This is a genomic window from Pseudidiomarina sp. PP-1MA (assembly GCF_041200125.1).
In the GTDB taxonomy this organism is placed as follows: domain Bacteria; phylum Pseudomonadota; class Gammaproteobacteria; order Enterobacterales; family Alteromonadaceae; genus Pseudidiomarina; species Pseudidiomarina fusca.
In genome coordinates this window covers 1,779,705-2,010,390 of the sequence record NZ_CP165718.1, presented here as the reverse complement: position 1 = coordinate 2,010,390, position 230,686 = coordinate 1,779,705, and the positions used below count along the sequence as shown (strand labels likewise).

Annotated in this window: 213 protein-coding genes, 10 tRNA genes, 6 rRNA genes and 3 pseudogenes (2 of these 232 only partly in view); 166 read left to right on the top strand and 66 right to left on the bottom strand. The window is 47.1% G+C overall.

What is annotated here, in order from left to right; all coding sequences use genetic code 11:
* Positions 1-862, bottom strand: the 5' portion of a protein-coding gene (locus AB8S08_RS09585; RefSeq protein ID WP_110076132.1) for a GNAT family N-acetyltransferase. The gene continues 1,019 nt to the left of window position 1, outside the view; only the first 862 of its 1,881 coding nucleotides appear in the window; it begins with the start codon at positions 860-862; its stop codon lies off the left edge, out of view.
* A gap of 61 nt (positions 863-923) precedes the next feature.
* Positions 924-3,839, bottom strand: a complete 2,916-nt coding sequence (locus tag AB8S08_RS09580) for a diguanylate cyclase (RefSeq protein ID WP_369742596.1) — start codon at positions 3,837-3,839, stop codon at positions 924-926.
* 276 nt (positions 3,840-4,115) lie between these two features.
* Here AB8S08_RS09580 and AB8S08_RS09575 point away from each other — a divergent pair, with 276 nt between their 5' ends.
* The 4 genes from AB8S08_RS09575 (at position 4,116) to aceK (ending at position 8,677) form a co-directional block, all read left to right on the top strand.
* Positions 4,116-5,651, top strand: coding sequence for a S10 family peptidase (locus AB8S08_RS09575; protein ID WP_369744195.1), 1,536 nt, complete (start codon positions 4,116-4,118; stop codon positions 5,649-5,651).
* Between the two features lie 35 nt (positions 5,652-5,686).
* Positions 5,687-5,848 carry a YqaE/Pmp3 family membrane protein gene (locus AB8S08_RS09570; RefSeq protein ID WP_153826158.1) on the top strand — a complete coding sequence of 54 codons (162 nt, stop codon included), beginning with the start codon at positions 5,687-5,689 and terminating at the stop codon, positions 5,846-5,848.
* Positions 5,849-5,978: 130 nt separating this feature from the next.
* Entirely contained in the window at positions 5,979-6,914 is a 936-nt protein-coding gene (locus AB8S08_RS09565; protein WP_110076135.1) for a LysR family transcriptional regulator, read from the top strand.
* Between the two features lie 5 nt (positions 6,915-6,919).
* Positions 6,920-8,677 (top strand): bifunctional isocitrate dehydrogenase kinase/phosphatase, encoded by a 1,758-nt coding sequence (gene aceK, locus AB8S08_RS09560; protein WP_369742595.1) that lies wholly within the window; start codon positions 6,920-6,922, stop codon positions 8,675-8,677.
* 2 nt (positions 8,678-8,679) lie between these two features.
* On the opposite strand, the gene nhaD is transcribed toward aceK, so the two are convergent.
* The 4 genes from nhaD to AB8S08_RS09540 all read right to left on the bottom strand — a co-directional run bounded on the left by nhaD (position 8,680) and on the right by AB8S08_RS09540 (position 14,123).
* A complete protein-coding gene (nhaD, locus tag AB8S08_RS09555) occupies positions 8,680-10,119 on the bottom strand; it encodes a sodium:proton antiporter NhaD (RefSeq protein ID WP_369742594.1) in 1,440 nt (479 codons plus the stop codon).
* A 150-nt stretch (positions 10,120-10,269) separates the two neighbouring features.
* The gene (aceA, locus tag AB8S08_RS09550) at positions 10,270-11,607 is read right to left on the bottom strand and encodes an isocitrate lyase (RefSeq protein WP_369742593.1); all 1,338 of its coding nucleotides are present in this window, start codon (positions 11,605-11,607) and stop codon (positions 10,270-10,272) included.
* A gap of 38 nt (positions 11,608-11,645) precedes the next feature.
* Positions 11,646-13,208, bottom strand: coding sequence for a malate synthase A (aceB, locus tag AB8S08_RS09545; RefSeq protein ID WP_369744194.1), 1,563 nt, complete (start codon positions 13,206-13,208; stop codon positions 11,646-11,648).
* A gap of 123 nt (positions 13,209-13,331) precedes the next feature.
* A complete protein-coding gene (locus tag AB8S08_RS09540) occupies positions 13,332-14,123 on the bottom strand; it encodes an SDR family oxidoreductase (RefSeq protein ID WP_369742592.1) in 792 nt (263 codons plus the stop codon).
* Between the two features lie 217 nt (positions 14,124-14,340).
* On the opposite strand from AB8S08_RS09540, the gene AB8S08_RS09535 reads away from it, so the two are divergent.
* Both AB8S08_RS09535 and AB8S08_RS09530 read left to right on the top strand, forming a co-directional pair.
* The gene (locus AB8S08_RS09535) at positions 14,341-15,945 is read left to right on the top strand and encodes a hypothetical protein (RefSeq protein ID WP_369742591.1); all 1,605 of its coding nucleotides are present in this window, start codon (positions 14,341-14,343) and stop codon (positions 15,943-15,945) included.
* A gap of 82 nt (positions 15,946-16,027) precedes the next feature.
* Positions 16,028-18,742: a TonB-dependent receptor domain-containing protein gene (locus AB8S08_RS09530; protein ID WP_369742590.1), complete on the top strand. Its 2,715-nt coding sequence runs from the start codon at positions 16,028-16,030 to the stop codon at positions 18,740-18,742.
* 65 nt (positions 18,743-18,807) lie between these two features.
* On the opposite strand, the gene AB8S08_RS09525 is transcribed toward AB8S08_RS09530, so the two are convergent.
* From AB8S08_RS09525 to AB8S08_RS09505, 5 genes are all read right to left on the bottom strand, one after another.
* Complete coding sequence (locus AB8S08_RS09525; protein ID WP_369742589.1) at positions 18,808-19,479, bottom strand: hypothetical protein; 672 nt, start codon at positions 19,477-19,479, stop codon at positions 18,808-18,810.
* Between the two features lie 88 nt (positions 19,480-19,567).
* Positions 19,568-19,643: transfer RNA gene (locus AB8S08_RS09520), tRNA-Phe, on the bottom strand.
* Positions 19,644-19,748: 105 nt separating this feature from the next.
* Complete coding sequence (gene speA / locus AB8S08_RS09515; RefSeq protein ID WP_313933036.1) at positions 19,749-21,656, bottom strand: biosynthetic arginine decarboxylase; 1,908 nt, start codon at positions 21,654-21,656, stop codon at positions 19,749-19,751.
* On the bottom strand, positions 21,656-22,597 hold the full coding sequence (gene speB, locus AB8S08_RS09510; RefSeq protein ID WP_369742588.1) for an agmatinase: 942 nt from the start codon (positions 22,595-22,597) through the stop codon (positions 21,656-21,658). The genes speA and speB overlap by 1 nt, the downstream gene beginning before the upstream one ends.
* A gap of 93 nt (positions 22,598-22,690) precedes the next feature.
* A complete protein-coding gene (locus tag AB8S08_RS09505; protein WP_162014547.1) occupies positions 22,691-23,725 on the bottom strand; it encodes an ATP-dependent 6-phosphofructokinase in 1,035 nt (344 codons plus the stop codon).
* A gap of 69 nt (positions 23,726-23,794) precedes the next feature.
* On the opposite strand from AB8S08_RS09505, the gene AB8S08_RS09500 reads away from it, so the two are divergent.
* Positions 23,795-24,862, top strand: a complete 1,068-nt coding sequence (locus tag AB8S08_RS09500; RefSeq protein ID WP_369742587.1) for an Ldh family oxidoreductase — start codon at positions 23,795-23,797, stop codon at positions 24,860-24,862.
* On the opposite strand, the gene pdxH is transcribed toward AB8S08_RS09500, so the two are convergent.
* Complete coding sequence (pdxH, locus tag AB8S08_RS09495; protein WP_369742586.1) at positions 24,859-25,527, bottom strand: pyridoxamine 5'-phosphate oxidase; 669 nt, start codon at positions 25,525-25,527, stop codon at positions 24,859-24,861. The genes AB8S08_RS09500 and pdxH overlap by 4 nt on opposite strands.
* Positions 25,528-25,546: 19 nt before the next feature.
* Positions 25,547-27,229: an amidohydrolase gene (locus AB8S08_RS09490; RefSeq protein WP_369742585.1), complete on the bottom strand. Its 1,683-nt coding sequence runs from the start codon at positions 27,227-27,229 to the stop codon at positions 25,547-25,549.
* Between the two features lie 191 nt (positions 27,230-27,420).
* On the opposite strand from AB8S08_RS09490, the gene AB8S08_RS09485 reads away from it, so the two are divergent.
* The 4 genes from AB8S08_RS09485 to glnB all read left to right on the top strand — a co-directional run bounded on the left by AB8S08_RS09485 (position 27,421) and on the right by glnB (position 30,725).
* Positions 27,421-28,047: a response regulator transcription factor gene (locus AB8S08_RS09485; RefSeq protein ID WP_153826148.1), complete on the top strand. Its 627-nt coding sequence runs from the start codon at positions 27,421-27,423 to the stop codon at positions 28,045-28,047.
* Between the two features lie 17 nt (positions 28,048-28,064).
* Complete coding sequence (locus AB8S08_RS09480; RefSeq protein WP_369742584.1) at positions 28,065-28,625, top strand: DUF1285 domain-containing protein; 561 nt, start codon at positions 28,065-28,067, stop codon at positions 28,623-28,625.
* Positions 28,626-28,743: 118 nt separating this feature from the next.
* A complete protein-coding gene (locus AB8S08_RS09475) occupies positions 28,744-30,390 on the top strand; it encodes an NAD+ synthase (RefSeq protein WP_369742583.1) in 1,647 nt (548 codons plus the stop codon).
* Positions 30,387-30,725, top strand: a complete 339-nt coding sequence (gene glnB, locus AB8S08_RS09470) for a nitrogen regulatory protein P-II (protein WP_110076152.1) — start codon at positions 30,387-30,389, stop codon at positions 30,723-30,725. The genes AB8S08_RS09475 and glnB overlap by 4 nt, the downstream gene beginning before the upstream one ends.
* A 70-nt stretch (positions 30,726-30,795) precedes the next feature.
* Here the strand turns inward: glnB and AB8S08_RS09465 are convergent, their stop codons facing one another.
* Positions 30,796-31,569 carry an outer membrane protein assembly factor BamD gene (locus AB8S08_RS09465; protein ID WP_110076153.1) on the bottom strand — a complete coding sequence of 258 codons (774 nt, stop codon included), beginning with the start codon at positions 31,567-31,569 and terminating at the stop codon, positions 30,796-30,798.
* 121 nt (positions 31,570-31,690) lie between these two features.
* Here AB8S08_RS09465 and rluD point away from each other — a divergent pair, with 121 nt between their 5' ends.
* The 9 genes from rluD to rrf (AB8S08_RS09420) all read left to right on the top strand — a co-directional run bounded on the left by rluD (position 31,691) and on the right by rrf (AB8S08_RS09420) (position 42,758).
* Positions 31,691-32,659 (top strand): 23S rRNA pseudouridine(1911/1915/1917) synthase RluD, encoded by a 969-nt coding sequence (gene rluD, locus AB8S08_RS09460; RefSeq protein ID WP_110076154.1) that lies wholly within the window; start codon positions 31,691-31,693, stop codon positions 32,657-32,659.
* A gap of 2 nt (positions 32,660-32,661) precedes the next feature.
* Positions 32,662-33,372, top strand: a complete 711-nt coding sequence (gene pgeF, locus AB8S08_RS09455; RefSeq protein ID WP_369742582.1) for a peptidoglycan editing factor PgeF — start codon at positions 32,662-32,664, stop codon at positions 33,370-33,372.
* A 72-nt stretch (positions 33,373-33,444) separates the two neighbouring features.
* Positions 33,445-36,018 (top strand): ATP-dependent chaperone ClpB, encoded by a 2,574-nt coding sequence (gene clpB, locus AB8S08_RS09450; RefSeq protein WP_313933030.1) that lies wholly within the window; start codon positions 33,445-33,447, stop codon positions 36,016-36,018.
* A gap of 118 nt (positions 36,019-36,136) precedes the next feature.
* Positions 36,137-36,997 (top strand): CDP-diacylglycerol--serine O-phosphatidyltransferase, encoded by an 861-nt coding sequence (pssA, locus tag AB8S08_RS09445; RefSeq protein ID WP_369742581.1) that lies wholly within the window; start codon positions 36,137-36,139, stop codon positions 36,995-36,997.
* Between the two features lie 435 nt (positions 36,998-37,432).
* Positions 37,433-38,976, top strand: a 16S ribosomal RNA gene (locus AB8S08_RS09440).
* Positions 38,977-39,046: 70 nt separating this feature from the next.
* Positions 39,047-39,123 (top strand) — tRNA-Ile (locus AB8S08_RS09435).
* Positions 39,124-39,295: 172 nt separating this feature from the next.
* Positions 39,296-39,371: transfer RNA gene (locus AB8S08_RS09430), tRNA-Ala, on the top strand.
* A gap of 270 nt (positions 39,372-39,641) precedes the next feature.
* Positions 39,642-42,524: ribosomal RNA gene (locus tag AB8S08_RS09425) — 23S ribosomal RNA — on the top strand.
* 119 nt (positions 42,525-42,643) lie between these two features.
* Positions 42,644-42,758: ribosomal RNA gene (rrf, locus tag AB8S08_RS09420) — 5S ribosomal RNA — on the top strand.
* Together the 16S, 23S and 5S rRNA genes with 2 tRNA genes alongside form the textbook arrangement of a ribosomal RNA operon.
* A gap of 464 nt (positions 42,759-43,222) precedes the next feature.
* Here the strand turns inward: rrf (AB8S08_RS09420) and AB8S08_RS09415 are convergent.
* Both AB8S08_RS09415 and AB8S08_RS09410 read right to left on the bottom strand, forming a co-directional pair.
* Entirely contained in the window at positions 43,223-46,642 is a 3,420-nt protein-coding gene (locus AB8S08_RS09415) for a translocation/assembly module TamB domain-containing protein (protein WP_369742580.1), read from the bottom strand.
* A complete protein-coding gene (locus AB8S08_RS09410) occupies positions 46,639-48,432 on the bottom strand; it encodes an autotransporter assembly complex family protein (protein ID WP_369742579.1) in 1,794 nt (597 codons plus the stop codon). Before AB8S08_RS09410 ends, AB8S08_RS09415 begins: the two co-directional genes overlap by 4 nt.
* A 143-nt stretch (positions 48,433-48,575) precedes the next feature.
* On the opposite strand from AB8S08_RS09410, the gene AB8S08_RS09405 reads away from it, so the two are divergent.
* The 3 genes from AB8S08_RS09405 to rimI all read left to right on the top strand — a co-directional run bounded on the left by AB8S08_RS09405 (position 48,576) and on the right by rimI (position 49,543).
* Positions 48,576-48,652, top strand: a tRNA-Trp gene (locus tag AB8S08_RS09405).
* 36 nt (positions 48,653-48,688) lie between these two features.
* Positions 48,689-49,084: a hypothetical protein gene (locus AB8S08_RS09400; protein WP_110076248.1), complete on the top strand. Its 396-nt coding sequence runs from the start codon at positions 48,689-48,691 to the stop codon at positions 49,082-49,084.
* Between the two features lie 24 nt (positions 49,085-49,108).
* Entirely contained in the window at positions 49,109-49,543 is a 435-nt protein-coding gene (gene rimI / locus AB8S08_RS09395; protein ID WP_369742578.1) for a ribosomal protein S18-alanine N-acetyltransferase, read from the top strand.
* Here the strand turns inward: rimI and AB8S08_RS09390 are convergent.
* Both AB8S08_RS09390 and AB8S08_RS09385 read right to left on the bottom strand, forming a co-directional pair.
* Positions 49,540-49,854 (bottom strand): metalloregulator ArsR/SmtB family transcription factor, encoded by a 315-nt coding sequence (locus tag AB8S08_RS09390; protein ID WP_110076250.1) that lies wholly within the window; start codon positions 49,852-49,854, stop codon positions 49,540-49,542. The genes rimI and AB8S08_RS09390 overlap by 4 nt on opposite strands.
* 11 nt (positions 49,855-49,865) lie before the next feature.
* Positions 49,866-50,081, bottom strand: a complete 216-nt coding sequence (locus AB8S08_RS09385) for a DUF2892 domain-containing protein (RefSeq protein ID WP_110076251.1) — start codon at positions 50,079-50,081, stop codon at positions 49,866-49,868.
* A 183-nt stretch (positions 50,082-50,264) separates the two neighbouring features.
* Between AB8S08_RS09385 and AB8S08_RS09380 the strand changes: the two genes are divergently transcribed.
* The 11 genes from AB8S08_RS09380 to AB8S08_RS09330 all read left to right on the top strand — a co-directional run bounded on the left by AB8S08_RS09380 (position 50,265) and on the right by AB8S08_RS09330 (position 60,628).
* The gene (locus AB8S08_RS09380) at positions 50,265-50,678 is read left to right on the top strand and encodes a cytidine deaminase (protein WP_153826328.1); all 414 of its coding nucleotides are present in this window, start codon (positions 50,265-50,267) and stop codon (positions 50,676-50,678) included.
* A gap of 3 nt (positions 50,679-50,681) precedes the next feature.
* Positions 50,682-51,452 carry a deoxyribose-phosphate aldolase gene (gene deoC, locus AB8S08_RS09375; RefSeq protein WP_369742577.1) on the top strand — a complete coding sequence of 257 codons (771 nt, stop codon included), beginning with the start codon at positions 50,682-50,684 and terminating at the stop codon, positions 51,450-51,452.
* Positions 51,453-52,772 carry a thymidine phosphorylase gene (gene deoA, locus AB8S08_RS09370; protein ID WP_110076254.1) on the top strand — a complete coding sequence of 440 codons (1,320 nt, stop codon included), beginning with the start codon at positions 51,453-51,455 and terminating at the stop codon, positions 52,770-52,772.
* Positions 52,773-52,837: 65 nt separating this feature from the next.
* A complete protein-coding gene (locus AB8S08_RS09365) occupies positions 52,838-54,040 on the top strand; it encodes a phosphopentomutase (RefSeq protein WP_110076255.1) in 1,203 nt (400 codons plus the stop codon).
* 7 nt (positions 54,041-54,047) lie between these two features.
* Positions 54,048-54,755 carry a purine-nucleoside phosphorylase gene (gene deoD / locus AB8S08_RS09360; protein WP_110076256.1) on the top strand — a complete coding sequence of 236 codons (708 nt, stop codon included), beginning with the start codon at positions 54,048-54,050 and terminating at the stop codon, positions 54,753-54,755.
* Positions 54,756-54,931: 176 nt separating this feature from the next.
* Positions 54,932-55,327 (top strand): cytochrome c, encoded by a 396-nt coding sequence (locus AB8S08_RS09355; protein WP_313933351.1) that lies wholly within the window; start codon positions 54,932-54,934, stop codon positions 55,325-55,327.
* 33 nt (positions 55,328-55,360) lie between these two features.
* The gene (locus AB8S08_RS09350) at positions 55,361-56,512 is read left to right on the top strand and encodes a multicopper oxidase domain-containing protein (protein ID WP_313933352.1); all 1,152 of its coding nucleotides are present in this window, start codon (positions 55,361-55,363) and stop codon (positions 56,510-56,512) included.
* Positions 56,513-56,540: 28 nt separating this feature from the next.
* The gene (locus AB8S08_RS09345; protein WP_258306621.1) at positions 56,541-57,281 is read left to right on the top strand and encodes a formylglycine-generating enzyme family protein; all 741 of its coding nucleotides are present in this window, start codon (positions 56,541-56,543) and stop codon (positions 57,279-57,281) included.
* Positions 57,282-57,286: 5 nt separating this feature from the next.
* Positions 57,287-57,931, top strand: coding sequence for an SCO family protein (locus AB8S08_RS09340; RefSeq protein WP_313933353.1), 645 nt, complete (start codon positions 57,287-57,289; stop codon positions 57,929-57,931).
* 289 nt (positions 57,932-58,220) lie between these two features.
* Positions 58,221-59,810: a peptide chain release factor 3 gene (prfC, locus tag AB8S08_RS09335; RefSeq protein WP_369742576.1), complete on the top strand. Its 1,590-nt coding sequence runs from the start codon at positions 58,221-58,223 to the stop codon at positions 59,808-59,810.
* Positions 59,811-59,845: 35 nt separating this feature from the next.
* On the top strand, positions 59,846-60,628 hold the full coding sequence (locus tag AB8S08_RS09330) for a TatD family hydrolase (RefSeq protein WP_369742575.1): 783 nt from the start codon (positions 59,846-59,848) through the stop codon (positions 60,626-60,628).
* Positions 60,629-60,634: 6 nt separating this feature from the next.
* On the opposite strand, the gene AB8S08_RS09325 is transcribed toward AB8S08_RS09330, so the two are convergent.
* The gene (locus tag AB8S08_RS09325; RefSeq protein ID WP_369742574.1) at positions 60,635-61,210 is read right to left on the bottom strand and encodes an AhpA/YtjB family protein; all 576 of its coding nucleotides are present in this window, start codon (positions 61,208-61,210) and stop codon (positions 60,635-60,637) included.
* Positions 61,211-61,302: 92 nt separating this feature from the next.
* Between AB8S08_RS09325 and serB the strand changes: the two genes are divergently transcribed.
* Genes serB through AB8S08_RS09300 form a run of 5 tightly spaced genes read left to right on the top strand, consistent with a single transcriptional unit; the run spans position 61,303 to position 65,833 of the window.
* Positions 61,303-61,962 carry a phosphoserine phosphatase SerB gene (gene serB / locus AB8S08_RS09320; RefSeq protein WP_369742573.1) on the top strand — a complete coding sequence of 220 codons (660 nt, stop codon included), beginning with the start codon at positions 61,303-61,305 and terminating at the stop codon, positions 61,960-61,962.
* A gap of 32 nt (positions 61,963-61,994) precedes the next feature.
* On the top strand, positions 61,995-63,356 hold the full coding sequence (gene radA, locus AB8S08_RS09315) for a DNA repair protein RadA (protein ID WP_110076569.1): 1,362 nt from the start codon (positions 61,995-61,997) through the stop codon (positions 63,354-63,356).
* Positions 63,353-64,096, top strand: coding sequence for a hypothetical protein (locus AB8S08_RS09310; RefSeq protein WP_369742572.1), 744 nt, complete (start codon positions 63,353-63,355; stop codon positions 64,094-64,096). Before radA ends, AB8S08_RS09310 begins: the two co-directional genes overlap by 4 nt.
* Positions 64,093-65,055: a FecCD family ABC transporter permease gene (locus AB8S08_RS09305; RefSeq protein WP_369742571.1), complete on the top strand. Its 963-nt coding sequence runs from the start codon at positions 64,093-64,095 to the stop codon at positions 65,053-65,055. The genes AB8S08_RS09310 and AB8S08_RS09305 overlap by 4 nt, the downstream gene beginning before the upstream one ends.
* Before the next feature lie 31 nt (positions 65,056-65,086).
* Complete coding sequence (locus AB8S08_RS09300; RefSeq protein ID WP_369742570.1) at positions 65,087-65,833, top strand: ABC transporter ATP-binding protein; 747 nt, start codon at positions 65,087-65,089, stop codon at positions 65,831-65,833.
* Here AB8S08_RS09300 and AB8S08_RS09295 read toward each other — a convergent pair.
* The gene (locus AB8S08_RS09295; protein WP_369742569.1) at positions 65,830-67,134 is read right to left on the bottom strand and encodes a S41 family peptidase; all 1,305 of its coding nucleotides are present in this window, start codon (positions 67,132-67,134) and stop codon (positions 65,830-65,832) included. The two genes, AB8S08_RS09300 and AB8S08_RS09295, sit on opposite strands and share 4 nt — an antisense overlap.
* A gap of 138 nt (positions 67,135-67,272) precedes the next feature.
* Here AB8S08_RS09295 and nagZ point away from each other — a divergent pair, with 138 nt between their 5' ends.
* Entirely contained in the window at positions 67,273-68,295 is a 1,023-nt protein-coding gene (nagZ, locus tag AB8S08_RS09290) for a beta-N-acetylhexosaminidase (RefSeq protein WP_369742568.1), read from the top strand.
* Between the two features lie 91 nt (positions 68,296-68,386).
* Here nagZ and queC read toward each other — a convergent pair whose 3' ends face one another.
* Positions 68,387-69,043 carry a 7-cyano-7-deazaguanine synthase QueC gene (queC, locus tag AB8S08_RS09285; protein WP_153826350.1) on the bottom strand — a complete coding sequence of 219 codons (657 nt, stop codon included), beginning with the start codon at positions 69,041-69,043 and terminating at the stop codon, positions 68,387-68,389.
* 126 nt (positions 69,044-69,169) lie between these two features.
* Here queC and queE point away from each other — a divergent pair, with 126 nt between their 5' ends.
* From queE to AB8S08_RS09215, 14 genes are all read left to right on the top strand, one after another.
* Complete coding sequence (gene queE / locus AB8S08_RS09280; protein ID WP_313933308.1) at positions 69,170-69,859, top strand: 7-carboxy-7-deazaguanine synthase QueE; 690 nt, start codon at positions 69,170-69,172, stop codon at positions 69,857-69,859.
* A gap of 110 nt (positions 69,860-69,969) precedes the next feature.
* The gene (locus AB8S08_RS09275; RefSeq protein WP_313933309.1) at positions 69,970-70,275 is read left to right on the top strand and encodes a pilus assembly protein; all 306 of its coding nucleotides are present in this window, start codon (positions 69,970-69,972) and stop codon (positions 70,273-70,275) included.
* Positions 70,275-71,498, top strand: a complete 1,224-nt coding sequence (locus AB8S08_RS09270; protein ID WP_369742567.1) for a hypothetical protein — start codon at positions 70,275-70,277, stop codon at positions 71,496-71,498. Before AB8S08_RS09275 ends, AB8S08_RS09270 begins: the two co-directional genes overlap by 1 nt.
* On the top strand, positions 71,473-72,117 hold the full coding sequence (locus tag AB8S08_RS09265; protein WP_369742566.1) for a hypothetical protein: 645 nt from the start codon (positions 71,473-71,475) through the stop codon (positions 72,115-72,117). The genes AB8S08_RS09270 and AB8S08_RS09265 overlap by 26 nt, the downstream gene beginning before the upstream one ends.
* Positions 72,111-72,665 (top strand): hypothetical protein, encoded by a 555-nt coding sequence (locus AB8S08_RS09260; RefSeq protein WP_369742565.1) that lies wholly within the window; start codon positions 72,111-72,113, stop codon positions 72,663-72,665. Before AB8S08_RS09265 ends, AB8S08_RS09260 begins: the two co-directional genes overlap by 7 nt.
* Entirely contained in the window at positions 72,658-72,852 is a 195-nt protein-coding gene (locus AB8S08_RS09255) for a hypothetical protein (protein WP_369742564.1), read from the top strand. The genes AB8S08_RS09260 and AB8S08_RS09255 overlap by 8 nt, the downstream gene beginning before the upstream one ends.
* A 2-nt stretch (positions 72,853-72,854) precedes the next feature.
* Positions 72,855-73,625, top strand: coding sequence for a Flp pilus assembly protein CpaB (gene cpaB, locus AB8S08_RS09250; protein ID WP_110076581.1), 771 nt, complete (start codon positions 72,855-72,857; stop codon positions 73,623-73,625).
* Positions 73,609-74,808 carry a type II and III secretion system protein family protein gene (locus AB8S08_RS09245; RefSeq protein ID WP_110076582.1) on the top strand — a complete coding sequence of 400 codons (1,200 nt, stop codon included), beginning with the start codon at positions 73,609-73,611 and terminating at the stop codon, positions 74,806-74,808. Before cpaB ends, AB8S08_RS09245 begins: the two co-directional genes overlap by 17 nt.
* Positions 74,792-75,988, top strand: coding sequence for a CpaF family protein (locus tag AB8S08_RS09240; protein WP_153826357.1), 1,197 nt, complete (start codon positions 74,792-74,794; stop codon positions 75,986-75,988). Before AB8S08_RS09245 ends, AB8S08_RS09240 begins: the two co-directional genes overlap by 17 nt.
* Positions 75,973-76,833 carry a type II secretion system F family protein gene (locus tag AB8S08_RS09235; RefSeq protein ID WP_110076584.1) on the top strand — a complete coding sequence of 287 codons (861 nt, stop codon included), beginning with the start codon at positions 75,973-75,975 and terminating at the stop codon, positions 76,831-76,833. Before AB8S08_RS09240 ends, AB8S08_RS09235 begins: the two co-directional genes overlap by 16 nt.
* Positions 76,817-77,608: a type II secretion system F family protein gene (locus tag AB8S08_RS09230; protein WP_369742563.1), complete on the top strand. Its 792-nt coding sequence runs from the start codon at positions 76,817-76,819 to the stop codon at positions 77,606-77,608. The genes AB8S08_RS09235 and AB8S08_RS09230 overlap by 17 nt, the downstream gene beginning before the upstream one ends.
* Positions 77,609-77,614: 6 nt before the next feature.
* Positions 77,615-77,977 (top strand): DUF192 domain-containing protein, encoded by a 363-nt coding sequence (locus AB8S08_RS09225; protein ID WP_153826359.1) that lies wholly within the window; start codon positions 77,615-77,617, stop codon positions 77,975-77,977.
* A complete protein-coding gene (locus tag AB8S08_RS09220) occupies positions 77,970-78,470 on the top strand; it encodes a hypothetical protein (RefSeq protein ID WP_369742562.1) in 501 nt (166 codons plus the stop codon). The genes AB8S08_RS09225 and AB8S08_RS09220 overlap by 8 nt, the downstream gene beginning before the upstream one ends.
* Positions 78,451-79,167: a hypothetical protein gene (locus AB8S08_RS09215; RefSeq protein ID WP_369742561.1), complete on the top strand. Its 717-nt coding sequence runs from the start codon at positions 78,451-78,453 to the stop codon at positions 79,165-79,167. Before AB8S08_RS09220 ends, AB8S08_RS09215 begins: the two co-directional genes overlap by 20 nt.
* Here AB8S08_RS09215 and AB8S08_RS09210 read toward each other — a convergent pair.
* The 6 genes from AB8S08_RS09210 to AB8S08_RS09185 are packed head-to-tail and all read right to left on the bottom strand — an operon-like array spanning position 79,164 to position 84,939.
* A complete protein-coding gene (locus AB8S08_RS09210; protein WP_110076589.1) occupies positions 79,164-79,526 on the bottom strand; it encodes a Na+/H+ antiporter subunit G in 363 nt (120 codons plus the stop codon). The genes AB8S08_RS09215 and AB8S08_RS09210 overlap by 4 nt on opposite strands.
* A gap of 11 nt (positions 79,527-79,537) precedes the next feature.
* Positions 79,538-79,807, bottom strand: a complete 270-nt coding sequence (locus AB8S08_RS09205) for a K+/H+ antiporter subunit F (RefSeq protein ID WP_110076590.1) — start codon at positions 79,805-79,807, stop codon at positions 79,538-79,540.
* Complete coding sequence (locus AB8S08_RS09200; protein WP_110076591.1) at positions 79,801-80,292, bottom strand: Na+/H+ antiporter subunit E; 492 nt, start codon at positions 80,290-80,292, stop codon at positions 79,801-79,803. The genes AB8S08_RS09205 and AB8S08_RS09200 overlap by 7 nt, the downstream gene beginning before the upstream one ends.
* Positions 80,282-81,805: a monovalent cation/H+ antiporter subunit D gene (locus AB8S08_RS09195; RefSeq protein WP_369742560.1), complete on the bottom strand. Its 1,524-nt coding sequence runs from the start codon at positions 81,803-81,805 to the stop codon at positions 80,282-80,284. The genes AB8S08_RS09200 and AB8S08_RS09195 overlap by 11 nt, the downstream gene beginning before the upstream one ends.
* Complete coding sequence (locus AB8S08_RS09190) at positions 81,805-82,149, bottom strand: Na+/H+ antiporter subunit C (RefSeq protein ID WP_110076593.1); 345 nt, start codon at positions 82,147-82,149, stop codon at positions 81,805-81,807. Before AB8S08_RS09190 ends, AB8S08_RS09195 begins: the two co-directional genes overlap by 1 nt.
* Positions 82,150-84,939: a monovalent cation/H+ antiporter subunit A gene (locus AB8S08_RS09185; RefSeq protein WP_369742559.1), complete on the bottom strand. Its 2,790-nt coding sequence runs from the start codon at positions 84,937-84,939 to the stop codon at positions 82,150-82,152. It abuts the gene before it with no gap.
* 467 nt (positions 84,940-85,406) lie between these two features.
* On the opposite strand from AB8S08_RS09185, the gene rplN reads away from it, so the two are divergent.
* From rplN to rplQ, 17 genes are all read left to right on the top strand, one after another.
* A complete protein-coding gene (rplN, locus tag AB8S08_RS09180; RefSeq protein ID WP_092593899.1) occupies positions 85,407-85,775 on the top strand; it encodes a 50S ribosomal protein L14 in 369 nt (122 codons plus the stop codon).
* Positions 85,776-85,785: 10 nt separating this feature from the next.
* The gene (gene rplX, locus AB8S08_RS09175) at positions 85,786-86,100 is read left to right on the top strand and encodes a 50S ribosomal protein L24 (RefSeq protein ID WP_110076595.1); all 315 of its coding nucleotides are present in this window, start codon (positions 85,786-85,788) and stop codon (positions 86,098-86,100) included.
* A gap of 21 nt (positions 86,101-86,121) precedes the next feature.
* Positions 86,122-86,661: a 50S ribosomal protein L5 gene (gene rplE, locus AB8S08_RS09170; RefSeq protein ID WP_153826363.1), complete on the top strand. Its 540-nt coding sequence runs from the start codon at positions 86,122-86,124 to the stop codon at positions 86,659-86,661.
* Positions 86,662-86,672: 11 nt separating this feature from the next.
* Positions 86,673-86,978 carry a 30S ribosomal protein S14 gene (gene rpsN, locus AB8S08_RS09165; protein WP_110076597.1) on the top strand — a complete coding sequence of 102 codons (306 nt, stop codon included), beginning with the start codon at positions 86,673-86,675 and terminating at the stop codon, positions 86,976-86,978.
* A gap of 26 nt (positions 86,979-87,004) precedes the next feature.
* Positions 87,005-87,397 carry a 30S ribosomal protein S8 gene (rpsH, locus tag AB8S08_RS09160; RefSeq protein ID WP_110076598.1) on the top strand — a complete coding sequence of 131 codons (393 nt, stop codon included), beginning with the start codon at positions 87,005-87,007 and terminating at the stop codon, positions 87,395-87,397.
* 14 nt (positions 87,398-87,411) lie between these two features.
* Positions 87,412-87,945, top strand: a complete 534-nt coding sequence (gene rplF, locus AB8S08_RS09155) for a 50S ribosomal protein L6 (RefSeq protein WP_110076599.1) — start codon at positions 87,412-87,414, stop codon at positions 87,943-87,945.
* A gap of 9 nt (positions 87,946-87,954) precedes the next feature.
* Positions 87,955-88,308, top strand: a complete 354-nt coding sequence (gene rplR, locus AB8S08_RS09150) for a 50S ribosomal protein L18 (RefSeq protein ID WP_110076600.1) — start codon at positions 87,955-87,957, stop codon at positions 88,306-88,308.
* Between the two features lie 9 nt (positions 88,309-88,317).
* A complete protein-coding gene (gene rpsE / locus AB8S08_RS09145) occupies positions 88,318-88,824 on the top strand; it encodes a 30S ribosomal protein S5 (RefSeq protein ID WP_110076601.1) in 507 nt (168 codons plus the stop codon).
* Positions 88,825-88,830: 6 nt separating this feature from the next.
* On the top strand, positions 88,831-89,013 hold the full coding sequence (rpmD, locus tag AB8S08_RS09140) for a 50S ribosomal protein L30 (protein ID WP_110076602.1): 183 nt from the start codon (positions 88,831-88,833) through the stop codon (positions 89,011-89,013).
* A 3-nt stretch (positions 89,014-89,016) separates the two neighbouring features.
* Positions 89,017-89,451: a 50S ribosomal protein L15 gene (gene rplO / locus AB8S08_RS09135; protein ID WP_110076603.1), complete on the top strand. Its 435-nt coding sequence runs from the start codon at positions 89,017-89,019 to the stop codon at positions 89,449-89,451.
* A gap of 5 nt (positions 89,452-89,456) precedes the next feature.
* Complete coding sequence (gene secY, locus AB8S08_RS09130; protein WP_153826364.1) at positions 89,457-90,785, top strand: preprotein translocase subunit SecY; 1,329 nt, start codon at positions 89,457-89,459, stop codon at positions 90,783-90,785.
* Positions 90,786-90,810: 25 nt separating this feature from the next.
* Entirely contained in the window at positions 90,811-90,924 is a 114-nt protein-coding gene (rpmJ, locus tag AB8S08_RS09125; protein ID WP_055439830.1) for a 50S ribosomal protein L36, read from the top strand.
* A gap of 133 nt (positions 90,925-91,057) precedes the next feature.
* Entirely contained in the window at positions 91,058-91,414 is a 357-nt protein-coding gene (rpsM, locus tag AB8S08_RS09120) for a 30S ribosomal protein S13 (RefSeq protein ID WP_110076605.1), read from the top strand.
* Positions 91,415-91,425: 11 nt separating this feature from the next.
* Positions 91,426-91,815, top strand: coding sequence for a 30S ribosomal protein S11 (gene rpsK, locus AB8S08_RS09115; RefSeq protein ID WP_026861007.1), 390 nt, complete (start codon positions 91,426-91,428; stop codon positions 91,813-91,815).
* Between the two features lie 30 nt (positions 91,816-91,845).
* Positions 91,846-92,466, top strand: coding sequence for a 30S ribosomal protein S4 (gene rpsD, locus AB8S08_RS09110; RefSeq protein WP_110076606.1), 621 nt, complete (start codon positions 91,846-91,848; stop codon positions 92,464-92,466).
* A gap of 25 nt (positions 92,467-92,491) precedes the next feature.
* Positions 92,492-93,481, top strand: a complete 990-nt coding sequence (rpoA, locus tag AB8S08_RS09105) for a DNA-directed RNA polymerase subunit alpha (protein ID WP_110076607.1) — start codon at positions 92,492-92,494, stop codon at positions 93,479-93,481.
* Positions 93,482-93,520: 39 nt separating this feature from the next.
* Positions 93,521-93,922: a 50S ribosomal protein L17 gene (rplQ, locus tag AB8S08_RS09100; RefSeq protein ID WP_110076608.1), complete on the top strand. Its 402-nt coding sequence runs from the start codon at positions 93,521-93,523 to the stop codon at positions 93,920-93,922.
* A 116-nt stretch (positions 93,923-94,038) separates the two neighbouring features.
* Here rplQ and AB8S08_RS09095 read toward each other — a convergent pair whose 3' ends face one another.
* Positions 94,039-94,791 (bottom strand): hypothetical protein, encoded by a 753-nt coding sequence (locus AB8S08_RS09095; RefSeq protein ID WP_153826365.1) that lies wholly within the window; start codon positions 94,789-94,791, stop codon positions 94,039-94,041.
* Between the two features lie 584 nt (positions 94,792-95,375).
* Between AB8S08_RS09095 and AB8S08_RS09090 the strand changes: the two genes are divergently transcribed.
* The 8 genes from AB8S08_RS09090 (at position 95,376) to AB8S08_RS09055 (ending at position 103,672) form a co-directional block, all read left to right on the top strand.
* Positions 95,376-96,919: ribosomal RNA gene (locus tag AB8S08_RS09090) — 16S ribosomal RNA — on the top strand.
* Between the two features lie 70 nt (positions 96,920-96,989).
* A tRNA-Ile gene (locus AB8S08_RS09085) sits at positions 96,990-97,066 on the top strand.
* Positions 97,067-97,238: 172 nt separating this feature from the next.
* Positions 97,239-97,314, top strand: a tRNA-Ala gene (locus tag AB8S08_RS09080).
* Positions 97,315-97,590: 276 nt separating this feature from the next.
* Positions 97,591-100,472, top strand: a 23S ribosomal RNA gene (locus tag AB8S08_RS09075).
* A 118-nt stretch (positions 100,473-100,590) separates the two neighbouring features.
* Positions 100,591-100,705 (top strand): 5S ribosomal RNA (rrf, locus tag AB8S08_RS09070).
* Between the two features lie 246 nt (positions 100,706-100,951).
* Positions 100,952-101,959, top strand: a complete 1,008-nt coding sequence (gene murB, locus AB8S08_RS09065; RefSeq protein WP_110076418.1) for a UDP-N-acetylmuramate dehydrogenase — start codon at positions 100,952-100,954, stop codon at positions 101,957-101,959.
* Complete coding sequence (birA, locus tag AB8S08_RS09060) at positions 101,956-102,945, top strand: bifunctional biotin--[acetyl-CoA-carboxylase] ligase/biotin operon repressor BirA (protein ID WP_369742558.1); 990 nt, start codon at positions 101,956-101,958, stop codon at positions 102,943-102,945. The genes murB and birA overlap by 4 nt, the downstream gene beginning before the upstream one ends.
* Positions 102,935-103,672 (top strand): type III pantothenate kinase, encoded by a 738-nt coding sequence (locus AB8S08_RS09055; protein ID WP_110076416.1) that lies wholly within the window; start codon positions 102,935-102,937, stop codon positions 103,670-103,672. Before birA ends, AB8S08_RS09055 begins: the two co-directional genes overlap by 11 nt.
* A 74-nt stretch (positions 103,673-103,746) precedes the next feature.
* Here the strand turns inward: AB8S08_RS09055 and nspC are convergent, their stop codons facing one another.
* The 7 genes from nspC to AB8S08_RS09020 all read right to left on the bottom strand — a co-directional run bounded on the left by nspC (position 103,747) and on the right by AB8S08_RS09020 (position 113,442).
* On the bottom strand, positions 103,747-104,883 hold the full coding sequence (nspC, locus tag AB8S08_RS09050) for a carboxynorspermidine decarboxylase (protein WP_110076415.1): 1,137 nt from the start codon (positions 104,881-104,883) through the stop codon (positions 103,747-103,749).
* Between the two features lie 4 nt (positions 104,884-104,887).
* Positions 104,888-106,087, bottom strand: a complete 1,200-nt coding sequence (locus AB8S08_RS09045) for a saccharopine dehydrogenase family protein (protein WP_110076414.1) — start codon at positions 106,085-106,087, stop codon at positions 104,888-104,890.
* Positions 106,088-106,180: 93 nt separating this feature from the next.
* Positions 106,181-108,088, bottom strand: a complete 1,908-nt coding sequence (locus AB8S08_RS09040; RefSeq protein WP_369742557.1) for a GNAT family N-acetyltransferase — start codon at positions 108,086-108,088, stop codon at positions 106,181-106,183.
* A 30-nt stretch (positions 108,089-108,118) separates the two neighbouring features.
* On the bottom strand, positions 108,119-109,537 hold the full coding sequence (locus tag AB8S08_RS09035; protein WP_369742556.1) for a sodium-dependent transporter: 1,419 nt from the start codon (positions 109,535-109,537) through the stop codon (positions 108,119-108,121).
* A 122-nt stretch (positions 109,538-109,659) separates the two neighbouring features.
* A complete protein-coding gene (gene trxA / locus AB8S08_RS09030; RefSeq protein WP_369742555.1) occupies positions 109,660-110,511 on the bottom strand; it encodes a thioredoxin in 852 nt (283 codons plus the stop codon).
* 52 nt (positions 110,512-110,563) lie between these two features.
* Positions 110,564-111,976, bottom strand: coding sequence for an aldehyde dehydrogenase family protein (locus tag AB8S08_RS09025; protein ID WP_369742554.1), 1,413 nt, complete (start codon positions 111,974-111,976; stop codon positions 110,564-110,566).
* On the bottom strand, positions 111,973-113,442 hold the full coding sequence (locus tag AB8S08_RS09020; protein WP_369742553.1) for an NAD-dependent succinate-semialdehyde dehydrogenase: 1,470 nt from the start codon (positions 113,440-113,442) through the stop codon (positions 111,973-111,975). Before AB8S08_RS09020 ends, AB8S08_RS09025 begins: the two co-directional genes overlap by 4 nt.
* Positions 113,443-113,723: 281 nt before the next feature.
* Between AB8S08_RS09020 and AB8S08_RS09015 the strand changes: the two genes are divergently transcribed.
* Complete coding sequence (locus AB8S08_RS09015) at positions 113,724-115,565, top strand: DEAD/DEAH box helicase (protein ID WP_110076409.1); 1,842 nt, start codon at positions 113,724-113,726, stop codon at positions 115,563-115,565.
* Positions 115,566-115,581: 16 nt separating this feature from the next.
* Here AB8S08_RS09015 and AB8S08_RS09010 read toward each other — a convergent pair whose 3' ends face one another.
* Together AB8S08_RS09010 and AB8S08_RS09005 are read right to left on the bottom strand one after the other, a co-directional pair.
* On the bottom strand, positions 115,582-116,124 hold the full coding sequence (locus AB8S08_RS09010; RefSeq protein ID WP_313933085.1) for a lipocalin family protein: 543 nt from the start codon (positions 116,122-116,124) through the stop codon (positions 115,582-115,584).
* Positions 116,125-116,134: 10 nt separating this feature from the next.
* Positions 116,135-117,769 (bottom strand): cryptochrome/photolyase family protein, encoded by a 1,635-nt coding sequence (locus tag AB8S08_RS09005; RefSeq protein WP_369742552.1) that lies wholly within the window; start codon positions 117,767-117,769, stop codon positions 116,135-116,137.
* A 90-nt stretch (positions 117,770-117,859) separates the two neighbouring features.
* Between AB8S08_RS09005 and AB8S08_RS09000 the strand changes: the two genes are divergently transcribed.
* Together AB8S08_RS09000 and waaA are read left to right on the top strand one after the other, a co-directional pair.
* Complete coding sequence (locus tag AB8S08_RS09000) at positions 117,860-118,600, top strand: glycosyltransferase (protein ID WP_110076407.1); 741 nt, start codon at positions 117,860-117,862, stop codon at positions 118,598-118,600.
* Between the two features lie 5 nt (positions 118,601-118,605).
* Complete coding sequence (gene waaA, locus AB8S08_RS08995) at positions 118,606-120,654, top strand: lipid IV(A) 3-deoxy-D-manno-octulosonic acid transferase (RefSeq protein WP_369742551.1); 2,049 nt, start codon at positions 118,606-118,608, stop codon at positions 120,652-120,654.
* A 74-nt stretch (positions 120,655-120,728) separates the two neighbouring features.
* Here the strand turns inward: waaA and AB8S08_RS08990 are convergent, their stop codons facing one another.
* The 4 genes from AB8S08_RS08990 to mutY form a co-directional block, all read right to left on the bottom strand.
* Positions 120,729-121,982: a glutamate-5-semialdehyde dehydrogenase gene (locus AB8S08_RS08990; RefSeq protein WP_110076405.1), complete on the bottom strand. Its 1,254-nt coding sequence runs from the start codon at positions 121,980-121,982 to the stop codon at positions 120,729-120,731.
* Complete coding sequence (proB, locus tag AB8S08_RS08985) at positions 121,979-123,091, bottom strand: glutamate 5-kinase (protein ID WP_369742550.1); 1,113 nt, start codon at positions 123,089-123,091, stop codon at positions 121,979-121,981. The genes AB8S08_RS08990 and proB overlap by 4 nt, the downstream gene beginning before the upstream one ends.
* 191 nt (positions 123,092-123,282) lie before the next feature.
* Positions 123,283-123,555 carry an oxidative damage protection protein gene (locus AB8S08_RS08980; RefSeq protein ID WP_153827198.1) on the bottom strand — a complete coding sequence of 91 codons (273 nt, stop codon included), beginning with the start codon at positions 123,553-123,555 and terminating at the stop codon, positions 123,283-123,285.
* A gap of 63 nt (positions 123,556-123,618) precedes the next feature.
* Positions 123,619-124,665 carry an A/G-specific adenine glycosylase gene (gene mutY, locus AB8S08_RS08975; RefSeq protein ID WP_369742549.1) on the bottom strand — a complete coding sequence of 349 codons (1,047 nt, stop codon included), beginning with the start codon at positions 124,663-124,665 and terminating at the stop codon, positions 123,619-123,621.
* 140 nt (positions 124,666-124,805) lie between these two features.
* Here mutY and AB8S08_RS08970 point away from each other — a divergent pair, with 140 nt between their 5' ends.
* Positions 124,806-125,891 (top strand): OmpA family protein, encoded by a 1,086-nt coding sequence (locus AB8S08_RS08970; protein ID WP_369742548.1) that lies wholly within the window; start codon positions 124,806-124,808, stop codon positions 125,889-125,891.
* Positions 125,892-126,033: 142 nt separating this feature from the next.
* Positions 126,034-126,750 (top strand): tRNA (guanosine(46)-N7)-methyltransferase TrmB, encoded by a 717-nt coding sequence (gene trmB / locus AB8S08_RS08965; RefSeq protein ID WP_369742547.1) that lies wholly within the window; start codon positions 126,034-126,036, stop codon positions 126,748-126,750.
* Here trmB and hemW read toward each other — a convergent pair.
* Together hemW and rdgB are read right to left on the bottom strand one after the other, a co-directional pair.
* Positions 126,747-127,895 carry a radical SAM family heme chaperone HemW gene (gene hemW, locus AB8S08_RS08960; protein WP_202912519.1) on the bottom strand — a complete coding sequence of 383 codons (1,149 nt, stop codon included), beginning with the start codon at positions 127,893-127,895 and terminating at the stop codon, positions 126,747-126,749. The two genes, trmB and hemW, sit on opposite strands and share 4 nt — an antisense overlap.
* A 5-nt stretch (positions 127,896-127,900) precedes the next feature.
* Complete coding sequence (gene rdgB / locus AB8S08_RS08955) at positions 127,901-128,515, bottom strand: RdgB/HAM1 family non-canonical purine NTP pyrophosphatase (protein ID WP_369742546.1); 615 nt, start codon at positions 128,513-128,515, stop codon at positions 127,901-127,903.
* 69 nt (positions 128,516-128,584) lie between these two features.
* Here rdgB and AB8S08_RS08950 point away from each other — a divergent pair, with 69 nt between their 5' ends.
* On the top strand, positions 128,585-130,312 hold the full coding sequence (locus AB8S08_RS08950; RefSeq protein WP_369742545.1) for a potassium/proton antiporter: 1,728 nt from the start codon (positions 128,585-128,587) through the stop codon (positions 130,310-130,312).
* 6 nt (positions 130,313-130,318) lie between these two features.
* On the opposite strand, the gene AB8S08_RS08945 is transcribed toward AB8S08_RS08950, so the two are convergent.
* From AB8S08_RS08945 to AB8S08_RS08930, 4 genes are all read right to left on the bottom strand, one after another.
* Complete coding sequence (locus tag AB8S08_RS08945; RefSeq protein WP_313933077.1) at positions 130,319-130,795, bottom strand: DUF4426 domain-containing protein; 477 nt, start codon at positions 130,793-130,795, stop codon at positions 130,319-130,321.
* A 42-nt stretch (positions 130,796-130,837) separates the two neighbouring features.
* A complete protein-coding gene (locus tag AB8S08_RS08940) occupies positions 130,838-131,374 on the bottom strand; it encodes a YggT family protein (protein WP_369742544.1) in 537 nt (178 codons plus the stop codon).
* Between the two features lie 62 nt (positions 131,375-131,436).
* Entirely contained in the window at positions 131,437-132,264 is an 828-nt protein-coding gene (gene proC, locus AB8S08_RS08935) for a pyrroline-5-carboxylate reductase (protein WP_110076396.1), read from the bottom strand.
* Between the two features lie 23 nt (positions 132,265-132,287).
* Positions 132,288-132,974, bottom strand: a complete 687-nt coding sequence (locus AB8S08_RS08930) for a YggS family pyridoxal phosphate-dependent enzyme (RefSeq protein WP_110076421.1) — start codon at positions 132,972-132,974, stop codon at positions 132,288-132,290.
* Between the two features lie 34 nt (positions 132,975-133,008).
* Between AB8S08_RS08930 and AB8S08_RS08925 the strand changes: the two genes are divergently transcribed.
* The 3 genes from AB8S08_RS08925 to tsaD all read left to right on the top strand — a co-directional run bounded on the left by AB8S08_RS08925 (position 133,009) and on the right by tsaD (position 136,241).
* The gene (locus AB8S08_RS08925; protein WP_110076395.1) at positions 133,009-134,043 is read left to right on the top strand and encodes a type IV pilus twitching motility protein PilT; all 1,035 of its coding nucleotides are present in this window, start codon (positions 133,009-133,011) and stop codon (positions 134,041-134,043) included.
* Complete coding sequence (locus tag AB8S08_RS08920; protein ID WP_369742543.1) at positions 134,043-135,158, top strand: PilT/PilU family type 4a pilus ATPase; 1,116 nt, start codon at positions 134,043-134,045, stop codon at positions 135,156-135,158. Before AB8S08_RS08925 ends, AB8S08_RS08920 begins: the two co-directional genes overlap by 1 nt.
* Positions 135,159-135,221: 63 nt before the next feature.
* Complete coding sequence (gene tsaD / locus AB8S08_RS08915) at positions 135,222-136,241, top strand: tRNA (adenosine(37)-N6)-threonylcarbamoyltransferase complex transferase subunit TsaD (protein WP_369742542.1); 1,020 nt, start codon at positions 135,222-135,224, stop codon at positions 136,239-136,241.
* On the opposite strand, the gene plsY is transcribed toward tsaD, so the two are convergent.
* Positions 136,242-136,874, bottom strand: coding sequence for a glycerol-3-phosphate 1-O-acyltransferase PlsY (plsY, locus tag AB8S08_RS08910; protein WP_110076392.1), 633 nt, complete (start codon positions 136,872-136,874; stop codon positions 136,242-136,244).
* Between the two features lie 96 nt (positions 136,875-136,970).
* On the opposite strand from plsY, the gene folB reads away from it, so the two are divergent.
* The 3 genes from folB to AB8S08_RS08895 are packed head-to-tail and all read left to right on the top strand — an operon-like array spanning position 136,971 to position 138,688.
* The gene (gene folB / locus AB8S08_RS08905; protein ID WP_110076391.1) at positions 136,971-137,324 is read left to right on the top strand and encodes a dihydroneopterin aldolase; all 354 of its coding nucleotides are present in this window, start codon (positions 136,971-136,973) and stop codon (positions 137,322-137,324) included.
* Positions 137,321-137,869, top strand: a complete 549-nt coding sequence (folK, locus tag AB8S08_RS08900) for a 2-amino-4-hydroxy-6-hydroxymethyldihydropteridine diphosphokinase (protein WP_369742541.1) — start codon at positions 137,321-137,323, stop codon at positions 137,867-137,869. Before folB ends, folK begins: the two co-directional genes overlap by 4 nt.
* 24 nt (positions 137,870-137,893) lie before the next feature.
* Positions 137,894-138,688 carry an undecaprenyl-diphosphate phosphatase gene (locus AB8S08_RS08895; RefSeq protein WP_369742540.1) on the top strand — a complete coding sequence of 265 codons (795 nt, stop codon included), beginning with the start codon at positions 137,894-137,896 and terminating at the stop codon, positions 138,686-138,688.
* A gap of 12 nt (positions 138,689-138,700) precedes the next feature.
* Here AB8S08_RS08895 and AB8S08_RS08890 read toward each other — a convergent pair whose 3' ends face one another.
* On the bottom strand, positions 138,701-139,816 hold the full coding sequence (locus AB8S08_RS08890) for a CCA tRNA nucleotidyltransferase (protein ID WP_369742539.1): 1,116 nt from the start codon (positions 139,814-139,816) through the stop codon (positions 138,701-138,703).
* A gap of 176 nt (positions 139,817-139,992) precedes the next feature.
* Here AB8S08_RS08890 and AB8S08_RS08885 point away from each other — a divergent pair, with 176 nt between their 5' ends.
* The 3 genes from AB8S08_RS08885 to AB8S08_RS08875 all read left to right on the top strand — a co-directional run bounded on the left by AB8S08_RS08885 (position 139,993) and on the right by AB8S08_RS08875 (position 144,093).
* Positions 139,993-141,489, top strand: coding sequence for an AAA family ATPase (locus AB8S08_RS08885; RefSeq protein ID WP_369742538.1), 1,497 nt, complete (start codon positions 139,993-139,995; stop codon positions 141,487-141,489).
* The gene (locus tag AB8S08_RS08880) at positions 141,490-142,242 is read left to right on the top strand and encodes a general secretion pathway protein GspB (RefSeq protein WP_369742537.1); all 753 of its coding nucleotides are present in this window, start codon (positions 141,490-141,492) and stop codon (positions 142,240-142,242) included. It abuts the gene before it with no gap.
* Positions 142,243-142,317: 75 nt separating this feature from the next.
* Positions 142,318-144,093 (top strand): acyl-CoA dehydrogenase C-terminal domain-containing protein, encoded by a 1,776-nt coding sequence (locus tag AB8S08_RS08875; RefSeq protein WP_369742536.1) that lies wholly within the window; start codon positions 142,318-142,320, stop codon positions 144,091-144,093.
* On the opposite strand, the gene putA is transcribed toward AB8S08_RS08875, so the two are convergent.
* On the bottom strand, positions 144,090-147,257 hold the full coding sequence (gene putA / locus AB8S08_RS08870; RefSeq protein WP_369742535.1) for a bifunctional proline dehydrogenase/L-glutamate gamma-semialdehyde dehydrogenase PutA: 3,168 nt from the start codon (positions 147,255-147,257) through the stop codon (positions 144,090-144,092). The two genes, AB8S08_RS08875 and putA, sit on opposite strands and share 4 nt — an antisense overlap.
* A gap of 264 nt (positions 147,258-147,521) precedes the next feature.
* Here putA and AB8S08_RS08865 point away from each other — a divergent pair, with 264 nt between their 5' ends.
* On the top strand, positions 147,522-149,024 hold the full coding sequence (locus tag AB8S08_RS08865) for an inorganic triphosphatase (protein WP_369742534.1): 1,503 nt from the start codon (positions 147,522-147,524) through the stop codon (positions 149,022-149,024).
* A complete protein-coding gene (gene glnE, locus AB8S08_RS08860) occupies positions 149,024-151,795 on the top strand; it encodes a bifunctional [glutamate--ammonia ligase]-adenylyl-L-tyrosine phosphorylase/[glutamate--ammonia-ligase] adenylyltransferase (RefSeq protein ID WP_369742533.1) in 2,772 nt (923 codons plus the stop codon). The genes AB8S08_RS08865 and glnE overlap by 1 nt, the downstream gene beginning before the upstream one ends.
* A gap of 22 nt (positions 151,796-151,817) precedes the next feature.
* Here glnE and lpxL read toward each other — a convergent pair whose 3' ends face one another.
* The gene (gene lpxL / locus AB8S08_RS08855; protein ID WP_369742532.1) at positions 151,818-152,750 is read right to left on the bottom strand and encodes an LpxL/LpxP family Kdo(2)-lipid IV(A) lauroyl/palmitoleoyl acyltransferase; all 933 of its coding nucleotides are present in this window, start codon (positions 152,748-152,750) and stop codon (positions 151,818-151,820) included.
* The gene (tolC, locus tag AB8S08_RS08850; RefSeq protein WP_110076381.1) at positions 152,737-154,098 is read right to left on the bottom strand and encodes an outer membrane channel protein TolC; all 1,362 of its coding nucleotides are present in this window, start codon (positions 154,096-154,098) and stop codon (positions 152,737-152,739) included. The genes lpxL and tolC overlap by 14 nt, the downstream gene beginning before the upstream one ends.
* 259 nt (positions 154,099-154,357) lie before the next feature.
* Between tolC and AB8S08_RS08845 the strand changes: the two genes are divergently transcribed.
* The 7 genes from AB8S08_RS08845 (at position 154,358) to rraB (ending at position 161,462) form a co-directional block, all read left to right on the top strand.
* A complete protein-coding gene (locus AB8S08_RS08845; protein WP_110076380.1) occupies positions 154,358-154,963 on the top strand; it encodes an NUDIX domain-containing protein in 606 nt (201 codons plus the stop codon).
* A 45-nt stretch (positions 154,964-155,008) separates the two neighbouring features.
* Positions 155,009-155,470 (top strand): DUF1249 domain-containing protein, encoded by a 462-nt coding sequence (locus tag AB8S08_RS08840; protein ID WP_153827217.1) that lies wholly within the window; start codon positions 155,009-155,011, stop codon positions 155,468-155,470.
* Complete coding sequence (locus AB8S08_RS08835; RefSeq protein ID WP_369742531.1) at positions 155,470-156,042, top strand: YqiA/YcfP family alpha/beta fold hydrolase; 573 nt, start codon at positions 155,470-155,472, stop codon at positions 156,040-156,042. Before AB8S08_RS08840 ends, AB8S08_RS08835 begins: the two co-directional genes overlap by 1 nt.
* A gap of 87 nt (positions 156,043-156,129) precedes the next feature.
* Entirely contained in the window at positions 156,130-158,025 is a 1,896-nt protein-coding gene (gene parE / locus AB8S08_RS08830; protein ID WP_369742530.1) for a DNA topoisomerase IV subunit B, read from the top strand.
* Positions 158,026-158,074: 49 nt separating this feature from the next.
* A complete protein-coding gene (gene parC, locus AB8S08_RS08825) occupies positions 158,075-160,315 on the top strand; it encodes a DNA topoisomerase IV subunit A (RefSeq protein WP_110076377.1) in 2,241 nt (746 codons plus the stop codon).
* A gap of 59 nt (positions 160,316-160,374) precedes the next feature.
* Complete coding sequence (locus AB8S08_RS08820) at positions 160,375-161,100, top strand: 1-acylglycerol-3-phosphate O-acyltransferase (protein ID WP_153827220.1); 726 nt, start codon at positions 160,375-160,377, stop codon at positions 161,098-161,100.
* The gene (rraB, locus tag AB8S08_RS08815; protein ID WP_369742529.1) at positions 161,097-161,462 is read left to right on the top strand and encodes a ribonuclease E inhibitor RraB; all 366 of its coding nucleotides are present in this window, start codon (positions 161,097-161,099) and stop codon (positions 161,460-161,462) included. The genes AB8S08_RS08820 and rraB overlap by 4 nt, the downstream gene beginning before the upstream one ends.
* A gap of 108 nt (positions 161,463-161,570) precedes the next feature.
* Here the strand turns inward: rraB and AB8S08_RS08810 are convergent, their stop codons facing one another.
* From AB8S08_RS08810 to pepA, 3 genes are read right to left on the bottom strand one after another with little or no spacing between them, the layout of a single operon-like run.
* Complete coding sequence (locus tag AB8S08_RS08810; protein ID WP_369742528.1) at positions 161,571-164,420, bottom strand: valine--tRNA ligase; 2,850 nt, start codon at positions 164,418-164,420, stop codon at positions 161,571-161,573.
* Positions 164,421-164,444: 24 nt separating this feature from the next.
* Positions 164,445-164,894, bottom strand: coding sequence for a DNA polymerase III subunit chi (locus AB8S08_RS08805; protein ID WP_153827222.1), 450 nt, complete (start codon positions 164,892-164,894; stop codon positions 164,445-164,447).
* Between the two features lies 1 nt (position 164,895).
* Positions 164,896-166,401 carry a leucyl aminopeptidase gene (pepA, locus tag AB8S08_RS08800; protein ID WP_369742527.1) on the bottom strand — a complete coding sequence of 502 codons (1,506 nt, stop codon included), beginning with the start codon at positions 166,399-166,401 and terminating at the stop codon, positions 164,896-164,898.
* Positions 166,402-166,524: 123 nt separating this feature from the next.
* Between pepA and lptF the strand changes: the two genes are divergently transcribed.
* Positions 166,525-167,631 carry an LPS export ABC transporter permease LptF gene (gene lptF / locus AB8S08_RS08795; RefSeq protein WP_110076371.1) on the top strand — a complete coding sequence of 369 codons (1,107 nt, stop codon included), beginning with the start codon at positions 166,525-166,527 and terminating at the stop codon, positions 167,629-167,631.
* Positions 167,631-168,701, top strand: a complete 1,071-nt coding sequence (lptG, locus tag AB8S08_RS08790; RefSeq protein ID WP_110076370.1) for an LPS export ABC transporter permease LptG — start codon at positions 167,631-167,633, stop codon at positions 168,699-168,701. Before lptF ends, lptG begins: the two co-directional genes overlap by 1 nt.
* A gap of 21 nt (positions 168,702-168,722) precedes the next feature.
* Here the strand turns inward: lptG and AB8S08_RS08785 are convergent, their stop codons facing one another.
* Positions 168,723-169,265, bottom strand: a complete 543-nt coding sequence (locus AB8S08_RS08785; RefSeq protein WP_369742526.1) for an RDD family protein — start codon at positions 169,263-169,265, stop codon at positions 168,723-168,725.
* A gap of 188 nt (positions 169,266-169,453) precedes the next feature.
* On the opposite strand from AB8S08_RS08785, the gene AB8S08_RS08780 reads away from it, so the two are divergent.
* Positions 169,454-169,540, top strand: a tRNA-Leu gene (locus AB8S08_RS08780).
* Position 169,541: 1 nt separating this feature from the next.
* Here AB8S08_RS08780 and AB8S08_RS08775 read toward each other — a convergent pair.
* A pseudogene (locus AB8S08_RS08775) lies at positions 169,542-169,764 on the bottom strand (DDE-type integrase/transposase/recombinase); the annotation flags it as partial.
* Positions 169,765-170,091: 327 nt separating this feature from the next.
* On the opposite strand from AB8S08_RS08775, the gene AB8S08_RS08770 reads away from it, so the two are divergent.
* Entirely contained in the window at positions 170,092-171,132 is a 1,041-nt protein-coding gene (locus tag AB8S08_RS08770) for an RHS repeat-associated core domain-containing protein (RefSeq protein ID WP_369742525.1), read from the top strand.
* The gene (locus AB8S08_RS08765) at positions 171,129-171,584 is read left to right on the top strand and encodes a hypothetical protein (RefSeq protein WP_110076365.1); all 456 of its coding nucleotides are present in this window, start codon (positions 171,129-171,131) and stop codon (positions 171,582-171,584) included. Before AB8S08_RS08770 ends, AB8S08_RS08765 begins: the two co-directional genes overlap by 4 nt.
* A 33-nt stretch (positions 171,585-171,617) precedes the next feature.
* On the opposite strand, the pseudogene AB8S08_RS08760 reads toward AB8S08_RS08765, so the two are convergent.
* Positions 171,618-172,767, bottom strand: a pseudogene (locus tag AB8S08_RS08760) (IS3 family transposase).
* Positions 172,768-172,848: 81 nt separating this feature from the next.
* On the opposite strand from AB8S08_RS08760, the gene AB8S08_RS08755 reads away from it, so the two are divergent.
* The 13 genes from AB8S08_RS08755 (at position 172,849) to dnaB (ending at position 182,931) form a co-directional block, all read left to right on the top strand.
* On the top strand, positions 172,849-173,127 hold the full coding sequence (locus AB8S08_RS08755; protein WP_369742524.1) for a hypothetical protein: 279 nt from the start codon (positions 172,849-172,851) through the stop codon (positions 173,125-173,127).
* Positions 173,120-173,581 (top strand): hypothetical protein, encoded by a 462-nt coding sequence (locus tag AB8S08_RS08750; RefSeq protein ID WP_153827224.1) that lies wholly within the window; start codon positions 173,120-173,122, stop codon positions 173,579-173,581. Before AB8S08_RS08755 ends, AB8S08_RS08750 begins: the two co-directional genes overlap by 8 nt.
* Before the next feature lie 425 nt (positions 173,582-174,006).
* Positions 174,007-176,361: a ribonuclease R gene (gene rnr, locus AB8S08_RS08745; protein ID WP_369742523.1), complete on the top strand. Its 2,355-nt coding sequence runs from the start codon at positions 174,007-174,009 to the stop codon at positions 176,359-176,361.
* Positions 176,362-176,390: 29 nt separating this feature from the next.
* Complete coding sequence (gene rlmB / locus AB8S08_RS08740; RefSeq protein ID WP_110076171.1) at positions 176,391-177,134, top strand: 23S rRNA (guanosine(2251)-2'-O)-methyltransferase RlmB; 744 nt, start codon at positions 176,391-176,393, stop codon at positions 177,132-177,134.
* A complete protein-coding gene (locus tag AB8S08_RS08735) occupies positions 177,127-177,555 on the top strand; it encodes a hypothetical protein (protein WP_153826731.1) in 429 nt (142 codons plus the stop codon). Before rlmB ends, AB8S08_RS08735 begins: the two co-directional genes overlap by 8 nt.
* A 137-nt stretch (positions 177,556-177,692) precedes the next feature.
* Positions 177,693-178,067: a 30S ribosomal protein S6 gene (rpsF, locus tag AB8S08_RS08730; protein ID WP_110076173.1), complete on the top strand. Its 375-nt coding sequence runs from the start codon at positions 177,693-177,695 to the stop codon at positions 178,065-178,067.
* A 34-nt stretch (positions 178,068-178,101) separates the two neighbouring features.
* Positions 178,102-178,404, top strand: coding sequence for a primosomal replication protein N (priB, locus tag AB8S08_RS08725; RefSeq protein WP_110076174.1), 303 nt, complete (start codon positions 178,102-178,104; stop codon positions 178,402-178,404).
* 10 nt (positions 178,405-178,414) lie between these two features.
* On the top strand, positions 178,415-178,642 hold the full coding sequence (gene rpsR / locus AB8S08_RS08720) for a 30S ribosomal protein S18 (protein ID WP_006956988.1): 228 nt from the start codon (positions 178,415-178,417) through the stop codon (positions 178,640-178,642).
* 43 nt (positions 178,643-178,685) lie between these two features.
* On the top strand, positions 178,686-179,138 hold the full coding sequence (rplI, locus tag AB8S08_RS08715) for a 50S ribosomal protein L9 (protein ID WP_110076175.1): 453 nt from the start codon (positions 178,686-178,688) through the stop codon (positions 179,136-179,138).
* Between the two features lie 154 nt (positions 179,139-179,292).
* Positions 179,293-179,865 carry an RNA polymerase sigma factor gene (locus AB8S08_RS08710; protein ID WP_369742522.1) on the top strand — a complete coding sequence of 191 codons (573 nt, stop codon included), beginning with the start codon at positions 179,293-179,295 and terminating at the stop codon, positions 179,863-179,865.
* Positions 179,849-180,394, top strand: a complete 546-nt coding sequence (locus AB8S08_RS08705; protein WP_369742521.1) for a hypothetical protein — start codon at positions 179,849-179,851, stop codon at positions 180,392-180,394. The genes AB8S08_RS08710 and AB8S08_RS08705 overlap by 17 nt, the downstream gene beginning before the upstream one ends.
* 26 nt (positions 180,395-180,420) lie before the next feature.
* Positions 180,421-181,371, top strand: coding sequence for a DUF4097 domain-containing protein (locus tag AB8S08_RS08700; RefSeq protein WP_369742520.1), 951 nt, complete (start codon positions 180,421-180,423; stop codon positions 181,369-181,371).
* Between the two features lie 129 nt (positions 181,372-181,500).
* A complete protein-coding gene (gene dnaB, locus AB8S08_RS08695) occupies positions 181,501-182,931 on the top strand; it encodes a replicative DNA helicase (protein WP_369742519.1) in 1,431 nt (476 codons plus the stop codon).
* A gap of 26 nt (positions 182,932-182,957) precedes the next feature.
* Here the strand turns inward: dnaB and zur are convergent, their stop codons facing one another.
* The gene (gene zur, locus AB8S08_RS08690; RefSeq protein WP_110076179.1) at positions 182,958-183,401 is read right to left on the bottom strand and encodes a zinc uptake transcriptional repressor Zur; all 444 of its coding nucleotides are present in this window, start codon (positions 183,399-183,401) and stop codon (positions 182,958-182,960) included.
* A gap of 76 nt (positions 183,402-183,477) precedes the next feature.
* On the opposite strand from zur, the gene AB8S08_RS08685 reads away from it, so the two are divergent.
* From AB8S08_RS08685 to AB8S08_RS08570, 24 genes and pseudogenes are all read left to right on the top strand, one after another.
* Complete coding sequence (locus AB8S08_RS08685; protein WP_369742518.1) at positions 183,478-185,010, top strand: amidase; 1,533 nt, start codon at positions 183,478-183,480, stop codon at positions 185,008-185,010.
* Between the two features lie 62 nt (positions 185,011-185,072).
* Entirely contained in the window at positions 185,073-186,137 is a 1,065-nt protein-coding gene (dusA, locus tag AB8S08_RS08680; RefSeq protein WP_153826737.1) for a tRNA dihydrouridine(20/20a) synthase DusA, read from the top strand.
* Between the two features lie 165 nt (positions 186,138-186,302).
* Entirely contained in the window at positions 186,303-186,608 is a 306-nt protein-coding gene (locus AB8S08_RS08675) for a hypothetical protein (RefSeq protein ID WP_369742517.1), read from the top strand.
* A gap of 189 nt (positions 186,609-186,797) precedes the next feature.
* Positions 186,798-188,042, top strand: coding sequence for a dipeptidase (locus AB8S08_RS08670; RefSeq protein ID WP_258306617.1), 1,245 nt, complete (start codon positions 186,798-186,800; stop codon positions 188,040-188,042).
* A 317-nt stretch (positions 188,043-188,359) separates the two neighbouring features.
* Positions 188,360-188,671, top strand: coding sequence for a 30S ribosomal protein S10 (gene rpsJ, locus AB8S08_RS08665; protein WP_008488677.1), 312 nt, complete (start codon positions 188,360-188,362; stop codon positions 188,669-188,671).
* Between the two features lie 38 nt (positions 188,672-188,709).
* Positions 188,710-189,354 carry a 50S ribosomal protein L3 gene (gene rplC / locus AB8S08_RS08660; protein ID WP_110076183.1) on the top strand — a complete coding sequence of 215 codons (645 nt, stop codon included), beginning with the start codon at positions 188,710-188,712 and terminating at the stop codon, positions 189,352-189,354.
* 18 nt (positions 189,355-189,372) lie between these two features.
* A complete protein-coding gene (gene rplD / locus AB8S08_RS08655; RefSeq protein WP_110076184.1) occupies positions 189,373-189,978 on the top strand; it encodes a 50S ribosomal protein L4 in 606 nt (201 codons plus the stop codon).
* Positions 189,975-190,277 (top strand): 50S ribosomal protein L23, encoded by a 303-nt coding sequence (gene rplW, locus AB8S08_RS08650; RefSeq protein ID WP_110076185.1) that lies wholly within the window; start codon positions 189,975-189,977, stop codon positions 190,275-190,277. The genes rplD and rplW overlap by 4 nt, the downstream gene beginning before the upstream one ends.
* Before the next feature lie 14 nt (positions 190,278-190,291).
* A complete protein-coding gene (gene rplB / locus AB8S08_RS08645) occupies positions 190,292-191,116 on the top strand; it encodes a 50S ribosomal protein L2 (RefSeq protein WP_110076186.1) in 825 nt (274 codons plus the stop codon).
* A 16-nt stretch (positions 191,117-191,132) separates the two neighbouring features.
* Positions 191,133-191,411, top strand: coding sequence for a 30S ribosomal protein S19 (gene rpsS, locus AB8S08_RS08640; protein WP_026860408.1), 279 nt, complete (start codon positions 191,133-191,135; stop codon positions 191,409-191,411).
* A gap of 12 nt (positions 191,412-191,423) precedes the next feature.
* Positions 191,424-191,756 (top strand): 50S ribosomal protein L22, encoded by a 333-nt coding sequence (gene rplV, locus AB8S08_RS08635; RefSeq protein WP_110076187.1) that lies wholly within the window; start codon positions 191,424-191,426, stop codon positions 191,754-191,756.
* Positions 191,757-191,766: 10 nt separating this feature from the next.
* The gene (gene rpsC / locus AB8S08_RS08630; RefSeq protein ID WP_110076188.1) at positions 191,767-192,456 is read left to right on the top strand and encodes a 30S ribosomal protein S3; all 690 of its coding nucleotides are present in this window, start codon (positions 191,767-191,769) and stop codon (positions 192,454-192,456) included.
* An 11-nt stretch (positions 192,457-192,467) separates the two neighbouring features.
* Entirely contained in the window at positions 192,468-192,881 is a 414-nt protein-coding gene (gene rplP, locus AB8S08_RS08625; RefSeq protein WP_110076189.1) for a 50S ribosomal protein L16, read from the top strand.
* Complete coding sequence (gene rpmC / locus AB8S08_RS08620; protein WP_110076190.1) at positions 192,881-193,072, top strand: 50S ribosomal protein L29; 192 nt, start codon at positions 192,881-192,883, stop codon at positions 193,070-193,072. Before rplP ends, rpmC begins: the two co-directional genes overlap by 1 nt.
* The gene (gene rpsQ, locus AB8S08_RS08615) at positions 193,072-193,335 is read left to right on the top strand and encodes a 30S ribosomal protein S17 (protein ID WP_110076191.1); all 264 of its coding nucleotides are present in this window, start codon (positions 193,072-193,074) and stop codon (positions 193,333-193,335) included. The genes rpmC and rpsQ overlap by 1 nt, the downstream gene beginning before the upstream one ends.
* 155 nt (positions 193,336-193,490) lie before the next feature.
* Positions 193,491-195,473, top strand: a complete 1,983-nt coding sequence (locus AB8S08_RS08610; RefSeq protein ID WP_369742516.1) for a BCCT family transporter — start codon at positions 193,491-193,493, stop codon at positions 195,471-195,473.
* 12 nt (positions 195,474-195,485) lie between these two features.
* Positions 195,486-196,868, top strand: a complete 1,383-nt coding sequence (locus AB8S08_RS08605) for a carbohydrate porin (protein ID WP_369742515.1) — start codon at positions 195,486-195,488, stop codon at positions 196,866-196,868.
* A gap of 68 nt (positions 196,869-196,936) precedes the next feature.
* Positions 196,937-198,943, top strand: a complete 2,007-nt coding sequence (locus AB8S08_RS08600) for an FAD-dependent oxidoreductase (RefSeq protein ID WP_369744193.1) — start codon at positions 196,937-196,939, stop codon at positions 198,941-198,943.
* Positions 198,940-199,767 (top strand): PHP domain-containing protein, encoded by an 828-nt coding sequence (locus tag AB8S08_RS08595; RefSeq protein WP_369742514.1) that lies wholly within the window; start codon positions 198,940-198,942, stop codon positions 199,765-199,767. Before AB8S08_RS08600 ends, AB8S08_RS08595 begins: the two co-directional genes overlap by 4 nt.
* 34 nt (positions 199,768-199,801) lie before the next feature.
* Positions 199,802-200,425 (top strand): L-threonylcarbamoyladenylate synthase, encoded by a 624-nt coding sequence (locus tag AB8S08_RS08590; RefSeq protein ID WP_110076195.1) that lies wholly within the window; start codon positions 199,802-199,804, stop codon positions 200,423-200,425.
* A gap of 8 nt (positions 200,426-200,433) precedes the next feature.
* A complete protein-coding gene (locus tag AB8S08_RS08585; RefSeq protein ID WP_369742513.1) occupies positions 200,434-201,252 on the top strand; it encodes a ScpA family protein in 819 nt (272 codons plus the stop codon).
* On the top strand, positions 201,233-201,814 hold the full coding sequence (gene scpB, locus AB8S08_RS08580) for an SMC-Scp complex subunit ScpB (RefSeq protein ID WP_369742512.1): 582 nt from the start codon (positions 201,233-201,235) through the stop codon (positions 201,812-201,814). The genes AB8S08_RS08585 and scpB overlap by 20 nt, the downstream gene beginning before the upstream one ends.
* Before the next feature lie 6 nt (positions 201,815-201,820).
* A pseudogene (gene rluB / locus AB8S08_RS08575) lies at positions 201,821-202,636 on the top strand (23S rRNA pseudouridine(2605) synthase RluB); the annotation flags it as partial.
* A 281-nt stretch (positions 202,637-202,917) separates the two neighbouring features.
* Entirely contained in the window at positions 202,918-203,955 is a 1,038-nt protein-coding gene (locus AB8S08_RS08570) for an agmatine deiminase family protein (protein WP_369742511.1), read from the top strand.
* Between the two features lie 40 nt (positions 203,956-203,995).
* Here the strand turns inward: AB8S08_RS08570 and AB8S08_RS08565 are convergent, their stop codons facing one another.
* Positions 203,996-204,712, bottom strand: a complete 717-nt coding sequence (locus AB8S08_RS08565; protein ID WP_369742510.1) for an SIMPL domain-containing protein — start codon at positions 204,710-204,712, stop codon at positions 203,996-203,998.
* 84 nt (positions 204,713-204,796) lie between these two features.
* On the opposite strand from AB8S08_RS08565, the gene AB8S08_RS08560 reads away from it, so the two are divergent.
* The 10 genes from AB8S08_RS08560 (at position 204,797) to AB8S08_RS08515 (ending at position 213,673) form a co-directional block, all read left to right on the top strand.
* Positions 204,797-205,285 carry a regulatory protein RecX gene (locus AB8S08_RS08560; RefSeq protein WP_181394932.1) on the top strand — a complete coding sequence of 163 codons (489 nt, stop codon included), beginning with the start codon at positions 204,797-204,799 and terminating at the stop codon, positions 205,283-205,285.
* Between the two features lie 78 nt (positions 205,286-205,363).
* A complete protein-coding gene (gene alaS / locus AB8S08_RS08555; protein ID WP_369742509.1) occupies positions 205,364-207,964 on the top strand; it encodes an alanine--tRNA ligase in 2,601 nt (866 codons plus the stop codon).
* Between the two features lie 226 nt (positions 207,965-208,190).
* Positions 208,191-208,385 (top strand): carbon storage regulator CsrA, encoded by a 195-nt coding sequence (gene csrA, locus AB8S08_RS08550; RefSeq protein WP_110076203.1) that lies wholly within the window; start codon positions 208,191-208,193, stop codon positions 208,383-208,385.
* A gap of 193 nt (positions 208,386-208,578) precedes the next feature.
* Positions 208,579-208,671: transfer RNA gene (locus AB8S08_RS08545), tRNA-Ser, on the top strand.
* Between the two features lie 19 nt (positions 208,672-208,690).
* Positions 208,691-208,767, top strand: a tRNA-Arg gene (locus tag AB8S08_RS08540).
* Between the two features lie 44 nt (positions 208,768-208,811).
* Positions 208,812-208,888, top strand: a tRNA-Arg gene (locus AB8S08_RS08535).
* Positions 208,889-209,162: 274 nt separating this feature from the next.
* A complete protein-coding gene (locus tag AB8S08_RS08530) occupies positions 209,163-210,305 on the top strand; it encodes an RNA-guided endonuclease TnpB family protein (RefSeq protein WP_369742508.1) in 1,143 nt (380 codons plus the stop codon).
* Positions 210,306-210,492: 187 nt separating this feature from the next.
* Positions 210,493-210,714 carry an OadG family protein gene (locus AB8S08_RS08525; protein WP_110076204.1) on the top strand — a complete coding sequence of 74 codons (222 nt, stop codon included), beginning with the start codon at positions 210,493-210,495 and terminating at the stop codon, positions 210,712-210,714.
* 24 nt (positions 210,715-210,738) lie between these two features.
* Positions 210,739-212,538, top strand: coding sequence for a sodium-extruding oxaloacetate decarboxylase subunit alpha (oadA, locus tag AB8S08_RS08520; protein WP_369742507.1), 1,800 nt, complete (start codon positions 210,739-210,741; stop codon positions 212,536-212,538).
* 4 nt (positions 212,539-212,542) lie between these two features.
* Entirely contained in the window at positions 212,543-213,673 is a 1,131-nt protein-coding gene (locus tag AB8S08_RS08515; protein ID WP_110076206.1) for a sodium ion-translocating decarboxylase subunit beta, read from the top strand.
* Positions 213,674-213,766: 93 nt separating this feature from the next.
* On the opposite strand, the gene AB8S08_RS08510 is transcribed toward AB8S08_RS08515, so the two are convergent.
* A complete protein-coding gene (locus AB8S08_RS08510; protein ID WP_181394933.1) occupies positions 213,767-213,940 on the bottom strand; it encodes a hypothetical protein in 174 nt (57 codons plus the stop codon).
* Entirely contained in the window at positions 213,937-216,216 is a 2,280-nt protein-coding gene (locus tag AB8S08_RS08505) for a response regulator (RefSeq protein ID WP_369742506.1), read from the bottom strand. Before AB8S08_RS08505 ends, AB8S08_RS08510 begins: the two co-directional genes overlap by 4 nt.
* Positions 216,217-216,270: 54 nt before the next feature.
* On the opposite strand from AB8S08_RS08505, the gene gshA reads away from it, so the two are divergent.
* Positions 216,271-217,887 carry a glutamate--cysteine ligase gene (gene gshA, locus AB8S08_RS08500; protein ID WP_369742505.1) on the top strand — a complete coding sequence of 539 codons (1,617 nt, stop codon included), beginning with the start codon at positions 216,271-216,273 and terminating at the stop codon, positions 217,885-217,887.
* Positions 217,884-218,507, top strand: coding sequence for a hypothetical protein (locus AB8S08_RS08495; protein ID WP_369742504.1), 624 nt, complete (start codon positions 217,884-217,886; stop codon positions 218,505-218,507). The genes gshA and AB8S08_RS08495 overlap by 4 nt, the downstream gene beginning before the upstream one ends.
* On the opposite strand, the gene AB8S08_RS08490 is transcribed toward AB8S08_RS08495, so the two are convergent.
* Both AB8S08_RS08490 and AB8S08_RS08485 read right to left on the bottom strand, forming a co-directional pair.
* Complete coding sequence (locus tag AB8S08_RS08490) at positions 218,484-219,761, bottom strand: HlyC/CorC family transporter (protein ID WP_110076210.1); 1,278 nt, start codon at positions 219,759-219,761, stop codon at positions 218,484-218,486. The genes AB8S08_RS08495 and AB8S08_RS08490 overlap by 24 nt on opposite strands.
* 119 nt (positions 219,762-219,880) lie before the next feature.
* Positions 219,881-220,669: an inner membrane protein YpjD gene (locus AB8S08_RS08485; protein ID WP_110076243.1), complete on the bottom strand. Its 789-nt coding sequence runs from the start codon at positions 220,667-220,669 to the stop codon at positions 219,881-219,883.
* 142 nt (positions 220,670-220,811) lie between these two features.
* Between AB8S08_RS08485 and ffh the strand changes: the two genes are divergently transcribed.
* The 6 genes from ffh to tyrA all read left to right on the top strand — a co-directional run bounded on the left by ffh (position 220,812) and on the right by tyrA (position 225,485).
* A complete protein-coding gene (gene ffh, locus AB8S08_RS08480) occupies positions 220,812-222,185 on the top strand; it encodes a signal recognition particle protein (RefSeq protein WP_110076211.1) in 1,374 nt (457 codons plus the stop codon).
* Between the two features lie 105 nt (positions 222,186-222,290).
* Complete coding sequence (gene rpsP, locus AB8S08_RS08475; RefSeq protein ID WP_110076212.1) at positions 222,291-222,539, top strand: 30S ribosomal protein S16; 249 nt, start codon at positions 222,291-222,293, stop codon at positions 222,537-222,539.
* 23 nt (positions 222,540-222,562) lie between these two features.
* Positions 222,563-223,093 (top strand): ribosome maturation factor RimM, encoded by a 531-nt coding sequence (gene rimM, locus AB8S08_RS08470; protein WP_110076213.1) that lies wholly within the window; start codon positions 222,563-222,565, stop codon positions 223,091-223,093.
* A complete protein-coding gene (trmD, locus tag AB8S08_RS08465; RefSeq protein ID WP_110076214.1) occupies positions 223,093-223,869 on the top strand; it encodes a tRNA (guanosine(37)-N1)-methyltransferase TrmD in 777 nt (258 codons plus the stop codon). The genes rimM and trmD overlap by 1 nt, the downstream gene beginning before the upstream one ends.
* 20 nt (positions 223,870-223,889) lie before the next feature.
* Positions 223,890-224,255, top strand: coding sequence for a 50S ribosomal protein L19 (gene rplS / locus AB8S08_RS08460; protein ID WP_110076215.1), 366 nt, complete (start codon positions 223,890-223,892; stop codon positions 224,253-224,255).
* A gap of 102 nt (positions 224,256-224,357) precedes the next feature.
* On the top strand, positions 224,358-225,485 hold the full coding sequence (gene tyrA, locus AB8S08_RS08455; RefSeq protein ID WP_313932100.1) for a bifunctional chorismate mutase/prephenate dehydrogenase: 1,128 nt from the start codon (positions 224,358-224,360) through the stop codon (positions 225,483-225,485).
* Here tyrA and AB8S08_RS08450 read toward each other — a convergent pair.
* Complete coding sequence (locus AB8S08_RS08450; RefSeq protein WP_369742503.1) at positions 225,450-225,842, bottom strand: response regulator; 393 nt, start codon at positions 225,840-225,842, stop codon at positions 225,450-225,452. The genes tyrA and AB8S08_RS08450 overlap by 36 nt on opposite strands.
* A 57-nt stretch (positions 225,843-225,899) precedes the next feature.
* Here AB8S08_RS08450 and AB8S08_RS08445 point away from each other — a divergent pair, with 57 nt between their 5' ends.
* A complete protein-coding gene (locus AB8S08_RS08445) occupies positions 225,900-226,532 on the top strand; it encodes a cytochrome b/b6 domain-containing protein (protein ID WP_369742502.1) in 633 nt (210 codons plus the stop codon).
* A gap of 8 nt (positions 226,533-226,540) precedes the next feature.
* Here the strand turns inward: AB8S08_RS08445 and AB8S08_RS08440 are convergent, their stop codons facing one another.
* Complete coding sequence (locus tag AB8S08_RS08440; RefSeq protein WP_369742501.1) at positions 226,541-227,017, bottom strand: cytochrome c; 477 nt, start codon at positions 227,015-227,017, stop codon at positions 226,541-226,543.
* A gap of 129 nt (positions 227,018-227,146) precedes the next feature.
* Between AB8S08_RS08440 and AB8S08_RS08435 the strand changes: the two genes are divergently transcribed.
* The gene (locus AB8S08_RS08435; protein WP_369742500.1) at positions 227,147-230,260 is read left to right on the top strand and encodes an amidohydrolase family protein; all 3,114 of its coding nucleotides are present in this window, start codon (positions 227,147-227,149) and stop codon (positions 230,258-230,260) included.
* 11 nt (positions 230,261-230,271) lie between these two features.
* Positions 230,272-230,686 carry the start of an amidohydrolase family protein gene (locus AB8S08_RS08430; RefSeq protein ID WP_153826755.1) on the top strand. It continues 872 nt past the right edge of the window, so the window shows 415 of its 1,287 coding nt (coding positions 1-415); it begins with the start codon at positions 230,272-230,274; the stop codon falls past the right edge of the window.

The window sequence follows — 230,686 nt, the reverse complement described above, 5'->3', positions numbered from 1 at the left end:
AATCGTACAGTTGTTTACTACCAATGCAGAAACTAGTCACGGCTTTATGTTGGTGATAGGTTTTCTTGCGATTGTTGATCACGCCACTTAGCATCAACTCCATAATACCGTCAGTAATAAGCTCGCTATGCACGCCAAGGTCTTTGTGATTCACCAGATACCGTAAAACGGCATCGCAGATTTTGCCAAAGCCAATTTGTAAGGTGGCGCCATCTTCTACCAGTAAGGATACGTACTGGCCAATCCTCTCGGTTACAGCATCTAAAGCGGGCGCTTTGATTTCAGGTAAATCTTGCTCGGCCTCAAAAAAGGCATCAATTTGCCCTTTGTGAATAAAAGCTTGGCCAAAAGTGACGGGCATTTTGGGGTTCACTTGGGCAATCACTTTTTTGGCTGATTTTAGAGCGGAAGAAACAATGTCTACGGATACCCCAAGGCTATGATAGCCGTACTGATCCGGTGGGCTGACCATAATTAAGGCGGCATCGAGCGGTAAAATATCATCACTAAAGAGCGACGGGATATCCGACATAAAGGCTGGCGTATAGTCGGCACGGCCTTCGGCTACTGCTTGACGAACTTTTTCACCGCCGATGAACAGGGTATTGACCTTAAAGGTTTGCGAGAACTCAGGATTCACCCAATGGTTATCGCCGAGTGCGTAAATCTGTACGATTTCGATATCATGCAGATGTTGGCTTTGGTCGGCGAGGTGGTGCATCAAAGCATGTGGCACGGCAGCATGGGTACCAATAAAAATGCGGTCGCCTGATTTGAGCAACTGGTTCCATTTCACGGGTTTACCATCAACCAACAGCTGTCGATTGAGTGGCGGGGTAACGTTGGTATCGATAGTGTCCATCTGCGACTCCTTCTGCAGCTATGCTGGCAAAGTAACTCACACAAGGCTATGCGCTTTTAGTCTAATGTGCTGGCGGTTGATAGGTTTTAACGCAATTGCGGCCTGCTGCTTTGGCTTGATAAAGGGCTTGGTCAGCTTGAATTAACAAACTGCTGGCGCTACTGAGTTCTGCTTGTTCTGGGCTGTAAGTGGCTAAGCCAATACTGATGGTGATAGAGCGGTCAATAAGATCAGCCGGTGGCGTGGCGGCAGCAATACTTTGCCGTAGTCGCTCGGCAATATCTAAGGCTGCTGCAGCTTCGGTTTGTGTCATTAACAGGGTGAACTCTTCGCCACCCCAACGCGCAATTTTGTCGCCAGAGCGCAGTTCTTGCTGCATTAATTTGGCAATCCAGCGTAAGATTTGATCGCCAACAGCGTGCGAGTAGGTGTCATTGATGGTTTTAAAGTGATCGATATCAATCACAGCTAAACTCAAGGGTAAATGATGCTGTTGGGCGGTTGCTACGGCCGCTTCAAAATCGCGATTAAAGCTGCGTCGATTAGGTAGCTCGGTGAGCTCATCGTATTGTGCTAAGTGAGCAAAACGCTGGGCTTGCTGTTGCAGTGCTTGAGTTTTTTCAGCGACCTGTTGCTCTAATTGTCGGGCACGATTTTGTAGCACCCTAATGCGCATGCGAACAAACAGCCAAAGACTAAGTGCTAACAGCACAGCTAAGGCTAGCCAGAAGCTGGCGCGCTGATAAAGTTTAGGCGGCACACTAAAGTCGAAGGTCGCGGCTGTTCCCTGTAGGTCTGAATTACCGTAATAAGCGGTGACCACAAATTCATAGGTGCCCGGTGGTAAGTTGGTGAATTCGGCGAAAGTTGCTTGAGTATGACGTGGTTGTTGTTCGTAACCAATCAATTGGGTGCGATAGCGAATTTGGTTGTTCATGCTAAAACCCAAGCCGGCATAATGGATGCTAATGCGATTGCCATCGAACTCAGCTTGGCTGACGGTGTCGCTGAGTGAATTGCCATTAATGACGACCTCTTCAATGGCTGAAGGGGGAGCATACTCATGAAAACGTCCCAGTTGGGCAGGGTCGATCACTGCGACGCCATAAGCTGTGGGTACCCAAACATGGCCTTCGTCATCAAGCAATAAGGCTGGATTAGAGCCGCCGTTCGCTTGGCTACTGACTAAACCGTCTGCTTCTCTAAACGTATCAAGCACAAGAGGTTGCGGTGCTTGGTCAGTTGCTGTTAGTGCTCGAATCGAACTTAACGAGGTGCGCATGATGCCGCGATTCGAGCTCATCCAGACATTGTCATAGGGGTCTACGGTCACTTGGAAGATTTTTTCTACGCTTAGGCCATGCTTACGCCCAACCACCTGTCCAGTCTGGCTGGCTGGATCATAGATAATCAAACCGCGGTCGGTGGCAAACCAAAGGTGATCTTGATAAGGAAAAATATCAAACACATATTCGGCTTGATTAAAGGCGCTTAAATCTACTTTTTCGAAGCGATCGTCGCTTAGTACGAAAAGACCGCGAGCAGTGCCTAGCCAAAGCCGCTGCTGCTGGTCTTGGTACAAGCTAACACTAAAGCGGGCTTGGTCAGCTTGGGGCGCAGCTTCAATGCCTGTAGCAGGGTGATAGCGGTTGAGGCCATTGGGCGTCGCAATCCATACGTAGCCATCGTGAGTACCAGTGATAGCCCGGATTTCATTGGCCAGTAGCCCGTCGTCACGAGTCCAGACTTGTTGTATTTTGCCATCGCGCCATAAGCCTAAACCATGAGTATAAGAGCCAATAAACACGCCGTATTCAGGATGCTCATACAAACTGAGAATAGAGTGGTGAGTAAAATCGTCGTTAAAGCTTTGCCATTGGCCCTGTTTAAAGCGATTGAGCCCACCAGCCGAGCCCACCCAAATACTGCCATCACTATGCTGGATCAGCGTGCGAACAAAATTATCAGCGATGCCATTGGCTTGCGTGAAGGTATCGAACGGGGTATCACGCAGCCTCACCATGCCACCATTGGTGCCAACCCAGATGCTGCGTTCATGGTCTTCATAAATACTGATCACGCGTGCGTTGGGTAAGCCATTGTCAGTGCTGAGATGTTCTAGGCCTCGGGCACTTAGGCGGTACAGGCCATCATTGATGGTGCCAAGCCAGAGGTTTGCACTACTGTCGGTATAAAGCCGAATCACATTTTTATTGAGTAGCTGAGGGTGCAGCGGCGCAAAGGTGTTACCGTCGCCAATAAAAACGCCTTGTTCGCCGGCTACCACTACTTTGCCTTGGTACTGAGTTACCGCAAACATACTGGATTCGGGTAAGCCGTGTTGTTGATTCAAATAGATGACTTTGGCTTTGGTGACACTAATGAGTCCGCGATCAGACGCGACAAACAGCTGAGTTTGGTCTTTGCGCAATATATCGTAAGCGTGCATGGCTCGTGAGCCACGAGTCTCTAAATAGGGTTCGACTTGGCCATTGACTTGCTGCTTCAGCAAGCCAAATTCTTCGGTGGCTAGCCAAATGGTGTCGTCAGGATTAGCCACAGCTTTGTTGATGAGGGTGGAGGGCACTTCATAGCTTTGCCAGTAATAACGGCCTTGTGCATCTTGTTTGCGCATTACGAAGGTACCGCGGGCACCTACCACCACAAGCTCACCCGCATCGGTTACAGTGACGTTCTGTACCCCTGCGTCAGCTAAACCTATGTCGCTGTAGAGATCGTAAACTTTAAATTCAGCACCGTTAAAGCGCACCAAACCTTCCCAAGTAGCTAACCAGAGGTAACCGTCAGGTGTTTGCGTGATGGCATTGATGGTGTTGTGGGGGAGGCCATCACGACTGGTCCACAACTCTTGAAAATAGGAACTGAGTGCTGGCGTGCTCGGTGCTGTAGCTGTGACAGTTTCGGTTGCGGCGCTAATAGGAACCCATGCAGAAAAGCATAAGCTGCACAGCAACATGACCATACGCATGACGCTAGTAGTACAAGATCTATGTTGACCTTTCGTTGGGATTGCGGCGACTGGCTTTAAGCGTATTAGCATAGTTGTTAGGCTTTTAGCTCGTTAAATGCTACTAGCTTTTATAGCACAACTAACATACTCGGTGCCATGACCAAATCGATATTATCGCCGAAAAGATAAACTTGGTCGCAGGGTGGTTGTAGTTTGGTCATAGATTGCTTTTAATGGGGGTAAGTCTAATACAATCAAAATCAAGGACTACCTATGAATCCGATGAAACATCTCCTATTGGCCTCGGCGCTGGCGGTAAGTTCAGCTGCGCTGCTGCCAACCGCTGCAGTAGCGGTTACAGCAACAGAAAGCAGCGTGCAGGCGAAAATTGCGGCAGACCAAGTGGTGGTTACTGAGCATCGTGCGCAAATCAATGGCGAACGCTTTAAATACACGGCAACCACAGGTACCCAGCCGGTGTTTAATGAGGCTGGAGAGGCTACTGCTGCGTTATTTTTTACCTACTACGAACGCCAAGATGTGAAAAATCGTGAGCAACGGCCGTTGCTGATCTCCTTCAATGGAGGCCCTGGTTCTGCATCTGTATGGATGCATATTGCTTACACAGGGCCCAAAGCGCTGCGAGTAGATGATGAAGGTTTTCCTATCATGCCGTATGGCGTAAAAGATAACCCTCATTCAGTATTAGACGTGGCTGATATTGTATTCGTGAATCCAGTGAATACCGGTTATTCACGGGTGTTGCCAAAGGCTGATGGCAGCATGCCGTCACGAGATGAGCAGCAGCGGATGTTTTTTGGCGTGAACAGCGACGTAAAATATCTAGCCGATTGGATTAATACTTTTGTGACGCGGCATGAACGCTGGCGTTCACCTAAATACTTAATTGGTGAAAGCTACGGTACCACACGTGTATCAGGTTTGGCGTTAGAGTTGCAAAACCGTCAGTGGATGTATTTAAACGGAGTGATTTTGGTGTCTCCAACGGATATCGGAATTGAGCGTAATGGTCCGGTTAAAGCTGCTAACAGACTCCCTTATTTTGCTGCTGCCGCTTGGTATCATAAAGCTTTAGATGCAGATCTACAGCAATTAGATTTGTTAGAGTTGCTGCCACAAGTAGAGCAGTACACGCTTGATACTTATTTGCCTGCGCTAGCTAAAGGAGCCATGTTATCGGCTGCTGAAAAGCAACAAGTTGCTGAACAAGTGGCGCGTTTCGCTGGTTTAGACACGCAAACGGTACTGCGAAGCAATTTGGATATTAGCACTAACTTTTTCTGGAAAGAGTTACTACGCGAGCGCGGTCAAACCGTCGGTCGCTTAGACTCACGCTATTTAGGTATTGATAAAAAAGATGTAGGTGATAGCCCAGACTACAATGCCGAGCTTACTTCGTGGCTGCATTCGTTTACCCCGGCTATTAATTATTACCTGCGTGAAGAGCTCAATTATAAAACCGACGTTAAATACAATATGTTTGGGCCGGTGCATCCGTGGGACCGCTCGAATAACAATACCGGTGAAAATTTACGTCAAGCAATGGCACAAAACCCTTACTTGAATGTCTTAATTCAGTCTGGCTATTATGATGGTGCCACCAATTACTTTGATGCCAAATACAATATGTGGCACATTGATCCTAGCGGTAAAATGAAAGACCGTATCGGTTTTAAAGGCTATCGTAGTGGCCATATGATGTATTTACGGGCAGAAGATTTGCGTTTATCGAACCAAGATTTACGTGAGTTTATTCTGCAAACTGTGCCCGCTGCAGGGCAGGCTGCTAAATATTAATCCTTTACTTTGGGTAATCCACAAGGAGTGTTGTGATGGGTGATTTATTAAGAATTATAATCGCGATTTTGTTACCTCCACTGGGTGTATTTTTACAGGTGGGGCTGGGTAAGCACTTTTGGATAAATATTGTTTTAACCCTGCTTGGCTATATTCCTGGCATCGTTCATGCGGTGTGGGTTATCGCTAAAAAGTAAGCGGTAGTTGTGATCGACTGCTGGTATTCACTCGGTGGATACAACTAATGTCGCATGCAACAAAAAGTGTAAATCTGAGCAATCCTGTCTATAATCCCGCTATATTTTTTTAGCGGGATTTATTTTTTCTATGAATAATATAAAAGATATTGATCTGAACCTCTTGGTTTACCTCGATGTGCTGCTGCGCGAACGTAATGTTACCAAAGCGGCGGCTCAGCTCAATATTACCCAGCCGGCGATGAGCAACGGCTTGAAGCGTTTACGGACGCTGTTAAATGACCCCATTTTAGTGCGTACCAGCGAAGGCATGTTACCCACAGAAACAGCACTACGGATGCAAGAACCAGTACGCCAAATTCTGTATTCAGTAGAAGAAATGGTGCAACCGGCACGAGATTTTGATGCTGCCACCAGCGATCGCGTGTTTCGCATCATGGCATCAGATTATGCCGCATCAACTTTGATGCCAAGACTCTTAGAGAAATTGAAGCGTCAGGCTCCTGCCGTAGCTCTAGATATCATGACCCCTAGTGATATTAGTTTTCACGATGTCGAAAACGGTAAAGTTGATCTAGCGATAAACCGTTTTGATAAGCTGCCGCAATCGTTTCATCAAAAGAACCTTTGGGAAGATGATTTCAGTTGTTTAGTGCGCAAAGATCATTTGCTGGTACAAGATTATACCCTTGATAATTACCTTGGTGGTGAACACGTTTGGGTGAGTAAAACTGGCTTTGGGGTAGGTGTGGGAATGGACCCACACGACGTCCAGAAACTTGGCTGGGTTGATGAAGCTTTGGGGCAGTTGGGCCATAAGCGCAAGATTCGAGTGTTTACGCGTAATTACCATGTAGCTATGCACCTGGCCCGCCAAGGACTGATTGCCACCTTGCCCACACAGGCCGCCACCTTGTACCAAGATGACGACGAGCTGGTAATGCTACCGCCGCCGTTTAAGATAGAGCCGCTTGAGCTGACGATGATTTGGAGCCCGTTACTGCAACACGACGCTGGTCATCGTTGGTTCCGACAGTTGATTGTAGAGACCGCTGAGCAAAAATAGCCAAGATGACGACAACGACCGACTTGCCAACCTTATATGCGCGTAAAATTCTGCAGGGATTTCATCGTCATTACAGTGTTTTTCAAGAGGTAACGGCCGCAGCGCGGCAGCGTTTCGCTGATGGCGATTGGCATGCCGGACAATATGCTGCTACCGCCCGGATTAGTTTTTATGATATTCGGGTGCGAGAAACCACCAAAGCTTTGGCTGAGTTAACCCAGTTACAACTGGATGAACAAGTCTGGTTGGCAACACGGCAGTTGTATCAGGATTATCTACAGTTTCATCCGCAAGCAGAGTTAGCGGAAACCTTTTATAACTCGGTCTTTTGTAATTTATTTCATCATAGGTATTTTAATAACGCTTATATTTTTGTTGAAACCACCTTATCGGATGCGATTCCGCTTGCCGTAGAAACAGAATATCGATCTTATTTTCCGGTAGTGACGGGCATGCATCGTACCCTTGCACAGATCATGCAGGAGGTTGATTTAGGCGCGCCCTTTGCTGATTTATCAGAAGATATTCGGCTGCTGCGTAAGGCATTTCGTGAACAAACAGCATCACAGCAAGTGAATGCTTACCAACTCCGTATTGATGTTTTAAAAGCCCCGTTTTTCCGGAACAAAGCGGCTTATGTGGTAGGGCGTATTGTCAGTTCACAGCGCAGTTACCCTTTTATTGTCCCAGTGTTGCGGGATGAGCACGGGCATTTATATCTCGATGCCTTGATCACTGATGTGGACCAAATGGCGATCATCTTTGGCTTTGCCCGTTCTTATTTTATGGTGCAGACCAAGGCACCTTCGGCATTGGTGCGCTTTTTAAAAGATTTGATGCCGAAAAAGACCCTTGCTGAGCTTTATTCTGCGATTGGCTTGCATAAGCAAAGTAAAACCGAATTCTATCGTGATTTTTTACACCACTTGGCGGCCAGCAATGACCAGTTGGTTGCTGCTGCGGGTATCAAAGGGATGGTGATGACGGTATTCACACTACCTAGCTATCCTTATGTATTCAAAGTGATTAAAGATACCTTCGGTGGTGGTAAATCTATAGATCGGCAGACCGTAATTGATCGCTATCGAATGGTTAAGCGGCACGATCGGGCTGGGCGCATGGCTGATACCTATGAGTTTGCCAACGTGGCAATTCCGTTAGCCCGCATTGCACCCGATCTCCTACAAGAGTTGCAGTCTACCGTAGCTGGTAGTCTTAGCATGGATGGCGAACAATTAATTATTAGTCAATTGTTTGTTGAACGCCGTATGACGCCACTGAATATCTTTTTAGATTACGCCAGTAACGCCGAGATTGAAGCTGCGATGAAAGATTATGGTCAAGCGATTAAAGACATGCTGGCGGCGAATATCTTTCCGGGCGATATGCTATTAAAAAACTTCGGCTTAACACGCCATAAACGGGTGGTTTTCTATGACTATGACGAAGTGCAATACCTCACTGAAATGAACTTTCGGCAGTTACCTAAACCACAAACTTATGAGCAGCAGCTTGCCGCAGAACCATGGTATAGCGTGGCTCCCAATGATGTCTTTCCTGAGCAATTGACCACCTTTGCGGTGCCGCAGCCGCACCTACGCAGTATGTTAATGAAGCATCATCCAGAATTAGTAGATGCAAGCTATTGGCAGCAGCAACAGCAAGATATTCGAACGGGTGTGATTAGTGACGTGTTTCCTTATCCTGAAGCGGTTCGCTTTGTGCGTTGCGTACGAACCGCTGCAGAACAAGACAAGCGCTAAGGTTAGTGGTTAAAAACCTCAAATAAAGCACTGTTTAACCAAAGGTGAGCATAGATACTAACAATGTAGCCTAGGGCAATTACTGGGGCCCATTTTAAGTGGCTAGCAAAAGTATAATAGCCACGAGCTTGGCCCATTAATGCTACCCCTGCAGCCGAACCAATCGACAGCAAGCTACCACCAGTACCCGCGGTAAGGGTGATTAAGAGCCATTGGCCGTGTGACATATCTGGGGTCATGGAGAGCACCGCAAACATCACCGGAATGTTATCAATAACGGCTGACATCAAGCCTAAAGCAACGTTGGCATAGGTTGGGTTCCATTGGGTATAGAGGGTATCTGACAACATGGCGAGATAGCCCATGAAGCCTAAACCACCCACACAAATCACCACACCGTAGAAGAATAAGAGAGTATCCCACTCGGCCCGTTGTACCCGACTAAAGACGTCGAATGGTACCACGCTACCTAACCGCTCTAATCGTGCCATATCGCCGGCACGCTCAGCCATGGCACGTTTGCGAGCCAATGAACCTGGTAGCGTCATGCGTAAGAAGTAACCAAAGAATTGTAAGTAACCTAAGCCCATCATCATACCCAGCACCGGCGGTAAATGCAGCCACATGTGGCACGCTACTGCGGTAGCAATGGTGAATAAGAATAGGAAGGTAATGCGTAACGCACCGCGCTTGAGTTCAACTTCTTCGTTTAGCGCCGATGGCTTACGGTTCTCAATGAAGAAGCTCATGATCACAGCTGGTACTAAGTAGTTAAGGAGTGATGGGATAAACAGTACGAAGAATTCTTGGAACTCAACCATGCCCGCTTGCCATACCATCAGGGTGGTGATGTCACCAAAGGGGCTGAAGGCACCGCCAGCGTTAGCTGCGATGACAATGCTCACGCACGAGATGCTGATGAATTTCTTATCGCCATCGGCAACTTTCATCACCACCGCACACATCAATAATGCTGTGGTTAAGTTATCGGCTACGGGCGAGATAAAGAAAGCTAAAATACCTGATAGCCAAAACAACTGTTTGTAGCTAAAGCCTTTCTTAATCATCCAGGCTCTTAAGGCGTCAAAGAGGCGGCGCTCTTCCATCGCATTGATGTAGGTCATGGCAACCAATAAGAACAACATTAGCTCGGCAAATTCGAGCAAGTTGTGACGAAATGCCTCTTCGGCCACGCCAGGTAAGCCTTGGTCGGCGTACACCCAGCCGATCATGATCCAAATCAAACCAGCGGCAACCAGTACCGGTTTTGATTTACGCATATGCAGGCGTTCTTCGCCCATGACCAACATGTAGGCAATGGTAAAAATAACGATAGCGGTAATGCCAACGGCACTATAGGTAAGGTCTAGTTCACCAGGTGCAGCTAAGGCTGCGGGCGAGAATAGGCCAACGGCCAAAACAAACAGTATGAGCTTCCACATGTGCTTTTCTTCCTTCAACACAAATACGGAGAGGGGGGATGATTAATGCGCGCGCATACTAACATAAAAAAGCCGCGTGGGGCTTAGACCGCGCGGCTTATACTCACTATTTTTTGGAGTAATTCTTAGGTGGTAGTTGTAAACACCAGCTTACGCTGGTTTTTTGAACTGCTCTTCTTCGGTAGAACCGGTTAATGCGGTTACTGACGACTGACCACCTTGAATGACATTGGTCACTTCATCAAAGTAACCGGTGCCAACTTCTTGTTGATGGGCAACAAAGGTGTAACCTTTGTCGGCCGCAGCAAACTCTTGCTGTTGTAGTTTCACATAAGCAGACATATCGTTACGAGCATAGTCGTAAGCTAGTTCGAACATGTGGTACCACATGTTGTGCACGCCAGCTAGAGTGATGAACTGGAACTTGTAACCCATTGCCGCTAGTTCACGTTGGAACTTCGCAATGGTGGTATCGTCTAGATTGCGCTTCCAGTTAAAGCTAGGTGAGCAGTTATAGGCCAGTAACTTGCCTGGGTACTTAGCATGGATAGCCTCTGCGAACTTGCGAGCCTCGTCTAAATCGGGCTTAGCCGTTTCACACCAGAGTAAATCAGCATAAGGAGCGTAGGCAAGACCGCGTGAAATCGCTTGGTCAATACCAGCATTAACCCGATAGAAACCTTCCGCAGTGCGCTCACCAGTACAGAAAGGTAGGTCGTTGGCATCCACATCAGAGGTTAATAAGTCGGCCGCATTAGCATCTGTACGTGCAAGAATCAGTGTGGGCACGCCAGCTACATCTGCTGCTAAGCGCGCCGCAATCAGTTTCTGGACAGCCTCTTGCGTGGGCACCAAAACTTTACCACCCATGTGACCACATTTTTTCACCGAGGCTAATTGGTCTTCAAAGTGCACCCCAGCGGCACCGGCACGAATCATCGCTTGCATCAGCTCATAGGCATTCAGAACGCCACCAAAACCAGCTTCTGCATCAGCAACAATCGGCGCAAAATAATCAATGTAGCCTTCTTGCTCTGGCCCCACTCCTTTTGACCACTGAATTTGGTCCGCACGCGCAAAGCTATTATTAATCCGCTCTACCACCGTAGGTACGGAGTCGACCGGGTACAAAGACTGGTCTGGGTACATACTTAGGCTGCTGTTGTTGTCTGCAGCAACTTGCCAACCGGAGAGGTAAATCGCTTGCAGGCCCGCTTTAACCTGTTGAACCGCCTGACCGCCAGTTAGGGCGCCAAGGGCGTTCACGTAGTTTTTGCCGAACTTCTCTTGAGCGGCACCGTTAACCAAGCGCCATAGTTTATCGGCACCGTTACGAGCATAAGTACATTCAGGTTGCACGCTGCCGCGTAGACGCACCACGTCGAGAGCGCTGTAGGTGCGTTCTACGCCTTGCCAGCGTGGGTTAGTATCCCAATCTTGCTGTATTTGTTTGGCCATTTCGGCTTGTTGAACTGATGCAGTAGTCATGTCGGTTGTCCTGTTTAAGTTAAGGTTTATTATTTGAATTAATCAATGAGTTGGTAGCCAGGCAGAGTTAAAAACTCAACCAATTCTGGAGCTGTGGTAATCTCTTCAAGTAGTGCTGTGGCGCGTTCAAAATGCTCATGTTGCCAGCGCTCTTCGCCAACCTCTTGGCGCACTACTTGGGCTTCTTCTGCTAGGTATTGTTGGAATAGAGCTGTGGTAACTACAGCACCGTTATCGAGCGTTTTACCGTGCTTGATCCATTGCCAAATGGAGGTGCGAGAAATTTCTGCCGTAGCGGCGTCTTCCATCAAGCCATAAATCGGCACACAGCCTTTTCCAGAAATCCATGCAGCAATGTATTGCAGCGCCACTCGGATATTAGTGCGCATCCCAGCTTCGGTGCGTTCGCCTGGGCTTGGAGCAAGCAGCTCAGCGGCGGTGATAGGAGCATCTTGCTCACGCAATACAGCTAATTGATTCACGCCTTCTAAGCCATCCACAAAGACTTCGCGTACGGTATCAGCAAGACCTGGGTGAGCAATCCAAGTACCATCGTGGCCATTGCTACGTTCCAGTTCCTTATCGGCTTTGACTTTAGCCAGAATAGCAGCGTTTTCCGTGGCATCTTTACTCGGAATAAAGGCTGCCATTCCGCCCATCGCCAGAGCACCGCGGCGGTGACAGGTTTTTACTAGTAGGCGTGAATAAGCGTTCAAGAACGGCTGGTTCATGGTCACGACTTGACGATCTGGGAGTACTCGGTCGGGATGATTTTTAAGGGTTTTGATGTAGCTGAATATGTAATCCCAACGGCCACAGTTAAGTGCTGCAATGTGTTCGCGCATGGCGTACAGAATTTCATCCATCTGGAAGACAGCAGGTAAGGTCTCAATGAGGATGGTGGCTCTGATGGTACTGCGTGGTTGCTTAAAATAATCTTCGGTAAAACTAAATACATCGGCCCACCATTGGGCTTCTTCGGCATGCTCAAGCTTAGGGACATAATAGTAAACGCCAGAGCCTTGGCTAGTACGGGTTTGATAGTTCAAGTAAAAGTACAAAGCAAAATCAAACAAGCCGCCAGGAATCACCTCGTTATCTACGAGCACGTGCTTTTCTGGTAGATGTAAACCGCGCACTCGAGCAATGAGAAGGGCTGGGTTATCAGTGAGCTGATAGTGCTTACCGCTCGTTGGATCTCTGTAGTCGATATCTTGACGATTGGCATCGTACAAATTCACCTGGCCTTGCAATATGCCATCCCAAGTGGGTGATTGTGAATCTTCAAAATCGGCCATGTAGCAATCAACATTAGCGTTAAGTGCATTGATGACCATCTTGCGATCGACCGGCCCGGTAATCTCTAAACGGCGCTTGGTTAAATCTTTCGGCAGTTCGGCAATACGCCAGTCGCCTTCACGAATAGCAGCGGTGTTGGCATCAAAGTCAGGAAGTTGGCCGCCATCAATTGCAGCTTGACGTTGCTGGCGATGGGCTAGAACTTGCTGGAGTTGTGGTCTGAATTTACGCACCAATTGCACTAAAAATTGTTGCGCATTGGTGTCGATGAGGCTTGCTGCTTTGCCGCTTAGCGGCGGCATTTGTAAGCCATCTATAAAAGAGTTGGTGGTGGTCATAATCTACCCAGTTGTTGTTGGTTAGTTAACAACAACAGAGTAGACTGGTCAGACCGTATTAATCAAGAATATGATTGTGTATTGCGATCATTTCTTTTGTGAATGTATCAATCTTTGATACCAAGTGCGGGGTAACCACCGTTTGGCGTACCAAGCGATACGACCCTGCCGGTGGGGCAGCACATGAGATTTTTTCTTATCGAGGGCGCGCATGATTTGTCGGGCAATATCCGCTGCGTTTAATTTACTGCCAGCCATCAGCTTATCTAATTTGCTTTGCATGCCGGTAATGGTTGAGCGCATGCCCTGGCCCAAATTGGTGCGAAAAAAACTCGGACAAACCACGGTTACCGCAATATTGTGTGGCTTTAGTTCGTTCTGCAGAGTTTCGCTAAGGCTCACCACAGCTGCTTTACTGGCGTTATAAGCTGACATATTAGGCACATCAAGCAAACCAGCCATCGAGGCGACATTAATAAAGTGGCCATGGCCTTGCTGCTGGAACAGCGGGGTGAAAACTTTGCAGCCTCGTACCACTCCCATCAAATTAATATCCATAATCCATTGCCAATCGCTCAGCGGGGTATCACTGATACTGCCGACTTGAGCTACTCCTGCGTTATTAACGACCACATCGACGCCGCCCCAAATTTCTTGCAGCTTAGTGGCGGCTGCGTTCAAGTCGTCAAATCGGGTGACATCGCAGGGCATGAAGATGGTTTGTGGCTGAATTTTTTGGAGGCTGCCAAGCACAGCTTCACCACGCTCGACATCTCGGTCAGCAATACAAACCCGCCAGCCACCTTTGGCGCAGATAAGCGCTAGGGCATAACCTAAACCGCTGGCGCCACCTGTTATAAAAATACGTTGTGGTTTCATGATGTTCCTATCGTCAAACAAAAGGGTTAAACAGATTAGATGAAGTATATTGGCATAAAATGCCTTAAATGAAACGTAGCAATCACCGCTTTAGATTTGTTACAGCCCCATGAATCTTTTATGACCATTGTGTTTTGTCACAAATTTGTCACTCACCCTCATTACTCTTGCCCCGTTGTTTTTATAACCCAAACCAGTTCCTATCCGGGAGAACACAATGAAATTGCATACTCTTTTCAAAGTTACTGCTATTGCATCAGCTTTGGCTCTTGTTGGTTGCGGCGGTGATATCGAAATCAACCCAAGCGTTGTCGATAACAGTGTTAACAACTCAAACAACTCAAGCGGTGGCGGCAGTGGCGGCGACGATAACGGCGATAACACTGCAGAAAATATTTGTGCGGTTAACAACGGCGTACAAGGTGCGTTTGATGGCCGTGATTGTGAGTACAATCTTGAATTTGCTAGCCGTAACATTGAAATCACCGAAGACTTAACTTTCGTTGAATTACCGGATGGCGGTGTGCACGTATTTGACGGTGCGTTATTGGTTGGTGAAGACTGTGATACCACCACCAGCTGCACTATTGGTGAAGGCCCAACTGTAAAAGTAGAGCCAGGCGCAACCTTAGCTTTCACCAGCGGTGAAGCCATTATACGGGTAGCTCGTGGTGCTAAATTAGACGCTATCGGTACCTTCGACAAGCCTATCACTTTTACTTCGGCTAACGCCTTTACTCGCTTCGACGTAGTCGGCAATGGTCCGCGCTTTGCAGATTGGGGCGGTATTATCGTTAATGGTCATGGTATTACTAACCAGTGTACCGATGCGCAGCGTGATGCAGGCACCTGTAACGTGGCTTCAGAAGGTATCGTGAGCTACTACGGTGGTAACGACAATGCTGATGATAGCGGTTCGATGAAGTACGTAAAAATTTGGTATGCGGGTTCAGGCCCACGCGCCGGTGGTGATGGTGACGACTTAAACTCATTAACGTTGAACGCTGTTGGCTCTGGTTCATCGTATGAGTTTGTGCATATTCACCAAGGTTATGACGACGGTATCGAATTCTTCGGTGGTGCTGCTAACGTTAAAAACGTGGTCTTTACTGACACCCAAGATGACTCGATGGATATCGATTCAGGCTGGCAAGGAACTGCCCAATTCTTATATATCAAACACGGTACTGTGAACGTGGATGGCGAACAAGTATTCATGGGTAACGGTGGTTTTGAAGCCGATGGTGAGAAAAACGCCGGAGCAGAATACTCACAAGCCCCAGCATCACGTCCAACCATTGCTAACGTGACTGTGGTGACTACCGATGGCTTATCTACTCGTGATAACGATCCATCTATTGCGATGAAGTTTGACGATAACTTCTTGGGTCAGATGTACAACTTCTTGTTGGTGAAAGAAGATGTATCAACCAACGACTCGCGTTGCATTTTGTTTACTGGCGACGGTGAGAAAGGCGTGGTTGACGGTGACTTGAACTTCTACAGCTCAGTGATGGCTTGTGTTGCTGAAAACGAATTCACCTCAGGCAACTTATTCGCTAATGGTTTGAGCCGTCAAGAATGGTTCGACAATGGTGGTGAAAACGCACGTATTGGTGGTAACGCAACAGTATTTGCAGCGGATGGTTTCGCTACTGATATGAGCTCTAGTGATATTACCGTCACAGCGAACGACCTATCTAGCTTGGGTAACCCCTATTTAGAGCCGGTTGACTTTATTGGTGCAGTATCTAGCGATGATACTTCTTCTGAGTGGTACCAGTGGGTTGAAGCTGCTTTAGCGGCGGCTGAGCAAGATTAATCAACTGTTCTGATTAAGCCAAGATTAGGGGGCCGTTGTTATCGCAACGAGCCCCCTCCTTCAGACCTCGCAGGAGTTGATTATGAGCACCCAACATACCCTTAAACCGTTAGCTGTAGCGGTTAGCCTTGCCTTGCTGGCAAGCAGCCAGGCCTACGCTCAAGACCAATCTGCAGAACAAGAACCGGTTGCTGCAGCAGATACCACCATTGAAGAAGTTGTGACCACCGGAACGCGTTTACAAGGTAGTGCCGCAGCGGTCGTGGATGAGCGCAAAAATCAAGCTTTTGTGGCTGACATCCTTGGTGCTGAGCAGTTATCACGTACTGGTGATAGTGATGCGGCATCAGCCCTTCGACGGGTCACTGGTTTGACGCTAGTGGATGGCAAGTTCGTTTATGTGCGTGGCTTAGGTGAACGCTACTCTAGTGCTCGCTTAAACGGCGCCAGTATCCCCAGCCCAGACTTAACCCGTAACGTTATTCCACTCGACATCATTCCTTCAACTATCATTGAAAGCTTAGCGGTGCAGAAAGTGTTTTCTCCATCCATGCCGGCGGCTTTTGGTGGCGGTAATATTGATATCCGAACCAAATCTTTGCCGACTGATTTTCAAGCTAGCTTCGAAGTTGGTATCGGGCAAAGTGATAACGCCAGTAGCGGTTACACCTACAATCGTAACGAAGCTGGAGTTCCGCAAAATATTCGTGATGCTATCGTCAAATATCGTGGCGACTTTAGTTTACGTAACATCATTAGCAAAGACGGTTTAGTTGCCAATGAGTTGGGCTCAGCTAGTGACCAAGCTCGTGCAATTAATGCTGGTTTGGCGCAAGCCTTACCGCGTGACATTAGTCTGCAGCACGAATCGCTAGACCCTAACTACAGTATTAAAGCGAGTATTGGTAATAGCTTCGAAGAAGATTTCTTTGGGGGCAATATCGGCGTGCTGGCAGCTGCGGCCTACGACACCAAATGGAACGTTTCGGATCGTAAAAACGCAGTGTTAAGTGAAAATGCGGAAGCTGGCTGTGCTACCACACTAAACAGTGCTGAAGAGGTTGCTAATTCTTGTTACAACACCGTCAGCGAAACCACGCAAACAACTGAAACTGAGCGTTTAAATGGTGTGTTTAGTGTCGGCTATGAGCTAGATACCCATAGCGTTAGTTACACTAAATTGTATTTGACCGATGCTGAAGACGAGTCTGAATTTGGCATCATGCAAAGCCCTAACGGTAGTAACTTAAAAACTATTTATGGTTCAGGTATTGCCAACCGCGAGCATGAGTTTAAATACGAAGAACGTACCCTCGATATCGATCAAGTGCGTGGTCAACACACCCTGTTAGATTGGTGGGGTATAGGTTTTGATTGGCAGTACACTGAATCTAAAGCAGAAACAGATATCCCTACGGATATTTCCTATCGCTTTGATGATTTGTTTAACGGCCAAGGCGATTACCTGAGTACGGTCGTTACCGGTGATGACAACCGCGCGGTATTCCAATACGTGGGCATGCAAGACCAAGTCAAATCTTACAGCGGTAACTTCTCATTGCCAGTTACCTTTGCGGGCTTAGACATTGAGTTTAAAGCCGGCTATGACTTTACTGATAAAGCTCGTTATTACACCACGGACCGCTTTGCTATGGATAATGGCTCTGGTTTGCGGGTAACGGTAAATGACGATCCGAATGGTATTTTGGGGATCACGGATTATCTAACCAATGACCGTATCAACGATAGTAACTTCTTATTGTCGTATCGTGAACCAACTTCACCGGACGCTGATGATTACTTAGCCGTTCAAAAAACCGATGCCTTGTACGGTGCCTTTGATATGTTCTTGAATAATCATTGGCGTTTGGCAGGTGGTGTGCGTTGGGAAGAATTCAAACAGGTATCGTTGGCTACTTCTAGCTTGATTTTTGATCGTAACGATATCGAAACCTTCTATTCAGAAGAGCGAATTCTAAACGGTACCACGTTAGAAGACGATTTTTATCCAGCCTTGTCATTAACCTACATTAGTGATGATAGTTATCAGTTGCGCTTTGGTTTTTCTGAAACCGTAGTGCGTCCAGATATCCGTGAGACAGTGCCTGTAGCTTACTACGATCCTATCACTGATATTCGTACCATTGGCCGAGCTGGTTTAGCTAGCAGCCCAATGACCAACTTTGATGCACGCTTTGAGTACTTTGCTGATAACGGCGATAACTACACAGTGTCTGCGTTCTACAAGGATATCGATAAGCCAATCGAATCGGTCTTGAGTGTCGGTGACGAAGAATACACCCTGAATTATGTGAACGGTATTTCGGCTGAAGTATACGGGATTGAGTTTGAGTGGTTACACGACTTAACCTATGTACATGACGGCTTATTTACCACCGGTAACTTAACTTGGAGTGATTCTGAAGCGGTGATTGATCCGGCGTTAGCAGGTAACTTAACTAATCCTACTAAGCGCTTAACGGGTCATTCTGAATACGTTGCTAACTTACAGCTGGGTTATGATTCGATGGATGGTAATCATTCTAGCTCGTTAGTGTATAACGTGTTTGGCGAGCGTATCTTGGCTGCGGGTATTGGTGGCCGAGGTGATGCTTACGAACAGCCGTTCCACTCATTAGATTTAGTTTACAACTTCTACCCAGACTTTAATTCTAAAGTTAGCTTTAAAGTACAAAACGTATTGGGCGAAGACCAAGATGTAACTCAGTCTGGTATTACCGTGCAATCACGTGAAGTAGGGCGAGTGTTTAGCCTAAGTTACAGCTACGAATTCTAATCGTTTGTCGCAGGTTTAACTCGAATCAAAAAGGAAGCTCCATGAGCTTCCTTTTTTATCTGTTTCTACTTGGCTTTGATGGTAGCCGTTTCATAATTTAAGACAAAGCGAATTTCGTTGCGGCCATCAATACTTACTTTGCTACTTACCACAGCGACTGGCCTAGGTGTCGCAGAGATCATACCCCAGGTAAACTCTTCCGTGGCTTGCGCAAGGTGAGCGGGGTATTCAATAACGCCTGCGCAAACATTACGATTACATTCCAATGCGGTAGGCACAAACTCAGGATGCTGGTCTAAATGCTGATTAAAGCTATCTCTGAAGTCATATTCAAAGTTGCTTATAATTTCCGAGGCAATACTCAGTTGGTCAATAAAATCATTGAACGCACGAAGGCTTAGTGCATTACTTGCGGCTTCTCCTGATAACCCACCAGGTTGGTCTAGCTGCTCAATTAAATAAGCCATCTGCTGAGCTTCTGTTAATTGCTCAAAGGGGATCTTGGTAGGTACAGAATCCTCGCTTACCTTTGGTTCTGTGTAGGGCGCCGCAAGAGGCTTTTCAGGGCTGATTATTGGTGTGACTGAGGGTGCACTAGCGCTGTTGCTATGAAGCTGATTATTCTCGTCCACACGCTCATCGGTGTGAGATGGCTTAGGTTGTGATAAGGGGTCAGTGATATACCAGTAGCCGCCTACTGCAACTAGACCCGTGACGACCAACCATCTTAGCTTCATGTTTTATCTCCGTTGTTTAACTCCATGCTTAGATTAGCAGAGCAAAAACGAAAAAACCCCGCTATTTCTAGCGGGGTTTTCGGAATAATGGTGCCCAGAGGCGGAATCGAACCACCGACACGGGGATTTTCAATCCCCTGCTCTACCGACTGAGCTATCTGGGCAACGGGGCGTATTAAACGAGTTTTTGAGTCTTGAGTCAACCGATTTTTTATAGAAAATCACTTAAACAGGACCGTTTGCTCAGTAAATACGCAGATTGCTGGAAATTACACCTTCAAGTAGGTGCTTCCGGCTAAACACTTCTCGTAATAGTCTGTCCATCGTACACCTTCGCGTGGTGCAATGTGACCCTTACGAACTTCACGGTCAATCGACTTCTTCACAGTCTTTGCCATAAAGTCAGTGTTGTACTGCATGGTTTCAAGCACTTTTTCAGCGGCCGTGCCTGGTACCACTTCTTCAATATAGAAATCACCTGGCTCGTCATCGTGACAATAAATGTGCACTTCAGTTAAGCGGCCAAAGAGGTTATGCATATCGCCCATAACGTCTTGGTAAGCACCGGTTAAAAACATGCCAACATGATAAGGCTCGTTTTTACGCAGTGCATGCATCGGGATGTTATCACTAATCTCGGTACCTTCAATGTACTTGCTTAACTTACCATCGCTATCACAGGTGATATCAACAATAGAGCAGCGTACTTCTGGTTTTTCGTTCAGTCGTGTAATAGGAACAATTGGTAGTACTTGTCCAATCGCCCAAGTATCTGCGGCTGACTGAAAAATCGAGAAGTTACAGAGATACTGACTTGCCAGCATATCTTCAAGCTCTTCAAGCTCTTGGAACACGAAACTTTCGCGATCTAACGATTGATGAATCTCGCTGAGAATACGCCAATACATGGTATCTAGCTTGGCCATCTCTTCGAGCGATAAAATACCCAGTTTAAAAGCTTCGTATGCGCTTTGTTTGAATGACGCAGCATCGTTGTAGCGTTCTTGTGGGTGCATGTCGTTCGCATTTACCAGTTCCCGCATATTACTAACTAAAATATGTTCGTTGCTGCTGGCGCTGATATCAAACTGGGCACCGGTATTCTTAATTTCGCCAACAATATTGGTCACCACACAGCTGTGGTGAGCTGTGATGGCACGGCCACTCTCGCTTACGAGGTTAGGGTGGGGCACCTGCTCTAGGTCACAAATTTGCTTTACGCCGTAAACCACGTCTGCCACGTATTCATCGGTAGAATAGTTACGTGATGAATCTGTGGTAGAGCTAGTACCGTCGTAATCAATACCTAGGCCGCCACCAATATCGAGGTACTCAAGCGGAACTCCAAGCTGTACCAGTTTGGCATAGAGTCGAGCACCTTCAGATACCGCTTCTTTAACCTTACGGATATCAGACATTTGGCTACCGATATGAAAGTGCAGCAGCTTAGCGCAATGCAGCATATCTTCTTTTTTTAGGAGTTCAACAATGTTTAAGATTTCGGTAATACTTAGGCCAAATTTAGCTCGATCGCCGCTTGAGCCAGCCCACTTACCTGCGCTACGCACCATCATTTTGCTGCGTAAGCCAATCATAGGTTCTACCCCAAGCTTTTTCGCGAGCGGTATTAACATTTCCAGTTCACTGAATTTCTCAATGACGATGATCATCTTGCGACGTAATTGACGGCCAAGTAGCGCCAGCGTTAAATAATCTTCGTCTTTGTAGCCATTCAACACGGTTAACGCATTGGGGTTTTCGTTGTAGGCCAATACCGCCATCAATTCAGGCTTTGAACCTGCTTCAAGCCCGTAATCGTAGGGTTCGCCGGCATCAATGATCTCTTCAACCACTTCGCGCATTTGGTTTACTTTAATTGGGAACACGCCTACATAGCGACCTTGGTAGTCGGCATCAGTAATCGTTTTAGCAAAGGTTTCGTTTAAGATCTCTACTTGCGAGCGCAAAATGTCGTGAAAACGAATAACCGCAGGTAATTGAATGCCTTCAGCTAAAATTTCATCCACTACTTCTTGCATGTCGATGGTGACATCGGGGATACGATGATTGGGGGCAATCTGAATGTTGCCATTGGCACCGATCGAAAAGTAGCCCGCGCCCCAGCGCTTTACACCGTAGAGTTCTTCGGCGTCATCAATACTCCATGGTTCTGCCATTAGCGAACTCCTTTTTCGTTTAAAATAATCAATAACTCGCGCACAATTTTAGCAGCGAACACATCTGAGTTGCCCGTTGGGTCGATTTCTGGAGATAACTCAACCACATCGGCGCCAACCAGATTTTTCTCGCGTAAAATTTTCATCAAGCTGACATACGAATGGAAATCTTCACCACCCGGTTCTGGTGTACCTGTGCCCGGTAAAAAGGCTGGGTCAAAATAGTCTAAATCCAAGGTCAAATAGACTGGCCGATCTGCTGGTATCGCAGCAACGCTGGCTAGAAAATCTTGGCGTGATTTGCGTACCGTGCCATGCTCGTTCATGTATTGATATTCTTCACGCGTACCTGAGCGAATACCGTACTGAATTAACTGATGTCCCGGGCCGAAATGATCTAAGCTACGGCGAATGATAGATGCATGAGAATAGTGATAGCCTAAAAAACCATCGCGTAAATCTGCGTGAGCATCTAAATGCAATAACACCATATCTGGGTACTGAGCTAAATATTTACGAATAGGCGCATAAGAGATGGAATGCTCGCCCCCTAGGGTAAGCACGCGCACGTTGTTAGCGGCTAAATCGATAGCACCAAAAGCTTCATCAAACTGATCGGTGGCGAACTGCCATTGCGCTTCGACATCATCACTATCGCCTAGTGATAGATTACCTAAATCTACAAAAGGTAAATCAAACAAATCAGCGTCCAAGTAGGGCGAATAGCTCTCGATATCTTCAGAAACTGCGCGAAGACCATCTGGACCGTTTCGGGTTCCTTTTCTGAAACAGGCGGTACCGTCAAAGCCGAAACCTATGATATGAGTGCCATTAGCATAAATAGCTTGCTCTACTTGGGCCCCAAAAAACTCGCGTACCGGTTGTTCGGTCGCGATAGTAAGGGTTGCGATTTGTTTAGGTTGATGTGTGCTCAATGTCACTCACCTCCATTAGTAAAAAAAGAGGCTGCGCAAGCGCAGCTATGGGTCTTTGAAAAGGGCGCATATTATCTGCGCAATTGGCTTAAATTGCCACTATTGCGACGGCTTGTTAGCACTCTTTTTTACTGGATTAAAAATCTCATGTTGAATCCGTAATAAATTCTCATCCAGCGGGTTTTTCTTGGTCCAGGTATCTACCAGTGGCACGGCCACCATTTGATTCGCTTTGATACCTGCCATAACGCGCGTGGCGCCTTGTAAGATCAATTCGATGGCATGCACACCCAATTGCGATGCCAAAATTCTATCACTTGGAGCCGGCGCACCACCACGTTGAATATGGCCCAGCAAACAAGGTCGGCACGGCATATCAAACTCTGCTTCGAGTTGTTCCGATAGGGCTACGGCACCGCCTGGCCATTGATGTTCGCTAAGCACCATCACATAACTGCCAGGGCCGCGCACCGCTTCTACGCGCTTGATATGTTTAACTAAGGCCGCCACCGTTAGCGGCTTATCGCGTTGCAGCTCTGGTAAAATCATTCGCTCTGCACCAGCAGCCATGGCGCTGCTTAAACCAATAAAGCCAGCATGACGTCCCATGACTTCAACGATAAATACCCGATCCATCGCATCGGCCGTATCACGAATTTTATCCAAGGCGTCCATGGCAATTGCGACCGCGGTGGCATAGCCAATGGTGGCATCGGTACCATACAAGTCGTTGTCGATGGTGCCTGGCACCCCAATAATTTGGCCCTGCCAATACTGACTCAAATGTTCAGCACCGCGAAACGAACCATCACCACCAATCACCACTAGTGCAGAGAGACCCAGAGCATCAAGATTCTCGGCTGCTAATTGCGCTGCTGCTACTTCTTTGAACCGCGGGCAGCGGGCACTTTTAATGATGGTTCCTGAATATTGTAAGACGTGCAGGACATCGGCTGCCTTTAGCGATAAATATTCATTGTTTAACAAGCCTTCGTAGCCATGACGAAATGCAATAACTTCCATATCATAATGCTCAGCGGCTAAAACTACGGCGCGTAATGCGGCATTCATGCCAGGGGCATCACCACCACTGGTGAGCACGCCAATCCTTTGTCTTGATGTTGTTGCTGACACACATTTACTCCTCTTGTCATTTATTTGATAAGCTTAACCAACTCACATCAATTTACAACGAAGAACCGCATGACAGAGCAAAAAAATCCACGAATAGATGCAAAATTAATGCAAGCTTGGGCGCAACAGTGCTTGCAACAGGCTGGAGCCACTGAACCTGTTGCTGCAGCCATGGCTCAGCACCTGGTTGCTGCCGACTTGCTGGGGTTTCGAACCCATGGTTTGATGCGCTTAAAATACAATGTTGATTGTTTGCAACAGGGCCAGACTAAACCAAGCGGTGAGCCGCGAGTGATAAGTCAACGCGGTGCGCTGGAATTGTGGGATGCCGACTTGCTCTCGGGGCTATACGTGATGCCGCAAGCAGTGGCTCGAGCCATCGCGATGGCGCGTGATTATGGAACCGGCACGGTGTTGGTACGCCGTACCCAACATGTTGCCGCTTTGGCTGTGTATTTAGAACAGGCGGTAGCTGCCGGCATGCTGATTCAAATGATGTGTGCCACGCCTGGGCAAGCGGTGGTGGCGCCACATGGCGCTAAATCAGCTTGGTTTTCGCCAAACCCTTTTGCGATCGGGGCGCCAACGCTGAGCGATCCAGTCCTGTTTGATGTGAGCTTATCTATGACCGCCGCCGGTAAGGTTCGTAAAGCCTTGGCGGAGCAACAACAGCTGCCGTATCCTGCGTTGATTACTGCTGCGGGTGATTACACCTGTGATCCTGCTACCTTTGTGCAAGATCCGCCCAGTGTTTTGGCCTGTTTAGGTGGTGAATTGTTAGGTTATAAAGGCTCTGGGTTGAATTTATTTAGCGAACTGTGGACGCTCGCCTTGAGTCAATGGGGACGACATCAGGAACAAGCGGGTCTGGATGCCAATACCGTGTGGATTCAAGTGATCGACCCAAGTGCTTTGGGGGCTTTAGAAGCATTTCAGGCGCAAGCGCAAGCGTTGGTTGATGGGATTCATCAATGTACGCCGATTACAGCATCCCAGCCGGTTCGAATTCCGGGGGAAGGTGCGCTGGCACGGCGAAAACAGCAACTACAACAGGGCATAGAATATAGCCCTCAGCTGTTACACCAGTTGGCTAAATTGGGCGACAAGCTAGGTTTAGACTTGCCGCCATGCATTTAAGGCTGCAGGCGTTGAACGTCCCAGCCATGATTGCTTAGCTGGTAAACAAAGCGGTCGTGTAAGCGATAACGGCCGCCTTGCCAGAATTCAAAGCGCTGCGGCTTAATCAGGTAGCCGCCCCAGTGCGTAGGCATGGGAATGGTTTTTCCTTCATATTGTTCGGTGAGTTGATGATAGTGCTGCTCTAATTCACTGCGGCTTGCAATGGGGCTACTTTGGCTAGAGGCCAGAGCGCCTAATTGGCTCTCACGTGGGCGTTGGTAAAAATAGCTTTCGCTTTCTGCCTGACTGATTTTTTCCGCATGCCCTTCAATGCGTATTTGCTGCTCCAACGCTAGCCAAGCAAAATGCATGGCTACTTTGGGGTTGTGCGCAATGTCTTGCCCTTTAGCACTGTTGTAATTGGTGTAAAACACAAAGCCATCGGTCCGCACTTCTTTTAACAGCACCACGCGCTGATGAGGTTGCCCATCAGCGCTGACGGTGGCGACAGTAAAAGCGGTTGGGTCCGTTTGTGAAGGATGATCTTTGGCCGCTTGAAACCAATTCGCAAATTGCTGCATCGGGTCCTGCTGCAGCGAATCACGAGTTAACCGCCCTTGCGTGTAATCGCGCCGAACATGTTTAATATCTAAAGAATTTTCCGGTACATCAGCTTGGCTCATTATCATCCTTCCTTATGACTTACTTGGTCGTTGCTTGGTGATACACGCGTTCGCCAGCAACGTAAGTGGCTTGCACTTGGTTCTGCCATAGTATAGCGGCATCACGCGCAAAGGGATCATGATCCAACACAATGAAATCAGCCCATTTGCCCGGCTCCAAGGTGCCAAGGATCTGTTCCTGACCTGCGGCATAAGCGGCATCTAAAGTAAAAGCTTGTAACGCTTGCGTTAGGGTCAAGCTTTCGTGAGCGTACCAGCCACCTTGGGGTTGGTTATCACGATCTTGGCGGGTTACGGCTGCATGTAAACCAAAGAAGGGGTTAGCAAGCTCCACTGGGAAATCTGAGCCAGCGGCAATAATAGTGCCTTGCTGGGCAAGTGTTTGCCAAGCATAGGCGCCTTTCATTCGGGCTTTACCAAGCCTATCTTCTGCCATGTTCTTATCGCTAGTGGCATGGGTAGGCTGCATCGATGCAATAATATTGAGTTGTTTGAACCGCACCAAATCATCCGGGTGCACCACTTGTGCGTGCTCAATTCGATGGCGCAGGTTGGCACCGCCAAAGAGTTCAAAGGCATGCGCAAACTCATCTAACACAATACGATTAGCGCGGTCACCAATAGCATGAGTATTGATTTGAAAGCCATGGGGAATAATAAGCTGATAAAGAGCGCGCATGTCTTCTTGTGAGGTAACCATCAAACCATGCTGATGAGGCGAGTCTGAGTAGGGTTCGAGCAATGCCGCACCGCGACTTCCAAGCGCACCGTCGGCATAAATCTTGACGCTACGAACGGTGAGTTTATCGTCATCGCTAACAATAGCTCCTTGCGCTAAAAGTTCAGCTAACTTGGGCTCGCTACCAGATAACATCGCGTAGACTCGCAAGGGCATGTTTTGTGCAGCAAGGTCTTGATAAGCTTTTAAGTTCAAAGCGTCAATACCGGCATCATGAACGCTGGTAATACCCTGCGCTAACAAATGGTCAAAGGCTAATTGTAGGGCTTGTTTAGTTTGTTCAATACTCGCTGCCGGTAGCTTCTGTTCGATTAAAGCCATGGCATTATCAATCAATACTCCGGTCGGCTCACCGTTGCTATCACGAATTATGTCACCGCCTTCGGGGCTTACCGTGGCAGCTGTAATACCAGCTAGTTCTAACGCTTTGCTATTCGCCCACGCGGCGTGGCCGTCTACCCGAGTTAAATAGACTGGGCGGTCGGTTATCGCCTCATCTAAACTGTTGCGTTGCGGAAATTCTTTACTTGGCCAATTTTCTTGATTCCAGCCGCGTCCTATCACCCATTCTAATTGCGGGTTCTGTTTAGCAAAGTTGTTAACTGTAGCAACGGCTGCCGTTTCCGAGGCCGCGTCGCGTAAGTCTGCTTGCATCAAGTTCTGGCCAAGGCCCAATACATGGCCGTGGGCGTCAATGAGTCCAGGCAAAATAGTTTTGCCTTGTAGATTAATTTGATTAGTAATATCAGCTAGATTAAGCCTCTTGTTCAGTTGTTCATAATCGCCAACTGCGGCTACTTTGCCATTAATGATAAGTAAGGTATTAAACTGCTTAAGTTGCGCATCTGTGCCTGGTTCACCGGTAAGGGTGTAGCCGTTTGCATTAGTAAAGAGTATTGTTTTAGCTGTTGCCGATGTACACAACAAAAATAAAACAATTGTGCATAAACGAAGGATGGTCATTATTTACTCCAATGTTGGCTGTTTTATTGCCATCTCGGCTAGTTATTAGAATTATCGTTGTTTAGAACATTTCAGCGGTCTTTGCACTTTTTACATATATTTACAATTCAATAACACTGAAACTTCAAACATTCGTTAAACAGTGTACAATAGCTTCATTAATAGGGAAATGTTGCTGCACGTGGTATGCCATGAAAATACTCATTATCGATTCTCAATTTTTTGTGCGGGCAGGTCTAATTCAGGTATTAACTAGTTTTTCTGAAGACCTAGCCATTTACGAAGCGCCATCTTTCGAGATAGCGCAGGAATATTTGCGTCATCAAAGTGACTATAACCTGATCTTCTTCGACATGGATATTCCTGACGCAGAAGTACGGCCTACTTTGCAAACGCTTAAAAAAATGGCTCCGACAGCGCATGTTGTGCTATTTAGTTGGGCGCGTCCGTTGTCTGAAGTACGCCAAGCTCTGAGTAACGGCGTGCGTAGCTATTTGCCTAAAGATGCCACGGCAGAAGAAGCCAAGTTAGCTATTCGAGTGTTGCTCAATAACGACCGTTACTTGCCGGATGAGTCACGACTAGCTGGTAGTGGTGCGCGCCAAGGTAGTGCTGAACATTTCTTATCGCCACGCCAATTAGAAATCATGCAATTATTGGCACAAGGTTTATCAAACAAAGAGATTGCTACTATTCTTGGTATTACTGAAGGAACCATTCGAGTTCATTTATCAGCAATCTTCAAAGCCATTAAAGTGTCTAATCGCACGGAAGCAACGCTCTGGTATTTATTGCGGCAGAAGCGGTTAGTTAATTAATGAATTGAGGTGGGCATATGCAGTTAGAGCAGTTATTAAAATCGCTCGAACAACGTCAACAAGCACCCACCCATTTATGGAACCCTCCTTATTGTGGCGAGTTGCCCATGCTAATTGATGAGCATGGGCAATGGCATTATTCTGGTTCGCCGATTCAACGTGCAGCTCTGGTTAAATTATTCGCCTCGGTACTAGTGAAAGAAGGCGATGATTATTACTTGGTAACTCCCGCTGAGAAAGTCAAAATTACCGTAGTTGATGTTCCTTTTGTGATCACTACCTGGCAACGCCAGCAACATCAACAAGACCAAGTTATTGGTGTGACTACCAATATCGGTGAAAGCTTCCCGTTATCCGCAACCCATCCGTTACAGATGCGTGGCCAAGTACCTTATGTGGATTGTGGTCGCGAACTTTGGGCTAAGGTGCACCGCAACGTGTTGTATCAATGGGCAGAGATTGCGGAGCCTGAGTTGTATACTAATGCTTTAGGTGAGCAGCGTGAACGCTTAGTGCTAACCAGTGCTGGGCAGAAGTTTACGTTAGCTGAGCTTGAGCCAGATCCCAAGTCCGAGTAAGTGTGCTTTAGTGAGAAAGTATGGTTAATAGGGCGCTAAAGCGCAGATTATTTGCGCACACGCCGACGCTGCTCTATTATAGCCGACCTCGATTTAGTTACTTTATAGAGACCAATGAATGCGGCCACTTAAGTTAACGCTGGCACAATTAGACTTTACCGTCGGTGCACTCAATCAGAATTCAAAAACTATTTTGGCGACCATACAGGCTCATCAGGATAGTGACATCATTGTCTTTCCAGAATTAGCTCTTACCGGTTATCCGCCGGAAGATTTATTGTTTCGTGAAGACTTTGAACAGTTGGTTGCACAAGCTATCACGACAATTGCCACTGCCGCGCAGCACAGCGTCGTAGTTATTGGGCATCCGCAACGGGTTGGTAATGAGCTTTTTAATAGTGTGTCAGTGCTCTACCAAGGTCAGTTATTAACACGCTATCACAAGCAACGCTTGCCTCAGTACGGGGTGTTTGATGAGCAGCGTTACTTTATCCCGGGTCATCAAACAGGCTTTTTCGATTATCAGGGCTATCGCATTGGCTTGCTCATTTGTGAAGATATTTGGCATGCCGAACCTTGGGCGGCACTACAACGCGAAAAGGTAGACTTGGTGTTGTCGTTAAATGCCTCACCTTACGAGGTTGATAAGCATCAGCAGCGTTTGCACATTCTGCAACAACGTATCCATGAGAAGGCTTGTCCGGTTATCTATGTTAATAATTGTGGTGGCCAAGATGAGTTGGTGTTTGATGGCCATTCGTTGGTGCTTTCAGCTACCGGCGAATTAGTGGCCGAGTTACCCCATTGCGAACCTTGCTGTGCGACTCTTAGCTATAGCTCCGACGCCGGTTTTAGTGGGATAGATGATTGGCGGCCGTACGCTAGTGAGCCGCTGGCGCTGATTTATCAAGCCCTGGTTCTGAGTGTGCGTGATTATGTGCAGAAAAACGGCTTCAAAGGCGTTACCTTGGGTTTGTCTGGGGGCATTGATTCGGCGCTAACTTTAGCAATTGCAGCAGATGCTTTGGGTGCTGCGCAAGTTCATGCCGTAATGATGCCATTCAAATACACGTCGCAAATGAGCCAAGACGATGCGCAACTGCAAGCCGAGCGCATGGGCGTAAACTATGATGTGGTTGCCATAGAGCCTATTTATGATAGTTTCATGCAGCAACTGAGCCCGTTATTTGGCGATGATGCGCTGGGCACAACCACCGAAAACTTGCAGGCGCGAAGTCGTGGAGTGATTGTGATGGCGTTGTCTAACAAGACGGGTTCGTTGGTGCTTACTACCGGTAATAAAAGCGAGTTGGCAGTAGGTTACTGCACTTTGTATGGTGATATGTGTGGTGGTTTTGCGCCTTTGAAAGATATTCCCAAAACCTTGGTGTTTGCTTTAGCTCGCTATCGTAACCAAGCGCAAGAGGTGATTCCTGAGCGGGTAATCACGCGTCCACCATCGGCCGAGTTAGCTCCGGATCAAAAGGATGAAGATAACCTTCCGCCCTATGAGGTGCTGGATAAAATTCTGACCTTGTATGTTGAGCAAGATTGGTCGGCTGCAGCTATTATCGATTGTGGTTTTGATCGGGCCGATGTCTTGCGTGTTATCAAATTGGTTGATATTAATGAGTACAAACGTCGGCAAGGAGCGGTTGGACCGAAAATCACATCGCGTAATTTTAGCAAAGACCGCCGGTATCCAATTACCAACCATTTTCGTTATGAAATAGAACGTCAATTAGAAGGCAGCAGCAAACCATGAAGAAAATAGAAGCTATTATCAAGCCCTTTAAACTAGATGACGTACGCGAAGCTCTGTCAGAAATTGGTATTGCCGGTATGACGGTGTCAGAAGTCAAAGGTTTTGGTCGGCAAAAAGGCCATACAGAACTCTACCGTGGTGCTGAGTACATGGTCGATTTTTTACCTAAGGTAAAACTTGATATTGTAGTGGCTGACGATCAAGTGGACCGTTGCATTGATACTATTTTAGAAACAGCACAAACTGGAAAAATTGGCGATGGTAAAATCTTTGTGACCAACGTTGAGCGGGTCATTCGGATCCGTACTGGTGAAGAAAACGAAGATGCCGTTTAGCAGAATGGTTGGTTAAGCATTAAAAAAGCCCTAGTTAGTGACTAGGGCTTTTTTATAGTGACGATAGCTTTTAATCTTGCTCGAGACCGCGGCGGAAGTATCGGCTATTCGGAAAGTTTTTCTGCAAGGTAGCAACTGTATCTTGCTGTAACTGGTCCAGATTTAACTGCTCATACGAATTGGCCATAATGATAAGTGCAGTTTCAGCTTCGGCAGTATCAGGGAAGTTCTCCAGCACGTATTTACCTCGGTTAGCAGCGGACAAATAGGCTTCGCGCTTCACATAATATTGAGCAACCGCAAGTTCGTACTGTGCCAAGGTGCTTTTAATAGCGACCATACGCTGGCGCGCATCTGCAGCATATTTACTGTCAGGAAAACGACGAACCAACTCGGCAAAATCATCAAAAGCTTCACGAGTTTTAGTTGGGTCGCGGTCTGCACGATCGACTCCGAAAAACTCTTGGATAGTATTTTCGGCAGTACGTTGATTGGTTAAGCCACGCATGTATAGCGCATAGTCATAATCTTGATGATTGGGGTTTAAGCGCACAAAGCGGTCGATGGTTGCCAACGCTTTATCTAGATTACCAACCTTGTAATAAGCGTAGATTAGGTCTAATTGTATTTGGTGCGTCAATGGCCCGAACGGATAGCGCATGTTAATCGATTCTAAAATTTGTAGCGCGTTGTTAATGTTACCGTTCGCTAAACTTGATTTAGCTCGCTCGTAGCCTTTTTCTACGTCACTTAGCCGGCTATCATCAAATTGGTCATCAGGTGTTCCTGAGCATGCGCTAACTGCAATTACTGCTGCGCAAGCTAAAATAAGTCGTAATTTCATAATTAGTTTTTTTAATCTCTGTTGATTTAACTTTGGTGCAGCGGACCAAACAGGTACACTATATACATTCAATGCATTCTAGCGCAGCAACGGCTGCTTTCACAGGTCCTATTTATAATTTATGAGTGAACACATTTCTTTATCCGGCACAGTGCCACAATCTGCCAACGGTAAGCGCTTGGACCAAGCAGTAGCTGAGATGTTCCCTGACTATTCACGGTCACGGTTAAAAACTTGGATAACTGATGGACAAGTACGCATAGATGGTGAGGTCGTCGATCGGCCGCGAGAAAAAGTTTTGGCCGGCATGGATATTGAAATCGATGGCGTACTAGTTGAAGTAAAACGCTTTGAAGCGCAGCCGATTGAGTTAGATATTGTCTACGAAGACGATGACATTATGGTGATCAATAAACCCGCGGGCTTAGTTGTTCATCCTGGTGCCGGTACTCCGGATGGCACTTTGTTGAACGCGTTGTTACATCATTTTCCTGCTATCGATCAAGTGCCGCGAGCAGGTATTGTGCATCGTTTGGACAAAGACACCACCGGATTAATGGTGGTGGCAAAAACTATTCCGGCGCAAACACACTTGGTTGCGGCCATGCAAAATCGTGAAATCACCCGCGAATATGAAGCTGTGTGTAACGGCCCCATGACTGCTGGCGGTACTGTTGAAGAAGCCATTGGCCGTCATCCAACGAAGCGTACGCATATGGCGGTAGTGGCGCTAGGCAAACCGGCAGTAACACACTATCGAGTGGTTGAACGGTTTCGTGCGCACACGCATTTGCGGCTGCGCTTAGAAACTGGCCGGACCCATCAAATACGGGTGCACATGGCACATATTCGTCATCCGTTAGTAGGCGACTTTACTTACGGCGGTCGGCCTCGACCTCCGCAAAAAGCTGGCGAGCCTTTGCTGGAAATGCTCCGCGGCTTTCGTCGGCAAGCGTTACATGCCGCACGCCTATCGTTGCACCACCCCATAACGGGTGAATGGTTAAGTTGGGATGCGCCAACGCCGGCCGATATGGTGGAGCTGCTGGCAGTGCTACGCGCAGATCGTAAAGAGTTTCCCATCGATTAACCATGCTTATCCCTAACTGGACATTACCTGCGGGTGTGAAAGCTGCGGTTACCACAACCGCAGCTCCGGGTAATGTGGCGGTTCATGTTGGGGATGATCCTGCTCAAGTCTTGCTTCGGCGCCGTCAGTTAGTGCGCCAATTAGCCTTACCCAGTAGTCCTCGTTGGCTACAACAAACCCATAGTACTCGTGTACTAAACCTCTCAGCATTGCACTCAGATGCGCCAATGACGGGGCTGAACGCCGATGCTAGTTATACCAATCAGGCGCACCAAGTCTGTGCGATATTAACTGCAGATTGCTTACCCATTTTAATAGCAGCTAACGATGGCTCAGAAATCGCCGCTATTCATGCCGGATGGCGTGGCCTAGCACAAGGGATTATCACCAATACCTTAGCTAACTTTGCAACGCCAGCAAGCCAGCTCACAGCTTGGATCGGGCCAGCTATTTCTGCAACCGCCTATGAGGTAGGTGCTGATGTTCGCGAGCCATTTTTATCGCAAGGCCTTGTTGATGAGATAAGTTTTCGTCCCCATATTGCAGGTAAGTGGTTTGCTGATTTACCTGTTTTAGCGCAACGAATTCTTGCTCAGCAAGGAGTAGAGCAGATAACTCAAAGCGGTTGCTGTACCTTTTCAGACCAAAGGTTTTATTCTTACCGCCGCAATCCACTGTGTGGGCGAATAGCGACGTTAATCTGGAAAATTTAATTTCCCTCTTGAATTTGTCGAAATAATACCCACATTAAATGTCAGGATTAATGATTTTTTAAGAGGGTTATCATGCGATTCGATAAATTAACCAATAAATTTCAGCAGGCAGTGGCAGAGGCGCAATCTTTGGCGCTAGGGCGTGACCACGCCTACATAGAGCCATTGCATTTAATGCAAGCTTTGTTACAACAAGATGGCGGCAGCTTGCGGCCGTTATTTACGCTAATGCAAGTAGATTTGGCGGCTTTTCGTTCAGACTTAGCCGCAGCATTAGATAAATTACCCCAGGTAGAAGGTACCGGCGGCGATATTCAGGTATCGCCAGCCACAGCAAGTCTGTTAAATCTATGCGACAAATATGCACAGAAACGCAAAGATCAATTTATATCATCAGAGCTATTTGTGCTTGCTGCAACGGAAGATAAGGGTGCCTTAGGTGAGATTTTCAAGCGCCACCGAATCGCCAGAGCTGCGGTTGAACAAGCTATCGAACAAGTGAGGGGCGGAGAAGCTGTGGATGATCAAAACGCAGAAGAGAAACGCCAAGCGCTAACAAAATACACGATTGATTTAACTGAACGAGCAGAATCGGGCAAGTTAGATCCTGTGATTGGTCGTGATGAAGAGATCCGCCGCACCATTCAGGTGTTACAGCGTCGCACTAAAAATAACCCGGTGTTAATTGGTGAGCCAGGTGTAGGTAAAACTGCCATTGTTGAAGGCTTGGCGCAACGCATCGTCAACGGTGAGGTGCCGGAAGGCTTAAAACACAAACGAGTGTTGTCCCTTGACCTAGGTGCTTTGCTGGCTGGTGCTAAGTATCGTGGTGAGTTTGAAGAACGATTAAAAGCGGTGCTCAACGAATTAAGTAAAGAAGAAGGGCGTATTATTCTCTTCATTGATGAGCTTCACACCATGGTCGGCGCCGGCAAAGCTGATGGCGCCATGGATGCCGGTAACATGCTTAAACCAGCGCTGGCGCGAGGAGAGTTGCATTGCGTAGGCGCAACCACCCTAGATGAGTATCGCCAATACATTGAGAAAGATGCAGCGTTAGAACGCCGTTTTCAAAAAGTACTGGTGGATGAACCATCGGTGGAAGACACCATTGCGATCTTGCGCGGCTTGAAAGAACGCTACGAAGTGCATCACTCAGTGCAAATCACTGACCCTGCAATTGTGGCTGCCGCAACGCTTTCGCATCGTTACATCAGTGATCGGCAATTGCCAGATAAAGCGATTGATTTGATTGACGAGGCGGCATCAAGCATTCGGATGCAAATCGATTCTAAGCCGGAAGATTTAGACCGACTCGAGCGCCGTATCATTCAGTTGCAGTTAGAGCAAAAGGCTCTACAGAAAGAGCAAGATGAAGCGAGTAAAAAACGCCTTACCTTACTAGAGCAGGAGTTAACCGAGCAGCAGCGTAAATACCAAGAGCTAGAACAGGTGTGGTTAGCTGAAAAAGCGGTAGTGCAAGGTGAGCAAAACATTAAGGCTCAACTTGAGCAAGCCAAAACAGATCTTGAGATAGCGCGCCGAGCTGGTGATCTTAATCGTATGTCTGAGCTGCAATACGGCAAAATACCTGAGCTTGAGCGTCAGCTTAAGGCGGCAACTGAAGCCGATGAGCAGGGTATGAGCTTGCTAAAAAATAAAGTCACCGACGAACAGATTGCAGATGTGTTGTCGCGTTGGACTGGCATCCCGGTAAGCAAGATGCTTGAGGGGGAACGTGAGAAATTGTTACAGATGGAGCAACAATTACACCAGCGCGTGGTAGGACAAGACGAAGCAGTCACTTCTGTTGCTAACGCTATTCGCCGATCTCGTGCTGGTTTATCTGACCCGCAACGGCCATTGGGCTCATTTTTATTCCTAGGCCCAACCGGTGTAGGTAAAACGGAATTGTGCAAAGCTTTGGCTAACTTCATGTTTGACACTGATGAAGCCATGGTACGGATTGATATGTCCGAGTTTATGGAAAAACATTCCGTATCGCGCTTAGTGGGAGCACCGCCAGGATATGTTGGTTACGAAGAAGGTGGTTATTTAACCGAGGCGGTACGCCGCAAGCCTTATTCGGTGGTCTTGTTAGACGAAGTTGAAAAGGCACACCCAGACGTCTTCAATATTTTACTACAGGTATTGGATGATGGTCGTTTAACCGATGGCCAAGGTCGCACTGTTGATTTTCGTAATACGGTTATCATCATGACATCGAACTTGGGCTCTGATGTTATTCAGGAAAAAGCTCACCAGCAAAGTTATGATGAAATGAAGGCAGATGTGATGGGTATTTTACAACATCACTTCCGTCCAGAGTTTCTTAACCGGGTAGACGAAACGGTGGTGTTCCATCCATTAGCCCAGGAACATATCAAGAACATCGCTAATATTCAATTGCAGCGGTTATATCAACGTTTAGCTGAGCGTGATTACCGTATGGAGTTAACTGAAGCTGCCTTAGCCCATTTAGCTAAAGCCGGTTTTGACCCAGTATTTGGTGCCCGACCGCTGAAACGAGCCATTCAACAGGAGCTTGAAAATCCGTTGGCGCAACAAATCTTGGCGGGTAAGTTACTGCCGCAACAATTAATAAAAGTAGATGTAGAGAATGAGCGGTTGGTGATATCTCAGTAAATCATACAACAGCAATGGGTGAAACAAACAATAGCCGAGTACCACAATACTCGGCTATTTATTGCCCCATATAAGCTATGCTATGCTGTGCGACCATTTTTGAAAGGACGAAGACGTTATGCCCAATAAACCAGACACAGCGAATACCGCAAAAGCGCGAGGCATTTATCTATTGCCTAACTTGTTAACAACAGCCGGTTTGTTCTCAGGATTCTTTGCGATTGTCGCGTCAATGAACAATATGTTTGAGTCTGCTGCCGTGGCGGTATTTATCGCTATGGTATTTGATGGGTTAGATGGACGCGTGGCTCGTATGACTAACACTGAAAGCGCTTTTGGTGCTGAATACGACAGTATGGCCGATATCGTGTCGTTCGGTATGGCGCCGGCATTAGTAATGTATAATTGGGCGCTCTCTGACTTAGGTAAATTAGGTTGGTTAGCTGCCTTTATCTTTGTGGCTGGCGGTGCATTACGCTTAGCCCGTTTCAATACCAACCTTGGCACTGCCGACAAACGTTACTTTCAAGGTTTAGCTATTCCTAGTGCTGCCGCAATTGTGAGTGGTTTAGTATGGGTGGGTAGTAAATATGAAATCGATCCAACCAGCATTAATTATTTGGCTGCCTTTATTACAATCGCTGCCGGTCTATTAATGGTAAGTAATTTCCGTTACCACTCGTTTAAAGATGTCGATTGGCGCGGACGCGTTTCATTTATTGCTATCTTAGCTATTGTGTTGGCTTTTGTTGTAGTAGCCACCGAGCCATCACTAGTTTTGTTCTCTATTTTTATGCTTTATGCCATTTCAGGCCCAATCACTACGTTCCGGACTGTGAAAAATATTAAGTTAGAGCATGTTGTTGGTGATTCCGACGACTGTGATGCTGAGCCATCAGTAAAGCCAGCGCAGCAAGCGCAATCGAACGAAGTAGAGCTGGGTAGCGCAAAAAGCGAGCAGCTGAAGGGCGATAAATAAACGATCGAACAAAAAAGGCGCAGTCAGCACAAAAAAGTGAAAAAAGATCTTGCGCCTTTGAATATGATCCTTATAATTCGCCGCCGTTGTCACCGAGAAGTTAGCGGCAGGGTTAAACCGCCAAATAACGAGTAGGAAATCAACCAAGGTTCAACTCAGTGAAAACTGAAAAAAAGATCGAAAAGGATCTTGACCTGAACCAGGGAAAGCGTAAAATACGCATCCCGCTTCACTGAAGAAGCGAACGCTCTTTAACAATATACCAAGCCAAGCAAACTGTGTGGGCACTTACCGGATTCAGGCAGAGAAGCATCTTCGGATGCAACAAAGGTCATGCTCTCTTTAACAAGAGACGGACCACCTGACTGATTGGAAAAGTGCTTAACAAATTAGATTTTATTAAGTCATTGATTCAATGGGTCGATTAAACACTTTAAATTGAAGAGTTTGATCATGGCTCAGATTGAACGCTGGCGGCAGGCCTAACACATGCAAGTCGAGCGGCAGCGGGGAGTAGCTTGCTACTCTGCCGGCGAGCGGCGGACGGGTGAGTAATGCTTGGGAACTTGCCTTTAGGAGGGGGATAACCACGGGAAACTGTGGCTAATACCGCATAATGTCTACGGACCAAAGCAGGGGATCTTCGGACCTTGCACCTAGAGATAGGCCCAAGTGAGATTAGCTAGTTGGTGGGGTAAAGGCCCACCAAGGCGACGATCTCTAGCTGTTCTGAGAGGATGATCAGCCACACTGGGACTGAGACACGGCCCAGACTCCTACGGGAGGCAGCAGTGGGGAATATTGCACAATGGGGGAAACCCTGATGCAGCCATGCCGCGTGTGTGAAGAAGGCCTTCGGGTTGTAAAGCACTTTCAGTGGTGAGGAAGGCTTGTAGATTAATACTCTACAAGATTGACGTTAGCCACAGAAGAAGCACCGGCTAACTCCGTGCCAGCAGCCGCGGTAATACGGAGGGTGCAAGCGTTAATCGGAATTACTGGGCGTAAAGCGTACGTAGGCGGCTTGTTAAGCAAGATGTGAAATCCCCGGGCTCAACCTGGGAATGGCATTTTGAACTGGCAGGCTCGAGTTCTGAAGAGGGTGGTAGAATTTCCAGTGTAGCGGTGAAATGCGTAGATATTGGAAGGAATACCGGTGGCGAAGGCGGCCACCTGGTCAGAAACTGACGCTGAGGTACGAAAGCGTGGGGAGCAAACAGGATTAGATACCCTGGTAGTCCACGCCGTAAACGATGTCAACTAGTTGTTCGTGTCATAAACGATGTGAGTAACGCAGCTAACGCACTAAGTTGACCGCCTGGGGAGTACGGCCGCAAGGTTAAAACTCAAATGAATTGACGGGGGCCCGCACAAGCGGTGGAGCATGTGGTTTAATTCGATGCAACGCGAAGAACCTTACCATCCCTTGACATCCAGTGAATCATCTAGAGATAGAAGAGTGCCTTCGGGAACACTGAGACAGGTGCTGCATGGCTGTCGTCAGCTCGTGTTGTGAGATGTTGGGTTAAGTCCCGCAACGAGCGCAACCCTTATCCTCAGTTGCCAGCACGTAATGGTGGGAACTCTGTGGAGACTGCCGGTGATAAACCGGAGGAAGGTGGGGACGACGTCAAGTCATCATGGCCCTTACGGGATGGGCTACACACGTGCTACAATGGCGCGTACAATGGGAAGCAAGCTAGCGATAGTAAGCGGATCTCAAAAAGCGCGTCGTAGTCCGGATCGGAGTCTGCAACTCGACTCCGTGAAGTCGGAATCGCTAGTAATCGTGGATCAGAATGCCACGGTGAATACGTTCCCGGGCCTTGTACACACCGCCCGTCACACCATGGGAGTGGGCTGCACCAGAAGTAGATAGCTTAACCTTCGGGAGGGCGTTTACCACGGTGTGGTTCATGACTGGGGTGAAGTCGTAACAAGGTAGCCGTAGGGGAACCTGCGGCTGGATCACCTCCTTATGAAAAAGCCTTGAAGAAGTTAAGTGCTCACACAGATTGCCTGGTTTGGTAGATGTAACGGATAGAAACTGGGTCTGTAGCTCAGCTGGTTAGAGCGCACCCCTGATAAGGGTGAGGTCGGTAGTTCAAGTCTACTCAGACCCACCACTTCTGCGGTTATGCTGCGTTGGAAAGCCACTCACATACTGATGTATGCTTCGTGCCTTCCCGCCTTGCCTAACCTTGAAGTTAGTCTTATCGGTTTGTTGGTTTGGTTGGTTGTTTTCACGAATAACGAACAGCGCCGCGTACGAATAGCGTAGCGCACGAACAACGACACGGGGCCATAGCTCAGCTGGGAGAGCGCCTGCCTTGCACGCAGGAGGTCAGCGGTTCGATCCCGCTTGGCTCCACCACTTCTTAGTTATCGAACAGCGAAGCGTACGAACAGCGCAGCGCACGAATAACGAACAACGGTTTTTATCCAAAGTTAGCGATAAACATTCTTGCGAGAATCTTTATCAGTAACTTGATGTTACACCGCTCTTTAACAATATGAACAAGCTGATTGTAATAAAGTAATGAAATGCCACTCTACTTGAATCCAAAAATGGTAGAGGCGTATCGAACTTGTGTACAGCAAAGAAACAGCCCATAGAGCTCGAATAAACATTTTCGGGTTGTATGGTTAAGTGACTAAGCGTAGACGGTGGATGCCTAGGCAGTTGGAGGCGATGAAGGACGTACTAACTTGCGATAAGCCATGATGAGGCAGTAAGAGCCGCTTGAGTCATGGATTTCCGAATGGGGAAACCCAGTGTGCATGCACACTATCTTGCACTGAATCCATAGGTGTAAGAAGCGAACCCGGAGAACTGAAACATCTAAGTACCCGGAGGAAAAGAAATCAACCGAGATTTCCCTAGTAGCGGCGAGCGAACGGGAATTAGCCCTTAAGCAATCATGGTTCTAGTGGAATGAGTTGGAAAGCTCAACGATACAGGGTGATAGTCCCGTACACGAAGGAAACATGAAGGTGAAAACGAGTAGGTCGGGACACGTGTTATCTTGACTGAATATGGGGGGACCATCCTCCAAGGCTAAATACTCCCAACTGACCGATAGTGAACCAGTACCGTGAGGGAAAGGCGAAAAGAACCCCGGCGAGGGGAGTGAAATAGAACCTGAAACCGTCTACGTACAAGCAGTAGGAGCACCTTCGTGGTGTGACTGCGTACCTTTTGTATAATGGGTCAGCGACTTATATTTTGTAGCAAGGTTAACCGAATAGGGGAGCCGTAGGGAAACCGAGTCTTAACTGGGCGTCTAGTTGCAAGGTATAGACCCGAAACCGGGCGATCTAGCCATGGGCAGGTTGAAGATTGAGTAACATCAATTGGAGGACCGAACTCACTAATGTTGAAAAATTAGGAGATGACCTGTGGCTCGGAGTGAAAGGCTAATCAAGCCCGGAGATAGCTGGTTCTCCCCGAAAGCTATTTAGGTAGCGCCTCGGACGAATACCACTGGGGGTAGAGCACTGTTTGGGCTAGGGGGTCATCCCGACTTACCAACCCCATGCAAACTCCGAATACCAGTGAGTACTATCCGGGAGACACACGGCGGGTGCTAACGTCCGTCGTGAAGAGGGAAACAACCCAGACCGCCAGCTAAGGTCCCCAAGTCATGGCTAAGTGGGAAACGATGTGGGAAGGCTTAGACAGCTAGGAGGTTGGCTTAGAAGCAGCCATCCTTTAAAGAAAGCGTAATAGCTCACTAGTCGAGTCGGCCTGCGCGGAAGATGTAACGGGGCTAAGCCATGCACCGAAGCTGCGGCAGCAAACTTGTTTTGCTGGGTAGGGGAGCGTTCTGTAAGCCGTTGAAGGTGTGTTGAGAAGCATGCTGGAGGTATCAGAAGTGCGAATGCTGACATGAGTAACGATAATGGGGGTGAAAAACCCCCACGCCGGAAGACCAAGGTTTCCTATCCCATGTTAATCAGGGTAGGGTAAGTCGGCCCCTAAGGCGAGGCCGAAAGGCGTAGTCGATGGGAAACGGGTTAATATTCCCGTACCGACATGAACTGCGATGGGGGGACGGAGAAGGCTAGGCAAGCCGGGTGTTGGTTATCCCGGTGAAAGTATGTAGGTTGGTGGTTTAGGAAAATCCGGACCGCTTAGACTGAGATACGAGACGAGCATCTACGGATGCGAAGTTGTTGATGCCATGCTTCCAGGAAAAGCCTCTAAGCTTCAGGTTCATGTTGACCGTACCCCAAACCGACACAGGTGGTCAGGTAGAGAATACTAAGGCGCTTGAGAGAACTCGGGTGAAGGAACTAGGCAAAATAGTACCGTAACTTCGGGAGAAGGTACGCCAGAGCTGGTGAAGTCCACACGGACGGAGCCGGAGCTGGCCGCAGTGACCAGGTGGCTGGGACTGTTTATTAAAAACACAGCACTCTGCAAAATCGAAAGATGACGTATAGGGTGTGACACCTGCCCGGTGCCGGAAGGTTAATTGATGGGGTTAGCGTAAGCGAAGCTCTTGATCGAAGCCCCGGTAAACGGCGGCCGTAACTATAACGGTCCTAAGGTAGCGAAATTCCTTGTCGGGTAAGTTCCGACCTGCACGAATGGTGTAACCATGGCCACGCTGTCTCCACCCGAGACTCAGTGAAATTGAAATCGCCGTGAAGATGCGGTGTACCCGCGGCTAGACGGAAAGACCCCGTGAACCTTTACTACAGCTTGGCACTGAACATTGAACCTCCATGTGTAGGATAGGTGGGAGGCTATGAAGCGTTGGCGCTAGTTGACGTGGAGCCATCCTTGAAATACCACCCTTGTATGTTTGATGTTCTAACTTAGCCCCATTATCTGGGGTGAGGACAGTGCCTGGTGGGTAGTTTGACTGGGGCGGTCTCCTCCCAAAGAGTAACGGAGGAGCACGAAGGTTGGCTAAGTACGGTCGGACATCGTACGGTTAGTGTAATGGCACAAGCCAGCTTAACTGCGAGACAGACACGTCGAGCAGGTGCGAAAGCAGGTCATAGTGATCCGGTGGTTCTGAATGGAAGGGCCATCGCTCAACGGATAAAAGGTACTCCGGGGATAACAGGCTGATACCGCCCAAGAGTTCATATCGACGGCGGTGTTTGGCACCTCGATGTCGGCTCATCACATCCTGGGGCTGTAGTCGGTCCCAAGGGTATGGCTGTTCGCCATTTAAAGTGGTACGCGAGCTGGGTTTAGAACGTCGTGAGACAGTTCGGTCCCTATCTGCCGTGGGCGTTTGAGAGTTGAGAGGGGTTGCTCCTAGTACGAGAGGACCGGAGTGAACGAACCGCTGGTGTTCGGGTTGTCATGCCAATGGCACTGCCCGGTAGCTACGTTCGGAATCGATAACCGCTGAAAGCATCTAAGCGGGAAGCGAGCCTCAAGATAAGCTCTCACTGACATGTCATTGTCCTGAAGGGTCGTTGGAGACTACAACGTTGATAGGCGGGGTGTGGAAGCGTAGTAATGCGTTGAGCTAACCCGTACTAATTGCCCGTGAGGCTTAACCATACAACACCGAAGGTGTTTAGGGCTGTAGCCAAGACATAAGTTCGAGCTTCTACTAGGCTCAATTAGAGTGGTGCATTACTGGCACGACAATCAGCGAATTCATATTGTACAAGTTTACGCCTGGCGGCAATAGCGAAGTGGAACCACCTGATCCATTCCGAACTCAGAAGTGAAACGCTTCCGCGCCGATGGTAGTGTAGGGTCTCCCTATGCGAGAGTAGGTCACCGCCAGGCACCAAATACGAACAACCCCTAGCAGCTATGCTAGGGGTTTTTTCGTTGTGCGCTCGCAAAGACGACTCATCAATTGTTGAACGCCAATCACCAGCCAACAGCCAACGCCAACAGCTAACAGCTAACAGCTAACAGCTAACAGCTAACAGCTAACAGCTAACAGCTAACAGCTAACAGCTAACAGCTAACAGCTAACAGCTAACAGCTAACAGCTAACAGCTAACAGCTAACAGCTAACAGCTAACAGCTAACAGCTAACAGCTAACAGCTAACAGCTAACAGCTAATAGCTAACAGCTAACAGCCAACAGCCAACAGCTAATAGCCAATAGCCAATAGCCAATAGCCAATAGCCAATAGCCAATAGCTAATAGCCAATAGCTAATAGCTAATAGCTAATAGCTAATAGCAGTAGCCAGTAGCTAATAGCCAATCTAATAACCAATACCGAACAACAAAATCCCGTCACTTTTCAATAGTATAAAAAATATCGCCGCCCTGAGCTTCGCCACTAGCAGTTGACTCAATTAAGATATTATCAGTTAAGAAATAACGAATCAGGAACGTATTGGTGTTTTCAAACAGTCCCACTCCGTACTTAACGTATAGCTTAGGTGATAGATATTTGCCTATGTAAAAGGAGGTGTCCTGCGGATTCATGGTTGAATCAATCCCAAATTCATCTAAGCCAAAGATCTCTTGTAATGGCTGACCAATAACCTCAGTACCTTTGGAGCCTAACATGATCAATGCCTGTAACTGCATATTATCACCGCTGCCACTGGTTGTTCCCGAGCCGCGGCCTAGTATCAAATAGGAAAGGACCTCGCTATCAGGCATTGCTGGTGTTGAGAACATTTGGAAGTCTGGTTCGGTTAGAGTTCCAGTAATTTGCGCTCCGACAGTCACATTTTCCGTAGACATGATGTTTTCTTTAGCCCTCACCACTCGCAAATCTAGGCCAGGATTATCAACAGAACCGCCATTGTAGATGAGAGAGCCTCGATCGATTTCTAAACGCTGCCCATAGAGCTCATAAAAACCCTCAGTGACACGCACGCTACCACTGGCTGTTAGTGCTCGATTTGGTTGTTCAATGAGTCGCAAGCTACCTGCTAAATTACCCTCAAAACCGAACGCGCTTACGCTAATCTGTTCACTTAAATTGACGCGAATATCTGCATAAAGCGGATAAATGGAACTCTCATCGGTTACAACAGGCTTGCCATCCTTATATAATTTAATGTCTTCAGATGGGTTATCTATGCTTTCACCTAATTCCGGCTGTTCAATATTTGCATACGGAATGGTTACTTCGCCCTTAACGTCGATACGCTTATCAACAAGGGAAATGGTGATATTGGGAGAGACATCGACGGTAATTTCTGGTGTCTGAATGGTGCGAAATTTTTCGCCATCAATATCAATAGCTAAACGTTCGAGTTTGGGTTCAATTAAGCCACGGATGGTGATCCAGCCATCGCCTGAATAAGCTTGGCCATCTAGCAGAATATTATCAGGTTGTTGTTTGGCTGTTTGCGCATTAACCCGCACACCCGTTAACAAAAGTCCGCTTTCAGCAAAACCAATTTCATCGGCAGCAAGCTCGATTGAGCCGATTAATTCGGGTTTGGCTAGTGGTCCTGAAAACTCAATACTACCCAGTGCCGTGGCATTTTCATAACGTAAATCTGGTAAGAACCACTGTAACAAGGTTAAATCTTCCAGACTTAATAAAACAGAGCCTGATAATTGTGGTGCATCCGCTAAGTTGGTTATTTCGGCATCGCCAATAAGAACACCAGCATTCTTGTTCAACTCTGCAGTGATATCACTCGTGATTAAATCTAGATTACCTGCCCAACTTATTCCCCAAAATTTAAAACCTGTACTTACTTCTTCGTCTAGCGCAAAGAGAAAGGTTCGATCGCTACGGATATCACCTTCGGTGCGCACAATACTCCAAGTATTAGTATCAACAATCAGGCTCGCATCTGCGTCAACCAAACCCCATACGCGCTCGGCTACGTCAGCTTCACGAAAACGATTGAGCAAGGCTAGTGGTAGGCTACGTGCAGTTATAGTGGTCGTTTGTTGCTGATTGCTGTATGCGGTTTGTAAACAGATCTCGGCTGGTATGCGGGCATTAGATTGGAGACAGAGATCATCAGCTGTTAGAGCTACAGGCTTGGCCAACGGAACTTCTAATTTGCCGTTCTTATTGCTTGCCCAATCACCAAAATCTGGATGTTTAATACTTAACTCAGCGATATCTAATACAACCGATTGGTTAGTGTTTAATGCCGCTGAGGCCTTTAAGACTAAGTTTCCTTGTGCGTATGGACTAGTTGATAATTCTGAGATATCAGGTACTTGAATATCGATAAGTAGCGGTTGGTCGCTGCGCATGGCACCATCTAGTTGCACTTTGTTTGAGCGCCATTGAAGATTGAATTGTTCAGCACTAACTCGGTTATTGCTAAAAGCTAAACCACCTTCTGCAGTAATTTGCTCCGTTAAACTCGCATCTATAAGTTGGCTATCTAAGGTAAACTGCTGGACATCAAGATGGCCTTCAACATTTTCCTTCCAATTCAGGCTGCCCGCAAGTAGTGCGTTAAAGTTTGGCGCAGTTAGGCTTAGGCTCTCAATGGCGAGATCATGAAGGCTACCAGTGCCATGGAGATGAGTAGAAACTGTCTCGGTTAAAGGGTGGGTAACATCGGCCGCTAGTTCATAGCTAAATTTACTGAGATTATCTTTAACCTTTAACGCCAGCTGCTTGATAAGGAAGTTTTGTTCAGTGTGCTCTATCGCTACGTTATCAATAACTAAATCAACATTAAACTCAGTTTGATTTGGTTTTGCCATGGCATCGAGATAATTAGATACAACACCTGTTGCATTGATGCTGCCACCAGCCATCTGCTTGGAAGCCGATTGGATGTCATTAATTTGGAGTTGATGTAGCTGCAACCGGGTTGGGTCGGCATCAAGGGTAGCGGATAGCTTGGCATCATTGAATGACGTTAACCAAGCAGCCGCTGCGCTATCTTGTAGTAACGGAAAGCCGAGGCTGAGGGGTAACTGGTTCAGAATTAACGAAGCCTGCCAAGAAAAATCAGTTAACAACTGTTCTGCATGAATCGTCATTTGCTGCTCAGGTATTTGTTCGGCTTCAAAACGGGTCACCGCATTTAGACTATTTAGGTTGCCGACTAATTCTGTACTTCCAGTAAGTTCGGTTAATGCTACTGCAGAGATAGGTAACTGTGATAATTGCCAAGTTGCGGTCACGGATGATTGATAGGGAGCAGTAGTATCAAGTTGGGCGTTCAAGACAGCAGCCATGTTGTCGTAGCTGATTTTTACCTCAGTTAGAGTTAAATCGTTTTGATGCCAGCTTAAAGCTAAGCTAACGTCAGGTAATGTTTCTAAACCTTCCGCTAATTGTATTTGAGTATTCTCAGTTCTCAATTGCTTAACTTGCAGCTCAAAGGGCAAGCTAATGTCAGGTAATTGCAGTGGTTGAGTTTCCTCTGTTGGCTCTGTTGTTGTGGCTTGATAACGTACGATCAGATCCGCTGTGATGATTTGGTTAATGACGAGCTGCTGGTCAATGAGTGCACTTGGCTGCCAGTTAAGTGCTAATTTCTTAGCACTGATTTGTAATGTTGGGCTTTGATAATCAACACCCGATAAGGTTAACTCTGAAAGTAAATCACCTTCAATTTTGGCTATGGTTAGCGGTTGCCCACTCCATTTAAGTGCCTGTGACAGCACTAAGTTCGAACCTTTGTTGGTTGCGAGTAAACCATAGATAACGCTTGGCACTAGCACAAACAGAATAACTATGACCCAAGCAAGCAGTTTAACCCATCTCATAAATCAGGCCCCAGAGTAAAATGAATCCGCCATGGTGTGTCAGGTTCATCAATAGCATTAGCGATATCTAATCGCACTGGACCAATCGGAGAAACCCACCGAACTCCGATACCTACCGTTTGTTTTAGGCTCTCCTGCCAATCCCTCATACTGTTACCAAGATCAGTAAAGATAGCAACGCGCCAATTCGGTTGAAAAGCATAGTCTAGTTCAAGGCTATTGGCCGTCATGAAACGTCCACCAACGACCACTCCCTCTTCATTGAGAGGTCCTAGCTGTTGAAAGCCATAGCCGCGCACACTGTGGTCGCCACCTGAGAAGAAACGCAAGGTAGGCGGCAATAAGTCAAAATTGTCAGCTTCTAAGGCTCCCACTTCAGCGCGGGCAAGAATTCTCCATTTATCATTTAACCGATGCACCCATTTGCCACTTACTTTGAGACTAATAACATTCGTATCAGCAACGAGACTTTCATGGGCGCCACGCAGAAGAACTGAAATCCGGTAGCCATCGTCAATAATATTGCGACTGCCTTCAAGGGTGGTGCTCTCAATTAAACTCCATTCGATAGAGGGGATAAAGAAATTTGAGCGCTGCCGCGGCTCGTCACCAAAGGCGAAGTCTTCGCGCTGATAAGATAACTCGTAGGTTCGATGCCAGCGATCATAGTGACGAATATCACGTACCGAAGCTTTGGTGAGAGTTGAGCGCTGTTGCTCAAAGGAGCGATCTGAAACTTCTGCATTAAAGCTATAAGAGTCTCGGGCCGGATTACGGCCGGGAATAATGTAACTGATGTAGCCGGTGTTCTGTACTTCAGAGAGACGCACAACGCTACTTAGCTTATGCCCTCGATCATTTAACCACCGACGATCAAATCCAAGCGTTAAACGAGCCCCAGTGTCGGTACCGTAGCCCGGACCAATTTGATATCGGTCGCGCTTGTTTGGAGTCAGAGTGACCTCAATAGGTACTTGTTTATCACTCGCTTCTGACCACAACGGAGAAATTTCAACGGTATTAAAGTAATCACTAGCAGCTAGCCCTACTTGAAGGTCGAGCAGGTCGCGAGTATTGAAGCCACTGCCTTGTCGGTATTGGACAAATCTATCTAACAGTTCAGAACCTATGGTGGCACAGCAAAACAATGTATCGCCGAATAAATAGCGCGGGCCAGCATTAAATTCTATGGTGAGGTCGGCGCCAAAGTTAGCGCTATCGATAGCCACCTCGCTACGGCTAAAAAATGCGTCGTAATAACCTCGCTCTGCGGCAAGGTTACGCAATCTACTTTTGAACGCCTCATAGTCGCGGTGAATAACAGGGTCACCGATGGTCGGGGCCAAATCATCGATTAATCGAGTAAAAGCAGTGTCCTGGTCCGCTTCACCAAGCAGTGTAACAGTTACGGTTTGATAGGTCGAAATCGGGCCCGCATTCACCTGGTAGCGCACCGTCCATTGCTGGTCTTCTTGGAGTAACTCGTAGCTGACTTGTGTTTGGTAATAGCCATAGGGCATCAGCGCTGTTTTCAGCTCTTGTTCTCCTTGGCGCATCAGATAGCGGACTCTAAACACCGAGGGAACAGTTTGTTGATGGAGTGCATAAATAGCGAGATGGGCTTTTGCATTGGTCAACAGTTGATCTTCGAGGCCCTCAATAATGACCTGTAATTGAGGCCGTTCCTCGCTGGTTGCATCTTGTGGCGCAGCCAGCGACGCAGGTGCAATCAGCACTGAACTGAGAGCAAGCAAAGATAACCACAAACATACTACTGCACGAAAAATCATGAAAGCCCTTATGATCCCTATGTGGGATTCAGTATATCACTGCTTTTTAAAAGGATTGATGAAAAAAGCTGCAACTAAACCTAAATCACGAATAAATCACTTGCCAGCGCAAGCGATGCCAGTATAATTCTGAGCTTAGCTGCAGGGGTGTAGTTCCAATTGGTAGAACAGCGGTCTCCAAAACCGACGGTTGGGGGTTCGAATCCCTCCACCCCTGCCACTTCCTTATTTTAATCGTTTAGGCTAATCTAAACGCATGACCAAGCACCAAGTTCCGCAATTCACTCAATCACAACAACAAGCGCTAGCTGCTCTTGGGTTACCTCTTTGGCGACAGCGAATCGAATCAGCTCCAGCAGTTCCCGAAGAGAAAGAGGCTGAGCCGGTTGCTCAGTACTTTTATAAAGTAGGCGCTTGGCTGATTGTTACTACTATGCCGATGCCAGTTACATTGCCCCAATGGCTCCGAGATTTATTTTCACTCTTTAGCAAAAATCCTGAAACAGAACTCACTGAATTATCAGCAACCAGCGTGGTAAGTTGGCCTCACACCAAAAGGCTCAGTTTTACGGGCAGTGATCTAGTTCAGCCATCCCCAGCTACTAAGCAAACTACTTGGCAAACATTGCTTGCCAGTAAAGCTAGTAGCTAGCTCCTAAGTGGCATAATCGCTGTGATGTTGCAGATAGCCCCCCTTGATTGGCAGCCGGAGATTGTTGTGGTTGAACAACAAGCTCATGCGTTAGCTTGGTCGGAGCGTTTGTTGCAATCCTGTTTTGGCAGTGGTTATAAAAACTGGGGAGCGTGGGTAGATCAGCACTTGGCTGCTTTTCTGATTGTGCAAGAAGTGCTAGATGAATGGACTGTCATGAATATCGCAACTGCTGTTCGCTTTCAGCGCCAGGGCGTTGCAACGCAACTTATTCAGCACTTACAAAAGCAAGCCAGCCAGCAACAAGCAATCATTTGGTTAGAAGTTAGAGCGTCTAACGAAGCTGCTATTCAACTCTATTTAAAGTGTGGTTTTGTCGAGCGCGGTAAACGCGCTCGATATTACCGCAATGCCGATGATACTCGAGAAGATGCGATTGTTATGAGTTGGCAGGCTTAACTTAAATCCGGACAGAATTTGGTTTTTAGTAACTGGATAAAGGCAAGCGTGTCAGGATCTTGAATAGAATAGTAAATCGTTTGGGCTTCTTTACGAAACTTCACCAAGCCTTGCTCTCGTAATACCGCCAAGTGCTGTGAAAATGCCGAGGCACTTAGCGGGAAATGACGATTTAAATCACCGACACTGCGTTCACCGTTGGCTAAATGACATAAGATTTGCAAACGATGCTCGTTAGCTAACGATCTTAAAAAGCTAGCAGCCATATTCGCTTCTTCTTGCTGTAGCTCAGTTATTTGCGTGTCGGTCATAAAAATATCTCTTAGTTACGGGTGGCAAGTTCTCGCTCTGTTTTCAGCTTAAACACTTTACGCATAAACATACTGGCAGGGCAAAAACCGGTAAAGGATTGTTGGAATAAGTTAGCACCAACAAACACAGTTAACCAGACCCAATTTGGATGAACCCAAACGGTTAGGGCTACAGATAATAACACCATAAAGCCAGCAAAGGCAGTCAAAGCTCGTTCAACACTCATGATTCGTTCCTCGTATGAAGTACATCTAAAAACACTAATTTAGCTAACTACGAATTTAGTCTTGAATTAAGCAAAAGTCCAGTTTATTTCGTGAACGTCTAAAATAAATCTGTTGGGCTTGCCTACTTGGATTCAAAGGCCGAAAAGAGTAAGCTTTAAGGCCATAAATAACGAAGAAATACCATGAAAAATACTAGCTCATCATTAGTAGCTATGGCGCAAAGCGCCGCCCAGCAAGCTTATGTGCCTTATAGTAAGTTTAAAGTAGGGGCTGTGTTGAGTTTTGCCAATGGCGCAACAGTAACTGGCTGTAACATCGAGAATGTCTCTTATGGCCTCACCAATTGTGCCGAGCGCACGGCTATTTTTAGTGCTATCGCACAAGGATTTGATCCTCGTCAAATTAGTTCGGTGGTGGTCTTTACACCAAGTGACCAAGTTTATTCGCCTTGTGGCGCCTGTCGTCAAGTGATGACAGAGTTTTTAGCTCCTGACACCAAAGTAATTTCAGCTTGCTATCAGGGCCAACGTGAATGGACTCTAGCTGAATTACTCCCAGACGCATTTCATTTTGATATTAACGAATATCGGGACTAACCCATGATGACAGCACAACAAGCAGCGCAACGTGGCATTGCGCTGATGGATTTAACGACGCTGAACAATAGCGATGATGTGGCAACCATTACTCGGTTGTGTGAGTCGGCTCGCACAGATTTTGGCCATCCTGCGGCTCTGTGTGTGTTTCCAGAATTGGTGGTGTGGACCAAACTAGAACTAGAACGGCTTGGTTTGGCGGCAATCAAAGTAGCCACGGTAACCAATTTTCCTGAGGGGCACGCCAACGTTGAGCGTGCTGTTGCTGAAACCGAACGCGCAGTAGCAGTGGGTGCCGATGAGGTTGATGTGGTGTTTCCTTGGCGAGCGTTACAGGCAGGTGATAGTGATATAGGTTTTGCGTTAGTGCAATCGGTAAAACGAGCGTGTGGCGAAGTGCCGCTAAAAGTTATTATAGAAAGCGGTGAGTTGAAAACTCCCGAACTAATCAAACAAGCTAGCGAGATTGCCATTGCAGCTGGAGCTGATTTTATTAAGACCTCGACTGGCAAGGTACCAGTGAACGCAACTCTAGAAGCAGCTGAAGTGATGTTAACAGCAATAAAAAACAGCGGTCAGCAGGTTGGTTTTAAGGCGGCCGGGGGCGTTCGTAGTGCCGCCGATGTTGCTGCTTATCTTGCGCTAGCCGAACAGATCATGGGTGCCGACTGGGTTACCGCTGAGCATTTTCGTTTTGGTGCGAGCAGCTTGTTAGGCAATTTAGTTGGTACGTTAACGGGTGATTCTGGCCCAGCGGAAATAAAGGGATATTAAATGTTTTTACCACAAGAGGTGATTCGCACCAAACGCGATGGACATGAACTAAGTAAAGAACAAATCGATTACTTTGTGCAAGGCTTAACTGCAGGTGATATTTCTGAAAGCCAAATCGCAGCATTAGCTATGGCTGTCTACTTTCAGGGCATGAGCGCAGATGAGAGCGTTGCCTTGACCCTAGCCATGCGGGATTCTGGAGATGTACTGCAATGGCACGATTTAGACCTAGGCGGCCCCATTTTAGATAAGCATTCTACGGGTGGGGTTGGTGATGTAGTCAGTTTGATGTTAGGGCCGATTATTGCTGCCTGTGGTGGCTATGTACCGATGATCTCAGGACGCGGTTTGGGCCACACAGGCGGTACCTTGGATAAAATGGATGCCATTCCAGGTTACCAAACCATGCCAGACCTGGCGTTATTTCGTCGAGTAGTTAAGGATACCGGTGTTGCTATCATTGGGCAGACTGGCGATTTAGCGCCGGCAGACAAACGTTTTTACGCTACCCGCGATATTACTGCAACAGTTGAATCTATTCCGTTAATCACAGCCTCTATTTTGTCGAAGAAGCTGGCTGCAGGATTAGATGGTTTGGTTTTGGATGTAAAAGTTGGTAACGGAGCCATGATGCCAACTGAAGCTGCCGCACAGGAGCTTGCTGAGAGTTTAGTTCGGGTAGCTAACGGTGCAGGTCTCAATACCTGCGCCATCTTAACGGATATGAATGAGATATTGGCTCACTCAGCCGGTAACTCGATTGAAGTCATTGAAGCTATTCGCTATTTAACCGGTGAATACCGAGCCCCTCGATTGCATGAAGTTACTGTAGCCTTATGTGCGAAAATGCTGCAGTTGGGCCAGCTTGCAACCTCGGCCGAAGAAGCGGTAGCAAAAGTTGAAGCTGTTTTGGCTTCCGGCGAAGCCGCTGAGCGTTTTGCGAAAATGGTACGGGCGTTAGGTGGACCCAATGACTTGCTAACTCAATATCAACAGCATTTGCCGTTAGCAGCTTTTGCTCGTCCGGTGTTAGCTGAGCGCACGGGTGTGGTGCAGGCAATTGATACGCGCGCAGTTGGTATGGCAGTCGTTGCCTTAGGTGGTGGCCGTCGTCGCAGTAGCGACCAGTTAGATTTTAGTGTTGGCTTGGATCAGATTATCGGACTTGGTGCAGCAGTAGACGCACAGCAACCGCTGGCGATGATTTATGCACGCAACGAAGATGACTGGCTGCAAGCGGCACAGCGAATCCGTGCTGCATACAAGATTGGCGATAAAGCTGCAGCAACCCATCCGGTCATTTATAAAACGATTGGTTAGGCTTGTTGTTGCGGGGATGGCAAGCAACTACGCCATAGCCCATTGATAATGCGAAGGAGAGACCCATGGCACGAGCCATTGTAATAGTTCTAGACTCATTTGGTATTGGTGCCGCCGCAGATGCCGATAAATTTGGTGATGTGGGTGCTGATACCTTTGGCCATATTGCAGAGCACGTGGCATTACAAGGTAAAGGGTTAGCTATTCCGAACCTAATGACATTAGGTTTGGGCGAAGCTTATTATGGAGCCACAGGTGAACAACCAGCTGGTATCTCTCCAGCCGCTGAAATCCTCGGTAAATTTGGGTGGGCGCAAGAGCTTTCATCGGGTAAAGATACCCCATCGGGACATTGGGAAATGGCAGGCGTACCTGTGCTGTTTGATTGGGGCTATTTTCTGGACCAGCAGAACTCATTTCCTGCTGAACTACTAGAGCAACTGATTGAGCATGCTGAATTGCCCGGAATACTCGGCAATTGCCATGCTTCAGGTACCACTATCATTCAGAACTTAGGCGCTGAGCATATGCAATCGGGCAAGCCGATTGTCTATACTTCGGCTGATTCTGTGTTGCAAATAGCTGCGCATGAGCAAAGCTTTGGCTTACAACGACTCTACCAAGTTTGTGAGCTTGCCCGAGAGTTATTAGAGCCTTATAACATCGGTCGAGTGATCGCTCGCCCCTTTACTGGCTCGGATGCGAGCAATTTTGTGCGTACCGGCAATCGGCGTGATTATGCCGTGCCACCGCCAGCCCCAACCGTGCTAGATAAACTCTCGCAAGCAGGTGGGGAAGTGATCAGTATTGGCAAAATTGCCGATATTTTTGCTCATCAAGGGATTACGCAAAAATACAAAGCTACCGGAATTGAAGCCCTTATGGCAAAAACTCTGGAAGTAATGACAACAGCACCTGAGCAAAGTCTTATTTTTACTAACTTGGTTGATTTTGATAGTGACTTTGGGCACCGCCGTAATCCACAGGGTTATGCTCAAGCATTGGAATTGTTTGATCAATTATTGCCTCAGATCACTGCGCAAATGCAGCCAGACGATATACTCATCCTTACTGCGGACCACGGCTGCGATCCTACATGGCCGGGTTCAGACCATACTCGCGAATACGTCCCTGTGTTGGCTTATGGCGCACAGCTCACCCCTGGTTCCATCGGGCGTCGTGAAACCTTTGCCGATATTGGACAGTCACTAGCTGAGCTGTTTGGATTAGAGCCAATGGCTTATGGACGTTCGTTTTTAAAGGAATAGCTTAATCATGACAACCCCTCACATCAATGCAGAAGCAGGTGCTTTTGCGTCTACTTGTTTATTGCCTGGCGACCCTTTGCGGGCGCAATTTATTGCCGAGAACTTTTTCACTGATGCGAAACAAGTCTGTGATGTGCGCAACATGTTTGGTTACACAGGTACCTACAAAGGGCAAGCTGTATCCGTGATGGGTACAGGTATGGGGATCCCGTCTTGTAGTATTTATGCCACCGAGCTAATCCAGCATTATCAAGTTCAGCGCTTGGTACGGGTAGGAAGCTGCGGTGCTGTATTGCCTGAAGTGCAACTACGCGACATTATTTTGGCCCAAGGCGCAAGTACCGATTCAGCTGTCAATCGTCAACGCTTTGGTGGCTACGATTACGCTGCGCTTGCTGATTTTGAATTACTGAGTAAGGTAGCCAGCTATGCTCAACAACATGGACAGAAGGTGCGCGTTGGCAATGTGTTTTCTGCTGATTTATTTTACGGCGTGAATGATAACCTGACGGATTTACTAGCCCGCTACGGTATTCTTGGCGTGGAGATGGAGGCGGCTGGGCTCTATAGTGTTGCGGCAGCCCACGGTGCTCAAGCATTAACCGTACTGACCGTTTCAGACCATTTACAAACTCATCAGCAAATGTCATCGCAAGAACGGCAAACCGGCTTTGCGGATATGGTTGAGTTAACTCTTAATAGTCTTTTCAGCTAATGCAAAAACCATTTTTGCATTAGAAATATTAATTAATAATCCTTTTTTACCTCCCTCGATTAAGGTAGCTACCCTACAGTAGGTAGCTACCTGTTACTCCCTCATTTCACTCGAAAAACCGCGTCAATACGGTAACCTATAGTCATCTAATTTAGCACTCCCATTGAGGTGACAACATGAAAAACATGAATAAATTTAAATCAGGTGTACTTGCTAGCGGTTTAGCCGTAGTCGCACTTTTTAGTCAAGCCGCCGCCGCAGATGCTGGCGCTAGCGTTTATCAGAAAAATTGTGCTGCTTGCCATCAAGCCAACGGCACTGGTATGGCTGCAGTATTTCCTCCATTAGCAGGCAACTCAAATATCAAGGACAAAGGTCTCTACATTGCCGAGACTATTGTCAAAGGCAAATCAGGCAAATTGACTGTGAATGGCGCTGATTATAACGGCATGATGCCACCGATGGCTTATATGAGTGATGCCGACATTGCTGCCGTGGTCAACTTCGTGAATAAGAAGTTTGCTGGTGGCTCAGAAGAAATTAGTGCAGATGCGGTTAAAGGCATTCGTTAAGAAATTTACCCTAGAAGGTTTGGAGAAGTCGTTATGAAAAAGCTCGTTTTATCTGCAATTGCTAGTGCCCTTGTTGTTGCTTGTGCTGGTGCACCTCAGTCTGGTTCTGCTGGATTAACTCTAAAACACGACAGCGAATATGTGATTGATGGCAAAATCTACGGCTTGCCTGAAGCAAAAGTTTATCGTGAAGATTACAACGGCCCTGCGGTGGTTGGTGAATACCTGACCATGGCGCCGAATTTGGCCAAGCTTGATTATGAAGGCAATAAAGAGCACGAAGTGCGGATGGATGTATTTTCGCAAAAAGTTGAAGTAGCTCCGGGTGTTAGTTACAACGCATGGACCTTTGGCGGCTCGGTTCCTGGTCCAGTTTTACACGTCCGTGAAGGCGACCGTGTGGTTTTCAAAATGAAAAACCGTTCAGACGAAGAGGTGGTCATTACTGAGCCATTTAAAGGCCAATCACCTTACTTAAGCCAAATTCAAGCGTCAGAATTACAAAAGCATGAGGCCGTTATTGCGCCTATGCCACACTCTATGGATTTTCATAGCGGTACTGTCGCAGCAGAAGATAAGTGGCGTACCATTGCTCCGGGCGAAACTATCGAGTTTGAATGGATTGCAAACTATGCCGGTACTTATATGTATCACTGTGGTACTTCAAGCGTACTGATGCACACTGCAATGGGCCAGTACGGTGCGGTTGTGGTATCGCCAAAAGAAGGCTATCCAACTGATGCCGAAGTAGACCAAGAGTACGTGATTGTGCAGTCAGAAATGTATTTGTCGCAGATGGGTGATAGCTACATTTACGACCACGGTGCAGCGCTAGCTCGCGACCCAAGCCACGTTGTGTTTAACGGCCACGTGAGCTCGTTAAGCGAAAATCCATTGCGTGCTGATGAAGGTGACCGCGTCCGTATTCACTTCTTGAATGCCGGCCCATCTGGAACTTCAAGTTTTCACGTGATTGGCGCTATCTTTGACCAAGTTTGGGCCGAAGGTGATCCACGTAATACTTGGTATGGCATGCAAACTGTCTTGTTAGGTGCCAGCTCTAGCGCAACCATCGAGTTTATTGTGCCAGAAGAAGGGATCTACAAATTGGTAGATCACGAGTTTGCTGATGCTGAGCGCGGTGCTGCCGGTGCCTTAATCGCTGGCCCACGTAAAGCTAAGTAACGCTAGCTAACTCAAATAAGGTTTGATTATGAAGTATTTAGTAGGTGTTCTAGCCATTGCAGTAAGTGCTCAGGTTCTCGCTGAACCCGTGCTGGTAGAAGGTGGTCAATATGTTCCTGTAGTCGTCCTTGATAAGGAGCTTGAACAACTCACCATGCCTAACTTTATGCTCGATGCAGCACCTGTTACTCATGCTGAATATCAAACCTTTGTGTTGGCCCATCCGAAGTGGCGGCGGGATACCATTCCCGCCATCTTTCACGATGGTAACTACTTAAAAAGTTGGCAAACAGCAGATAGCCATGCTGTTGATGATGCTGACAAAGCAGTGACTCAAGTATCTTGGTTTGCTGCACGAGCTTATTGCAAAGCCCAAGGTGGGCGTTTACCAAGCCTAGAAGAATGGGAATATGCATCGGCACAATATCGGCAGCAACAAGGCTTAACGGATCATGAGTACGCTCGGATGTTGTTCTCATGGCATACCAACCCAACCACGTACGCTCAATTACCGTTAGACCCTGTGGCTGGTAAATTGAATCATATGCATGATCGCGTTAACGAATGGGTAGAAGATTTTCAGCTGTTACTCACTAACGGTGATGACAACGATGTATTGTCTGGCTCTTGTGGTGACAGTGCTAGATTTATGGCTGACTTTGGCGAAGCCAGTTATGCCACCTTTTTTAGATATCAGTCGCGCAGTAATTATCGAGCGCAAAGTACTACTAGCACCTTAGGTTTTCGCTGTGCTTACGATGTGGAGTAACCCTTATGAACGCCATGATTAAATTATTAGCAGGTATTGGAGTTGCAGGTTTGTTGGCTAGTGGAGCTTTGGCTCAAGACCATAACCATCATCATAATCACGCTAACCATACTACCCTAGGGGCAGCGGAAGTACGCCAAGATGACTCCATTTATCACCTTGATGCAAACTGGCAAGCCCATACTGGACAGGAGCTGACGCTGGCTCAATTGCAAGGGCAGCCGGTCGTTATTTCGATGATATATGGCAGCTGTACCACCGCATGTCCGGTGTTAGTAAATGATGCACGAAGGGTCTATGAGGCCTTACCCGCAGCGTATCAGCCTTATGTGAAGCTGGTGATGGTGAGCTTTGATGAAGATCGAGATACTCCGGCAGCGCTTGCTGAATATGCGGCCAAATACAATCTTGGGGACGACACTTGGTTGTTCTTACACGGCGAGGATAGTGATATCCGGGCGATGGCAACCATGTTAGGGGTGCGTTATCGTAAGCGTCCCGATGGTGACTTTGACCATAGTAACTTAGTTACTGTGTTAGATACCCAAGGACGCATCGTACAGCGCACTGAGGGACTCAATCGGCCGGTCGATGATGCCGTGAAAGCTCTCATGAAAGTGATAGATGATAACCACTTAATGCATCACTAATTATGTTGTTCTAGCGCATGTTGTAGCTGTTTGCGTCACCCTAGTGGTGGCGCTTTTTTTTGTATTCCCTCTATCGCCCTAGCCTTCAAGTTTTACTCCAAATCGCACATAGCGACAACACAGTACAAAAGCCCATTGAGACTAAATGGCAACCATTGATTGTTTAAACAAGCAAGATCAGCGAAAATAGCAGCTATTGACGATCAACCCGATGGATTGACCAGTACCAGCACATTACGTGCTTGCAAACTGGTGTGCAAATCTGCGTACAAACTAAAAGAATTTATACATGGCAAACCAAGCTTTCCTTAATGAAATCAAAAAGCGTCGCACTTTTGCGATCATCTCGCACCCTGATGCTGGTAAAACAACCATTACCGAAAAAGTCTTGTTGCATGGGCATAAACTGCAAAAGGCCGGTACCGTAAAAGGTAAAAAGTCGGGCCAACATGCAAAATCTGACTGGATGGAGATGGAAAAAGAACGGGGTATCTCGGTAACGACCTCGGTGATGCAATTTCCTTATCGTGAAGCCTTGGTGAATTTGTTAGACACGCCAGGACACGAAGATTTCTCGGAAGATACCTATCGTACTTTAACCGCGGTAGATTCATGCTTGATGGTTATCGATGGCGCTAAAGGGGTAGAAGATCGCACCATAAAATTAATGGAAGTAACACGCTTGCGTGATACGCCGATCATTACTTTTATGAACAAGCTTGACCGTGACATTCGCGATCCGGTGGAGTTGTTAGACGAAGTAGAAAACGTCTTAAACATTATGTGCGCTCCTATCACATGGCCGATAGGTTCGGGCAAGAATTTTAAGGGGGTGTATAACCTCCTAAAAGACGAAGTGGTTCTGTATAAGTCGGGGCAAGGCCACAAGATTCAGGATAAAGATGTCATTCAAGGTCTAGATAACCCTGAACTTGACCAGCGAATTGGTAGCTACGCTGATGACTTGCGGCTGGAAATTGAGCTGGTTAAAGGTGCATCCAACGCATTTGATAAAGAACTCTTTTTAGCTGGTGAATTAACGCCCGTTTATTTTGGTACGGCGTTGGGTAACTTTGGCGTGGATCACATGCTCGACGGTTTGGTGGAGTGGGCACCTAGTCCACTAGCTCGTGACACTGATACCGGCGTTGAGGTGAGTGCAAGTCAGCCTGAGTTTTCGGGTTTTGTTTTTAAAATTCAAGCGAATATGGACCCGAAACATCGCGATCGTGTGGCTTTTATGCGGATTGTGTCTGGTAAGTACGAAAAAGGCATGAAGATGCACCAAGTACGCCTCGGTAAAGATGTGCGTATCGCCGATGCATTAACCTTTTTGGCCGGCGATCGTGAACAAGTAGAAGAGGCCTACCCAGGCGATATTATTGGCTTGCATAACCATGGCACGATTCAAATTGGGGATACCTTTACCGGCGGCGAAAAATTTAAGTTCAGTGGCATTCCGAACTTTGCGCCAGAGCTATTCCGTCGTATTCGTTTAAAAGATCCGCTTAAGCAAAAGCAGCTTTTAAAAGGCTTGGTACAGCTTTCTGAAGAAGGTGCTGTGCAAGTATTTCGACCGCTGATTAACAATGACTTAATTGTTGGTGCGGTAGGGGTGCTGCAGTTTGATGTGGTGGTACACCGGCTAAAATCAGAATATAACGTTGATGCTGTGTACGAAAACATTAACGTCGCCACGGCGCGGTGGGTGCACTCAGCTGATGCACGCAAGTTAGATGAATTTCGCCGCAAGGCTGAAGCAAACTTGGCTCTAGATGGCGGTGACAATCTTACTTATATAGCGCCTACTATGGTGAACTTGAGTTTGGCCACAGAGCGCTATCCTGATATCACCTTCAGCCATACCCGCGAGCATTAACTTGCTAGGGTGAGTAAGCACCGTAAGGAGTCGAGATGGCCAAGCTTAGATTGTGTGACAGCCATTGCCATCTCGATTTCACTGAGTTTGCGGCCGATAGACAAGAGGTCGTAGCACGTGCCTTAGCCGCCGGAGTAGAGGCAATCATAGTACCAGGGGTGGCACGCCAAGCAGCGGCTGATGTGTGGTTACAGCAATGCCAAGGTGTCACCATTTATCGGGGCGTTGGGCTACATCCTTATTTTATTGCTCAACATCAATTAGCCGATCTAGCTTGGGTTGAGCAACAACTGCAACAACATCCAGCATGGGTGATCGGTGAAGTTGGCTTAGATAAAACTTGCGCCAATTATCCCAAGCAACAACAACTCTTTCTCGGACAGCTAGAATTAGCTGCTCAGTATCAGCGACCCCTGTTAATTCATCACCGCCAAAGCCAAGCGGACTTGCTTAAACTCATCAAACCGTTAGCTTCTCAATTACCAGCGCAACCCGGTATTCTGCATGCTTTTAGTGGTAGTCTTCAGCAAGCTGAACAGTGGCTGGCGCTAGGCTTTAAACTAGGGGTCGGCGGGGTGATAAGTTATCCCCGAGCACAGAAAACCAGAGCGACTGTGGCTGCCTTACCGTTAGATAGTTTGGTGTTAGAAACAGATGCGCCTAGCATGCCGTTACAGGGGTTTCAGGGCCAACGTAACGAACCAGCACAGATTGCACGGGTTTTAACCGAGCTACAGGGGTTGCGTACTGAGTCTGTGGCAGAGCTAGCTGCGGCTACGTGGGATAACAGCATGGCTATCGTTGCTAATTTAGGTTAAGCAACGCTATGGGTTTGCGGGTGTGGTAACAGTGCGGCGCCAACGATTGAAGGTGGTTGCTAACAAAACTCCAGCTAGGATGGCAAAGGCGAGTAAAAACTGCCCATAAAAGCTTAAATATGAATGTGTATTTAAGGGTTGTTCTAATAATAACGCTTCATCGATAACCAGAGTTAGATAGCCATAAATAGTGTCACCATCTGAGATCTCTTCAACCAAGATGAAAGCTTGTTGCAAGGCATCACTATCAGCTTGAAAATGAGATTGAGTAAGCTCTTCGCCATATCTGTTTTGAACACTAGCAGCCGCGATAAAAGGTTGTTGCTGTAATTGGTTCACTAGTGCGTCAAGATGCTCAGGTTGGTCGTTAGCTAGCCACTGCTGCGCAGAAAAAGCCGCTTGGCGTGCTGTCGTTTGCATTAATTGGTGGCTGTGGCTTTGAAACTCTTGCAGGCTGGTGGTGTGCATGGTGCCCCAGAACTGCTCAATGAGAATGACTAATAGCACAGCTAGCCCCAATCGGCGCAAGCGGCGATAGACAAGTTGGAAACTGCTGATAACATGGCTAGGTAACTTTGACATGGTGCAAATATACGTTGTCTCACTGATTTGGTGCAAGCAAAGTTGATGCTTTTCTTGTACTCCAGCAGCTAACTGAAAAGGACAAGATGTTCATGATTGATTTGCATAAACCCGGATTAGTGTTGTTTGACATGGACTCAACGCTAATTACCATCGAATGCATCGACGAGATCGCTGAGCTAGCTGGCTACCGGCACCAGGTAGAACAGATCACTGCTGCCGCAATGCGTGGTGAGTTAGATTTTGCCGCCAGTTTAAGGCAACGAATGCAGTTATTAAAAGGAGTAGCACAAGCTGATTTTCAGCAATTATTTGAGCCGATTCCTTGGAGCCAAGGAGCAGTTGAGTTACTCACTTGGTTTCGGCAACTAGGCTGGAAAACCGCAGTAGTATCTGGCGGTTTTACCTGGTTTGCTGAGCAATTACAGCAGCAGGCGCCGCTAGATATCGTGATTGCTAATCAATTAATTTGGGATGGTGATAGACTGACCGGTGACGTTGCAGAGCCCATTATAGATGCGCAAGCGAAAGCCGCCGCAGTCACCCAGTTGGCACAGCAGTTTGGTATCGCTATGGAACAAACCATCGCGATTGGAGACGGCTCTAACGACAGTCTCATGTTGCAGCAAGCGGCCCTTGGCATAGCCTATTGTGCTAAGCCGGCATTGCAAGCCGTCGCTGATGTCGTCATTAACGAGCCCAATCTTAGCGCGATAAAAGCTCACTTAACGCAGCAGAGCACAAGCAACTAATAAGCTTATTAAAGATTAACCCAAGGATAGTTATGGCAAAGGCAAAAACGGCATATGTTTGTAATGATTGTGGTGCCGATTATGTACGTTGGCTAGGTCAATGTACTGAATGCAAAGCGTGGAATACCATCACCGAAGTACGTATAGGGACGGCTAAAACGGCCGCGGTTGAGCGTCGCGGTTACGCTGGTGCAACGCTGGCTAAAGTACAGACATTGAACGAAGTCGATCTTGAAGAGCTGCCGCGCTTTAGTAGCACCTTTAAAGAGTTCGATCGGGTTCTTGGTGGTGGTATTGTGCCAGGCTCGGCCATTTTGATTGGAGGGTCGCCAGGTGCAGGTAAGAGTACATTGTTACTGCAAACCATGTGTCAATTGGCGGAGGTGATGCCAACCTTGTATGTGACTGGAGAAGAATCGTTACAACAAGTAGCGTTGCGCGCCCAGCGGTTAAATCTACCCACCGACAAACTGCGCATGTTAGCGGAAACGTCCGTTGAAACCATTTGTGATTTGGCCGACAAAGAACAACCACGAGTGATGGTTATTGACTCTATTCAGGTGATGCACTTGGCTGACATTCAATCTGCTCCCGGGAGTGTATCTCAAGTACGTGAGTGTGCCGCCTATCTTACTCGCTATGCCAAGCTCAAAGGGGTAGCCATACTGATGGTCGGGCATGTGACTAAAGATGGTTCTTTAGCTGGCCCCAAAGTGTTAGAACACTGTATTGACTGCTCTATTTTGCTAGAAGGTAGCGCAGATTCTCGCTTTCGTACCTTGCGCGGACATAAAAACCGCTTTGGTCCAGCCAATGAATTAGGGGTGTTTGCCATGACCGGGCAAGGCCTGAAAGAAGTGACTAATCCTTCTGCGATATTTTTGCAACGCGCTGAAGAGCATGGCAGTGGTTCAGCTGTGATGGTGATTTGGGAGGGTACTCGTCCGCTATTGGTGGAACTGCAAGCGCTAGTTGATGCAACTCAGTTGGCAAACCCACGCCGCGTCGCAGTGGGCATGGAAACCACTCGTTTAGCCATGTTGTTGGCCGTATTACACCGTCACGGTGGTTTACACATGTCCGATCAAGATGTGTTCGTCAACGTGGTTGGTGGCGTTCGAGTTACCGAGACAGGTGCGGATTTGGCGCTATTATTGGCAATTGTATCTAGCTTTCGTGAGCAGCCGTTGCCCCGTGATGTGATTATTTTTGGTGAAGTGGGTCTATCGGGCGAAATCAGGCCCGTGCAAAATGGCTTGGCGCGTTTGAATGAAGCCGCCAAACATGGCTTTACCAAGGCTATTGTTCCTTATGGCAACCGTCCTAAAGAGACGATTGCTGGGATGCAGGTCACCGCGGTGAAAACCTTGCAAGAGGCATTGGATACCTTGTGATTGCACGACTCACGTTAGTCAGTATCGTCATCGGTTGGCTCAGCTTAACCACGGTACAGGCTAAGCCAGTAACTGTAGTTTCGCTTAACCCATGTTTTGATGCCTGGTTACCGCAGTGGTTACCAAACGACTGGGAAATAATTCCAACCACAGCACATGGCAATCGATTGGAACAGGTTTTACTGGCACAGCCAGACTATGTGGTCTATGGCACCTTTACTCATGCTCGCTTAGTTAACCAGTTAGCTAGGCATACGCAGATGGTGTTGGTGGAACAGCCGCAAACGTGGGCGCAGTGGCAGCGAACCGTAGCAGAAGCAGCAACAGAGATGGCTATTACAGAGCGAGGTCAAGCCTGGTTAGAACAGCAACAAGACCAACTTAGCCAACTTCCCAACATGGAACAATCGGTACTCGTGTTGATGCCCAACCAATACGCTTGGGGGGGCGCTAGTTGGTTGGCGCAACTTTTTGCTAAACAACAGATCCAATGGATAAGCCTGCATCAAGACCTGGTGTTATATCAGCTTAATCTCGAACAATTACTAAAATTAAATCCAGAGCTTATTGTACTCGAAGGCTTTGCTAAGCCTTACGCTCGGGCAAACGATTGGTTGTGGCATAGTGCTCTAACCCCTTGGTTGCAGCAACGGCAGGTTCGTAGCATTTCTACCGCGGTGTCTGGATGCCCTGCAACGCGGGCAGTTGATTATTTGCAAGCAGTCGTAGGTGAGCCATGAGGGTAAAACTATGGTTAGTGCTATGCCTTGCCAGCTTACTCATTGGCTTAGGCTATTTAGGCAGTGGTGTTGATGGGTGGCGGTTACTCCCAGAAAACGCACTAGAGTCAGCTATTTTATTTGAGATAAGACTCCCGCGCCTTGTGCTTGCTGGATTAAACGGCATGGCGTTAGGGATGGCTGGCGCAGTGCTGCAATTACAATTAAAAAATCCATTAGCAGAGCCGGGTATAACAGGTATCGCTGGTGGAGCAGGTTTAGCTACTGTGGTGGCACTTTATTGGGGGGGATTAACACCGATAGCTTGGAGTTTGCCCTTAGTGGGAATGTTAGGTGGCGCTCTTAGCTTAATATTGCTGTGGCTGTTAAGTAGTGGCCAGATGTTTGGCTTGCGACTGATTCTGGCAGGCGTAGCTCTAGCTTCGTTAACGGGTGCACTTATGGCTGTGGTGCTTAATTTGGCGCCAAATCCGTTTGCCTTTCAAGAATGGGCATTGTGGTTGATGGGGTCAGTAGCTAATCGCGGTTGGTCGCATGTGTGGTTGATGGCGCCGAGTTTAGTCCTTGCGTTGTTGTTATTGCTAAGTCAGCGGCGTTTTCTCAGCGCCCAAATTTTTGATGATGCTACCATCGCAACCTTGGGCTTTCAGCTCGGCTGGAAACGTTTTTTGATTTTCGCTGCGGTTGCTTTACTGGTATCGGCATCAGTGGTTACCGCAGGTATTATTGGCTTTGTTGGTTTGTTAGCCCCCCATGCAGCTCGTTTGCTAGGGCAACATCAACCACTACCCATGATCTTGCTGAGTGCTTTGTTAGGGGCGTGGTTGTTGATGCTAATGGACTGGCTAGTGCGGCTTATACCTACGCCAGTTGAGTTACAGCTGGGCGTGGTAGTGTCGTTAATTGGAGCTCCATGGCTACTGATATTATTGTACCGACAACATGCAGCAAAGTACTAAAATACATCTTGATAAGGTTGGCTAAAGTAGCATGCTAGAAGTCTCAGGTTTAAGTTTAGAAAGCAGGCTCACGAACGTTAATCTGCGCTTATCGGCAGGGCAAATGGTAGGGGTGATTGGTGCTAATGGCGCCGGTAAATCAACCTTACTGAAATTACTGGCTGGTTTGCTCACACCAAGTTCTGGTGGGAGTGTATGGCAGCAAATAGATTTGCATCACATCAATCCTAGCCAACGGCGTCAGCAACTTGCCTACATTGCTCAGCAAACCCTTGTTAATGAAGCTGTGACAGTTGCCTATGCTCTGCAAGTGAGCCAAGTTAATCTGGCCCAAACCAAGTCTCAGTTACGTCATTACCGACAGCAAACGAGTGCAGAGTTTGGTTTAACCGAGCTGTTACAACGCCCAGTAACTGAGTTATCTGGCGGCGAACTGAAGCGAGTTCAATTGGCCTGTGGTCTGATTGGGCAGCAGCCTTTAATTCTAGCTGATGAACCCATTGCTAGCTTAGATCTAAGGTATCAACTAGAAACCCTCATGCTACTTAAGCAGCGCGCGGACAATGGTGCTTTGGTGTTAGTGGCACTTCATGATCTGGCGTTAGCGGCGCGCTTTTGTCAACAATTGGTGTTGCTGCATCAGGGCCAGCTGTTGGCGGTTGGTGAGCCAGCTGAGGTGTTGTCGAAGTCACTATTGCAACAGGCTTATCAGGTTGAAGTTGAGTGGGTTTGCCATCAACACGGGGTAGCCATGCTACCCCGACTGTTAACTGATTAATGTTCGGCCGCCCACAGGTCGATAATACGCCAAGGTTTGGTAGGGGATAAAGTGGTGCTGGTGGTACTCGAGCTGGTTGGGTTGGTGGCACAGGTACCGGTTTCAATATGTTGATTAACCGCCCGTAGCATTGGGTCGTTGGCATGCCCCCAATCGCCGGTGAGGCTATCCGGTGCGCTACAATCTGCGGCGATACCATTAAAGTAACGACCCTCGCCGAGCGCATTCACAATCTCAAAATTGACCACGAAGGTTCGCTTATCACAAATCCGTTGCGGTATTTGGCCAACGGGTTTGCCGCAGGTTCTGGCTCCTATCACCACCACCTCGACAAACGGCTCCAAGGCATTGATGATCAGCTCTGAAGAAGAACAGCTTTGCGCCGTAGTTAGTACATACACACGTTCTAAATCAAGTTGTTGAACGCCATCATACATTTGAAAGAGTTCGGTAAAATTTTGCTCACTATTGTCTGCGTTAAATAGGTAATCGCCAAACACTTCACCAATGACGTTATTACCGGCAGCCTGCGTGGCGGCCTGATTAGCATATCTGGTTAAGCCTCCGCCGTTATAGCGAACGTCTATGACGAGTTCATCAACCCCTTGTAACTCATTGTATGCTTGATTTAGATCGTCACCAGTGCGGTTGATAAAGGTATTAAGCACATAATAGCCCACCGTTTTGTCGCCGACGCTGTAACTGCTGGTAGCTAAGACGGTGTTCGTTTCTACCTCGGTTTTAGTCAGTACATCGGTATAGGTATCACCAGCGACAGTACGCCACGTTAGGGTTGCAGTTACCCCATCGTCATCATCACCGAGCGCTTCTTGATAGCGCCCTTGGGCAAGTAATAACTGCACTGACTCACCATTTATGTGAGTGATTTCGTCGGAACGTTTGATTCCAGCCAGAGCCGCCGGCGAATCTTGATAGACATAATTGACAAATACCCGAGCGGTGGTGGTAACTCGTGTAGCAAAGCCAAAACCAATGTAGGCGGCGTTCACGTAGCGGTCTTGATATTGCTGTTCAGTGGTAATGAATGAGTAACGATCCTCGCTGACGGTAATGGCATCTAAGAGTTCGTAAATATCAGCGTAGTTATCAGGATCGATAGAATCAGCGAGCTCGGCATTCCAAAAATACTGCTCGTACATGTAATCTAGAAATTGTTGCTTCTCATCACTAACCGAACACTGCCCAACAATCGCAGTGGCGTCATCGTTGTTGCTATCACTGCCGCCACAGCCGCTGAGACTAAGAGTGGTGATAGCTGCCAATACCCAAAATCGTGTCATGTTGTGATCCTAACCTTGCTTGTTCTAGCTATTATGGTGGTTGTTTCAACAATTATCATCGCCACAGTTGTTTGCCTAGTGACGCCTGCTATGAAATTTGGCACACTGCTGGCTGTTCATCAAGTAAGAGATGTATATATGACCGCAGTAATGATTGATTTGGCCGGCCCAGAGCTCAGCGCAGAAGAGCGTGATATCTTGGGACATCCCGCTGTTGGCGGGGTTATCTATTTTACGCGAAACTTTGTAGAACAAGATCAACTACAAGAGTTAATCAGACAAACTCGTGCAGCGGCTCGTAATCCACTGATTCTAGCGGTTGATCATGAAGGTGGTCGAGTACAAAGGTTTCGCCAAGGTTTTTCTGCGATTCCACCGATGGCGGATATTTTGCGCAGTAACTCAAGCCAGGTTCAAGCCCTAACCCATGCCCAAGAGTTGGCTTGGCTAATGGCTTCTGAAGTGCTAGCGATGGATATAGATATCAGTTTTGCTCCGGTATTAGATGTTAACGGAATAAGTCAGGTGATTGGCGATCGGGCTTTTGCAGCCCATGCGGATGCCATCGTTCCTATCGCCAGAGCCTTCATTAAAGGCATGCATCAAGCAGGCATGAAGGCTACCGGTAAGCACTTTCCTGGCCACGGTTCAGTATTGGCCGACTCGCATATTGATATTCCAGTTGATGAGCGTAGTTGGGAAGAAATAAAAGCAACCGATCTACCGCCATTCATTGAATTAGCCAATTGTTTAGATGCAATAATGCCAGCTCATGTTATTTACCCTGCAGTAGATGATAAACCCGCTGGGTTCTCCCAATATTGGTTACAGGATATTCTGCGGGCGCAACTGCAGTTTAGTGGGGTGATCTTCAGCGATGATTTAGCCATGGCTGGCGCTACTGTTGCTGGGACTATGGCCGAACGAGCCCATGCTGCTCTAGATGCTGGTTGCGATATGGTGTTAGCCTGTAATGATCGAGCTGGTGCTATTAGCGTAATCGAGGCGGTAGAGCCGCTGTTGGAGCAACGCTCAAGACAAGCGATTCGTTGTTACGAATTGCTTGCCAAAGCTGCGGCGATGCCAATGAAAACTCTGCAAAATCACCCACGCTGGCATGCTGCTCAAAAAATTCTAGCCCATTATCGCAACGACCAATAGTTAAGCAGCAGCCAAGCCGTAAAGGTAGAATGTTGGCAAGTGAACAAGCGTTATCCGAGCGGCGCTGTTAACTTGCCAAGTAGCAAGCAAGTTACTCGTAGGGGAGTGGATCCACCTGATGATTGGCGGCAAAAGCTTCGAGACGTTCAACACAAGCACCGCACTTACCACAAGCTTTATCGCGACCGTTGTAGCAAGTCCAAGTCTGGCTGTAATCTAAGCTCATACTAATACCATCGGCTAAAATAGCGGCTTTGTCTTGATGTAAATAAGGAACCTCGATACGAATTGGTTCATAGTTAGCAATCAAACTAACCTCATTCATTTTTTCTACGAACTCAGGACGACAATCAGGGTAAATAAAATGATCACCCGAATGAGCGCCGTAATAAACAGCTTCGGCTTCTAATGAGACAGCGTAACCAATCGCTAGCGATAGCAAAATCATATTGCGATTAGGCACCACGGTTGATTTCATACTTTGTGCTTCGTAGTGTCCTTCAGGAATAGCGATATCCGAGGTGAGTGAGCTGCCTGCCAAGAGTTGATTTATTGCGGTAATATCAACAACCTTATGATTAACATTTAATTGTTGGCAGACCTGGGCTGCTACTTCAAGTTCTTTGACGTGACGCTGACCGTAATTGAAGGATAAGGCATACACCTCATGACCATGCGCTAGCGCATGATGTAATACCGTGAACGAATCCATCCCGCCAGAATAGATCACCACAACTTTTGCCATCAATAGATCCCTTTTTGGTTGGTTTGCGATACAATTTATCGCTGCGGTTGGTTAACTAGATAGACCCCGTAGCCACTCTTTAGTAAAGAGTAATGGTCGTTTTGCGTAGGGCCTATTGTAGCGTAATTCTTGGAGAATCCCATTAACAACATCTATCCGATCAACGAGATCTTTCAAACCATTCAAGGTGAAGGTGTGTTCACCGGGGTACCGGCTATCTTTATTCGCCTACAAGGCTGTCCGGTTGGTTGTCCTTGGTGTGATACCCAACATACCTGGTACCAGCATCAAGAGCGGCAAGTCGCCCTGTCTGAGGTTGTAGAAAAAGCGGCTCCGAGCGATACCTGGGCGGGTGTTACGGCAGCTGCCATCGTGGCTGAATTGCAGCAGCGCGGCTATCAAGCTAAGCATGTGGTGATTACCGGCGGTGAACCTGCTATGTATGATCTACGTGAATTAGCGGCCGCACTTGAACACAATGGGTATCAACTTCAGATAGAAACAAGTGGTACTTTTGCTATTCAAACCTCTGCTGATACCTGGGTTACCGTGTCACCTAAATTAAATATGCCGGGCGGCTATTTAGTTCGTCCCGACTGTATGCAAAGAGCGAACGAGATCAAATATCCGGTTGCTATGCAAAAGCATATTGATGAGTTTGATAAACTCCTACAAGTTTGTCCACCGGCTGCTACTGCTGTCATCGCATTACAGCCAATCAGCCAGCGCCCGCGCGCCACTCAGTTGGCAATGCAAGTTTGTATTGAACGCAATTGGCGTTTATCAGTGCAAATGCACAAGTATCTTAATATTGAGTAAGCCTTAACCGCTACGAACTCTCGTTCCTGCAAACCTGCTTTTATACTCAGCATTCTTTTCACATGTAAGCGTGCATTACCAAGTCGTAATGTCACGCTCAGGAGAATGCTATGTACCATGTTATCTGTTCTAGAAAACCTGTTCGCCAGTCCAATAAACGTTTAGTCCGTGGTCAGGGCATGACCGAGTACATCATTATCGTGGCACTTATTGCGGTTGCTGCTATTGGTGTGTACTCGCTGTTAGGTGAAACTGTTCGTAGCCAAGTTGCGGGTATTGCCGCCGAGGTTTCTGGACAAAGTTCTAACGATGCCATTAATCATGCTCGTAGCAAGGCTCGCGAATCGAAAACCCTAGCACAAACCAAAGTAACACTAGGGTCTTATGATGAAACGACAGGTACTGGGGCTAACTAATGTTAGCTTCTCGTGCTCGTCAACAAGGCCATGTTAGCGTGTTCATCATCCCGGTCCTAGCGGCAATATTATTATTGCTGCTAGGAGCTATTTCACAATCGGTGAAGTTGCAGCAACGATGGCATGTGCAAACGGCTGCTGACAACATGGCCATGAGTGCAGCTGTTCTTATGGCGCGTGAAATGAATTTGCAAGCCTTGATTAATCGGGCTCGTATCTCAAATCAACTATTGGCCGCACAGCTACTAGGGTTTCGTAGTTGGTTCGCAATGACTTCTAAAGTTGTCAATAAGATAGCCACGGTATTGAGATTTGTTCCTGCTCTAACACAACCGATGCATGCACTGATTCGAGTCATTAGGCAAGTTGATCAAGCTGTTGAACAGATGGTCAAACTTGGATTAATAGCACAACAATCGCTCGACAACGTCTATACGCTAACGCAAGTCGCGATTCGTGCCAGTTTTGGTCTGCTTATCCCAAGTACTTTAACTAAGATTGCCCAGCATCATGGGTTAAGTGAACAGGCCTGGCAATTACTAGGCGGAAGTGGACTCACTGATTTTCATCCAGCTTGGGCTATTTATTTACGTCCTACATCATCCAATTCGGATGATGGCAGATTAGAACAAATCATGCGAGCTAGTACCGATCCCTTCACTGAGTTTCGCTCCTACCTTTGGGCTGATATACCACTGATTAAAGTCCCTAAAAAAGGAGGGGCTGAGTTGCGAGTTGATAGTCGCGGTAAGTGGCATTGGCAGGCTTTAGACACAGTAACTTTAGAGGTTAAAGAAGTAGCAAACTACTCGTTGGGATGGGGGGCTGCCACCAAAGGCAATCGTATTACTCACATCGGTAAAGAAGATTTCGGACATAGCGGCGGCAAGGGTGCCAAGCGGCGAGGAGATGTGCATGAGAAGGCCCTTAGGACGCAGCGGAAACTAGGTAATTCTGTGGGGCCGCTTCGTTATATAGACCGTAGAGATTTTGCTCCGTCGAAATGGCCAGCAGTAATAGTTAGGTTTGCTGGTGCAGTTGCCAAAGCGGGAGTCAGTTTTTCTCGGCCCAGCTCGTTGTTCCCGAGAGAAGACCGTATTCAAGAGCAAGCCAATCTGTTCAATCCTCTATGGCAAGCTGAATTACAATCCTTGACGCCACAAAACAAACTTATATTGAGCCAGGTGAATCATGTTGATGCGCAGAGCAATAGTCAAAACTAATCCCAAGGCTCTTAGGTTGTTGCAATGTCCTAGGCAGTTGGCTGGGCAAGCCTTATTTGAAAGTATGGGGTTGCTGCTGGTTGCGGCAATCATTCTTGGCAGTAGTTTGCCGCTTATCCATAGCGCGTTAAAAGATAAGCATGAAAGTGCTATGTACAGCCGTAATCAACTTTGGCAACACCAACCACAAGAGGTTGTTAATACCACGCGCAACTACCCCTTTGCAGAACGCTTGGGGAGTACTGTTGGCGTTCTTAAACAGTTAACGGCGCTTGAACTTGAGGTAAATAATCTGCGTTACTTTGATGATAGTGCGACTTCTTCGAACTTGACCTCGGCCAGCATGGATGCTGGTAATAATTCGCCCAGAACATTACCCATGGCCCTTCTAAGTGATGGTTGGAGTGTCAAAGCTACGGATGGTTTAGTTTCTGAACCACGGCGTCTAACTTTGGGGCATTATCTTGATGAGCTAGGCTTTACTACAGTTCTTAATTGGTCTGCCAAATTTCTATTGATCATGAAAGAGTTCAAATCAGACTCGCTTAAATTAGGTCATGTTGAGCCTGATGCGACTCCGTACGAGTTGGCTTGCAAGGAGAGTAGAAGAGGATGTTAACACTTACCTTACTTGCAACTACATTTCCATTGGCACAATGGTTGCCTGAAATCCTGACTAAAACTGCGGCCATGACGATTTGGGTGCTGCACGCACCACTGACTATTAATGCACTCGAGCAACAGATGGGCTGTGCTGATAGTGAAACCTTGGTGCAATCGGTATATACCATGCGTACCTGTCGATCTGGGCAGCAATATTTCACGATTTTTACTGACATCGCTAAACCTGATGAATTGTACTTAATGTTGGCTGAGCAGAAGTTTCAGCCATCGCCTTTGCCGCAATCGCTGTCAGGGCTTGCGAAAGTTGCTGATGCAGATATCGAGGACAATGGTCAGCGCGTGGTAAGCATCCAAGTGAATCGTTCGCGCGAACAATTAGTACGATATTTTCAGCTGCGTATGGCTCACCGAGAACCAACCGTAGAGGTGATGAACGATCACTATCTGTTGCTGAGTTTGAAGCATCCGCAAGAGCAAATAGTTCTAGCCAAAGAGGGTACAGACACCCTCGTTGTTAGCATGTCTGAAAATCACCATGATTAGTCTGCAACGCGGTCAGGCTATGGTCGAGAGCCTGTTATTGGCCATGGCACTGTTGTTAATTTTGATAGTTCCAGTAACTGAACAAGGGCAGACTCTACTTGAGTTTTTGGGGCATATTGTGGCTAGCACCGCGGCTCTATTTGAATGGATTTGGGATGATTTTTTATTGCAACCGGGAGTGTCGTAAAAATGGCAAAAATCGCGCTTGGCTGGCGTGCCAAGTTAGCCGTTATGGCAATCGTAAGTGTGCTCTTAGCCTTAGCTAGTTACCAATTGGTAGAGCGCTATATTGCGGAGCAAAATCAGGTGGTTCAACAACAAGAACAGGAAGATCTGGTAGAGATTCTAGTGAGTTCTATCGACCTAGAAATTGGCTCAACCTTAGATCCTATGTCCATGGTTATTCGCAGCTATCCATCGGCCTATGTGCAGGAAGATTGGTTGCGCCCCAAAGATGCTGGATTAATTGCAGGGCTTACGACCACCAAATTTATTGAGCGTGGAGAGCCGTTAACTCCTTATGCTATCGCTCCAGATTATTCGGGCTATTTTTCGGATACTTTGGCTGCCGGGTATTATGCGATAACTGTGGGGATTTCGCCGGAACAATTGCACAGCGGGCTGTTAACTATTGGCGATAAAGTCACACTCATGAGTGTCCTTGGTGACACCGATAAGATGACGGAAGTGTTGTTACCAAAAATTGAGGTCATTGCGTTAGATAACATCAGTGAGCCGCACTTAATGATGAGCGAAGCCGGGCAGTACATGCCAAGCACAGTCACTTTTGCGATGACTCAAGCACAGGCATTGCAGTTTGAACAGATGCGCGCCGGGAGTTTTGAAGTTTGGTTAGAGCATCCACAATTTGAGTATCAGCAACTAAGTAAAAAGATTGTTCCACAAGTTTTTTCATTTTCATCAAACGGCCAAGGAAGGCAGCATGAGTTTTCGTTTTAGTGTGTTTGGATTGCTCCTCTTACTAGCGTTGCCTAGCTTTGCTAACACCAGCAAAATTGAGCTACAACCTGGTGCTATGGAAGTGCTCAAGTTGGCACAAGCCACGGATGTCATCATTGGTAATGAAGCTGTTGCCAAAGTCCGCTTAATTGGTACTACACAACTGGTGATTAATGCACAAGCTGAGGGGAGCACGGAGATTATTGTGGTCGCGGCAAACGGCAGTCATCAGCGCTATCAAATTGAAGTGAAAGCAGCACCATCACCTCGCATTGTTACGGATATCGCCTGGTTGTTGCAGCGCTTTCCTCAATTGCAATTTACTGAGCAAGCAGGGGTAGGGTTTCTGACTGGCCAACTTGATAGCGATGCTGAGGCGACCGTGACTGAATTCGCTAAACAGTATCCCAATTTAGTTAATCGGGTGAGTTACCTTCCTGAAGCCTCACTACCTATGGTCGAACTCCATGTGCGTATAGCCGAAGTAAAACGCCAGTATGCTCGTCATTTAGGAGTGCGTTGGCCGCAGCAATTAGCTGGACCCACGCTATCAAGTACGGCGGCAAGAATTGTCTCTATGCCGGTTGAAATGGCTTCAAGTATCGACCTGCTGGAACGTGATGGACACGCCAAAATTCTAGCCGAGCCCAAGTTAGTCGCCCGTAGCGGTGGTGAAGCAGAAGTACTTGTAGGTGGTGAGTTTCCGATACCGCAGGTCCTTGCCGATGGGCAGCAAGATGTGCAATTTCGTGAATATGGTGTGAGCCTGAAAATGGCACCTCTGGTGATGCCAAACGGCGACATTGAGACTGCCGTTCATGCTGAAATTAGCACCATCGACTCTGCCACTATGGTTAATGGTGTGCCCGGTATTCTAACCCGCAAAGTTACCTCGCAAGTGGTTGGTGAACCGGGGGCGCCGATCGTGCTATCGGGCTTAATTAATCACGAACAATCGCAGCAAGCTGATCAGTTTCCATGGTTGCATGAGGTTCCGATTCTTGGTGGGCTATTTTCGTCACAGCAGTTTCGTAACGCCGAAACCGAACTGGTGGTGATAGTTACTGCTCACATGCGTGGTGATTTACAACAACAAGAGCGGCGGATAGAGCAGTCAGCACAGTGGATTCGAGATTTTCAACAACAAGCAGGATGCATAGGACTTCATGATGGATACTATTAATGAAAAAGGCTTAGCGGATTACTTAAAAACTGCCTTGCAACGCAGTTCTATTGAGATAGAGCGGATGCCCTTTGAGCAGCTCAAAGAGCATGCACTGCATGTTTTGGAAGATCATTTAAGTATTTATTCGCGGCAGCAGCAACAACAATGGCGCTCTGCCTTACCAAGTATAGTCGATAGCTGTGTTGGCTTTGGCCCTATTTCTAAGTTGTTGGCGGATAGTAGTATTTCAGAAGTAATGGTTAATGATTATCAGACTATTTTTGTTGAACGTGGAGGGGTGCTAGAAGAGGTGGAGCACAAATTTAATTCGGAGGAAGAATTATTACGCGTAATTGATCGTATTGTGCTCCCATTGGGGCGCCGCATTGATAGTGCTCAGCCGATGGTTGATGCACGTTTACCTGATGGCTCTCGAGTCAATGCGGTGTTAGGGCCGTTAGCCATCCATGGAAGTTGTTTAACCATCCGTAAGTTTTTGGCCAAGCAATTGAGTTTAGCTGAGCTGGCGCAGTCAGGATCTATCTCAGAGGCGGCAAAGGACTACCTCAAGGCAGCGGTAATAGCGCGCAAAAATATGCTTATTTCTGGTGGTACAGGTACTGGTAAAACGACCTTACTTAACTCCTTATCTATGAATATTGATGCAGGCCAACGCATTGTAACCATTGAAGATGCGGCAGAGCTTAAGCTAGCTCATCGAAATTTAATTGCGTTAGAGGCGCGTCCCGCAAATGCGGAGGGTAAAGGCCAGATAAGTATTCGTGATCTGTTAGTGAACGCGCTTCGCATGCGTCCAGATAGAATCATTATTGGTGAGTGTCGTGGAGCCGAAGCGATAGATATGCTGCAAGCGATGAACACGGGACACGAGGGATCGCTTACTACTTTGCACGCTAACAACCCGCGGGAGGCGTTGCAACGCCTTGAAGTGATGGTGCTGATGGCTGGCTTTGATATGCCTATGCAAGCGGTACGTCAACAAGTGGCATCGGCCATTGACGTGATTGTACAGATTGTACGTTCGAGCACCGGGCAACGGTTTGTTAGTGCTATTTGTGAAATTTCAGGGATGGATACTAACACTATTCAGCTAACCAAGGTCTTTGAGCGTAGCCAAGATCAGTTGCAAGCCACTGGGATTCCGTCTGAATGGTATAGCCCATGTCAGACCCTCTAGTACTTGTTAGTGTCTTAGGACTCACGCTCTTTTGCCTGGTTGTCACCTTAGCTATGGTGGTCCCTCATTATGTGAACAAATGGGGGGCACAGATAAATCAGACCACTGAGCAATCGCTGGCGGACTTTCTGATCTTTATGCCTGTTGCTCAGCTTTGGATGCGTATTCTTATGGCAAGTGTAGTGCTGTTTATGGTGGTCGCCTTAGCTGTTTCAGTGCAAGCGGCATTGATAAGTGTGGTGGTGCTTATTCTAGGGTTGCCTGCGTTGAAGAATTATTTGCTGACCAAACGCCGCAAAATTATTGATAAGCAATTACCTGATTTTATTTTACTCATTGCCAATGGCAGTGCGGCTGGTCTGAGCTTTATGGCAGCAATTGAGGCTAGTGTACTGCAGTTGCCGATCCCCCTGCGCTACGAGGTGCAATTATTGGTCCGCCGTAGTCGCACGGGTGACAGTTTGGCTGATGCATTAAATGATTTTTATCGACGTGTACCGACTGATTCTATGATGCAGTGGGTAACCACAGTACAGCTAGGATTAAAACACGGCGCCCAGCAAGTTGCGGTGATGCAGCGTTTGGCGACATCGCTACAACAACAGGCGTATGCACGTGAGCGGTTGCTGAGCCTATCAGCACAAGCGCGGTTGCAAGGTAAGGTGATGTTGTTCTTACCTATTGGATTGTTCTTTATTTTACGCAAAGTTGAGCCAGGTAATACGGCCTTGCTAACTGAAACTGGTACCGGCCAGGCCATGCTCATTGGCTGCGCTATTTTGATGTTCATCGGCAATATGATCGTCAAAAAGATCATGGGGAATCGACGTGTCGTTCGAGCTTGAACTATGGTTAGGATTAATTCTGTTAGGCGCTATTGCTGGGGCCTTAGTGGTAGGTTTAGCCTATCTGGCGCTGAGCAGTCCGCTGCTATTGCGTTGGACTCATTTACTCTTGCTGAGGTTACCGCAGTGGGCAGTTAAGTACATAGGTAAACAGGTACGATTAAGCGTACAAAGTGTCACTGCCGAGCAATGGTTGCTACTTAGATTACTCGCTGTCGTTGGGGTTTGTGTTGGCTGTACCCTACCTATTCCCACCTATGTCAAAGTAGGATTAGTATTGTTGTGTGTGTTCGCGCAGATCTATCAGTTACAACAACGCCGAGAGTATCTCCAGCAAGTCATTGAGCACTGGCCGAGTGCACTAGAAATCACCTCCATGTTGCTTCACTCGGGGCTATCTTTAAGTGCTTCGCTACATGCCTTACATGATATTCCAGGTAGCTCAGCCAGTCTCAAAGAGTTAGCAAGGATTAATCGTCAGCAGCAAGCGGGGATGGGATTAACGGATGCTTTAGATGAATTCTATGAGCGGGTGCCACACCGTTTGGTAGAATTATTTGCCAATGCTATTAAGCAGGCCAAAATTACTGGTTCTTCGTTAGCCGATACCCTGCAGAAACAAGCACAACAATGTCGTGAGCAAGAGTTATTAGCTGCCGAAAAGCGAGCCCAAGAGGTGAGTGTTAAGTTGTTGTTCCCACTTCTGACCTGCTTCTTTCCAGTTACTTTTTTGCTCATCTTAGGCCCCGTTTTTATTGGTTTTTCATTGGAGTGAAAACACATGCAACAAGGACGTTTCTATATACAACAGCGCTGCCTCTGGCGCGATGTGCGAGTTATGAAATATTTTCCCCAGCGGTTAGTGGGGATGCTCTATCTACGCGCCACCAGCCACCAGCGAGCATTTTGGTTTCCGCGCTGCAGATCTATCCATACCTGGGGCATGCGCTTCGCCATTGACATTATTGGACTAGACAGTCAGCTGCGCATCGTAGCGGTTCATCGAAATGTGCAGCCCGCGCGAGTGCTGCGTATCGCTGGGGCCGATTCGATTATTGAGTGTGGAGCCGGCAGTCCTTGGCCATTTGAGCACTGGTTGGGGCAATCACTTACGTTTGAACAGAAGGAACTCTGCTATGAATAGAATTTCAATGCTGGTGCTGGCGCTGTTACTTATGGGGTGCCAAACCACACAAAGCCGAGAATTGGAATTGCAATTAGAGCCGGCTCTTTATGCCGCACAAACAGCCTATCGTCAGGGCGACCTGCATTTTGCCGAGGGGCTGTGGCGTCAAGTCCTTGAGGCCTATCCGGAACAAGGTCAAGTATGGTGCGATATTGGTCATGTTAACTACCGCGTGCATCGTTATGATGCTGCTTATGAGGCGTATCAATTTTGTTTAGCAAACAATCCCCAGCAGCCAGATATTTGGAAGAACTTAGCTGCCATCAGATTACGTCAAGCAACCGAGCTGCTGCTAGCAGGACATGCGTATTTGGGCATGCCGGCCTCTTTTGGTGCTCGCAATAACCAAGCTCAACGCTATGAATACGAGATGTTAATGCAACAGCTTTTAGCCTTGCACCGAGTAGAGTCCCCCATAGCTGAGCAGCACTATGAAAAACCATCATATTAAGGGTCTGATGTTACCTGTTATCGCCGTTCTTATGGTGCTAGCAGGTAGCGCTTATGTGTTAAAGCAACCACCGCCGCAATCGTCACTAACACAAGTGCGCTACTGGCATGGGCAGTGGTGGCATTGGCAAGAAGCGGTTTGGGCCTATTATAACGAGCACGTGTTTTGGCCTGAAGCTCTGGATGATGTTGCGTTACATTATGGTTTGCCGATGCCAGCGCAAATGATTCAGGGCTTTCGTCAAGGTGACAGCTTTGTCGTGCGCCTGGTGGGGCTAAGTGCATCTCAGTTAGATGCATTATCGGCAGGATTAGGCGATACAGCAGAATTTATTCATGAGGATGCGATTCAGGTGACACTTATTCCACCGCAACAAGTCAGTTTCGCTGGGCAGAAGCTTTTGCGCCATGGTGAGTATTTGCAGACCATTGATGTGGATATTGATATGCAGGGACATCACCTGCGCAATGTGAGTGAGATCAGGTCGCAGCAACTTGACGTGCTAACCAAGGTGAGTGGTCAGTCACTTACAACCGATACTCTTAGGGGAACTCAACTGGAAGTATTAGGGCAGCTTCATCTTGATTTTTTATACTTGGAGGATGGACGCGATTTTGCCACCGCTTATGCAACCATCAACGCTCAGTACGAGCGGCTCGCAGCTTGTTTGCAAAGTGCGAGCGGCTGTATTGATTAATCTCGGTCTGAATACTGTTCTGGGCGATCACGGTAGTCACGCGTACGACTCACTCGTTTCAGCTCTAAGTGCAAGCCAGCTTTTGCGAGTAGGTGAGCACTGATAGGTGCCGTTAAAAATAAAAATATGGCAATTAAAAGCTCATGTAGTGATAGCCCTTGTTGGCTGGCGCTGAAATAGACGATTGAACCCAAAATCACACCACCGACGCCCAGTGTGGTGTTTTTTGTTGGAGCATGTAATCGTGCCATAAAATCGGGCAAGCGAACTAATCCAACAGAACCAATGAGGCCAAAGATAGCGCCGATAAGAATTAAAGCTGAAGCTAGCCATTCAGCCCATGCTGGAAGCGTTTCCATTGTCTACCTCGTTATTCAATAATGTCGCCACGCAGCAGGAACTTCGCTGCCGCTACCGTACCAATAAAGCCCAACATGGCAATCAGCAGGGCTGCTTCAAAATAAGCCGTGGTGTGATGCCAAATCCCTAACAAAATCAAAAGCGCTAGAGAATTAATGTAGATGGTATCTAAGGCTAGAATGCGGTCGGCTAGATCTGGGCCGTGAAATAATCTCCATACGTTTAGCAATAATGCTAAACAAAAGAGCGCAAAAGCTATTTGAACAGCAATAGTTAGCATTTGAAAATCTCCTTGAGGCGCATTTCGTAGCGAGTTTTTATTTGCTGAATCATAGCTTCGTGATCAGCTACGTTGAGCGCATGAATGAGCAAGGCCCGTCCATCACGACGAATCTCGGCGGTGATGGTGCCAGGGGTCAAGCTAATGGTACTGGCGAGAACGGTAATAGGGACCTCGCCAGTTATCTCAAGTGGGTATTCAAAAAGCGCCGGCTGTATCCGTCGGCGTGGCAGCAAGATGATTGCGGCGATATTAAAATTAGAAAGAATAATGTCCACTAACAGCACTAGAAAATACTCAACGGCTTTCAGCGGCCGATGAATTTTAGTGGCAAAGTCTCGCCCTCGGTGGGTATAAAGCGGAATCAAGAGCGCAAGTACCGCACCTAAAACCACTAATCCTGGTGAGATGGAGTTCTGTAATAGTAACCAAAAGACCAATAGAAATAGGGATAGTCTAGGGGCCGGAAAGATTTTATTTAACATCGCTAACTCCCGTTCCTAGTACTGCATTTTTATATGCACTGGGATGAACTAAATCGTTCGCTATAGCTTGGGTATAACTGCTAACCGGGTTGGCAAAAATCGTTAACCCAACAATAGTGGCTAGCAACAGCGTTATTGCAGTTAATTGCCCGGTCGGGTGGCGAACCTCACCAGGTTTGCCATCCAAAGTATGCCAAAACATTCTGCTACCCGCGCGTGAAAGTGCAATCATCATCAAGAAGGTACTGCCAAGTACTAACGGCCACAATAGCGCAACTTGGGCACCTGTGCGTGCGGCTTCAAGAATAAATAGCTTACCAATAAAACCTGAGAATGGCGGCATTCCTATAACGGCTATAGCCGCAATAAAGAACATCATCCCGAGCGCACCGTGCTGCGCCATCTTGCGCCCTTTCACAATACGGGAAGCGGTTTTTCCGCGCTGCTCCGCCACCACATCCGTGAGTAAAAAGAGTGCGCCAGTGATGAGGGTCGAATGCAGCATATAGAACATGACTGCGCTAATGGCTCGTTCACTGTTCATGCTGAATGTGGTGAGCATGGTACCGATAGAGATTACTACCAGATAAGCAATCACGGCACGAAGGTCGCGACTACCTAAAACTCCAATGGCACCTATGCCCAGCGTGGCTAAACCTAGCCACCAGAGCCAATCATAGCCGAGTAGGCTAGCAGCACCCGCATCGACGCCAAAGATTAGGGTAAAGACTCGGATAATTGAGTACACGCCCACTTTGGTCATAATCGCAAACAGAGCTGCAACTGCACCCGTTGTGGTGGCATAGGCTTGGGGTAGCCAAAAATAGAGCGGTAACAGAGCCGCTTTCAAGCCAAACACAACCAGTAATAACATGCCTCCAGCTCGGGCAATAGTGGCGTCATCACCAGTCAGAAGCGCAACTTTATTGGCCATATCAGCCATGTTTAGGGTACCGGTAATACCATACAGAACCCCAAGGCTAATCAGGAAAACTGCTGACCCGGCTAAATTCAACAACACATAATGTAAGGTTGCACGAAGCTTCAACTTGCCGCCACCATGCATTAATAAGGCATAACTAGAGATCAGCAGAACTTCAAAAAATACGAACAAATTAAATAAGTCGCCCGTCAAGAATGCCCCAATGATTCCTAGTAATTGAAATTGAAACAACGCTTGAAAGTGCGAGCCTAGGTTATCTTCGCCATAGCAGGAGTAGATCAATACCGGTAACGCCAATAAATTCGTCAGCAAGATCATTAATGCTGATAATTTGTCAGCCACTAAGACAATGCCAAACGGTGCCTGCCAATTGCCTAGAGCATAGACCAGCGGCCCTTGGTTAACTGCAATTAGCAGTTGAATTGACAGTAATACGGCTAGCACCGAGGCTAGAATACCGATGGCGCGCCGATAACGCTGAGGTTGGGCTCCCCATGGCAATAATTGCAGTAACGCCGCCAGCATGGGCAGTATGATTGGCAAAATAACTAAATGAGCAGAAACAAGCATTAGCGATTGCCCTCCCCATCGTTGGGGCTAGTATCATTTACTTCATCAGAACCCCATTCACCACGAACCCTTACCGCCAAAATAATGGAGTAGGCGGTCATTGCAAAACCTATCACTATGGCGGTTAACACCAAAGCTTGTGGAAGCGGGTCTGTGTATTGATCCGCTGCACCGATAATAGGAATTTGGTTTATCACTAAGCGTCCAGTCGAAAATAGAAATAAGTTAACCGCATAGGACAGCATGGTGATACCTATTACGATCGGAAAAGAGCGGCCACGTAAGATTAAATAGACGCTGCAAGCCGTGAGCATGCCTACGGTAATTGCATACAGTGCTTCCATTTAGTTACCCTCCTGACGTGGTCTGTGTCTGGTTGTCATTTGTCCGAAATTAGCAAGAATCATCAAGGTCGCACCGATAACCGTTAGGTAGACGCCGAGATCGAAAAGAATGGCCGTGGCGATTTCAAACTTGCCGACAACCGGCCAATCTAAGTAGGTAAACCACGAGGTGAGGAAGTTAGCACCGAAGAACCAACTGCCAATGCCGGTGAATAGGGCAATCATCACCCCAACCGAGGCTAAGGTTTGGTAATTATAATCAAATCGATGTTTTACCCAGTCCACACCATTCGCCATGTACTGCAAAATCATCGCTGCAGAAGTAATCAAACCCGCGATAAAGCCACCACCAGGTAAGTTATGACCGCGCAGGAAAATATAAGCAGATACCATCAGAGCTAAGGGTAATAAGGCTTGTGCGACTGTCTGCACTAATAAGGGATGTTTGACCCGATGCCATGGACGCCCATCAATGTCACTCGATGGCATAAAGGGCCGCAGGTTATTGAGTAGCTTGTGAATGCCAGCAGCTGCTATGGCTAACACGGTAATTTCACCGAGGGTATCAAAACCCCGGAAGTCGACCAGAATGACATTCACCACGTTAGTACCGCCGCCACCGGGTTTGGCATTAACTAGGAAAAAGTCTGAAATGGACGAGAGAGGTCGTGTCAGTAGCGCGTAATTAAGCGTACCGACAATCCCACCAATAAAGCCAGCTAATAAAACATCCCGCGCTACACGACGCCCGCTAGATGCTTTAGGCGTTTTTTGAGGCATGAAGAAGAGGGCTAAAATCATCAAAATGATACTAACCACTTCTACTACCAGTTGGGTCATAGCTAAATCAGGAGCTGAAAAGTGAATAAATACCAAGGACACCATCAAGCCTACCACCGATAACATCATCAGCGAGGTCAAGCGCATATGATGAAAGGCTGCGGTACCAATCGCTGTAAGGATGATAATGATTGCCCCCACTAAGCTTACGGAGTCAATCGGTAATTGTGCTCGGGTACCAGTTAATGCATCTATCTGAGCTAATTCTGGGATAACGAAAAGAATACAGAGTAATAGCAGTGCGGCCATGTACCTTTGCAGCGACCCAGTTTCAATTCGTTGTATCAGGCGATCCGAAAACGCAGTAACGCTACTGACGATATAGGCAAAGGTTTCTTTGGCATCGCGATGATCAAATTGTCGGTTAAAACTAAAGAGTTCAGCCCGTTGAATGTAGATTGCGGCTCCACCTACCAGTGCTAGCACACTCATGAGTAACGGTATGTTAAAACCGTGCCACAGAGCTATTTTTATGGTGAGTGGGCTCGGTGCGAGTAAATCTACTGCGGGCTGTAAAAAGTTGGGAACAAATAACATGGGTAGCAACCCAACCAACACACACAAGGCTGCTAAAATAATAACCGGTACGCGCATCATTAACGGCGGCTCGTGTGGAGTAACGGTGAGTTTTACTGGCTCACCATCAAAAAAGACGTCATGTACAAACCGAATCGAATAGGCGACTGATAACATCGCACCCAGGGTAACTAACACGGGTACAAACCAGGACAATGCGCCAAACAATTGCTGCTCATAGCTCTCCATAAACATGAGTTCTTTCGATAAAAACCCGTTAAACAGCGGTACCCCAGCCATTGCCGCCGAAGTGATTATCGCCAATACCATGGTCACCGGCATAAACTTTCTTAAGCCGCTTAGTTTACGCATGTCACGAGTGCCAGTTTCATGGTCAATGATGCCAGCAATCATAAACAGGCCGGCTTTAAAGGTGGCATGATTTAAAATATGGAATAAAGCAGCAAAAATCGCTCCGCTGGTGCCTAGTCCCAATAGCATCGTAATTAAACCGAGATGGCTGATCGTAGAAAAAGCTAGTAGCCCTTTTAAGTCCGACTTGAAGAGGGCGAAGTAGGCTCCGAACAACATAGTAGCAAGACCTGTTAAGGTGACTATGGTGAACCATTCGTGAGTACCACCAAGCACGGGGAACAAACGGGCTAGTAAAAAGATACCTGCTTTGACCATAGTTGCTGAGTGTAAGTAGGCACTCACGGGTGTTGGCGCTGCCATTGCATGCGGCAACCAAAACTGGAACGGAAACTGTGCTGATTTAGTAAAGGCCCCCAGCAAAACCAAAAGCAGCGCCGGAAGATACAAGCTATGAGCACGAATTTGATCAGCAGCGGCAATCACTTGATCGAGTTCGTAACTACCGGCAATATTGCCGATTAGTAAAATCCCGGCGAGTAACGCGAGGCCACCGCCGCCAGTAATAGCTAAGGCCATGCGTGCACCACGTCGGGCAGTGCTTTGATGCGACCAAAAGCCAATCAATAAAAACGATGAAATGCTAGTTAGTTCCCAAAATAACCAAAGTAGGATCAGGTTATTGGCTGTCACAATGCCAAGCATCGAGCCCATAAATAGCATCAGGCTGGCAAAGAATTTGGCGCTGTCATCTTTAGCGCTGAGGTAGTAATGGGCATAAATGATGATTAATAGCCCGATACCAAGGATTAGTGTCGCAAACAGTAACGAGAGGCCATCTAAACGTAAGGAAAAGTCTAAACCAATGTTTGGTAACCAGTTTAGAAAGAATGAGGGTACAGCTCCGTTCAAGGTCTGCATGGCTAATGTAGCTAGCAATACTAATGCCACAAGGGTGACTGAAGCGCTGGCTACGCTTATGCTAGCGCGCCCACGCTGGCGCAAGATTAGGGGAATCGATGCCCCAATAAACGGCAGTAAAACAATAGCTGCTAAAGTCATAAGTACCTTATCCAAGTGACTGAATTTTATCTGTCGTATTGCGTTATTGAGATTGAATTTACCACTAGAGTAGTAGGCTTGCCAACAGCTAAACTATCGGCGATGCCGCACTTTCGGCTGTTTAATGAGTGCTTTGAACTCATAAATAAGCAGAGCTATTTTGATGAAAAAATATTCAGGATGGGTTAAGCTACTCACCATTGCGAGAAAAACAAAAGCCAAGTTGATGGTTTTGCTCGCACTGGTTACGAACTGTTTGATAGCGCTTCGATCTCCTAGATGACCTGAAATCTTATCCCCATTAATTATTTCTCATATCGCACTACCATATACGAATTTTATCTGTTACAATTCGCCGCCCTTTTTATGGGGGAAAGTCTTTATTTCTCGAATTGAGAAGTAAGGTACATTAGGGTAAAAACAGTGGCTCGAGAGAGTCTGTTTTATTAATCAAGCGGAGCACTGCAATGATCCAAATGCAAACTACACTGGAAGTGGCCGATAACTCGGGCGCCCGCAGCGTACAATGTATTAAGGTTCTGGGTGGCTCGCACCGCCGGTATGCAAACATTGGCGATATCATCAAAGTTTCTGTTAAAGAAGCGATTCCTCGCGGTAAAGTGAAGAAAGGTGATGTTGTGAATGCGGTGGTCGTTCGCACCAAGAAAGGCGTCCGTCGTCAAGACGGGTCAGTCATCCGTTTTGACCGCAACGCGGCTGTTTTGTTAAACAACAACAAACAACCGATTGGCACTCGTATCTTTGGACCAGTGACTCGTGAATTACGCTCTGAGCAATTCATGAAGATTATCTCTCTGGCACCAGAAGTACTGTAAGGAGTCAGTTATGGCGGCAAAAATTAAACGTGATGACGAAGTAGTAGTCCTGGCAGGTAAAGACAAAGGTAAGCGCGGTAAAGTGCTGAAAGTCGATACCGGTTCAAATCGTGTATTCGTTGAAGGCGTTAATATCGTTAAGAAACACCAGAAGCCAAATCCGGCTCTTGGCGTTGCTGGCGGCATTATTGAGCAGGAAGCCCCTGTTCACGTTTCTAACGTAGCGGTATATAACCCAGAGACTGGTAAAGCAGATCGTGTTGGTTTTAAAGTTGAAGACGGCAAAAAAGTTCGTTTCTTCAAGTCTAACAACGCAATCATTTAATTTTAAATTTGGAGTTTTACGATGGCGAAACTGCATGATTTTTACAAAGAATCAGTAGTTCCTGAACTGGTTAAACAGTTCGGCTACAACAGCGTCATGCAAGTCCCTCGGATTGAAAAAATCACACTCAATATGGGTGTGGGTGAAGCTCTGGCAGACAAAAAGATTCTCGACAACGCAGTAAGCGACCTAGAAGCTATTTCTGGTCAACGTCCTGTACGTACTGTTGCTCGTAAATCTGTCGCTGGCTTCAAAATCCGTGAAGGCTACCCGATTGGCTGTAAAGTGACTCTGCGTGGCGAGCGCATGTGGGATTTCTTAGAGCGTTTAATCTCTATTGCAATTCCTCGTGTTCGTGATTTCCGTGGTTTGAACCCGAAATCTTTCGATGGTCGTGGAAATTACAGTATGGGCGTACGTGAACAAATCATTTTCCCTGAAATCGACTTTGATAAAGTTGATAAGGTTCGTGGTTTGGATATCACTATCACCACTACTGCAGGCACTGATGACGAAGCTCGCGCTTTGCTCGCTGCCTTTAACTTCCCGTTCAAGAAGTAAGGTGTAGAGTTATGGCAAAAGAGTCAATGAAAATGCGTGAGCTGAAGCGTCAAAAGCTAGCAGCCAAATACGCAGAAAAACGCATCGCACTTAAACATGTGATCAGCGATCCGGCGACGTCGGACGAAGAGCGTTGGGAAGCCGTGCTTAAATTGCAAAGCCTTCCTCGTGATTCGAGCCCAACCCGTCAGCGTAACCGCTGTCGCGTAACGGGCCGCCCACACGGTTTCCTACGTAAATTCGGCATGAGCCGTATTAAAGTACGTGAGAAAGCGATGCGCGGTGAAATTCCTGGCTTGAAAAAAGCTAGCTGGTAAGCCACGAGTCACGGGAGAAAGCAAATATGAGCATGCAAGATCCAATTGCGGATATGTTCACTCGCATCCGCAACGCTCAGGGTGCTAACAAAGTCGCCGTGCGCATGCCTGCTTCTAAACAGAAAGTGGCTATTGCCCAAGTTCTGAAAGAAGAAGGTTATATCGCGGATTTCAATGTATCTGGTGAAGTTAAGACTGAACTAGAAATTACTTTGAAATACTTTGAAGGTAAGCCTGTTATCGAATCAATCGAGCGCGTAAGTCGCCCTGGTTTGCGTATCTATAAGAAACGCAACGAACTACCTAAAGTAATGGGTGGTTTAGGTGTCGCAGTAGTCTCTACTTCTAAAGGCCTGATGACCGACCGTGCCGCTCGCAAAGCGGGTCTTGGCGGTGAAGTTATCGGTTACGTAGCTTAACGAGGAGTTAGGAAATGTCACGAGTTGCTAAAGCACCTATTGCCATTCCTGCTGGCGTTGAAGTTACGCTAAATGGCCAGGAAGTGACAATTAAAGGTGCCAAAGGCTCATTGAGCCGTGTGGTAAACGACGCAGTTGAAGTTGTTGTTGAAGACAACACTTTACGTACTATTGCTCGTGAAGGCGTAGCTAACGCTACTGCACAAGCGGGTACAGCACGCGCGTTACTGCAAAACATGGTGGTTGGTGTTGCGCAAGGTTTTGAGCGTAAGTTACAGTTGGTAGGTGTTGGTTACCGTGCAAATACTGCCGGTAGCAAACTTAACTTATCTCTGGGCTTCTCTCATCCTGTAGAGTTCGAGATTCCACAAGGAATCACCATCGAAGTCCCAGCACAAACTGAGATAGTCGTTAAAGGTGTAGACAAGCAGTTAGTTGGTCAAGTAGCAGCTAACATTCGCGCATACCGTAAGCCTGAGCCATACAAAGGTAAAGGTGTTCGTTATGCCGATGAGCAAGTGCGCCGTAAAGAAGCCAAGAAAAAGTAAGGTAAAACGATGGACAAGAAAACAGCTCGCTTACGTCGCGCAACGCGCCCTCGTAAGAAAATGCAAGAGTTGGGTGCAAACCGCCTGGTCGTTCACCGTACACCACGGCACATTTACGCTCAGCTAATCGCATCGAACGGTTCTGAAGTACTGGCAGCAGCCTCTACTGTTGAAAAAGCTTTACGTGACGAGTTGAAAGCAACTGGTAACGTAGATGCAGCTAAAGCAGTGGGTAAGCTGATCGCTGAACGGGCGATTGAAAAAGGCGTTAAGAACGTCGCTTTTGATCGCAGTGGTTTCCGTTATCACGGTCGTGTAGCAGCATTAGCTGACGCCGCTCGTGAAGCTGGACTTCAGTTCTAGGAGACGAACATGGCAAATGCAAATGTAGAAGCTCAACAAAGTGACCTGCAAGAAAAGCTGATCACAGTAAACCGTGTAGCTAAAGTTGTTAAAGGTGGTCGTATCTTTAGCTTTACTGCACTGACTGTGGTTGGTGATGGTCAAGGTAAAGTGGGTTTCGGTTATGGTAAAGCACGTGAAGTTCCAGCTGCTATTCAAAAAGCAATGGAAAAAGCGCGCCGCAACATGGTAACCGTGCAGTTGAAAGGTGATACCTTACAACACCCAGTTAAAGGCCGTCATTCAGGTTCACAAGTATTTATGCAACCAGCTTCTGAAGGTACAGGTATCATTGCCGGTGGTGCAATGCGTGCGGTACTAGAAGTAGCCGGTGTACACAACGTGCTTTCAAAAGCATACGGTTCAACCAACCCAATCAACGTTGTTCGTGCCACTATCAAGGCATTGCACAACATGAAATCGCCGGAGCAAGTTGCGGCGAAGCGTGGATTGCGCGTTGACGACATTTTGGGGTAGTGAACAATGGCGAATAAGACAATTAAAGTAACGCAGACGCGTAGCTCTATCGGTCGTTTACCGAAGCATAAAGCTACTCTACGTGGTCTTGGTCTACGCCGTATTGGTCACACTGTAGAGCTGGAAGATACTCCAGCTGTACGTGGCATGGTGAACCAAGTTTATTACATGGTAAAGGTGGAGGACTAAGACATGTTTCTGAATACTATCTCCCCTGCACCTGGTGCGAAAACTAGCAAGAAGCGTCTCGGCCGTGGTATCGGCTCAGGCCTTGGTAAAACTGGTGGACGTGGTCATAAAGGTCAAACTTCTCGTTCTGGTGGCTCTATCAAGCCAGGTTTCGAGGGTGGCCAAATGCCAATCCAACGTCGTTTGCCAAAGTTTGGTTTTACTTCACGTAAGTCATTCGTGACTGCAGAAGTTAACCTGGCAGAGATCGCTAAAGTTGCTGGTGATACCGTAACTGTTGCAGCTTTAAAAGAAGCTGGTTTAATTCGTAAAGACATTCTTAACGTTAAAGTTATTAAGTCTGGCGAAATTAACCGTGCAGTTACTGTACAAGGCATCAAGGTCACCAAAGGCGCCCGCGAAGCTATTGAAGCTGCTGGCGGCAAAATCGAAGGATAGGGCACATGGCTAAACCAGGATTGGAATCTAACAGAGCTCAAGGTGGCACGTCGGAACTTAAACGTCGACTGCTGTTTGTTATCGGCGCGTTAATCGTGTTCCGTGCGGGCTCCTTCGTGCCGATTCCTGGTATAGATGCCGCTGTGTTGGCGCAATTATTCGATCAGCAACGAGACACCATCGTAGCCATGTTTAACATGTTCTCTGGTGGTGCTCTCGAGCGTGCTTCGATTTTTGCACTTGGTATTATGCCGTACATCTCGGCTTCGATTATCATGCAGTTAGCGTCGGTTATTCATCCGCGTTTAGCTGAATTGAAAAAAGAAGGTGAGGCTGGACGGCGTAAGATCAGCCAATATACCCGTTGGGGAACGTTAATTCTCGCAACGGTCCAATCCATTGGTATAGCTACAGGCTTACCAAGCCTGATGCCTGGATTAGTTATTGATCCAAGTTTCGGGTTTTACTTCACTGCTGTAGTAAGTTTAGTCACCGGTACCATGTTCTTAATGTGGTTAGGTGAACAAATTACTGAGCGTGGGATTGGTAACGGTATCTCTATTCTGATCTTCACCGGTATTGTCGCGGGCCTACCGTCAGCCATTGGGCAGACGGCAGAACAAGCGCGTCAAGGTGATTTACCTTTATTACTGTTATTGCTGATTGGCGTTATTGTAGTTGCAGTTACCTATTTTGTTGTTTTCGTAGAGCGCGGACAGCGAAGAATTGTGGTAAACTACGCAAAACGTCAGCAAGGCCGTAAGGTTTTTGCTGCGCAGAGTACACATTTGCCATTGAAAGTTAACATGGCTGGTGTAATTCCGCCGATTTTTGCATCAAGCATTATTTTGTTCCCAGGTACCATCGCAACTTGGTTTGGCCAAGGTGAAGGTGCGGTAGCAAACTTCTTAACAGAGTTGTCCCTGACGTTATCGCCAGGACAGCCTCTTTACGTAATGCTTTATGCTGCGGCAATTATATTCTTCTGTTTCTTCTATACCGCGTTGGTGTTCAACCCTCGCGAGACAGCAGATAACTTGAAGAAGTCTGGTGCGTTCATTCCTGGTATTCGTCCAGGTGAGCAAACCTCACGATACATTGATAAAGTAATGACCCGTTTGACCCTTGCAGGTGCGTTGTACATTACCTTTGTCTGTTTGGTTCCTGAGTTCATGATGATTGCGTGGAACGTTCAATTCTATTTTGGTGGAACGTCTCTATTGATTATCGTCGTGGTTATCATGGATTTTATGGCGCAGGTACAAACTCATTTGATGTCTCATCAATATGATTCTGTCCTGAAGAAAGCTAATCTTAAAGGCTTCGGTCGTTAAGATTGGATAATTACGGAGTGTAGCAATGAAAGTTCGTGCTTCCGTGAAGAAAATCTGCCGTAACTGTAAAGTTATCAAGCGCAACGGTGTTGTGCGAGTAATTTGCAGTGACCCTAAGCATAAGCAGCGGCAAGGTTAATTCGAAGAAGAAGACCGCAGTCAAAAATTATTTTTGGCTGCGGCTTTTAGATGTTTGCAAATTGGCGTCTGGTTGAGTATCCTAACGGGCTTTTCAACTGGTAAGACCCATATAAACTAAAGGAGACGTGTTAGTGGCCCGTATCGCTGGCATTAACGTTCCTGACAATAAGCATGCAGTAATTGCCCTTACTGCGATTTACGGTATCGGCCGTACTCGCTCGAAAGCTATCTTGGCTTCGATCGGTATGGAAGAAAATGCCAAAATCGGCTCTTTGTCAGAAGAAAAATTAGATGAGCTTCGTGACGCAGTAGCAAAATACACTGTTGAAGGCGATCTTCGCCGTGAAGTTTCAATGAATATCAAACGCTTGATGGATCTCGGTTGTTTCCGTGGTCTACGTCATCGTCGTGGCTTGCCTCTACGTGGACAGCGCACTAAAACTAATGCGCGCACCCGTAAAGGTCCGCGTAAACCAATTAAGAAGTAGGGAGTTGAGAAATGGCTAAACAACCAACTCGTACTCGTAAGCGCGTTAAAAAACAAGTCGCTGATGGCATGGCCCACATCCATGCATCTTTCAATAACACCATTGTGACTATCACCGATCGTCAGGGTAATGCCCTGTCATGGGCGACAGCAGGTGGCTCAGGTTTCCGTGGTTCACGTAAATCTACCCCTTTTGCAGCGCAAGTTGCAGCTGAGCGTGCAGGTGAAATGGCAAAGGAATATGGTTTGAAAAACCTTGAAGTGTTCGTTAAGGGCCCAGGTCCTGGCCGCGAATCATCGATTCGTGCGTTGAACGCTGTAGGTTATCGCATCACTAATATTACTGATGTGACTCCTATTCCTCACAACGGTTGTCGTCCGCCTAAGAAACGTCGCGTTTAATAGGCGCCATACGATAGTTGGAGAAAGAACATGGCTAGATATTTGGGTCCAAAACTCAAACTGAGTCGTCGTGAAGGAACAGATTTGTTCCTAAAAAGCGGCGTTCGCGCAATCGATACGAAATGTAAGCTCGAAAGCGCACCGGGTCAGCACGGCGCTCGTCGCGGTCGTTTGTCTGATTACGGTTTACAGTTACGTGAAAAGCAAAAAGTACGTCGTATGTACGGTGTATTAGAAAAGCAATTCCGTAACTATTACAAAGAAGCTGCCCGTATTAAGGGCAACACTGGTGAAAACCTGCTGCAATTGCTTGAGCAACGCCTTGATAACGTGGTGTACCGTATGGGCTTCGCGTCAACTCGTGCTGAAGCGCGCCAGTTGGTAAGCCATAAAGCAGTAGTAGTGAACGGACAGGTAGTCAACATTCCGTCGTTTAAAGTACGTCCGGAAGATGTTGTGTCAGTTCGCGAAAAAGCGAAGAAGCAGGCGCGCATCGCAGCTGCATTGGAACTTGCTGAACAACGTGAGAAGCCAGTGTGGTTGGAAGTAGACAACAGCAAATTGGAAGGTCAGTTCAAACGTCTTCCAGAGCGTTCTGATTTGTCTGCTGAAATTAACGAACAGTTGATCGTAGAGCTTTACTCTAAGTAAAGCTTAAGTATAAAGAGAGGACACAATGCAGGGTTCTGTTACCGAATTCCTAAAACCAAGGCTAGTCGATATTGAACAAATCAGCCCGACTCACGCGAAGGTGACGTTGGAGCCTCTTGAGCGTGGTTTCGGCCACACGCTGGGTAATGCTCTACGCCGCATTTTACTTTCGTCAATGCCAGGTTGTGCAGTGACTGAAGTAGAAATTGCTGGTGTACAACATGAGTACAGTGCTAAAGAGGGCGTTCAGGAAGACATCATCGAGATCTTGTTGAACCTTAAAGGTTTAGCAATCGTCATGGAAAGTAAAGATGAAGCGATTCTGACCTTGAAAAAATCTGGAGCGGGCCCTGTCAAGGCTGGTGATATCACCCATGATGGTGATGTCCAGATCGTTAACCCTGATCACCTGATCTGCACCTTAACTGGTGACACTGAGATCGAAATGTCGATCAAAGTTGAGCGTGGTCGTGGTTACGTTCCAGCTTCGGCACGTCAGTCTGCTGACGATGAAGAGCGTCCAATCGGTCGTCTATTAGTAGATGCATCTTTCAGTCCAGTTGAGCGTATTGCTTACAGTGTTGATTCAGCACGTGTTGAGCAGCGTACCGACTTGGATAAACTGGTTATCGACATGGAAACCAATGGTACATTGGATCCAGAAGAAGCGATTCGTCGTGCAGCAACAATTCTAGCGCAACAGCTAGAAGCATTTGTTGAATTACGCGATGTTAGCGAGCCTGTTGAGAAAGAAGAGAAACCGGAATTCGATCCGATTCTCCTACGTCCAGTAGACGATTTGGAATTAACTGTGCGTTCTGCGAACTGTTTAAAAGCAGAAGCTATTCAGTACATTGGTGACTTAGTGCAGCGCACCGAAGTTGAGTTGTTGAAAACTCCTAACTTGGGTAAAAAATCGCTCACCGAGATCAAAGACGTGCTTGCATCACGTGGTTTGTCTTTAGGCATGCGCCTAGAGAACTGGCCGCCGGCAAGCTTGGTTGATCGCGACTAAGTTCATCTTTTACAGAGAATTACTGAGAAGGGTATAGGTATGCGCCATCGTAAGAGTGGTCGTCAACTCAACCGCAACAGCAGCCATCGCAAAGCGATGTTCAGCAATATGGCAAGCTCTTTGGTTCGTCACGAAGTGATTAAAACCACTTTGCCTAAAGCAAAAGAATTGCGTCGTGTAATTGAACCGCTAATCACATTAGCGAAGCAAGATAGCGTTGCAAATCGCCGTTTGGCTTTTGCTCGCACTCGCGATCAAGAAGTTGTTGGCAAGCTGTTTAACGAATTAGGCCCGCGTTATCAAGAACGCGCTGGTGGTTACACTCGTATTTTGAAGTGTGGCTTCCGCGCTGGCGACAACGCACCAATGGCTTACGTTGAATTAGTTGACCGTCCAGAAGTAGATGCTACTGAAGCTGAAGAAGTTGCAGTAGAAGAATAAGTTCTGTTTATACAGCACTTAAACAAAAAGCCGAGATGTTATGCATCTCGGCTTTTTTGTATTTTATGGTTTGCTTTTTGCTAAGGTTATTTCCGAAAAAACACTAAAGTTACCGGTTAATCGAGATACTCGGTTTCTGCGATCTTGTATCTGGTAGCAATCAGTTCGAGATCTCCTTCCGGAATACCTGCACGGTGTGCAGATCTTAATAAAGCTACTGCCCGTGCTCGTTCCTGGCTCTCGCTGTAATCAGTTACTTCTTCTTGAGCTGAATCACCAGCAATAAGGTCGGCTACGGTTTGGCTTAGATACTGAGTTAATGTAGGTACTGCATCTAATAATGAACGCAGTACTAATTCAAAGCGGGTCAGGTCTTCTACATTGGTACCACGGAGAATAGTATCAGCGGTAGCAGGCTCGACCAAAACAGCAACTTTAACGAGTTCGTGAATCGCGCTAGGGGAGTTATCGCTCGCTAAGTTAACAATAGTGTCCGCATAACTTGGCTCGGCCTCGACTGCAATTTTTACGATATCAGCGGGATCAGCTATTTGTTGTTGCAGCGCAATACTAACGATTTCACTAGTAAAGGCTGGTTCGGCATGAATTGCAGCGCGCATGATGTGCCGGTAATGCATAGGATAACGGTCGAACGCAGCTGCCAAAATAGGAGTTACATGTTGCGGATAATTGCTTAATAATATTCGAACCGAACGTTGGGAGTTAAAATTGCGGCGTTCATAGTAGCGATACATTCTTGAGTAAGTTTCTACCAACCGTTGTTGATCTAGATCTTTACCAGCAACTAATTGCTGTTCGGTTGGTTTGATTTCCTGTGCCACAGTCGGATGAACTGTAGCAGCAAGCATCAAACTCGTTAATGCTATAGATAGGCAACTAACTTTCACGCACACACCCCGTTGTTATTGGTACTTAATGTAAGTACTGAATATTATTGTTTTTATGCTTATGCAAAGACATTAGCACTGTTTATAGACAATAAATAGATAAAATTCGTTCATTGTGATTAAAAAAAAAGCGATCAAACAAAAAAGTGAAAAAAGATCTTGCGCCTTTGAATATGATCCTTATAATTCGCCGCCGTTGTCACCGAGAAGTTAGCGGCAGGGTTAAACCGCCAAATAACGAGTAGGAAATCAACCAAGGTTCAACTCAGTGAAAACTGAAAAAAAGATCGAAAAGGATCTTGACCTGAACCAGGGAAAGCGTAAAATACGCATCCCGCTTCACTGAAGAAGCGAACGCTCTTTAACAATATACCAAGCCAAGCAAACTGTGTGGGCACTTACCGGATTCAGGCAGAGAAGCATCTTCGGATGCAACAAAGGTCATGCTCTCTTTAACAAGAGACGGACCACCTGACTGATTGGAAAAGTGCTTAACAAATTAGATTTTATTAAGTCATTGATTCAATGGGTCGATTAAACACTTTAAATTGAAGAGTTTGATCATGGCTCAGATTGAACGCTGGCGGCAGGCCTAACACATGCAAGTCGAGCGGCAGCGGGGAGTAGCTTGCTACTCTGCCGGCGAGCGGCGGACGGGTGAGTAATGCTTGGGAACTTGCCTTTAGGAGGGGGATAACCACGGGAAACTGTGGCTAATACCGCATAATGTCTACGGACCAAAGCAGGGGATCTTCGGACCTTGCACCTAGAGATAGGCCCAAGTGAGATTAGCTAGTTGGTGGGGTAAAGGCCCACCAAGGCGACGATCTCTAGCTGTTCTGAGAGGATGATCAGCCACACTGGGACTGAGACACGGCCCAGACTCCTACGGGAGGCAGCAGTGGGGAATATTGCACAATGGGGGAAACCCTGATGCAGCCATGCCGCGTGTGTGAAGAAGGCCTTCGGGTTGTAAAGCACTTTCAGTGGTGAGGAAGGCTTGTAGATTAATACTCTACAAGATTGACGTTAGCCACAGAAGAAGCACCGGCTAACTCCGTGCCAGCAGCCGCGGTAATACGGAGGGTGCAAGCGTTAATCGGAATTACTGGGCGTAAAGCGTACGTAGGCGGCTTGTTAAGCAAGATGTGAAATCCCCGGGCTCAACCTGGGAATGGCATTTTGAACTGGCAGGCTCGAGTTCTGAAGAGGGTGGTAGAATTTCCAGTGTAGCGGTGAAATGCGTAGATATTGGAAGGAATACCGGTGGCGAAGGCGGCCACCTGGTCAGAAACTGACGCTGAGGTACGAAAGCGTGGGGAGCAAACAGGATTAGATACCCTGGTAGTCCACGCCGTAAACGATGTCAACTAGTTGTTCGTGTCATAAACGATGTGAGTAACGCAGCTAACGCACTAAGTTGACCGCCTGGGGAGTACGGCCGCAAGGTTAAAACTCAAATGAATTGACGGGGGCCCGCACAAGCGGTGGAGCATGTGGTTTAATTCGATGCAACGCGAAGAACCTTACCATCCCTTGACATCCAGTGAATCATCTAGAGATAGAAGAGTGCCTTCGGGAACACTGAGACAGGTGCTGCATGGCTGTCGTCAGCTCGTGTTGTGAGATGTTGGGTTAAGTCCCGCAACGAGCGCAACCCTTATCCTCAGTTGCCAGCACGTAATGGTGGGAACTCTGTGGAGACTGCCGGTGATAAACCGGAGGAAGGTGGGGACGACGTCAAGTCATCATGGCCCTTACGGGATGGGCTACACACGTGCTACAATGGCGCGTACAATGGGAAGCAAGCTAGCGATAGTAAGCGGATCTCAAAAAGCGCGTCGTAGTCCGGATCGGAGTCTGCAACTCGACTCCGTGAAGTCGGAATCGCTAGTAATCGTGGATCAGAATGCCACGGTGAATACGTTCCCGGGCCTTGTACACACCGCCCGTCACACCATGGGAGTGGGCTGCACCAGAAGTAGATAGCTTAACCTTCGGGAGGGCGTTTACCACGGTGTGGTTCATGACTGGGGTGAAGTCGTAACAAGGTAGCCGTAGGGGAACCTGCGGCTGGATCACCTCCTTATGAAAAAGCCTTGAAGAAGTTAAGTGCTCACACAGATTGCCTGGTTTGGTAGATGTAACGGATAGAAACTGGGTCTGTAGCTCAGCTGGTTAGAGCGCACCCCTGATAAGGGTGAGGTCGGTAGTTCAAGTCTACTCAGACCCACCACTTCTGCGGTTATGCTGCGTTGGAAAGCCACTCACATACTGATGTATGCTTCGTGCCTTCCCGCCTTGCCTAACCTTGAAGTTAGTCTTATCGGTTTGTTGGTTTGGTTGGTTGTTTTCACGAATAACGAACAGCGCCGCGTACGAATAGCGTAGCGCACGAACAACGACACGGGGCCATAGCTCAGCTGGGAGAGCGCCTGCCTTGCACGCAGGAGGTCAGCGGTTCGATCCCGCTTGGCTCCACCATTTCTTAGTTATCGAACAGCGAAGCGTACGAACAGCGCAGCGCACGAATCACGACTAACGAATCACGTTTCTATCCAAAGTTAGCGATAAACATTCTTGCGAGAATCTTTATCAGTAACTTGATGTTACACCGCTCTTTAACAATATGAACAAGCTGATTGTAATAAAGTAATGAAATGCCACTCTACTTGAATCCAAAAATGGTAGAGGCGTATCGAACTTGTGTACAGCAAAGAAACAGCCCATAGAGCTCGAATAAACATTTTCGGGTTGTATGGTTAAGTGACTAAGCGTAGACGGTGGATGCCTAGGCAGTTGGAGGCGATGAAGGACGTACTAACTTGCGATAAGCCATGATGAGGCAGTAAGAGCCGCTTGAGTCATGGATTTCCGAATGGGGAAACCCAGTGTGCATGCACACTATCTTGCACTGAATCCATAGGTGTAAGAAGCGAACCCGGAGAACTGAAACATCTAAGTACCCGGAGGAAAAGAAATCAACCGAGATTTCCCTAGTAGCGGCGAGCGAACGGGAATTAGCCCTTAAGCAATCATGGTTCTAGTGGAATAAGTTGGAAAGCTCAACGATACAGGGTGATAGTCCCGTACACGAAGGAAGCATGAAGGTGAAAACGAGTAGGTCGGGACACGTGTTATCTTGACTGAATATGGGGGGACCATCCTCCAAGGCTAAATACTCCCAACTGACCGATAGTGAACCAGTACCGTGAGGGAAAGGCGAAAAGAACCCCGGCGAGGGGAGTGAAATAGAACCTGAAACCGTCTACGTACAAGCAGTAGGAGCACCTTCGTGGTGTGACTGCGTACCTTTTGTATAATGGGTCAGCGACTTATATTTTGTAGCAAGGTTAACCGAATAGGGGAGCCGTAGGGAAACCGAGTCTTAACTGGGCGTCTAGTTGCAAGGTATAGACCCGAAACCGGGCGATCTAGCCATGGGCAGGTTGAAGATTGAGTAACATCAATTGGAGGACCGAACTCACTAATGTTGAAAAATTAGGAGATGACCTGTGGCTCGGAGTGAAAGGCTAATCAAGCCCGGAGATAGCTGGTTCTCCCCGAAAGCTATTTAGGTAGCGCCTCGGACGAATACCACTGGGGGTAGAGCACTGTTTGGGCTAGGGGGTCATCCCGACTTACCAACCCCATGCAAACTCCGAATACCAGTGAGTACTATCCGGGAGACACACGGCGGGTGCTAACGTCCGTCGTGAAGAGGGAAACAACCCAGACCGCCAGCTAAGGTCCCCAAGTCATGGCTAAGTGGGAAACGATGTGGGAAGGCTTAGACAGCTAGGAGGTTGGCTTAGAAGCAGCCATCCTTTAAAGAAAGCGTAATAGCTCACTAGTCGAGTCGGCCTGCGCGGAAGATGTAACGGGGCTAAGCCATGCACCGAAGCTGCGGCAGCAAACTTGTTTGCTGGGTAGGGGAGCGTTCTGTAAGCCGTTGAAGGTGTGTTGAGAAGCATGCTGGAGGTATCAGAAGTGCGAATGCTGACATGAGTAACGATAATGGGGGTGAAAAACCCCCACGCCGGAAGACCAAGGTTTCCTATCCCATGTTAATCAGGGTAGGGTAAGTCGGCCCCTAAGGCGAGGCCGAAAGGCGTAGTCGATGGGAAACGGGTTAATATTCCCGTACCGACATGAACTGCGATGGGGGGACGGAGAAGGCTAGGCAAGCCGGGTGTTGGTTATCCCGGTGAAAGTATGTAGGTTGGTGGTTTAGGAAAATCCGGACCGCTAAGACTGAGATACGAGACGAGCATCTACGGATGCGAAGTTGTTGATGCCATGCTTCCAGGAAAAGCCTCTAAGCTTCAGGTTCATGTTGACCGTACCCCAAACCGACACAGGTGGTCAGGTAGAGAATACTAAGGCGCTTGAGAGAACTCGGGTGAAGGAACTAGGCAAAATAGTACCGTAACTTCGGGAGAAGGTACGCCAGAGCTGGTGAAGTCCACACGGACGGAGCCGGAGCTGGCCGCAGTGACCAGGTGGCTGGGACTGTTTATTAAAAACACAGCACTCTGCAAAATCGAAAGATGACGTATAGGGTGTGACACCTGCCCGGTGCCGGAAGGTTAATTGATGGGGTTAGCGTAAGCGAAGCTCTTGATCGAAGCCCCGGTAAACGGCGGCCGTAACTATAACGGTCCTAAGGTAGCGAAATTCCTTGTCGGGTAAGTTCCGACCTGCACGAATGGTGTAACCATGGCCACGCTGTCTCCACCCGAGACTCAGTGAAATTGAAATCGCCGTGAAGATGCGGTGTACCCGCGGCTAGACGGAAAGACCCCGTGAACCTTTACTACAGCTTGGCACTGAACATTGAACCTCCATGTGTAGGATAGGTGGGAGGCTATGAAGCGTTGGCGCTAGTTGACGTGGAGCCATCCTTGAAATACCACCCTTGTATGTTTGATGTTCTAACTTAGCCCCATTATCTGGGGTGAGGACAGTGCCTGGTGGGTAGTTTGACTGGGGCGGTCTCCTCCCAAAGAGTAACGGAGGAGCACGAAGGTTGGCTAAGTACGGTCGGACATCGTACGGTTAGTGTAATGGCACAAGCCAGCTTAACTGCGAGACAGACACGTCGAGCAGGTGCGAAAGCAGGTCATAGTGATCCGGTGGTTCTGAATGGAAGGGCCATCGCTCAACGGATAAAAGGTACTCCGGGGATAACAGGCTGATACCGCCCAAGAGTTCATATCGACGGCGGTGTTTGGCACCTCGATGTCGGCTCATCACATCCTGGGGCTGTAGTCGGTCCCAAGGGTATGGCTGTTCGCCATTTAAAGTGGTACGCGAGCTGGGTTTAGAACGTCGTGAGACAGTTCGGTCCCTATCTGCCGTGGGCGTTTGAGAGTTGAGAGGGGTTGCTCCTAGTACGAGAGGACCGGAGTGAACGAACCGCTGGTGTTCGGGTTGTCATGCCAATGGCACTGCCCGGTAGCTACGTTCGGAATCGATAACCGCTGAAAGCATCTAAGCGGGAAGCGAGCCTCAAGATAAGCTCTCACTGACATGTCATTGTCCTAAAGGGTCGTTGGAGACTACAACGTTGATAGGCGGGGTGTGGAAGCGTAGTAATGCGTTGAGCTAACCCGTACTAATTGCCCGTGAGGCTTAACCATACAACACCGAAGGTGTTTAGGGCTGTAGCCAAGACATAAGTTCGAGCTTCTACTAGGCTCAATTAGAGTGGTGCATTACGGCACGACAATCAGCGAATTCATATTGTACAAGTTTACGCCTGGCGGCAATAGCGAAGTGGAACCACCTGATCCATTCCGAACTCAGAAGTGAAACGCTTCCGCGCCGATGGTAGTGTAGGGTCTCCCTATGCGAGAGTAGGTCACCGCCAGGCACCAAATACGAACAACCCCTAGCAGCTATGCTAGGGGTTTTTTCGTTGTGCGTTCGCAATCACAACTCATCAATTGTTGAACGCCAATCAACAGCCAACAGCCAACAGCCAATAGCTAACAGCCAACAGCCAACAGCTAATAGCCAACAGCTAATATCCAATAGCTAATATCCAATAGCTAAAATCCAATAGCTAAAATCCAATAACCATTATCGACTCTAATCTATTTGCCGTATAATTCCGTTTATGATGAATAAAATAGAACAAATTCAGTTACAACAGCTACACACCTTTCGCCTAAAGGCGATTGGGAGCTGTTGTTATATTCTAAAGAACCGTGAGCAAATAGCGGAGCTAGCAAGCCTAGATGACTATCTCGTGCTGGGTGCTGGTAGCAATACGGTTTTTTGTGGCGATTTTGCGGGCACCCTAGTTAAGGTTGAATTGTCTGGTGTTGAATATACTGAACAAGATGATGCGTGGATAATTAAGGCTGCAGCAGGCACTCATTGGCATAGCTTGGTAGAAGCTACTTTAGCTAAGGGAATCTATGGGTTTGAAAACCTGGCCTTGATTCCAGGTACCGTAGGCGCAGCACCGGTGCAAAATATAGGGGCCTATGGTCGCGAAGTAGCCGATTTTATCGAGTCTGTCGAAGTGTGGGATCGTTATACTAAAGTCGTGACGCACTTAACTAAGTCAGACTGTTTATTTGCTTATAGAGAGAGTATATTTAAGCAAGAACCGAATCATTGGGTGATTCTTTCGGTCACTTTTAAGTTGCCCAAACAGTGGCAGGCGATGGTGGACTATGGCGAGCTACGCGAGTTAGGTTGTGAGGCATCGGCTCAACAAATCTTTCAAAAAGTAGTTGCTGTGCGTCAACTTAAGCTTCCCGACCCAGCACAACAGCCTAACGCTGGTAGTTTCTTTAAGAATCCTGAAGTGGACTTACAGCAGATGGAGTGGTTGAGAGACAAGTTTCCTGGCATTCCTTGTTATCCAATAGCCGCAGATCGTTATAAAGTTGCAGCGGGTTGGATGATCGACCATTTGGGCTGGAAGGGACGAGGTATTGGTGGCGTCAGTGTCCATGACCGGCAGGCTCTAGTGCTGGTTAATACTAATCAAGCAACGGGTACTGATCTTATTGAGTTAGCAAGAACAATCAAATCAGCTGTAGTTACGACCTTTAAAGTGGAATTGGAGGCGGAAGTTCGTATTTATGCGAACGGAGCATTAGTTAGCATATGAGAAAAAAAACTCAGAATATTGCACGTGTCATCGAGATTTTAGCTGATGGTAACTTTCACTCTGGCGAAGTCTTGGGTGAAGAGTTAGGCGTTAGTCGCACAGCGGTTAGCCAGTATATGAAAGAACTAGCAAAATTCGGCTTAGACGTTTTTCGTGTTACTGGCAAAGGTTATCGTTTAGCGAAACCGCTTCAGCTGCTTGATCTAGACGCTATTAATCGCGCGTTAGCAAAAGGATCAGGTGCGGCTGCTCCAGTGGTTCACTTAGAGCGTGTCGTTAGTTCCACTAATGACCTACTTAAAGACCGGCTTACCGGTGTGATTGAAAGTGGTGCCACGGTTCTTGCAGAAGCACAGACACAGGGGCGTGGGCGCCGCGGCAAGGCGTGGTTATCGCCCTTTGGAAGTAATCTCTACATGAGTATGTATTGGCGCTTAGAACAGGGCATGGCGGCGGCTATGGGCTTAAGTATTGCTCTTGGCGCTGCGCTTGCGCAGTTGTTTGAGCAAGAAGGGATTTATGGTGTTGAATTAAAGTGGCCAAATGACGTCTTAGTAGGTGGTAGAAAGATCGCCGGAATTCTTATTGATCTGGAAGGCCAAGCAGTTGGCCCAGCACATGCGATAGTGGGTATTGGTATTAATCTCCAAACACCTGATTGGTTCTTAAATGAAGTAGAACAACCTTGGACTGATGTTCAGCGACTTTTAAACAAGCCGATAAATCGAAACATGTGGGCTGCGAAGTTGGTGGCATGCTGTCATAAGACTATTAAAGAATACGAACAAACAGGACTCTCCCCATTTTTAAAACGCTGGCATAAATACGATCGGTTAGCTATGCAACCGGTAAAAATTATTATGGGTGACAAAGAGATTGTGGGTATCGCGGAGGGCATTGATGAAAATGGTGCTTTATTACTTAAACGCGAAGGCAAATTAGAGCGTTATCACGCAGGTGAAGTGAGTTTAAGATATGGAATTTAAGTTATTAGTAGATGCGGGTAATACCCGTGTAAAAACGGCACTAATGGACGCAGAAGGGCATTTAGAACCTTTATTTAATGTAAGTTATAGTGATTTACCTAAACAGCAAATAGAGCATTCATTAAAAGGGATTTGGTTGGCTGAAGTGAGTGGTACTGAGCGGGCGCAACAAGTGGAAGCTTGGCTATCACAATTTGCAGCACCCATCACCACCATTCAGTCTGAACAGACAGCGTTTGGAGTGGAAAACGCTTATGAGACGCCTCAGCACCTTGGCGTCGATCGTTGGTTAGCTTTGATTGGAGCTTATAATGAGGTTCCTAAGGCGACCTTAATTATTGATGCTGGAACAGCGATCACCGTAGATTGGTTGAATGCTGAAGGTAAGCACCTTGGTGGCTGGATTGTACCAGGTGTAGATTTAATGAAGCAGGCGGTAACAGCGCGTGCCCCCAAAGTGTTCTCGGATGCTGATACCGATTGGGGAAAGGCGCAGCAAGTGGGCCGCTCGACGCCTGAGTGTTTAGCTAATGGCTGTGTGAATGCTTTTGTTGGGGTGATTAGACAGGCGCTAGCGGTTTCTGAGACTGAGCTTGATTGGTTTGATTTTCGTGTGTTGTTTAGCGGAGGCTCAACTCCATTGCTACCGGCTGATTTAAAGCGTCGAGGCGAACTCAGAACTGAGTTAGTGCTTCAAGGTTTATCATATTACGCTAAAACTAATTAGTGTGTTGTAGCGACTATAAGAACTTGGTGGCAGATAAAAAGACAGCGTCTTGAAGACGCTGTTTTTGACTGGATTTAAGAAAGCTTGTCTCGAAAATCTTCGTAGGTGAATTTTCTAATGAGTTCAAACTCACCATTGCTACGAAGAATGCCTATGCTTGGATGCTCGACACCATTAAAGAAAGTTGTTTTAACCATGGTGTAATGCATCATATCTTCAAAAATGAGGCGGTCGCCAGGCTGCAATGGTTCAGCAAAGCTATAAGCACCGATAACATCGCCAGCAAGGCATGAATTGCCACCTAGTTTGTAGGTATAAGCTAATTTACCTGCTTCGTCAGCTCCGGTAACCATGGGGCGATAAGGCATTTCTAGCACATCTGGCATGTGAGCTGTTGCAGAAATATCAAGAATAGCGATTTGCCCGTCATTCTCAACGATATCTACCACTTCAGCTACGAGTGGACCCGTACGCCAAGCTACGGCAGAACCGGGCTCAAGAATAACCTGAAGCTTATAGGTTTCTTGTAACCGTTTTAACTGCTTAATTAAATGCTCGACGTCGTACCCAGCACGAGTCATCAAGTGACCACCACCTAAATTAAGCCACTTCATCTGATGCAGTAAGTGACCAAACTTGCTTTCTACAGCGGTAAGCGTTCGCTCTAATGCAAAAGAATCACATTCGCATAAGTTATGTACGTGTAGCCCTTCAATACCACTTAAATCCGCACCTTCAAGATCACATAAACGAATCCCTAAGCGCGAGCCTGGAGCGCTCGGATCATAAAGTTCGGTTTCGGCTTCTTGATGTTCTGGGTTGATGCGCAAGCCAGCAGAGACGCCTGCAGCAAGTGTTTGCTCTTTATAGCGCTGCCACTGACTTAAGCTGTTAAAGGAGATGTGATGAACCAGAGGCAACAATGCATCAATATCAGCTGGTTTGTAAGCCGGAGCATAGGCATGCACCTCGCGTCCGAACTCTTCGGACGCTAAGCGTGCTTCCCAGACTGAACTGGCGGTGCAACCACGTAAATAATTACGCACTACTGGAAAGGTGCTCCACATAGAGAAGCCCTTTAAGGCCAAAATAATATGGGCGCCACTTTCTTGCTGCACTCGTTGCATTAATTCTAAGTTACGTACTAACAACGCCTCGTCACAAACGTAACAAGGCGATGGAATAGCATTATCTAAGTATGGATTCGACATAGTCTTAGCGCTTAAAAGGTGATTCGCATTCAACCACTTGCCACGGTAAACCGTACTGGTTGAGGCGGTTCATAAATTCGTCAGGATCAAATTGTTCCATGTTCCAAACGCCTGGCTTCAGCCAGTGACCTTGCAGCATCATAGATGCGGCAATCATTGCTGGTACCCCAGTGGTATAAGATACTGCTTGAGCACCAACTTCAGCATTACAAGCTGCGTGGTCGCAGTTGTTGTAGATAAAAATAGTTTTTTCTTGACCATCTTTAATACCGGTTACGTAGGTGCCGATACAAGTTAAGCCAGTGTAGCCTTCGGCCAGTGAACCAGGGTTAGGTAATACAGCTTTTAAGAATTCAAGTGGTACGATTTTTTGACCTTGGAACTCAATCGGTTGAATTGAGGTCATGCCAACATTTTCTAAGACTCGTAAATGAGTTAGATATTGGTCACCAAAAGTCATCCAGAAGCGCGCCCGTTTCAACGTTGGGAAGTGCTTAACCAAAGACTCTAACTCTTCATGGAAGAGTAGATAAGATGGACGTACGCCTACGTTTGGATAATCTAAATCTTCACGGACGCTAATTGGATCTGTTTCGTGCCATTCACCATTTTCCCAGAACTTACCACGCTGAGTAATTTCACGGATATTAATCTCAGGGTTAAAGTTGGTAGCAAAAGCTTGACCGTGGTCACCGCCGTTACAGTCAACGATGTCTAGGTAATGAATTTCGTCAAAGTAGTGTTTAGCTGCATAGGCAGTAAAGACGTTAGTTACGCCTGGATCAAAGCCAGCGCCGAGCAACGCCATAATACCTTTTTCTTTGAACTTATCTTGGTAAGCCCACTGCCAAGAGTACTCAAATTTGGCTTCGTCTTTAGGCTCATAATTAGCCGTATCCAAATAATGAACGCCTGTTTCTAAGCATGCATCCATGATTGGAAGGTCTTGATAAGGTAAGGCTACGTTAATAACCAAGCTTGGCTCAACTTGGCGGATAAGAGCAGCGACGTTATCGGCATTGTCAGCGTCAACTTGGTAAACACCAACGACACGGTCTTTACCCGCTTCTTGTTGAAGGGTTTCACATTTTGACAGGGTGCGGCTGGCCAAGTGAATTTCAGAAAAATACTCTGGCAGCATTGCGCATTTTTTTACTACCACACCGGCAACACCGCCGGCACCAATAATTAGAACTCTAGACATGAAAATAACCCTTATCCAGTGGGTGAATACAAAGGGAAAAAGATAGCATACTTTTACAAAAACAGCATCTGCTTGAAGCTTGAGTACGTAAAATTAGCGAGAAAGTTCTAGATATTCTCGAGCTAACGAGCGCAATTGATTTTGCATGGTTTGTTGGCTGCTGTAGCCGTACTTCTGGGTTAATTTAGCCAAATCTTCGTGGGCTTTCAGAATTTGACCTGGTAGGGTTAAGCCGGCTGCTTTCATTGAATATTTGATATCACAAACACTCCACGAAAACTGCGCTTCGGTAAAGGGTAAGTTACCAAAAGCAAACCCCGTTAGAATATCTCTTGCAATACGATAAATAGAGCTGTTGATGGTTACAGGACGACCCTGCCGCCATTCGAGTTCAGCGTTACTAAACGCATGCAGTTGAGCAATAAATAACGCGGCCGCAGGAGTTAATCCAGTTGCTACCAAGGCATTAGGATAGCCACTGGCCATATTTAGCTTGCGCCCTAAACGGATTAACTCAAACGGGCTACTACGCCAAAAATCTAACACTTTAGGGCTAGCGCCAAAGCTTGAACCTAATGCATCGATGCCGGCTTGTTGCGCCATATCCTGCAGCTTATCTAACAATTGACGTCCGATTCGCTGCCGTCGATAGGCCTTTACTACGGCAATTCTAGTAACCCGCCACCAACGCCAATCCAAACACTCTCCTTGCTGTAAGTAGAAAGCTACAGCTTGAGGCAAAATATTCCCGTGAAGACGGCGCCGTCCGGTTTGAATATCTAGTTGCAATTTGGCTGGCAGTGGACCTTCTTCACTGTACCAAACAACGCCGACGATGTGTCCTTGAACACGCGCCACTAACAGGTGTTGTTGGGCGTCATCAAGCAAGAGTTTTAAATCGTTAGGACTACTTTGATAGTGAGCTTCTAGCAACAGGCTGATGACTTCGCTCAGTTGGTGTTCAGTTAATTGGCGGGCGTTAATAGCCTCAATCTCTACTTGGCTGCTGGTTAGTACCTTGATGAACTCACTACTGGGTTGGTTTCTGAGTAACAGAGCTTCGTTGAGCCAAGGTTCGCAGGTATCGGCTGGGGCCCAGCGCACAGGGGTAGATAACTGGTGTTGTTTACACATCTTGCGCACTTGTAACCAGTCTACAAAACGAACAGCAAAGCCGCGCCCACACCCTTCATAACCCTCTACTGTGGTCGCAATAGCCCACACGGTAAAGCGCTCGCTAAGCTGCTTGAGTATATGAATTGGGATAGCTGCTGCTTCATCAATAATAAGGCGTACACTTTGATTGGGGTACTCGCTCAACAATCTATCCCAGGCAACAAATCGGACTGAGTCAGCGGCGTGCTTTAACAGGGTTGCTACTGAGTTGGGTTTTGGCCCAGTGACAACTAATTCGCGCCCCCGATAACTGCGTATCCAAGCTTGGGCCGCTAAGCCTAAAGTGGTGCTTTTACCGCGACCACGGTCCGCCATGAGTAGATGACAGGTGCCGGGCAGATCCACCATTTGCTGCACGATAAGTTGCTGCTCGCGGGTGGGAAAAGCAAGCGGTGGGGTGGGCTCTAGTGAATGCGAAAGCTGCTCAGTTAAAAGTTGCCGAAAGCTTGTGTTTGGATGCATCACGCTGACGTGGTGAAACTTGTGACTGGTGTTGATTAAGCGTTGCCGAAAGGGACTGTCTTGCGGTGGAAGTAGAACAAAAGCAACCCCGCCGCCACTGAGTGTGCCTATCAATGCTGCTAGCGCATCAGCATGAATAGTGGTCGTGAAATCTATTAACAAGAAATGATGGGTGTTGCCAAGATAGTCACGATATCTATGCATGGCGCTAGCGTCGTCATGTTTATCAGAAATATGAACGATATCTTTGATATGGGAAAGTGCCGCCCGACGATGAGCTTGCAGCCAGTGTGTGGGACCATCAAATAAAAAAACTGCCCGCACCTGGGCAGTTTTTATCGCTTTTAAATACTTCTTCAGCATGAGTCGCTCAATCAGTTGCTAAGTTGCTTCTTAGACTAATGACATTCCAAAGAACTTAGTTAGTACAGTGTTAGCAAAAACCAAAGCTAAAATAACTGGAATAAAGGTTCCTATTGAGAAGTTAATATAACGGGCAAACCACGAGTTTGTATAGTCAGAATTACCTTCACTTAACTCAGCTGTGAGCTGACTACGACGCCAACGATAACGGACAAAGAGGCATAGGAGCAGGCCGTTTAGAGGTAAAATGGTGTCATAAAAGACGTCATAAATAACATCAAACACAGATTTGCTGCTGCCAGCATAAGAGGTAAATTCAGTAAAGATGGGAATCAGACCGAAGGATGTAGCCGCAATTACAGTCAGCAAAGTCATTAAGGAAGCCATAATAGCTAGCGCGCGCTTACGACTCATCTGCCGCTTCTCCATAAGTGACGAGGTTGGCACTTCAATAATAGAGACTAATGAGGTGATTGCCGCCACAAAGGCTAATAAAAAGAAGACGCTGGCAGCAATGCTAGCGGCAACGTAACCAATTGATGCAGATAGTTCCAGGAAGATTTTAGGGAAAAACGAAAAAATCATACTGACCGATGACTCGCTGAGTGACTCAGGGTTGGTCTCTGGATAAATCGCGAAAATTGCCGGCAAGGTCATTAGGCCTGCGGTAAAAGCCACGGCGGTGTCAGTTAAAGCAACCAATTTACCGGACGTGACTATGTCGTCACTGCGACGGAAATAAGAGCCGTACGTGATTAGAATGCCCATCCCCAGCGATAGTGAGAAGAATGCTTGGGCCAACGCGCCATTGATGACACTGCCCGTGATTTTTGAGAAATCAGGAACCAAATAGAATTTTAACCCAGCCACGGCATTATCCAAACTAAGCACAAAGCCAACCAGTAGCAGTAGCATAATGAAGAGTGCGGGCATTAGGATTTTAGACGCGCGCTCAATGCCTTGTCGAACACCCCCAACGAGTATCACATTGACAACGAGGGTAACTGCAATGAGGTACCAGATGAAATTGTAGTTTTTGATAAAATCAGAGAAATAGCCATCAGCTGAAATAGTGGCAAGATTGCCGGTAACGCTTTGAAACAGGTAGCCAAAAATCCAAACCGTGATAACCATGTAAAAAGTAGCGATCATAAAGGGCGTAATGGTTGCCAGCCAGCCGGCCAAACGCCAGCGTTTTAACCCTGCGCCTAATTCTGAGTAGGCTTTATAGGGACTATGTTGAGCGCGTCGCCCCAAGCCCATCTCGGCCAGCATTAGCGGTAAACAAATAAAGACCACAAAAGCGGCATAAATAATCAAAAACGCGCCGCCACCATTTTTGGTCGCCGCAACAGGAAAACCGACTAAATTACCAATACCGACGGCAGATCCTGCCGCAGCTAAAATGAAACCTAATTTTGAGCTGAAATGCTCGCGAGATGTTGCCATAGTTCAGCGCCTTTGCTTATCGTTGTTATATTATAGCTAAACAACTAATGCTAACTGATGCGAGGAACCGCAGCAAGCCGACCAGCAGCAGCGCTACTGATCGGTGGCAATAATTTGAAGGGTTAGTAAAGCATACTGTACAAACGCCGGCGATATTGCGCAGCCAGAGGATCGCCATTAGGCAAGCTATTGAGCATATCTAACGCTTGCTGTTTAGCATTAGCGAAGTGCAAATCAGCGATTAACACAGCAAAGACATTGTCTAACGCTTCTTCAATACGCTGTGCGGCAAATAACTTGGCAGCAAATTCTAAGCGAAGCTGATGGTTGTCAGGTTGCTGCTGCAGTTGTTGCTCTAGTTCGCGTAGTTCAGGCGAATCGGCTGCTTGCTCGGCTAGGTGTAACTTCGCTTGAATGCTCTGGTAATAGTGATTTTGATCCGCTAACTTAATTTGACTCAAGAGCTCTTTGGTGTGCTCGATTCGACCTAATTCACAAGCCGCATCGGCAACAATTAATTTAGCATCAATATTGTTCGGATTCAGATCAAGCGCTTGCTTCGCTAAGGTGAATGCTTGGCTATAATCCTGCTCGACTACAGCTTGTTGGGCCTGGGCAAATAGTTCGTCGTCAATACTTGGTATGTGCTGGGTAATACGATTGCGAATAGCAGCTTCGCTCTCTACACCGGCAAAACCGTCGATGGCTTGGCCGTCTTTGAAAAATGCTACGGTCGGCAAACTACGAATACCAAATTGTGCGGCTAGATGCTGTTGCTCGTCGCAATTAATTTTGGCCAAAATAACTTGATTTGCATATTCGGCTGCAAGTTTTTCAAGGATTGGCATCAGTTGCTTGCAAGGCTCACACCAATCGGCCCAGAAATCGACAATAACCAATTTCTGTTCCGAGCCTTGTAAAATAACTTGCTGAAAATTCTCAGCGGTAACCTGGATAATATTATTGGAGTGCACTAGAAACCTCTTTCATACGGACTCGTGTTATCTGTTGAGGCGGCTGCGCTAGTTAGGATAGCCAGCGCAGTAATTTTTGTTTAAACGACGTGTAGGGCGGATATCTGAAACTTGGATCTGACCAAAATGGTCGAGTCATCACTGCTTTCATATGACTAAAAGTAGTGAACCCAAATTTACCATGATAACGGCCCATACCGCTTGGTCCCACACCACCAAATGGCAGCTCAGGATTAAGCATAAACATAAGCGTGTCGTTATTACACTGGTTGCCGGCATGCGTATGTTCAGTAAGGTGTTGTAGCTGCCGTGCTGATTTACTGAAGCCATAAAGGGCTAATGGCTTGTCGCGCTGGCGAATAAACTGCTCAGCTTCAGCTAAATTTTTGACGCCGATAATGGGTAAAATAGGGCCAAAGATCTCTTCCTGCATCAACGGCGTGTTGACATCCGTGACTTCAACCAAGGTTGGTTGAATATAACGTTCAGCAACATCGACTTCGCCGCCGAAAAGGATATTGGCTGCTACTGGCTCTAGGTAACCAGCGAGTCGGCGACAATGTTCACTGTTTACTATCCGACCATAATCTTCAGCTTGATCAATGGCTTCGCCAAAGAAGGCTTGAATAGCATCAATCAGATGTTTGACCAGAGCATCTTTGACGGTTTCGTCGACCAAAATATAATCAGGTGCGATACAGGTCTGTCCGGCGTTAATCCATTTGCCCCAAGCGATACGCTTAGCAGCTACAGCTAAATCAGCATCAGCCAAGACCACCGCTGGGCTTTTTCCGCCGAGCTCTAAGGTTACAGGGGTTAAATGTTCTGCTGCGGCCCGCATCACAATACGGCCCACGCGGCCACCACCCGTATAAAAAATATGGTCCCACTGTAGCGCCAACAAATGTTGGGCGGTATCAGCTCCGCCGGTGACAATTTGTATGGCATCGGCGGCCAAATAATCAAGAAGCAAACGCTCTAATAACGCAGCTGTTTGTGGCGCTAATTCTGACGGCTTTACTAACGCACAATTACCGGCGGCAAGAGCTGCAACTAAGGGGCTTAGTAACAACTGCAAAGGGTAATTCCACGCACCAATAATTAATACCACGCCCAAGGGCTCAGGTTGCAGCTTGCTGCGCCCTGGCCAAGCTAACAGCGGTTGCGACACCTTGGTTGGTTTGATCCATTTGGCTAAGTTCTTACACGTGTGGCGGATATCACTATGGAGAAAACCTAGCTCTGTTAACCAGCCTTCGGCGTGAGATTTACCCAAGTCTTTTTGTAGGGCTTGGAGCAACTCAGCTTCGTGCTCGCTAAGCATGGCGTCTAATTGTTTAAGTTGTTGCAGGCGCCAAGCTAGCGGCCGAGTTAGGCCGCTGTTGTAGGTCGCACGCAAGCGAGTTAGCTTTTCAGCAAATGGATTCGTAGCCGCAGGTTCAGCTGAACTTTGTGAAGTATTCATTTAATACCGCCTAACGTTATCGTTTTGGTCTCTTGATATTCGGCTAGGCCGTAGCGCGAGCCTTCACGCCCAATACCCGACTCTTTGACACCACCAAAGGCATTATAGGCATGGGAAATCGCCCCTGCATTAACCCCTAACATGCCGCATTCAAGTTGCTCACTAACGCGGATGATGCGTGCATAATCACTCGCACAAAAATACCCAGCGAGACCAAATGGTGTGTCATTAGCTAGTCTAATGCCTTCATTTTCATCGGTAAAAGATTGAATGGCAATGACAGGGCCAAAAATTTCTTCTTGGCTAATGGCCATCATCGACGTCACACCGCTAAGTACCGTGGGCGCAAAAAATAGTGGCCCCAAGTTGTCCAATACCTTGCCTCCGGTAAGTAGCTTTGCTCCGGCCGCAGTAGCATCATTGAGTAATTTTTGTACTTTATCTATCGCTGCTTGATTAATGAGAGGACCATAATCGATGTCAGCTTGGTCGCCAGGGCCTACTTTTAATTGGCTTACAGCCTGCTGTAATTTCTCAGTGAACTTGGGCAATACAGCATCCTGCACCAGCACACGGTTAGCACTAATACAGGTTTGTCCGGCGTTTCGAAATTTACAAGCCAGTAATTGAGTTACGGCAAGATCTAAATCAGCATCATCAAACACAATAAAGGGAGCATTTCCGCCAAGCTCTAATGATACCTTTTTGACGCTTTCGGCCGCTTGCTGCATAAGTAGCTTACCGACGTTGGTCGAGCCAGTGAAGGAAAGCTTGCGCACTAACGGATGGCTCGTAAGAACTTGTCCTACTTCTTTTGCTTGGCTGCTTGGTACAATATTCAAAACGCCATCAGGAATTCCTACTTCGCTTGCTAGTTGTGCCAAGGCCAGCGCAGATAGAGGCGTTAATTGTGGCGGCTTAACTACCATAGTACAGCCCGCGGCTAAAGCTGGTGCAACTTTACGGGTAATCATGGCGTTTGGAAAATTCCATGGGGTAATGGCAGCACACACGCCAACCCCTTGTTTAATTATCCAAGCTCGTTGGCCAGAACTCTGTGTGGGTAACACATCGCCGTAACTGCGTTCAGCTTCACCGGCAAACCATGCTACAAAGCTGGCGCCGTATTCTATTTCTCCAGCAGCTTCAGCTATTGGCTTGCCTTGTTCGGCACTCATCAGTTCAGCTAAAGCTTGCTTATTATCTAGCATGGCTTGATACCAACGCAGCAGTAATTCAGCTCGTTGCTTAGGGGTTTTTGCACGCCAGCTAGGGAGAGCTTTATGCGCAGCGTCTATGGCACGTTCAGTGAGCGTCGCATCGCCATCCGCCACGTCAGCAAGCACCTCGCCGGTGGCAGGGTTAAGCACTTGAAAGCGTTGTTCCAGCGGAATCCAATGTCCATCAACATAAGCATTGGTTTGTAATAGCGAACGCATGCTGTGATGAGAATTATGATTAGCCATATCTCCTCCTAGTTTGTTGGCGACGTCTTAGATAAGAATACTAAGACGAATGACGAGTATCATGGTTATACGCTGATACTGCAATGATAGTTTTGCTTGCCTATTTTAACATTTAGCGTATAATCCACGCCCTCAGGGTCATTACCGCTATTGATGGGAGCGGCTTTACCCCTGATTCGCTGGGGTAAACAGCGCCTAATTCCTGCCAGAGTGTTCATCGTGTTCTGTAGCCGGGCGTATCTTCCCCCCTAAATAAGCTTTACAGAATATGTGAGAAAAATATGTCTGAAGTAATGACTGGCCAATCGTTCGCCGATTTGACCCTGCCTGCTGCTGTGCTTAAGCAGCTAGAAAAAATGAATTTTACCACTCCAACCCCAATTCAAATCCAAGCTATTCCGGCCTTAATGGCTGGCGCTAATGTGCTGGGTGAAGCGCAAACCGGTACGGGTAAAACAGCCGCTTTTGGTTTGCCAGGTTTAAGTTTGGTGGATGCTAAACTTCGCGCTACCCAAATGCTGGTAGTTGCACCAACTCGCGAATTAGCCATGCAAGTAGCTGAAGCAGTAGCTGAGTTCGGCCAACAAATTCGTGGCCTTGAAGTTGCTACTGTTTACGGTGGTTCAGCATTCGGTCCGCAAATTAAAGCCCTTCGTGGTGGTGCCCAAGTCGTTGTGGGTACTCCAGGTCGCTTATTAGACTTGCTGAAAAAAGGCGTGTTAAATTTATCAGCTCTGCGTTTGGCAGTGCTAGATGAAGCCGATGAAATGTTAAACATGGGCTTTATTGAAGATATCGAAACTATTATGGCTGCAGTACCAAACACGTCACAACGTGCCTTGTTCTCTGCAACTATGCCACCTGCGATTCGTAAATTGGCTAAAACCTTCTTAGTTAACGAAGCAGGTGAGCAGCCGCTAAACATTCAAATTGCTGCGCAAGAAAAAGCTAAAGCAACCATTCGCCAACGTGCTTGGCAAGTGCGTGGTTTGAGCAAGATGCAAGCATTAACTCGCCTGTTAGAAACCTTAGAGTATCAACGTGTGCTGATCTTTGTGCGGACTCGTTCAGATACCATGGAAGTAACTGAGCAACTGCAAGCTTCAGGCTTTAAAGCATCACCTTTAAGTGGTGACTTGAACCAAGCTCAACGTGAGCAGACTGTAAGCCAATTACGCAGTGGCCGGATTGAAATCTTAGTAGCAACCGATGTTGTTGCACGTGGTCTTGATGTACCAGAAATCACCCATGTGGTGAACTACGATCTACCGGGTGACACTGAGTCTTATGTGCACCGGATTGGTCGTACTGGCCGAGCGGGTCGTAGTGGTGAGGCGATTTTGTTCTATCGTGCCAAAGAACGCCACTTGTTACGCCATTACGAGCGTTTAACTAACGGTACAATCGAGTATTTTGAAGTACCAAATGCACAAGAATTAAGCTTACACCGTCAAACTAAGTTGCAAGAGCAAATCATGCACACGGTAGCTCAAGGTAAGCTTGACGAAATGACAGCTATTGTAGAAAAAATGCAAGCTGACACTGAGTTAACGGCACTGCAGATTGCTACCGCGTTACTGGCACAGCATAACCAGCAACGTCCGCTACTTGTTGCTGAAGACCCAGCACCACGGAAATTTGCGGAACGTGCGGAGCGAGCTGATCGTAACCCGCGTGAGCGTCGTGACCGTAACGAGCGTCCAGAACGTGGTCCACGTGACCGTCGTGATGCGAACATTGAGTTTGATACCTACCGTATTCAAGTAGGTCGAGACCATGGTGCTCGTCCACAAGATATCGTTGGTGCTATCGCTAACGAAGGTGAAATTGACAGCCGCTACATTGGTCAAATTCAATTGTTTGAAGGCCACAGCTTGGTTGAATTGCCAAAAGGTTTGCCAACTGCGGTAGTTCGCATTCTGCAACGTGCCCGTGTACGTCAGCAGCAAATGGCGATTGAACTAGCACCAGGTGAGATTATTACTCGTAGTAAGCCACCGCGTGGTGATCGTCCGCGTGGCGAACGCCCACCATTCAAAGGCGCTCCGCGCGCTCGCGGTGCTCGTACAGAGCGTGGTGGTGAGCGTGGCTCAGAACAGCGTCGTAGCCGTCGCCCACAATAAACGTTAGAGATTTATATTAATCAGCCGGGTGGTCTACCAAGATCATCCGGCTTTTTTTATAGCCCCAACTTTCAGCTTGCTCAAGAACCTCGTCTATCAGGTTATCAGGTACTTGGGGTTGGCGCGATAGCAACCAAAAATAGTCATGGCTATCACTGGTGATGACAGCGTGTAAATAATTGCCATCGGCATCGGTATCTAACCTGCTGATGTAATATCCCCCGGCAAAAGGCCAGAAGAATGTCACTTTATACATCGCTGGAGCAACGGGTTCAGCATGGCCAATGGCTGTTTGCCATTCACCATCTGCAGTATGATAGCCGCGATTGGTTACCTCTAAGCTGCCATCAGCGTTTTGTCGGTATTCAGCGCTCACTTGCTCTAAACCTTCCTCGAAACTATGGGGTAAGCGAATAATTTCATACCAAGTACCCAGATATCCTTGCGGGTCAAAATCTTCAATGACTGGAGCCACCGGGGATGGAGTACTACTGCAGCCGGTTAAACCGAAGCCAGTTAAGGCAACGCCTAACAATAACGTACGAAACCAAATTTTCATCGTGTAACTCCTATAGTGAATTTAGTTGCTCGAGGTAGCGTTGTGCTGTTGCTAAGATGTCATTCCGCTCGCTAGGACCGCGCTGTTGCCATTGTTTGATAACGAGACTCATGCGCGGATTGCTCGCAAAATGCTCTTGTTTTTGTTCAATGAAATGCCAGTACAAGCTATTCAGTGGACAAGATTTTTCGCCAGATTTTAACTTAACCTGATAATGACAGTTGCTACAGTAGCTGGACATTTTATTCATGTAATTACCGCTGGCTACATAAGGTTTGCTTGCCACAATGCCACCATCTGCAAATTGGCTCATCCCCCGAGTATTAGGTAGTTCAACCCATTCGATAGCGTCAATATAGACCCCCAAATACCAATGGTCTACGGCATCGGGGTCAAGCTCAGTTAACAACGAAAAATTACCAATCACCATCAACCGTTGAATGTGATGCGCGTAGGCATAGTCTAGGGATTGCGATAGGCTGTGCTGTAAACATCGCATTTTTGTATCGCCGGTCCAAAAGTAGTCGGGTAGTGGGCGGTGATGCTTAAAATAGTTTAACGCTTTGTAGTTCGGCATAAATTGCCAATAAATAGCACGGACAAACTCTCGCCAACCAAGGATTTGCCGCACAAAGCCTTCAATTTGAGCCAGACTAATACGCTCTTGATGCTGTTGCCAATAATCAATGGCGCGCTCAATCACCAATTTAGGTGACAACATTTTGGTATTAAGAGAAAAAGATAAACGGGCGTGATAGACGGCCCAAGAGGATTCCGTCATAGCATCTTGATAGAGCCCAAAGTTAGGTAGTAAATATTCAAGGAAGTAATCAAGTAACTGCAATGATTGCTGTCGGTTTACCGGCCAGAGTAGCTTGTCAGGTTGGGCGCTCCCCATGGTCTTAATCCCCATGCGTTGCAACATATCAGCGAGCTCGCTGGTGTCATTGGCGAACAATAAGGGCGCGGGAATCTTATGTTTAGCTGGTAATTTGTTGCGGTTACTTTTGTCATAATTCCATTGCCCGCCAAAAGGCTGCTGGTGTTCATCTACTAAATAGCCGGTCTGTTTGCGCAAGCGACGATAAAAGGCTTCCATCAGATAACTAGGTTTATCACCAAACCACTGCTGCAGCACGTCTCGAGCACAGATAAAATGCTCGGTATCGCACCATGTAACCGATACGCTGGGCTGAACGGTGGCCCATTGCTGCAATTGTTGGTCTAGACGGTATTCGTCAGGTTGTTGCAGATGGACTGTAGTAATACCTAACTGTGTGATTAATTGGTCTAAGTTGGCGGTAAGATTGCCACTATTAACAGCAGCATCTAGGCTAAGATAAAGGACCTGATGACCCGCTTGGTGCAGGGCCATGGCAAAGCTGCGCATAGCAGCAAAAAAAGCTAAGATTTTTTGCTGGTGGTGGGTCACATAATTAGCTTCTTGAGCCAATTCCATAAAAACGAACAATCGCTGCGACTGCACTTGCTGAAACCAACTATGCTTGGCATTTAACTGGTCACCTAAAATGAGACAAAGGTCAGTTATCTGGCTGTTTTTATAAGGATGCCAGTCGGTGAGTTGCGGCGGTAAATTAAAATTTGAGGTGCTCATAGGTAAAACATAGGTTAAGTTGGCTATCATTGCACTCATTACGATATTTAACGTAGTCAGATCACCCAAAATTTGGCATTATGGTCACCATAGTCATTCTATTGATTGGATAACATTCTTATGCAACCGGTAAACATTATTTGTATTAAATGGGGCACCAAATACGGCTCTGATTATGTCAACACACTTTATTCTATGGTTAGCCGTAATATTAGCCTGCCGTTTCGATTTGTTTGTTTGACCGATGACAACGAAGGTATTCGCGAAGAAGTAGAAGTGAAGCCTATTCCAGCTGTAGGCTTTGAGGATTTTGATCAGCGTAAGCCATGGACTTTTGGACACGGTTGGTTAAAGCTGACTTGTTTTGCGCAGCCTCTTTATGATTTAGAAGGTCCTACGTTGTTCTTGGATCTTGATATTGTGATTGTAGGTAGTCTGGATGAGTTCTTTGAACCGGAAGGTGACTTCTTGGTGATTAAAGAATGGGATAAATCCGATGCAACCGGCAACACCTCAGTATTTCGTTTTAATATCGGCGCTCATGTTGATGCTCTAGAGCATTTAAAGAATGACCCCATTGGTTCGCGCAAAGATGTCCGTAATGAGCAAGAGTTTATTACTCAGTTTGTGGCGCGTCAGGGCAAGCTAAAGTATTGGCCAGCAACCTGGTGCCGTAGTTTCAAACGTCATTGTTTGCGTCCATTCCCGTTAAGCTTTTTTCAAGAGCCGCGTATTCCTGAAGGTGCGAAGGTTATTATTTTCCATGGTCGGCCGCATCCAGATGATGCTATCGCAGGACGTAGTGGTAAGTGGTACCGTAAAGTTCTGCCAACCTCATGGATTAAAGAGTACTGGCGTTAATAGCAATGACGCTGTGGTATCGGGTACTGATTTGTATTGCAGTACCGTTCGTCTTTATTTATTTATGGCTACGTGGGCGCAAAGCGCCTGCGTATCGTCAGCATTGGCGCCAACGTTTAGCGTTACAATCTTTCCCCATGCAAGCTCGCGACGGCATCCTAATTCACTGTGTATCAGTCGGTGAAACCATTGCAGCGCGCGGCTTTATCGAACGTATCTTGCAGCAGTATCCACAACTCCCCGTTACCTTAACATCGATGACACCAACCGCGCGATCGCTGGCGCAGCAACTCTTTGGGGAGCGGGTCTTTCACGCCTATCTACCGCTTGATACGGCTGGTGCGATGCGGCGTTTTTTTAATAAGCTAGTACCACGTCTCGTGATTATTTTAGAAACTGAGTTGTGGCCTAATTTACTCCGAACCGCTGACCATCAGCAAATACCTGTCTTAGTAGTCAATGCTCGCTTATCTGAGCGTTCGGCAAAATCCTATCAAAAGTATGCTTGGCTGATTGGTCCTATTTGGCAGCATATTAGTTGGATAGCAGCGCAAACAGAGCCTTCGCAGCAACGTTTTATCCATCTGGGAATGCCCGCCGATAAGGTGGCTGTTCGTGGAAATTTAAAATTTGATTTCCAAATAAGTGAGGCGCTGCAGCAGCAAGCGCAGCAATGGCGAACACAGTTGCAGCGACCTGTAGTAGTAGCTGCGAGTACCCATGAGGGTGAAGATGAGCAAATTTTAGACGCTTTTGCCCAATTATTGACGCAACAACCCGATTGCTTGCTGATATTGGTGCCACGGCATCCGGAACGGTTTCAAACAGTAACTCAGTTAGCGCAGCGTCAATTCAAGGTGGTTACCCGTAGTAGTCAGCAACAAGTCACCGCTCAACATCAAGTGTTAGTGGGTGATACTATGGGCGAGCTCCTGTTATGGTATCAAGTTGCTGATGTGGCTTTCGTTGGTGGAAGTTTGATAGAACGTGGTGGTCATAATCCGCTGGAGCCCGTGGCCACCTCGACTGCAGTGGTGTCTGGTCCGCATGTATTTAACTTTGCTGAAATTTTTAGCCGGCTAGAAGCCGTAGGCGCAGTCAAGCTGGTGACACATGCCGAGGCTTTAGCGCAAGCTTGGCAACAACTTATAGCTCAACCCCAATTACGTGAGCAGATGGTAGCAGCAGCGAGTGCTGAATTTGCTCGTGATCAAGGCGCGACAGCAGTGATGTTGACTGATGTTGAGGCTCATCTGCCGCCCTCCACAAGCTTAGTAAGGACCCTAACAATGATGCAACGTCTATCTCCCAAACCTGGCCTTGAGTATTGGTACGATACGCAGGCGCTACCTGATTTTAACGCCGAATTTTTTAGCGCAGATTACTGGGCACAGCAAAACAAGGTGAAGGGTTCAGCCACTGGTCGAGCTACTGCTTGGTTTATAGAGCATGGTGAGCAGGGGATGCTGCTGCGACACTATTATCGTGGTGGCTTGGTCGGCAAGCTAAATAAAGATCGTTTTAAACGGGAGCCAATCGAAACCAGTCGTGCGATGGCAGAATTCTCGCTGTTACTAAAATTACGCGAACTTGGTTTACCGGTGCCACAACCGCTTGCGGCAAAATTTGAACGGGCGCCAGGATGGGGCTACCGTGCTGATATTCTAGTGGCAATAATTCCTGGCGCCAAAGATGTTTTTCAACGCTTACAGCAAGCTTCATTGACAGCACCAGAATGGTATCGGTTGGGGGCAGCAATAAAGCAGTTGCACCAACAGCAGGTTTATCATTCGGATCTAAATTGTCATAACCTGATGCTCGATAATGCCGGTAAAGCTTGGATTGTCGACTTTGACAAGTGTGAATTTCGTCAACCAGGTGAATGGCAGCAAGCTAATTTGGAACGCTTGTTACGCTCCTTCAACAAGGAGGTAAAAAAAGCAGAAGAGGCAGGTTCAGTTTTTCATTGGCAACAAGCTCGTGACTGGCCATTGTTGCTAGCTGGATACCAGCAGGATCAGGAAGATCCAGCGGTGACTGAAACGAGCGCTTAGGCTAAGCAGCCAGCATAAAAAAACCGGCCACAATAGGCCGGTTTTTTGTTCACACAGCCTAAGCTGGTGCTCATTTATTCGCGAATTTGACCGGTGCCGGTCACGACAAATTTCTCGGTCGTAAGCGATTGCAGGCCCATAGGACCATAAGCGTGCAATTTACTGGTTGAAATACCAATTTCTGCGCCTAAACCAAGCTGACCACCATCACTGAAACGAGATGAAGTATTATGCATGGTTACGGCCGAATCGACTGTGCGGATAAACTGTTCAGCAGTGTCTTGGTTCTCAGTCACAATCACTTCAGTGTGACCACTGCCAAATTGCTGAATGTGCTCAATAGCGGCAGCAAAATCAGGCACCGTTCGCACGGCTAGCTCTAGTGCCAAATATTCTTGTCCAAAGGCATCATCAGCAATCACATCGGCATCAGCGAAATAATCTGCAGAGGCTTGATCGCTATGAATTACCACTTGTTTTTCAGCTAAAGCTGCGGCTGCCATAGGTAAGAACTTAGCCGCTACCGCTTGGTGAACGAGTAAGCCTTCTAAAGCATTACACACGCCGGTGCGTTGCGTTTTACCATTAAGTAATAGTGCTAGGGCCTTGTCTAAATCTGCCTCTTTATCGACGTAGAGATGACAAACTCCCTTGTAATGCTGAATGACTGGAATCTTGCTGTTGTCACTCACAAAATGAATCAGCCCTTCGCCACCACGGGGAATGACTAAATCAATGTTTTGATCCTGCTGTAACAGTTCTAACAGCAAATCACGATCTGGGGTTGGCACTACGGTAATAACATCTTCTGGTAAGTTGCTCTCACGCAAGGCCTGATGTAAGGCAGCAGCGATGGCTTTGCTGGTTTCGATAGCTTCGCGGCCACAACGCAAGATCACGGCATTGCCTGACTTGAAGCACAAAGCGCCGGCATCTGCTGTCACATTAGGGCGTGCTTCATAAATCATGCAGATTACCCCAAGCGGAATACGCATTTTCTCTACCACCATACCATTGGGGCGGGTGGTAAAGGGCAGGCGTTCACCTACCGGATCTGGCAATGCAATAATTTCTTCGATAGCAGATGCAATGCCTTCAAGACGTTCGGGATCAAGCTTTAATCGGTCTAACATAGCGTCTGATAGACCTTTATCGCGGCCCGCACTCATGTCTCGCTCATTTACTTCTAAAATAGTTGTTTGATTGGCACGAATAGCATCTGCCATGCGTTGTAATACGGTGTTTTTATCGGCTTCGCTCAAAGTAGCGATAGCTCGTGCAGCAACTGCCGCACGTTGTGAAATTTGTTCTGCTAGTGGGGTACTCATGCGTCCTCCAAAATCATTAAATCGTTCGCTTCGATAACTTCAGTGATTGGGCTGTAACCATAGGTTTCAGCGATATCGCTAATCTCTTGCCCTTTTAAATGCAGTAGTTCGTGCGAGCTGTACTGACAAATGCCTTTAGCAACAGCTTCAGCGTTACCGCCATTACGGATAACTACCGCGTCACCGCGATTAAAATCACCTTGAATATCGATAATGCCCATCGTGGTTAGGGCTGCACCATTGGTTAAAGCGTTGGCCGTTGCTTCATCAACTACTAATTCTCCTTGAGCAATCAGAGTATGGCGTAACCAATGCTTTTTATTGCTCATGGGGTCTTGCTGGCGCTTGAATAGCGTGCCGGGATTGTCACCCCGAAGCAGTTGCTCAAAGGTAGCGCCTTTACGGCCATTCACAATATAGGTATCAATGCCATGTGAGGTTGCTTTTTCCGCCGCCTCAATTTTAGTGCGCATGCCGCCGGTGGCAATTTTATTGGTTGTGCCTCCTGCGAGAGCGAAGATCTCTTCAGTGATCTCGTTCACGACATCGATTTTTTTAGCGTCTGGCTTTACCCGCGGATCGGCATCAAATAAGCCGTCAATGTCTGAACAGATAAAGAGGGCATCAGCATCAACGAGAGTTGCAACCATGGCGGCTAGATTATCGTTATCACCCACTTTCATTTCGTCGGTGGCAAGCGCATCGTTCTCATTGACCACAGGTAATACATCGTGTTCTAACAATGTTTTTAAAGTATTTCGTACACTAACATATCTGGCACGGTCGCGTAGGTCACCATGAGTCATTAAGACTTGTGCACAAGGAAAGTCAAAAAAGCGAGACCAGTTTGCCATCATGTCACTTTGACCAACGGCCGCCATCGCCTTTTTAATAGTTACGGGAATGCTGTCGCCATCGTAACTAATGTGTTTACGACCAGCTGCTGCGCTACCTGAAGAAACTAAAACAATTTCTTGGCCGCGTTCACGGCACTCAATAATAAAGCGCGCAATAGCTAACAAATATTTACTGCTCGTTCCTGTATCGTCTGGGGCTATCAACGCACTGCCTACTTTTAGTACAGCGCGTTGCCAGGAAGGCATCTTCATAGTTACTCCCTCTTTGAAAAATTCGTATGTAGTCTAACAGATTTGATGAGGTTTCTCTAGGTTTAGCTAATAAATGAGCGATATGCCCGGAATTAAGAAGGCTGCGTAAGCTAAAAGAACCTAAGGTGGGCATTAGAGATTGTAAAAAGCGGGAAAAGAAAAGCCCCTAGTGGAGGGGCTTGTCGTAGGAGTTATTTGCTAGGAGGAGTGTAGCCTTCAATATCAACTTCTTTGCCTTCAAATAAGAAAGCTTGCATTTGGGTCTCGAGAAACTCTCTAGCCTTTGGATCCATCAGATTAAGACGTTTTTCGTTAATAAGCATGGTTTGCTTTTTTTGCCATTCAGCCCACGCTTGCTTTGAAATGCTGTTGAAAATCTTCTCACCAAGCTCGCCTGGATATAGCTGAAAATCGAGGCCCTCAGCTTCTTGCTTTAAATATTCACAGTAAACAGTACGGCTCATACATTACCTCGCTTGATTTTAAGTGGTCTAAATTTTACGTGCCCTGCTACCAATACGCAAACCCTATCCAGGGTTCTGTTGATGTTTGTCTAGATAGCGTTTGATTGGTGTAGGTAGCGCAATATTCTTTAGTTGCTGCCAGCTGATCAGTTCCAGTCCAGTGGGTAGGGTCTCAGCCAGTTGATTCGGGTGAGCTAACTGCCAAACCTGGGCTGCTAATTTATAGTGAGAAAAAGTATGTTTAAAGTGGCCGTGCAGGGCAGCCTGCAGAGGCGGCTCAGTTACTTCTGGGAAACTCCATAAGCGAGGCCAGATAACGTCACCACTACGCTGAGTCAGGAAGATACCCTTGGCATTGCTTATCCAAATAAAATGTCCGGGTCGGGTCGGCGTGGTTTTACGTGGCGGTTTAGTTGGCAAATCATCTACGCGTTGTTGTTGATAAGCATAACAGCTCGCTCGCAAAGGGCAGTTGATACAGTTTGGCTTACGCGGTGTACAAATTGTCGCTCCAAGATCTAACAGTCCTTGTGCATAACTCCGGTTGTCCTGATCAGGATAATAGTTTTCTGCCAATTGCCAGATGAGTTTATCAGCTGCAGTTGAGGTAGGTACTTGTTCGATTCCAAAATAGCGACAGAATACCCGCTTAACGTTGCCATCCACCAGCGCCGCAGGTTGATTAAACGCAAAGGCAGTAATGGCGCCGGCAGTGTAGGGGCCGATCCCAGGTACTTCTTGAAGCAGCTGCGGCTGAGCCGGTATTTGTCCTTGGTAAGTTTCCTGTAAATACTGTGCCGCCTTATGTAAGTTACGAGCTCGGCGATAAAAACCTAAGCCTTGCCATTGCGTCAAGACTTCATCCTCACTGGCGCTAGCTAATGTAGCGAGCGTTGGGAAATGATGAAGCCATCGACTAAAATAAGGGATCACGGTTGCGACTTGGGTTTGTTGTAGCATGAACTCGCTGACCAGCACATGGTAGGGGTCTTGTTCAAGCTGCCAAGGGAGTTCATTGCGGCCGTGTTCAGATTGCCAGCGAATCACTGTTTGATTGAACTCTGACGGGGGTAATGCCGTAGTGGAAAGGCTTTTACTAGCTTTATTCATTGATCGTGTCTATATATTCACTAAAAATATCTGCAAATATACCGTAAAGGACTGGCAGTGTAGGAAGTTTTTTCTAATTTAGTGTATACTTAGCGTCATTGGTTAGTTTGACCCTATGAGAAATATACAAGGAGCATCTCATGAAACGGTTAACATTACTATCAGTAGCTGTTGCATCAGCACTATTGTCAGCACCTGTGTTTGCTCAAGCGAGTAATGAGACAGGACGTTTTTATGTTGGTCCACGCATTGGTATGTTTGGGACTGACTCAGACCGCGTTGCGCTAGAACGCAACCAACTACACACCTTCGGTGGTGGTTTTGACTCTGTCTTCGGCGGTTTAGAAGCAGGTTTCCAGTTCACTCCTGAGTGGGGTTATCGAGTTTACTACGATTATTTGCGTGGTGACTTAGAAACAACAGATTCATTCGATTCTAGTGGTAACGTGCTAGGTATTGATGTCGTTTATAACTTTACCGAGAAATTCTACGGTGCCGCTGGTATCAACGCGACCGAGCTTGGCAACGTTAGCAACCAATTCTTACGGTTATCGGCCGGTTATCGTGAATACCTTACGGACGACCTAGCTTTAACCGTTGAAGGTGCCTTGCAGCAAAGCGACGGCGATTTAACCGAATTTATGTTCTTAACTAGCTTGCGTTGGTACTTCGGCGGTAACTCAGGTTACAGCAGCACGTCTTCAACTGCTGCTAGCGAACCAGCTCAAGCAGCACCGGTAGCGCCAGTGGTTGTTGCTGATTCTGACAACGATGGTGTGAATGATAACTTAGATAAGTGTCCTAACACCCAAGCCGGTTATGTGGTAGATGCTGATGGTTGTGTGAAGTATGAGAACGAGGTGGTTAAGCGTGACTTGATCGTGAACTTCGCCATCAACTCAGCAACAATTGCAGCAGATCAGAAAGCTGATATTAAAGCAGCAGCTGATTTCTTGAAACAGTATCCACAGTTGGATATCACCATTGAAGGCTATACTGATAGTTCTGGTCCTGCTACATTCAACCAGCAGTTATCAGAGCGTCGCGCCAAAGCTGTTGGTGATGCTTTGATCAACGAATACGGTATTGCTGCTGAGCGTGTAACTACTGTTGGTTACGGTGAAAGCAAGCCTCGCTATCCAAACGATACTCGCGAGAATCGCATCAAAAACCGTCGTATCGAAGCGCACATGAAAGTGACTAAGAAAGTTCCTGTAACTGAATAAGTTAGAGTGATCTTAAAAAAGGCGTCTCAAACCTTGCGTTTGAGGCGCCTTTTTGCATAATTGAGCGCTGCAAAAAAGCAGCTTAATGAGTACCTTTGGTTTTTACGTGTTCGTAGTAACAGATATTTGATAAAGAGGCAGCATGAGCGATAGTAATTTGGAACAAGCCCAAGCAGATGGTAAATACATTCGCACTGTGCGTAGCTTTGTTAAGCGCGAAGGGCGCTTAACCAAAGGGCAAGCTGCTGCGTTAGAGCGAAGCTGGCCAATCATGGGGTTAACTCATCAGCAGGGCCTCTTAGATTTAACCCAAGTGTTTGGCCGCGAAGCACCTACAGTCTTAGAAATCGGCTTTGGTATGGGTAAATCATTAGTGGCTATGGCTGCAGCTGCACCAGAAAAGAACTTTATCGGAATCGAAGTGCATCGTCCTGGCGTGGGCGCTTGCTTGATGGAAGCCGAAACTGCAGGCCTCACTAATTTACGTGTTTACGAACACGATGCGGTTGAAGTTCTACGAGATTGTATTGCCGATGGTGCATTAGACACGGTTCAAGTTTTTTTTCCCGACCCTTGGCATAAAAAGCGTCATCATAAACGGCGTCTTATTCAGCCTGCTTTTGTTGAGGCGTTACGACCTAAATTAGCGCTGGGTGGTGTTTTGCACTTAGCCACGGATTGGGAAAACTACGCCGAGCATATGCTAGAAGTCATGTCTGGCGCTGCTAATTGGCGTAACCTAGCGGAAGACCAAGGATACATTCCGCGTCCTAGCGAACGCCCCCTTACCAAGTTTGAGCAACGAGGCGAGCGACTAGGTCATGGCGTTTGGGATTTGAAGTTTAGCCGGATAGGTTAAACTAACTGATCTAGTAAGGAATTTAAGTAACGCCGACCAAGCGCAGTCGCCTCCCAGCTATCACCTAGGTCAGTTAACAGTGCTTGCTCTGCCGGTTTAGCTAATGCCGGCGCAAGCACGGCTTCAGCTGCAGTCAAAGCTAATCCTGTGCGCTCGCAGAATAATTGTTTAGGGACTGCTTCGAATAAACGCAGATAATTCATGAAAAATTCAAACGGACGATCTTCGTCCGATACCTGCCATTCTTTATAGCGTAGCGGCTTAGTTAAATCCAAATAGCCCTGCGGGTGTTTGATTTTTTCGCATCGAAGCAGCTGATTTTGCTCTGGTAGTGAAATCTTACTATGCGCACCGCAGCCAATACCCAAGTAATCACCAAAGGTCCAGTAGTTACGATTATGTCGGCTTTGATGCCCCGGCTTCGCATAGGCACTCACTTCGTACTGCAGATAGCCAGCTGCTAATAAACGTTGATGCCCTAACTCCTGAATTTCCCAGAGAGTATCGTCATCAGGTAACTGGGGCGGCCTGCTGGCAAAGACTGTATTTGGTTCTATGGTTAATTGGTACCATGAGATGTGCGGTGGTTGCAGTGCAATAACTTGGTCTAAGTCGGCCATGGCTGCGGCGGTTGATTGGCCGGGTAGTCCATGCATTAAATCTAGATTAAAACTGCGTAGCGGCAAACTAGCAGCATGCTTAGCAGCTACTATAGCTTGCTGTGGATTATGAACCCTTCCTAGGGCGGTTAATTGTTCAGCTTGTAAACTTTGAACACCGATAGATAGGCGGTTTACTCCAGCATCCGCAAAACCGGCGAATCGCTCTGTCTCAAAGGTGCCAGGGTTGGCCTCTAGAGTAACTTCACAATCAGGTGCTAGCGGGATGAGCTTAGCAATGCCATCCAGTAATTGCTTAATAGCTGCAGCCGAGAGCAAGCTTGGTGTTCCGCCACCAATAAAAATGCTTTGCAGTGACCGCTGTTGAACCCAGTCTAAGTCTGCTCGCAAATCATCTAATAAACGTGCGATGTAGGCCTGTTCAGGGATCTCTTGCTTTAAACCATGGGAGTTAAAGTCGCAGTAAGGGCATTTTTGTATACACCAAGGCACATGCACATACAAACTCAGTGGTGGCAGTTGCATTAGGCTCATTGGCTGGCCAAACTTAATTGCTGTAGCAACTGACGTAACGCTTGGCCGCGATGACTACGGGCCTGCTTTTCGGTTTTACTTAATTGTGCTGCTGAGCACTGTAATTCATCAATCCCAAAGATTGGGTCATAGCCGAAGCCTTCGCTGCCTGTTGCAGCCGATAAAATATGACCATGCCAAATGCCATGGCAAATGATAGGAGTAGGGTCCTCAGCATGCGTTAGATAGACTAAGACACAGTGAAAGCTCGCCGTGCGCTGGGCCGCAGGAACCTCAGCTAATTGCTGTAATAATTTCTCGATATTCTGTTGGTCGGATGCTTTGCCACCATGGAGGTCAGCTGCGTATCTAGCAGAATAAATACCAGGTGCTCCGTGTAGGGCATCAACAGCTAGGCCAGAGTCATCAGCGAGAGCAGGTAATCCCGTATGTAAAGCTGCGTGACGTGCTTTTATGATGGCGTTTTCGACAAAGGTTAGCCCAGTTTCTTCGGCATCACTAAGTTGCCATTCTGATTGCGGACGAACCTGCCATGCTAACGGCGCTAATAACTCTTGCAGTTCTTTAACTTTGCCAGGGTTACCCGTAGCTAAAACAATTTCTCGCATCATACTTTACCCATATGTTAAATTGCTTGGTATTATAGAGCCATACGAGTCAGCCATAAAGAGGAATGCTAATTGATTGAAATCACCGGATTGATGTTATTAATGGGGTCACTATTGCTGGTCAGTATTTTAGCCGCAGTGGTATCTAATCGTTTGGGCGCTCCATTATTATTAACCTTTCTCGTGGTTGGCATGCTTGCTGGCGAAGAGGGCGTGTTAGGTATCGAGTTTGATAATCCTGCACTAGCATTCTTTATTGGCTCCTTGGCATTGGTTATTATTCTTTTTGATGGTGGTATGCGTACCCACAAGGAACGCTTTCGAGTAGCCTTATGGCCGGCTATCAGCTTAGCCACTGTTGGCGTTGCCCTAACTTGTGCTATTACTGCGGCTGGGGTGGTGTGGTTATTTGATTTGCCATGGCCAACAGCCTTATTAATAGGCGCTATTCTAAGTTCAACAGATGCCGCTGCCGTGTTTGGTATCTTCCAATCGCAAAACCTACGAATTAAGCAACGGGTAGCTTCCACGCTAGAGATAGAGTCGGGTACCAACGACCCGATGGCGATTATTTTAACCATGACCCTCACCACTATGATTGCAACTGCAGCAGAGTTCTCTTGGCTAGCGATGAGCTTTGATGTGGTCAAACAATTAGTAATTGGTTTTGCGGCCGGTTGGTTAGGTGGACGCACCTTTATTTGGATGTCGCGGAAAATCTCCGTTCAGTTCACGTTTTTCCCATTATTTGCCGCAGCCTCGGCGGTGGTAGTGTTTGCGATTACCAGTGGTTTACAAGGCAGTGGTTACTTGGCGGTTTACCTCATGGGTTACCAAATTGGTAATTCACGGTTGCCGCAGTTGTTTCATATTTTACAAGTTCAAGATGGTTTAGCTTGGCTTAGCCAGATTATGATGTTCTTAATTCTAGGCATGTTAGTGACGCCTTCGCATTTAATCGAATATTGGCCACTTTCGCTATCTGTTGCAGCGTTAATGATATTTATTGCGCGCCCCATTGCAGTGGTGATTAGTCTACTACCCTTTGTTTTCCCTTGGCGTGAGCAAGTGTTCATGAGTTGGGTTGGATTGCGCGGTGCCGTACCTATCATCTTGGCATTGTATCCATGGTTGTCTGGAGTGCCAGACCAAGAACTGTTCTTCGATATCGCGTTTATGGTGGTGATGGTGTCATTGATAGTGCAGGGTTGGTCGTTGGCGCCTTTGGCGCGTTGGTTGGGGTTAGAGGTACCGGCGGTTGCTGAGCCTGACCAGCGCATGCCGTTAGACCGCATAGGTAGTAAGGACCCTCTAGAAGTTCTAGCTTACAGTGTAAGTGAACGTTCACCTGCATGTGATCATTACTGGTCTGATTTAACCATTCATGCTCCGGCAGAATTCGTCGGTTTGGTTCGACAAGGGGAGTGGATTCAAAGTGTTGACCAGCCTCGCTTTGAAGAAGGCGATACGGTGATAGTGATGGCAAAAGTTCAGCACATTGATGAAATTAGTAAAGTGTTAGCTGCCGGCGGTAAACCGAGAGAAATTCAAACCAGTGAATTCTTTGGTGACTTTAGCTTGCGTGGCAGTCTTAGTTTGGCTGAGGTGGCTAGCTTTTATCCGTTGGGAGAGCTCTCTGACGATTTGGCTGCGCTCACATTAAATGATTATTTTGACCGGAAATTCCACCGTCGTGTGGTGGTAGGTGACGACCTGAAGATTGGCCAAGTGCAATTAACGGTGCGCGAGTTAAATGAACATGGTGAGATCAGCCAAGTAGGGGTGAAGCTACTTGGCTAACTTGAGTTAATTAGCCCAAAACTCTTTGCTAAAACGTAGCTCTTGCTGTTGGTTACCCTGCTTAATAGTAATATAAAAGCGCAGTGTTTCTAGATGTGTGAACTCAACTTGAGTTAGATAATAGACAGCATCACCCTCTATGACCTCTTGAAATTCAAGAGTTTGCTGCATGCTCAACGGGTTCATCACATAACCACTAATAGCAACTTGTTGAGCCGGCTTACCTGCAATATCAGCAGCTAAAACTGCAATATTCACGGTGCCTAGGTACTTACTGCGTTGTAAATTGTACTCTTTAGCCATTTCGGGGCGCAGTAAGGTGGAGTTAAAGGCATTATAGTGGACTTCCCACGGCCCCAGTCGTTTACTTTGCTCAGCTTGGGCTGTTGCGCTTAACAGGGCCAGTAGCCCCAACACCGCAATGCTCAGTAAACGCACCCAGGTACAAGAGCTCAAACCACGGCTGGAACGATGGTAATTCATAATGCAAACCTCTCGATGATTTTTGTACAGCTAGTAATAAGCTTAAATCAGCATGTTACCCAGCAAAATGCGAACAAATTGAATACCTACGATGAGCACTAAAACCGATAAATCAAGCCCGCCAATAGGTGGGATGATACGTCGAATCGGCGCTAAAAAAGGCTCAGTTAACTGCGCGAGCATGGCTGTCATTGGATGATAACCTTGGCTAAACCAGCTCATTAAGGCACGGATCAGCGTGACCCAGAATAAGATCGACAGAAATTGAAACACCACTAAGAACAAACTGCGGATTAATGCTGTGACCACCATAGGTAAAGGCGCATTAATCAGTATTTGTACTAGATAAATCTTAGCTACGGCCACCAGTAACGCCAAGACCACAGCGGCTAAGTCCCACCGACCTAAAGTCGGTAATACTGAGCGCAAGGGTAATACCAGCGGATTACTCACTTTGACCACAAACTGGCTCAGCGGATTGTAAAAATCGGCTCTTACCGCTTGCATCCATACGCGAAGAATCACCACCATCAAAAATAAGTCGAAAACAAAATCAACTAAAAAGGTTACGGCATTCATACTCTCAGTTTACCTTGTATTGGTGAGCCGCAACTTCATCGAGCTGCGGCAGTAGGGTTCGATTAAAACAGTTTAGCCATTTCTTGGTTACGTTGCACTGCTGCTTTGACTGCTTGCGCTGAAATCTTGTCAATCTCAGCTGCTTGATAAACCTCGATACCTTTTGCCGTAGAGCCGCCCTTACTGGTCACTTGCTTGCGTAAATCTTCCAACGAAAGCTCGCTAGCAATGGCCATTTCAGCTGCTCCAAGTGCTGTTTGTTGCACCATCGCTCGTGCTTTGTCAGCATCAAAACCTAATGCCGCTGCTGCTTTTTGTAAGCTTGCCATAAATTCAAAGAAATATGCAGGACCACTGCCAGCTACAGCACCTAGAATGTCTAGTTGATCTTCATCGGCAACCCATAAAGTTGCGCCTACGCCATTAAAGGCTGCAGTGATAAAGTCTTGGTCGGTTTGATCAACGCGGTCATCAGCGACCAAGCCCGACATGCCTTGCCCTACGAGTGAAGGTGTATTAGGCATGACGCGAATCATACGAATCGAGTCACCTAAATACTGTCGATATTTTTCAATACGAATACCTGCGGCGATAGTAACAATCAGTTTGTCGCTAAGGTTAGGTACTTGCTCACGCAGCTGTTGGCAGACTTGCGCCATCAACTGCGGTTTTACCGCAAGCACAATAACATCGGCTTGCGTAGCAACCTGGATGTTATCTTGACTGGTATGAACCTTAAGTTTGTCCTGCAATAGCTGTAGCTTACCTACGCTTGGGTTGCTAACGTAAATAAGCTCGTTGGAATACCCACTTCGGACCATCCCGCCAACGATGCTTTGGGTCATATTGCCGGCCCCAATAAAGGCGATTTTGCGTGGCGTGGTTGTCATCTGTGTCTCCTTGATTATTTGATTTAGTTGGTTCTGGCACCAAAAATAGCGGTGCCAACACGCACCATGGTGGCGCCATGAGCGATGGCAGCGGCAAGATCATTACTCATCCCCATGGACAGCGTATCTATCTGATCATATTGGGTCTGTAATTGTAAAAACAACCGCTGCATGGCGGCAAAGCTATGGGCTTGTTGGTCAGCACTAGCATCGGCTTGGGGAATAGTCATCAAACCGCGCAGCTGCAACTGCGGCAAACTAGCAATCAGCTGAGCCATTTGTTCTAGTTGCGCCGGTGCGATACCCGCTTTACTGGATTCGTCGTCAATATTTATCTGAATCAACACTTGTAACGGCGGGAGATGCGCTGGACGCTGTTGGCTTAAACGGCGTGCTATTTTTTCGCGATCAAGGCTATGTACCCAAGCAAAATGTTCCGCAATGTCTTTGGTTTTATTCGATTGAATGGGGCCGATAAAATGCCACGTAAGCGGTAAATGTTGCAATTGCGTAATCTTCTGTACGCCTTCTTGCACATAGTTTTCACCAAAGTCTACTTGGCCGGCGGCATGGGCAGCAGCAACATCAGCGGCTGGCTTAGTTTTGCTAACGGCCAGCAGTTGTACGCTATGCGGCTGGCGCTGGGCAGCTTGAGTTGCTTGCTTTATTTGGTTGCGGACTTCTTTTATCCGTTCAGCTATGTTATTTATCACTTGCTAACACTCACTATAAAGAGGCCGTTCAATGGATATCACTGAGTTACTCAGCTTTGCTGTTAAACATAAATCGTCAGACTTACATTTGTCAGCAGAGTCACCTCCTATGATACGGGTAGATGGTGACGTTCGTAAAATAAATATCCCGGCCTTATCGCACAAGCAAGTGCAAGAGCTGGTGTATGACATTATGAACGACCGCCAGCGTAAAGAGTACGAACAGAATCTAGAATGTGATTTCTCGTTTGAGGTACCGAATCTGGCGCGCTTTCGGGTTAACGCATTTGTACAAAACCGTGGTGCTGGCGCCGTCTTTCGTACTATTCCTAGCGAGGTTCTTACACTGGAACAACTGGGTGCTCCAGAGATCTTTAAAACGATCTCCGATAACCCTCGTGGACTCGTGTTAGTGACTGGGCCCACCGGTTCAGGTAAGTCTACGACGCTGGCGGCTATGGTGGATTACATTAATGAGAATAAATTTCATCACATTTTGACCATCGAAGATCCCATCGAGTTTGTTCATAAGAACAAACGTAGCTTGGTTAACCAACGTGAAGTGCATCGCGACACCCACAGTTTTAACAACGCATTACGCTCGGCCCTGCGTGAAGACCCTGATGTGATTTTAGTGGGTGAGATGCGTGATTTAGAAACCATTCGGTTAGCCATGACAGCAGCTGAAACTGGACACTTAGTGTTTGGTACCTTGCACACAACCTCTGCCCCAAAAACCATTGACCGGATTGTCGATGTGTTTCCGGGCGATGAGAAACCTATGATTCGCTCCATGTTATCTGAATCACTGCGCGCCGTGATTTCGCAAACCTTGCTGAAAAAGGTGGGTGGGGGGCGAGTTGCCGCTCATGAGATCATGATTGCGACGTCTGCCATTAAGAACTTAATTCGCGAAGATAAAATTGCACAGATGTATTCGTCCATTCAAACGGGTGCTGCCCATGGCATGCAAACGCTTGACCAATCTCTGCAAAACTTACTCAACCAAGGCACTGTAACCCGAGCTGACGCTAAAGCTAAAGCTAATCACAAGGATGCCTTCTAATGTCGGTGTTGGATAAGCTCTTAAAACTCATGGTGGAACGACAAAGTTCAGATTTGTTTATTTCGGCGGGGTTAGCTCCTAGTGCCAAAATTAATGGTGAGCTGCAGTCGTTAGCAGAACAGAAGTTGAGTGATAATGCGGCCTTAGCCATCGTCAAAGAAGCTCTTGGGGATGATCATTTAGAGCAATTTATTACCCATAAAGAAGCCAATTTCGCGATTTTCCGCGAAGGCATTGGCCGGTTTCGGGTGAGTGCATTCTGGCAACGCCAAAAAGCCGGTATGGTAGTACGCCGTATTGTTACCGAGATACCTACAGTAGAGCAGCTTAAACTTCCTAGTATTCTAACCCAACTCATTATGAGTAAGCGCGGTTTGTTGCTAGTGGTAGGGGGCACAGGTACCGGTAAGTCAACCAGTTTGGCGGCTTTGATTGGCTACCGCAACCAGCATTCAAAGGGGCATATTCTGACCATTGAAGACCCCGTCGAATTTGTGCATGACCACGCTCAATGCATGGTCACACAGCGTGAGGTAGGACAGGATACAGAATCGTTTGAGGCAGCGTTAAAAAGCTCGTTACGGCAAGCTCCCGATGTGATTTTAGTTGGGGAGATACGTTCTCAAGAGACTATGGAATACGCTTTAACCTTTGCTGAAACAGGTCATTTGTGTGTGGCTACGTTGCACGCTAACAATGCCAACCAAGCGATAGAGCGGATCATGCAACTGGTGCCGAAAGAGAAGATTCACAAGCTCATGTTTGATTTATCGCTCAACCTACGTGGTATTGTGGCGCAACAGTTAGTTCCCACTACTGATGGGGGGCGTACTGCAGCCATTGAAATTCTACTCAATAGCCCGATCATTGCGGAGAAGATAGCCACCGGTGACATGGGCGAGTTAAAAGAAATCATGGCGCGTTCGCGTGAATTAGGCATGCAAACTTTTGACCAAGCTCTTTATGATCTCTACAAGGCGGGCCGTATTACATACGATAATGCGATGCGTCATGCAGATGCACCAAATGACTTACGCTTGCGGATCAAACTCAGTGGTGAAAATCACGGTGATGATGACAGTTCATTGAAGGGTGTTACCGTTGATCTAGACTGACATCAGTGAGGCTTTAGGCTAAACTAGGCGCCTTTGGTTTGTAGTTAAAAAGGATAAGATTAGATGCGCGTGCTAGGTATTGAAACCTCATGTGACGAAACCGGAATCGCCATATACGACACTGAACAAGGTCTGCTGGCTCATCAACTCTACTCGCAAGTAAAGTTGCATGCTGATTACGGTGGCGTGGTACCAGAACTAGCTTCGCGTGACCATGTAAGAAAAACCCTACCACTTGTTCAAGCCGCGTTGGCACAAGCAAATTTAACCGCAGCTGATATCGATGGGGTTGCTTATACCGCCGGACCTGGACTCGTGGGTGCATTATTAGTAGGTTCTTGTATTGGTCGCAGTTTGGCCTATGGTTGGCAGGTACCAGCCGTAGCAGTACATCACATGGAAGGCCATTTACTGGCGCCAATGTTAGAAGATGATGTACCCGAGTTTCCATTTGTTGCTTTATTAGTATCAGGCGGACACACCCAATTAGTTCGGGTTAATGGTATTGGTGATTACCAGCTATTAGGTGAATCCATTGATGATGCGGCGGGTGAAGCTTTTGACAAAACAGCCAAATTGATGGGCTTGGACTATCCCGGCGGGCCACGATTAGCAAAACTGGCAACCCAAGGCCGACCTCAGCAGTATCAATTTCCGCGGCCGATGACAGATCGACCTGGGTTAGATTTTTCATTCAGTGGTTTGAAAACCTTCGCTGCCAATACTATCGCGGCGTCCGATGGATCCGAGCAAGCCTTAGCAGATATTGCTCGCGCCTTTCAAGATGCAGTGGTTGACACTCTATTGATCAAATGTCGGCGGGCGTTAGAACAAACCCAGCTTAAGCGTTTAGTGGTTGCTGGCGGGGTTAGCGCAAACCAACATTTACGTGATCAACTGCAGCAATTTGCGCAGCGCATTGGTGGCAAAGTCTATTTTCCGCGCGGTGAATTCTGTACTGACAATGGTGCCATGATAGCTTTTGCCGGGGCACAGCGCCTGATGGCTGGCGAGCACGCAGATATTGCCATCAAGACCTTTCCACGCTGGCCATTAGAGCAACTTACGGCCATCACTCGCTAATTAAGATCGGTCGTTGTTGACCTCAGCGTTGTCATCAGGTGGCTGTTGTGGCCGCCTAATGCGACGCTCTTCGCCACTTCTAATACGCATAATATTGGATTGATGCCGCCATAGTATCAACAGCGAAATCATAATGACCGGTACTGTGTATTGTGGCTTGATAAAATAAGCAAAGAACGGCGCTAGGCTCACGGTGACGAGTGCCGCCACAGATGATACCCGGCTAATTCGAAACACCAAAATCCAGGTGGCAATCAGCAAGAGAGCCATTTCCCAAGCAACTGGAAACATCGCACCAAGAGCGGTAGCGACGGCTTTACCGCCGCGAAAGTGAAAGTACAACGGAAAGATATGGCCCAAACAAGCGGCTACTGCAATAAGCCCCAGAAAAAAGGGCTCAATGCCGAGAAAATAAGAACCCCAAACCGGAATCATGCCTTTGAGCACATCAAACCACAGCGTTAATACTGCGGGTAATTTGCCCCCGATTCGATAAACATTAGTAGCGCCGGGATTATGCGAGCCGGCAGTGCGAGGGTCTGGTAAGCCGAACACGCGACATACCAAGACGGCACTACTGATAGAGCCGAATAAGTAAGCTGATAATATCGCCAGTACAATTAATGCACCCATGGTGATTTTTTTCCGGTCCGCTTTCCGTTACTATGCAAAGCCCATAGCATAAGCGCTTTACGCTTAAATTTCTATCAGTTACTGGTATGACAAATCATGGATAAAGTATTCGTAGAAGGGTTGGTGGTTGATGCCTACATAGGTGTGTACGATTGGGAGCATGAAAGCACCCAGCCGTTGGTCTTAGATTTAACTATGGCATGGGATAATGCCAAGGCCGCACGCTCTGAAGATTTGGCCGATGCACTTGATTACGACAGCTTGAGTAAAGCTGTTACTGCGCTCATTCAGCAGCGTCCCAGAGCTTTGATTGAAACCGTTGCAGAAGAGGTGGCCGAGCTTATTCTGACGCATTTCAAGGTGCCGCAAGTGACGGTTAAAGTAGGTAAGCCTCAAGCGGTTAAAGCGGCCCGCCAAACTGCGGTAGAGATCACTCGGAAGGCTTCGTGAGTAGAGTTTTATTAGGTATAGGTAGTAACAAACAACGGCATCAGCATATTCAGGCTGGGGTGCTGGCGCTGTATCAACATTTTGCATCAGCAACGACGCCGATGCGAATCTCACGAGTATTTGAAAGTGCTGCAGTGGGTTTTGTGGGGCAGCCTTTTTTTAACTTAGTTGCAGAAGTTCAGACCCAGTTATCAGTAGCTGAGGTAAATCAAATCTGCAAAGAGATTGAACAGCAGTTTGGCCACAGTGCGGCAGCACCTAAATACAGTCCACGAACCTTAGATATTGATATGCTGTTGTTTGATGACCTGATAAGTCGAGAGCCAGTGCAACTGCCACGCGATGAGATTTTACATAATGCTTTTGTACTCTGGCCTTTAGCTGAATTGGTAGGCTTCTTGCCACATCCATGTACGGGTTTAACTTTTACGCAACATTGGCAACAATACAGTAGCTCTCAACAGTTACAACCTATATCATTTGACTTTGAGCAACTGCCTCATTTGTATCAGGTGACGCCATCAACCCTGATCACCAATAATTAAGCTATTAGCAAGGAACTAATCCCAGTGGATATTATTGAAGCTATTATTCTGGCCCTAGTTCAGGGGTTAACTGAATTTCTTCCAATTTCGAGTTCAGCGCACCTGATTTTGCCTTCGCAAGTTTTCGGTTGGCAAGATCAAGGTTTAGCCTTTGACGTTGCCGTGCATGTGGGAACCTTACTGGCGGTCATCTTGTATTTTCGTCAAGAAGTAGGTCAGCTCCTGGTGGGCTGGGTAAATAGCATGCGTGGTCAACACAACGAACACAGCAGATTGGCGTGGTTAATTATTTGGGCCACTATTCCAGCCGGGTTGGCTGGTTTACTGGGGGGTGATTTAATTGAGAATTTTGCCCGTTCAGCGCTCGTGATTGCCACCACCACTATCCTGTTTGGTTTACTGTTATGGTACGCCGATGTGAAAGCTAGCGAGCGCCAAGGGTTAGCCGGATTGACCTTGAAACAAGCTGTTTTAGTTGGTTTGGCTCAAGCATTAGCACTTATTCCGGGTACCTCACGCTCAGGCATAACCATGACCGCAGGTATGCTGATTGGTCTAACCAAAACCGATGCTGCGCGTTTTTCGTTTTTGTTATCCATACCTGTCATTATTATGGCGGGTGGCTACCAAGGCTTGAAATTAGTGCAACAACCGGCAGCGGTTGATTGGTTAGCCGTATTGACCGGGGTCGGGGTATCGTTTGTCGCGGCTTATTTCTGTATCCATTTCTTTTTACAGATCATTAGCCGTATGGGGATGCTGCCCTTTGTGCTCTACCGCCTAGCTTTGGGTATTATTTTGCTGCTATTTTTTATTTAACTGTAGATAACGTTATCCGCTGGCGAGCTGCCATTCGTTGATCACCTTCGCGTGGCGAGCTGATTGTAGCGCTGTTCCAATTTGAGGGCCTTGTAATGCTTGGCCCTCAGCTTTGGCCGCCTCAATCACAGCAGCTGCGGATAACTTTTGAGCAGCCTCGAAACTGCGCTGAAAAGCTGCCAATACGGGTTCCTTAATTTCGACACACTGCCACACCTTGAGCAGGTTAGTAAGCTGTTCGGGTTGCCGCCATAAATCAAACTGTCCCATGTAAGCGAAAGCCGCGTCGGCATTCCAAGTCGAGCTAGCACTGAGTTGCGCGCGACACAACTTGAGCGCCAGTTGACGATAGCTATTGGGAACCTTCAAGCGTTCACACAACTGCTGCGCTCGTTCAGGGGTCAGCGGATACAGGCTTAGGCAAAAGGCGATGAGAGGATCTGGGGTATCCAACTGACTCAAATAATGACGAGTTAACTTGATAATTGAAGCTGGTTGCAACTCGCTGAACCAAGGAGTTAAGGCGTGGGCATCGCTTAAGACCTGCCAGAATACCGCGGGGGTTGCACTGCTGAGTGCTTTTTCAGTTTCGCGCCAAACTCGCTCAGCACTTAAAGTTGCAAGTTCACCTTGGTCGGCTATGGTTCGCATTAACTCCATAGTTTCAGGAGCAACGGTAAAGCCATCAGCAGCAAAGCGAGCGGCAAAGCGCGCCACCCGTAATACCCGTAACGGATCTTCGACAAAGGCTGGAGAGACATGACGCAGTAACCGTTGCTGCAAATCTGCACGACCATGATAGGGATCAATCAACTCCCCCGAGTCACTTTGCGCTATGGCATTAATGGTCAGATCGCGGCGCATAAGATCTTGCTCCAAAGTCACCGACGGATCAGCTGCGATAGCGAAGCCTGTGTAGCCTTGGCCAGTTTTGCGTTCGGTTCTTGCAAGGGCATATTCAGCCTGCGTTTGCGGATGCAAAAATACTGGAAAGTCTTTGCCTACTTGGCGATAGCCTAAAGCCAGCATTTGTTGAGGAGTAGCACCAACTACCACATAATCACGTTCATGCACGGGCTTACCGAGTAACCTATCGCGCACGGCACCACCTACCAAATATATGTTCATGCCATACTCCTTTAATATTCTCGGTGCATCATCGCTAATCACTGGCAGTGATGCAAGTGAGTGGTTACACTGTAGCCATGCTCGACGCAAAACCTTACTTACAACCATCTAATTATAACAATAAGCGCAGCCGGTACGCCTTGGCTACCTTGATTTAATATAGTGATACAGACAGCATGTATTTGAATTATTTTGGTTTACACACAGAGCCCTTTTCGATCGCTCCAGATCCACAGTTTCTCTATTTGAGTGAGCGTCACCAAGAGGCGCTAGCGCATTTAAGTTATGGATTATCAGGTAGCGGTGGATTTATCCTACTCACAGGTGAAGTTGGTACCGGCAAGACGACGGTGTCACGTGCCCTGTTAGAACAATTACCAGAGCACACACAAACGGCATTTATTCTGAATCCGATGCTGAATTCCCACGAGTTACTAGCTACGTTATGTGATGAGTTTGGGTTGCAATCAGCTGCTCAGCCAAAAAGCCGCAAAGACTCAGCGTCCGGCCCATTAACGGACAAACAACTGACAGACTTGTTGAGTAAGTTTCTCCTGAGTGCACATCAAGCGGGTCAGCAATGTGTGGTGCTGATTGATGAAGCCCAACACTTACAACCCCAAGTATTAGAGCAACTGCGTTTATTAACCAATCTTGAAACCAATCAACAGAAGCTATTGCGAGTTATTTTAATTGGTCAGCCTGAATTGCAAGATCTGCTGCGCCGTCGCGAGTTACGCCAGCTAGCACAGCGGATAACGGCTCGTTATCACTTATTACCATTACAATTGGCTGATACCGAACGCTATATTAATTACCGCTTGCAAGTTGCCGGAGCACAGCGCGGATTGTTTGAGCGCGCAGCGATACAGCGGGTTCATCAAGCAAGCGAAGGGATCCCTCGACGACTGAATCTACTTTGTGATAGGGCGTTACTCGCTGCCTATAACGATCAAACGCAAACGGTGACGGTAAAACATATTAAACAGGCCGTGGTGGAATTGGATGGCGCGCCTGCAGTCACAACCAACTCTCGTAAGTGGTGGATATTGCCGGCAGCAGCAATTCTTGGTGGCGTTAGTGCTTGGCTGGCGTTGTATTTAATGAACCAAGTGAGCACAGATGGCTTAGCAGCGACTCCCATGGATACCACCATGGAAGTATCAGCGCCAAGTGTGTCGACACCCGCTGATTCTGCCGCTGTTCCAGCGATTGTGGCATTAACTCAGGTCTGGCAATTACCAGCACCACCAACAGAAGCAGCCGTGTGTAACTGGGTGGAGCAGTTCCAACTCATGTGTGTTACTGGTACCGCACGTATGGACCAACTGAAACAATTAAGTTGGCCATTATTGCTGCAGTTAGATGCTGGTCAGCACCAGTTTGTTGGCAGTGTGGCAACCCAACCAGAAGCCGGCTGGAATGGTCGTTTTGTTGCCTTTATTCCGCAGCCACCGGGCTATGCTGATGAAGATTCGAGCCTGTACCAGCAATGGTTAGCGCAACAACTAAAAGAGTCTGGTAGTGCTGGTGAACAACCGCTGGTGCACCAGTTACGCCAGGTTCAAATGGCAGCAGGCTTGCCGGTTACGGGCGCGTTGGATGGTATCACTCTGGCTTGGTTAGCGGCGAACAGTCGGCTAGGCGGCCCGCGTTTGCAAGAGGAGCAATAAATGTCTTCAGTATTAAAAGCATTGCAGCGGCAGTCATCGCCACTGGTGCCTCAACCGAATCCCATTTGGTTAGCTAGTGCTACTCAGCCTCGAGGGCCTTATACAGGCCTAGTTGCAGTAGTCTTGGCGCTGCTGCTGTTTGTATTAAGTGCAGCTGCAGTTTGGTGGTGGTTACAGGATAATCAGGCACCTACGCAAGAAACATCAGCGCTGACGCCAATCCCCGGCTTAAACCAAGCAGCAACGCCGCCAGCAACGCCAGCGTATCGATTAGGCGAACCGACCGCTATACGCGTTCCTGTTTGGCCAGAGCCAGTTGCAGTCACAACAGCCGAGCCAGCAACAGTAGCTGAAACCGCTGAAGCAACTGCGCCCATAACAGCTAACGAGGCTAACGATAAGGTGATTTCACAAGGGCAAGGATTGGATTTAAACGCGGTTTCACCCGAGTTACTGGCGGCCTTTGAAGATGCCTTAGCGAGTGGAGAGAATTCGGCGCAACAAAGTGTCGTTCCTACCATTTACGATTTAAACCTGAGTATGCAACGGCAAATTGGCAGTTTTAGTTACGATAGTCATCAATATTCATCTGATGCCACCGCACGCTGGATTGTTCTCGATGGGCGACGGCTCTTTGAAGGAGATAGCTTTGGTGCGGTGACGATTCTAAAAATTTCGCCGGCTCATGTGGTGATGTCAATGAACCAACAAGCTTTTCAGTTACCAGCCTTAGAAGACTGGACAAGACCCTAGTAGATCTGATATTAAAACACCTGTTTAAATTCGTTGTTTGATTTTTTCTGCCAACTGATTGAGAGAGGTGTGGTCATGGCTGATTATCGTGTACCCCGTGAAGATATGCAGTTTGTACTGCAGGATGTATTTAAAGTTCATGAAGACTGGGCCAAAATTGAGGCCTTTGCTGACGTCGATATTGACACTGCAGTGGCTATTATTGATGAAGGCGCGAAATTGGCAGAAAGCTTGATTGCTCCTAATGCTCGGGCTGCTGATGAAGAAGGCGTGAGCTTCGATAACGGCGTGGTAACCACCCCGCAAGGCTACAAAGAAAACTTCAAGCAACTGGCTGAAGGTGGTTGGGTAGGGGTGACTGCCAATCCTGACTTTGGTGGTATGGGCCTACCAAAATCCGTATCAGCGCAATATGAAGAAATGCTCTGTGCAGCGGATATCTCTTTCTCATTATATTCAGGCTTGACTGCTGGCGCTATCATGACCATCGATCAGCATGCCAGTGACGAGCTAAAAGCCACTTATTTAGAAAATATGATCCGTGGTACTTGGGCTGGTTCTATGTGCCTTACCGAACCTCATGCCGGTACCGATCTCGGTATTATTCGTACCAAAGCCATTCCTAATGACGACGGAAGTTTTGCCATCAGCGGAACTAAGATTTTTATTACCGGCGGCGAACATGACCTCACTGACAACATCATCCATTTGGTACTCGCTAAGTTGCCAGACGCACCCGCAGGTAGTAAAGGCATCAGCTTATTCTTAGTGCCGAAGTTTCTAGTCAATGCTGATGGTTCTATTGGTGAGCGCAATGGCGTGCATTGTGGATCAACGGAACACAAAATGGGTATTCATGCCTCTGCTACTTGCGTGATGAATTTTGATGGTGCCAAGGGTTGGCTGGTAGGTGAGCCGCACAAAGGTTTACCAGCGATGTTTACCATGATGAACTACGAGCGGTTAGGAGTAGGTATCCAAGGCCTAGGTGCTGCAGCTCGCTCTTATCAAAATGCTTTAGAATATGCCCAAGACCGTATTCAAGGCCGCGGTGCTAAAGCTACGCAGCAGCCCGAGAAAGAAGCCGACCCTATTATTGTGCATGGCGATGTGCGGCGCATGTTGCTGACCATGAAGGCCTTTGTTGAAGGTGGCCGAGCGTTCTCAACTTATGTAGGGCAACAACTCGATTTAGCAAAATATGCCGCTGATGCAGAGACTCGCCAACGGGCTGAAGCGTTGGTTCAGTTGTTAACTCCAGTAGCCAAAGCCTTTTTAACGGATACTGGGTTTGAAGCCACTGTACTTGGTCAGCAAGTATTCGGTGGTCATGGCTTCATTCGCGAGTGGGGACAAGAGCAGTTAGTTCGTGATTGTCGGATTGCGCAAATCTATGAAGGCACTAACGGCATTCAAGCTTTAGATTTGTTAGGGCGCAAAGTTGCCGGTAGTCGTGGCGAACTCCTGAAACCACTCCTAGCGGATATTCAAGCGTTGTTAGCTGAGCCGTTAGCAGGATTTGAAGCAGAATATCAACAGCTTGCTGATGCTACGCAATTGGTACACGAAGTTACCGTGCAAGTATTAAGCAAGGTGATGGATGATGAAAATATCATTAACAGTGTCGCGGTAGAGTACCTGAACTTAATTGGTTACGTTGCTTTTGGTTACGTGTGGTTGCGTATGGCTGCGGCTGCTGCGCCGCAAGTTGCAGAAAAGCCACATCTAGCAAGTAAACTAAAAACAGCTAAGTTCTATATGGCGCGTATTTTACCGCGTATTGAAAGCCTAGCTACCACCATCAAAGATGGTAGCCAGAGCTTGTATCTACATGACTTGGGCGATTTTTAATCGCCCAACGATAGTAGGGTTGCATTGCCACCAACAGCAGTAATGTTGTTGGTGCGCGTTTTTTCAGTAACAAAACGCGTTAAGTAGTGTGGGCCACCAGCTTTTGGACCTGTACCTGACATACCACGGCCACCAAATGGCTGTACCCCTACCACCGCACCAATTTGGTTACGATTAATGTAAACGTTACCGACATCAATCCGGCGGGCAATGTCCGCAGCAAAGGTTTCATTGCGGCTGTGAATACCAAAGGTCAAACCAAAACCAGTACCATTAATGCTATCGATAACTTCATCTAAGCTGTCAGTGCTATAGCGAATAACGTGCAAGATCGGACCGAAGTTTTCTTTCACTAACTGATTAATAGAGTCAATTTCGATAGCCGTTGGTGCGACAAAAGTACCGCCTTGAGTGTATTCAGGCATCGGAGCACGCGCAATTAAGCGACCCGCTTGGCTAATATCGTTGATGTGCTGCTCAAGATTGTGTTTAGCTACGCCATCAATAACCGGACCTACGTCGGTTTCATGCAGCATAGGGTTGCCAACTTTTAACTCGGCCATCGCACCTTTAAGCAGATCAATCACTCGATCGGCGATATCGTCCTGTACAAATAACACCCGTAGGGCAGAACAACGCTGACCGGCGCTCTTGAAGGCACTAGCAACAATATCGGTAACCGCTTGCTCAGGCAATGCGGTGGAATCAATAAGCATAGCGTTTTGACCACCGGTTTCGGCAACTAACGGCACTATCGCACCTGTTCGGGCGGCTAAGGCGCGGTTAATTGCTTGGGCGGTATAGGTTGAACCAGTAAAGCAGACGCCACCGATATCTTCTTGGGAAACTAGGAACGAACCAACCTCGGCACCGCTGCCTGGCATAAAGTGCAAGACATCACCAGGGATACCAGCCTCAAGCGCCAACTGCACGGCACGGAATGCAATAAAGCCAGTTTGCTCAGCAGGTTTAGCGATAACACAGTTACCTGTAACCAGTGCTGCAGCCACCTGCCCTAAGAAAATAGCTAGTGGGAAGTTCCACGGGCTAATACAAATAAAGGTGCCGCGGCCTTGTAAGAATAGCTCGTTCGTTTCGCCCGTCGGGCCTGGTAGCGTGGTTCCTTGACCCATGAGTTCACGCGCTTGGACAGCGTAGTAGCGGCAGAAATCGACAGCTTCGCGTACTTCATCAATACCATCTTGTAAACTCTTGCCGGCTTCTAGCGTACACAGAGCAATCAACTCGTTACGATTCGCTTCCATCAGATCAGCGAGCTTCTCTAGTGCTTTGGCTCGCACTTCGACATCGGTATCGCGCCAACGTCGATAAGCAGCATTGGCACTAGCGAGTGCTTGTTCCGCAAGAGCTTTGTCGCCCCAGCAAATGGTGCCAATAAGGCGGTCGGTTTGTTGTGGGCTATGGATAGCAACCTGATGATGGGCATCAATGACATCGCCGTTTACAATCGGTCCGGCTTGCCATTGTTTATCTTGGTATTGTTGTACTGCTGCAATAAAGTCATCTGCTTGTGAATGAATGTTCATATTCAATCCTAACGAGTTTTTCCGATCTGCAAAGATCTGCGTCGGCAAAGGAATTTTGGCATTAGCGAAATGGTCATGCTTATGCATGGTCGTTAAAGGGTGCTCAATCAAGTCCGCTACTGGCGTTTCAGGGTCCACTAACTTGTGCACAAAAGATGTATTAGCACCATTTTCAAGGAGGCGGCGCACCAAGTAGGGTAACAAGTCTTTGTGCGCACCAACCGGAGCGTAAATTCGCACGGTAGTATTCTCATCCTGCTCTAAGATAGTGTCATAGAGATCGTCACCCATACCGTGCAAGCGCTGAAATTCAATACGTCGCTGGTACTGTTTATTGAGCTCGCGAATAGCGACCACGGTGTGTGCGTTATGGGTAGCAAACTGCGGATAAATAGCCCCATCGGTCGCGGCACTCAATAGGTAATGAGCACAGGCTAAGTAAGACACGTCAGTATTGGCTTTGCGGGTAAACACTGGATAACCAGTTAGACCATTCACTTGGCAAAGTTTGATTTCTGTGTCCCAATACGCACCCTTTACCAAACGCACCGGAATCTCATCGCCACACTCGCGTGCCAGGGCAGTCACCCAACATAATGTAGGTAATGCACGTTTTGAATAGGCCTGCACCACCAAACCGAAACGAGGCCAGCCTTTGCAGACGCCGCTACGATACACTTTTTCAAATAATTCTAGCGAAAGTTCAAGCCGGTCTGCTTCTTCTGCATCAATGCTAACTCCAACATCGGCCTCTTTGGCTAGTTTAACGAGCTCAGTTAAGCTTTGTGCCAGCTCAGTCATAACGCGCTCGTGATTAGCCACCTCATAGCGCGGGTGTAGGGCTGATAATTTTATTGAAATAGTTGGGCGTGGAGCCTTCGGGTTATTGAAGTTTTCTTTGCCAACTATTTTAATCGAATTGACATAATCGGCGTGATAGCGCTGCGCATCACGCATGGTTAATGCCGCCTCGCCAAGCATATCGTAAGAGTGCGTGTAGCCTTTATCGCGATTAGCACGACTGTTTTTCAGCGCTTCTTCAATAGTACGGCCTAAGACGAACTGGGTGCCCATAATTCGCATCGCTTGATACGTTGCTTTACGAACTACCGGTGTACTTAAACGACGAGTTAGGCGCTTAAATACACCACGAGGCGTTTCCATCGGCTGGCCGGTAGGGTTTATCCGATTGTTGGCAAAGGCGATACCCCAGGTGCCGGTATTCACTAACCAAGAGGTACTTTGGCCCATATGTTTTTGCCAATCACCACCGGAAAGCCGATCTTGGATTAACGCATCAGCTGTTGTTGCGTCAGGAATACGTAATAAGGCTTCCGCGAGGCACATCAAAATGATGCCTTCTTTGGTATCTAAACTGTATTCTTGCAGGAACGCATCAATACCGCTGTTGTCGGCGCGCTCACGCACTTTACCCACCAGTGCCGCAGCAGCTTGGGTAACAGCGTCAATTTGTTCAGGTTGATTCGGTACCAGTGTCATCAACTCACGCAAATAGGCATCTTCATCAACTAAATAGTTGGCGGTAATGGCCTGTTGGAGTCGACCGAGGTCGGCGCCGGAATACTGAGCCGCAAGCACTTCACTCGCTTTAAACATAGATTCTCCTGTAAGACTCAGCCGATGGCTGGCGGGGACATATTTTCGGCGCAAGTATAGGGCTTTTTGAGCGCCAGTAAAGCCCACCCGATCAGAATTTTTGTCGCTTTCTTGCGGGCGTATCAGCGCTACATTTTCGAGCACCGCCGATGGCGCCCACGTTGCATTTTTTAACCGCCAGTGTCAAGCCCTGATCAGTTGACCTGTAAGGAGTCTGCGAGTACCGTATGAGGCCTAACTAATGATGCATAGATGGAACCATTCGTGAGTCACCAACACAGCCAAGAAATAGAACTCAAACTTATCCTTGAGCCACAGCAACGAGCAGCTGTCTTGCAACTTTGTGAGCAATTGGCCAAAGGTGCTGAGCATGACATTTTTGAACTTAACAATGCCTACTTTGATACCGATGATTTGCGTTTGCGTGAATACGATATGGGATTACGCATAAGGCAGCGTGGTGAGCACTTAGAACAAACAATTAAACTTGCCGGGCAGGTGTTAGGTGGCATGCATCAGCGGCCTGAATACAACAGGGTGATTGCCCAGGCGGTACCTGATTTGACGTTGTTCGAAGAAGATATATGGCCGGATGACTTTCCGTTGTTTGATATTCAGCGCGAGCTAAAGGAAATTTTTCGTACCAATTTCACCCGTCATCGTTGGCGAATTCCTCAGGGCGATGGAATGATAGAACTGGTGTTCGATGAGGGTGAAATCATTGCCGCTGAACACCGCCAACCCATCTGTGAAATTGAATTAGAAGTACAAGGTGCAGATACGGCCGCAGCGTATAAATTAGCACGCCGTTTTATTACCCGCGTGAACGCGAGAGTAGGAACCTTAAGTAAGGCAGCTCGGGGCTACTTGTTAGCTGGCAAGTCGGTATTAGAACCCTACACCCATGCTGACTTTGTCAGTCAACAAGGCCAAGACGATGTTGGTCAAGGGTTATATCGAGCATTAACTTACGCCTTGCAATACTGGCAACACAATGATGCCTGTTTAACCCAGCAGCCGTGTGTGCAGGCAGTGGCTGGTATTACTGATGGAATTCGTTTAAGTAAAGTGGTGTTGCAACAATTGGCCTTATTCGAAATTGATGTGAGTGACCATATTTTACGGTTAGAACAGATGCTGGGGCATTTGGGCTGGCTCAGTCGGTTTGATGGTCTCAATGAGCTGATTGCTGAAGATGGAGCTTATCATCGCGCGTTAAAGCAAAATACCAAGCTGTATGAACACATTTTGGAGCAACAGCAACATGCTGTGCAACTTGAGCTGGTGGTAAATTTGAGTAAACGTGATGATTATCAGCTCACCTTATTTGAGCTAGGTGAGTTGTGTGCCCAACAACCTCGCCATGAACAGCTTATGCAGACCCCGTTAAAGCAATGGGCCGTGCAGCGCTTACGAGATGACTGGCAATTGGTTGCTGAGCCTTTCACGCGCGCTGAAGAAATGCGTCCAGAGCAATATCTCAAACAGTTACCGCAGCTGCAAAGTTCATTGCAGCTGGGCTATTGTGTAGGAGCGCTATTTGATCAACAAGATCGTGAGCAATTCCGGGCTCCGTGGTTAGATATGCTGCGCGGCATCCGAGAAATATTGGCGCTAAAACTACTACGAGAAGCCATTAAAGATACGGATGATATTAACACCGAGCGTCTACTTAGTTGGCAAGAGGTACAGTTAGAGTCGTTGCTATATGCCCTGGAACGCTCTCGCCGCTCGGCTATCAAACAAGAACCTTATTGGATTTTATAATGATAGATGCATCGGCCTTTGTCGCCTCAATCAGCCCTTTTATTGCGCGTACACTAGAGCAACAACCGCAAGCTATCGAGTGGCGACAACAGCCGGGATACCCACATCAGGTGGTGCTTCCAGCGCCAGAGAACTATTTGACCCTGGTGCAGCAAGAGTTACAGCAATGTAGCGATGAAGGCAGTGCGCAGCGTCAACTGCGGCAATTAAGACAGCGTTGGTATGCAAGTTTGGCTGCGGCAGACCTGCTGCAGCAAATTAGCTTAGCAGATATGTTGCGACATTTAAGCGCAACAGCAGATGCTTTTATCATCGCCGCCGTTCAATGGCTGCGACCGCGTTTAACTGAGCGCTATGGTGAATTACTGGATAGTCAGGGAGTACCGCAACAGCTGTATGTGATTGGCATGGGTAAACTAGGCGGGGGAGAATTAAACTTTTCGTCAGATATCGACCTTATCTTTTGCTACCCAGAGCAAGCGGAGACGCAACATCCGCGACGTCCGCTTGAAGCCAGTGTATTTTTTACCAAGTACGCTCAAGCTCTCCTAGCCTTGCTAGACACTCCGACTGCTGACGGTCGAGTGTTTAGGATCGATTTACGACTGCGTCCTTTTGGTCAATCTGGCCCACTGGTAGCCAGCATGGCCGCATTAGAATATTACTACCAAGAACAAGGCCGTGATTGGGAGCGCTATGCCATGGTTAAAGCGCGTTTAATTGGTGCGAGCGAGGTTGCTCAACAGCAATTTAGTGCACTGCTTAGGCCATTTGTCTACCGCCGTTATATTGATTTTTCAGCGATTGATGCGCTGCGTAAAATGAAGGCGTTAATTACCCAAGAAACCCGTCGCCAGGGCGTTCGGAACAACATCAAGCTTGGTGCTGGAGGGATCCGTGAAATCGAGTTTATTGCGCAAGTCTTTCAGTTGATTCGAGGTGGACAACAACGTCAACTACAAACCCCATCTTTGTATCAAGCCTATGCCGTGATCAAACAGCAACAGTTGCTGGAACCGGCAGTGGTGGATGAACTGCTACAAAGCTATGAGTTTTTGCGCAAGGTTGAGCATGTCTTACAGGAACTGAATGACGAGCAAACACAGACGTTGCCGGACCAAGATGACCAGCAACAGGCTATGGCGCAGGTATTCAAAGTCAGTTGGCCAGCATTGGTAGAGCGAATTGAGCAAGCGATGCAAAAGGTTCACCAACATTTTCGATCTGTCATTGGCGCAACGGATGAAGACGACGAAGAAGCTGGTGAGTTACAACTGTTGTGGCAGGATATGATCGAAGACGACGCTGCTGTTGCTATTCTCATTGATGCTGGTTTGAACGCTGCCAGTGCCCAACAAATGTGGGCGCACATAAGTCAACTTCGTCAAGAGGTTCGGCGCCGTGGGAGCGGCCCTCGAGGACGCCAAGCAATGGCTCGATTAGTCCCCATCTTGATTGAGCAACTACTGGCTTATGAAGACGCTGAAGCAGTCTTAGAGCGCGTGTTGCTAGTACTTCGAAAAATTATGAGCCGCACAGCTTACGTTGAGCTACTGGTTGAGAACAAAGGTGCTCGCGAGCAACTGCTGAAGCTATGTCGTGCCAGTTCATGGCTAGCGACACAGTTAGCACAGTACCCACTTTTATTAGATGAATTGATCGACCCTCAGCATCTATATCAGTTGCCGCAACTGGCCGATTATGGCCGTCTGGTTGATGAATACTTGTTGCGGATCCCCGAGCAGGAGGCTGATTTAGAGGCACAAATGGATGCACTGCGTCAGGCGCGTCAGGTCTTACAATTACGTATTGCCGCGGCAGATATCAGTGGCGCTCTGCCACTGATGAAAGTCAGTGACCATTTAACTTATTTAGCTGAAGCTATCATTACCAAAGTTGTTCGTTTAGCTTGGTATCAGATGGCTGAAAAATACGGTAACCCAGCTGGTCAAGACAGTGACAATATGGGGTTTGCGGTACTCGCCTACGGCAAGTTGGGGGGGTTAGAGTTGGGTTATGGCTCAGATTTGGATTTGGTATTTATTGCTGATGCAGACTACGGCGGGGTGACGCAAGGCCCAAGAGAAATCGAGAATCAGCAATTCTATTTACGCCTAGCGCAACGTATTTTGCATCTGTTAACCACCCGAACTATGGTTGGGGTGTTGTATGATACGGATATGCGTTTGCGTCCATCTGGTAAGGCTGGACTACTGGTTACTCGACTAGACACTTACGCTAAATATTTAGCTGAGGATGCGTGGACTTGGGAGTTGCAGGCCTTAGTTCGGGCGCGGCCTGTATTTGGTCGTGAGGAGATACGTCAGCAATTGATTCAGTTGCGCCTACAGCGCTTATGCCAACAGCGCTCAGAAGATGAATTACGCGAACAAGTGGTGAGCATGCGTGAGAAAATGCGTGAGCACACCAAGCTAGCGGTAAACGAACAAGAGTTTGATTTAAAACAGGGCTACGGCGGTATTACGGATATCGAATTTTTAGTGCAGTACCTTACCTTAAGGTATGCTCATGACTACCCAGAACTTGCAACTTACACTGATAATATTCGAATTTTAGAAACTGCAGGCCAATTAAACTTGATGCCGACCGAGCAAGCACAACAATTAATCGAGACTTATATTAGATTACGAGAGCTGTCGCATCAATTGGCATTAGCAGAGCAAAGCAGCAAGACCCATCAAGATGTATCTGCCGCCCGAGCTGTGGTTGAAACAGCTTGGCAGCAGTGGTTAGCTGCCAAGCAAGGTTAGATGTTGAACACGCAGAATCGCGTTAGCGGTAGAGATCAGGATCCGATGAATCTGGGCGTGTCTTGAAGCGTCGATGAATCCACATGTATTGCTCAGGTTTTTGCAAAATAGCATATTCAATCATACGATTAACACGAGTCACATCAGCAACTTGGTCTCCGGTTGGAAACTGCTCAAACTGCGGATAAAACGTCATATCATAACCACTACCATCGTCGCGCCGAAAGCAAGTTACAGGCAGCACCACACAGTTAGCATTTTCGGCAAACAACAAGGTGCCGGTAGTGGTACTTGCTTGCTCTACAGCAAACAGCGGGGCAAATACGGTACGCTTGCGGCCGTAATCTTGGTCAGGCAAGTAGCCAGCAATCTCACCTTGGTCTAATGCTTGGAGCATGCTACGTACGTCAGTACGTGGGATCATGTATTTGTTGGAGCGTCCTCTACCACGGGTTTGTAAAAACTCCATAACGGCATTGTTATGAGGTCGATACAAGCCTACGGCGGGTTGCACGAACCCATGCAAGCGGGCATGAACTTCAAGACTAAGAAAGTGAAATAGCAGCAAGAGCACACCTTTACCCTCGGCGAGCGGGGCTTGAATATGCTCAATGCCATGCAGATGAAGTTTGCGTTTTATACGCCAATCAGGCCACCACCACGCCATACCAGTCTCAAAAAAAGCGATACCAGTATTTTCTAGGTTGCGTTTTACCAACTGCTCGATATCTTCTGCACTTTTATTCGGAAAACAAAGCTCCAGATTACGGCGGGCAATGTGTGCCCGTTTAGGTACAAAGCGGTAAAACAGGCGGCCTAGACCGCGACCCATGGCAAGCTGCCATTTGTATGGCAGCCATGAAATACCATATAAAAAGCCGGCGCTGAGCCACGTTAACCAATACTTAGGTGATAGAAAACGTAGCTCAAACTTAGGTTTCTCAATTATTTTCATTCACAAGACTTGCGTTGATGGCGACTAAATCTTGTTCACTGATCAAACCTGATGCCTGTTTAAGAGCAAGATACTGACGGATATAACCATAGCGCGCACTCGATAAATTACGGCGAGCATTAAAGAGGTTACGCGTGCTGTTTAATACGTCCACAATCGTACGAGTACCCACTTCAAAACCTGTTTGAGTAGCTTTCAAGGCACTTTCAGCAGAGATAACTGCTTGCTCAAAAGCTGTGATAGTAGAAATAGCTGCTACCACGTCATAGTACGCGCTGCGAACTTCGCGTTCGACATTACGGCGGACAAACTCTAATTGCTGACTTGAGGCTACGTAGTTTTCGCGTGCTTGCTCTGCTTGTGAGCTAGTACGGAACCCAGAAAAAATAGGTACGCGCACGTTTAGGCCAATTGAGTTGGTGTCCATTCGTGGCATATTGACAGTATTACCGCGAGTCGTTGATTCGGTATCGTTGGTGCTGTATTCACCAGACAAAGAAACGGTTGGCAAATGGCCGTTTTGGGCAACGTCAATTTGCTGCTCGGCAATTTCAACAGCGACTCGTTGTACCATCAACATTAAATTTTTGTCTTCGGCCGTTTTCACCCAGTTACTGGCATCTTGTGGATTTGGTGACTCTGGGCTAAATGATTGAGTATTTAACTGGGCAAGGTCGCTATGATAACGGCCGGTTATTTCCCGTAAACTCTCTTGTGCAACGGATACGGCATTGCGCGCTTGGATTTCTGCAGCAACGGCAGTATCAAATTGAGCTTGTGCTTCGTGCACGTCGGTAATTGCGGTTAAACCAACAGAGAAACGCTGCTTGGTTTGTTCTAGCTGGCGCTCAATTGCTTTCTTTTCTGATTCTGCGAAAGCTAAATCATCTTGCCGTTCAAGTACGGTAAAGTAAGCATTAACTACGCGCATCATCAGCTGTTGACGCTCGCTCAAATAATTTACTTCCGCTTGATAAGCTTGTTTCTCGGAGATCTTTGCTTGATCCCAAACATTCATATCGAATAAGGTTTGGGTGAGTGATAGCCCAGCATTCCAGCCTTTGCTTTCTTGATCAAAAATAACCAAGTTGCCGCTGGTGGTGTCAAACTGTGCGCGCTCGGCATCAGAACGGCTGTAGCCTGCGCTAAAGTTTAGCTGTGGCCAAAAGCTGGCTTTGGTGATATCAACACCTTTTTGGGCCGCGCGACGCTCGGCGTCAACACGTTGCAAGGTTGGATCATTTTGCAAAGCTAGTTGAAATACTTGTGCAAGGTCGTCGGCATAGGTGACACTAGAGCTTGCAGCAAAGGTTAAACCTAATAGAGCTGATAATACGTGCTTTTTCATGTTCTGGGGTGTCCTGAATTATTTGAAAGCATCATCATGCAAGTGATAACTGGCAATCATTTTACATACACTGGTGAATGATTACCAGTTTACTTTGTCTTTAACTAAATTTCATCGCAACAGTTGCAACGTTGTTGTTTCAAGTGTAACCAATTATGTGCAAAACGCTCATCTATTTACAATCAAAACTAAGCTAAATAGCGGTTAATTGAGTACAAAGAACGGTGAATCACAAATTATTCAAAAAAGCAGGTAACACGTGCAAAAGTTCTCACTTAAAGATGTCAAAATTATCGCAAAAGAAGTCGTTAGAGAAGGATTTTTAAGTATTTATCAGTACCAGGTGCAGCACCGTCTGTTTGCTGGTGGTTGGTCGCCTACCTTTACTCGCGAGATCATGGACCGTGGCCATGCGGTGGTGGTGTTGCCTTATGATCCCAAACTCGACGCCTTGGTCGTGCTTGAGCAGTTCCGCATAGGAGCGTTAGAGGATCCCCATAGTCCATGGCTGATAGAGTTTGTAGCTGGAATGATGGACCAAGAGGATGAGCAACCCGAAGAAGTTGCCCATCGCGAACTCATGGAAGAAGCAGGTTTAACTACCGATGTGTTGCATCATGCCATCACTTATTGGTCGACTCCTGGCGGCTGCACCGAGCAAATCACCGTCTATGTGGCTGAAGTGGATAGCAGTCAGGCGAGTCGGCACGGTGGCCTAGCTAGTGAACACGAAGATATTCGTGTGCATGTGCTGCCGTTTACTGATGTGGTAAGCTTATTGGAGCAAGGTAAGATCAATAATGCAGCCAGTGTGATTGGTCTGCAGTGGATGCAGTTACATAAACGTAAGTTTGAGCAAATCTAATGGCTTAAATAGCGACAAGACATTTGGATAAGATAAAGAAAGACGATGATTAGTGATGTAAAGCGAACTCGGTATCAGTTTGATTTAGCTGCGCTACAACGCTTAGCTGCGGTTAACTATGCCTGTTTGCAGCCGTTAGTAAAAACCGCCCATAGGGTTGGGGCTTGGGTCGTGAAGATCAGCCCGCAACTCAGTTTTGTGCTCAGCGTCTTAGAACAGGCGCCTTACACCACGGAAATTCGGATTCAACAGCAAGCTACCGCTGCTACGGCGCGTTTACCGCGTTGGTCTGAAGTTCAATTAGATGTGCGTTTGTATCACGACGCACAACTGGCAGAAGTGATCCGTAGCCAAGGAGTAGAGCGGATACAAGCCCGGTATGAACAACCAAACGCAGCGATGCATCAGCGCAATGAAAAACACCAGATCAACCAATTTTTGCAAGAGTGGTTACAGCTATTGCGACAGCAGGCGGTGGTACCACAGCCGTTACCGGGAGCGCGTTAGTGTTACTTTATATTCATGGTTTTGAAAGTTCACCAGCGTCGTTAAAAGCGCAACAATTGCAACAGTTTTTAGCCCAACATCAAGCTCCTGCAGCGTTATTGCCACAGCTGCCGGCAACTATGGCAGCAGCTAAATCGATGCTGGATGAGTTGATAGAACAACAACCTATAACTGCGGTTATGGGCAGCTCTTTGGGAGGTTTCTGGAGCCATTACGTGGCATCACGTCTAGCTCAGCAGCAACGACCTGCTCGCGCTGTATTGATAAACCCAGCAGTGGCACCGCAGCATTGGATGCCCGAGCATCCGATTCAGCGCATACATCCCTGTACCCACGAGTCTTATCAACTAGACGCAGGTGATAAACAAGTGTTACAGCAAGTGGAGCAACAACTTGATAGCTCGCTCGAACTTTTAATTTTACTGCAGCGCGGTGATGAGCAACTCGACTATCGTCAGGCACAGAACTTTTATCAATCGCAGCGCATGATTGTAGAGAGTGGAGGAGACCATAGTTTTGTAGATTTTCCGCGTTATCTTCCAGCAGCGCTTGAGTTTCTTAGCGTCCTGTAACAGTATAAGAAAATTGCATAATAATAAGAACGAACCAAGTCCTCATCCTTATCCATGGCGTTCATGAAAAGCGAGATAGAACCACGCATGTCAGATTATAAAGCCGATGCCATAGAGGTCTTAAATGGCCTAGAACCGGTCCGGCGCAGGCCCGGAATGTATACCGACACCACTCGTCCTAACCACCTTGGTCAAGAGGTGATAGATAATAGTGTGGATGAAGCCTTAGCTGGCCACGCTAGAGAATTGACGGTGATATTGCACCCTGATCAATCGCTTGAGGTACAAGATGACGGGCGCGGTATGCCAGTTGATGTGCATCCGGAAGAGGGGGTGCCTGGGGTTGAGCTGATCATGACGAAGCTGCATGCCGGAGGCAAGTTCTCAAACAAGAGCTATAAGTTTTCAGGCGGTCTGCACGGGGTTGGTATCTCGGTTGTAAATGCGTTATCAACGCGAGTTAACGTTATCGTAAAGCGTGATGGTCAGGTCTATCAAATGGCTTTTGAGCATGGCGATAAAGTATCAGACCTAGAAGTTACCGGTACTGTTGGGAAACGTAACACAGGGACCAATATTCATTTTTGGCCGGACCCGAAATATTTTGATTCGGCTAAGTTTTCGGTCTTAAAGTTAACGCATTTATTGCGAGCCAAAGCAGTTCTTTGTCCGGGTTTAAAAATCAATTTTCGCAACCTTGTGGATCAAACTGAACAAACTTGGTTATACGAAGATGGCTTGCGCGATTATTTAGTAGAAGCGGTACAAGAATTACCAACGTTACCAGAAGAGCCTTTTATTGGCGCTTTTGCAGGTAACGAAGAAGCGGTTGATTGGGCCGTTACATGGTTGCCTGAGGGGGGCGAAGGTGTTACTGAAAGTTATGTAAACCTTATCCCTACGCCGCTGGGTGGTACTCACGCAAATGGCCTCCGACAGGGCTTGCTCGAAGCTATGCGTGATTTTTGTGAATTCCGTAATCTATTACCGCGCGGCGTACGCTTAACGCCGGAAGATATATGGGACCGCTGTGCTTATATTTTATCGGTGAAAATGCAAGATCCGCAGTTTGCTGGACAAACCAAAGAGCGTTTGAGTTCGCGGCAATGTGCGGCGTTTGTCTCTGGCGTCGTGAAGGATGCCTTTAGTCTCTGGCTCAATGAACACACCGAGCAAGCGGAACAACTTGCTGAGCTTTGTATTAATAATGCTCAGCGCCGCATGCGCGCTAGTAAGAAAGTGGTGCGTAAAAAAGTAACTCAAGGTCCTGCATTACCGGGTAAGTTAACCGATTGCGCAACCCAGGATCCAGCTCGTGGCGAATTATTCTTAGTGGAAGGTGACTCTGCTGGTGGCTCTGCTAAACAGGCTCGTGATCGTGACTTTCAAGCGGTCATGCCATTGCGCGGTAAAATTTTAAACACCTGGGAAGTTGAATCGGATCAAATTCTTGGGTCACAAGAAATTCATGATATTTCGGTCGCGCTAGGGGTTGATCCTAACTCAGAAGATTTGGAGCAACTTCGCTACGGCAAAATCTGTATTCTGGCGGATGCCGATTCGGATGGTTTGCATATCGCAACCCTACTTTGTGCTCTCTTCGTTAGGCACTTCCGTCCGTTAGTAGAGCAAGGGCATATCTACGTCGCCATGCCACCACTTTACCGTATTGATGTTGGTAAGGAAGTTTTTTACGCCTTAGATGAAGGTGAAAAAAAGGGTATTTTAGACCGCATTGAAGCAGAGAAAAAGAAAGGCAAGGTAAACGTTCAACGCTTCAAAGGTTTGGGTGAAATGAATCCACTTCAGCTACGGGAAACAACCATGGATCCCAATACCCGACGTTTGGTTCAGCTTACGGTTGACGATAGCCAAGCGACAGATGAATTAATGGATATGCTATTAGCAAAAAAACGTTCAGGCGATCGACGTGAATGGCTGGAAAGTAAAGGTAATTTAGTTGATTTAGCAGAGGTGGGCTAAGCCCATCTAGAAGCCTTAATCAGCCCTCTCATGTAGGAGAATAAATGCAATGTCGATGGATACTGCAGAACAAATACCGCTAAGAAAATTTACCGAGGATGCGTACCTTAACTATTCAATGTACGTCATCATGGACCGAGCCTTACCGCACATCGGCGATGGTTTGAAACCGGTGCAGCGGCGCATCATTTATGCCATGTCAGAGCTTGGCTTATCAGCACTGGCAAAATATAAAAAATCAGCCCGTACGGTGGGCGATGTTTTGGGTAAATTCCACCCGCACGGTGACAGTGCTTGTTATGAAGCCATGGTGTTGATGGCCCAGCCATTTTCTTATCGCTATCCACTGGTCGATGGACAAGGTAACTGGGGTTCTCCGGATGACCCTAAATCGTTTGCGGCTATGCGTTATACCGAGGCACGTTTGTCGCGCTTCAGTGAGGTGTTGCTAAGTGAACTCGGGCAGGGAACAACCGATTGGACGCCAAACTTTGACGGGACGATGAAAGAGCCGTTGATGCTGCCGGCTCGATTGCCGCACATTTTGCTGAATGGCGTGACAGGTATAGCGGTGGGCATGGCAACGGATATTCCTCCGCACAATGCTCGTGAAGTAGCCCACGCTTGCGCGTTGTTGTTAGAAAAGCCTAGTGCTAGCTTAGCTGATGTTATGGAACACATGCGTGGTCCAGATTATCCCACAGATGCTGAAGTGATCACCCCCCATGACGACATCGTAAAGATGTATGAATCGGGTCGCGGTACCATCCGGATGCGTGCTAAATACCATCTGGAAGACGGTGAAGTGGTGGTAACCGCATTACCTCACCAAGCCTCTGGTGCAAAAATACTAGAACAAATTGCTGGTCAGATGCAGGCAAAAAAATTGCCGATGGTTAGTGATCTGAGAGATGAGTCGGATCATGAAAATCCTACACGATTAGTGATAGTGCCGCGCTCTAATCGGATTGACATTGAACAGATGATGCAGCACTTGTTTGCGACCACCGACTTAGAAAAAAATTACCGGGTTAACTTGAACATGCTTGGGCTAGATGGACGTCCACAAGTTAAGCCAATTTTAAGTGTGCTGAAAGAGTGGTTAGAGTTTCGTCAGATCACTGTTACCAGACGGCTTAATTATCGACTAGATAAAGTATTAGCACGGTTGCATATCCTTGAAGGTTTACTGATTGCTTACCTGAACATAGATGAAGTGATTGCTATTATTCGCTACGAAGATGAGCCCAAAGCAGAATTGATGCGGCGATTTGCACTCTCGGATACCCAAGCTGAAGCCATCTTAGAGCTTAAATTACGGCATTTGGCCAAGTTAGAAGAAACCAAACTTACCGCTGAACAAAACGAATTGGAACAAGAGCGCGACCACCTGCAATTACTGTTGAGTTCAGACCGCCGTCTTAAGACGTTAATTCGTAAAGAGATATTAGCTGATGCTGAAAAGTATGGTGATGATCGACGTTCACCTTTAGTAGAGCGTCAAGAAGCGAAAGCCCTTAGTGAAAAAGACTTAACACCGGCTGAAGCTGTTACTGTTGTACTATCCAAAAAAGGCTGGGTAAGAGCTGCCAAAGGACATGATGTCGATGGAGCTAGCTTGACCTATAAAGCAGGTGATGAGTTTTTAGCATCTGCTCAGGGTAAGAGTAATCAACAGGTGGTGTTTATCGATAGTTCGGGCCGCAGTTTTGCCTGTGAAGCCCATTTACTGCCATCCGCCCGAACTCAGGGTGAACCCTTAACTGGACGCTTTAGTCTGGTTGCAGGGGAAACGGTTGACCAAGTGTTAATGGCCGCTGATGAACAAAGATATTTGCTGGCCTCGGATGCGGGCTATGGCTTTGTCTGTAAATTTGGCGACTTAGTAGGACGCAACAAAAACGGTAAAGCGGTGTTGAACTTACCAACCGGAGCTAAAATCCTTAAGCCGGTATTGGTACAAGATGTTGCCAGCGACTTACTTGCGGTTGTTTCAAACGAAGGTCGCATGCTGTTATTCCCGATCAAAGATTTACCAGAGCTAGCGAAAGGCAAAGGGAATAAGATGATAAGCATCCCGGCTTTACGTGCGCAGTCGCGCGAAGAGTATGTGGTAGCAACCGCAGTCGTACCCGCTGATGCGGCAATTACCCTCACTGCAGGTAAACGCAAGTTAACGTTAAAGCCAGCAGATTTAGAGCATTATCGTGGTGAACGAGGGCGTCGTGGTAATAAATTACCGCGTGGTTTGCAGAGAGTTGATGCAATATCTGTCGAAAGTCAAAACTGATCGGACGTTTTTTAAATGATAACAAGGTATAATGGCGGGCATTGAAAAAAGGAGAGAGCATGCTCGCTGTTGTACGTATTTTGCTACTAGGTCTATTCGTTATTATTGGCAGCACTTTATTGCTGCTCATTTGTATTTTTCGTCCTTTTCATCCCAATAATACCCCGTTGGCAGCCCATTGGTATGGCCGTATGCATAAGCTGTTGGGAGTAAAGCTGGACATTCGAATCCCTGACGCTTTAAAAAATTCAGGCCCTTTTGTTTACATTGCTAATCACCAAAATAGCTATGATATCTTTACCTTAGCTCGAGCTATGCCGATGCGGTCTGTCAGTATTGGCAAAAAAAGTTTGAAATGGATTCCTTTTTTTGGCCAACTTTATTGGCTCGCCGGCAACATTTTGATTGATAGAAAGAATACTGGTCGTGCTCGCGGTACTATTGAGCAAGCAGCACTAGCTATTCGTGAAAAGCAAATAAGCGTACTATTATTTCCGGAAGGTACTCGCAGTTACGGCCGTGGCTTACTGCCATTCAAGACGGGTGCATTTAGAACGGCAATGCAAGCTGGGGTAGATATTGTGCCTATTTGTGTGTCAAATTTACATGGCAAAATAAAGCTAAACCGTTGGAACAATGGCACTGTTATTATTGAGATGCTCAATCCTGTTAGAGTTTCGAATTATACTGCTGATTCTGTGCGAGCATTGGTCGCTCATTGTCACGAATTGATGTTGAACAAAATGAGTGAGCTTGATAGCGAGCTGCAAGGACAATCCGCATGAGCAATGATTTGAATGAGTTATTAGTGCAAAGTGATGAAACGGTTCAAGCATTACTTGCAGACGGTGCGCCACAAGACCAAAACTTTGTGATTGAACATCACCTCGCAAGCGCTGATTTTACAAAGTTAGAGAAGGCCGCTGTAGAGCTCGTGAAGGCAGGCTATCATGTTGATGATGCCGACGAATTTGAGCTTGAGGATGATAGCCGTTGGTACGCTTTTGTGGCAGTCAGTGAAGTGGTTCTAGATGCAAAAATTCTAGCATTACAAACCAAAGAAGTAGCAACAATCGCTGATTTAGCAGGGGTGGATTATGATGGTTGGGGCACTTACTTCGGTGATGATGAAGAAGAAGAAGAGTAATCTAGTTTAATCATCATGAAATTCCTACTTATAGAAAAGCCCCGCGTTCACCTTTGATTGGTAAACGCGGGGCTTTTAGTTAGCCTTATTATAACGCTATTTTACATTTCATAGTGCCGCAATTTTGTCGCGTTGATGCTGCAGTTGCTCAAGGGTTTCTTGGCTTTCTTTGAGCTTGGCCTGCTCTTTCTCAATGACCGCAGCTGGCGCCTTGTCTACAAAGTTGCTGTTGCTCAGTTTACCTGCAACGCGTTGATACTCAGCCTTAGCTTTATCTATGGCCTTATCTAAACGTGCGAGCTCTGCGGCGGTATCAATTAAACCAGCCATCGGGATATGAATCTCCATCCGGCCTACAAGCGCTGTTGCACTCGCTGGAATAGCCGCTGCATCATCAACAAACTCGATACTTGTGAGCTTGGCCAACGAACTCAACAAACTCTGGTTTTGCTGTAAACGTTGCATTGCTAAAGAGTCGGCTTGATAGATTATAATGGGCAATGAGGTATTCGGAGATAAATTCATTTCACCACGAATATTTCGAATGGCCACAATAACCTGCTTCAACCATTCCATATCATCGCGAGCACCACTAAAACGCTCGCTCTGTACCGTCGGGTAGGCTTGCAGCATAACACTAGTACCACTTACGCCAGCAAGTGGAGCAACACGTTGCCAAATGGCCTCGGTAATGAATGGTAATAATGGATGCAGCATACGTAATAGCTGCTCAAGCACAGTAATGAGGGTATGCCGTGTGCCACGTAATTGCACCGCATTGCCGTTTGAGAGCACAGGCTTCGTCAGCTCTAAATACCAATCACAGAACTGGTTCCAGGTAAATTCATAAGCAATACTTGCAGCATGATCGAAACGATAGCTATCTAGTGCTTGACGGAACTGCGCCAGAGTATCGTTGAAGCGCTCGATGATCCAACGATCAGCGAGTGATAATTCAAGCTCAGAGCCATCAATGCCACAGTCTTCGTTTTCAGTGTTCATGATCACGTAACGGCTTGCATTCCAGAGCTTGTTACAGAAGTTACGGTAACCTTCTAGTCGCTTCATGTCCCAATTAATATCGCGTCCGGTTGAAGCTAATGCTGCAAGGGTGAAGCGTAGAGCATCAGTTCCATGTGCACTGATACCTTCAGGAAACTGTTTTTCAGTACGCTTAGCGATTTCAGCTTCTAATTGGGGTTGCATCATATTGGCGGTGCGTTTTCCCACCAGTTCAGACAACGAAATACCATCAATCATGTCTAGGGGATCAAGGACGTTACCCTTTGACTTAGACATTTTTTGGCCTTCTTCATCACGAATTAGACCAGTAACGTAAACCGTTTTAAAGGGTACCTGTGGCTTACCGTTTTCATCTTTGAGGAAGTGCATGGTCATCATGATCATGCGCGCTACCCAAAAGAAGATAATATCAAACCCAGTAACTAGCACGTCAGTTGGATGAAATGTTTTAAGGTCATCCGTTTGCTCTGGCCAGCCAAGAGTCGAAAAAGTCCACAGAGCTGAGCTAAACCAGGTATCTAACACATCTTCATCTTGTCTTAATTCGCGGTCACCCAGATTGTGTTGTGCACGAACTTCAGCTTCATCCCGTCCTACGAAGACGTTACCATCATTATCATACCAAGCTGGAATACGATGTCCCCACCACAATTGACGAGAAATACACCAGTCTTGGATATCACGCATCCACGCGAAATACATATTTTCGTATTGCTTCGGCACGAACTGAATGTCACCGTTGGTAACAGCTTGTGTTGCAACCTCGGCTAATGGAGCGACCCGCACGTACCATTGATCGGTTAAGTGTGGCTCAATAGGAACACCACCACGGTCGCCATAGGGTACTTTATTGGTGTGAGGCTCGATTTTGTCGAGTAAACCCAATTGCTCAAATTCAGCAATCAGCTGCTTGCGTGCCGCAAAGCGCTCTAATCCTTGATACCCCTCCGGTAAGGTACCATCAAACTCTCCAATGGCAGGCAGTGCTTCACCGGTAGGCGTATAGAGCCCTGCCACTTGGCGCACGTGGGCGAGGTCATCAAAAATAGCGATCATAGGTAATTGGTTACGTTTACCTACTTCGTAGTCGTTAAAGTCGTGCGCTGGAGTAATTTTGACACAGCCAGTACCAAATTCTTTATCAACATAAGTATCGGCAATGATTGGAATTCTACGACCCACAATAGGGAGCAGAACCTCTTTGCCAATCAAGTTTGTGTAGCGTTCATCGTCTGGATGAACCGCAACACAAACGTCGCCCAACATAGTTTCTGGGCGAGTTGTTGCTACGACCAAATAAGATAGTCCAGCAGCAGTAGTAACACCGTCAGCAAGAGGGTAGCGTAAATGCCAAATGTGCCCTTGTTGCTCTTTGTTTTCTACTTCTAAGTCAGAAATTGCGGTTTGAAGTTTCGGATCCCAGTTAACCAGGCGTTTCCCACGATAGATAAGATTTTCTTGATGCAGGCGCACAAAAACTTCTTTGACAGCATTGGATAACCCATCATCCATCGTGAAACGCTCGCGCTCCCAATCCACTGAGTCACCTAAACGACGCATTTGCTGAGTGATGGTGCCACCTGATTGCTCTTTCCATTGCCAAATTTTATCGATGAAATCTTCACGCCCGATTTCTTGTCGAGTGATACCTTGAGCTGCTAATTGACGCTCCACGACCATCTGTGTAGCTATCCCGGCATGGTCGGTACCGACTTGCCAAAGGGTATTGTAGCCATCCATCCGCTTGTAGCGAGTGAGGGTATCCATAATCGTGTGCTGGAAAGCATGCCCCATATGCAGACTACCAGTCACGTTGGGTGGCGGTATCATGATGCAATAGGACTCACCTTGTCCCGAGGGCTTAAAATAACCTTGTTGCTCCCATTGCTGATAAAGAGCTTGTTCGATAGCGTTTGGGGAATACGTTTTGTCCATAGAAACCTTCATATCGTTCTATTTTCACGAAGAAAACTGCACATCTTTGGCTTGTATTGTAGATAAATTCAAACCTAGACTGCGATATTGTTTAAAGCGTTCACGAGCTAATTGACGACCTTCATCATCACTGGGAACACGCTCAATAATCCTATTTGCACCGTTTAGCGGTGGCATCTCACTCATTAAATTGACGATGACAGCGGTACGCCTATTGGATGCGTTGACACCTTGCCAGCAAATTTCAACGGGGGCCCCCTGAGTGGGGCCCTCGCCAACTAGGTTATGCGGCACAAAGGCATCAGCAGGATGCTGCCATAAGGCTTGATCGAGCTGTTCGGCCAATTGCTGCGTTTGGCACCACACCCTTACGCTGCGATAGTCGCGCCAATGGCTAGCAATATGCTCACAAAAAAATGTAAGTTGCTGCTGTTCGTCTAGACCATCAAGAACGTAAAAGATGCACTGGCTCATATTAATCCTGAGTTAAAGCTTGCGTACGATTGATTATAAACTGAGTAAGCAAAGGTACCGGCCGGCCGGTCGAACCTTTTTTAGCTCCGCCACGCCAAGCTGTTCCGGCGATATCTAAATGAGCCCAGTTATATTTTTTAGTAAAGCGCGATAAGAAACAGGCCGCAGTAATGGTCCCAGCTTCGCGTCCACCTAAATTAGCCATATCGGCAAAGGGACTATCTAACGATTCTTGGTATTCTTCCCATAGTGGTAAACGCCAAGCTCGATCTCCAGTTTGCTCTGATGCAGATAGCAATTCATGAGCAAGTGGATTATGGCTACTCATCAAGCCACTAGCGTGTGCACCAAGAGCTATCACACAAGCACCTGTGAGTGTTGCTACATCAATTACTGCATCGGGTTCAAATCGTTCAACATAGGTAAGGGTATCACATAATACCAAGCGCCCTTCAGCATCCGTGTTCAACACTTCAACCGTTTGGCCACTCATTGTCGCCAAAATATCACCAGGACGATAAGCTTTACCATCAGGCATGTTCTCGCAACCGGCCAAGGCACCAATTACATTAATAGGTAATTGCAGCTCAGCAATCGCATGCATGGCACCAAGTACCGCAGCAGCTCCGCCCATGTCGTACTTCATTTCATCCATAGCCGCGGAAGGTTTAATCGAAATCCCACCAGAGTCAAAGGTTAAACCTTTACCAACAAGCACAATAGGGGCTTGGTCTGGTGCGCCACCTTGATAATGCATCAGGCTGAGAATTGATTCGTGCTCTGAGCCACGACCGACAGCTAAATAAGCATTCATTCCTAGCTCAGCCATTTCTTGTTCGGTGACTGCCGAGAATGTAACATTGTCATACTTATCAGCTAATGCGGCGGCTTGCTCGGCCAAATACTGCGGCGTACAGATATTGGGTGGCATATTGGCGACATCCCGACAAACATGCATGCCTCTGGCTACAGCTAGGCCATGCTGAATAGCTTTTTCGCTTAGTGGTAGTTCACGACGAGTTGGCACGTTGAAGACTAACTTGCGTAACGGTCGACGTGGTTCTTCTTTGCGTGTCTTTAGTTGGTTAAAAGTATATAGGCTTGATTGTGCTGCCTCGACTGCTTGACGGACCTTCCAATAGGTGTCGCGCCCCTTAACATGTAATTCACTCAAAAAACAAACGGCTTCCATTGAGCCAGTTTCATTTAAAGTATGGATGGTTTTTTCAATAATTTGTTTATACTGACGTTCATCGAGTTCACGTTCTTTACCACAACCAACGAGCAGTACTCGCTCGCTGAAAATATTGGGAACGTTGTGCAATAGTAACATTTGTCCCGGCTTGCCTTCTAAATCGCCACGCCGTAGCAGGTTACTTAAGTAACCGTCACTTACTTTATCGAGTTGTTCAGCAACTCCAGATAGGCGGCGTGGTTCATAGACACCGACGACAATGCAGGCAGATCGTTGCTTCTCCGGACTGCCACTTTTTACGTTGAACTCCATAAGTGCTCCCGTTTGCTGCGGTTGACAGCAGATCGCTGCCGTAGAATAATTCTTGTGAAAATGACAAGTTTACTTAAAAATCGCAGTATTTCCAGCAAAAAGCTATGTTAAGAGTGGTCTCTAGTGCGCATATTTCGCTATTTAATCGGTGAAACATTTAAGTCTCAAATCGCTGTGTTGGTGGTTTTGATGACTATTTTCGTCAGCCAGAAGTTCGTTCGGGTGCTGGCAGACGCATCGGCGGGCGAAATTCCAAGCAACATAGTTATCCAGTTACTCGGGTTAAACTTGCCCGCATTGGCTGCGCTAATTCTGCCCTTAAGCCTATTTCTAGGAATCTTGCTAGCACACGGTCGGATCTATGCTGAGAATGAAATGAGCGTACTGCATGCCTGTGGGGTGAGCGAGTGGTATGTTACTCGTGTCACCTTAGTTGTGGCTGTTTTATTAGCCCTTCTAACCGCTAGCTTGACCTTGTGGTTGGTGCCTTGGTCGCTAGAACAAGAACGTGTCGTGGAAGAAAAAGCACGCAGCGAAACAGGGTTAAGCGTTATCATGCCAGGCCGTTTTCAACAGGCAAGCAACCAGAAAGCAGTGATTTACGTGCAAGGGCTAACCGAAGACGGCAGTTTAGATGAAGTGTTTGTGGCGCAGTCACTGCGAGATGAAAAGGATCAAGTGGTTGGTACTAGTGTCGTTATGGCCGACAGTGGTAGTGTTTTAGCGGCCGCTTCGGGAGCACAAACCTTAGTGTTGAACAATGGTATGCGCTACGCCCAGAGTCATCTAGAAAAAGAGTATCAAGTGATGCAGTTTGACGACTATCAACTGCAAATAAAGGAACAAGAAGGCTCAGAGTATATCCGTAAACTAGAAGCATATAGTACCGCCGAATTGCTGGCAGAAGATAATCCTGAAGCCCATGCTGAATTACAGTGGCGGATTGCTATTCCACTAGCAATGCCGCTGCTTACTCTGATTGCGGTGCCATTGAGTAGGGTAAATCCTCGTCAGGGCAAATTTGCCCGAATGGCACCAGCTTTGTTGATATATCTGGGATACTTTTTGATTTTAATGGCTGCCCGCTCGGCGGTAGCTGATGGTGTTATTCCACCTGTCGTTGGACTGTGGTGGATTCATATCTTATTGCTCTTGTTCGGTGTGATCTTGATTGGTAAAGGTCGGTCGTTAGGGCTCAAGCTCCTCGCTAGCTTACGAGGAGAACGTTAATGTTTTCTATCTTAGACAAATACATCGCTCGCTCCGTGTTAGTTACGTCATTGTTGAGTTTGGCGGTATTGAGTGGGCTATCTAGTCTGATTCGGTTTGTTGAGCAACTCAAATCAGTCGGCAAAGGCACCTACAGTGTGGCAGATGCGGGCCTTTTTGTGCTTTATAGTCTGCCGCGAGATATTGAGGTGTTCTTCCCTATGGCTGCTTTACTTGGTGGCCTGATTGGAATGGGAATGTTGGCGAGCAATTCAGAGTTAGTGGTGATGTTAGCTGCCGGGCGTTCTCGTTTAAATATCGTTGCTTCAGTGATGAAAGCCGCGGTGATTATGATGCTAGCAGTTATGGCTATGGGCGAGTGGATTGCACCGCAATTAGAATCTCATGGTCGAGAACTAAGGGCCCGTGCGATATCAGGCGGCAGCCTAATTTCTGCTCAACAAGGTATTTGGGCTCGCGATGGTCAGCGCTTCGTTAATATTGGAGAAGTTGAAGATACAGGACGGTTACGCAACATCACTGTGTATGAGTTTGACCAGCAACAAGAATTACAGGCCGTGATGCAAAGTGATTCAGCTATGTATCAGATTGATCGTTGGCGTTTACAAGGGGTTACCACCACCCGTTACGGATTAGAGCAGATTACTACTGAGCGCCGTGGTGAATTGTTATGGCAATCTAGCTTAACTCCGGACAAGTTAGGGGTGGTTACGGTAAAACCTGAGTCACTTTCTATTCGTGGACTGCTAGACTACTTAGACTATCTCACCAGTAATAGGCAAGCATCTGAGCGTTACGAATTGGCGTTATGGCGAAAAGTGCTGGCGCCTGTTACCGTAGCAGTGATGCTGCTGGTGGCGTTATCATTTATCTTTGGGCCTCTACGTTCTACGTCTATGGGCGCCCGGATTTTACTTGGTGTGATAACTGGTTTTGGTTTTCATGTCAGTAATGAGATATTTGGTCCTATGGCGCAGGTTTATCAAATGCCGCCAGTACTGGGGGCTCTATTACCAAGCTTAATATTTGCAATTTGGGCAATTTGGATGATGCAGCGCCGAGGAGCCTAGCATGGCGCTTCACTATCAAAACTAGAGTTCCTTCCAATAATACAACTGGTTAGCTTCTTTGGATAAGGTTACAAGTTCTGTCCCAGCAGCGTAATCATGCCAAGCTCGGCGATGTTTGAAATCTACGAGTACCCAAAGGTTACCTAGGCCAAAGCAACAAGTTAATACTCTAATCAAAGCTTGTTTTTTGGTAATCCGGTGGCCGTTGCGTTGTTGTACTTTTAGACGCCAAGCACGCATCCCAATAGTTTGTCCACTACGCCACCAGAACCAGCCAAAAAAGCCACCAAGCACTAGTAGTAGATAAATTTGATAAAACATGGATTGGTTCAACCAAGCGGCATGGTCCATCCCCGCTGGTAATTCTAACCAACCTAAGCTAGTGAGCAGTGCTGCGCAACCTAATGCTAGTGCAGACGCTAACATGATAATCGCAACCGCGACTAGCACATCATAAATCATGGCTGCAAGACGTCGAAAGAAACCAGCACTGGCAAACTCAGCATGAATTTGAGCAGTCGAGCGCGGTGCATCAGTAGGATTAGCATTAGCGGTATCGGTCATAGCAGTCTCTATTGGTAAATAAACGCTAATCATATTAACTAATATTCATCTCGCTGCCGAGTAAAACTGGTTGATTGGCTAGGATTTAGCCGATTGATTCAAGTTATGAATAAATCACTTGATTGGTTGCGAAGCATCAGTATAATGCGCTGCATACTTCAGCTAGCAACGCTAGCGCAAAACCCAGTGCCTGGGTGGCGAAATTGGTAGACGCAGCGGATTCAAAATCCGCCGTTGGCGACAACGTGTCGGTTCGAGTCCGACCCTAGGCACCATCTATTCAAAGATTGCTCTGCTTATAATTTCTCGCTCCATGATGAGCTCGTCCTGCAAGGCTTCCGCCTTTAATTAGTGAAAGAAACTTTCGACACAGACATTATCCCAACAATTTCCTTTTCGGCTCATACTCTGAGTAAGCCCATTTTTTTATAATTAAATCTCGATAATCGTTTGAACAATACTGACTGCCACGGTCGCTGTGAACAATGATGTCTTCGGGCTATTATTCCTTGCCACTTAATTAACATCCTTTTTCCTGTTTTTGGTAGAAGAAACTTATCACTTGAATTGTCGCTTGAACAGCTGCAGATGCATTGCCAATCAACCATACTTCTAAGCAGCATTTATAACAATGCCTATCCGGTAAAATTGCCATCTGGCTAGATAAAACAATGCGCCACAAGAACAGAGGATCCCTTAATTAGATTGAATAATCGTCTAATCGGGCCCGCGTTTGATAACAACCCTAGTGCAATAAAAAGCCCCGCCGACACCGAGTTAATGCTAAGGGAAGGGCTGTGCATTCAAAAGATTATTTTAATAATAAGTGTTCGGCAACACCAACAACAGCCATGTTGAGATGAGTTACAACCTAGCCAACCAGATGACTGCCGCGCTTGGCAAGAGTTACAGCTACGACGGCCACAACCGCCGCGTTAAGGTGGCAGGCGATGGAGATACCCGCTATTATCTTTACAGCCAGTCGGGGCAGCTGTTATTGAGTGAAGACAACGGCGTTCAAACGAACTACATTTACCTTGGTAGCAAGCTTATCGCTGAGGACCGCCAGGCAACAACCACCTTTATCCATTCAGACATGTTGGGCAGTCCGGTGGCACGAACCAACAGCACAGGAAGGGTAGAGAGTCGCCGGCATTACCAACCTTTTGGTGACACTTACGAAGCGCCAAACGACGACATCGGCTACACTGGCCATAAGTACGATAATGACCTAGGCCTGAGTTATATGCAGGCACGATACTATGATCCAGTTATAGGTCGTTTCTATTCGAATGATCCGGTTGGATTCCGCGATGTACTTAGCTTTAACCGTTATGCTTACGCCAATAACAATCCTTATAAGTATGTAGATCCTGATGGACAAGATGCAATGATCACGCATATGAAAAACGGAAGTATTCAGATTGATATTCCAACTAAATTTACTGGACCATTAGCGACAAAGCAGAATATTCAAGCCATAAAGACTCAGGTTTCGAAGAAGTGGTCAGGCACGTATAAAGTAAACGGTAAAAATACAAATGTGACGGTAAATGTTACTGATGCAAAATCCGGTATCGGACCTAAAAACGAAGTAACTCTTTTAGACAAAGATCCAGCATCAGGCCGGTCTTACGTTCAAGGGAATAAAGGAGAGTGGAATGCCAGTGGTGACAATATGACTAGTGGTATGGTAGAGCATGAAGCAGGGCACTTAATGGGTGCCGATGATCAATACTATGAAGGGACAGGTATGGCACTACCCGGACATGAAAATGACATTATGGGCAATCTGCAAGGAACACCACAAGACTCAACAATGAAAGAAATATTAGATTCAGACCGAAATTGGACAAAAAAAGAATGAAAAAGCTCTCAATCCTAATAATTAGCTTTTTATTAATACCGAACCTCTCGCTTGCTAGTGAAGTATGGGTTAATAACCCCAAAGGGGAATGTACAGATTTTTCTGCTCTTAACAAACTTGAGTCATCAGACGTGATCGAGGTTTCTCATTCTAAGTTTGAAGCAGCTAAATCAAAGTTACTCAATTCACCCATTGTTGAAGTGAATTCTAGCTTAGTTGGTTTTTATACCGGCGTTAAACCTGAGGATAAAGGAGAAGGTAAGTTTTATTTAGTACGAGCCTTGTTTGGAAATGGAGGAACCGGTGGGTTCTCTGTCTTTACCTGCGGAGAGGATCTTCTAGTATCTCACCATTCTTTGGGAAATGCGCAAAATCCGAATGAGACAGCATTAATAATAAGACTGGTAAGTTATCCAAGACATGTTTTTGTGAAGTATTCCTCCTACAAATAGGTATGATCCGTACCACTAAAAGTGGACACTTTGCTAAGCACTATTTTTCAATTCAAAGTTCTCTGGGCTGATATAGCCAATAGCACTATGCCTTCTTGTCTTGTTGTAATCAACTTCGATGTATTCAAAGACTGCGCGGCGCATGTTTTCTCGATCCATGATGGGCTCATCCTGCAAGGCTTCGACCTTCAATGAGTGAAAGAAGCTCTCGGCACAGGCATTATCCCAACAATTTCCTTTACGGTTCATACTCTGAGTAAGTCTATGTTTTTGAATTAAATCTCGATAATCGTTCGAGCAATATTGACTGCCTCGGTCGCTGTGAACAATGATCCCTTCGGGAAAGCCTCTGCGAGATAAAGCCATTTTCAGAGCATCACACACCAACGTTGCGGTCATTCGGTTACTCATCGACCAGCCAACAACCGAGCGTGAATATAAATCGATGATTACCGCTAGGTACAGCCAGCCCTCACTAGTGAATAAATACGTGATATCGCCAACCCACTTTTGATTCGGAGCACTTGCCGTAAAATCTTGCTCCAGCAAGTTTGGCGCCACAGGCTGATTGTGCTTACTGTCCGTGGTGACCTTAAATTTACGTGCAGCCTTAGGTACAAGGCCCTGGCGTATCATACTATTGCGAATAGTTTTGATGTCGGGTGTTATGTCGAGCTCTGCCAAATCCACTTGGATACGCCGAGCGCCGCTGCGCTCTTTCGAGTCAATAAATGCCTGCTTAATCGCCTCGTCTCGCTCAATTTGACGCTGCTCTCGAGGATTGACTGTCTGACCATGTTTCCGCCAGGCATAATACCCACTACGCGATACGTTGAGCACGTTCACCATCCGCTTTAAGCTGAATTGATGCTGGTGCTCAAGAATAAACTCAAATCTGGCTATTTTTGGTTCTTCGCGAAGTAGGTAGCCGCCTTTTTTAATATGGCCAGGTCCTCTGCCTGTTCAGCTAATTGACGTTTTAATCGAGCAATTTCAGAGACTTGCTCTGCTTCTCTGGCGCTCGTGCTAGATTTTTTTGCGCCGCAGTCCGCCAACTGTACAGCTGGGATTCGTAGACTTTTAGTTCTCTAGCCGCCGCTGCAACGCCTATTCTTTCAGCTAATTTCAGGGCTTCTGCTTTAAATTCTTGTGTGTGGACTTTGCGTGTTTTATTTGCTTTCATGATTCACCTCGTTAAGTGATTTTACTCACTTAGCTCGGTGTCCAAAAGTACTGGTACGGATCAACTGTTGGTGATCCTGTTATGGGCGACAAAATTGATTGGAACCCTCAAGAGGGATTAATTACAAGTGATGGTTCTCAATCACCAGCTACGGGACTTATTCACGAAATAATACACGTGTTAGTGAACGAAGCTGGAGTTCCGAATGAACAACAGGATCAGACTACAATGTTGAAAGAAAATGCAGTTAATTCACAAACTGGCGAAGGGACAAGGCGAGATCACAATGACGGTACTGTAGAAACTGTAAGTGGCCCGACTTGCAGGTCAACAGAAGATGGAGGCGAGGTTTGTGGTTAGGTTAAAGTATATTATTTTAACAATTATAGTTTTGCTTCAAGGATGTGGCGAATCTGGTCTGGTTGATATTTATTATGACGGATTTTGGACAAAGCATAGGGTTTATCAAAGTGAAGCTCAACTTGAAGAAAGCGCCAAAATAAAAATCACAAAACTAGATATAAAATTACTTTCTGATGAGGCATCAACATATCTTTTTGATAACTTTGGTGTAAACAACAAAGCCAAGATACCGGAAGACATAGTATTTATGGCTCTAATTCGCTCTCTAGATGGAAAATTAGAAAGAAAAATTATTGGAGACAGTATTTATCTTTATGACGTTACTAATAACTTGTTTAAAGTTTTGGACGATGATCAAAAAGATTACTTAAGGTGCTTTTTCACTAAACATGCGAGTGAACCAGTAATTGACGAAAAATTAGAAAGTCATTGTGCAAAGTATAAAATTTGACCTCACAGCCCCTTCGCGGGGCTTTTTTGTGGCCAATCGGAAATTGTTAACAACGCAGAAAGGACTGGCTGGTGTTGTATTCAAGCTTGTGTCTATCTGTGTAATAGCGGTTATATGTGGAAGGCGACAGTCTTAGGTGGATTTACGTTAATGCTACTGTCGTTAGCCGTCTTGTACGGGATATCGTTTAAAATTTTGAAATGGATTTTTTTCAAACTTAGGATCTAGCTATCTTTCATTGAATCTAAAGCCTCGCCCTCGCAGTCACAATGAAGGCCAATAATCTTCTCTTTTCAATTCAAATCGTGGCATATTGCTTAAGTAACTAGCGTGACAGTCTTGATTAGCGCGGCTACTATGGAAATCTGTTATAATGCCCGCAATTACCCTGTTGCAACAAGGCTAACATGGGATATCGAGGAATTATGAGCACTAACGACCAATCATCTAATGCAGATACCATTCAATACGAAGTTGAAATCCCTTCTCGTGAAGAGCTTTTACATGCTGTCACAGCTAGATTAAAGCCGATAAGCTTTGATGAACTTGTCAAACATTTTAACTTGGCTGATGAACGGCAACTCGTTGGGATGAAACGTCGCTTGCGCGCGATGGAACGAGATGGCCAATTAATTTATACCAAAGCCAATGCTTATGGTTTACCAGAGCGAATGAGCCTAATTAAAGGACGTATTATTGGTCATCGTGAAGGTTTTGGTTTTTGTCGCCCAGACGAAGGTGGTGCAGACTTATTCATTCCTCACCACCAAATGTATAACGTTTTGCATGGCGATATTGTGTTAGTGCAGCAGCAAGGAACAGATAGCAAAGGTCGAGCCGAAGGACGCATTGTCCGCGTGATTGAACCGCGTTCAGGAGATATCGTTGGGCGTTATTTTGTTGAACACAATATTGGTGTGGTGGTACCAGATGATAGTCGTATAAGTCAGGATCTTATCATCCCCGAAGGCCAAGCAAATGGCGCTCGACATGGGCAAATTGTCGTAGCTGAGGTGACGCAACGACCAACTCGACGGAGTAGTCCAATTGGCACCATAACTAAAGTCTTGGGCGAGCATATGGCGCCTGGAATGGAAATTGAAATAGCCATTCGTGAACATAATATCCCAACGCAATGGTCATCAGCAGTTTCCCAAGGGTTAGAAAGCTTTGGAGAGGACGTGCCAGCTGAAGCTTATCAAGACAGGAAGGACCTGCGTAGCTTACCGCTGATCACAATCGATGGTGATGATTCGCGTGACTTTGATGATGCGGTTTGCGCAGAACCGCATGGTGACGGTTGGAAGCTGTGGGTTGCCATCGCGGATGTGAGCTACTATGTAAGACCTAATAGTGCGTTAGACAAAGATGCCTTAGAGCGGGGAAATTCTGTTTATTTTCCGAACTTTGTCGTACCTATGTTACCGGAGAAGCTGTCTAACGGGTTATGTTCGTTGAATCCTAACGTAGACCGCCTATGCATGGTGGCGGAAATGACAATCAACAAACGAGGCAAATTAACGCACTCAGAGTTCTATCCTGCCGTGATGAAATCCCACGCCCGGTTAACTTATAACAAAGTAGCCGCAATATTGGCTGGGGATCCGACATTACGCTCTGATTATGCTTCAGTTTTAAGCAACATCGAGCATTTGCATGACTTATATAAGATACTTAAGCAAGCACGACAGCAGCGTTCAGCAATTGAGTTTGAAACTCTTGAAACGCGATTTATTTTTAATGCTCAGCGTAAGATTGAATCGATAGAACCTGTTCGCAGGAATGTAGCTCACACCATCATCGAAGAATGCATGATTATGGCGAATGTAGCGACGGCACGCCTGATTGAGGGCGATGATGAGGCGGGTGCACTATTTCGCATCCATGAAACTCCAAGCAGTGAAAAGTTAACGGCATTTCGTGGCTTTCTAGCGGAACTGGGGCTGCGCATGAAAGGTGGTGATGAGCCTAGTCCACGAGATTATGCGGAGGTGCTTAAACAAGTTGCTGAACGTCCTGATGCAGAATTGATTCAAACCATGTTGCTTAGATCGATGCAGCAAGCAGTCTATAGTCCTGATAACGTTGGTCATTTTGGCTTAGCGTTAACTGAATACGCTCATTTTACCTCACCGATTAGACGTTACCCAGATTTGATTTTACATCGGGCAATTAAAGCCATATTAAAAAAACAGCAAGGACCTTCGCCCGCCTTGAGCGGTGCTTGGATGTATCCAGACGAGCAATTGGATCATTTGGGTGAGCACTGTTCAATGACGGAGAGACGTGCTGATGATGCTACTCGTCAAGTGGATGAGTGGCTTAAATGCGAATTTATGCGCGACCACGTGGGGACTGAATTTACTGGCGTTATTGCAGCGGTAACTAATTTTGGCTTATTTGTTCGGATTGATGACTTACAAATTGACGGACTAGTGCATATTAGTAACTTGGATAATGATTATTATCACTATGATAGTGCGAAACATTTATTGATAGGGGAGAACAGTCGGCGGGTATTTCGGTTAGGTGATAAAGCTCGCATCCGGGTAAAATCAGTTAACCTTGATGAACGTAAAATTGATTTAGAATTACTCTCAGCGGAGAGCCCAACAGGGGTAACTCGCATGAATGAATCGTCTCCCCGAGCGTCACGAGATGGCACCTTAGCCCCTAACAAAAAAGTCAAAAAAGCAAAAAAAGAGAAAACAAAAGCGCGCATTAAATCCAAGCGCAAACAAAAAGAATCAGCACGTAAGGCGCGCAAACCTCAACGCTGATGGTCCTGTTTTATATCGATGAGTGAGTTATGAGTAAAAAAATAACGATTTTTGGAATGCACTCTGTGCGTGCTATTCTTGAACAACATCCTGAACGACTGGTTGAGGTTTTCGCTACTCGTGAGCGCCAGGATAAGCCTTTACAAGACTTGGTAAGTCAAGCGCAGCGATTGGGATTACGGGTACAGTTTGTGCCCAAAGCAACCCTCGATAAAAAGGCTGACAATGGCAATCATCAAGGTATTGCTATTACCGCTTTAGAAGCTCCACAGTTGACTGAGAATGATCTTGATGCGCTTTGTGCAAAAGCTGGCAAAGCTGCTTTGTTTTTAGTTTTAGATGGAGTAACCGATCCGCACAATTTAGGTGCGTGTTTGCGTACTGCTGATGCCGCGGGAGTAACCGCGGTGATAGCTCCAAAAGATAAATCAGCCTCACTCAACCCTACGGTGCGCAAGGTTGCTAGTGGTGCAGCAGAGACAGTTCCTTTTGTCCAGGTTACTAATCTTGCGCGTACTTTACGTCAGTTACAAGAAAACCAAGTGTGGGTTATTGGCACCGCCGGTGAAGCGAATGATAGTGTCTACCAAGTTGATTACACGGGGCCTGTGGCGATAGTGATGGGAGCCGAGGGCGACGGTATGCGTCGTTTAACTCGTGAAACTTGTGATCAACTGATAAAAATTCCATTGCTAGGTAGCGTAAGTAGTTTGAATGTCTCCGTTGCTACTGGAGTTTGTTTGTATGAAGTAGTGAGACAGCGTCATGTTTAATCGTCGCCGTATTCGTCCCATTATTATTTCGCTAATCATTATGGTGTTGCTGGCGTTGGCTTGGTTACCTACCGGTGACTTGCTCCCTGAACAGCGCAGTAATAAACCATTTTTATTTATCAGTTATAGCACACCAGTGCCGAATAATAATGCGCTACAAGACGTGTTGTTTGATGTGCAGCAGCGTCTTGAACAACGCCATGAATGGAAGCTTATCGATGAGCCGGCAGATTATGCATGGCAATTAACGGTATCCGTTAGCCAACCCGATAATCTTGAATTATTAGGTGAACTTACAGGTCCTAATGCGGATCTTCAACGCTTTAAGATTCAAGGGCGCCCAGAAGCTATGGGAGCATTACCGGAGCAGTATGTAAAAGTATTGATAGATCTAGTAGAAGCCGGAGATAACGCACAATGATGCTTGTGATTGTGTGCTTTTTCGGCTAAGATCCCGCCGCTTAAATCAGTCTGAAGTATTCATTCATCTAAAAAGCGTTCCTTGCTGCTGAGGGTGTGACTGAGCCCGTTAGTAGCTATGAACCATAAGGAGCAGAAATGCGTCATTATGAAATCGTATTCATGGTCCATCCAGACCAGAGCGAGCAAGTACCTGGCATGATCGAGCGTTACAGCGAGACCATCAAAGCAGGTAACGGTACCATTCATCGTTTGGAAGACTGGGGCCGTCGTCAATTGGCTTACCCAATCAACAAGTTGCACAAAGCACACTACGTGTTGATGAACATCGAAGCGACTGCTGAAGTTGTAGACGAGCTAGAAACAGCTTTCCGTTACAACGATGCGGTTTTACGCAACATGATCATGCGCAAGAAAGAAGCTGAATCTGAAGCATCTGTTTTGAGCAAGAAAGATGAGCCGCGTAAAGCTGATAGCCGCAACGAAGAGCAAGACGACAACGACGCAGCGTAAGCTGATAATCGTTGTGTCTACTATTGTGTAGTCTGTGCAAAATCACTTTGTTGTCAGTGGTGCAGTTGTTAAACCACCGCAATTAACCCACAGTCCGGCTGGCATTAGCCACTTGAAATTTGTTTTAGAGCATCGCTCAGAACAAATAGAGGCTGGATTACCACGACGTGCCTATGTACGCATGGTCACCGTAGTGAGTGGGGCATTAGCAACACAATGGGCAAATGAATTAAACGTTGGAAGTGACATACAAGTTTCAGGTTTTTTGAATCGAATAGAAGATAAAAACGGTATTGGTAAACTGGTATTGCATGCCCAGCAACTTGTGAAGATTTGAGGAGACCATCATGGCTCGTTTTTTCCGTCGCCGTAAATTCTGCCGTTTCAAGGCTGAAGGCGTTAAAGAAATTGATTACAAAGATATCGCTACTCTGAAAAACTACATCACTGAGAGTGGCAAAATCGTTCCTAGCCGTATCACTGGCACTTCTGCGAAGTATCAGCGTCAGTTGGCGCGTGCAATTAAACGTGCACGTTATTTGTCTTTGCTGCCTTACACTGATTCACATCAGTAAGCCGGCATTGCGAACGATCTCAAGAACTCAGAGGTAGCGAACAATGGAAATTATTCTGTTAGACAAAATTGCCAACTTAGGTGGCCTGGGTGACCAGGTTTCTGTTAAGTCTGGCTACGCACGTAACTTTTTGTTCCCGCAAGGTAAAGCAGTTCCTGCAACCGCTGCGAACATTCAAGTTTTCGAAGAGCGTCGGGCTGAATTAGAAGCTAAATTAGCTGCTGACTTAGCTGCCGCTCAAGAACGTGCAGAGAAAGTAAATGCATTAGAGCCAGTAGTTATTAGCTCAAAAGCTGGTGACGAAGGTAAACTGTTTGGTTCAATCGGTACTCGTGATATCGCTGATGCGGTAACTGCTGCAGGTGTTGCGGTAGTAAAATCAGAAGTATTGTTACCGAACGGCACGTTACGTGACGTTGGCGAATATGACATCGAGTTGCACTTGCACTCGGACGTATTTGCAACCGTTAAATTGCAGGTTGTTGCTGAAGATTAATTCAGCTGCTGCAAGCAAACTAGAAAAGCTGTCCATTTGGGCAGCTTTTTTTTTGGATTTTTTATGACGCATTGTAAACCTTACATCAGTAACGTGCGACATACTGATTAACTTAATAAGAATCGCTGTACAAAATACCAAGATAGGATTTCCCGTGACAGCTCAAATTTTAACAGCACCATACTTTGATGACCCAGATGTAAAGCTTGCGCAGCAGGCCGGACAAGGCGATTTGAAGGCGTTTCGTGAAATATATGAACGGCATCATCGGCGTGTTTACGGTTTGGTGATGCGTCTTGCAGGTGATTTGGATACGACGAATGATGTGACCCAAGAAGTGTTTATTCAGCTATGGAAGCACTTAGCGAGTTTTCGCGGCGAAAGTAAATTTAGTACTTGGCTGTATACCGTCGCTACGCGCGTCGTCATAACTGAGTTGCGTAAACAAAACCGTCGTGTACAGCAGTTGCAGCTGGTCGGAGACGGACAAACTGAATTCGAACAGAACTTGGTACATAGTGATGGGCCAGATTTGGGGCGCCTTGATGGTTTGATTCAGCGACTGCCCTTGCAAATGCGCTGGGTGTTTGTTCTGCATTGCCTAGAGGGAATGCGTCATGAAGATGTAGCCGAAGAGTTAGGAATAGCGATAGGCACCAGTAAAGTTCAGGTGCACCGTGCCAGAGCGTTATTAGAGGAGTGGTTAAGCGATGACAACGCCGAATAATAGTTCAAGCAACGCATTAGATTCGTTGATAGACGAAACGATGCGAAATGGTGGTGAGATAACGCCACCCAAAGACTTGTGGCGTGGCATTGAGGCGAGTATTAGCCGACAACAGCTCGGTTCGCAGTTGCAAGTAAATAATAACAGACGTTGGGTGATAGGTGTTGCTGCGTCATTATTCGTTGCCATCGGAGTGTTTATGGGTACTCACCATGTGCAAATGTTGAGTCCAGGTAACAGGTTGCAAACCGAGGCGCAGATGAAATTGCTGACGATGGTAACCCAACAGCACCAGCAACAGCGTGAGTTGCTATTAAGCAATTACCAAAATGCCGGTTTTACGCCCTCATTTAGTGAATTAGAAGTAGAGTTACAACAACTACGTGAAGCAGCAATTAAAGTGACTCAGCAACTGCAGCAAGAGCCGAATAATCTAGAGCTATGGAAGTTTTTACAGTGGTTGCACCAGCAGGAGCTTGAGCTATTGAAAACTATGTATATGCAGCCGCGCAGTTATCGGCAGGTTTAAACAAAGCACAATAGAGGAATGTATCAATGAACAAATTAATTCAATTAGCCATGGTCGGCACGTTATTACTATTACCGAATTTAGCTTTAGCCAAAGGTGAACCGATAAACCAGAAACTTGAAATACCTGCCAATACGCGGGTCGTGATTGATACGATGCGCGGCGAGGTTGACGTACGTGGCACTGATTCAAATATCGCTGAGGTGGTAGGTAACCTTGATGAAAGCGCGGAAGAATTTATTTTCGAACTGAATGGCAACACCTTAACTATTCGCGTGAAAATGCCAAACGATGGCAACTTCTCAAACAGCGACGGTAATGATTTGAGAATAACCTTACCGAAGACCGTGAGAGTTGAAGCGCAAAGCGTTTCGGCTGACTTTGTTTTTAATCGTTTTACGGGCAAGGTGATAATTAACAGCGTTAGTGGTGATATTACAACTTCTTATTTAACCGGTGGGGTGAATTTAGAATCGGTAAGTGGTGACATTAAGGGACGAGAATTAGCCGGTGAAATCACCTTAAACAGTGTTAGTGGCGACATAGAAGATCAGGGGAGTGATAGTTCGCGTGCAACATACGCCACTGTTAGCGGTAACGTAAAAGCTAAGACTAATGCTCGTGTAGTGCGTGCTGAAGGGGTATCAGGTGATGTGCAACTAACCCTGGCTCATGTCGATTCACTAGACATTAATAATGTTAGTGGAGACGTTAATGTAAATACAGCTCTAAATGAAAGCGCACGAGTGAATGTAGAAACCGTGAGCGGCGATACGACGATACAATTAGGCAAGGTTATTCATGCCGATATTGAAGTGCGCACAAGCGCCGGTGGTAACATCATTAACCGCTTGAATGGCGTGAAAGCGGCAGAAAGTAAGTTCGGATTAGGACAAAGCCTGAAACTCGAGCTTGGCGAACGCAACAGCACAGTGAGTCTGAACAGTGTAAGTGGCAATATTGTTTTACATAAGTAAATGAATTAACGCCAATGTCTCAGAGCCAAGCTAAGCAAATCAGTAAATTTATGCTGATTTGCTTTCTTCGCGCTCGCTGATTTTGTATAGTCTCAGGTGAATTATTCATCTTCACTCACTGAGAGATACATGGCAGAAAAGCGCACTACCAAGCAAGCCTGGCAGGGACAGCAAAAGCTCAAAGACGCCAAGCTTGATGCAATAAAAACCCCTCCACATTCCATTGAAGCAGAACAATCCGTATTGGGTGGACTGATGCTGGATAACCAAGCGTGGGATACTATTGCTGGGGAGTTAATTGCCGATGACTTCTATCATCGCGGTCACCGCTTGATCTATCGTGCTATGCATCATTTAGCCGAGCGAAGCCAACCGATTGACTTAATTACGGTATCAGAAGTACTCGAGGCAAATAATGAATTGCAAGATGTGGGTGGTTTTGCCTATCTAGGTGAAATTGCAAAAAACACCCCGAGCGCAGCTAATATTAGGGCCTATGCACAAATTGTGCGTGAGCGAGCGATTTTGCGCGAGATGATCGCCGTTGCAAATGATATTGCTGAAGCTGGATTTGATACTCAGAATCGTACCAGCGCTGAGTTACTTGATATGGCTGAAACAAAGGTTTTAGCTATTGCTGAGAAGCGTACTAGCGAAAATGATGGGCCCCAAGCTATCTCTCCGATTTTGGCCAGAACTATTAGTAAAATTGAAGAGCTTGGTGCTATTAAGAATCATAATGGCGTAACTGGTGTTGCTACTGGCTTCTTAGATTTGGATCAGATGACAGCAGGTTTGCAACCATCCGACTTAATTATCGTGGCAGCACGGCCATCGATGGGTAAAACAACCTTCGCCATGAATTTAGTCGAAAACGTTGCCATGAGAAACGATAAACCGGTAGTGGTTTTTAGCCTAGAGATGCCTGCAGAACAAATCATGATGCGGATGATGGCGTCCTTAAGTTCTGTCGATCAAACTAAGGTTCGGACCGGCCGGTTGGATGAACAGGAATGGTTGAGAATTGCATCAACAGTCAATATTTTAAAAGAAAAGAATAATATTTATATCGATGATTCGTCTGGTCTGACTCCGACTGAAGTGCGTGCTAGAGCACGACGTATCCACCGCGACAATGGTGGTTTAGGCTTGATTATGGTGGATTACTTGCAGTTGATGACGGTACCTGGAATGTCTGAAAATCGGACGCTAGAAATAGCAGAGATTTCGCGCTCCTTGAAATCGTTAGCGAAAGAATTGAAAGTACCTGTCATTGCCTTATCTCAGCTTAACCGTTCACTCGAGCAGCGTTCTGATAAACGTCCGGTGAACTCGGATTTGCGCGAGTCTGGCTCAATTGAGCAAGATGCCGACGTTATCATGTTTATTTATCGAGACGAGGTTTATCACCCAGAATCAGAAGAGAAGGGGATTGCCGAAATCATCATAGGTAAGCAGCGGAATGGTCCGATAGGACGGGTTAAATTGAAGTTTAAAGGGCAGTTTTCAAGATTTGATAATTTGGCCAAGATGGATATACCAGACGGGCCAGACTATTAATTGATTGAGCTAGCAGTTGGCAACTGCTAGCTCACGCAATCTCGACAGAGACCATGAGCCTCGATGGTTTGTGATACGACCACAAACCCTTGGTCTTCTGCTTGTTTACGCAAAGCCTCGTAAACCCCATCTGATTGAATTTCTTGTACCGCACCACATTGCTCGCAAATCAACATTTGTACTGGATGCTGATGATCAAAATGAGAGCACAAAACGTAGCTGTTTGAGGACGTGATTTTGTGCACAAAGCCCTGTTCTTGAAGAAAATCAAGAGCACGGTAAATGGTCGGTGGTTTAGCGTTAGGTACAGCCGCTTTAAGCTTGTCCAATAAATCGTAAGCTCCGATAGCGCCTTCTTGACCTGCTAAGATTTCAAAAACTTCGCGCCGTGCGGGCGTTAGTCTAGCCCCACGTTGTTCGCATAATTTTTCGGCCTTGTTTATCAGGCGTTGGGTTTCTTGTGTGTTCATGCAACGAAGTTTATCATCGCTTATGGATACGGCAAAGTATAACCTTTCATCAAACGTTTCGTGCTAGGAAAAATCAATGAGAATAATAAGAACATTAAGCACTGCCTTGGCTTTTGTTGCTTTGTTAACGACAGCACAAGTTCTGGCGCATGAGCGCACTATTTCTGATATTCAGGCAGAATTTCAATCGGGTAAGCTCACAAGCGTAGCACTGGTTGAAGAATATTACGCTACCATTAAAAAGCACAACTCCGACGGTGCTGATCTACGTGCTGTGATTAGTTTAATCGATTTAGATACCTTACGAGAGCAGGCGCGGCAGTTGGATAACGAGCTAGCTGCTGGTCATAGTCGCGGTGAATTGCACGGTATTCCGGTATTGTTGAAAGATAATATTGATACCGCAGACGGTCTCGCCAATACTGCCGGTTCGTATTTATTACGTGATCATATGCCCCCTGATGATGCCTTTATTGTGCAACGGCTTAGAGCAGCAGGGGCGATTATTATGGGCAAAGCCAATTTAAGCGAGTGGGCCAACTTCCGCTCCACCAACTCGGCATCGGGGTGGAGTAGTTGGGGCGGCTTAGTTAAAAACCCTTACGATACTAGCCGTACAGCTTGTGGGTCGAGCTCGGGTTCGGCGGTTGCAGTTAGCGCTAATTTCACAGTACTGGCCGTAGGAACTGAAACCGATGGTAGCCTTATTTGTCCGGCAGCTATCAATGGAATTGTCACTATTAAACCTACGGTCGGATTGCTTAGTCGCGACGGTATTATTCCTATCTCTGCGAGCCAGGATACAGCCGGGCCTATGGCTCGCAATGTCACAGATGCGGTGTACATGCTTGATGCGATGGTAGGAAAAGATTCGGCTGATAGCGCCAGTTTTGCTCCGACAGCAAATTACAGTCGTCATTTGCGTGTCGATGGCTTGGCTGGGAAACGTATTGGTGTGGTGCGAGAGTTGATGGGCTACAACCAGGCGATGGATGCTATTTTTACTGAGCGTTTAGAACAACTAAAAGAAGCCGGCGCAGTTATAGTGGACGACGTGAAATTCCCACAGGGACGTAACTGGGGTAACGACGAGTTCGCCGTTCTCTTATATGAGTTTAATCAAGGCATGACAGAGTACTTTGCCGCTAGCCCCCATACGCAGTATAGCTCGCTGCAAGACCTGCATGATGCAAACATAGCCCATGCTGAAACGACCATGCCTTGGTTTGGGCAAGAACTCTTTACTATGGCGCTAGCAGCTACGGATAAAGAGGCTTACCTAACGGCGAAGAAAAGTGCACGAGAAAAAGCTGGTAAATTAGCCATAGATGCCGCTATGGCTGACTATGATCTTGATCTACTAATTGCTCCATCGGTGTCGCCAGCTTGGAAAATTGACTTGATCAATGGCGATAACTTTAGCGGGTCAGCCAGTGGTGCTGCAGCTGTCGCTGGTTATCCACATATCACGGTACCCATGGGATTTGTCGAACATTTGCCGGTAGGAATGAGTTTTTTTGGGACCGCAAAATCTGAACCTATCCTGATTGAAGCCGCCTATGCTTTTGAGCAGATAAGCCAAGCTCGTCGCGCACCTGTCTTGCGGTAGTAGCAGGCAAAGGGTGCTTCAAGGTATACTATGGGGCTAATGTATTAACAAGAGTTAGCCCCATGTCTGAGCTGTATCACTCGCCTGCTGGTCCATCCCCTGAAGTTGCCAACGCATATGCGTGGAACCGTCTCGTTTCCGTAGCCCCGATGCTGGATTGGACGGATCGCCACTGCCGTTACTTTCATCGACTGCTAAGTCAGCAGGTGGTGCTCTATACCGAGATGGTGACCACAGGTGCAATCATTCATGGCAAGGGCGATTTCTTACGATACGCTGCTGCTGAACAACCGCTGGTGCTGCAATTGGGAGGTAGTGATCCGGCTGCGATGGCGCACTGCACAGCCGTCGCTGCAGAACGTGGTTATCAAGAAGTGAATATTAATGTTGGTTGCCCATCAGATAGAGTTCAAAATGGTAGTTTTGGCGCCTGCCTCATGGCTGAGCCAGAAACCGTTGCCGCATGTGTTGCAGCCATGCAAGCAGCGGCACCAGAGACGGTGATTTCGGTTAAAACGCGGTTAGGTATAGATGAGCATGATAGTGACGACTATTTACAGCGTTTCTTAGAGCCGGTGATGGCTGCTGGGTGTCAATTTTTCACTCTACACGCCCGCAATGCGTGGTTAAAGGGCTTAAGCCCAAAACAAAATCGAGAAGTACCACCGTTGCGCTACGATCGTGTTTATCGCATGAAAGAGCGCTATCCCCAGTTACATATAACGTTGAACGGCGGGGTAAAGACTGTTGCTGAGATTCAACATCATTTAGAGTTTGTTGATGGTGTGATGATTGGCCGCGAAGCTTATCAAAATCCCACGCTACTTACTGAGTTTGATGCTCTGTGTGGTGACAGCCATCGCCCTGACTTACAACAAGTGATAGCGCAAATGGCTGACTATACTCAAGCCCATGTGGCTGAAGGCGGACGGGTCTGGCATGTTGTAAGGCATATGTTAGGACTGTTTCAAGGTGGCCCCGGTGCTAAACGTTGGCGTCAGGTCTTAAGCCAATACGGGCCTACAGCTAGTGATGCGCATGAGCTGTTGCAAATGGCTCTGCATGAGGTTGAAATAGCTCGTGAAAGAATTGCTCAAAAAATGGCGGATTACGCTAACGGTAGTTAAAAGTTGACATTAATTCTCAGCAAAGGCACTCCATCATCAGGGTGCCTTTTTTATTTATCTTTATAAAATACCTATTAATCATTGGTTTATGATAGTTGGCATGCTCTTTGCTTAAGTCTTAGTACCGAATCGTCGGTTTCACAATGGTACAAAAGGAGATAAGCAATGAAAACTTCAGTAACTATGTTGGTAGCATTAGGTGTCTTAGTAAGCCAGCTCTATGTAGGTGCAGCATCTGCACAAACAGCGGATCAAACCACCGATAATGTAGCGGTCGAACCGTTACTAACTGAATTAGTTCATGCCGAAGCACAAGCTGTTAGTAGCTCAGTAAAGCAAGCAGCTGACAACGAACTCTTAGATTGGGTTAATGATATTAAGGTATCCTTGTCATTGCCTGCAATTGTTCGTAGTGCCGCTGATTATGCCAGTGAGATGTTGCCTAGCTTAACTGGTCAGCAGCCAGAATAAGGTGGTGGCATGCAGCAGAGTATCTTAGTTATGTTAATGATTGCGCCGGTAGTTGGTACCGTTGTTGCCGGTGCGGTCGTTACAGTTTCAGCTGCGGTGAGCGCCGGTAAATCTGAGTGATTGGAGATTAGAGCTGTGGTAGGCTGATGTTCCACCGCTCATAATCATAACAACAGAGGATACTGCCGCGTGAATAAATCCGTTACTTTCACTTATAGCTTGGCAGCACTTGGCGTAGCCAGTTTTCTTGGTCTAAGTGCTAGCAGCGCACTTGCACATGATGGTAAAGAAGGCCACAAACATTATACCGCCAGCGCAAAAGCGCATCAGATTGCGCAACAGAATTTAATTATTGATACCCATATTGATGTGCCTTATCGCTTAAAAAAGGATTGGGAAGATGTCACCAAGGCCACGGCTCGCGGTGATTTTGATTACCCGCGCGCCAAAGCAGGCGGTTTGAATGTACCTTTTATGTCCATTTACATTCCCGCGAATTTAGAGCGCACTCCCGGTGCTAGTTATCAGCTCGCGCATGAGTTAATTGATAGCATGGAAGCCCTTGCCTATCGAGCTCCAGGTAAATTTGCCCTAGCGGCAAGTGTTGACCAAGTGATGCAGCAGCAAGAGCGTGGCGTTATTTCTATCGCAATGGGGATGGAGAACGGCTCTCCGATAGAGGGTGACCTTAACAATTTGGTGAAATTCTACAACCGTGGCATTCGTTATATCACCTTAGCTCACAGTGAATCTAATCATATTGCTGATTCATCTTACGACATTCGCAAGCAGTGGAATGGTCTTAGCCCGTTCGGTAAAGAATTAGTAACAGCCATGAATGAGATTGGAGTGATGATAGACATATCTCATGTCTCCGATGATGCGTTTTGGCAGACCATCGAGTTATCCAAAGTGCCGGTCATTGCCTCGCATTCCTCCTTACGTAAATACACTCCCGGTTTTGAGCGAAACATGAGCGACGATATGATCAAAGCGCTCGCCGAAAACGGTGGAGTGATTATGATTAACTTCGGCTCATCTTTTGTAACCCAACAAGCCAACCGCTATGGTGCCATGATTCGTGGTCAAATCGAAAAAGTCCAAGAGCAATATGGCGCGGACTCTGATGAAGCCAAGCAGCGTATAGCTGAGCTACGAGCTAAAAACCCTTATCCGTTTGCTACCTTAGAACAGGTACTTGATCATATTGACCATGTGAAAAACCTTGTGGGTATCGACTATATCGGCATAGGTTCGGACTATGATGGGGTGGGTGATTCTCTACCTGAAGGCCTAAAGGATGTGTCGAGCTATCCTAATTTGGTGCAAGGTCTTTTAGACCGTGGTTACAGCGAAGCAGACATCGAAAAGATTCTCTACAAGAATTTTGTTCGAGTATGGCGTGAGGTAGAAGCCTACGCTGCTGCGAACTAACAGCGTTGCTCGTTGCTCGTCCGTTTGCGTTGCTCACTGTTCGGGTTTGGTTTTTCGAACAGCGTGAAACGCGGACGACCAGCGAAGCGCACGAATAACGAATAACGACGTTGCTTTTTAACTACGAAAGTGTATAATTCGCGGCCACAGTTGATGAACTCCTTGGAGCTCTCGCGACTGTAATTGGTTGCCACAGCAGTCCCGATAGGGGATTGAATGGATTTTCGTTGAAAATACCTCGCCCGGTATGTGCCAGGGTGTAGGTTTTTTTCTGTGCTCTTTTTTAAATGCTCTTTTATTGAGGCTTTGATTTTATTATGGCTAATCAAAGAATTCGGATTCGCTTGAAAGCGTTCGATCATCGTCTGATTGACCAGTCGACTGCAGAAATCGTAGAAACTGCAAAACGCACTGGTGCTCAGGTACGTGGTCCAATTCCACTGCCAACGCGCAAAGAACGTTTTACTGTGCTTATTTCTCCGCACGTAAACAAAGATGCGCGTGACCAGTACGAGATCCGTACCCATAAGCGTCTGATCGACATCATGGACCCAACTGACAAGACTGTTGACGCTTTAATGCGTTTGGATCTTGCTGCGGGTGTAGATGTACAGATCAGCTTGGGCTAAGCGGGCAGTAATAGGATTACACACGAGAGGTTTTAACAATGGCTATTGGTCTAGTCGGTCGTAAAGTAGGAATGACTCGCGTCTTCCAAGAAGACGGCGCTTCTGTACCTGTTACTGTGATCGAAGTGACAGCAAACCGTGTGACTCAGGTGAAAACTGAGGAAACTGACGGTTACCGCGCGCTTCAAGTGACTGCAGGTACTAAAAAAGCAAACCGTGTTACTAAACCACTTGCTGGTCACTTCGCAAAAGCGGGTGTTGAAGCAGGTCGCGGTCTCTGGGAATTCCGCCTAGAGGACGGTGAAGGTGAAGAATACGCAGTAGGTTCTGAAATTACTGTAGAAATTTTCGCAGACACCAAAAAAGTAGACGTTACCGGTACCTCAAAAGGTAAAGGTTTCCAAGGTGCTATTAAGCGCTGGAATTTCCGTACTCAGGACGCTACCCATGGTAACTCGTTGTCGCATCGCGCGCCGGGTTCTATCGGTCAAAACCAGTCTCCTGGTCGGGTTTTCAAAGGCAAGAAGATGGCAGGTCAGATGGGTAACAAACAAGTAACCGTACAAACTCTTGATGTAGTACGTGTTGACGCAGAGCGTGGTTTGTTGCTGATTCGTGGCGCTGTCCCTGGTGCTACTGGCGGCGATGTAATCATCAAGCCAGCAGTCAAGGCTAAGGCGTAACGTCTGAGGAGAATGGTGATGGAATTAACATTAAAAGACGCAAAAGGCGCTCTTGAAGTTTCCGAAGCTACCTTTGGACGTGAGTTCAACGAAGCTTTGATTCATCAGGTAGTAGTTGCCTATGCAGCTGGCGCTCGTCAGGGTACCAAAGCGCAAAAAACGCGTTCTGAAGTATCTGGCGGTGGCAAAAAGCCATGGCGTCAAAAAGGAACTGGCCGTGCTCGTGCTGGTACTATCCGTAGCCCTATTTGGCGCTCAGGTGGTACTACTTTCGCAGCGAAACCACGCAGCCACGACCAAAAAGTAAACAAGAAAATGTACCGCGGTGCAATGAAGAGCATCTTGTCTGAATTAGTTCGTCAAGATCGTCTAATCGTGGTTGAGAGCTTTGCAGTAGAAGCTCCAAAAACAAAAGAATTAGCAGCTAAACTGAAAGCTATGGATTTACACGATGTATTAATCGTGACTAAAGAAGTAGACGAGAACTTGTTCTTAGCATCACGTAACCTACACAAAGTAGACGTGCGTGACGTACAAGGTATCGACCCAGTAAGCCTGATTGCTTTTGAAAAAGTATTGATGACTGCTGACGCAGTGAAGCAAATTGAGGAGGTGTTATCATGATGCGCGAAGAACGTTTGCTGACTGTAATCCTAGCTCCTCATGTTTCTGAGAAGTCTACTATGACTGCAGAAACTGCTAACACTGTCGTGTTCAAAGTAGCAACGACTGCAACCAAAGCACAAATCAAAGCAGCAGTAGAAAAGCTGTTTGAAGTTGAGGTTGATAGCGTTCGTACTGTGAACGTAAAAGGCAAAACCAAACGTACCGGTATGCGCTTCGGTAAGCGTAGCGACTGGAAAAAAGCGTATGTCACCCTGAAAGAAGGTGCGGACATCGACTTCGTCGGCGGCGCTGAGTAACAGGAGGAATTCACATGGCATTAGTTAAGTGTAAGCCTACGTCTCCAGGTCGTCGCCACGTTGTTAAAGTGGTTAACGAAGACCTGTACAAAGGTAAGCCTTACGCCCCATTGTTGGATAAAAACAGCAAAAATGGTGGTCGTAACAACAATGGTCGTATTACTGTTCGTCATATCGGCGGTGGTCACAAGCATCACTACCGTATGGTTGACTTTAAACGCGACAAAGACGGCATCCCTGCAAAAGTAGAGCGTTTGGAATATGATCCAAACCGTTCAGCTAACATTGCATTGATTCTGTATGCAGACGGTGAGCGTCGTTACATTCTTGCTCCTAAGGGCATGAAAGCTGGCGATAAAGTACAGTCTGGTTCAGATGCACCAATCAAAGCGGGTAACGCTTTGCCACTGCGCAATATCCCAGTGGGTGCAGTTGTACACGCAATTGAAATGAAGCCTGGTAAAGGTGCTCAGCTAGCTCGTTCAGCTGGTGCGTCAGTACAGGTATTGGCTCGCGATGGCGCGTACGTAACAGTACGTCTGCGTTCTGGCGAAATGCGCCGAATTCAGGCGGATTGCCGTGCAACCATCGGTGAAGTAGGCAACGCAGAACACATGCTGCGTCAATTGGGTAAAGCTGGTGCGAAGCGCTGGCGTGGTGTTCGTCCTACCGTACGTGGTGTGGCGATGAACCCGGTTGATCACCCGCACGGTGGTGGTGAAGGTCGTACTTCTGGTGGTCGTCACCCGGTTACCCCATGGGGTACTCCGACTAAGGGTTATAAGACCCGTAAGAACAAGCGTACTGATAAGTTCATCGTACGTCGTCGCAACAAATAAGAGTTGAGGATTAGACATGCCACGTTCTCTTAAAAAAGGTCCATTTATCGACCTTCACCTATTGAATAAGGTGGAGAAAGCGTTGGAAGCCGGGGACAAAAAGCCAATTAAAACTTGGTCCCGTCGTTCAATGATTATCCCTGATATGATCGGCTTAACTATCGCTGTTCATAACGGTCGCCAGCACGTGCCAGTATTCGTTTCTGACGAAATGATTGGTCACAAGCTTGGTGAATTTGCACCAACCCGCACTTATCGTGGCCACGCCGCTGATAAGAAAGCCAAGAAACGCTAAGGGAGAGTTGAAATGGAAGCTATTGCTATTCACAAATTTGCTCGCCTATCAGCGCAGAAAGGCCGGTTGGTTGCTGACCAGATTCGCGGTTTACCAGTAGCGAAAGCTCTGGAAATTTTGGCTTACAGCCCTAAAGATGCAGCTGGCCTGCTGAAAAAGGTGTTGGAATCAGCCATTGCGAATGCTGAACACAACGAAGGTGCCGACATCGACGAGTTAAAAGTTGCAAAAGTAATGGTAGACGAAGGTCCTACTATGAAACGCATCATGCCTCGTGCGAAAGGTCGTGCTGATCGTATCTTTAAGCGTACCAGCCACATTACTGTGGTTGTATCGGATAGCTAGGAGATAAGTTATGGGTCAGAAAGTACATCCTAATGGTATTCGCCTAGGTATCACCAAACCATGGAATGCAACCTGGTTCGCGAATACAAAAGATTTTGCTGATAACCTGCACAGCGACCACTTGGTTCGTAAAATGTTGCAAAAAGAGCTGGCGGCAGCGTCAGTTTCTCGCATCGTTATCGAGCGTCCAGCTAAGAGCATCCGTGTAACTATCCACACAGCCCGTCCAGGTGTTGTGATTGGTAAGAAAGGCGAAGATGTAGAGAAATTGCGTCAAGCAGTTTCTAAATTGACTGGCGTTCCTGCGCAAATCAACATCTCAGAAGTACGCAAGCCTGAGCTTGACGCACAACTGGTTGGTGAAAACATCGCAGGCCAATTAGAGCGTCGTGTGATGTTCCGTCGTGCTATGAAGCGCGCGGTACAGAACGCAATGCGTCTTGGCGCTAAGGGTATCAAAGTGGAAGTAAGCGGTCGTTTAGGCGGCGCTGAAATCGCTCGTAGCGAGTGGTATCGTGAAGGTCGTGTTCCATTGCACACATTGCGTGCGGACATCGATTACGCTACTGCCGAAGCAAGCACCACTTACGGTATTATCGGCATTAAAGTTTGGATCTTCAAAGGCGAAGTTCTAGGCGGCATGCCAGTTGCTGAAGAAAAACCAGCAGCTCCAGCAAAACGCCCTAAAGGCCGTAAGTAAGGAGATACGATATGTTACAACCAAAGCGTACAAAATTCCGTAAGGTACACAAAGGCCGCAACCGTGGTCTGGCGCAAGCAGGTAACAAAGTTAGCTTCGGTACTTTCGGTTTAAAATCGGTTGAACGCGGTCGTATGACTGCGCGTCAAATCGAAGCAGCTCGTCGTGCCATGACGCGTCACGTGAAACGTCAAGGTAAGATTTGGATCCGCGTATTCCCAGACAAGCCAATTACTCAGAAGCCACTTGAAGTGCGTATGGGTAAAGGTAAAGGTAGCGTGGAATATTGGGTAGCTCAAATTCAGCCAGGTCGTGTCCTGTATGAAATGGACGGTGTTTCGGAAGAGATTGCTCGTGAAGCATTTACTCTTGCGGCACGTAAGCTGCCATTCAAAACCACCTTTGTGACTCGGACGGTGATGTAATGAAAGCGAACGAACTGAAAGAAAAAACCGTTGAGCAGCTGCAAGAAGAATTGCTAGGTTTGCGTCGTGAGCAGTTTAACCTGCGCATGCAAGCTGCAACTGGCCAGCTGAATCAAACTCACATGTTGAAGCAAGTGCGTCGTGATATCGCACGTGTTAAAACTATTCTGACTGAGAAGGCAGGTGCGTAATGGCTGAAGAAAAACGTATTCGTACTCTGCAAGGTCGTGTAACTAGCGACAAGATGGACAAGTCTATCACTGTTGCAGTAACTCGCCGTGTTAAACACCCGGTATATGGTAAGTACATTACCCGTACCACTAAGTTACACGCACACGACGAAAACAACGAGTGTAAAGCTGGCGATACCGTGATTATTCGCGAAACTCGTCCAGTATCTAAGACTAAGTCTTGGGCATTAGTTGAAATTGTAGAGCGCGCTGAAGTTATCTAATGGATTGCTCGTTTGAGTGATAAATTGATACTTAAGACGTAATAAACGAAAGCGAAAACGGCTCCATCTGGGGCCGTTTTTTTTGGGCGCGAGAAAAAAATATTAAAATCATCTATAATTAAGGCACTTACGAACCATCACGCAAGGAATTGTGTATGCATAGTACGACGCCTGCAAGACTCAATCCGCCGGTCTTCTATTCGGCCGCTGGGCTTATCACCCTTATCTTACTTTTCTCGGCTATTTGGCCAGATATCGCAAATCAGCTCTTTCAAACGGTACAAGCAGCAATTATTGATAACGCTAGTTGGTTTTATGTGCTTGCGGTAGCAGTGATTCTATTGAGTGTAGTGTACTTGGGGTTTTCCCGTTTTGGTTTGATAAAATTGGGGCCTGACCATTCCGAACCTGATTACTCAAAAATAACTTGGTTTTCGATGCTATTTTCTGCCGGAATGGGTATTGGCCTCATGTTTTTTGGAGTAGCCGAACCTATCATGCATTTTCTGTCGCCTCCCGTAGCTGAAGCTGGTTCGGTAGAAGCTGCTCGCGAAGCCATGAAGATTACCTTTTTCCATTGGGGCTTACATGCATGGGCAATCTACGCCATCGTGGCACTGATCCTAGCCTTTTTTGCATACCGTCATGGCCTGCCGCTGACCTTACGATCTGCCTTGTATCCGTTAATCGGAGATCGTATTTATGGGCCTATTGGACATGCGGTGGATGTGTTCGCGGTTATCGGGACCGTATTTGGGGTCGCCACCTCGCTTGGTTATGGCGTAACACAAATTAATGCCGGAATTAATTATTTGTTTGATATTCCTGTGTCAAACTTAGTGCAAGTGTTGCTGATTATTGGCGTTACCTTGTTAGCCGTGATTTCTGTAACAACCGGCTTAGACAAGGGCATCCGCCGCTTATCTGAGTTAAATATGGGGCTGGCAGTGTTGCTGTTAGTCTTTGTTTTGGTTTTGGGCCCCACGGTCTTTCTATTACAAGCTTTTGTACAAAACACCGGTGCCTACGTTTCTGAAATTGTCAGTAACACCTTCAATTTATTCGCTTACCAAAAAACTGATTGGATTGGCGGTTGGACCGTTTTCTACTGGGGATGGTGGCTAAGTTGGGCACCATTTGTGGGCTTGTTTATCGCACGGGTATCGCGCGGTCGTACCATTCGCGAGTTTGTACTCGGGGTGTTATTGGTACCGGCCGGTTTCACCTTAATGTGGATGACCTTTTTCGGTAATTCGGCTATTGATATGGTGCTTAACCAAGGCGCGGAAAGCTTAGGTAAGGCGGTGCAAGAAGATGTCTCGGTAGCCCTGTTTGTCTTCTTAGAGCAGTTTCCATTCAGTACCGCATTATCTTTCATTGCGACCTTGATGGTGGTGGTGTTCTTTGTCACCTCTTCAGACTCAGGCTCAATGGTGGTAGATATGCTTTGTTCAAACGGACGTGATGATACGCCGGTATGGCAACGGATCTTCTGGGCCAGTGGCGAGGGTATTGTGGCGATTATTCTGCTGCTAGCAGGTGGTTTAGGGGCGCTACAGACGATGACCATTGCTAGTGCCTTACCTTTTACCATTGTCCTGATGATAGCCACCTACGGTTTAATTAAGGCGTTGCGTGTTGATGTGCACAAAAAAGACACCTTGCAGAATAACTACCTCACAGCGTCGGCTATGAGCAATAAGAACTGGCGTGAACGATTGCACAATATCATCGATTTCCCTAGTAAAGCCGTGGGTGAACGCTTTTTAGGTCAAGTGATTACGCCAGCCTTTAATGAGGTTGCTGAAGAGATGCGTGCCAGTGGCTTAACGGTCGTGTTGGACACAAATGAGCAAGGGCAAAAGACCTTTCGAGTTCAGCATGGCGACGAAATAGACTTTATTTACCAAGTGAAATTGGCTGCTCACATACAGCCAGCCTTTTTGCATATGGATGAGGTGAGTGCCACCGCGGCACCTGTCGAGGTTGCCGAGGAGCAAAAATACTACCGAGCAGAAGTGCATTTGCGTGAAGGCGGGCAAGATTATGATGTGCTGGGTTGGTCGCGCGAAGCGGTTATTGGTGACCTAATAGATCACTATCACAAGCATATGCATTTTTTACATATTCTACGCTAAGGAGAAGTCCCTATGAAACCAACCTCGGTAGCACTAGCGCTAGCAACCCTTGTCAGTTTGAATACGAGTGAAGCTGTTGCACAAGATGCAGAAACAGCGGCTGAATTAAAAGCCGTGATGCAACAGTTACAACAACTGCAACAACGGGTTATTGAATTAGAGCAGAAACTTGCTGAGCAATCAGACTCAGCAGCAACGACTACAACAACAGCAACTACAAATGCCACAGCGAACCAACAAGTAGAGCAAGTGGCGGCGCGTCGACAAGCTAAAAGCTCGGCCTTGGCAGCACGTGTTGAACGTTTAGAAGAGGATATACAAGCAGCACAGAATGATCCTATTAGAATCGGTGGTGCTGTGCGCATGCAATACAAATGGGAAGATTATAACGATCCTCTTAAAGACCGCGGTGGTGATTTTGAATTTGATTTGGTCCGCATCGACTACAGCGGTGAAATAGGAGATGTCGTGCTGTCAGCACAGTACCGTTGGTTCCAGTACATGGATACGGTGCAACATGCATGGGTAGGTTACAACTTTTCTGAACAGTGGCAGGGACAATTGGGCGTCACTAAAGTGCCGTTTGGGATCACGCCCTATAATTCCAACAGCTACTTTTTTAGCTCGAACTTTTATGTAGGCCTTGAAGATGATCACGACTTAGGTGCCAAGCTACTTTACCGCAGTAGTGATTGGGACTTTGACGTTGCCTTTTTTAAGGGTGACGAAATGGGTGGCGTCAATGGCCTATCGCCAAGCAAAGCCGATCGTTATGCCTACGATGCCTTGGGCGTTCGTCTGGCTGGTGAAGGACTCTACGATGACCCTACTGCACTAGTGGCCGAATCGAATAGTGTGGCCTTGCGGGCGGCGCGTAAATACGACTTAGCCGCTGATAAGTCGGTTGAAATTGGTGCCAGCTGGCAGTTCGGTGATATGAATAACGGAACTGATAATATAGGTGAGCGGCAGGCATGGGCGGTGCACGGTGTCTATAATATCAATCGCTGGACCCTGATGGGGCAGGTGACTCAGTATGATTACGATATGGAGCTAGCTGAACAAGGTATCGTTGTTGGTGCTTATGCTTATTACGATACGATTCCTAGCAAAGCGACTTTGTATAGCGCTAACTTGGCCTATAGCCTTCCGGTGCAATGGGGACCTGTCACAGATCTTACCTTTTACAACGATTTTAGTTTAATGACGAATAAGCGCTTTTATACGGAAGATACGGTGATGAATGTGTTGGGCGTGGCTGTTAGCGCCGGTGGTTTGTATACTTATTTTGATTTAGTTACTGCGCGTAACCAACCGTTTGTAGGTGGCTCTATGAGTGGCGATAGTAAACAGACCAACACCCGTTTCAACGTCAATATAGGCTATTATTTTTAGTCAAAAATGAGTACAGTGGCATTATTCAAACACTTGTTTAATTAGGGGTTAACGTGACGTCGCCATACATGCATTTATTTCAGCCGTTAGACTTAGGTTTTACTCAGATTAAAAATCGCATTTTAATGGGGTCTATGCATACTGGCCTTGAAGAAGAAAAAAATGGATTTGAAAAACTAGCGGCGTTTTATGCTGAACGAGCTAAGGGTGGCGTCGGGTTAATAGTTACTGGCGGTATTAGTCCGAATTTTCGTGGCCGTATTAGCCCTTTTGGGAGCGAGCTGAGTCGACCTTGGCAAGTGGCCAAGCATCGAAAAATCACGACGGCTGTGCATCAACATGATGGCAAGATATGTATGCAAATTTTGCATACTGGTCGCTATGCCTATCATCCTTTTTCAGTGGCACCGAGTAAGCTCAAAGCACCGATCACTCCGTTTACTCCGAAAGCGATGACAGAGCGGCAAATCCAAACCACCATCAAGCATTTTGCACGGGCCGCTAAACTGGCACAGAAAGCCGGTTATGATGGGGTTGAGGTAATGGGCTCTGAAGGCTATTTAATCAATCAGTTTATTTGCCCGCGTACTAATCAGCGTAATGATAAGTGGGGTGGTGAATTTGAAAACAGAGCGCGTTTTCCGGTAGAAATTATTAAGGCTATTCGTGCTGCGGTAGGTCCTGAATTTATCATTATTTATCGATTGTCCATGTTAGACCTAGTGCCAGATGGTAATCAGTTCGATGAAGTGGTTGAGTTAGGTAAACGGGTAGAACAAGCCGGCGTGAATATTATTAATAGCGGTATTGGTTGGCATGAGGCAAGGGTTCCTACCATTGTGACGTCGGTACCACGCGCTGCATTTAGTTGGATAACCGCGCGGGTACGCAAACACCTATCGGTTCCAGTGGTTGCTGTGAACCGAATTAATACGCCCGAAATAGCCGAACAAATCTTGGCTAATGATGAAGCGGATATGGTGTCTATGGCTCGGCCACTGCTGGCTGACCCCCATTTTGTGAACAAGGCAGCAGCGAACCAAGCTCAACACATCAATACTTGTATTGCCTGTAACCAAGCCTGTTTAGATCATGTGTTTGAGAATAAACGAGCCAGTTGTTTAGTTAACCCACAAGCATGTTATGAAACCGAGTTGGTCTTTAAGCCAGTGCTACAGCCGAAGAAACTTGCGGTGGTAGGTGCAGGCCCAGCCGGATTAGAGTTCGCCTGTCGCGCTGCGGAACGAGGTCATGAGGTGCACCTATTTGATGGTAGTGACGACATTGGTGGGCAGTTTAACTACGCTAAACAAATTCCTGGTAAAGAAGAGTTTTATGAAACCTTGCGGTATTATAAGCAGCGCCTGCAAACAGCTGGAGTAAACGTGCACTTGGGCCAGCGACAAACTGCCGACAGTTTACAGCAACAAGGGTTCACCGAAGTGGTACTGGCAACGGGGGTAGTACCTCGTGAAGTAGCAATAAGCGGTAGTGATTCGCCTAAGGTCTTGGGTTACTTGGATGTGTTGCGTGATCATAAACCAGTGGGCAAACGTGTGGCCCTGATCGGTGCTGGAGGGATTGGCTTTGATGTGGCCGAGTATTTAACGACGGCAACATCGCCATCGCTTGATATTAAAGAATGGTCTGCGATTTGGGGCGTTGATGATAGCTATCAACAGCGGGGTGCTCTAGCCGCACCCAAAGCCGAGACAAGTGAACGTGAGGTGTATTTACTGCAACGTAAAACCAGTAAAGTTGGCGCTGGCTTAGGTAAAACCTCTGGCTGGGTGCATCGTGCTACGCTCAATAAAAAAGGCGTTAAAATGCTAGCTGGAGTGACCTATCAAAAAGTCACGGACGAAGGTTTATGGATCGAGCAAGATGGGCAAAGCCAACTACTTGAGGTTGACCACATTGTTATTTGTGCCGGGCAAGTACCTCAGCGAGAACTGCAGCAGCAATTAGAGCAAGCGGGGATGCAAGTACATTTAATTGGTGGGGCCGATGTTGCAGCTGAACTGGATGCCAAACGAGCCATTCGTCAAGGGGCTGAATTGGCTGCTAAGATATGACCCTTTGTTACGATCTGCATTGTCATAGTAATTATTCTGATGGCGGCTTAACTCCTGCGGATCTCGTGGCGCGGGCTCATCACTATGGTGTGACCCATTTGGCGATTACTGATCACGATACCATTGATGCTCTGCCCGTGGCGCGTGCGGCAATAACGCAACAGCAGTTGCCACTGACGTTGGTGAACGGCGTTGAATTAACCTGCCGTTGGCAGCAACATGAAATTCATTTGGTCGGGGTGAATTTTGATGCCGAAGACGATAAGTTACGTCAATTGCTAGCGCAGCAGCAGCAGGTCAGGCGCGACCGTTACGCCGGTATGGTGGCTAAGCTTGCCAAAGCAGGTATTGCAATTGAGCCGCCCCTAGCAGAACAACTGACCATGCCAACGCGCAAGCATTTGGCTGAGGCTTTGCTCGAAGGTGGCTGGGTTAGTAGCTTTGAAGCCGCATTTCGGCGTTATTTAGGCAAAGGACAACAAGCCTATGTTGCAGCTGAGTGGGTTGATTTAGCAACTGCGATTGCGACGATCAAAGCAGCAGGGGGGACCACTGTATTGGCGCATCCTCACGCTTATCAGTTAAGTAACAAGTGGTTGCGGCGGTTATTGCAAGACGCCAAGGCCGATAATCTCGATGCCTTAGAAGTAGCCATAGGCGCACAAAGCCCTGGACACCGAGAAGCGTTGGCAACCTTTGCTAGCGAAATCGGCTTGCTGGCGTCGGCTGGTTCAGATTTCCATAATCCAGGTAGGTGGCGTGAGTTAGGCAAAAATCTTTGTCTACCAGCACACTGTGTGCCAATATGGAATACATGGCAGTAAGTTAATTTAAACCCTCGTAATAAGTTGAAGTGATATGAGCCAGTATTTCAGTATTCATTCAGAAAATCCGCAAGCGCGGCTGATACAGCAGGCTGTACAGATTATTATGCGCGGTGGGGTAGCCGTTTATCCTACCGACTCGGGTTATGCGATTGGCTGCCGTATCGGTGATAAAAATGCGATGGAACGTATCTGTCAAATTCGTGATATCGATAAAGAGCATAATTTCACCCTCATGTGCCGTGATTTATCGGAGTTATCAACTTACGCAAGAGTTGATAATACCGCCTTTAGGTTACTCAAGAATAATACTCCAGGGCGCTACACCTTTATTCTTAAGGGCACCAAAGAAGTGCCAAGGCGCTTACTTAACCCTAAACGTAAAACGATTGGCATTCGAGTGTCCGATGACCCTATCACGATGGCCTTATTGGAAGCCATGGGCGAACCAATCATGTCGACGAGTTTAGTCTTGGGGCAGAATGAATTTGCCGAGTCGGATCCCTACGAAATTCGTGAACGACTTGAGCGTCAGGTGGATGTGATCATAGATGGTGGACATCGTGGTGAAGAGCCAACAACCGTGATTGATATGGCCGACGATGAAGTTAAGGTAAGCCGGGTTGGTGCAGGTGATATCACGCCCTTTGCAGATTAGTAGGTGTCATGATGCCGGCTGAGCAGCAATCACTCCCGTTGGGTTTTGTTCGTGGTGAACCCGTTATTGAAAAACCGGAAGATCTTTATATTCCGCCAGAGGCACTAGAGCTTATCCTCGAGAGTTTTTCTGGGCCGATGGACCTGCTTTTGTATTTAATTCGGCGGCAGCAATTAGATATTGTCGAACTGCCTATCCTCCCCATAACTCAGCAATACATGGAATATGTGGCCATGATGAAAGAGCTGAAGTTAGAGTTAGCAGCAGATTATCTCGTGATGGCAGCAATCTTGGCCGAGATTAAAAGCCGGATGTTGCTACCTAAGCCGGTTGCTAATGACGATGACGATATCGACCCACGAGCGGAATTGGTGCGGCGCCTCCAAGAATACGAAGCCATTAGACAGGGAGCTGCGCAGCTTGAGCAATTACCACAGGCAGGGCGCGATTTTTCACCGATACAATTAGCTACGGACGTACGAGACCAGCTTGAATTACCAGAACCCAACGTCAGCTTGGCTGAATTGGCACTGGCTTTTAGTCAAGCATTGGCAACGGCGCAATTACAGCATCACCATCAAGTAGAACGAGAAAAGTTATCAACGCGCGAACGTATGAGCCGAATTCTTGATCTCTTACAGACTAAGCCTCGCATTCGACTGCAAGAGATTTTTACTGCTGCCGAGGGCCGACAGGGGGTAGTGGTTAGTTTCTTAGCTACCTTAGAATTAGTTAAAGAAGCCTTGATTGAGGTGGTCCAAGTGGAACCCTTCAGCGACATCTATCTATCGCAACGAGTACCTGCCGATGCAATTGAGACAGCTTAAGCAAGCTTTGGAAGCACTCTTGTTTGTTACCGAGCAACCGCTGTCAGAACAGCAGTTGTTAGCTTACTTTGCTCCTGAACAAGTGTCTAAAAAACAGTTGCTTGCGGTATTAGACGAATTACGACAAGACTATGCCGAGCGAGGTGTGCAACTGCAACAAGTTGCATCTGGTTACAGATTTCAGACGCGCACCGAATTGGGTGGTATAATAAGCCGTTTGTGGCAAGAAAAGCCGCCGCGGTACTCGCAAGCTTTACTAGAAACCTTAGCACTGATTGCCTACCGACAACCCATTACACGCGGCGATATTGAAGAAATCCGCGGGGTTAGTGTGAGTTCGCAAATCATGAAAACCTTGCAAGAACGCGGTTGGGTTAAGGTAGTCGGGCATCGAGAAGTACCCGGGCGCCCCCAGCTTTATGCCACTACAAGCGAATTTCTGGACTATTTTAGTTTACAGGATTTATCCGAATTACCGGCTATTCCCGACGCTCCGGCGCCGCTCAGGAATAGCACGCAAGCAGCTCAGATACCCGCTGAGACAGCGACAGATATAGAGTAAATGCTAATGAGTGAAAAGTTACAAAAAGTTCTCGCCCGATCAGGCCATGGTTCGCGTCGCGAATTAGAAGCGAAAATTGCAGCAGGCCGAGTCAGTATTAATGGTGAAGTTGCCACGCTTGGCGAACGTGTTGATGCGGACGCTAAAGTTCGTATTGACGGCCATGAAGTGACAATTAAGCCGCCAGAAGATGTCATTTGCCGCGTGTTGATGTATCACAAACCCGAAGGCGAGCTTTGTACCCGACGTGATCCTGAAGGGCGTCCTACCGTTTACGATAAACTTCCAAGAATGCAGGGCGCACGCTGGGTTGCGGTTGGTCGTTTGGATGTTAATACTTCGGGGCTATTGCTCTTTACTACCGATGGTGAGCTGGCCAACCGGTTGATGCATCCAGGCCATGAAATTGAGCGTGAATACGCCGTGCGAGTGTTTGGTGAAGTTGATGATGCAATGTTGCGCAAACTCAAAAAAGGCGTACAACTAGAAGACGGGCCGGCAGCTTTTAAAGAGATTAAACGTGGCGGTGGTGAAGGCATGAACCAGTGGTTCCGCGTGATGTTAACTGAAGGCCGCAACCGTGAGGTACGGCGTTTATGGGAATCACAAGGGGTGCAAGTAAGCCGCCTCATGCGTGTGCGCTACGGTAATATCAAACTCGAACAAGGCTTGCCACAAAGCGGCTGGGGCGAGTTATCCTTGACGCAAATTAATTACTTACGTGAACTTGTAGGATTACCTGCTGAAACGCGTAGCTTTGTTGATCCGCGTCAGCAAGAAACACGGCAGAAGCGCTATTCACGCGCTCGTCGAATGCAGGCACAAAAGCTGGAGCAGAACCGTAAAGGTAGCTCTGGCTCGAAAACAGCTGAGCCGAAACAGCCGGCTGCTGCCGCTAAGCCAAAAGGTAAGCCACGCCGTCAAGAAAGCAGAAAAGATGCTTACAATGAGCAGCAGCAAGAGCGAGCTGGTGGCCGCTCTAGCAATCGGCCTAGTAAATTACGGGGCAAAGGCACTGGTAAAGCTACCGGCAAACCTAGTTCGCGGCAAGGTACTCAGCATCAACAAACTAAGCAATCGGGCAAAGCTCGTAACCAATAAGTATGGGGTTATTAGCTGATTGGCAGCAACAACAGATGCTGTTGTTGCTGTGGCCTTATCGTGATGATGTATGGCGTTTACAAGGGCGACCTGCCCAGCAACAATTGCGGCAATTAGTGCAACTAGCAGCTCCCTATTGCAATATTTTCGTGGGTTGTCATCCTACCCAATTGGAGTATGCTCGCACCCAACTGCCGGCAACGGTCGAGTTGCTAGCGCTGAATTATGACGATGCTTGGGCACGAGATATCACACCGCTTTATACCGCACCGCAGTGGGGCGGTTCCGAGCAATTGTTTGCCCACGGTTTTCAGTTTACCGCTTGGCATGGGCTGTACCCTGATTTTCAGCAAGACCAAGCTTTCGCTAAACAACTGGCACGGCGCTTGTGCCAACGTTTTATCGCTCATGATCTGGTACTAGAAGGTGGCGCGATAACAACGGATGGTGCCGGCACCGCAATCGTACATCAAGCCAGCGTGCAGCGTAACAATCCGCAATGGACACTCGTTGCAATAGAAGCCTATTTAAAGCAGCAGTTACAGCTTCAGCAAATTGTATGGCTGCGCTGGGCTAATCCGCTGGATGAGACTGGCGGCCATGTCGATAATCATGCGCAATTTATCGCTCCTGACACCCTTGTCACCAGCTTACCGCAGCCTTCAAGCCCGTGGTATCAGCATTACGCTGCACAGTTAGAGCAATTAAGACAATTAACCAATGTCTGCGGCAAGCCATATCATATTCTGGTGTTACCGCAACCTGCTGCGATTGTCCCAGAGCCAGATGAATTTGCCAGTATCAGGCGCCAACCTGGTGTCAAAGTTCGGGGCACAACTCCGTTATTAGCCAGCTATGTTAATTTAGTTAATCTGGCGCAGTGTATGTTAGTGCCACAGTTTGGCTTACCCAGTGATGCTGAGGCGCTACAGATCATGCAGCAGTGGGCTGGTAAACGACCAGTACTGGCAGCCGCTGCCGACGAATTTATCAAAGCAGGAGGTGGTTTACATTGCATGACGGCCACCATTCCAACTTAAGTGACCGCCATAGGTTGGCTGAAATAGATAGCGGCGCCCGTTAGCGTAATGCAAAACTCACGCTTACTCGAGCTTCAATTTGAGTGGTGCCTGGTAGGCTGACATCGGCCATGGCTCTACTTCTAAAGGCCTCAACCGCTTGCGTTTGGACCGCTCTCGGTGCTTGACTATGCTCGCTAATTTGCACCACTTCGCCCAGCTCTGCGCCAGCCGCTGACGCCATCAGTTCTGCTTTTTGTTTCGCCACTGAAATGGCAGCTGCTAAGGCCTCATCATACCGCGCCCGCGCATCGCTAAAATCATACCTGGGCATGCCAACATCGGTCACGCCTTGGGCGAGGGCAAATTCAACAATACTATCGTAGTGATCTGGATTACGGAGCACTATGTTCATTTCACGTGACACAAGATAACCGCTAAGCTCGCGTTTGTTGTTGTCATAGTGATACATAGGTTGGGTAAAGAGTTGGTAAGAACTGATGTCTTGCTTCGCAATATTGAGTTGCTCTAATTGTTGTAAAAGCGCAGCGGTGATAGTGTCTACGGTTTGCTTCAGCTGAACCAGTTGTTGTCCCTCTTGACGAATAGAAAGCGTAAATTGCATGCGGTCAGGCACTTCAACTAAGCTAGCATCACCGCTTACTTGGATTGTACGTGCCGGCGCTGAAGGTGCGTTAGAAGCGGGCTGGCAGCCCAACAGAAAAGTACTGCCGAGCAGCAAGAGAGAAACTTTAGTTAAGTTAGAAATCCGTGACATAGCTTATTCCTTGATAGTTATTTGCTACCATTGTGTGGTTGATTAAATGGTTGGACCGCAACTAAGGCTAAAAGTTGAATTTTTATGACTGATACTAAAAAGACCGCTCAAGAACTTACCCAACAGCAGGCCGAAGAGGTACTGCTGCGACTGTTAGCCCGTCGCGAACACAGTGCCTTAGAGCTGAAGCAAAAACTACGGCAGCGAGGCTTTACCCAGCAACCATTAGAAGCAGCGCTTGCTAAAGCCCAGCAATTGGGCTGGCAAAGTGATCAAAGGTTTACCGAAAGCTGGGTTAAGCAATGCTTAGAAAAAGGCGATGGGGTGCGAAAAATACAGGCGCAAGCCCAACAAAAAGGGATTAGTGAAGCGCTGTTACAACAAGTATTGTTGGCGCACCAGCCAGACTGGCATCAGCAATGCTATCAGCGACTCATCAAGAAATTTGGTGAGCAGCCTCCGGTGGACCAAAAACAACGCGATAAAATGATTCGCCATTTGTTACAGCGGGGTTTTTCTTTTGATAGCATAAAAATTGCTCTGCAACGTCAATCAGACGCTGCGGCAGACTAGGCGTACCCTATGAATCGTGATAGGATTTTGCGCTAACTTTTAATTCATTTACACCCAATTTCTCGTAGGAAGTAGTCAATGAGTATGACCAGTGCCGATATCCGTGAAGCGTTCCTTGCTTATTTTGCCAGTAAAGGTCATCAGCGAGTCGCCTCGGCGTCATTGATTCCTGGCAACGATCCCACGTTGCTATTTACCAATGCTGGAATGGTGCCATTCAAAGATGTGTTTTTAGGTGATGAGCAACGAGATTACGTTAGAGCGACCTCATCGCAACGTTGTCTGCGCGCCGGTGGAAAGCATAACGACCTAGAAAATGTTGGCTATACTGCACGCCACCATACTTTTTTTGAAATGTTAGGTAATTTCAGCTTTGGTGATTACTTCAAACGCGAAGCTATTCAATACGCATGGGAATTTTTAACCGGTGTATTGCAACTGCCAAAAGAGAAATTATGGGTGACCGTCTTTACGGAAGATGATGAGGCTTACGACATCTGGGCCAAAGAAATTGGCGTGCCGACAGATCGTATTTCGCGCATTGGTGCCAAAGATAACTTCTGGGCCATGGGTGATACGGGACCCTGTGGTCCTTGCTCTGAAATTTTCTACGACCATGGTGCTGAGGTGTGGGGTGGCCCACCAGGCACACCAGAAGAAGACGGTGATCGTTATATCGAAATCTGGAACCTAGTATTCATGCAATATAACCGTCAAGCGGATGGCACCTTGCTGCCATTGCCGAAGCCGTCGGTGGATACGGGGATGGGATTAGAGCGTATTGCCGCCGTATTGCAGCATGTTCACAGTAACTACGACATTGATCTATTTCAGGCGTTAATTGCAGCAGCGGCAAAAGTTATCGGTACGGAAGATCTAACCAGCAAGTCGCTGCGCGTTATTGCGGATCATATTCGGTCATGTAGCTTCTTGATTGCCGATGGGGTGCAGCCGTCTAACGAAGGTCGTGGCTATGTATTGCGCCGGATCATTCGGCGAGCAGTTCGTCATGGCAATATGCTAGGTGCCAAAGGGCCATTTTTCTACCGTTTGGTCGCCGAGTTGGTGACGCAAATGGGCCAGGCTTATCCCGAGTTGCTTGATAAGCAAAGTGTGATTGAACAGGCGCTGAAGCGCGAAGAAGAACAGTTCGGTAAAACACTTGAGCGTGGTTTAACCATTTTAAACGATGCCTTAGCCGAGTTAGAAGGCTCGGTGTTGCCAGGAGATTTGGTGTTTAAACTCTATGACACCTATGGCTTCCCGATGGATTTGACCGCTGATATGGCGCGTGAAAAAGGGCTGACGGTAGACGAGGCAGGTTTTGCCAAAGCGATGGACGAACAACGTCAGCGCGCTCAGCAAGCGTCTAATTTTGGTATGGATTATAACGAGCGTTTAAAATCCGCGCAGCGCAGCGAATTTACAGGATACGATCAGGTTGCTGGTAGCGCACAGGTGGTTGAGTTGTTCGCTGATGGTGAGCAAGTAGAACATTTAGCCGCCGAGCAACGGGGTATTGTGGTACTTTCGGCAACACCATTTTACGCCGAAAGCGGTGGCCAGATTGGCGATACTGGTAAGCTCATCGTTAATGGTGGCGAATTTATTGTTACCGATACGCAATATATCGGCAAAGCAATTGCTCATCATGGTCACACCACAGCTGCCATCAACCTTGGTGACTCGGTACAAGCCCATATTGATGCTGAGCGCCGTGCTGCGATAAAACGAAACCACTCAGCAACCCACTTATTGCATGCAGCGCTACGTAATCTACTTGGTGAGCATGTGACGCAAAAAGGTTCTTTGGTTACTGCTGAGCGTTTGCGTTTTGACTTTTCTCACTTCGAACCAGTAACCGCAGCTCAATTAGATGCTATTGAGCGCCAAGTTAACGAAGAGATAGTTAGTAATCACGCACTGCAAGCTGAGTTGATGTCAATTGATGCTGCTAAAGCTGCTGGCGCCATGGCTTTGTTTGGCGAAAAATACGATGATCAAGTGCGCGTAGTTCGTATGGGCGATTTTTCGATGGAATTGTGCGGCGGTACCCACGTGGAAAGAACCGGTGATATTGGTTCATTGCGTATTGTTAGTGAAGCAGGTATAGCTTCGGGTGTTCGCCGGATAGAAGCCGTTACTGGTATGGCAGCAAGCCAATACACCTTGCAACAACAACAGCAGCTACGAGCGGCTGCTGGACTGTTCAAAACGGATTGGACGCACTTGGTTGAACGTATCACCCAACAGCAAGAACGCAGCAAAGGCTTGGAGAAGACCATAACTGAACTGCAGCAACAGCTAGCAGCTCATGCTGGTTCTGATTTAGTGGCTGGTGCCGAAAAAATAAACGATGTTAAAGTGATCGTGGCGCAAGTACATAACGTAGAATCTAAGGCATTACGCAGTATGGTTGATGATTTGAAAAATCAGCTGCAAAGTGGTGTGGTGGTATTAGCCCTCGCCACCGACGATAAAGTAAGTTTAATCGTAGGTGTCACGTCAGATTTGACCCAACGAGTGAAAGCTGGCGATGTGGTTAACATTGCAGCACAAGCGGTTGGTGGCAAAGGCGGTGGTCGTCCAGATATGGCGCAAGCCGGTGGACAACATCCAGAACAGATCCCAGCTGCGTTAGCCGCGGCTAAAGAGACGATTACTGAATTATTGCGATAGATGGTCGCGTGAAAATGTTCGGAAACATCCCTGTGCGGGTGTGCAAATAGATAAAGCCTGTTAGAATAAAGAACATCGGTTTATATCCAACTGCACAAAAACGCACAGGGTGCGTGACTATTATAACGTTTGTGATATATTCGATACGACTTTAAGAAAGGCTGAAACTGCGGTGAGGTGTGATGCCAAACCGTCTGGAAATTGGATGTAGGGAAGGAGTGGGCACATGTTAATCTTAACCCGCAGAGTGGGTGAGACGTTAATGATAGGTGACGATGTCACTGTTACGGTACTTGGTGTGAAAGGTAACCAAGTTCGTATTGGCGTCAATGCACCTAAAGATGTCTCAGTACATCGCGAAGAAATATACAATCGAATTCAGGCAGAACATCAAGACGGCGACAAGTCTGAAGAGCCTTAATAGAGTAATGTCTGAAAGCTGGCCCACGGGTCAGCTTTTTTGATTGTGCGATTGCTAGCAAAACACTCTAAATTAGCGGTTGTGTGGAAAATTTGGTCGAGATGCCTAAAAATCCCACAAACGAACGCTGAAATAGAAAAAACTGTTTGACATATTTTTCAAGGTCGCTATCATTCATCGCCACAAGACAAGCGGTGAGGTGGCCGAGAGGCTGAAGGCGCTCCCCTGCTAAGGGAGTATAGGGTTTGTAGCTCTATCGAGGGTTCGAATCCCTCCCTCACCGCCATTTTGTGAAACAAACCAACGCACTCGTAGCTCAATTGGATAGAGTACTCGGCTACGAACCGAGCGGTTGGAGGTTCAAGTCCTCCCGAGTGCGCCATTGTTTCAACAGCAAAATGCAAATCGTCTTATCAGTTTGAATGTGCACTCGTAGCTCAATTGGATAGAGTACTCGGCTACGAACCGAGCGGTTGGAGGTTCAAGTCCTCCCGAGTGCGCCACTTCATCTCCTCCTTAGTTATTCCAGAATTATCCCAAAGTCATCCCAAAATTATTCCAAAGTTATCCTAATAAATCTCCAGTACGCAAACATCGCACTCATCTATCCATAAATTCAAACCTAACCCTTCGAATCTGTTGCTTAGCAATTTCGCCGTAAACCCTCGCCCAATCGGGCGGGGATATAAGGCGATTGAGGCGAAGCCTCAACTTCTTCCTTGACAAGCAAAGCCATATCAGGAGAATGCTGGTTATTTATACAGTGGTATAATTTAAATGTTAAGGGCGACAAAAGTACGCATTTACCCAACTCAAGACCAGGCTGAGTTTTTAATAGCTCAGTTTGGCGCTGTGCGTTTCGCGTACAACAAGGCTCTGCATTTAAAGTCTCATATGTATCGCAAGCACAGGGTTACGCTGAACCCCAAGAAAGACATAAAACCGCTGCTTGCAGTTGCTAAGAAATCACGAAAATACCACTGGTTGAAACAATATGATTCAATCGCCTTACAGCAGGCGGTTATCAATCTGCATCAAGCCTTTGACAACTTCTTCAACCCGAAGTTAAAAGCCAAATTTCCGCAATTTAAACGCAAGCACGGCAAACAGTCGAGCTATCACTGTGTGGGTGTAAAAGTGCTGGATGGGGCTGTTAAGTTGCCCAAGATGCAGCCTGTAAAGGCAAATATCCATCGTGAAATTTCGGGAGCAGTTAAAAGCATTACAGTGAGCCTGAGTAAAACTGGCAAATTCTACGCCTCTATCCTTGTGGATGATGGAGTTAAAGCGCCTGCATTACTTCACACTATAAGCAAGGTTACAGGTGTTGATTTGGGCCTGTCTCACTTCACCATCGAATCAAACGGCAGAAAGACTGCCAACCCTCGATTTGTAAAACGCGCTGAGAAAAATCTCAGACGTAAGCAGCGTCAGTTGTCTCGTAAGGCTAAAGGGAGCGCCAACCGAGCAAAGGCTCGTTTGTTGGTTGCTAAATGCCACGAAAAAGCAGCAAACGCTCGTGCCGACTTTCAACACAAACTCTCTCGAACTCTCGTTGACGAAAACCAAGCGGTGATAGTTGAGACATTGAAATCGGCCAATATGATGAAAAACCGTAAACTGGCAAAACACATAGCCGATGCCTCATGGCATAGCTTTGTCAACAAACTGGAGTACAAACTGAAAGAGCAAGGCAAATACCTAGTCAAGCTCGACCAGTGGTACGCCAGCTCTAAGACTTGCCATTGTTGCGGTCATAAAATGGAAGTAATGCCCTTATCGGTTCGCTCATGGGATTGTCCCTCATGCGGAACGATGGGTATAGATCGCGACTTAAATGCCGCCTTCAATATCCGTGATAAAGGCATTCTGGAATTAAAGGCGGCTGGACGGTCGTCTCTGCTTATGGAAGCTGCGTAAGCCTCGATACTATCGAGCAACGGCTAATGAAGTAAGAAGCATCGCCCGATAGGGCGGTGAGAAGTCACAAACCTATAACTCCCGCTTATGACTCGTATAGCCCGTGATAAGTCTCGTAACGAACTACTTTGTGTTATTCTGCTTTTCAGCTAGGATGTTGATATCTTTTTAACAAAAGAGGTAAGTTATGGGAGAGCTCTTTACTGACGCTTTAATGATCATGGTGACCGGTATGGTCACAGTATTTGCGTTTCTGAGCCTATTAATAGGTGCTATGGCGGTGTTACGTAAACTGGCCGATGCGCCGGAAGTAACGACCACCAGCAATACCCCCGCCACCTCTGCGCCGAACGCTGCTGAATATGCTGCGATTGCAGCAGCAGTGCATCAGTACCGTCGCAATCACTAATAAAAGAATAAGAGGACCCCTCGGATGAAAAAACCGTTGCAGTTAACCGAGCTAGTTTTACGTGATGCTCATCAATCGCTGTTAGCAACTAGAATGCGATTAGATGACATGCTACCGATAGCAGAGAAGCTTGATAATATGGGCTATTGGTCAATGGAATCTTGGGGCGGTGCAACCTTTGACGCCTGCATTCGTTACCTGGGCGAAGACCCGTGGGAGCGGATTCGCGAATTGAAAAAAGCCATGCCGAAAACGCCACAGCAGATGCTTTTGCGTGGCCAGAACTTATTAGGTTACCGTCATTATGCCGATGATGTGGTAAAGCGCTTTGTCGAGCGAGCCAAAGAGAATGGCGTTGATGTGTTTCGTATTTTTGATGCTATGAATGACGTGCGTAATCTAGAGGCAGCCATTAAAGCTACAAAAGCTGTTGAAGGACATGCCCAAGGCACGCTTTCTTATACCGTGAGCCCGGTGCATACCTTAGATACTTGGGTGACGATGGCGCAACAAATGGCTGATTTAGGCTGTGATTCTATTTGTATTAAGGATATGGCAGGGTTATTGCGTCCGGAGCCAGCATTTGAGCTCATTAGTGCGTTAAAACAAGCCGTAGATATCCCTATCGCCATGCAGTGCCACGCCACGACGGGTTTAAGCACAGCCACCTATCAGAAAGCCATTGATGCGGGCATTGATATGTTAGATACCGCCATTTCGTCAATGAGCATGACTTATGGCCACTCAGCCACTGAAACCATTGTTGCTATGACTGAAGGTACCGACCGTGATACCGGTTTAGCTTTGGAAAAGCTTGAAGAAATCGCCAGTTATTTTCGTGATGTGCGTAAAAAGTATGCTCAGTTTGAAGGCTCATTAAAGGGCATTGATGCGCGTATTTTGTTAGCTCAGGTACCAGGTGGCATGTTAACAAACATGGAGAGCCAACTAAAAGAGCAGGGCGCCTTAGATAAATTTGATCAGGTATTGGCGGAGATCCCGAAAGTACGTGAAGATCTTGGGTTTATCCCATTAGTGACACCAACGTCGCAGATTGTCGGCACCCAAGCTGTGCTTAACGTGCTTAGTGGTGAGCGTTATAAGTCGATATCCAAAGAAACGAAGGGAGTTTTGACGGGTGAATATGGCGCCACTGCAGCCCCAGTAAATAAAGAGCTGCAAGCACAAGTGCTGCAAGGTAAAGAGCCTATTACTTGCCGCCCAGCTGATTTGCTTGATAACGAATTGGATAGCTTAGCAGATGAGCTTAACCAGCTTGCACAAGAAAAAGACATTAAACTGGCTGATGCGGTGATCGACGATGTGCTTACTTATGCGTTGTTCCCGCAAATTGGTCTTAAGTTTTTGCAAAATCGCGGCAATCCAGATGCGTTCGAGCCGGCTCCGCAATTGCAAGCACAGGAGCCGTCAGCGCCGGCGGTTGCGAATAATAAGCCAAGTGTAAGTAGTACTGGCGAGGCAGCTAGTTACGATGTCACAGTCGATGGCAAGCGCTTCAAAGTAGAGGTGGCGCCTTCCGGCACTATTACCTCAGCTACCGCTGCTGAATCAACCGCAACAACGGCACCTGCTGCCGCAGCAGATAGCGCTACGGCAGAAATCAAGGCGCCCTTGGCTGGTAACCTGTTTAAGCTGCTGGTCAAGCCAGGTCAACAAGTAGCTGAAGGTGATGTTGTTATCATTCTTGAAGCGATGAAAATGGAAACAGACATTAAAGCCCACCAAGCCGGAACCGTGGCCGATATTCTGGTAAAAGAAGGTGATAGCGTGAGTGTTGGTGATGTTCTGGTAACCTTGAGGTAACAGCATGGAGCGCTTATTAGTTCTCTGGGATAGCACGGCAATCTCAGCCTTTACTTGGGGACAAGCGGCGATGATGGCGGTTGGTGCCTTGTTGCTTTATCTTGCCATTAGTAAAAAGTTTGAGCCCTTGTTGCTGCTCCCTATTGGTTTTGGAGCTATTCTAGCCAACATCCCACAGGCCGGCTTTAATGAGCCAGGTGGCTTACTTTACTACGTCTATTACGTTGGTATAGAAACGGGCGTGTTCCCGCTGTTGATTTTTATGGGCGTGGGGGCGATGACGGATTTTGGGCCCTTACTTGCTAATCCACGGACGTTATTGCTTGGTGCCGCGGCTCAGTTTGGTATTTTTGCAACCCTGCTGGGTGCTATTGCCTTAAACTTCATTCCTGGTTTCAACTTTAGTTTAGCGGATGCATCAGCTATCGCCATCATTGGTGGTGCAGATGGGCCTACCGCTATTTTCCTTGCTTCACGGCTGAGCCCAGACTTACTGGGTGCTATTGCCGTGGCTGCCTATTCCTACATGGCGTTAGTACCCATCATTCAGCCGCCAATCATGAAGTTGTTTACGACGGAAGCTGAACGTAAGATTCAAATGGAGCAATTACGGCCGATTGCCCGCCGCGAGAAGATTTTATTCCCCCTTGCAGTGTTACTTTTAACCTTGCTATTTTTGCCAACGGCCACGCCACTGGTAGGAATGTTTTGCTTGGGTAACTTAATGCGAGAGGCCGGAGTGGTCGAACGCTTAAGTAAAACGGCGCAGAATGAACTGATCAATATTGTCACTATTTTCTTAGGTTTGGCGGTCGGTTCCAAGTTATCAGCCGAAGAATTCTTGTCAGTGCAAACCCTAGGTATTTTGGTGCTAGGTGCAGTCGCCTTTGCTGTAGGTACGGCGTCGGGAGTATTGATGGCCAAAGTGCTGGCGAAGTTTAGTAAAACTCCGATTAATCCACTCATTGGCGCAGCCGGTGTATCTGCGGTGCCAATGGCCGCTCGAGTGGTTAACAAAGTAGGGCTAGAGGCTAATCCTCAGAACTTTTTGTTAATGCATGCGATGGGTCCAAACGTCGCAGGGGTCTTAGGCTCAGCGGTAGCAGCTGGTATTTTGCTAGCATTAGTCGGTTAATGAGCCGATTGGATAATGGGTAATTAAAGTTAACTGATAGTTTCCAGCTCATAAGAGTCACGTTTCACGGAACTCTGTGAGCTGGATTCATTTTTATCGACCGGTTAGCCACAGCATTAAGCTATAGAAAAGCGCAATAAAACCGCTAACTATCGCAATATAAATAAAGCCTCGCAGACCTTGCTTGAAGGTCCAGCCATTAACCCGTAAGTAGATAAACCAAGCGATGCTCAGCACCAACGGAATTAAAAATAAGAGGCGGATCATGGCGTGTCTCCATTTTGTTGCTGGTGTTGATGCCACAAAGCTAAGTCGCTAGCAGCCTGTTGTGCTTGTTCAAGCAGGGGATCAAGTTTCACGATTTGGTCAGCAACTTGGTCAATAGCACCTTGCGCCATACTTTCTTCTAGTTGTTTTGCCACCAAATGGATTCTGGTTAAACCTAAGTTCGCTGCAGCACCTTTAAGTGAGTGAAAAAAGCGTCGAGCTTGATCATGTTGCCCTTTACTTAAAAACTCGACAATTTTTTGCGGTGCTTGTTGGTATTCCTCAGTTAACCGCTCCACTAAACTTTGATAAAGCGGAATATTATGTCCGAGTCGGTCTAAGGCGCTAGCAAAGTCGATATCTCGGTGATTGGGATAACGTTGACGGCTGTTGTTGCTTACCGCAGTAGGTGTTGTTGTGGGCTGAGCTGATTGAGCTGCATAATCACCTCGTACACACCACTTATTAATGGCTTGTAATAATCGTTGCTCATCGATAGGTTTGCTAATGTGGTCCTGCATACCAGCGGCTAATGAGCGTTCAATGTCCTCGCTACTGGTATTGGCAGTCATGGCTATAATGGGCAGCTGCTGGTAGGAATACAGTGCGCGAATTTTTTCGGCGGCGGTTAAGCCATCCATAATCGGCATTTGTATGTCCATAAACACCAAGGCATATTGCTTTTCGGCTACCTTAGCAACAGCCTCTTCGCCATTTCTCGCTAAGTCTACGACTAAGCCGGCATGAGTCAGCATTTCTTTGGCAATAATCTGATTAATATCGTTATCTTCTACCAGTAACACAGGTGCATTGCAGAGATCACATGGTACCCCTTGGTGAGGCTGCATGGTGGTTTCCGTTGTAAGTGCTAACGCCGAACATAACACTCGCAGCAGTGCTGAACTGGTGTAAGGTTTAACAATGTACTCAGCCACGCCAAGCTGTTTCGCTTGAGCTATCATGTCTTGAGCATGATAGCTGGTAGCAAGAATTAAGCGAGGTGCTTGTTCTGGTTGGCGCAACACGTTCTGACAGAAGCTTAAACCGTCCATACCTGGCAACTGCCAATCGACAATAACGGCATCAAAGTCTTCTTGTTCGAGCCACTGCAAGGCTTCTTCCGCACTTCTACAGGTGGTTACTGCCACCGCATAACTGCGTAATAGCTCCGTGAGCATTTCGCGGGTGGTTAAATTATCCTCAATGGCCAGAACCCGTTTGCCCTGTAATCGAGCTTGCAAAGATTCATGACCGTTTTGATTAAACTCAGTTTGCATGGGCAGACTCAATTCCAAAAAGAAAGTTGAGCCCTGACCGACACTACTCAATACCCCTAAGCCGTGGTTATTCATCAGTTTTACAATGCGCTGACTGATTGCCAAGCCCAAACCAGTACCACCATATTGGCGAGTCGTCGAAGTATCCGCTTGGGTAAAAGCATTAAATAACTGAGCGCGTTGCGCTTCGTTCATCCCAATTCCAGTATCTGTGACTGAAATACGTAGATAGACATCCTGATCGCTGCGGTCAAGCAGGGTTACAGCTACGACAATTTCACCGTGCTCGGTGAATTTGATGGCGTTACTCACCAAGTTAACTAGCACCTGATTAAGCCGCAGTGGGTCGCCAATCAAACGCTTAGGAATGTTGGTGGGGAGGTTAATAATAAACTCTAGATTTTTATCGTAAGCGCGATAGGCAAACATATCCGCTAAGTTACTGAGTACTTCTTCTAAATCGAAGGGGATATGTTCAATACTGAGTTTGCCGGCCTCTATTTTTGCAAAGTCGAGCATGTCATTAACAATGCCCAGCAAGGTCTTTGACGAGTTTTCAATAGAGCGCAAATAGCCGCGTTGTTGGTCGTCTAAGTCAGTTTTTAAGCAGAGCTGGGTCATCCCCAAGATGGCATTGATAGGCGTGCGTATTTCATGGCTGACATTAGCTAAGAATTCACTCTTGGCTTGGTTGGCTGCCGCTGCTGCTTCAAGTTCTTGCTCTTTAATAGCAATCCGTTCGGCGTCTTGCTGCGTATGAGATGCCGCAGTTACTTTGCGCCCCAGCCGCTTTAGCCAATTCAAAGTTGTCATGGTAGGTTCACCGTATGCGCTACTAGTCTTGGTATGATGCCACGAGTTAGGCACTGTGCCAATGGTGGTAGTTGCTATACTTTCATAGACTAACGAGCGATAAAGCTTTAGTATTTCGGGATGTCGTTCAACCTTATGGGCAAAATTAAACCCAACTGCCGTTGCATGCTTTTCTGCAGGTTTCATGCACACACATCGTTGGCTTTAACTTTGCTCGTTTAAGCAAGGCAGGGAATTATTTTGCAGTCACAATTTGCCACTAGCGTCGCACTGTTAGCGACCGCCGAGAACATTGGAACCTTACGCGATATTCAGCGTGGTGTTGAACGCGAAGCATTGCGCATAACCACCCAAGCGAAATTGGCGCCAAGCCCTCATCCATTAGCTTTGGGAGCAGCGTTAACGCATCCACTCATAACTACCGACTATGCTGAAACCTTAATGGAGTTTATTACTCCAGTAAGCACTGATATTGCTATTACCTTGCAGCAACTTGAAGATATTCATACGGTTACCTATCAGCACCTAGCTGACGAGCTACTTTGGCCATTGAGTATGCCATGTTTTGTGGGTGAAGAAAGCGATATTGTGGTTGCTCAGTATGGGCAAAGTCATAGCGGCAAAATGAAGACCTTGTATCGACAAGGGTTGACTCATCGCTACGGCGGCGCGATGCAGATTATTGCTGGAGTGCATTATAACTTTTCGGTACCCGATAGTGTCTGGGAAATCCTTGCTGAGCAAGAGCAGGTGGCCTTAACCAGTGACTTTGTGTCTGCGAAATATTTTGGTTTGATTCGTAACTACAAGCGGATCTGTTGGGTTATCCCTTATCTATTTGGTGCCTCACCTGCCATTTGTAAGTCTTTTTTGCGCCATACCGAAGGCAACATGGACTTTAGTGAAACTGGCAAAGGTACTGTGTATCGGCCTTATGGCACCTCATTACGAATGAGTGACTTAGGCTACACCAATAAAGAACAAGCGGATTTAAAAATCACCTACAACTCGCTGAACGAGTATGTGGCTGGTTTGCGTCGGGCGATTTCCACACCCTCGACGGCATTTGCCAAAATTGGCGTAAAAGATGGAGATACTTATCGCCAGCTCAATGCCAATATTCTACAGATAGAAAATGAGTTTTATTCGCCGATTCGACCCAAACGAGTTGCTCGTGCTGGTGAGACGCCAACGCAAGCATTAGCTCGAGCTGGGGTTGAGTATATTGAAGTACGTGCATTGGATGTGAATCCCTTTAGTAATGTGGGTATAACCGCAGCGCAAATGCGTTTTTTAGATATGCTACTCATGTATTGCGTGTTAAAGCCAAGCCCGACTATGGATTGGGATGCACAGGTAGTGGCGGATAAGAATTTTAACCGAGTGGTTATGGATGGTCGTAACCCGCGCCTAACTTTGCTTGATGGTGATTATGAACGCCCGATTGCTGACTGGTTAGAAGATATTTTTGCCGACTTACAGAGCCTAGCTAAGTTATTTGATCAAGCTCATGCAACGGATGACTACACGAAGACGGTAGCTGATCAATATCGAGCCGTACTGAACCCTGAACTCACCTTGTCTGGCCAATTTATGGCGCAGCTGTTAGAGCAAGGTTTAGATAACAGTGAAGTTGGGATGCGCTTGGCGCAAGCCTACAAAGCGCAGTTGCTAGAACGGCCGTTACAATATTTTACTGAAGCGGAATTTGAGCGCTTGCGTGAAGCTTCGCTAGATGCACAATTGCAACGTGAACAGCAAGATGAACTCACTAGCTTCAGCGATTTTCTAACGGAATACTTTGCGTCGGCGGCACAAAGTGCTGCACCCCAAGCACAAACGGACGAGATGGCATGAAGGTACGGGTAGCAACAGGGGTAGTGGCAGCTTTAGTAGCAACTCTGTTAAGTGGATGTGCTACACCGCCACCGAAAGAACCTGAAAATTTATGTAAGATCTTTTATGAGAATCGAGATTGGTACGATGCAGCCGCTAACATGCGCGACAAGTGGGGCGTTCCGATCCAAGTGCCGATGGCTATCATGTACCAAGAAAGCTCGTTCAAAGCCGATGCTTTGCCGCCTCGAGATTATCTGTTATGGGTGATTCCTTGGGGACGAGTGAGTAGCGCCTACGGTTATTCGCAGGCGAAAACCTTGACCTGGGAAGACTACGTACGAGAAACCGGAAACAGTTGGTCCTCTCGCGATAACTTTGATGATGCGATTGATTTCATGGGATGGTTTATTCATAAAAGCCACCAAGTTAATGGCGTATCTAAATGGGATGCCTACGCTCAGTATTTAAATTATCACGAAGGCTGGGGCGGCTATAAACGCGGTACCTACCGCAACAAACAGTGGTTAGTTAACACCTCAAAACGGGTCGCTGAGCGGGCCTCGCGTTACGGGGAGCAACTACGAGGCTGTGAAGAAGACTTACAACGTGGATGGTTATGGCGTCTGTTCTTCGGCTAAAAAACGCACCCGCTTAACTAAGCTGTCAGTGCTTTCGACAATCTCAATGGCGTGGCCATTGATGCGTAAGCACAACGGATATTGTGGGATATCGCCCAGCTGCTCAATGATCAGGCCACTCACAGTTTTGGGGCCATCGGTGGGCAGCTGCCAATTCATTTCTTTATTTAAATCACGAATATTGGCCACACCTTCTACCAATACTGAGCCGTCAGCTTGCAGCTGCGCCGTTTCACTCGGTGCTGGTGCTATGCTAGTAGTAAAGTCACCAACGATTTCTTCGAGAATATCTTCTAAGGTCACTAAACCCTGAATATCGCCGTATTCGTCAACGACCAGACCAATGCGCTCTTTGGCGCGCTGAAACTTCAGCAATTGCACGTTGAGTGGCGTCCCCTCAGGGATGTAATAGATATCCCGTGCCGAACGAATAATCTCGGCTTTATCGGTTTCTTGGTTGTTCTTGGTGAGCAGTTGCATGATATCGCGAGCATGCAAAAAACCAATCGCATCATCAATTTCACCGCGATAAAGTAACAGTCGAGTATGTTGGCTTTGACTCAACTGTTTGATCATCGATTTCACATCATCTTGCACATCGATACCGGCGATTTCTGCACGTGGTACCATCACATCTTCCACGGTCACTTTCTCTAAATCAAGAATGCTTAAGAGCATCTCTTGGTGACTACTAGGAATCATCGAGCTAGCTTCGTTCACTACGGAACGCAACTCGTCTGAACTGAGAGCGTCTTGGCTACCAGCGGCCGCTGGATTAACTCCAAGCATGCGCATAAAACCATTGGTAATAAAGTTAACTGATGCCACTACCGGATAAAGAAGCGTGAGCATAGGCTTGAGGAGTAACGAGCTAGGAAAGGCAACGCGCTCTGGATGGAGCGCAGCAATAGTTTTGGGGGTAACTTCAGAAAAAATTAATACCAGTAAGGTCAGGCCAAAAGTTGCAACAACAATACCGGCATCACCAAAGAGTCGAATACAAAGAATCGTGGCAATAGAAGATGCTGCTATATTGACTAAGTTGTTGCCAATCAGAATCAGGCCAATCAGACGATCAGGACGGTCAAGCAGAAACTGAACGCGATTTGCGCCGGGGTGTCCTTGTTGTGCTAAATGTTTTAGTCGATAACGGTTGACCGACATCATGCCAGTCTCTGAACCCGAAAAATATGCTGAGCAAATAAGTAAAACCGCCAGCATGATGACTAGGGTTGAGGTTGATATTGCGTCCAAAAAAACTTACCTGTTTTTAAAATAATTAGGTCTAATTTAATCACCCCACTGATCAAGTCAAGCAGATAGCGTTGAAATGCGGTGAATAATGCGTATGGGTAGTAAATTTGCGTTAATGATTACATTGAAAGCAGAATATCTCTCACCACGCGGCTACCAAAATAAGCGAGTGTCAGAATACCGCTACCAACCACACTAGCGATAACTAAGCTGCGTCCGCGTACCTTTCTAACACGATGGAAAAATAGCACCATGGCGTAGATGATTAACGCGATGAAGGTAAGGATGGTTTTGTGAGCTTGACCTTGTTCAAACATGTTGTCGAGAAAGATAAAGCCACTGCTAATAGCCAACAACAACATCAAGGTACCGGTAGCAACCAACCGAAAAAAGTAGCGCTCTACGGTCATGAGCGGCGGAAAGTAACCTGTTAGTAAGTTACTGCGATGATGTTTGAGTAAATAGGTAAGATAAAGAATTTGTACCGCGTACAAACTCGCGAGTACTAGCACTGCGTAGGCCAGTAGTGACAAGACGATGTGAATGGCTAGACCATTCGCAATATCAACGCTAGCACCCCAATTAACCGGGCTAGCAACCATCAGCACTAGGCTGACTGCGGCAAAAATGTAAATGATAGGACGCAATAGCAGGCTGTTGGCACGCTTATTCTTAACTAAAGTGAGCGCGCTCAATAAAAACGCTACGGTGCTTAAACTGCTGGTTATATTCAAATGATCAAAGTCGTCACTTTTTAGGTAGTTCCATAATAAGCCAGCATGACAAAGCAGTGCCGCAAACGGCAATAACCACTGCCAGCGTACCGCTTGAGCACGGGTGAGGCCTCGCCACACCACAATGGCGCTAACCACATAGAGAGCTAACGTAATTAAAAGCAAGATAATCATAGGTATCATCAGCATTGAAACAGGTAAACCTAGTATATGCATTGTTGTTGCTAAACCCAATAGGATCAGGAAACTTTGCTTGAATTAAGATATACTCGGCGCAATATGGTCAACAACCCAGATAGAAAGTGGATGCATTGGCATGTTTGAAAATTTAAGTGAACGTTTATCCCAGTCGTTACGCAACATCAGCGGGCGTGGTCGATTAACGGAAGAAAACATTAAAGAAACCTTGCGTGAAGTGCGAATGGCACTGCTCGAGGCCGACGTGGCGTTACCGGTGGTGCGTGAATTTGTCGCACGGGTAAAAGAACAAGCTGTGGGTGCTGAGGTGAATAAAAGCCTGACGCCAGGGCAAGTGTTCTTAAAGATTGTTCAAAAAGAGCTTGAGCATGCGATGGGGGATGGCAATGTCCCACTTAACCTAGCTACACAGCCGCCGGCCGTGGTGCTGATGGCTGGCTTACAAGGTGCGGGTAAAACCACCAGTGTGGGTAAGCTAGCGCGCTATTTACGCGAAAAGCAAAAGAAAAAAGTGTTAGTGGTGAGTGCGGACGTCTACCGTCCTGCAGCGATTAAGCAGTTAGAAACCCTAGCAGCGGAAGTTGAAGTTGAGTTTTTTCCATCAGACATAAGTCAGCAGCCTGTTGCCATTGCCGAAGCTGCCATCGCGCATGCCCGCAAAAAGTTTATGGATGTGGTGTTGGTGGACACTGCCGGACGAACCGCAATTGATGAACAGATGATGGCGGAAATCAAACAGTTGCATGCGGCCATCAAGCCAATTGAGACGCTGTTTGTGGTAGATGCCATGACTGGTCAAGATGCGGCAAATACCGCTAAGGCGTTTAGCGAAGCGCTGCCATTAACCGGGGTAGTGCTGACTAAAACAGATGGTGATGCTCGCGGCGGTGCGGCTTTATCGATTCGTCATATTACTGGCCAGCCCATTAAGTTCTTGGGGGTTGGCGAAAAGAATACTGCGTTAGAACCGTTCCATCCTGAGCGGGTAGCTTCGCGAATTTTAGGGATGGGCGATGTGCTCTCCTTGATTGACGAGCTAGAACAAAAAGTTGATAAAGCAAAAGCTGAGAAAGTAGCCAAAAAGGTCATGAAAGAAGGTAAGTTTTCGTTAGAAGACTTCCGTGACCAGTTGGCGCAGATGCGTGATATGGGCGGCATGATGGGGCTGATGGATAAATTGCCGGGGATGGGCAATATGTCAGCACAAATGAAAGGCCAACTTGACGATAAAGTAACGGTTCGTATGGAGGCTATCATCAACTCCATGACTCCGAAAGAGCGAGAGCATCCAGATTTAATCAAGGGCTCTCGCAAGCGTCGAATCGCGACTGGGTCTGGTACTCAAGTGCAAGACGTGAACAAATTGCTGAAGCAATTTATGCAGATGCAAAAGATGATGAAGAAAATGAAAGGTGGCGGAATGGCAAAAATGATGCGCGGCCTAGGTGGCATGGGTGGTAAATTACCGCCAGGCATGTTCCCCAAACGCTAGACAAAACTTGCATTTCGTACAAATTTCGGTAAAATTGCGCGGCTCTTCGACCTAGGTCGGAGCTTTTACTATTTACTTAACATTAAAACTGTATCGAGGAACGTAATGGTAACCATTCGTTTACAACGTGGTGGCGCTAAAAAACGCCCATTCTACCAAATGGTAGTTACTGACAGTCGCAATGCCCGCGACGGTCGTTTTATTGAAAATGTAGGCTTCTTCAACCCACTAGCTCGTGGTCAAGAAGAAACCTTACGCGTAGATTTAGATCGTGTTGACCACTGGGTTGGTACTGGCGCGACTTTATCTGAGCGTGTAGCTAAGTTAGTTAAAGACGCTCGCAAAGCGGCTTAATTTTTATTTCGCATTAGGTAGCTATGAGCACAACATCTGAAACAGTAGTACTTGGTCAACTTGGTGCCGTATACGGTGTTAAAGGTTGGCTTAAGGTGCAAAGCTATACCGACGATGCGGAAGCCATTTTTACATACAGCCCTTGGCAAATTGTAATCCAAGGCAAGCAGCAAACAGTCACGGTCGAAGAATGGCGTCGACATAATAAAGGACTGATTGCGAAGTTGGCTGGCATTGAAGATCGGGACCAAGCTCATTTAATGACTGGTGCTGACATCATTATCCCAGCAGAACAATTGCCAGAATTGCCAGCGGATGAATTTTACTGGCGCGACCTGATTGGTATGACTGTAGTGAACACTGACGGTTATAACATGGGGGTAGTTGACCAGATTATGGCCACAGCATCGAATGATGTGATGGTGGTGAAAGCGAACAATAATGATGCGTTTGGTCGCACTGAACGTTTGATTCCGTTTATTCAGAGTCAATATGTGCAGTCAGTAGATAAAACAGCTCAGCGCATTATTGTTGATTGGCCGTCGGATTTTTAATGACTAAACAATTACAGGTAGGGGTGATTAGCCTTTTTCCTGAAATGTTTCAAGCCATTACCGACAACGGTGTGACCGGCAGGGCGGTTCGTGACGGGTTATTGGATATTCATCTGATTAATCCGCGTGATTTTACCCACGATCGGCATCGTACCGTTGATGACCGTCCCTATGGAGGCGGGCCAGGCATGTTAATGATGGTGCAGCCGCTCACTGATGCGATTGCAGCAGCCAAACAGCAGCTTGGGGCCGATGCTAAGGTGATTTATTTATCACCTCAGGGTCGCAAGTTGGATCATGCTGGAGTTAAGCAATTAGCTCAGTATAGCCAACTTATCCTAATCGCCGGTCGCTACGAAGGCATTGATGAACGAGTGATTACTCGTCATGTTGATGAAGAATGGTCGATTGGAGATTACGTGTTAAGTGGTGGTGAATTACCGGCCATGGTGTTAATTGATGCTGTTGCTAGAATGATTCCTGGAGTTTTAGGACATCAAGATTCAGCTAGCGAAGATTCTTTTGCCACCGGGTTGTTAGATTGCCCACACTACACACGACCAGAAGTTTTAGATGGTGAGGCGGTTCCTGCTGTATTGCTCAGCGGTAACCACGAAAATATACGCAAGTGGCGTCTACAACAATCACTAGGTCGTACCTGGTTAAGACGTCCTGAATTAATTAATCACCTAGCTCTGACTGACGAGCAGCGGCGACTTTTAGATGATTTTATTGATCAACAACAAGTTGCAACTGATAACGAATCGGGCAGTTAATCTAGGCAAGTGAGGCTATTATGGCAAAAGTTAGTCAGAATTTGATCAAAGCGATCGAAGACGAGCAATTAAAAACCGACCTGCCGGCGTACGCGCCAGGCGATACAGTGGTCGTTAATGTTAAAGTAACTGAAGGTAACCGTGAGCGCGTTCAGGCATTTGAAGGTGTGGTTATCGCAAAACGTAATCGTGGCTTACACAGCGCAGTAACCGTTCGTAAAATCTCTAACGGTGAAGGCGTTGAGCGTACTTTCCAAGTACACAGCCCAATCATTGATAGCATCGTAGTTAAGCGTAAAGGTGCGGTTCGTCGCGCTAAGCTTTACTACCTACGTGAGCGTTCAGGTAAATCTGCACGTATCCGTGAGAAGTTGTCAGCTAAATAAGCTAGCTCAAGCTTATATCGAAAAACCCGCCGCTGGCGGGTTTTTTTATGGTACAAATAAGCACATGATTCACTCCCCCAATAATGCATGAGGTAGCCTTCCATGTTAGATCCACAGCAGCACTTGCAGCAACTGCGCGAGGCCATTGATAACACCGATAGTGAATTGGTTCAGATCCTTCTTAAACGCAGACAACTTGCAGCAGAAGTGGGGGTGGTGAAACGCCAATTAGGGCAGCCATTGTATGTTCCCGAACGAGAAGCAAGCATGCTGGTAGCGAAGCGCAAACAAGCGGAGCAAGCTGGACTTTCTCCAGATCTTATTGAAGATGTGCTGCGCCGCATTATTCGCGAGTCTTATCAACAGCAGCAAGCGGCAGATGTGCATTTAAATGACAAGACAGTAGTGATAGTTGGTGGTAACGGGGCGCTGGGGCAACTTTTCGTACGTTTATTTAGCTCTGCTGGCGCTAAGGTACTCATACTAGATAAAGACGATTGGCAGCACGCCGAGCATTTTTGCGAGCAAGCAGATTTAGTGCTGATATCCGTGCCTATAGCTCATACCTTGACTGTTATTGAAGCATTACCCAGCTTGCCTCCAGGTTGTATTTTGGCAGATTTAACCAGTGTAAAGCGGCAACCCTTGAATGCCATGTTGGCCAAACATAGTGGCCCTGTTGTGGGCCTTCACCCAATGTTTGGCCCCAAACAAGTCACCCTAGCCAAACAGCTAGTGGTGGCCTGCCATGGTCGTGATGAAGACCAATACCAATGGCTATTAGCAAGCATTGAACGCTGGGGTGCTCATATTAAGGCGCTCACAGCAGCAGCACATGACCAAGCGATGGCGTTTGTGCAGGTACTGCGACACCTATCTAGTTTTGTCTATGGTTCGCATTTAGCCGCAGAACAAGCTGATCTGCAGCAGTTATTAGATTTAAGTTCACCAATCTATCGCCTCGAGCTGATGATGGTAGGGCGTCTGTTTGCCCAAGATGCCGAGCTGTACGCCGATATATTGCTGGCTGAGCCGAATAATATTGCTATGTTAAGGCGTTATGTTCAGCGTTTTGAAATGGAACTAAAGCGGCTCGAACAAGGTCGTAAAGATGAATTTTTACAAGAGTTTACTCGTGTGCGCGAGTATTTTGGCGAATTTGCCGAGCGCTTTTTAAGCGATAGCCAACGGCTGTTAGATACCGCTGGCGATAGCCATCAAATCAGCTAATTGGGTGGGAGATACCGGTTTAGTCAGCTGATGTTTGATTCCAATTGTTTGGCATTCTGCGCTTATTTCGGCTGTGCTATGGCCGCTGATCATGGCTGCTAGAGGGGCGTCATCACCTAACTCCGCAACGATTTTGCAATAGGCTTCAAGGCCAGTAAAATCTGGTAATTCTTGGTCTAGGAGAAGCAAAGCAGGCCGTTCAGCTAGTGTTTTAGTAACAGCCTCGGAACCAGATTGAGCGGTAATAATTTCGACAGAATAATGACTTAACATAGCTTTGAGCACTTCAAGCGAAATAAAGTCATCATCAACTACCAAGACTTTGGCGGGTGCTGATTGAGCGTTTGCGGCGGCCATTGGGTACTCCTATGATTGATTGTTGTTACTAGCTATTGAACAGAAGGAAAGAAGAAAATGCAACGGGTAAAAATTTGGGACGCATTCGTGAGGCTTAATCACTGGCTGATGGTCGCTTTAGTGGTAGCGCTTTGGTGGACCGCCGAGCAGGGTGAAATGGAACGTCACTTACAGTTGGCTGGCATATTGGGCGGTTTAATCGTTGCACGCATACTGTGGGGCCTTTTCGGTAGTGAATCAGCACGCTTTAGTAGCTTTGTAAAAGGCCCTGCTGCAGTCGTTGAGCACTTCAAAGAATTAGGGCAAGGACAGTATCAACCAGGCAATACTCATAATGCAGCTGGTGGCTGGGCGGTCGTTGCTCTACTGCTAGTATTGTTGGTGCAATTTACCACAGGGTTATTTGCCGATGATGAGATTTTCTTTAGTGGCCCGCTGGCGAGTGCAGTAAGCGGTGACATGTCAGATTTTTTAACGGGTATTCACAAAGATAACTTTAATGTGTTGATTGCTGTTGTGGTGTTGCATGTTGTCGCAATTATTCTCTATCGCTTACGCGGCATTAACTTAGTTGCGGCCATGATTCACGGCAAACGAGAAGGGGTAGCAGCGCCGCGTTTGGTCAATGCTTGGTGGGCAATAATAGCGGCAGCCGCACTGGCTACCGCATTCTATTTCTTCATTAACTAAGTATTGGTTTAGTCTTTGTATTGGTCGTGGCAGGCTTTACAGTTTTTCGCCGCGGCCATAAAGGCTTTGCGAATATCACCTTGGTTACCAGACTCCGCTGCCGCAGCTAAGGCTGCAGCGTCTTGTTGAAATGACTCGGCGCGCTGCATAAAGTCGTCCCAATTATCCCAAATGGCAGGTAAAGCATCGCTGTTATTACCTGGCATTGCACCAGTTTGGCTAAAGCCAATCCAAGGCATAGCGCTTAAGGCTGAAAAATCTGCCGCTCGAGCTTTAAAAATTTCACCATCAAATTCCATATCACCTTTTACCATATCGCCAAGGTAGGCAAAGTTATTTTGCATGAGCGAGAGTGCTTTTTGGCGATATTCTACGGCTTTATCGGCATCATTAAAGGCATGTTGTGCTTGCACCGGGCTGAAAGATACCGCACCAAACACTACAATGCCGCTTAGACATGACCACAGAGCTGATTTTAAACGCATAATAATCTCCTTGATTTTAGCTATTTAACGTTTGCAGTACGCTTTTCATCCCTAAATGGATTGCACACTGATAAGACTCAATTTACTGTAGCATGATAATAATCACAAAACCTTATTAAGGGGAACCAGATGAAAGGGAATAATCACCTAAGTAAACTGGCGTTGGCACTATGCGCAGCCTTACCGGCTACTGTCATGGCATCACAAACAACGCCAGTACAAGGGTTACACGATCACAGTTCAAGTTTTGTGGCACTACAAAATGCTACAGTTGTTACTGAGCCAGGAAAACAACTTAAGAATGCCACATTAGTTATCCGCAATGGTAAAATTGAATCTATCTTAACCAATAATCAAGCTCCTGCTGGCGCTCGGGTTGTAGATGCGAGTGGTCACACGATTTATCCTGGATTCATTGACGCCTACAGCGACTACGGTTTGCCTAAAGCGAATGGTGGTGAACGTGCGCCTTATCGCAGTCAACCACCGCAATACAACAACAAGCGTGAAGGTGGTAACGCAGCGAACGATGCAATTCATGCTCAAGTAGATTGGGTGGATTCTTTCGCAACCTCAAGTAAAGATGCTAGAAGCTACATCGAACAGGGCTTTACGGCGGTTCAATCAGCTCGCTTAGACGGTATTTTCCAAGGGCAAGCGACCACTGTGTCACTAGCCGATACGATTGCTAATAATGCCGTGTACAATGCCAAAGCACGACATTTTGGTTCGTTCGATAAAGGCTCATCAAAGCAACAATATCCATCTTCTTTAATGGGCTCTATTGCGTTGATTCGACAAACTTTGTCTGATGCTGCTTGGTATGAAGACGCAGCTGGCAAACAAGCTTACAACGGCCCGGTAGAATATAATGCCGCATTGGCAGAATTAGCTCCCATAGAGCAAGAAGGCATGGTTTTTAAAGTGTCTGACGATAAAGACTTGCTGCGTGCCTATGATGTCTTTAGTGGATTTAAAGTTCCTGTAACTTTTGTTGGCTCTGGTTTTGAATACGCTCGTTTAGATGCGATTAAAGCAACTCAAGCACCAATCATTCTTCCTCTTAACTTTCCGGCAGCACCGGAGGTAAAAGGAGTGGATGATGATCTTGATGTGAGTCTTGCTGACTTACGTCATTGGGAGCGTGCGCCGGGTAATGCCGCTGCGTTAGCGCAAGCTGATATTGACTTCTCTTTTACGTTACACCAATTAAAGAAGGCTAGTGACTTCTGGCCTAATTTACGTAAAGCCGTAGCCCACGGGTTATCTAGCGACAAAGCCTTGGCCGCGCTAACAACCGTACCGGCGCAAATTGCTGGGGTTAGCGATAAAGCAGGAAAATTGGCAGCAGGTTATATGGCCGACTTTGTGGTTGTCGAAGGCGATTTGTTCGTTGATGGAACCATTAAATCAGTTTGGCTACAAGGACAAGAAGTTGAGTTGGAGCCACTGCAACAAGCTGATTTTGCCGGCAACCTCACTCTTAACCTTGCGGATAGTGAGGTAAGTCTTGAACTCAAAGATGGTAAGCGGCCATCTGGCAAGCTCAAAGTAGGGGACGAATCCGTTGCCTTGAAAGATCTTCGTCGCACGGAGTCGACCTTAGAATTCGTAGTCAACACTGCACTGTTGGATCAGACAGGTGCTTGGCGCATTCGTCTCGATCAAACCGCTGCTGATAGCTTTACCGGTGTGGCTATAGCTCCAAATGGCTCTAGCCTACCAATCAGTGCTAATCGTGCCGCTGCAGCAGAGCCCGCTGCAGAAAAAGCAACCACAACTCAAGCGAATTATGTGAGCCGGTTAACCTTCCCGAATGTGGCGTACGGTTTAGATGCTTTGCCTGAGCGTCAGAATGTACATATTAAAAATGCGACCGTGTGGACCGCCGATGAAGCGGGCGTCCTCGAAAATACTGATGTGTTAATTCGTAATGGTGAGTTTTACAAAATTGGTAAAGATCTTGCGACGCCATCCGGGTATACCCTGATTGACGGCACTGGCAAACATGTGACGCCAGGCATTATTGATGAACATTCACACATTGCTATTGAAGGCGGCGTGAATGAAGGATCAGAAGCGATCACTGCTGAAGTGCGGATTGGTGACGTGGTTAATCCAGACGACATCCACATTTATCGCTCGTTGGCAGGCGGTACCACCATGGCGCAACTACTTCATGGCTCAGCGAACCCTATGGGTGGACAGGCGCAAGTTATTAAACTGCGTTGGGGAGCAACGGCCAACGACATTAAATTTGATGCAGCGCCACCAAGCATTAAATTTGCGTTGGGTGAAAACGTGAAGCAAAGCAACTGGGGCTCGGCTTACACCGTACGTTATCCACAAACGCGTATGGGCGTTGAGGCAGTTATGCGTGATGGCTTTATTGCTGCACGTGAATATCAACAACGTCGCGATGCCTACAACAAGCTAAGCCGTAAGGAGAAGGCGCGTACTGCACCACCACGTCCAGATTATCGCTTGGAGACCTTACTTGAAATCCTCAATAAAGAACGATTTGTACATGCGCACTCGTATGTGCAATCAGAAATCTTGATGTTATTGCGCTTAGCTGAGGAGTTTAACTTCACGCTAACCACCTTTACCCACATTTTGGAAGGCTACAAAGTTGCTTCAGAAATGGCCAAACATGGCGCTGGTGCATCGACCTTTGCTGATTGGTGGGCATTTAAGTTTGAAGTTTATGATGCCATTCCTTACAACGCCTGTCTGATGGCTGACAAAGGCGTGTTAACCAGCATTAACTCGGATAGTAACGATTTGCAGCGTCGCTTAAATACTGAAGCAGCGAAGTCTGTAACCTACTGTGGTATGTCAGAGCATGAAGCTCTACAAATGGTCACTTTGAATCCTGCGAAACAACTTAAAATTGACCAATACGTAGGTAGTATCAAAACCGGCAAACATGCTGACTTTGTGATTTGGAGTGGTCATCCACTAAGCGCTTACTCGCACCCAGAACAAACTTGGATCAATGCTCGTAAATACTTTGATCGTGAGTACGACCAGCAGTTGCGGGCGCAGTTGCAGCAAGAAAAGCAAGGCCTGATTCAGAAGGTATTAGGTGCCACTGATGAAGAGCGTCAGGGGAGTGCTAATGGTTACAAACCACAGCAGCCAACCTGGCACTGTGATGACAATCATGATGTCTGGAGCGATGCTTATACCGCTCATGGTGAGCACATCCACATCAACCATTCGCACACTCAGGCTGAATAAGGAGAGCAACGATGAAAAAATTAGTAACAGCGGTAGTTGCCGCCAGTTTAAGCGTTGCTGCATCAGCACACGATATGGTGCCCGGCAAAGCACAGCAGCAGCCCATTTTACTGCAAGGTGGAACCTTGCATACAGTGACCAATGGGGTACAGCAAAATACTGATTTGCTGTTTGAAGATGGCAAAATCACAGCCATTGGCAACGATTTAACAGTACCAGCGAATGCTCGTGTGATTGATGTGAGCGGACGTCATGTTTATCCGGGTTTAGTTGCCCTAGATACCACGCTAGGTTTGATTGAATTAGAGGCAGTGCGTGCTACGAACGATATGCGTGAAGTTGGCCAAATCACTCCTGAAGTAAGTGGTCATGTGGCTTACAACCCTGATTCGGAAATTACTCCAACGGTGCGTTTTAACGGCATCA

Coding starts and splice junctions, on each gene's coding strand:
- AB8S08_RS09225 (WP_153826359.1), top strand. CDS start 77,615: ATGCAACAAGGACGTTTCTATATACAACAGCGCTGCCTCTGGCGCGAT.
- AB8S08_RS08600 (WP_369744193.1), top strand. CDS start 196,937: ATGCATTTATTTCAGCCGTTAGACTTAGGTTTTACTCAGATTAAAAAT.
- nagZ (WP_369742568.1), top strand. CDS start 67,273: ATGACCGCAGTAATGATTGATTTGGCCGGCCCAGAGCTCAGCGCAGAA.
- murB (WP_110076418.1), top strand. CDS start 100,952: ATGATGAATAAAATAGAACAAATTCAGTTACAACAGCTACACACCTTT.
- rplC (WP_110076183.1), top strand. CDS start 188,710: ATGGCTATTGGTCTAGTCGGTCGTAAAGTAGGAATGACTCGCGTCTTC.
- AB8S08_RS09015 (WP_110076409.1), top strand. CDS start 113,724: ATGTCTGAAGTAATGACTGGCCAATCGTTCGCCGATTTGACCCTGCCT.
- AB8S08_RS09330 (WP_369742575.1), top strand. CDS start 59,846: ATGGCCAAGCTTAGATTGTGTGACAGCCATTGCCATCTCGATTTCACT.
- AB8S08_RS08820 (WP_153827220.1), top strand. CDS start 160,375: ATGCTCGCTGTTGTACGTATTTTGCTACTAGGTCTATTCGTTATTATT.
- rimI (WP_369742578.1), top strand. CDS start 49,109: ATGTTGCAGATAGCCCCCCTTGATTGGCAGCCGGAGATTGTTGTGGTT.
- tolC (WP_110076381.1), bottom strand. CDS start 154,098: ATGAAAAAGCACGTATTATCAGCTCTATTAGGTTTAACCTTTGCTGCA.
- AB8S08_RS08440 (WP_369742501.1), bottom strand. CDS start 227,017: ATGCGTTTAAAATCAGCTCTGTGGTCATGTCTAAGCGGCATTGTAGTG.
- rplR (WP_110076600.1), top strand. CDS start 87,955: ATGGACAAGAAAACAGCTCGCTTACGTCGCGCAACGCGCCCTCGTAAG.
- AB8S08_RS09345 (WP_258306621.1), top strand. CDS start 56,541: ATGAAGTATTTAGTAGGTGTTCTAGCCATTGCAGTAAGTGCTCAGGTT.
- AB8S08_RS09340 (WP_313933353.1), top strand. CDS start 57,287: ATGAACGCCATGATTAAATTATTAGCAGGTATTGGAGTTGCAGGTTTG.
- AB8S08_RS08970 (WP_369742548.1), top strand. CDS start 124,806: ATGAAACGGTTAACATTACTATCAGTAGCTGTTGCATCAGCACTATTG.
- AB8S08_RS09220 (WP_369742562.1), top strand. CDS start 77,970: ATGAATAGAATTTCAATGCTGGTGCTGGCGCTGTTACTTATGGGGTGC.
- pssA (WP_369742581.1), top strand. CDS start 36,137: ATGCCCAATAAACCAGACACAGCGAATACCGCAAAAGCGCGAGGCATT.
- AB8S08_RS09525 (WP_369742589.1), bottom strand. CDS start 19,479: ATGAAGCTAAGATGGTTGGTCGTCACGGGTCTAGTTGCAGTAGGCGGC.
- AB8S08_RS09265 (WP_369742566.1), top strand. CDS start 71,473: ATGCGCAGAGCAATAGTCAAAACTAATCCCAAGGCTCTTAGGTTGTTG.
- AB8S08_RS08570 (WP_369742511.1), top strand. CDS start 202,918: ATGGGGTTATTAGCTGATTGGCAGCAACAACAGATGCTGTTGTTGCTG.
- AB8S08_RS08735 (WP_153826731.1), top strand. CDS start 177,127: ATGTTTAATCGTCGCCGTATTCGTCCCATTATTATTTCGCTAATCATT.
- lptG (WP_110076370.1), top strand. CDS start 167,631: ATGTTTTCTATCTTAGACAAATACATCGCTCGCTCCGTGTTAGTTACG.
- AB8S08_RS08980 (WP_153827198.1), bottom strand. CDS start 123,555: ATGAGCCGTACTGTTTACTGTGAATATTTAAAGCAAGAAGCTGAGGGC.
- AB8S08_RS09400 (WP_110076248.1), top strand. CDS start 48,689: ATGACCAAGCACCAAGTTCCGCAATTCACTCAATCACAACAACAAGCG.
- proB (WP_369742550.1), bottom strand. CDS start 123,091: ATGAAGATGCCTTCCTGGCAACGCGCTGTACTAAAAGTAGGCAGTGCG.
- alaS (WP_369742509.1), top strand. CDS start 205,364: ATGAGTATGACCAGTGCCGATATCCGTGAAGCGTTCCTTGCTTATTTT.
- pgeF (WP_369742582.1), top strand. CDS start 32,662: ATGCTTATCCCTAACTGGACATTACCTGCGGGTGTGAAAGCTGCGGTT.
- csrA (WP_110076203.1), top strand. CDS start 208,191: ATGTTAATCTTAACCCGCAGAGTGGGTGAGACGTTAATGATAGGTGAC.
- speA (WP_313933036.1), bottom strand. CDS start 21,656: ATGGCAGAACCATGGAGTATTGATGACGCCGAAGAACTCTACGGTGTA.
- AB8S08_RS09350 (WP_313933352.1), top strand. CDS start 55,361: ATGAAAAAGCTCGTTTTATCTGCAATTGCTAGTGCCCTTGTTGTTGCT.
- AB8S08_RS08505 (WP_369742506.1), bottom strand. CDS start 216,216: ATGAAACCTGCAGAAAAGCATGCAACGGCAGTTGGGTTTAATTTTGCC.
- AB8S08_RS08495 (WP_369742504.1), top strand. CDS start 217,884: ATGAAGGTACGGGTAGCAACAGGGGTAGTGGCAGCTTTAGTAGCAACT.
- rplF (WP_110076599.1), top strand. CDS start 87,412: ATGTCACGAGTTGCTAAAGCACCTATTGCCATTCCTGCTGGCGTTGAA.
- AB8S08_RS08530 (WP_369742508.1), top strand. CDS start 209,163: ATGTTAAGGGCGACAAAAGTACGCATTTACCCAACTCAAGACCAGGCT.
- hemW (WP_202912519.1), bottom strand. CDS start 127,895: ATGCAACTGCCACCACTGAGTTTGTATGTGCATGTGCCTTGGTGTATA.
- AB8S08_RS08560 (WP_181394932.1), top strand. CDS start 204,797: ATGACTGATACTAAAAAGACCGCTCAAGAACTTACCCAACAGCAGGCC.
- AB8S08_RS08890 (WP_369742539.1), bottom strand. CDS start 139,816: ATGAACATATATTTGGTAGGTGGTGCCGTGCGCGATAGGTTACTCGGT.
- lpxL (WP_369742532.1), bottom strand. CDS start 152,750: ATGAAAATAATTGAGAAACCTAAGTTTGAGCTACGTTTTCTATCACCT.
- glnB (WP_110076152.1), top strand. CDS start 30,387: ATGAAGAAAATAGAAGCTATTATCAAGCCCTTTAAACTAGATGACGTA.
- trmB (WP_369742547.1), top strand. CDS start 126,034: ATGAGCGATAGTAATTTGGAACAAGCCCAAGCAGATGGTAAATACATT.
- AB8S08_RS08435 (WP_369742500.1), top strand. CDS start 227,147: ATGAAAGGGAATAATCACCTAAGTAAACTGGCGTTGGCACTATGCGCA.
- AB8S08_RS09475 (WP_369742583.1), top strand. CDS start 28,744: ATGCGGCCACTTAAGTTAACGCTGGCACAATTAGACTTTACCGTCGGT.
- rplQ (WP_110076608.1), top strand. CDS start 93,521: ATGCGCCATCGTAAGAGTGGTCGTCAACTCAACCGCAACAGCAGCCAT.
- rpoA (WP_110076607.1), top strand. CDS start 92,492: ATGCAGGGTTCTGTTACCGAATTCCTAAAACCAAGGCTAGTCGATATT.
- AB8S08_RS09390 (WP_110076250.1), bottom strand. CDS start 49,854: ATGACCGACACGCAAATAACTGAGCTACAGCAAGAAGAAGCGAATATG.
- AB8S08_RS09465 (WP_110076153.1), bottom strand. CDS start 31,569: ATGAAATTACGACTTATTTTAGCTTGCGCAGCAGTAATTGCAGTTAGC.
- birA (WP_369742558.1), top strand. CDS start 101,956: ATGAGAAAAAAAACTCAGAATATTGCACGTGTCATCGAGATTTTAGCT.
- AB8S08_RS09380 (WP_153826328.1), top strand. CDS start 50,265: ATGAAAAATACTAGCTCATCATTAGTAGCTATGGCGCAAAGCGCCGCC.
- rplV (WP_110076187.1), top strand. CDS start 191,424: ATGGAAGCTATTGCTATTCACAAATTTGCTCGCCTATCAGCGCAGAAA.
- AB8S08_RS08880 (WP_369742537.1), top strand. CDS start 141,490: ATGTCTTCAGTATTAAAAGCATTGCAGCGGCAGTCATCGCCACTGGTG.
- AB8S08_RS09260 (WP_369742565.1), top strand. CDS start 72,111: ATGTTAACACTTACCTTACTTGCAACTACATTTCCATTGGCACAATGG.
- aceB (WP_369744194.1), bottom strand. CDS start 13,208: ATGCCGCCGCTAAGCGGCAAAGCAGCAAGCCTCATCGACACCAATGCG.
- serB (WP_369742573.1), top strand. CDS start 61,303: ATGATTGATTTGCATAAACCCGGATTAGTGTTGTTTGACATGGACTCA.
- rpsH (WP_110076598.1), top strand. CDS start 87,005: ATGAGCATGCAAGATCCAATTGCGGATATGTTCACTCGCATCCGCAAC.
- prfC (WP_369742576.1), top strand. CDS start 58,221: ATGGCAAACCAAGCTTTCCTTAATGAAATCAAAAAGCGTCGCACTTTT.
- deoD (WP_110076256.1), top strand. CDS start 54,048: ATGACAACCCCTCACATCAATGCAGAAGCAGGTGCTTTTGCGTCTACT.
- rpsS (WP_026860408.1), top strand. CDS start 191,133: ATGCCACGTTCTCTTAAAAAAGGTCCATTTATCGACCTTCACCTATTG.
- AB8S08_RS09035 (WP_369742556.1), bottom strand. CDS start 109,537: ATGGCAACATCTCGCGAGCATTTCAGCTCAAAATTAGGTTTCATTTTA.
- AB8S08_RS09305 (WP_369742571.1), top strand. CDS start 64,093: ATGAGGGTAAAACTATGGTTAGTGCTATGCCTTGCCAGCTTACTCATT.
- glnE (WP_369742533.1), top strand. CDS start 149,024: ATGATAGATGCATCGGCCTTTGTCGCCTCAATCAGCCCTTTTATTGCG.
- AB8S08_RS09500 (WP_369742587.1), top strand. CDS start 23,795: ATGACAGAGCAAAAAAATCCACGAATAGATGCAAAATTAATGCAAGCT.
- mutY (WP_369742549.1), bottom strand. CDS start 124,665: ATGAATAAAGCTAGTAAAAGCCTTTCCACTACGGCATTACCCCCGTCA.
- deoC (WP_369742577.1), top strand. CDS start 50,682: ATGATGACAGCACAACAAGCAGCGCAACGTGGCATTGCGCTGATGGAT.
- rpmD (WP_110076602.1), top strand. CDS start 88,831: ATGGCGAATAAGACAATTAAAGTAACGCAGACGCGTAGCTCTATCGGT.
- rluD (WP_110076154.1), top strand. CDS start 31,691: ATGAGTGAACACATTTCTTTATCCGGCACAGTGCCACAATCTGCCAAC.
- parC (WP_110076377.1), top strand. CDS start 158,075: ATGTCGATGGATACTGCAGAACAAATACCGCTAAGAAAATTTACCGAG.
- AB8S08_RS09385 (WP_110076251.1), bottom strand. CDS start 50,081: ATGAGTGTTGAACGAGCTTTGACTGCCTTTGCTGGCTTTATGGTGTTA.
- AB8S08_RS08810 (WP_369742528.1), bottom strand. CDS start 164,420: ATGGACAAAACGTATTCCCCAAACGCTATCGAACAAGCTCTTTATCAG.
- AB8S08_RS08565 (WP_369742510.1), bottom strand. CDS start 204,712: ATGTCACGGATTTCTAACTTAACTAAAGTTTCTCTCTTGCTGCTCGGC.
- deoA (WP_110076254.1), top strand. CDS start 51,453: ATGTTTTTACCACAAGAGGTGATTCGCACCAAACGCGATGGACATGAA.
- AB8S08_RS09055 (WP_110076416.1), top strand. CDS start 102,935: ATGGAATTTAAGTTATTAGTAGATGCGGGTAATACCCGTGTAAAAACG.
- AB8S08_RS09195 (WP_369742560.1), bottom strand. CDS start 81,805: ATGCTTGTTTCTGCTCATTTAGTTATTTTGCCAATCATACTGCCCATG.
- rpmC (WP_110076190.1), top strand. CDS start 192,881: ATGAAAGCGAACGAACTGAAAGAAAAAACCGTTGAGCAGCTGCAAGAA.
- AB8S08_RS08485 (WP_110076243.1), bottom strand. CDS start 220,669: ATGATTATCTTGCTTTTAATTACGTTAGCTCTCTATGTGGTTAGCGCC.
- AB8S08_RS09325 (WP_369742574.1), bottom strand. CDS start 61,210: ATGTCAAAGTTACCTAGCCATGTTATCAGCAGTTTCCAACTTGTCTAT.
- AB8S08_RS09005 (WP_369742552.1), bottom strand. CDS start 117,769: ATGATAGCCAACTTAACCTATGTTTTACCTATGAGCACCTCAAATTTT.
- AB8S08_RS09045 (WP_110076414.1), bottom strand. CDS start 106,087: ATGTCTAGAGTTCTAATTATTGGTGCCGGCGGTGTTGCCGGTGTGGTA.
- rpsF (WP_110076173.1), top strand. CDS start 177,693: ATGCGTCATTATGAAATCGTATTCATGGTCCATCCAGACCAGAGCGAG.
- rplB (WP_110076186.1), top strand. CDS start 190,292: ATGGCATTAGTTAAGTGTAAGCCTACGTCTCCAGGTCGTCGCCACGTT.
- rplW (WP_110076185.1), top strand. CDS start 189,975: ATGATGCGCGAAGAACGTTTGCTGACTGTAATCCTAGCTCCTCATGTT.
- cpaB (WP_110076581.1), top strand. CDS start 72,855: ATGGCAAAAATCGCGCTTGGCTGGCGTGCCAAGTTAGCCGTTATGGCA.
- trmD (WP_110076214.1), top strand. CDS start 223,093: ATGACTAAACAATTACAGGTAGGGGTGATTAGCCTTTTTCCTGAAATG.
- rpsC (WP_110076188.1), top strand. CDS start 191,767: ATGGGTCAGAAAGTACATCCTAATGGTATTCGCCTAGGTATCACCAAA.
- AB8S08_RS08450 (WP_369742503.1), bottom strand. CDS start 225,842: ATGGCCGCCGCAAACGCTCAATCAGCACCCGCCAAAGTCTTGGTAGTT.
- AB8S08_RS09275 (WP_313933309.1), top strand. CDS start 69,970: ATGTACCATGTTATCTGTTCTAGAAAACCTGTTCGCCAGTCCAATAAA.
- AB8S08_RS09485 (WP_153826148.1), top strand. CDS start 27,421: ATGAAAATACTCATTATCGATTCTCAATTTTTTGTGCGGGCAGGTCTA.
- AB8S08_RS09000 (WP_110076407.1), top strand. CDS start 117,860: ATGCAACCGGTAAACATTATTTGTATTAAATGGGGCACCAAATACGGC.
- rpmJ (WP_055439830.1), top strand. CDS start 90,811: ATGAAAGTTCGTGCTTCCGTGAAGAAAATCTGCCGTAACTGTAAAGTT.
- AB8S08_RS08515 (WP_110076206.1), top strand. CDS start 212,543: ATGGAGCGCTTATTAGTTCTCTGGGATAGCACGGCAATCTCAGCCTTT.
- rpsD (WP_110076606.1), top strand. CDS start 91,846: ATGGCTAGATATTTGGGTCCAAAACTCAAACTGAGTCGTCGTGAAGGA.
- folB (WP_110076391.1), top strand. CDS start 136,971: ATGGATAAAGTATTCGTAGAAGGGTTGGTGGTTGATGCCTACATAGGT.
- AB8S08_RS09410 (WP_369742579.1), bottom strand. CDS start 48,432: ATGATTTTTCGTGCAGTAGTATGTTTGTGGTTATCTTTGCTTGCTCTC.
- rpsQ (WP_110076191.1), top strand. CDS start 193,072: ATGGCTGAAGAAAAACGTATTCGTACTCTGCAAGGTCGTGTAACTAGC.
- AB8S08_RS08675 (WP_369742517.1), top strand. CDS start 186,303: ATGAAAACTTCAGTAACTATGTTGGTAGCATTAGGTGTCTTAGTAAGC.
- AB8S08_RS09295 (WP_369742569.1), bottom strand. CDS start 67,134: ATGACACGATTTTGGGTATTGGCAGCTATCACCACTCTTAGTCTCAGC.
- rplI (WP_110076175.1), top strand. CDS start 178,686: ATGGAAATTATTCTGTTAGACAAAATTGCCAACTTAGGTGGCCTGGGT.
- AB8S08_RS09480 (WP_369742584.1), top strand. CDS start 28,065: ATGCAGTTAGAGCAGTTATTAAAATCGCTCGAACAACGTCAACAAGCA.
- clpB (WP_313933030.1), top strand. CDS start 33,445: ATGCGATTCGATAAATTAACCAATAAATTTCAGCAGGCAGTGGCAGAG.
- AB8S08_RS09025 (WP_369742554.1), bottom strand. CDS start 111,976: ATGAATACTTCACAAAGTTCAGCTGAACCTGCGGCTACGAATCCATTT.
- tsaD (WP_369742542.1), top strand. CDS start 135,222: ATGCGCGTGCTAGGTATTGAAACCTCATGTGACGAAACCGGAATCGCC.
- AB8S08_RS09255 (WP_369742564.1), top strand. CDS start 72,658: ATGATTAGTCTGCAACGCGGTCAGGCTATGGTCGAGAGCCTGTTATTG.
- AB8S08_RS08765 (WP_110076365.1), top strand. CDS start 171,129: ATGAAAAAGCTCTCAATCCTAATAATTAGCTTTTTATTAATACCGAAC.
- dusA (WP_153826737.1), top strand. CDS start 185,073: ATGTCTGAGCTGTATCACTCGCCTGCTGGTCCATCCCCTGAAGTTGCC.
- AB8S08_RS09540 (WP_369742592.1), bottom strand. CDS start 14,123: ATGAAACCACAACGTATTTTTATAACAGGTGGCGCCAGCGGTTTAGGT.
- AB8S08_RS08685 (WP_369742518.1), top strand. CDS start 183,478: ATGAGAATAATAAGAACATTAAGCACTGCCTTGGCTTTTGTTGCTTTG.
- rlmB (WP_110076171.1), top strand. CDS start 176,391: ATGAGTAAAAAAATAACGATTTTTGGAATGCACTCTGTGCGTGCTATT.
- AB8S08_RS09570 (WP_153826158.1), top strand. CDS start 5,687: ATGGGTGATTTATTAAGAATTATAATCGCGATTTTGTTACCTCCACTG.
- AB8S08_RS08920 (WP_369742543.1), top strand. CDS start 134,043: ATGTCGGTGTTGGATAAGCTCTTAAAACTCATGGTGGAACGACAAAGT.
- AB8S08_RS09365 (WP_110076255.1), top strand. CDS start 52,838: ATGGCACGAGCCATTGTAATAGTTCTAGACTCATTTGGTATTGGTGCC.
- AB8S08_RS09095 (WP_153826365.1), bottom strand. CDS start 94,791: ATGCTTGCTGCTACAGTTCATCCGACTGTGGCACAGGAAATCAAACCA.
- AB8S08_RS08885 (WP_369742538.1), top strand. CDS start 139,993: ATGTATTTGAATTATTTTGGTTTACACACAGAGCCCTTTTCGATCGCT.
- AB8S08_RS08445 (WP_369742502.1), top strand. CDS start 225,900: ATGCAACGGGTAAAAATTTGGGACGCATTCGTGAGGCTTAATCACTGG.
- aceA (WP_369742593.1), bottom strand. CDS start 11,607: ATGACTACTGCATCAGTTCAACAAGCCGAAATGGCCAAACAAATACAG.
- AB8S08_RS08945 (WP_313933077.1), bottom strand. CDS start 130,795: ATGAATTACCATCGTTCCAGCCGTGGTTTGAGCTCTTGTACCTGGGTG.
- waaA (WP_369742551.1), top strand. CDS start 118,606: ATGACGCTGTGGTATCGGGTACTGATTTGTATTGCAGTACCGTTCGTC.
- AB8S08_RS09215 (WP_369742561.1), top strand. CDS start 78,451: ATGAAAAACCATCATATTAAGGGTCTGATGTTACCTGTTATCGCCGTT.
- dnaB (WP_369742519.1), top strand. CDS start 181,501: ATGGCAGAAAAGCGCACTACCAAGCAAGCCTGGCAGGGACAGCAAAAG.
- AB8S08_RS09270 (WP_369742567.1), top strand. CDS start 70,275: ATGTTAGCTTCTCGTGCTCGTCAACAAGGCCATGTTAGCGTGTTCATC.
- rplX (WP_110076595.1), top strand. CDS start 85,786: ATGGCGGCAAAAATTAAACGTGATGACGAAGTAGTAGTCCTGGCAGGT.
- AB8S08_RS08705 (WP_369742521.1), top strand. CDS start 179,849: ATGACAACGCCGAATAATAGTTCAAGCAACGCATTAGATTCGTTGATA.
- rpsP (WP_110076212.1), top strand. CDS start 222,291: ATGGTAACCATTCGTTTACAACGTGGTGGCGCTAAAAAACGCCCATTC.
- rplP (WP_110076189.1), top strand. CDS start 192,468: ATGTTACAACCAAAGCGTACAAAATTCCGTAAGGTACACAAAGGCCGC.
- plsY (WP_110076392.1), bottom strand. CDS start 136,874: ATGGGTGCATTAATTGTACTGGCGATATTATCAGCTTACTTATTCGGC.
- AB8S08_RS09010 (WP_313933085.1), bottom strand. CDS start 116,124: ATGAAAATTTGGTTTCGTACGTTATTGTTAGGCGTTGCCTTAACTGGC.
- AB8S08_RS08595 (WP_369742514.1), top strand. CDS start 198,940: ATGACCCTTTGTTACGATCTGCATTGTCATAGTAATTATTCTGATGGC.
- AB8S08_RS09200 (WP_110076591.1), bottom strand. CDS start 80,292: ATGTTAAATAAAATCTTTCCGGCCCCTAGACTATCCCTATTTCTATTG.
- AB8S08_RS09190 (WP_110076593.1), bottom strand. CDS start 82,149: ATGGAAGCACTGTATGCAATTACCGTAGGCATGCTCACGGCTTGCAGC.
- tyrA (WP_313932100.1), top strand. CDS start 224,358: ATGTTAGATCCACAGCAGCACTTGCAGCAACTGCGCGAGGCCATTGAT.
- AB8S08_RS08590 (WP_110076195.1), top strand. CDS start 199,802: ATGAGCCAGTATTTCAGTATTCATTCAGAAAATCCGCAAGCGCGGCTG.
- zur (WP_110076179.1), bottom strand. CDS start 183,401: ATGAACACACAAGAAACCCAACGCCTGATAAACAAGGCCGAAAAATTA.
- nspC (WP_110076415.1), bottom strand. CDS start 104,883: ATGTCGAATCCATACTTAGATAATGCTATTCCATCGCCTTGTTACGTT.
- AB8S08_RS08925 (WP_110076395.1), top strand. CDS start 133,009: ATGGATATCACTGAGTTACTCAGCTTTGCTGTTAAACATAAATCGTCA.
- AB8S08_RS09240 (WP_153826357.1), top strand. CDS start 74,792: ATGATGGATACTATTAATGAAAAAGGCTTAGCGGATTACTTAAAAACT.
- rnr (WP_369742523.1), top strand. CDS start 174,007: ATGAGCACTAACGACCAATCATCTAATGCAGATACCATTCAATACGAA.
- AB8S08_RS08605 (WP_369742515.1), top strand. CDS start 195,486: ATGAAACCAACCTCGGTAGCACTAGCGCTAGCAACCCTTGTCAGTTTG.
- AB8S08_RS09490 (WP_369742585.1), bottom strand. CDS start 27,229: ATGACCATCCTTCGTTTATGCACAATTGTTTTATTTTTGTTGTGTACA.
- putA (WP_369742535.1), bottom strand. CDS start 147,257: ATGTTTAAAGCGAGTGAAGTGCTTGCGGCTCAGTATTCCGGCGCCGAC.
- AB8S08_RS09580 (WP_369742596.1), bottom strand. CDS start 3,839: ATGTTGCTGTGCAGCTTATGCTTTTCTGCATGGGTTCCTATTAGCGCC.
- pepA (WP_369742527.1), bottom strand. CDS start 166,401: ATGGAGTTCAACGTAAAAAGTGGCAGTCCGGAGAAGCAACGATCTGCC.
- AB8S08_RS08585 (WP_369742513.1), top strand. CDS start 200,434: ATGATGCCGGCTGAGCAGCAATCACTCCCGTTGGGTTTTGTTCGTGGT.
- AB8S08_RS09300 (WP_369742570.1), top strand. CDS start 65,087: ATGCTAGAAGTCTCAGGTTTAAGTTTAGAAAGCAGGCTCACGAACGTT.
- AB8S08_RS09565 (WP_110076135.1), top strand. CDS start 5,979: ATGAATAATATAAAAGATATTGATCTGAACCTCTTGGTTTACCTCGAT.
- AB8S08_RS09040 (WP_369742557.1), bottom strand. CDS start 108,088: ATGCTGAAGAAGTATTTAAAAGCGATAAAAACTGCCCAGGTGCGGGCA.
- AB8S08_RS08805 (WP_153827222.1), bottom strand. CDS start 164,894: ATGAGCCAGTGCATCTTTTACGTTCTTGATGGTCTAGACGAACAGCAG.
- AB8S08_RS09210 (WP_110076589.1), bottom strand. CDS start 79,526: ATGGAAACGCTTCCAGCATGGGCTGAATGGCTAGCTTCAGCTTTAATT.
- AB8S08_RS09535 (WP_369742591.1), top strand. CDS start 14,341: ATGAAATTGCATACTCTTTTCAAAGTTACTGCTATTGCATCAGCTTTG.
- aceK (WP_369742595.1), top strand. CDS start 6,920: ATGACGACAACGACCGACTTGCCAACCTTATATGCGCGTAAAATTCTG.
- AB8S08_RS09020 (WP_369742553.1), bottom strand. CDS start 113,442: ATGGCTAATCATAATTCTCATCACAGCATGCGTTCGCTATTACAAACC.
- AB8S08_RS09575 (WP_369744195.1), top strand. CDS start 4,116: ATGAAACATCTCCTATTGGCCTCGGCGCTGGCGGTAAGTTCAGCTGCG.
- oadA (WP_369742507.1), top strand. CDS start 210,739: ATGAAAAAACCGTTGCAGTTAACCGAGCTAGTTTTACGTGATGCTCAT.
- AB8S08_RS09355 (WP_313933351.1), top strand. CDS start 54,932: ATGAAAAACATGAATAAATTTAAATCAGGTGTACTTGCTAGCGGTTTA.
- AB8S08_RS08510 (WP_181394933.1), bottom strand. CDS start 213,940: ATGATCCGCCTCTTATTTTTAATTCCGTTGGTGCTGAGCATCGCTTGG.
- rpsK (WP_026861007.1), top strand. CDS start 91,426: ATGGCTAAACAACCAACTCGTACTCGTAAGCGCGTTAAAAAACAAGTC.
- AB8S08_RS08525 (WP_110076204.1), top strand. CDS start 210,493: ATGGGAGAGCTCTTTACTGACGCTTTAATGATCATGGTGACCGGTATG.
- rpsN (WP_110076597.1), top strand. CDS start 86,673: ATGGCAAAAGAGTCAATGAAAATGCGTGAGCTGAAGCGTCAAAAGCTA.
- rpsJ (WP_008488677.1), top strand. CDS start 188,360: ATGGCTAATCAAAGAATTCGGATTCGCTTGAAAGCGTTCGATCATCGT.
- rpsE (WP_110076601.1), top strand. CDS start 88,318: ATGGCAAATGCAAATGTAGAAGCTCAACAAAGTGACCTGCAAGAAAAG.
- AB8S08_RS08785 (WP_369742526.1), bottom strand. CDS start 169,265: ATGACCGATACCGCTAATGCTAATCCTACTGATGCACCGCGCTCGACT.
- rplD (WP_110076184.1), top strand. CDS start 189,373: ATGGAATTAACATTAAAAGACGCAAAAGGCGCTCTTGAAGTTTCCGAA.
- rplE (WP_153826363.1), top strand. CDS start 86,122: ATGGCGAAACTGCATGATTTTTACAAAGAATCAGTAGTTCCTGAACTG.
- pdxH (WP_369742586.1), bottom strand. CDS start 25,527: ATGAGCCAAGCTGATGTACCGGAAAATTCTTTAGATATTAAACATGTT.
- AB8S08_RS09205 (WP_110076590.1), bottom strand. CDS start 79,807: ATGCTAACTATTGCTGTTCAAATAGCTTTTGCGCTCTTTTGTTTAGCA.
- secY (WP_153826364.1), top strand. CDS start 89,457: ATGGCTAAACCAGGATTGGAATCTAACAGAGCTCAAGGTGGCACGTCG.
- rimM (WP_110076213.1), top strand. CDS start 222,563: ATGAGCACAACATCTGAAACAGTAGTACTTGGTCAACTTGGTGCCGTA.
- AB8S08_RS09235 (WP_110076584.1), top strand. CDS start 75,973: ATGTCAGACCCTCTAGTACTTGTTAGTGTCTTAGGACTCACGCTCTTT.
- rplN (WP_092593899.1), top strand. CDS start 85,407: ATGATCCAAATGCAAACTACACTGGAAGTGGCCGATAACTCGGGCGCC.
- rplS (WP_110076215.1), top strand. CDS start 223,890: ATGGCAAAAGTTAGTCAGAATTTGATCAAAGCGATCGAAGACGAGCAA.
- proC (WP_110076396.1), bottom strand. CDS start 132,264: ATGACAACCACGCCACGCAAAATCGCCTTTATTGGGGCCGGCAATATG.
- rplO (WP_110076603.1), top strand. CDS start 89,017: ATGTTTCTGAATACTATCTCCCCTGCACCTGGTGCGAAAACTAGCAAG.
- rpsR (WP_006956988.1), top strand. CDS start 178,415: ATGGCTCGTTTTTTCCGTCGCCGTAAATTCTGCCGTTTCAAGGCTGAA.
- parE (WP_369742530.1), top strand. CDS start 156,130: ATGTCAGATTATAAAGCCGATGCCATAGAGGTCTTAAATGGCCTAGAA.
- rdgB (WP_369742546.1), bottom strand. CDS start 128,515: ATGATGCGAGAAATTGTTTTAGCTACGGGTAACCCTGGCAAAGTTAAA.
- nhaD (WP_369742594.1), bottom strand. CDS start 10,119: ATGTGGAAGCTCATACTGTTTGTTTTGGCCGTTGGCCTATTCTCGCCC.
- AB8S08_RS09245 (WP_110076582.1), top strand. CDS start 73,609: ATGAGTTTTCGTTTTAGTGTGTTTGGATTGCTCCTCTTACTAGCGTTG.
- AB8S08_RS09185 (WP_369742559.1), bottom strand. CDS start 84,939: ATGACTTTAGCAGCTATTGTTTTACTGCCGTTTATTGGGGCATCGATT.
- AB8S08_RS08990 (WP_110076405.1), bottom strand. CDS start 121,982: ATGAGTACCCCACTAGCAGAACAAATTTCACAACGTGCGGCAGTTGCT.
- AB8S08_RS08875 (WP_369742536.1), top strand. CDS start 142,318: ATGGCTGATTATCGTGTACCCCGTGAAGATATGCAGTTTGTACTGCAG.
- AB8S08_RS08610 (WP_369742516.1), top strand. CDS start 193,491: ATGCATAGTACGACGCCTGCAAGACTCAATCCGCCGGTCTTCTATTCG.
- AB8S08_RS08700 (WP_369742520.1), top strand. CDS start 180,421: ATGAACAAATTAATTCAATTAGCCATGGTCGGCACGTTATTACTATTA.
- AB8S08_RS09530 (WP_369742590.1), top strand. CDS start 16,028: ATGAGCACCCAACATACCCTTAAACCGTTAGCTGTAGCGGTTAGCCTT.
- AB8S08_RS08940 (WP_369742544.1), bottom strand. CDS start 131,374: ATGAATGCCGTAACCTTTTTAGTTGATTTTGTTTTCGACTTATTTTTG.
- rraB (WP_369742529.1), top strand. CDS start 161,097: ATGAGCAATGATTTGAATGAGTTATTAGTGCAAAGTGATGAAACGGTT.
- AB8S08_RS09415 (WP_369742580.1), bottom strand. CDS start 46,642: ATGAGATGGGTTAAACTGCTTGCTTGGGTCATAGTTATTCTGTTTGTG.
- radA (WP_110076569.1), top strand. CDS start 61,995: ATGGCAAAGGCAAAAACGGCATATGTTTGTAATGATTGTGGTGCCGAT.
- AB8S08_RS08755 (WP_369742524.1), top strand. CDS start 172,849: ATGGGCGACAAAATTGATTGGAACCCTCAAGAGGGATTAATTACAAGT.
- scpB (WP_369742512.1), top strand. CDS start 201,233: ATGCAATTGAGACAGCTTAAGCAAGCTTTGGAAGCACTCTTGTTTGTT.
- AB8S08_RS08840 (WP_153827217.1), top strand. CDS start 155,009: ATGATTAGTGATGTAAAGCGAACTCGGTATCAGTTTGATTTAGCTGCG.
- ffh (WP_110076211.1), top strand. CDS start 220,812: ATGTTTGAAAATTTAAGTGAACGTTTATCCCAGTCGTTACGCAACATC.